Here is a 223302-nt window from a genome sequence, read left to right as displayed (position 1 = left end):
AAGTCAGATGCACATTTTTTTATTTCTTATAGACATTTACAATTCTATGCTCACAGGAGTGAATAGTTTGTAGGTGTTTTAAAACAGCCCTTGTATCATTTTCTTCAACTAATGTTAGAACTGTCGGACCTGCGCCACTGATTACTGTGGCTAAGGCACCATTTTTGAGTGCCATTTCCTTAATTTCTTCAAATTCCTTAATTAATGGTTGTCTGTAGGGTTCATGAAAGTTATCTTTCATCATTAAATGACCCATTAACTGATAATCTTGGTTTTGTAATGCAAGAATCATCACATTGGCCAGGGCATTTTGCGCCACTGCCTCTACTCTTGTATAGGCGTTTGGTAATACTTCTCTAGCCTCAATAGTATTTATTTCGTAATTCGGCACACTAATAATTATTCCAAGTTTTCCAATATCGATATGATAATAATACAGTTCATTATTTAAGTAGTAGCCCACAAAGGCACCACCTGTTATACATGGGCCCACATTATCTGGATGCCCCTCTATTTGACAGCCGATCAGTACTTTTTCGTGGTCACTTAAATTTAAGTCTAAATAATGATTAGCAATTTCTATTCCTGCAACTATTGCACTAGAGGATGATCCTAAGCCATGTGAGAGTGGAATATCACTATCCATAATCATATGAATTGGTGGTAGTGTTCGCTTATAATCCTTTGCTATCTTTAATGCAGTTTCAAAGACTAGATTTGTCTCATCGGATGGCAAAACTTCTAGTTCTTTAGATTTAAATTCCACTTTAAACGCATCTGAGGATGTTGTTTCAACAGTTAAAAATAAATCTACTGCAACACCGATTGAGTCAAAGCCGAGTCCTAAGTTAGCACTTGATGCGGGTACTTTGAATGATAACTCGCTCATATTATCGACCTAAACTCTCAATATAATCAACAATCGCTTGTTCATCTAATGGTAATTTCTTCGGTTTTTCCATAGCTGTATCAATCGCTGTATCTGGATCTTTAAGTCCATTTCCTGTAAGGACAGTTACGACAGTTGCACCTTTTTCAATTGACCCGTTATTCACTGATTTTATGACACCTGCAAGAGAAGCTGCGGATCCCGGTTCACAAAAGACACCTTCGGTTTGTGCAACTAATTTATAGGCGGATAAAATTTCATCATCTGTGACAGCATCAATCTTACCTTTTGATTCATCTCTTGCCTCTTCAGCTTTAGTCCAGGAAGCTGGATTACCAATACGAATTGCTGTACCAATAGTTTCAGGATTTTCAATAACTTTCCCTTTAACAATTGCAGCTGAACCTTCTGCTTCAAAGCCAAACATCTTTGGTAAACCAGAATGTTTTTGTTCATGGTACTCTTTAAACCCTTTCCAATAAGCAGCAATATTAGCAGCATTACCGACCGGAATCGCTAAATAATCTGGTGCTTTCCCTAATTCATCAACCACTTCAAATGCTGCAGTCTTTTGGCATTCAATACGGTACGGATTTAAGGAGTTTACTAATTCTACACCCTCATTTTTTTCAGCAATCTTACGCACAATTTTTAAGGCATCGTCGAAATTACCATCGATAGATACCGTCTTTGCACCAGCCATCATCGCTTGTGAAATTTTCCCTGCTGCTACCTTACCTTCTGGTAACACAACAATTGCATTAAGACCTGCTCGAGCTGCATAGGCTGCAGCAGAAGCTGAAGTATTTCCTGTAGACGCACAAATTACAGTGTGTGCACCCTCTTCTTTGGCTTTTGCAACAGCAAGTACCATTCCTCTATCTTTAAACGATCCTGTAGGATTCAAGCCTTCAAACTTAGCATATAAATCGATGCCTAAAGTATCGGAAACTTTATCTAATTTTACTAAAGGCGTGTTACCTTCAAATAAAGTGAGTTGAGGTGTCTGTTCTGTAATCGGTAAATATGCTCCGAACGCTTTAATTAGCCCTTGCCATGCCATTATAAATCAGCCCCTAATATTTGGTATGAAACTTCTGACGTTAGCTTATTTGTAAATGTTTTATACGATGATTCATTAGCATCTTTTATAATACAAACAGCGTTTTCATCATCTAAAACTTCATATGAAATGTTCTCACTATCTAAGACACTTTTAACCATCTTAATTTCTTCACTAAAACGAATATAATAATCTGCTTCAACTATACCATTATTAATTGCAGCAGTCTTTGTCGGTAAAGTTAGTTGATTCACATCGATATTAAAGACGTTAATCATATCACTTAAAACTGCTGAGGCCGTCTCTAAACTTCCTGCCCCAGGTCCATAAAACATTGCTTCTCCGATGCCATTACCTGTAATATACACTGCATTTTTTTCATTTTTAACACTGCTCAGTTGATGGTTATTTGATATCAGTATTGGTGAAACAGATAAGTGATAATCCTCATTTACCGCTTCAGCTACCCCAAGTAACTTTATGGTAAAGCCATTAGATTTAGCGATGTTAACATCCTTAATCTCCACACCAGATATACCAGACATAGTGACTTGATTGAAGTCAAATTTCTTATGAAAGGCAAGTCTTGCTAACAATAAGATTTTTCTTCCAGCATCTATTCCGTCAACATCAGCTGTAGGATCTGCTTCTGCGTATCCAATATTTTGAGCTGTAGAAAGGGCTAATTCATAATCCCAACCCTCGTCACTCATCTTAGTTAACATATAGTTTGTCGTACCGTTCAAAATACCCATCACTTTATTAACTTTGTTACTGTTTAAACTATATTTCATACTATTGATAATTGGAATACCACCAGCTACTGCTGCTTCATAAAGAATCTTAGTATTCGCTTCTATTGCTTTTTCCTCTAGTTCATCTATGTGTATTGCTAACATATCCTTATTCGCAGTGACGACAGGTATGCCTAATCCTAAAATCTGTAGTAAAAGGTCTTTAGTATCATTGATACCACCCATCACTTCAACGACTAAATCAATGTTATCTAAATTAATTTCTTCAATATTATCGGTCACATGCATGTCTGATACATCTACGTCTCTTTCTTTTTTTGTATCTGACACTAAAATATGTGTAATGGTAAAGGTAAGACCTGTTGTTTCTTTAATCAAGTCTTCATTTTCTCTGAATAATTTGATAACACCACTACCAACGGTGCCCATTCCGAGTAAGGCAATTTTCTTTTCCATAGTGACCTCCAATAATCTGTTATAGATTCTCATATTAGATGCGTTTTGAAAAAATTTCAAGACATTATTCAGAAAACTCTACACTTTTCTAAACTTTTCTTGTAATATAATAAACTAATAAAAATATATAAAAAAAGGTGTTAAATATGAAAGTAGCTAAATTCGGTGGAAGTTCCTTATCAAATGCAAGTCAAATTAAAAAGGTTGCAGCAATCGTTAAAGGAGACAGTGACATTAAAACCATTGTCGTTAGTGCGCCTGGTAAACGTTTTGATGATGACGTTAAAGTCACAGATCTACTTATTGCGCTTTATACAAATAAAGTCGCAAATATGGATACTTCTAAGATAATAGATGAAATCATGGATCGCTATCGTTCAATCGCTGAAGAACTTTCTTTAGAGACAAAAATAGTCGAAAGTTTTGAGGCCATCTTAAATGACCGTTTAAACAATATAGAGGAACAAGCATATTTACTCGATGCGCTTAAATCATCTGGTGAAGATTTCAATGCTCAATTAATTAGTACATACCTCAATACGCTCGGCTTATCGAGTAAGTACGTCTCTCCAAAAGAAGCGGGTATTATCGTTTCAAATACACCTGCTAACGCACGCTTACTCCAATCATCTTATGATGAAATAAAAAAACTTAAAGACTATGAAGAAGATGTCTTAGTTATTCCAGGATTCTTTGGCTATTCAGAAGATGATGACATCATCACTTTTGCGAGAGGTGGATCAGATATAACTGGTGCGATCATTGCCCGAGGACTATCTGCAGATATTTATGAGAACTATACGGATGAGTCTTATATTTTTGCAGCACACCCAGGTATTATAGATAATCCTTATAAGATTAAAGAAATCACCTATAAAGAAATGCGAGAATTAGCCTATGCAGGTTTTGGTATCTTCCATGATGAAGCGCTTGAACCACTCTATCAGGAAAAAATCCCTGTCATGATTAGAAATACAAATGATCCAACTGTTGAAGGAACAAAAATTGTTGCCGAAAGAGCTTTAGATCCAAAAGTTCCGGTAATCGGCTTTTCATGTGATGAAGGTTTTATTTCCATAAACTTACACAAGTATCTTTTAAACAAGGAAGTCGGATTTACAAAGCGGATTTTACAAATACTTGAAGATTACAACATATCTTATGAGCATATGCCTTCAGGAATTGATGATATTTCAATCATCATACGTTCCAATCAATTTGAAGGCAACGACAATTTAGAACGTGTCATTGAAGATATCGACACACAACTAGAGCCTGAATGGATTGAAGTCGAAGATAATCTTAGTCTCTTATTCATTGTCGGACTTGGTATGGCTCGGCAGGTCGGAACCGTTCAGCGAGTGACTACCGCACTTGCTGACAGCAATATAAATATTCGTATGATGAATCAAGGTTCGACTGAATATAGTATGATGTTTGCCATACAGTCACAGGATCATGTCCCTGCGATTAAAGCATTATTCAATCAGTTTTTCTAAGTCCTATACTTTAACTATTACTTTAGTTTATTCTATAATAGACTTAAGCGTTTTTTCATATAGGAGTGATGGTTTATGAGTCTGCAAACACGTGTGTCTTACATTAATCGCTACAGAGAAATTGCAATTGCAATTTCAAAAAGTGGCTTTGGTTATATTATTGAGGAGCTCGGCCTAGATAAGGTAATTTCCCTACCAAGAAGATTACTAATTCGTCAAAAAGATGATGAAGTTCAAGAATTAACCTATGCAGAGAGAATTCGCTTGTTTATCGAATCGATGGGGACCACCTTTATTAAGCTAGGTCAAATTGCTTCTACACGTGGTGACTTACTCCCACCAGAGCTCATTAAAGAACTTGAAAAACTACAGAGTCACGTGCCAAGTTTTCCGAGTGACAATGTGAAGACGATTATTGAAGATGCACTCGGCGCTCCAATGGATGAAATATTTATGATCTTTGATGAAGATCCAGTCGGGTCTGCCTCAATTGGTCAAGTTCACCGGGCAATGTTATTAAGTGGTGAAGATGTTGCCGTTAAGGTGCAACGTCCAAATATTGAAAAGACTGTCCGCACAGACCTTGAAATTCTCAGGCATTTAGCAACACTCGCTGAGTCAAATCTTGAGTGGGCAAGAAACTATCAAGTTACCGATATGATCGATGAATTTTCAACCGCTTTAATCAATGAATTAGATTATACGATTGAAGCGAGAAATATGGAACGCATAAGTAAAACTCATAAGCATGACAGTCGTGTAATCATCCCTGGTATTCATTGGGATTATACGACTAAAGAAGTTTTAGTGATGGACTTTATAAAAGGTACACCTATAAACCAATTCGATAAGCTCGATGCATTAAATATTGACCGAAGTAAAGTGGCAGACACACTAGCTAAGTCAATTTTTAAACAAATCTTTGAAGATGGCTACTTCCACGGTGATCCGCATCCAGGTAATGTCAGTGTGTTAAATGACGGCAGTCTCGTCTTTTTAGACTTTGGAATGATTGGTCGCTTGACAAGTGATTTAAAAAATAACTTTGGTTCATTACTGATTTCATTAATGAAAAAAGATGCATCAGGTGTTGTTAAATCTATCGTAAAAATGGGTGTTGTCCCAGCTGATGTCTCAATGAAAAAGTTAAATCGTGAAGCGGAAATCATGAGAGATAAATATTATGATGTTCCCTTATCCAAATTGAATTTCTCTGATGCAGTCAATGATTTATTTGGCATTGCGAATAAGTATAAAATTAAGTTACCTCAAGACTTCACAATACTAGCGAAGACACTCTTAACTCTAGAAGGTGTCGTCAGTAAGCTGGATCCAGACTTTAGTATTATGGACGTTGCTGAACCGTTTGGTAAGGCTTTATTACTTGAAAGATATAACCCTAAAAACTTAATCGATTTTCAAATCGATGAGCTCCAGCAAATTGGTACAGAACTTAGAGATGTAACTTCTAATGTGCACCAGTTTTCTAAAGGCTTAAAAAACTCTAATTTACCGATTGAAATTGATGTTAAAGGCCGTTCCCAATTTTCAAAACATCTAGATAGAGTCATTAACCGACTTAGTTTCTCTATTGTTTTACTTGCCTTTTGTATTGTCATGGTAGGACTTATAGTCGGCTCAGCTATACTCGGTGAAGGTAGTATTATTTTTAGAATACCTATCATTGAAATTGCAGCTATTTTTGCAATGGGCATGTTTATTTGGCTCCTCTGGTCAATCGTTAAATCAGGTAGGTTCTAAAGAATAGGTATATAAAAAATGCCCTTAGATTTTTTAATCTAGGGGCATTTAACATTTAGATATAAAACATATATCCATCAAATTCATCTGTATCATTGTCGATAATATCGTGTAAGGTCGTGTGATCTAACACATCGTTAACGGCATTACCAATACGTTTCCACAAGAAGCTTTCATTTTTACTCTCATGATCGTCGGAATCAACCACCATGACATTTTCTTCTACTGCAGAGAACACTTGCCCTACTGTTATTTCTTTTGGTGGATAATTTAGTTCATATCCCCCGTACGCACCTCTTGTACTTTTAACTAAACCATCTTTCTTTAAGTTAGCAACAATCTGTTCTAGATATAAATCACTAATATCTCTTTCTATTGCTACTGATTTTACACTACGTTTTTTTATGCCATATTCTTTTGCTAATGTCAGCATAAAATATAATCCATATCTACCTTTAGTGGATATTTTCATTGTTACACCTCTAAAATTTAAGTTCATAAAGATTTTGTATTATAATTAAATATAACATATCTTTAAAGTAAGGTGAAAAACTATGAATAACCAACCGTTAAGCTATCGAATGCGTCCTCAAAATATTGATGAAGTCCTAGGTCAGAACCATCTCGTCGGCCAAGGTGGTATTATAAGACGTATGGTCGACGCAAAAAGATTGTCATCAATGATTTTATATGGCCCACCGGGTATTGGTAAGACCAGTATAGCAAGTGCCATTGCTGGTTCAACTAAATATAAATTCCGCACTTTAAATGCGGTGACGGATACTAAGAAAGATATGCAGATTGTTGCAGAAGAAGGTAAAATGAGCGGGAGTGTCATCTTACTCTTAGATGAAATCCACAGGCTGGATAAGGCTAAACAAGATTTTCTTTTACCTCATTTAGAGAAAGGTACGATTATTCTAATTGGGGCGACAACCTCCAATCCCTACCATGCAATTAATCCCGCCATTCGCTCAAGAACTCAAATTTTTGAACTAAATCCATTAGAAACAGAGGATATTAAAACCGCAATCCAGAGAGCTCTTAACGATAGTGAACGTGGTTTAGCTGATTTAAATATAACAATTGAAGACGATGCAATTGAACACTTTGTTTCCTCTTCACATGGTGATGTAAGAAGTGCTTTAAATGCTCTAGAGCTTGCTGCCTTAAGTTCTAACAAAGAAGATGGTACTGTTAACATCACCTTGCAAGATGCCTTAGATTGTATGCAAAAATCAGCATTCTTACACGATAAAGACGGTGACATGCATTATGATGTAATGAGCGCCTTACAGAAATCTATTCGTGGTAGCGATGTCGATGCAGCGCTTCACTACCTAGCACGTTTAATTGAAGCTGGTGATTTGGTTACAATTGCAAGACGTATACTCGTCATTGCTTATGAAGATATTTCCCTTGCAAATCCAAACATCGCATCAAGAACACTTGATGCGATAATTGCTGCAGAACGACTTGGTTTTCCAGAAGCGCGTATTCCCTTGTCACAAGCTGTAATTGAGCTCGCCTTAACACCTAAATCAAATACAGCAATTACAAGTATTGATCAGGCATTATCTGACATACGTAAAGGAAAAACCGGTGCAATACCTCGCCATCTAAGGGATGGACATTATAAAGGTGCTAAGGAATTAGGTAATGCCATTGGCTACAAATACCCACATGATTATCCTAACCATGTTGTTAGTCAACAATATCTACCTGATGCGATTAAAAATAAGAGATATTATAAAGATGATGGCATTAGTAAATACGAGCAAACTTTAACCGAAACCTATCGCAAACTTAAAAATTTAAATAAATAAAGCGGTGTGGAAAATCCACACTGCTTTTTCTCATAAAAAATAACCACCAAGAAAACTTGGTGGCTACCGAAATACCCAACATAAGCCGTGTGTTATTGTTGATTATTTTGGCCTGCTATTTGCAGGTGGGTGCCCTGTTCCCAACTCCAAACGTCCTATTGCGTTCATAGGCTTGTTTTTCGAAGGAAAACCAATTAGGCTCCCGTTTAAAAAGGTGTTAGGTCAAAATATAATTCAACACATCACGAACTCTTCAGGAATTTCTATTAATATAATAATACCACAAAATATATAGAAGTAAACTAAAAAGTCTGAAAGCGCTTTAAAATACTTGGCAAACATCTATATGACAGTCTTCACAATTAATCATATGTCGTAGTTTTTCGATGTTATGTATTGTAATTACTTTATTTTCTATTGTAATCAATTCCTGCTGAATTAATTCTCTCAATAATCTATTAACGACCTCTCTAGAGGTTCCACACAATTGCCCCATCTCTTGGTTTGTAATCTTTGTTTTAATTACAATCCCTTTTGAAGTCTTTTCACCAAATGAATTGGATAAGCGAATTAAAGTTGAACAAAGTGCCCCAATTTTACCGTACATGATATTGTCTCGCATTTTAGTAATTGAGCGTTGTCGATCAATCTCTACCCAGTGCATCCATTCTGTTTTTATATCTTCATTTTCTAATATTAGAGTCTCAAATCTCTTTCTAGAAATTTTATAGATTTCTGTATTTACTTTTGCCTTAGCGTAAGTTGCATGAACTTTCGGTCCACAAAAGAGTGTTACAGCACCAAATATGCCTTTCTCACTAATTAAATTTGTGGCCAATTCAACACCTTCTGGTTGCATACGACTAATAAATACTTGTCCTTTTTTAATGGTGCATATGTAGGTTGTTTCATCACCTGGATAATAAATATAATCGCCTTTGTTAAAGCTCATTTTTGAGCCGTGAGTTTCTATAAGACTAATGAGTTGGTCAGGATAAAAAATTGTATTATTCATCATAATTTAACCTCCAGTCATTTGAGTAAATTTTATCATAAAGTGTGACAAATATCACTTTTTTCTGAGGCCTACTCGCTTACAATTTATGTATAGAAAACATTCGTAAAGAAGGTGAAAGTATGACTGAGAAGAAAAATTTAGACAAAAAGAACGAAGAAGATAGCCATCAAAATATGGATTTAAGAGGCACATTTATGATGGTACTTTTTCTCGGAGGTTTAATGTTACTCAGTTGGTTCGGTGCATTTATTTTATTCATGGAAAGGATGTAGGTTAACACATGCACAAGTTTGAGAAAATTTGGATTACGCTTGGGACCGGTTCTCTTGCGATATTTTTAATTATTTTAGGTATATCTGCAGTCCATGGTGGGCACACACCTGCTGCAAGTGGTATTGAAACTATAAATCCTGAACATGTCAGAGATGATGAACGATTTAAAGAGCCCGGACTCGTCGAGGCAACTTCTGGAGATCATGATTATGATTTATATTTTGTTGCGAGTGCTTTTATGTATGAACCAGGTGAAGTTGAAATTCCTGTGGGTTCTAAAGTTAAAGTCCATGTCACCAGCCCAGATGTTGTTCACGGCTTTCAAGTCGTTGGGACAAATATCAACATGATGGCTGAACCGGGTCTAATTTCCACATATGATATGACCTTTGATGAGCCTGGAGAACATCTAATACTCTGCAACGAATATTGTGGTGTCGGTCATGCTGATATGACATCTAAATTGAAAATCGTAGATGGAGGTACAACGAATGACTAATTTCACAACTGCTCAAATGTTTGCACCACACACTAAGGTAGATTCTAAAGATAGTAAACTTGTTTTAGCAAACATGTTTTGGGTTGCATTCGCCTTACTTATCGGTGGATCTGCTGGTCTCCTGCAGACCTTAGTACGTTCAGGTCAATTCGAATTACCTTTTGGTATCGGTTATTATCAACTTTTAACATTACACGGTGTTATACTTGCCTTAGTCATGACATTCTTCTTTATAATGGGCTTTCAAATTGCTGCGCTTTCAAGAACTGCAGGTCCGTTAAACAACAAAGAACGTCGACTCGGTTGGATTGGCTTTTGGGTAATGACTGTCGGTACGCTTATGGCCGCGGTGATGATTGCGACTAATGAAGCTTCAGTTTTATATACTTTTTATGCACCGCTTCAAGCACATGTTATTTTCTATATTGGATTAACGCTAGTCATCGTTGGTACATGGTTGTCTGCTTTAGGCCAAATGATGCGTTACTTCCGTTGGCGCAAAGAGAATAAAGGACAAAAGACACCTTTACTGAGCTATATGACAGCTGTAAATAACCTTATGTGGTATGTCTGTACAATAGGTGTTGCAACAACAGTACTATTCCAATTTATTCCTTGGTCCGTTGGTTGGGTTGAGACAATAAATATTACACTAAGTCGTACCTTATTCTGGTATTTTGGTCATGCCTTGGTTTACTTCTGGCTCTTACCTGCTTACATGGTATGGTACGCAGTGATGCCAAAAATATTAGGTACAAAAGGATTCTCAGATAAACTAGCGCGTCTTGCTTTTGTATTATTCTTATTCTTCAGTATCCCAGTTGGTATTCACCACCAACTCGTTGATCCTGGTATTGATGCATTTTGGAAAGGACTACAAGTTGTTCTAACTTTCATGGTTATTATTCCATCCTTAATGACTGCCTTTAGTATGTTTGCTGTATTTGAAACTTATGGACGTAACAAAGGCGCCACTGGTTTATTAGATTGGTTTAAAAAATTACCATGGTCTGATGCACGATTTGTGCTGGTATTTATAGGTATGCTCTTCTTCGTTCCAGGTGGACTTGGAGGTATTATTAATGCATCCGGTCAAATGAACCAATTGGTACACAATACGATTTGGATTGTGGGTCACTTCCACATCACAGTAGGTGCACCTGTCGTACTTACCTACTTCGCAGCAATGTTATTTTTACTTCCACATATTACAGGACATAAAATCGACCGCATTGCGAACAGATTGGGACTGATGCTCGCTTACACATGGGCACTGGGTATGGGTATTATGTCTGCAGCTATGCACTTTGCAGGATTAAGAGGCGCTCCACGTCGTTCAACCTTCTCTGAATACGGCGGTGCGCCAGTCGCAGAAGAATGGATTACTTATCAGGTCATGCAAGCCGTCGGGGGTTCTTTCTTATTCATTGCAATTATTATCGCAATACTAATGTTCCTGAAATTGATTACTGGACCAAAAACAGATGAAATTGAAGAATTTCCTGTCGCAGAATTCCTTGATCAGAATGATCCGCCAGTCAGATGGGTCGATAATTGGAGGCTGCTCTTTATAATTACAGCCTTTTTAGTACTAATTGCCTACACGGTACCAATCACACAAATGTTTACAGAGAACATTCCAGGTGCTAAAGGCTTTAAGTTATGGTAGCAAAATAAAAATGGTGTGAACATCTTAAACAATGGATGTTCATACCATTTTTTATATTGCCTGCTTGTTTTTCATAAATAAAGTTTAATTTTCTTTTAATCGACTCTTTGTAATATAACGGAACATTGGTATAACTGATTGTATCAGTATGCCGACAATAACAAAACCAAACATCACACCAGAAAGTGTAATAATATAATATTCGAACTCTCCTAAGTCTTGCCAGAATGGCCGGTCAATAGTGTAGAAGTAATTACTACCTATTGATTTATTTAATAAGTGTGCAACTGTCATATATACCATAAAACCTAATGCAGAAATTATTGAACCTTTGATATTAGGTACAAAGCCATTAATGGCATGTCTGATATATGGATATACGATAATTAAACTATGCAGGATAAAGAATGTTACACCAAGCATGTGGAATGGTGATGAGATGCCTACAGGATAGATGAATGATGCGTAAGCAAAAATTCCCCAATAAAAAATAATTTGATCCAACCAAGCTTTGTTTACAAAGAACTGAATGATAATCAGATAGCAAACTAAACGGCAAATGTGCAATGGTAAGGACTCAGTTAATGAATAATCAGTGAATCCGACAAAGTAAATGACACTCAGAACGCGCTGTAAAACGGCAAATGAAAGTATTATCACCATTGCCTTTTTTGGTTCTTCTTTTACCCACCATCTGTTCTTGATTAAAAATGCAATAACTAGGGCAAATCCAATCAAATAAATGATGTGCTCTAAACTGCCGAGTTCAATTGTCGCTGCATTTGGATCAACGAATGTTTGCATTCCCCGCCTCCATAATTTTAAAAATAGACTGAGATGAATTCATCTCAGTCTAAGTGTAAACAATTTTCGTCTTATTTGCCAATGTCTAAATCAATATTTAACTCTTTTAATTGAGCTTTAGAAACTTCAGAAGGTGCTTGCATCATTAAATCACTTGCATTTTGCGTCTTAGGAAAGGCAATAACATCTCTGATATTATCAGATCCTGTTAATAGCATTACAAAGCGGTCTAACCCATAAGCAATACCACCATGTGGTGGTGCACCATATTGGAAGGCTTCAATTAGGAAACCAAACTGTCTGTCTCTTTCCTCATCAGTAAATCCAAGTGCTTTAAACATTTTTTCTTGAAGACTTGAGTCTGAAATACGAATCGATCCACCACCGAGTTCATAGCCGTTTAAAACAATGTCGTAGGCGTTTGCTTTTACTTCTTCAGGTGCTGTTTCTAGTTTATCAATATCTTCTTCTCTAGGTGAAGTAAATGGATGGTGGGCCGCAAAATAACGTTCAAGTTCTTCGTCGTATTCTAGTAATGGCCAGTCGGTTACCCATATGAAGTTAAATTGTTCTGGGTCGATCAATCCTAAATCTTTACCTAATTTATTTCTTAAGTTACCTAGGCTTGCATGTACAACAGAAGTTTTATCTGCAACGAATAGGACAAGGTCATCAGTTTTAAGGTCAAGTTTTTTAAATAATTCCTTTTGACTTTCATCATCAAAGAATTTTGCAATTGGACCTTGTAACCCTTCTTCACTGACCTTCAACCAGGCGAGACCCTTAGCACCGTAATTTTTAACGAATGCTTCAAGCTTATCAATATCCTTACGTGAATAGTTTTTAGCTTGGCCCTCTAGTACTAAAGCATTCACCATACCTCCGCTTTCCACTGCAGATGAGAATACTTTAAAGTCTGATGTCTTAGCAAATTCACTAATATCTTGTAGTTCTAAAGCAAAACGCGTATCGGGTTTATCTACCCCGTATCTCGCCATTGCTTCATCGTAAGTGATTCGGCTAAATGGTGCAGGCACATCAATATTTTTAACCTTTTTCATAACAAACTGAATTAACCGTTCATTCATCTCAATCATATCTTCTATGTTAGTAAATGATTTTTCAATGTCTATCTGTGTAAATTCTGGCTGACGGTCTGCTCGTAAATCTTCATCTCTAAAGCATTTAACGATTTGGTAATACCTTTCTAGACCAGACAACATTAATAGTTGCTTATAGATTTGTGGCGATTGTGGTAGTGCATAAAATTCTCCTGGATGTACTCTAGAAGGTACAAGATAATCTCTCGCACCCTCAGGAGATGATTTAGATAAAACAGGTGTTTCAATATCCATGAAATCTTCTTTATCTAAGAAATTTCTGACAGCTTTATTAATTTTATATCTCGTACGTAAAATATTTTGTAGTTTTTTACGACGGAGGTCAATATAACGATATTTTAACCGTGTATCTTCATTTACCTTGTCTTCGCTCACTTGAAACGGTGGCGTCTTAGCTTTTGCTAAGATTTCAATGTCACTCGCTAAAATTTCAATGTCACCAGATGGAATATTTTTATTCACTTGAGATTCATCTCGTTTGATTACTTCACCATGAATACTCACAACATATTCTGTGCGGATTGTATCTGCAATCTTAAGCGCTTCAAGAGACACATCTGGGTTGAAGACGACCTGCACTTGCCCTTTTAAGTCACGCATATCAATAAAAATTAATCCACCTAAATCACGACGCTTTTGTACCCATCCTTGTATATGAACCTGCTCACCATCCTTGTCTAAGGTCACTTCATTTGAAAATATTCTTGTCATTTATTGGTCCTCCAAAAATTGTATTAATTCGTCGAATTTCACATTTTTACTATTGCCAGTATCCATCTCTTTGATATCAACCGATTCACTACTTAACTCATCATCACCTAAGACGATGGTATAACGTGCATTTTTTCGGTCTGCGTCTTTCATCTGAGCTTTCAGTTTTCGATTTTCATAATCCATTTCTGCACTAATATTGTTTTTTCTAAGCTTGTGAAGTAAAGTACTTGCAACATCACGCGCTTCATCAGTCATTGTACAAATGTATAGTTCAATGCCACTTTCATCTGGAATTGTGATACCTTCAGCTTCTAGTGCCAAAAGTAGACGTTCAATACTTAAGGCAAAGCCAATACCCGTTTTTTGTGGCCCATCTAACAGCTCTAAGAGTCCATTATAACGACCGCCACCACATAAAGTTGTTATGGCTCCGAATCCTTCAGAATCACTCATTAACTCAAAGGCAGTATGCGTATAGTAATCTAAACCACGTACGAGATTATAATCTACTTCGTACTCGATATCTAAATCATCTAGTTTGTTTTTTACTGCCTCAAAGTATGCTTTTGATTCGTCATTCAGATAATCGTACATTCTCGGAGCCGTTTGAACAAGTTCATGGTCCTTATCCTTCTTACAGTCTAGAATTCGCATTGGATTGGTGTTAATTCTGCTTTGACAATCACTACAAAATTCACCAATTCTTGGAGAAAAATGCTCAACCAAGGCTTTATTATATTCATTTCTAGAATCGATATCACCAATTGAATTTATCTTAAGCTTAAGCTTTTTCAAGCCAAATGATTGGTAAATATTCATCAACATACTGATGACTTCAACATCGATTAATGGATCCTCTACACCAATTGCTTCTATACCAAATTGAACGAATTGACGATATCTACCTTTTTGCTTTCTTTCATAACGAAACATCGGTGCTAAATAATAAAGTTTTGTGGGTTGCTCAACATCATGTTGCATCTTATTCTCTATATAACTTCTTACCACGGGAGCAGTACCTTCAGGGCGCAATGTTAGACTACGATCACCCTTATCTTGGAAGGTATACATTTCCTTATTGACGATATCAGTTGATCCGCCGACACCTCTGACAAAAAGTTCAGTTGATTCGAACACAGGTGTGCGAATTTCTTTATAGTTATAACTTTTAGCAACTTCAGCTAGTTTTTTTTCTATAAACTGCCACTTATAAGATTCCGACGGTAAAATATCTTGGGTACCTCTTGGTACTTGAATCATATTATCTCTCCTAAATAAATTATTTAAATACAAAAAAACCTTATACCAAAAATGGTATAAGGGACGAAATGGTCGTGGTGCCACCCTATGTTCAGTACGAGTATCGTACTCTCAAGACAGATAACGGTTGTTGCCGCTTATTTTCAGATGTGTGAGCAAAGTGTCGGCCAATATCTTTTTAAGCATTCACTTCCAGCCTAGGTGAATTTCTCTATTGCTTTTTATATAGATACTCTCTTTGCAAAATTAATTATTTATAATTAGTCTCTTAATAATAGTCAGAATTATTGTTTATGTCAAGTTATCTATGAACATAAGAATTAATACCTTCTATTAACGCTGTCACCATCTTATCTTGATATTCCGTTTCATTTAAGATATAGTCATCAAACTCATTTGAAAGATAACCGAGTTCAACTAAAACCCCAGGATAATCTAACTGCCATGTGACCTGATAGTTCATCGTTTGATTCCCACGATTATAAAGGAATGAATGTCGATCTAAGGCTTCATTTAAATGTTGACCGAAGGCTTCTTGTTCTGGATAAGTATAAAAAGTAGTAAAACCAGATATAGCAGGATCATCAAAAGCATCACTATGTAAGCTTATAAATAAATCTGCTTCAACCTTCCTATCGTCTAAACTCTTCGTTTCTTCTTCGCCGCGTGTCATAATGACTTCAGCACCTGAATCCTCTAAAGTGGTCTGTAACTTAGAAGCAATCGAATAGACAACATTATCTTCATTTTCACCGTACTGACTTGGTGCACCCGGATCTTCACCGCCATGGCCAGGATCAAGCGCCACAGTGACCCCACTTAAATCATAGGTTGGTGCTTCTGTTTCATTTGAAAAATCCATTGTAATTGTTTGTTCAGGTTCATGAATCACCGTTCTGTATATATAAACAGCTAAATATAAAATTCCAACTGCAATAATTAAAATGAATAAAGGCTTTACATATAAATGTTTTTTATATTTTAAGAAATATAAAATATTCGATACTACTTTTTTAAAAAATGCTTTGATTGTATCCATCAGACTATTTTTCCATCCACAGCTTCATAGATGAGTGTAATCGGACCGTCATTCACAATTCTAACGTCCATATGTTCACCAAAGAAACCTTCTTTAACTATGAGTCCCTCATCTCTTAAACCTTCATTGAATGCTTGATATAAATCTTTTGCCACGTCACCAGATGCAGCATCGGTAAAGCTCGGTCGATTCCCTTTTTTCAATGAAGCATATAAGGTGAACTGAGAGATACTTAAGATTTGACCGCCTACTTCTTGGATTGATCGATTGATTTTACCTTCTGCGTCTTCGAACACACGAGCACTGGCAATTTTTTTAGCGAGTGCCTTGGCATCAGCTACAGTGGATGATTGACTCACACCTACTAATAAGCAATAGCCATCATTGATCTCATTATACATTTCGTTATTGCTAACTAATGCATGTGATACTTTTTGTAATACAATCTTCATCGTCATCCCTCACTTAAATACGCGTTCAACGCTGTATATATCTTGTAATTGTCTAATTCTATCTACAACACGGTGTAAGTCATGTTTGTTCGGTACCATAATCGATAAACTTACCCTAGCTTGTTTTGTTTCATCAGCTAAGCCATTTACTCTCGTAATTGGCACTTTTAAGCTTGAAATTAAATTTAGTATTTCATTGACTAGGCCATTTCGGTCATAACCAGTAATTTCTAAATCAACTTGATATCGCTTGTTCTCTTCTTTGTTTCCAACCCATTCTACATCAATTAAACGCTCAGTTTCATTGATAATGTTTGGACATGTACTAACGTGTACTTTCACACCGTGTCCCTTAGTAATGTAGCCGATAATGTCATCACCAGGAATTGGATTACAACATTTGGATAAGTTGATCAACATATTATCCATGCCTTCAACATAGACACCGGATTCAGTTGCTATATCTTTATATTCCTTAGTTCTGTCTATCTCTTCAACATTATTGGATTTAAGTTCTGCTTCTTTTGCCTTAACCTTTTCTAATAAGCGGTTAGTCACTTGGTTAGCAGTTACTCCTCCAAAACCGATCATCGCGAAAAGGTCATCAGCCTCACGTAAATTATAGCGGTCTAAGACGGCATCAATATAATTTTCTTTCCATATTTCATCAGGATTATAACCACGTTCTTTGATTTCTGCCTCTACAGCAGTTCGCCCTTTTTCTATATTTAAAGCCTTATCTTGTTTCTTAAAGAATGACCGTATCTTATTTCGAGCAGAAGATGTTTTTACCATCTTAAGCCAGTCAATACTTGGACCATATGATTGTTTACTTGTTCTAATTTCTAAGATGTCACCAGTTTCTAACTCATGATCAATCGGAACAATTTTACCATTCACCTTCGCTCCAACCATCTTATTACCCACTTCTGAGTGAACCTGATAGGCAAAATCAATCGGTATGGCACCTTTAGGTAATTCAATGACATCACCATCTGGTGTAAAGACATATACTTTATCACTCAATAAGTCAGTTTTTAAGGCTGCCATAAATTCTTCGGCATCTGGATTATCAGAAACATTTCCTACTATTTCTTTAAACCAGTTTAGCCTAGAATCTAGCGATACTTTCGATGCATCAACACCTTCTTTATAGGCCCAATGTGCAGCGACCCCGTGCTCAGCAATTTCATGCATTTCATGGGTTCGAATTTGTATTTCCAATGGATCACCATTCGGCCCAACGACCGTCGTATGTAGCGATTGATACATATTCGGTTTCGGCATAGCAATATAGTCTTTAAATCGTCCTGGCATCGGTCGCCATATAGTATGAATAATACCAAGTGCTGCATAACAATCCTTCACATCGTCTACTAAGACACGAATTGCAAGTAAATCAAAGATTTGCTCAAAATTCTTTGCCTGTTTTTGCATCTTTTTATAGATACTATAGATGTGTTTAGGTCGTCCAGACAGATTATGATTGACTTGACTATCTGTAAGCTCAAGGTCAATCTTTTCAATTGCTTCATTGATAACATTTTCTCTCTCACTACGCTTTTTCTTCATCAGGCTAACAATACGGAAATATTGACCAGGTTCAATGTATCTTAGTGAAGTATCTTCTAGCTCCCATTTAATACTTGAGATACCAAGTCGATGTGCTAGTGGTGCATAGATTTCTAATGTTTCCTTAGAAATTCTCACCTGCTTTTCCTCAGGCATTGCCTTTAGCGTTCTCATATTGTGTAAGCGGTCTGCCAGCTTAACTAAAATAACTCTTATGTCTTTAGCTATTGCAATGAAGAGCTTACGGTGGTTTTCAGCTTGCTGCTCTTGATGAGAACGATATTTTACTTTTTCTAATTTTGTTACACCATCTACAATAACCGCAACTTCTTCATTAAACATCTCTGCAAGATCATCAAATGTATACGGCGTATCTTCTACGACATCGTGAAGAAAGCCTGCGATAATTGTTGGTGCATCTAGTTTTAATTCTGTTAAAATGCCTGCAACTTGGACAGGATGTGCAATGTACGGCAGACCATTTTTACGGAATTGCCCCTCATGAGCTTCTTTTGCAAGACCATATGCTTTTTTAATAAGACGGACATCGCTGTCATCTATGTATTCACTGCACATGTTGAATACGTCTTTCGCACTATATGGGTATTCCTTATCCATGATCAGACCGCCCTTCTTAAATTAGATATAGCATAATAATACTACAAATAAACGTTGAATAAAACATTTGCTATATAAAAAAGCCTGTATAAACAGGCTTTAACTTAATCTTCGTAACTTATTAAGGAAATGGTATCATAACCTTCTAGCAGTTCCATACCATTTAAGTATTTTAGTTCAATTAAAAATGCAATTCCCGCAACAATACCACCAAGTGCCTCCACAAGTTTGATTGTCGCTAAAATCGTCCCACCTGTAGCAAGTAAGTCATCAGTAATTAAGACGCGTTGGCCAGGTTTGATTGCATCCTTATGCATCGTTAGTACGTTTGTACCATATTCTAGCTCATATTCATATTCTAACACTTCTCTTGGTAACTTACCTTTTTTACGTACCGGTGCAAAGCCAATTTCCATGCTGTAAGCGACTGGACATCCGATAATAAAGCCACGTGCTTCTGGTCCAACTACAACATCGATATCTTTTTCTTTCGCATAAAGAACAATCTGATCAGTGGCATACTTATATGCTGGACCATTATCCATTATTGTTGTAATGTCTTTAAAACTGACACCTTTTTTCGGCCAGTCTTCTACTTCTGATACATACTGTTTTAAATCCATAATTTCCTCCACATTTACGTCGTAATTAATGTCCGTAAATAATCTTTCATTTTAATCCCAGATGACATTTTTAATTTTGCTTCCGCTTCAATTTTATCAGTCAAGCGTCTTAAATGCACGCTCTGTTCAATATCAATATCATCTTCGATTTTATCCTTATATACTATACCATGTTCTAACGTAATACGGCTTAAATCCACTAAAATATCTATAATATTTTTCAAGTTCTTCATAGATATATCAAGTTTACTAGCTAGGTACGGTGCATGAATTGTAAGATCGATTGAGCCATTCTCCGCTTTTTTAATGACTGAATCTGTCTTTTCAATAATTTGTTTACTAGGTAAACCTTCAAAGAAGAGCTCATTTTTATCGTTAAAAATAACGATGATTTTAGAGGCTTGAATACCGGATAAACTTTCTTTTAGTGCCGAAAGGGAGTAAGGAATATCTCTAAGTACAAGTGTGTCCATTGCTAAAGGTAATTCCTCACCGTAAACAAAATAGTTTCCTTTTTCCGTCTCATTTACATCAGACGTTAGAAAGGTATCTTCTTTAGATACTAGTGAGAAGTCTTGGTCATTTTTCGCCCTCATATCTAATATCTGTAGGTCATCCACTCTTGCATCTGAAAGAATCATCTGAAGACTTCTCTTATGATTGAATTCATTGATATCTAAAGTGCCGATAAGAGAAATCCGGTCTCCTACTTGTACTTCATTATATAAGTGACCAAATTTAAAACCTATGATATCAATATCCGTATCATCTAAATTAATTTTAATATGTGTCTTATCCTTACCGACTTGGCGAATGCTCTTGATTGTTTGATTAGTAATCATGAATGTGGGTACGTTAAAGTCTTTACCAAACGGTTTGAGTCTAGACAGTCGTTCAAAATCTTTCATGGTCAAATTATCTTTAGTAATTTTATAATCTATAAATTTAACTGGTTTTAACTTCAAGTTCAAATTGTTGAAGTGGTCAGTAACGGTCGTTTTAAATTCTTCTGCTCCACTCTCGTAAATCGCTAGACCGAGTGCCTGAGAGTGTCCACCCAGGGATTCGAAATACTCAGGGTACTTCCTCAACGCTTCAAGTAAGTTTACACCGTCTATAGACCGTGCAGAGCCTTTAAAAAGCTCAAAGTCTCGGCTTAAGACGATAGCTGGTTTTCCAAAAGCATCGGTGAGTCTAGAAGCGACTATACCTAATACACCATGATGCCAGGTCTCTCCGATAACAATATTAATTTCATTACTCTCATCTATCTGTTGTACCGCTTCATTGTATATAGTTTCTACAAGTGCCTTACGCTCCGTATTTAAACTATCAACCACACTTGACAGTTCATAAGCCTGGTTTTCATCCTCGGTGAGTAGGAGTTCTACACCAATAGAAGCCTCATCGATTCTACCTGTTGCATTCAGTCTAGGTCCGATTGTAAAACCTATCGTCTCTTCATCAATCAATCCACTGTGATTACTCGTTTTAAGTAATGATTTTAATCCAAGTGGAAGTTGTTCGTTCAGCACTTTTAAGCCTGCTTTTACTAACATTTTGTTTTCATCTGTCATTGAGACAATATCTGCCACAGTACCAATAGCAAGTAAACCGAGATATTGGTCTTTCATTAAGTCTAAACCTTCAATCACCTTGTATGTCACACCTGCTGCTGCGAGTTCCTTAAAGGGATAGGCACTCTCTTTATAGTCAGTGTGAACAATGGTTGCATTTGGAATTTCTTCTGAAAAACTATGGTGATCAATAACGACAACTTCAATGTCATTATCTCTTAATAAACCGATCTCTTCACTGTGTGCCACACCATTATCTACAGTAATAACTAAATCGACGTTGCCCACAACTTCAAATTCAAAAAAATCATAGTTCGGCCCATAACCATGTTCTATACGGTTTGGAATAAAATAAGATACATTGTCACTTTTACCTCTTAAAGCGTCATACAGCATAGCAGTAGATGTAATACCATCAGCATCGTAATCTCCATAAATTAAGATGCGACTATTATTTTCAAGATGGGTGTTAATTATATTGATAGCATGCTGGATGTTCGGGATATATTGCCAATTATAAGTTTGTGGATTTAGAATTGTCTCCACTTCAACGCTTGATGTATAGCCACGATTTTCTAGTAATGTCTGCTCTAATTGGTTTAATTTATATTCTTTAATTAGCTGATCTTCAATTTGGCTCGTTCGTTCTCTTACTTGCCATGTAAATTTTGACGTAAACACTCAATCACCTCTTAAAAAACGCCCGGCGTAACCGGACGTTTGAATGTACTAATATTATACTACAACTTTATCATCATTTTTTGGTTTATCAGTATAGACAACTAATTCTCCACCTGCTTTTCTAAGCTGTCTACGTTTAAGCACTCCCCATAGTTGAATAGCAATGAAGAATGAAGAATATACACCACTGATTAAACCAATGAGTAAAGCTAGTGAGAAGTTAAAGATTGAAGTCGCTCCAAATAGTACCAAGAGGACGACAACTATAATAACTGTCAATACTGTATTAATTGATCTTGTCGCTGTCTGTCTTAAGGAACGATTGATGACTTCATTAATTTCAGCTTCACTTCGGTATACTTTAACTTTTCTATTATTTTCCCTAATCCTATCTAAAGTAACAATTGTATCATTGATACTATAACCAACGACGGTCAATACTGCTGCAATGATAGTTATATCAACCTCAAGCCTTAAGATAGAGAAAACTGCAATAATTATAAAGACGTCATGTAAGAGCGCAAGTACTGCTGGAAGCGCCATTCGCCATTCAAAACGAATCGACGTATAAATGATAATACCAATCGAAGCAATAATTAAGGCTACTATTGCATTTTGTACAAGCTCCTGACCAATCACAGGACTCACCGTACTAATCATTGGTTCTGAACCATAAAGTTCATTAAAGTGATTTTGTAAGTCAGTGACTTCCTCTTGACTCAAATCAGTCGCATAGCGTGCTACAAATGTATCCTCACCTGACATTGTAATTGACTCTGCTGGAACCCCTAGGTCACTGAGCTCTTCTGTGACTTCACTTTCAGTCACATTACCATCTGTCGTAATATCAGCACGTGTCCCGCTTGTAAAATCGATACCTAAATTTAATTTAAAAATAAAGAGAATCACAGTACCCGCTACAATCATTAAACCACTAAGGGCAAAGAACTTGTTGGCATGTTTGACAAAGTCAAAACGGTCCCAAATTGATGAAAGATCTTGAATGTCTTTACCTTCAGTAATATTATGAATGTTCTTTTTAGCTACACCAAACCAAGATATTTTTTTATTAAAGTAATTTGAATTAACGATTAAATTCATAAGTACTCTCGTTAAGACTACTGCTGTAATAAAGCTCATTAGAATCGATAAGAGTAGCATTGTTGCGAACCCTTTAACACTACTAGTACCAAATATAAAGAGCACAATAGCAGCGATTAATGTTGTTAAGTTCGCATCTACAATCGTCCATAGGGATGAAGATGCTGCTTTTTTATACGCTTGTTTTAAGCTTCGGCCAATCCTAATCTCGTCTTTTAATCGCTCGTATAATATAATGTTCGCGTCCACAGCCATACCAACACCCAGTATGATTGCCGCAATACCTGGGAGGGTCAATGTACCACTGATTGCATTAAAGCCAACTAATGTAAGATAGATATAGATTGTTAGAGTAATCGCCGCAATGATGCCAGGTACTCTATAGAAGAAAATCATAAATATAAATACTAAAGCAACACCAATCAATCCAGCAGTGACCGTTTCATCTAGAGCTTGTTCACCAAACTGTGCACCAACTGAAGTCGAATAAATCTCAGTTAATTTAACAGGTAATGAACCAGAGTTTAATAGTGCTGCAATATTTTGTGCACGTTCTACACCTTCTTGACCGTCAAATCCGCCAGAAATCATGACATCTGAAGAATTAATCGGTTGTGAAACAGTCGGTGCAGAGATAAATTTAGGGTCTTCCTTTTGAACTTCTTCGGCGAATGAATCTTCACCTTCTACAAAGTCCATCCAAATCACCATCAGGTTTTCACCTTGTGGTTTAGAAGAAATTTCCTCAGTGACTTCTTTAAATTTATTACTATCACGTAGTTCAAGTGACACCATTGCATTATTCAGTTCATCATAGCCCTGAGATGCGCCGCCCTGAACTAAGTCTTTACCAGAAAGTAAAACATTATCATCAACATCACGGATGGTCAGTTCTGCCTGTGTACTTAATAATTCACGTGCTTCTTGCTGATCTTCTACACCTGCTAGCTGTATTCTAATTCTATTATTATCCTCGATTTGAATACTTGGTTCTGATACACCGAGCACGTTAACACGAGAATCTAACGTTGATGCGGTCGATTCAACAGCACTATCGTCAATCGTATCCCCCTCTTCTAAAGGATCAACTTGATAAAGTACCTCGAAACCACCTTGTAAATCCAAACCTAGATTGACGTCTTTTAAGACATCTTTTAACGTTAAACCAATTGCCGTAAATGACACGACAACAATCATCAATGCAATTATTATTTTATTAATTTTCTTTTTCACTACTACACCTCTAGTTTCAACAGTGAGTTCATTATAACGCTAATGAAAAGAAAGATAAATATAAAAAAAGCCGACTACAGTCGACTTTATTTTCATTATTTAACTACTTCTTTTAAGGCAATCCGGTCAAATTTAATGACAACTGATTCATCTGTACGCACGTACATATGTTTTTGGTCAAATGATTCAATTGTACCGTGCATTCCACCAATTGTAATGATGTCATCGCCTTTTTGAAGATTAGCTTGCATGTTTTGAACTTCTTTTTGTCTCTTCTGTGCCGGGCGAATCATCAAGAAGTACATAACAAGTACTAAGACGATTATCGGCGCTAATGTAACTAATAATTCCATCTAGCTGCTTCCTCCTGCTTAGAAATTTTTCGGATTTTCTTTATTCAATCCGTAAGATTCGAAAAATGCTTCTTTAAAATCTAGTAAGTTATCATTTAAAATTGCAGTTCGAACATCTTTCATCAAGTTTAACAGAAAATACAAGTTATGATAAGTAGTAAGTCGTAAACCGAGAATTTCATCCGCCTTGAACAGGTGACGTATGTATGCTCTCGTATAATTCTTACAAGTGTAGCAATCACAGTTCGGGTCTAGCGGTGTAAAATCTCGCTCATAGACTTTGTTCTTAACTACGACTCGTCCTTGTGATGTCATTGTAGTACCATTTCTAGCGATGCGTGTCGGTAAGACACAGTCAAACATATCCACACCACGAATGACACCTTCGATTAAAGCGTCTGGAGATCCGATACCCATCAAATATCTCGGCTTGTTTTCAGGTAATAAGGGTACGGTTTCTTCAAGGACTCTATACATCGTTGGTTTAGGTTCTCCAACGGATAAGCCTCCAATTGAATAGCCTGGAAAGTCCATTGATACTAAATCTTTGGCACTTTGTTCACGGAGGTCTTTATATTCTCCACCTTGGACGATACCAAAGAGTGCCTGGTGTTTATCGTGTCCTTTTTTAATGTGGTGATTCAAGCCTCTTTCAGCCCATCGAGATGTTCTTTCTACAGACTGTTTGACGTAATCATGTGTTGATGGAATCTCAGCACACTCATCAAAACTCATCATGATATCTGAACCGAGGTCATGTTGGATATCCATAGCACCTTCAGGTCCTAGGAATAAGTTTCTACCGTCTAAATGACTTTTAAAGTGCACACCATCTTCAGTAATTTGTCTTCTATGACTCAAACTAAAGACCTGGAAACCACCAGAATCAGTAAGTATTGGCTTATCCCAGTTCATAAATTTATGAAGGCCACCCGCTTCTTTAACAATTTCATTACCCGGACGTAACCAGAGGTGATAAGTGTTCGATAAAATAATCTGTGAGCCGATATCAGCGAGTTCTTCCGGTGTCATCGTCTTAACTGTTGCGAGTGTGCCAACTGGCATAAAAATTGGCGTGTCGATAACACCATGCGGTGTATGAAGCTTTCCTAGACGTGCACCAGTTTGTTTACAAGTTTTTATATGTTCATAACGTATAGCCATTTTGTCACCTCTTTAATATAAAATCATTGCATCACCAAAACTAAAGAAACGATATTCTTCATTTACTGCATGGTGGTAAGCATTTAAAATATTATTTTTTGTCGCAAATGCGGACACTAACATAACTAACGATGACTTAGGTAAATGGAAGTTAGTAATCAATACATCGACAGCTTTATATTCAAAACCTGGGTAAATAAAAATATCAGTAAAGCCTGATGCTGCCTTAAATTCCCCGTGATCATGCATAATAGTCTCAAGTGTTCTTGTACTCGTCGTACCCACACTGATTATGTTATTTCCAGCTTGTTTTGCTTCATTTAAAGTTTTTGCTACACTGTCAGTCATGGTGTAAAACTCACTATGCATAACGTGATCTTCAACCGTGTCTACTGAAACAGGTCTAAAGGTACCGAGACCAACATGTAAGGTAATGTAGACAATTTTTATGCCTAATTCTTCGATTTCACTAAGTAAGTCTTTAGTAAAATGTAAGCCAGCAGTTGGTGCAGCAGCAGAACCTGACTCACGTGCAAAGACTGTTTGGTAGCGGTCCTTATCTTCTAACTTTTCTTTAATATAAGGTGGTAGAGGCATTTCACCGAGTTCATCTAAGACATTTTCTAAAATGCCATCATAGCTCAACTTCATATGATGAATACCTTCATCAAATTTCTCGACACACTCCGCAATTAAACGCCCTTCACCAAAGATCACTTTCGTTCCCACTTTAACCTTTTTAGAGGGTTTTAGAAGCACCTCATAACCGACTTCTATCGGTTTTAAAAGTAGCATTTCAACTTTGGCGTGAGTATCTTCTTTAACACCAAATAGACGTGCCGGTAAGACTTTTGTGTCATTTAACACGAGCACGTCGCCGCGCTTAAAATAATCCGTCACATTATAAAAATGTTTGTCTGAAAGTTCACCGGTCGATTTATTGACTGCGAGTAAACGAGAATGTGTACGCTCTTTTAAAGGTGTCTGCGCAATTAAATTTTCAGGTAAGTCGAAATCAAATTCGTCTAACTTCATGTGTATCCTCCACTTTAACTTAGTTCGTTTTGTTGTCTTTAAAATATTCGAAGGATTTAGCAGTCGCTTTACGTCCTCTCGGTGTACGTTCTAAAAATCCGCGTTGAATTAAATAAGGCTCGTACACATCATTTAATGTTACAACTTCCTCACCAATCGAGACTGCAACTGTTTCTAGTCCAACTGGACCGCCACCGTATGTGTCAATAATCGTCCGCATTATTTTGTGATCCACAGGTTCTAAGCCTTCTGGATCAACTTCTAAAACTTTTAAAGCATGGTTAGTGGTCTCTAAAGTAATTTCATCCTCTTCTTTTACCATAGAAAAATCCCTCACACGTCTGAGTAGACGGTTGGCAATTCTAGGCGTGCCACGAGAGCGTCTCGCAAGTTCATTCATACTATCTGTCGGCAATGTGACTTCAAATATATCTGCAGTACGTTCGATGATATGTTTAAGACTTTCAAGATCGTAATATTCTAACCTAAGTTGCACTCCAAAGCGGTCTCTTAGCGGTGCAGATAAAGAACCGAAGCGCGTTGTGGCACCAACAAGCGTAAAGGGTGGCAAGTCAATTCTTATACTTCTCACTTCATCACCACTACCGATGACGATATCGATGAAAAAGTCTTCCATAGCTGAATATAAGACCTCTTCAACGACTCTCGGAATTCTATGAATCTCATCTATAAAGAGCACATCGCCAGGTTCAAGACTAGATAAGATCGCAGCAAGATCGCCTGCCCGTTCAATTGCTGGTCCTGAAGTGGTCTTGATGTTTACATCCATCTCAGCAGCAATGATGTTTGCCAATGTCGTTTTACCTAAACCTGGTGGGCCATGTAAGATAACGTGGTCAAGTGCTTCTTCACGCATCTTTGCTGCTTTAATGAAGACGTTTAAATTTTCTTTAATGGCATGCTGTCCGATATATTGTGATAATTTAACCGGCCGTAGCGAGAGTTCTAAGGACGCTTCATCACCGTGTTCATGTTCATCGAGAATACGTTCATCCATAATGTCACTCCTACCACTAGTTTAATAATAATTTTAAGCCTCGTTTTACGTTAGCATCAACTGATTCCAATGATTCATCAGCAAGTTTCTTTTCAACTCTTGTCAGTTCTCTCTTCGAGTACCCTAAAGCCTCTAGGGCTAAGAGTGCTTCACTTAGATAATCATTAGTAGTCACAGACTTATTGGTCTCTTCAACATTGTCAGTAATTTGCAGTTTGCCTTTTAAGTCTAAGATAATTTGACTCGCCGTTTTTTTACCGATACCAGGAAACTTCTGCATAAAGACACTATCTTCGTTTTCTATGGCACGAATGATATCACTCGGTGAAGCCGACGCAAGAATTGCAAGCGCACTCTTCGGACCAATTCCAGTTACTTTCAAGAGTGAATTAAACAAGGACTTTTCATCCTCAGCCATAAAACCGTATAGTAACTGTGCATCCTCACGCACTATAAACTCAGTATAAATTTTAACTTCAGTATTAATATACTGCTCTAAACGAAATGGATTCGCGACTAATAAATGATAGCCAATACCACTGTTTTCAACTGTGACGCCTGTCGGTTTCACTTCTGTGAGTTGTCCTTTTATATATTGGTACATTGTATTCACCTATTCTACAAATTCAAACTCTCCGCCTAAAATACGAACGATATCTCCTGCTTTAATCCCACGTTCACGAAGGGCATCATCAATTCCCATTGTACGCATCTGTCTTGCAAAACGACGCACCGCTGCTTCACGGTTAAAGTCAGTCATCATGAAGAGACGTTCAATCGAGTGTCCGGATACGACGTAAGCACCATCGTCATCTCTAGTGATTTCAAAGCGATCAGGATCTTTTTCGTGTCTGTAAATTACACGGCTTTCCGTTTCGATTTCTTCTTTCACTACAGGTTGTCTCTCAAGTAAACCTGCAACTTTATAAAGTAATTCATCTAGATTTTCGCCTGTTGCTGCTGATATTTCCACAATATCACTATCTGAGTCAATGCCAGCCTTAAAATGATTGATAATTTCATTATCGTGATCGATTAATTCAACCTTATTTAAAGCAATAACTTCAGGAAGATTTAGAAGTTCCGCATTAAACAGTTCCATCTCTTGGCGAATCGTCTTATAGTCACTAATCGCATCCCGACCATCTACCTCAGCAATATCAATAACATGAACGAGCACTTTTGTGCGTTCAATGTGTCTTAGGAATTGATGACCAAGACCAGTACCATCTGATGCGCCCTCAATTAATCCCGGCATATCTGCCATGACAAATGTACGGCCATCCTGTGTGGATACTACGCCTAGATTCGGTTGTAAGGTTGTGAAATGATAGTCGCCTGTTTTGGGTTTAGCTTGTGATACAGTTCCAAGCAATGTTGATTTACCGACACTTGGAAAACCAACTATACCCACATCTGCCATCATTTTCAGTTCCATAGTAACTTCTAATTCTTCTCCTGGCTCACCGTTCTCGGCAAAATCTGGTGCTGGATTACGACTGGTCGCAAATCTTGAATTTCCACGGCCGCCGCGTCCACCTTTAGCGATGACTGCTTGTTGACCATGTTCAACTAAGTCAGCAAGTGTCTCACCCGTTTCTTTATTTTTAATAATTGTACCTGGTGGTACTTTTAATACTAACGGTGCACTATTTTTTCCGTGCATATTAGAATTCATACCATTTTCACCGTGAGTAGCTTTAAAATGACGCTGGAATCTAAAATCCATTAAAGTTCTAAGACCTTCGTCAACTTCCATGATAATGTCAGCGCCATTACCACCATCGCCACCTGCTGGTCCACCCAGCGGTATATACTTTTCTCGGCGGTAAGCAACTAAGCCATTACCACCATTACCAGCCTTTAAAAAGACGGATACGTAATCTATAAACATAGATTCACCTCCATGTATTTTTCTCTAATTTATATTATAGCACTCATAAAAAAAGGCATCAGCAGAAGCTGATGCCACAATAGTCTTATTTCGCTTCCTGGTATACAGAAACACGTTTTTTGTCGCGTCCAACACGTTCGTATTTAACAACACCATCGATTTTAGCGAATAGTGTGTCGTCTCCCCCGCGTCCTACGTTTTCACCTGGGTGAATTTTAGTTCCGCGTTGACGGAAGATAATAGATCCTCCAGTTACGAATTGACCGTCTTGTCTTTTGACACCAAGGCGTTTTGATTCTGAGTCACGACCGTTTCTAGTCGAACCTACACCTTTTTTCGATGCGAAGAACTGTAAGTCTAATTTTAGCATGTAAATACACCTCACTCGTATTCAAGTTTTATAAATTCCGTATATTCTGATTCAATAGTCTTCAATGAAACAATCATAGTTTCCAAAATCAATTGAACTTTGTCGTCATCCGGATTTTCAAGTTTCATACTTAAGTATCCGCCATCATCCGCCATGTCGACGTCAGGTTCACTAGCAGTGAGTGCAAATAGTGCATTGACACAACCGAAAACAACTGCCGAAGCACCTGCACAAACAAGATCCTTACCGTGGACATCATAGTCCGCGTGACCTGTCATAGTAAATTCGGTAATTTGTGACTCACTGTTACGTGCGATGATTACTTTAATCATTATGCGTTGATTTTGCCGATTGTTAATTTCGTGTACGGCTGACGGTGACCTTGCTTACGGCTATAGTTCTTTCTACGTTTGAACTTGATAATGTTGATTTTCTTGCCGCGACCGTGTTTTTCAACCGTTGCTTCAACAGTAGCACCTTCAACTGTTGGGGCACCAACTTTAACACTGTCTCCACCAACAAAAAGTACTTTGTCAAATGTGAATGAAGCACCTTCTTCAGCGTTGATTTTTTCAACGAAGATTGATTGTCCTTCTTCAACTTTTACTTGTTTTCCACCTGTTTCGATGATTGCAAACATACTTACACCTCCTATTTTTTAAGACACGCCATTATAGGTGGGCTTCCCGCTTAGACCTATATATGAGCGGTTGATGTTCACTTTTCATCAACTACTGTATTATACAAATTTTGGACTACCATGTCAATTGTTACTACGTAATTCTTTTCTCACTTTTGCTGTTTGTATTGCTAAGACATATATAACTGTAAACATAATCGCATTAACCAATACACTCGGTATTGCTCTTAGGGCAATAAAATCAAAGAATGGCATAGAAATAAATTCTAAAATACGATAGATAAGGTACTGATATAAATCAAAGAAAAACGAGTTCAACAAAACAACAAAAGCCATAGCTACAAAGTCACGGTAAAATACGCGAAATGCTGTTTGCATAAATATAACGAAAGCAATAAATCCAAAACTATAGATACCATAAATCGAACCGATATAGACATCTAGCATGACGCCGAACAGTAGCGCGAAAAACATGCTGATTTTTGGCCCCGCATAAATTGTGAGAAGTAAGATGTACATAAATAAGAACTTAGGTACAAAGTATACCTCAACACCAAACAACATCATGGGACTAAAAGCTGTAAATGTCATATCGATGTAAATGAGAATAATTCCCAAGATGAAGATGACAATCATCTGCATATTTAGTCCTCCAATGATTCAGGATCTCGTTTTAAAACAAACACCGTATCCACGTCATTTAAGTCGCTGTTCATTTGGACATAAGCATTTTGACTCAGACCATACTCATCATTTTCTACTTCTACTACCTGACCGATCACAATCCCTTCAGGTAAAGAACCTGTTAATCCAGAAGTATAGACCTCATCACCTTGTTCTATCGTTACCTGATTTTTAATGTTTTCGATAACTAAAACATTTTTCTCTGTATTAAAATTTCTAATGTTACCATAAACTGTCTCGTCACCATGTTTGACCTCTACAGATAGGTTATTTTGAGACGCATTGGATGAAATAATCTCTACAAAGGCTGAACCACCGTTCACCCTATTAACAATACCAATCAATCCCTTAGAAGTTGATACAGCCATACCTTCTTTTAGACCATCCTTCTCACCCTTATCGATAGTAAAAGAGTTTAACCACTGGTCAGGAGATCTTGAAATGACATTTGCATTAATTGTTTCATAGTCCATATTAGAACTGACGTCTAGGGCTTCTTGAAGCTTTTGGTTCTCTTCAGTTAACCGCTCATTATCCGCCTGTAGTTGCGGTAACATATCTAGTTGTTTTTTTAATTCTTCATTCTCTTCAACTGCACCAAACATATTAAAAAAATTTGAAAATATATTGCCGATAAAACCAAATGGTGCATTAACGGTTTCTTGTGTAGTTGCGACCGCATCGCCAGTAAATTGTTCAGCTTTTGTCGTCGTACTACGGTCTGTTAATGAAAACCCTATTAAGGCAATCAAAACAATGATCCCAAATAGTACGATGAGCAAGCGGTTTCTATTAAAAAACTTAGTCACTCTCCGTCCGCCCCCAATAAAATATATCTGAAATAAATAATAACACATTTAATAAGGGACTAGCACTAAACTTACCAGAGATTTTTAATCTCTATTAGCCTGTCGACAAAAGTTTGTAATATCGAATCCTCTACGGCTAAAGATATTCTAATATAATTCGTCCCTCGGCTACCGAATGGAATACCCGGCGTAGTCAAAATCGACTGTTCCTTTAATAAATACTCAACGAATGTTTCACCTGTAAATCCGTCCGGTACTTTAATCCAACCAAAGATACCCCCGTCGATATGTTGAATTGGAATATTTAATGCACTTAAAGCTTCATTAATATATGTCTTTCTCTTGTTAAAGATTTCATTTTGTTTTGGTATCAGTTCATCTGCATGATCTAAGGCTGCCACTGCTGCATCCTGAGTGACACCAAAGACACCAGCATTTGTATGATCTTGGAATCTATTAATGCTTTCAATCATGTCCTTATTGCCGACAGCAAATCCTATACGATAACCTGACATATTAAATCCTTTTGACAGTGAGTAGACTTCAATGGATTGTTCAAGATTTTTATCACTCGTTAATATGCTCGGATGTTGTTCGTTAAAACCAAATGCGGCATAGGCGAAATCATGAAGGATTTGTGTATTCGTACCTTTAAAGCGTTCAATTGTTTGATCAAAAAATTCTTGGGTTGCGACCGCACCAACTGGATTAGAAGGATAGTTTAAATAAATTAAATCCGTCTCTTTAAGTTCTCTTTCAAGGGCATCGAAATCTGGTAGATAATTATTTTCTTCAAGTAAAGGCATATCGATGGCCATTGCCCCCGCTAATTCAACAGCTGTAATGTAATCGGCATATCCTGGGTTTGGCAACATAATTCCAGAGCCAGGATTTAAATGTGCAAGTGGGAAATTAACCAAGCCGTTTTTTGTACCAAATAAAATTGCGATATTCTCATCATTTAAATCGACATCATAAGTTCTCTTGTAAAAATTTTTAATACTGATTTTTAATTCTTCTTTCCCACGAAAAGAACCATATTTTTGGTTTTCTTCCTTGTCAATCGCTACCTTGACAGCATCGGTAATAACTTTTGGTGTCAAACCATCAGGGATACCCACTGCTAGATTTAAGAGTGGTTTTTCCCCTGTTTCTAATTTTTTGTTCATCATGCTAGAAAAGTAGCTCGGACTTAAACTATTCAATAAATCACTCGCCATTATTCATCCTCCTCTGGTTTATCGAAACCTTGGAAATCTGCATCAATGACTTCATTAAATTCTTCAGATTCTACAGCCTTGATAAGGTCTTCTTCCATTTTGCTTCCGGCATCTTCACCGTTAATCACGATTTGATTTCTAAAATATTCGTTCATATTCTCTAATGACAAGGCATCTTCTAACTTCATATCACTCGCAAGCGCAAAGTTTCCTGGCACAAGAGACAGACCAATCTGATCGACACTTCTAGGCAGTTGGCCAGCATCTTGGAAGATAAATTCTAAGTTTTTCTTGTTATCGATAATGTCTGCTTCTTCGATGGCAAACATGTCAGCATCTTCACTAATTGTTATGAGCCCAGCATCTTGTAAAGTTAAGAAACCGCGTGAAGCGTTAACAGGATCTAAAGGCAGAGCCACTTCACTTCCTGATGTAATACTGTCTATGCTGTCGAATGTTCCACTGTATAGCCCCATAGGCGCAGTTGGTACTTGAATGATATTTTTTAATTCTGTATTATTTTCTTCATTATAACTATCCATGAAGAGTACATTTTGAAAGAGGTTAGCATCGATATCACCATTGGCTAATGCATTATTCGGTTGAATATAATCACTGTACTCAATGACTTCAACTGAATAACCTTCTTGTTCTAGTACAGGCTTTAATGCGTATGTGGCCATATCAGCAAATGGTCCACTAGATGCACCAATAGTAATCACTTCACCTTCATCCTCATGGAGTAAAACTGTTGTTAGAACGATGACAAAAAGTGTACCAATTAAAAATGTTATAATACCTCTCATTACTTATCCTCCGCTCTGTTTGCAAGTCGGTCGCCGACCCACTGAACAATTTGTACGATAATGATTAAGACAACCACTGTCACAATCATCGTTAATGTGTCATAACGGTAATAACCGTAGCGTATGGCTAGGTCACCTACACCACCACCACCGACAACGCCTGCAGTCGCTGAGAAAGCAATAATTGAAATAATTGTTAGCGTAATCGCTTGGGTAATACTCTTTTTCGCTTCTGGTAACAAAACATCCGTAACGATTAAGAAAATTGAAGCGCCACCTGCTATACTCGCTTCAATCACACCGTCTTTAACACCGTTGAAACTAGATTCAACGAGGCGGGCAAATAGTGGTACTGCAGCAATTGATAAGGCCACACTTGCAAATACAGGTCCATGTGAATCGTTAACTAACCAAGTTGCAAAAGGCATAATCGCAACGATTAAGATAATGAATGGGAATGACCGAATAATATTCATCAACCATCCGAGGACACTGTTTAAAGGTTTAATTCTAAAAAGGAGTGGGTGCTGCGTAATATATAAAAGAATACCTAGTGGTAATCCTAATAACACTGCAAAAAATATTGAAATAGAAACCATTTGAGTAGTCTCAAGTAATGCTTTATATAAAATTGGCCATAACTGACTGAAACTATCCAATGTAACCCACCCTTTCTATGCCGTTCGTCTGATCAATATGACTTTTCAGTCTATTAATTTCTTCTTCTTTACCAGTCACTTGGAACATTAAAAAGCCAAGTGGTTGATCCTTAATGTATTCAATGCGTCCATTTAAAATGCTAATGTTTAAATCAAAATTACGATACAGTTTGTTGAGATAATTCTCTTCTGCATTTTCACTGAGGAACTGAATTGTAATCACTTGATTCTCACGCGTTGCCTTAAACTGCTTAGGGACTTCAAAGTTATAAATTTCTTGAACAAAGTCTTTAGTAATTTCATGCTTAGGATGACTAAAGACATCATAAGTTTGACCTATTTCTAAAATTTCACCTTGAGACATTACACCGACCCGGTCTGCAATTTCTTTAATAACTTCCATTTCATGAGTGATGACGATAATCGTAATACCTAAATCCTTATTGATTCGATTCAATAATTTTAGAATACTCTTAGTCGTGTCTGGATCTAAGGCACTCGTTGCTTCATCACAAAGCAAGATGTCAGGATCATTTGCAAGTGCACGAGCAATACCTACTCTTTGCTTTTGCCCTCCACTTAAATTTGATGATTTAATTTCAGCCTTGTCTCCAAGTCCAACCAATTCCAATAATTCCTTGATACGGCCTGGTCTCTTTTTCTTATCAAATTTTGAAGCCTTTAGAACAAATTCAATATTTTCATAAACAGTCTTAGATTCAATGAGATTAAACTGCTGAAATATCATACCAATTTTTTGGCGTTTCTGTCTAAGTTCATTCTTAGTGAGCTTCGTTAAATCTTCACCAGCAACTGTTACCGAACCCGTTGTTGGTTGTTCCAATAAGTTAATTAATCTAACTAAGGTAGATTTACCTGCGCCTGAGTAACCGATTAAACCAAAAATCTCACCTGTCTTAATTTCTAATGATGTCTCTTTTAATGCTTCAACCTTACGACCTTTTAATTGATAGGTTTTTGAAACGCTCTCCAATTTTATGCTCATGATCTACCTCCTCTTTAAAATAAAAAAACCATTCATCATGTAGACAAATGGCGATGTTTGATTATCTTCCAAGCCGATGCCTGCAGGATTTAGCACAGTACTTAAATAAGCCCGCTGCTGAGACTTCATAGGGCCCGACCCTCCATCTCTCTTGATAATTTCATATTCAATTTAGAGTAATACTATATGATTTAATTCTAAAAGTCAATAAGAGGCGACTCTTTACTTTGACCGAGATAAGTAAATCTCGAGTGACAACGTGCACAGACATACCGCTTCTCATAACCTTTCATACGTTTAGTAAATTTATAATTACAGTGCATACATTGATAATGATGTAGAGTGCCTTTGTATCTATAGGTTCTTGTTAATGAAATGTTGAGCTTCTTGAGTGTATTCTTAAAATAATCATCTTGATCTCGGTAAGGTTTGTTTAGTCGATATAGACAAAAATGCACACATTCATGGTGTAGGACATCAAGAATTACGTGCCTCGGATTATTGTCAATAAAGGTTTTCGACATGACAATCTCTTCGTTAATAACCCTGTTGTGTCTCGTCTTAATTACAAAAGCGCCAAGCTTTGCAGTCATTCTATTTGAGATTCTTAGTGAAATATTAAAATCCACATTAAAATGCTTCTTAGAGAATGCTACTGCATATTCTAATAATTCTTTTTCGTCCACCTTACTCACCACTACTTATAAATAGTCATAAAAAAAGAGAGACTCGAAGTCTCCCTAACAGATAAATAATATAATATGATATCTAGGCCAAAGGCACTATCAAAGAACGATTGAGCTAATAATATGAAGTATAGCTATAAATTAATAGGTCGTTCTGTTATGTATTTCTTAATATATTTTCATTATATTTTAATCTTTGGGTTATTTCAAGCCTTAATGTGAAATAATTATGTTTGTAATATCTTTGTAATATAAGCTCAAATATTTCAAATAATAGCCCATAAACAATATTATAACGCAGTTTGATAAGATTACAATGACAGTTATTTCAATATTTCGCTTGAATAATGTGTAAATCTACAGTAATTATTTTACTTGTTGTTTCAGTAAAATCTTTAATCTCTTGCTGACTTACGTGCCAACCGAGCGGGGTCATCTTTATTAAATCTTTTAAAGCGACGCTAGCCAGTTCAACTTCATATGTGATTCTCTCTTCGGAAATAAAATCTACTTTATTTCTCATTAACTCCAAGGTATCCGTATTCTCATATTCTTGACTATCACCAGCTAAAGTTTCTCTAATTTCTTTTAAGTACTTGCTACCCGGAATAACTTTAATCAGTATGCCGTTCGGCTTTAAAATACGTTGAAATTCTTCATAATTCGCAGGAGATAAGTAGCTTAAGATTACATCTATACTACTCTCTTTAAACGGTGTACGACTTAAATCTCCGACCACCCAGTTTTCATGACTATAGTTTTTACTCGCGAGTAATACACCATCTTTTGAGATATCTAATCCAATACCATGAGTGTTATCTTTATCAACTAGTTTTATAATTGAACGTAAATGTGAACCTTCACCAGAACCTGCATCAAAAATAAGGCGGTTTTCATTTGGAAGTGCATTAATTATATCAGCAATTTTTTGATGAATTATTTTGTAAAGATTATGAACTGATATAATATTATACCTCGCATCAAATAAGTCTTGATCATACATCGATGATACTTGTTTTTGCAACATGTTGACGTAGCCTTGTTTTGCTAAGTCATAACTATGACGATTTTCACACACTAAACGATTTGAATCGACGACATTTAAATCAGCACTACAAATCGGACACTGTAGATTCGATTCTAATTTCTGAAAACCAAGCGCTGCAATTTCTCTCTTTTTCATTAATTCACCTACTTTATTTCAATTACATTATGAATTGTAAAAGAATATAAATTTCTATAGTACTCAATAACTTTAAATGGTATTCTACACAAAAACAAGTTTTTAAGGAGGATTAAATGAAGCGATTCATGCTATTACTTGAAATATATTTAGTGTCCACAAGATTAGGCTTAACTTCTTTTGGTGGACCCTCTGCACACCTCGGTTACTTTCATACCGAGTATGTCGAGCGTAAAAAGTGGATGGATGAAAAGAGTTATGCTGATCTTGTCGCACTTTCTCAATTTTTACCTGGTCCCGCGTCCAGTCAGGTGGGTATCGGAGTCGGTGTCATGCGAGGTGGCGTTTTAGGTGGTATCATCTCATTTTTAGGATTCACCTTACCTTCAGTCATTGCACTAATTATTTTTGCTAGTCTTTTAACAACCTTCAATATTGCTGATGCAGCTTGGATTCAAGGCTTAAAAATTGTTGCAGTAGTCATCGTCTTACATGCAATACTTGGCATGGCTAAAAATTTAACACCTGATCTAAGTCGAAAACTGATTGCGCTCTTAGCAGTAGTTATTATACTTATCTTTCCATCAGTTATTACACAAGTTGGCGTCATTCTAATTGCTGCACTGCTTGGATTTTTAATATTTAAGGACCATGAAGCTGATACGAAAAGAACTTTGTTCCCAGTTAACAAAACTTTTTCTATCATCTGTTTAAGTTTATTTTTTATATTGTTATTCTTACTACCCATGTTAAGAGAATTTACGGGAAATTATTGGGTATCTGTTTTTGACAGCTTTTATCGTGCTGGCTCCTTGGTTTTTGGAGGTGGTCACGTTGTGTTACCACTTCTAGAGCAAGAACTTGTACCAATGGGCTGGATTTCACAAGAGGCATTTTTAGCAGGCTATGCGGCAACTCAAGCAGTTCCAGGACCGCTTTTCACCTTCGCTTCATACCTCGGCACTGTTATGAATGGCTGGCTCGGTGGCTTATTTGCAACATTTGCAATTTTCTTACCAGCATTCTTACTTATTTTAGGCAGCCTGCCCTTCTGGGATATGATAAGAAATCATGCTAAAACTAAAGGGGCTGTAATGGGGGTTAATGCAGCAGTGGTTGGTATTTTAATTGCTGCACTTTACACACCAATCTCAACTTCTGCCATTAATCAACCAGCAGATTTCGCCTTAGCTGCAATACTATTTGTCATGTTGAATTACTTAAAATCTCCACCTTGGCTCATTGTGGTTAGTGGTGCAATTGGTGGTATATTAATTTCCTTCTTATAAGATAAGTCCCTGAATACCAATATTGGCATTCAGGGATTTTACATTCACTCTGGTGTCTTTGATTTATTCATACCAATCACAATATTGATATCAGTATGATCCACAATTTTATTTTGACTTCCATCAAAAGCTTCAATGATTCTCATATCAGCACTGTCTAGATTAAAATCGTGGATATCTAGATTTTCAATCATTCTATCTTTATTTACAGACTTAGGAATAATAACGATACCATTATCGAGGTGCCATCTAAGGATGACCTGTGCAACGGTTTTTTTATGCTTCTGTGCGATATCTTGTAATTCTTTTTCTTCTAAAATACCATGTTTAGCTTCTGCTAAAGGGCCCCATGACTCTACTTGAACGCCATATTCTTTCATCACCTTGATTGCTTCTTTTTGTTGTAAAAATGGATGTAGTTCTATTTGATTAATCTGAGGTACAATCTCATTATTCATAATCAAATCAACTAATCGTGCGGAATCAAAGTTTGAAACCCCAATCGCTTTAATTTTTCCTTGCTTATACAATGCTTCCATAGCACGGTATGAACCATAATAATCCCCGAATGGCTGATGAATTAAATATAAATCTAAATAATCGGTCCCTAAACGCTCTAGGGATTTCTCAAATGCCTTTAATGTTGATTCATAACCTTGATCTTCCACCCATAATTTACTAGTAATAAATAAATCTTTACGATCAATACCTGATTTTTTAATTGCAGTACCAACACCACGTTCATTGCCATAGGTGGCTGCTGTATCAATGTGTCTATATCCAACTTCTATTGCATCTAGTACACACTTCTCAGTTTCTTCCGGTTCAATTTGAAAGACACCAAAACCTTCTATTGGCATCTCAACACCATTATTTAATGTCACGAATTCCATATTTTCTCCCACCTTGCTTATGTTTACTATTATTATACAATATTAAAGACCAAGTACTTTAAATTTTAAGAACTTGGTCATAATTATTTCATCCTATTCGTATATCTCGTCAGGAACAGTTATACCATCATCATCAAATTTCCCATAATCTTTATATATACCAGACATTTCTAAGTGTATTGCACCCTCACCATTCTGAGATGGTGCTGTAGAGATATAGGTTACTTGACTCAATTCATTTGTTTCCTTATCTAAAACACCAACGATGGCATTCACTTGTTCATCTTCAACACCATTATTGATTTCTGCTCCAAATATCTGACCAAATGTATCATGAATTTCCATATCATTTGAGATGTTATAAAGATAATAATAGTCATCATCTACTTTAACATCGAGTAGTTCCTGGTTTTCCATGAAGACATCATACATATTACTATATGTGGGATTATAAACGTCTTCTACATTCCCTTCTGTAGACAGATCATTCCATTTACTTCCATCATATTGGAAATAAATTTCTTCACTTGCATAAACAGATGGTTCTAAGTCCTCGCCATTATTCGCAACTTCAGAGTAAACTTCTAATTCATCTTCGACTTCATAAATTTCAGCAGTTGCTTTAACCGTTTCTTCCCTCTGTTCATCATCAGATTCACCGATTAAGCGTACCATTGCATCAAACTCTGAGTAATAAGAATAAATCTCGCTTTTATCTTTAAAGATTTCATCAATTTCAACATCCGTATCTTCAGCTTCTTCAAGTGCTGTTGATAAGCCTTGGTTATTTTCTTGAACAGAATTAATCTCTGCACCATCTTTACCTGTCAAAGTTTTTCCTTCAACTTTTCCAGTACTCGATGCATCAACACCACTTCGATTTTCGCTACTCTGTTCATCAACTTCAATTTCCTCACCTTCAGTAGGTTCTGTCACACCATCGTCGTAGTCGCCGTAATTATCAAACTTAGCAGCAACTTCGATTTGTAGTTCTATCCCTTCAGCTAAACCTTTGGCATTACTAATGTAGGTGAGATCACTAACTTCATTTGAGTCTTTATCAACTATTGCAAGTACTGCATTATTTTGTGATTCCTCATCTGCATTTTGGAACTCGACTTCATAAATCGAACCAAATGTCTCATGAAGGACTTCTTCTTGACCGACATTAATTAAATAATAATTATCATCATCTTCAAAAATTTCTATGACATCCTCACTTTCCATTAATGCATCGTAAACGCTTGAATACGTACCGTAATATATTTCTTCTGCTTCAGCTTCACCTGTTATATCCGTCCATTTATCTTCAGCTATATAAAGTAAAGTGTCACTATCTGCATATGCATATGGGTAGATGAACTCATCTTCTTGATACCACTGACCTGAGTAAACTTGAAGTTCATCCTCTTCGTTGATTTCTGCAGTCAAACCAATTAAATCTGTATCAGCTGGCTCATCAGACTCAGCTTCAAATGCGTTAATCAACATGAAAGTTTCAGAATAATAGCTTGTGACTTCATCTTTCGGTTTTAATACATCTTCAAGGTCTACATCCGCTTCTTCCGCACCTTCAAATGCCTCAATCGGTTCAGCATTATTTTCAAAAAGTGCTGTAATTTCCTTATCATCAGGACCAGTTAAGGTTGTTTCTGTCATATCACTGGATACTGTTCTCGGACCAACAACTTCAGTTTCTTTGTCGACTTCATCCTCAGCTTCCTCGTCTTCTTTAGAAGCTTCTGCTTCCTCACTTTCATCGTCTTTGTTGTCTAGCTGTTCTACCATAGTGTCTTCTGAAATTTTGTCACTTTCATCCTCTCCACCGAAAAGCCAGAAACTAGATAGTATTAGAACTAAGTATTTAATGGCAAACATCCCCTTTTAAATTTTAAAAATACACTTTTATATTAAATTATCCCCTAAATAACTATCTTACAAACCGGAATAATCACATTTTTGTCACATTTCATTCATAAGTGATTAAAATCATTTAAAAAGACCCGTGTAGATGGTGTTCTACACTGGTCTTTATCCTACCAATTGGATGAATAGTATAATTTATATTTACTGTAGTCTATGAATTTTGCATGGTAAAAATCATTAGCTGCTTGGTTTATATAAGAGTGATATAAACGATCGTAAGTCATTCGTCCAAAAAATGGACCCGCATAAGTGGGTAGAATTAAATTTGCTTTTTCTGGGGCATAACGTATTTCATTTAACCTGATATAGACATCATTAATTATATCCATCGTAAGTTCTATGACCCCAGGATTTTCAATATTATAATTTGATTCAAAGTAACCTTGCAAGGCGTTAAATTTCCTATAATATGCATACTCAATTTGCTCTTTCGTCGTTCGATCTTCTAGTACTAAATACATATCTAACCCCATAATTTACTCCTTATATATAAGACATTTCTTTTAAGGAGATGTATTTACCATCACCTATAATAATATGATCTAAAAAATCCACGCCAATAAGGTCTCCACAATCTTTTAATCTTTTTGTTACTTCTATATCTTCCTTTGATGGAGTCGGATCTCCGCTGGGATGATTGTGCACACAAATAAACGCTGCAGCACTCCTTTTCACTGCTTCACGAAAGATTTCTCTTGGATGTACAATACTTGAATTCAAAGATCCTATAAATAAAGTTTTTTCTTCAATGACCATGTTTTTAGTCGTTAAAAATAGGACAATAAAATGCTCTTGATTATAGAACCTGACTTTTTCCATCAATATATCTGATACATCTTTAGGTGATCGAATAAATTTTTCTTCCTCTCTAGAATGTGTATGCATACGAATAGCAAGTTCTATAAATGAAAGGATTGTAATCGCCTTCACCATGCCAATTCCTTTAATTGAGGTTAGTTCTTCATAAGTCAGTTCTCTTAATTCTCTAATAGAAGGTAAATCTTTAAGTATTTTTGCAGCTAAAGATAGACTTGATTCATTTTTATTACCTGTTGCAATGAGTATTGCGAGTAATTCTTGGTTAGTAAGTTTATCCGGACCATATAAGAGCAATCGCTCACGGGGTTTATCAGAATCATGCATTTCTCTAATCATTAATTCGCTGGTCATAGGTGTCCTCCAAAATAAATATCATTGTAGTCAATATATAAGAAGAAAGTAATGATAAGACTCGTCGCAATAAAAGGAACTAAAGGCACTTTTACAAGGCGTTTTTTAGATATTAAATCTAATATAATAACGGCAATTCCACCGATAATATAGGTAAATAAAAAGGAAAAGATAAAAAAATCTAGAGGGGTAATTACAGTCAAGACAGAGAACAGCTGTATGTCACCATAGCCAATCTTATCTTTCAAAATGAAATAAAAGATATGAAGTAAGCCGACAATCATTAAGTCAAGGAAAGGATCAAAGTTTATAAAATTTGTGAGGAACAAACCAGTTACTAACAAAATAAAAAGCATGTGTAAGGGAATCAGCATCGTTTCATAATCATATATTGAGAGTGGTATTAATATACTGACGAGTAAATAATATAGAACTAAATTATCATAGGCTAAGGGCATGATGGTCGGTAATAAAAACAAACTGATCATTATAAGTTCACAAACGAAATAGTTGATCGATATTTTCGTATTGCATGCTTTACACCTCCCTTTATTTATTAAAAAACCGACAACTGGGATGAGATCTATTACGTTTAAAGTTCTGTCACATGAATCACATGAACTCCGCCTGGTTAAAAAGTTGATATGACTATTTTGAGTTAAAGCATACATAAAAGAAGCTAACACACCACCCATTGTCATGATTAAAAGCATAAGTGCCCTCCTCTAAATGATTTAAATCCAATATATCCCCTATTTAAATTGTTGTAAAAAAGCAGTAATTCCAAAATTGTATGAGAAAGGCTACAGTTTTGTTATTTTATCTAAAAATCACGACAATTTTCTTAAATTTACAGACAAAAATAGAAATTTTGTCTTTTCCAAATATATTATTCAAATATAAAGAATTATTTGTCTATTCTAAAATCCAGTGATAGACTAAATTCATAAATATAAAGGGGGATTTACAAATGAGTTTGAAAGACAAGTTATTTAAAAAGTTAGAAGAAAGTGAGGCAGCTATGATTGAAACAAGACGTCATCTGCATGCTAACCCAGAACTTTCTTTTAAAGAGGAAAACACTGCCAAGTATATTGAGGATTTTTATAAGGGTGAAGATGTTAAAGTTACGACCAATGTTGGAAACGGTTACGGCATCATCGTAGAAATAGAAGGTAGTAGCCCTGGACAAACAATTGGATTACGTGCGGACTTTGACGCTCTACCTATACAAGAAGAAGCGGATGTTGAATTTAAATCGAAAAATGATGGTGTCATGCATGCGTGTGGCCATGACGTACATACTGCTTACCTACTCTATTTAGGTAAGGCTTTAATCGAATTAAAAGATGAATGGCAAGGGAAAATTAAACTCATTCATCAACATGCTGAAGAAGTGCCACCAGGTGGCGCCAAAAGTATTGTGGAATCAGGTATTTTAGATGATCTAGATGAAGTTTATGGCATTCATATCTTCCCAATGTTAGAACTTGGTGAAATTGGTCTTACATCTGGTAATGCTATGGCAGGACGCTCAAACTATGATCTTAAAATACAAGGTTATGGTGGTCACGGTGCCATGCCTCACACAACACATGATGCACTCGTTGCAGGTGCATATTTTGTCGCTGAGGCACAGACCATTGTCTCTAGACGCATGGATCCAATGGATAGTGTCGTCGTTTCTGTCACTGCCTTTGATGCACCAGGTGGCTATAATGTGATTCAAGATTCAGTCACCTTAAGAGGTACAGTCCGTTATCTAGACGAAAAGAATAAGGTGCCTGCCTATGAGGCAATGAAGAAAATTGCTACAGGTATTGAAAGTTCATTTGATGTATCTTGTGAATTAGATTATGTCTATGACTATCCAGTAACTTATAATCATCCAACAGAGACCGAGCAAGTCGAAGAGATTTTAAGTGAAAATGTCGGTGACTATTTCCATACAATTTCTCATCCTAAACCTTCAAGTGGATCAGAAGACTTTTCATTCTATACTCAAAAAATACCAGGCACTTTCATCCAAGTTGGTGCCAAACCAGATGGTGTTGAACTAGAGGATGTCTATCCAAACCACCACCCTAAATTTAAGGTGCACGAGGCCTCACTTTTGATCAGTGCAAAAGTACTCGGTCAAGTTGCCTTAGCACGCTTAGAAAAATAAAACATATATAAACAAAGGGGCGTCTAAAATGACAGGAATGGATTTTGCTAATTCACCAGTTGTATGGACTTTTGCTGGTGCAATCATAGTCTTGGTAATATTTCAGGCAATCAAATTTTTATCCTTATCGAAAAAAGCAGCTCGAGATGTTGGTATTTCTGAAACAGATATTAAACGTGCAGTAAAGACTGGAAGCATAACAGCAATCGGACCTTCCATTGGTATTATTATTGTTGCTGTTTCCTTAATATCACTCATAGGTAATCCATTAACGATGATGAGAATTGGTGTGATTGGCTCTGCACCAATCGAAAGTATGGGTGCGCAGCTATCCGCGCAATCTGCAGGTGTGACCTTAGCAGGTGATGGTTTCTCTCCCGAGATTTTTAACCTTGTAGTATGGACCTTATGTATCGGTGGCGCCGGTTGGATGATCTTTACTTTCTTTGCGACACCATACTTAAGTAGGATTCAGACTAAGTTAACTTCAAAACCCAAAGGGGAATATCTGATGGGGATTGTGGCAAGTGGTGCAATGATTGCAGTTTTCGGTTCTCTTACAGGAGCTGAAATGATTAAAGGCGCACCGTATATATTCACGGCAATTGTTGCAATTATCTCATCGCTAACATTTAACTATATTGCCAATAAAAAAGGAATTAACTGGCTAAAAGAATGGTCATTAGGATTCTCTATCCTTATTAGTTTAGTCGCAGTTTACTTCTTTATATAAATGGAGGGTTATCATGCAGGAATTTAGAAATGCCTCTCATAAATGGGGCAAAATCACATTAGGCATTGCAATTTTAATATCATTTGCATTGCCTATATATATATCTTTTGTGATGGGTTATCATCCAGGTTTCTCATTAATATTAAATAGTTTTCTTGCCTATGCTGCGGTCGTTGCAATTGTATGGTTCCTAGAACCAATTATGTACTTCCCTGTTCTCGGGGTTTCTGGTACCTACGTTGCTTTCTTTACAGGTAATATTTCAAATATGTGTTTACCTGCAGTTGCATCATGTCAGGAAGCCGTCGGTGTAAAACCAGGTACAGATGAAGGAGAGATTATTGGTACTCTAGGTATAAGTGCCGCCTCTCTTGTAAATAAGATTATTTTGATTCCAGTTATACTAGGTGGACTTTGGCTACTAACTGTCATTCCAGAAAGTGTTCAAGAAGTCTTTCCATTTGTCCTACCAGCAATTTTCGGGGCTGTACTTGCTCAATTCGCTGGTAAGTTTCCACTCTATGGTGTACTCGCATTAGTTATTGGAATTCTTATTAATGCGGCCCCCATTCCACTATTTACGAAAAATGTACTCTGCATTATTATCTTAGTCGGAATCATGCTCTTAATAGGGAAAATTAGGAACAAAGATAACACTGCAAGTGAATAAATAAATAATAGATGGTGATAAGTGATCTGACTAGTGCTCACTTATCACCACTTTTGTTTGTTTTGGTGATAAGTACTCTGATTTAAACATACTTATCACCGCTTTAATTCTTTTAGGTGATAAATCCTATGAAAATACCCCTTTATATTCACTCCTATAATTTTTGTTACATCTGCACAAAATATATTGTTATTTTTTTCACATAAAGTCTTCCCAAAAAGTATAATCCAGTATAGAATACTAAGTGAATTAAACATTGTGAAAAAAATAACAATATGAGGAGGAAACACAATGAACCTTTGGGAAGTTATCGTCTTAACATTTACTGATATGGGCTTCTTAAGTGCCATCGCATCAACTATTCTTATTATTTTACTTGGATTTTTCTGTAGAAAGCGAGGCATTTTCAATGAGACTGTCGGTAAGACGTTATCAAAAATTGTCTTAACTGTTGGTCTACCTACCCTAGCCTTTACGGCATTTATGACAGACATTGATGGCGAGCAACTCGCACAAGGCTTAAACGTTTTAATCTGGGGAATATTAATGTATATCGTATTAATGTTTGCAATGAAACCATTCTATGCAAAATTTACTGGAGACCGTAAAACGACTTTAGAAGTATTATCTATTTTTGGATCAACAACATTCTTCGGGATTCCGATTGTCAGTGCAATACTCGGTCCTATCGGTGTAATCTATGCAAATATCTTTAACATTGGATACCGTATTTTCCTATATTCTTATGCATATATCCGTATGAGCGGCTTAAAAATGGAGCTTAGAAACTTAAAAACAATGTTCTTAAACCCAATTGTTATTGCAACATTCTTAGGTCTTGCAATCTGGCTTTTACAAGACTACTTACCACAAGTTACAGTTGCAGCAACTGAAACTGAGGCTGCAAGGGAAGTTGCATTCTTAAGAATTGATCAAACACTACCTTGGTTGTATGCACCAATGGAATACTTAGCACGTCTCGCATCACCACTCGCGTGGTTATCAATCGGGGCAACTTTAGCTGAAATTAATATTTCACAAGCTGCAAAATCTAAAGCTTCTTGGTACTACGCAGGTGTTAAAACAATTGCAGTGCCTGCCATAAACTTAGCAGTATTCTTTTTAACAACACTAACTGGCATTTTAGTATTCGATATTGATGCAGTCACAACAATGATTGTTATGATGGCAACTCCTGCTGCTACAGTAGCAGTCGCCTATGCAATTAACTTTGACAAAGAAGCAATACTCGCATCTAATGCTTCACTTTTATCAACACTAGCAGCAGTTATAATGATACCAACTTGGTTAGTGGTATTAAACATCATTGGTAACTTAGGCATATTTTAAAATCTAAAATTAGAAAGGAATTTATATAATGATAAAACTAATCGCATACGGTGTTAGGCCGAATGAAGTTGAATATTTTAAGCAATTAAATAAATATAATTTCGACTTAACTTTAGTCGAGGGATTACTAACGGATGATAACTTAGAATCAGTAAAGGGACAGGATGCTGTACTCCTAAGAGCGAATTGTAAAGGGGACCGTGAAGCCCTAGAATATATGAAAGAAGCAGGCATCAACTATGTTTTTACAAGAACCGTTGGGTACTCTCACATAGATTTAGATGCTGCAAGAGACTTAGATATCAAGGTCGCAAGAGTACCGAGATATTCACCTAATGCTATTGCAGAACTTGCTGTTATGTTAGCGATGAATTTACTTAGAAATCTTCCGTTCACACTAGATCGTACCAAAGAAAAAGACTTAAGAGTCGCACCAGAAATGTTTAGTAGAGAAATTAGAAACTGTACAGTTGGCGTATATGGAACTGGAAAAATAGGTCTAACAGAAGCAAAATTATTCAAGGGCTTAGGGGCTAAAGTCTTCGGTTTTGATCTATATCCTAGTGAAGCAGCAAAAGAAGTCGTCGAATTTGTTTCAGCTGAAGAATTGCTTAAAAATAGCGATATCGTCAGTATGCACATTCCACATATTCCAAATGAAAATGATGGTATGATTAATGAAGATTTCATCAGTCAGATGAAAGACGATGCAATCTTAATTAATACAGCACGCGGGGAACTCCAGGATAATGAAGCGATTATAAAAGCAATTAAAAATGGTGCACTTCGTGGGTTCGGAACAGATGTTATGCCAAATGAACAAGATGTCTTCTTTAAGAAATTCACTGATGAAAATCCGCTTCCTGATAAAAGCGTTGAGGATTTACTTGCACTCTTCCCTAGAGTACTCGTCACACCACATATCGGTTCAAACACTGACGAAGCCCTATCTAATATGATTGAAACTAGCTTTAAAAACTTCTATGAAGTCATAGAAACAGGACAATGTGATAACTTAGTTTAATATTTAAGAAAAGAGTGGCTAGATTCTTAATGAACCTAGCCACTCTTTATCTTTACAGATTTTAATTTTCACTGTTGTAGTCAACTAATTTTTCAACATCTGAAACAATTTCTTCTAATGGGAATTGATTATCTCCAGAATCAACACCAGCGTAGTCTTTAAGTATCGTTCCATCTTCATCGATTAAGTAAAATGATGTACCGTGTGTAACTTGGTTACTACCTTCTGGTGGTGGTGCAACGATAGTCTTAAAGTTATCTTCAGCAAAACCTCTGATGAAGTCGTAATCATAATCCGTTAAAAATTGCCATTCTGTACTTTCTGGTATATCGTACCAGCTCGAATACTCTGTTAATACATCAGGTTGATCGGTTTCAGGATCTACCGTAAAGCTCATTACTCCATAGTCTTCAATGCCTTTTTCTTCAAGTGCATTTGTTACATCTGTCATATTTTGAGTCATCGGCGGACATACTGTAGCACAGTTTGTGAACATAAAATTCATCAGCCAAACTTTTCCATCCATGTCTTCACGTGTGAAGGTCTCATCGTCCTGATTCGTCACTTCAAAATCCTGAATTTCATCGCCATAGCGGCTCATTGGTTCAATCGCACCTGAACTACAAGCCGATAAGATTAATAAGACCGGTAAGATGACTAGTAACCACTTTTTCAAGTGACTCCCTCCTCAGTTTCATATCTAAATTAATTTTATCAGAATTCTAGAATACAAGAGGGTCAATTTTACTATATTTATGACTTTTCATTGACTATAAGCTTGTGATAGATACTGTACTCTTCCCATTTTCCGGACTGACCGTTAAAATGTTCTCCATTCTATCTTTAAGTTCTTCAACATGTGAAATAATACCGATTGTTTTGCCTGACGTTTGGAGGTCTATTAATGTTGTTATCGCAACCTCTAAAGTTTCCTGGTCTAAAGTACCAAAGCCTTCATCAATGAGCATAGTGTCCAGTTGAATACCACCAGACTCTTGTTGGAGTGCTTCGTTTAGAGCAAGTGCAAGAACAAGAGAGGCTTGGAAGGTTTCTCCACCAGAAAGTGTGTTTATATTACGTTCTTGGTTATTGTAATAATCGAATACTTCAATATCTAGGCCACTATAACGATTCGTCCGCTTCGTACTTCTTTGTAATTTATAACGATGATTGGTCATCTTCAGTAAACGAATATTGGCAATATCTAAAATACGATCTAGGTAATAAATTAAGACATAACGCTCTAATGACACCTTCTGGCCTTTTTTTCCTTGAATTGCTTCTGTCAGTTCTACTAATTTCATATAGAACTCATAAGATTGACGATGTTCATTGATTAAGTGAGACAGTTTCACTTTAATATCTTCGTTTTGCTGACGCTTGGTCCTGACTTCTGCATAAAATTCTCTTGCCCGACTTAAGGAATCATCCGCTTCTTTTAAGGCAGCCTGATCTCCTTCAATGTTGATAGAATCCTTACTTGTCAGTACGCTTTCAACTTCTTTGATGTAGGCTTGTAAGGTCATTTTCTGATCGTCAAACTGCTTGACCTCTCGCCTTTTATCTTCAATATTTGGATTATGAACAAGGTCGTATAATTCCTCTTCTTCGTTAAAATCACTTGAGGTTAGGAAATTATTAATAGTGGTGGATAGTTTATCTTGTTCGATTTGGTACTTCACTTTCTCTTGTTCATATGATTCAATCTTAGACTTAGCTAATTTTAAACTTGAAGAAAGCTGGTTGACCTCATCCTTCATCTCAGAGTAATTTTTCTGATAGGCATTTAGCGTTTCATACTCACTATCCATATGATTTTTAAAGGATTCATAGTCTTCAAAACCCGTGACTTCAGTGAATTCAGCTTTCTTATTTTGTTCATTTTTTAAGTCAGCTTCTTTTTGAGAAAGAGATTTTGTCAATTGATCTTCCTCTTCTTTTAAGCCGGCAACTTCTTGACTTAAGGCTTCCTTCTCCTTAAGTTTCTCTTCAATCGTTTCCACTTGATTGACTAACTTCTCTTTGTAAGCACTTAATTTATCTCTTTCTTCTTTAAACACACTCGAATCATGGTATTCACTTGAATTTAATAATTCTTCAATGACATCGAGACGATTAACGAAAGACTGATTCTCTTTTTCTATCGCCTTTAAGCGTTCGCTGAGTGCATTAAACTCTTCCTTATGCTGCTGAGTGAACTCACCGTGCTCAGGCAACTCGATGACTGTCTGCTCACAGACTGGACAAGTCAATCCAACTTCTAAGTGACTAACCAAGTGATTGATGACAGACAAGGTGTCTTCATCATAATTTTCAAGCTTAGCTGAAAAACTTGCGAGCTCATTTTTACGCTCCTCAATTTCCTTATTATTATCACTTAGTTTAGTCTCAATATCTTGCCTCTCTTTAACCAAGGCTTCAGATTTTTCAGCCTGACTCACCTTATTCTCTATAGCTTCAAGTTTATGACCATTGTCAGTCAACAAACTCCTAGCTTCAAACAAGTCAGCTTCTTTATAGCTAATCTGTTCTATCACATCATTTTTCTTACTAATCTTCTCTTGATGAATTTTAATCTCTTCGTTTCTTGCCTGAACATCTTTAGTCAACCGCTCTATAACATCGTTTAGGTTTCGGTAGGCATCAGTTAAAAACCTTTCGTGCTTATAATAGACCTTTTCTCTATCATTAATTTCAGGTCTTTCTCGTTCTATACTTTCAAGCGCCTCAGTCTTAGTATTCAATGTATCCGTAATATTCGCCTGAACACTAACCGCTTCATTCAATGCTTCCTTATTTTCACTTATCGCTGTCTCAAGCTCTTTTTTTCTTAATAGTTCATATTTGATTTTAGACGTCTCATCAAACTGTTTAACTGTCTGACGATTTTTTTCGATAAAGTCCGACTGTTCAACTAAAGTAGTCAATTGTCCTTTATAATTGTTTAGACGGTCAATTTGTTCATTATGTTTAATTTTTTCTTGCAGACGTCTTGATAGCTCATCTGCCTCTTCTTTTCTTTTAGTACCGAGTGTTCTTAATTCTTCGAGTTTTTTATCGTATGAATAGATGACCCCGTCGACATAGTCCACAACCATATCGTAATTCGGAAATTCAGTGACCTCATCAATATCAATTTCTTCAGTGTTTATATATTTAATCAGCTCAGAAATTCGAGTATCAAGGTGGGCTGCTGCACTCGAGCGTTCCTTTAACTCATCTCTAAGATAATTCTCAAAATCTAAGAAGCGTTCTGTTTGAAAGAGTGTTCTTAATATGTCTTGTTTTTCCTGACTTGTTGAGACCAGTAGTTCCTTAAATTCACCTTGAGGTAAAATTAAGATTTTTCTAAACTGAGCTTTTGTTAATTTTACAATATCTTCGATTGCATCCCTCACATCAGTTAAGGATGATGCGATGATTTGCCCTTGGTCATCATATAAGACAGCCTTCGGTGGTGTGGCTGATTTGTTACCTGGTTTTTGATACTTAAGGACACGCTCTACTGTATAGGCGCGGTCTTTAACTTCAAATTTCAGACTTACTTCACACGGCGCATCGTCTGGTGCGAATTGGCTTCTTAGAGATTCCTCATCCCGACCTGTCGTTGATGCTGAACCATAGAGGGCCGTAACAATCGCATCAAAGATCATCGTTTTACCAGAACCTGTTCGTCCGCTGATTAAAAACAACCTATCGTTTAGACTATGAAAATCGACAACTTCTTTTTCAAAAGGGCCGAAATATTTCATTGATAATTTACTCAGTTTCATTGTCTTCACCTGCAAAGTGTTGATCGAACATGTCCTTATCAAAGTCAGTCATTGTTCGGTCTAATGTGTGTTCTATAAATGATTCATAAATTTCAATATCAGAAGTTGTAGAAATATCCACCGCTTCAAGGTCACTTGCCACGTCTTCAATTAATGGTTTTAACTCTAAAGTGTTCGGATATAGTAGCTTAATTTTACTCATCGGCTCATTGACATAAGACATATTGGATAGCTCAAACTTAAAATAGGCTTGGTCATCGTCGAAAGTCACTTTTTGCTTGATTAAATCCTCATAATCTCCACTGTAAACCTTCACTTCATGTAGCGGTTTTATGGGTGCGAAGGTCACTTCTTTTTTCTTAGTGTCAATAATTCTATAGCCCTTCGGCTGATTCGTTTCAGAAAATGAGTACTTCAGTAAAGACCCACTATAAAATGCAGTCCCATGATCCACTGCAAAAGGATGGTGTAAGTGACCGAGTAAGGTGTAGTTAAAATCACTAAAGACATCCGCACTCACTGCCTCACTCAGCCCCATAGATAAAGGTCTCTCAGAGTCACTTTCTATACTTCCATTTAGATATAAATGGCCAACTAAAACATTTGTCTGTTCTTTATTCATATGTTTATTAATTTCTTTTACGATATTTTCATATGCATCTTGATGAGTTTGGATCGTATCATCATTAAAATACACTCGTGCTTCTAGCACTTCAACATGCGGTACAAGATAAAAATCAACATCGTCAATTGTCACAGGCTCAGCAACCTTAGAAAGGTCTGTATTTATATAAAAATCAGTTGCTTTAAACCACTCACTACCGTAATTGATTCTTTCACGGCTGTCATGATTTCCTGATATAACGATAAGATTTTTGCCGAGTTCTATATTTATTTTATATAGCGTATCGTTAGCTAGCTTTAAAGCGCTTTGTGAAGGGTTTACACGATCAAATATATCACCAGCAACGACAACAGTATCAATTTGATTGTCTTCGATCGCTTCTTGTAGTTGGTCTAATATATAACGCTGGTCATCTATTAAATCTAAACCATTCATTTTTCTACCGATATGCCAGTCCCCAGTATGTAATATTCGCATGATGGTCACCTCTTACAGTCATTATACATATTTATATGTTTAAACGATATGAAGATATATAAAAAACCACACTCAATATATTATTGAATGTGGCGTCGTTTATTTGAGACTTTGAATCGTAATAATTAAATCATCCAATTTGTTTTCCACTCTGTGGAGTAAAAAGAATGTAATGACCGCAGGGAAGCCCAAATCACTGACGAATGGTAACCAATCCATTATTTAAGGACTGTTGTTGCAGTGTTTACAATTTTAGCTGAATATAGAGAAACTGGAATGCCTTGATTTGGACGTAGGATATCTTCATCAATAATCTTTTGTGCCTCAGCTTCAACCTCTGCAGCCGTAATACCTTCTTTAGGGTTATTAATCGTTAATGTAAAACGTTTGTCTTCGTTAGTGGTAAATACTAATACTAATTTTTCAGTCATTTTAATTTCTCCTTTTTATTTTTTAGACTACATGTGTGATAACTTTTTCAATGTTGTAATAAGATTCTCCTGTTAAACTTTCATAGACTGCAGCTAAGGCATTCAAATTCGCATCTGTACCATCAGTGTTCAGGTTGTTCAAACTTCTTGATTTTGTCACATCTTTACCCGACTCATCTGTGACAAAATGAAACATTTTAAGGCTCATGTTCTTTATCATGTCTTCACCTCCCTTCACTCTATATATCGTCACAAATTATTAAATGGACAAAAAGATTTTAAAGACGGTATAATGTGAGATAAGTGAGAGGTGAAGAAGATGTCATTTGATGTTTTTATGATTCTAATCGCAATCTGGACCTTTATCATGTTGGGCTTAATGACCATTGGTGGATTTTTCATGTTCCGAAAGTTTCTTCGCAGAATGCCAAAAGGTGACGGCTACTCAGAATTAGACTGGCAAGACTATTATATTGAACAGGCGCTTCCCTTATGGAATGAAGATGCTAAAGCCTTGTTGAATGAATTAGTCAGTCCAGTTCCAGAGCTCTTTAGAGATGTCGCTAAAGAAAGAATTGCCGGTAGGATTTCTAAGATTGCACTAGATGAGAAAGTTAAAACAATAGAACTCGATCAGATCATGAAGGGTTATATTATTGCAACACCTAAAAAAGACCATAAGTTCATGAAGAAAAAATTAAAGCAACTTGATATAGATTACACACCGTACTTAGATCTCTTTGAATATGCAGATGATGAGAAACAGAAGTTCTCTATATTCGAACAGACAGAAAAAATTAACAGCAGACCCTCATGACATGCTCCCCTTAAGTTGTACTTAATATCCAACTTAAGGGGAGTTTTTGTATGAAAAATAATAAACATAATTTTGATTTTAAAATGAAAGTCGTTAGAGATTATTTAGATGGTGAAGGTGGATATAAATATTTGGGTAAAAAACATAGTATTCATCATTCATTAGTTAAAGAATGGGTCACTCAATATAATCAATTAGGTGACGAGGGCTTAGCTAAATCCATGACACATACACACTACTCTGGTGAATTTAAGCGTACTGTTTTACAATATAGACAAGAAAATCAACTGTCTTATAGAGAAACAGCGATCCATTTTGGAATCAAGTCTAACTCAATAATCGCCAATTGGCAGAGAAAACTACTTGAAGGCGGGCCAACGGCTTTAGACAGTAACTTAGGGAGACCGAGAAAATATATGGTGAAAGATGATAAGAACAATGATACGCATGTCAATCGGAATCAACCACTGAATGAAACAGAGCGAGAAGAGCTTGAACGTCTCAGAGCACAGCTTAGAAGGGCAGAATTGGAGAATATTATTTTAAAAAAGCTAAACGCCTTACCGAAAGATCCAACAGACAACAAGTAAAGATAGCGATCGAAGTAAGGCAAGAAACCGATTATGCCCTGAAAGAAATTTTGGCAGTAATGCAGCTCCCGAAGTCTGTGTATTACTACTGGATTAAGCATATGGATGATAAGGCACGTCAAGATCAATGGCTGGTAGACAAGGTGAAGTCAATTGTATTCAAGCATAAAGGGCGATATGGCTATAGAAGAATTCAAATAGAGTTAGAGCAGTCGGAAGGGATACGCGTGAATCATAAACGTTTACTGCGCATTATGAGATTACACAATCTTTTATGTCAGAAGTTCAGAAATAAATCTAGACAGAAATATAGCTCATACAAAGGCAATATTGGAAAAGTCGCACCGAATCATGTAAACCGTCACTTTCAATCTAATCAGTTAAATCAACTATGGGTAACAGATGTCACAGAGTTTGCACTACCCATCGAAGGACGAAAACTCTACCTTTCTACAATCATGGACTGTTACAACTCTGAAATTATTGCTTATAAAATGAGTCACTCACCCACATTAGACATCGCGACAGCCCCGCTGCATAAGGCTTTAAATACACATCAATCTCAATTGAATCAATTGGTCGTTCACTCTGATCAAGGCTATCAATATCAACATAGAAGTTGGAGACATCTTCTGGAAACCTTTGGTGCCACTATGAGTATGTCTAGAAAAGGAAACTGTTTAGACAATGCAGCTATGGAAAATTTCTTTGGAATCTTGAAGCAAGAAATGTTTTATGGCGTATCATTTGAATCTTATAAATCATTGGAAGAAAGTATTCATGAGTATATTAACTATTATAATAAGTATAGAATCAAGACAAAATTAAAAGGCATGTCGCCTGAGCAATTCAGGAAACATACCTTAAAATCAGCCTAAATCTAAAAGTTCAACTTTTGGGTAGCACTTCATCATAGGGACTGCTGTTTTTTGAATTTCATTAATTTCATTAACATGGATAACCGCCACAATAGAATCATTACAAAGGCAAGTAAGAAAAACATGCCGCCCATTTCTCCTGGTGTCGTGGACAGTGAAAATATATATTTTAAAGCAATTCTTAGAATTAATAATGACATTAAAATAATTGGAAAAGCTTTTGTCGTTCTCACATATAAATCATCAGCCTTAACTTCATACTTCGTCGTCCATATAATAACAATAGAAAATAAGAGACCGATTAAAACTGACTCAAAGATATGAAGTGGTGATAATCTAAAGTATGGGAAGACAAACATTAATGCACCAGTTGACATTGCAACAGGTGGAATCAGTATCTTCTTCATTGTCAATGGCGTCTTACTTGCCTTTTGGCGAATGACAATGACTAGGATACCCATCACGACTGCACCTAACGATGCAATCATGAACAATGTATCTTCAATTGATTTTAAAAATTCTAGCATCTTAGAATCCTTGGAATTCTCCAAAGAATGGCTGTAACCAAATGATAATTTGAGTTAGACCATCAAAATATAACAAGATTCCCATTAAGATCATGATGACGCCACCAATTTTCATAATCTTACCAGAATACTTGAGCATCCATCTCGTCTTAGATACAAAGAAACTTAAGACAAAGAATGGAATACCAAAACCAACACAATAAACGAGCATTAACATCAAAGCATTGTTAGGCTCAGTTGCACTCATGGCGAATATTGCACCAATAATTGGACCATTACATGGTGTCCAACCTGCACCAAAAGCCATACCAATTAATATAGACCCGATAAATCCTGACGGTCTATTTTTAAATTCCACCTTGTGGTTTTTCATTAGGAAATCAAACTTTAAGACGCCGGTAATCACTAGACCGAAAACGACGATAAGTATTGCGCCAATTTGTCTAATGAGATTTCCGTACTCAACTAAGTATCCACCTAAAAATGATGTTCCAAATCCTAAGGCAATATAGATTAAGCTAAATCCTATTAAGAAAAACAATGTATGTAAAATGGCTCTTCCATTGAATTGCTGTTTCTCAACCTCGTTATAGCTCATTCCGGTAATATACGACACAAATGCAGGAAATACCGGCAGTACACAAGGGGACACAAAGCTTAGCACACCAGCACCAAAGGCGAGGAAGAATGTTACTTCTGAACCCATTAAAAATACCCCCATTCAGAAATAGTATATCAAATCTAAAGGGGGTGATGAATGCTTATTCGAGCTTATTTATGACAAATTATTGTTGACTGTTTTGTAATTGATACATTTTAAAGTAAATACCATTTAATTTCACCAGTTCATCATGGTTGCCTCTTTCAACTATTTCCCCCTTGTTTAAAACAAGTATCTCATCAGCATCTTGAATTGTAGAAAGTCGGTGGGCAATCGCCAAGGTCGTTCGTCCCGTGCGCATCTTTTGAAGAGATGTTTGTATGACGGTTTCTGTCGTTGAGTCAATGTTCGCTGTTGCTTCATCCAATATTAATATTTTTGGTTCCTTAGCCATGGTACGTGCAAAGGCCAGTAATTGACGTTCCCCACTAGAAAAGTCAGTACCTTTCTCCGTGACCTTTTCATCATAGCGGTTCGGTAGCTTATTAATGAAACTATCAGCATTAACAAAATCTGCTGCCCATTGCACTTTATCTATAGTCATTTGACTATCATACAATTCTATATTTGAACGTACTGTCCCGTAAAAGATAAAGGGATCTTGTAAGACGAGACCGATGTTATTCTTCATGTCTTGTTTGTCGAATGATTTAATCGATGTGCCATCAATTGAAATTTCACCTTGATTAAATTCATAAAAACGCATGATTAAATTAATAATCGAACTTTTACCAGAGCCCGTATGACCGACGAGTGCAGTTGTCGTCCCTTTTGGAACGGTGAAAGTTATATCTTTTAACACATCATTCTTACCATCATAAGAGAATGTCACATTTTTAAACTCGACCACTCCATCAGTAATTTGTCCTGTTCCCTCATTATTTTGAGCGGGTTCTAGTCTGTCATCATCCATTAAGGTAAATACCCTACTCGCTGCAACAAGTGCCTGCTGGAAAATATTTAAACTCATACTCACCTGATTAATCGGTTCAAAAAAGCGTTCCATATACTGAATAAAGGCAAATATTACACCAGCTGTAACAGATGTTTCAAAACTTAGAAAACCAAAATAAGTCAAAATGACAATGATTGATAGAATATAAATCATATCGATGGCTGGTCTTAATAGAAGCCCATCGAGCTTTATGTTTTGCATATTATATTTATAGTGAGATTCATTGATTGCTTCAAACTCCTGTTGTAAACGTGCTTCCTGATTAAATACTTGAATGATCTTCATACCTTCTATTGATTCTGCAATCTTCGCATTCATATCACTTAAAAGTGCTCTAGCATGCGAGAAATATTTAGCAGAATATTTTCTATAGACGAGTAAAATCAAGATGATTAATGGCATAAAAATTAGTGCAATAAATGCGAGCTTTACATCTAATATAAACATCATCACAAAAGATGAAACGACCATAAACAATGCCATTAGGAATGTTCCAAGTACATTGGTAAACATATCAACGATGGCCTGGGTATCGTTGGTTAATCTAGAAACCACACTACCTGACGGCACTTTATCGAAATACTTCATACCAAGGTTACCGACCTTTTCAAACGTATCAATTCTCAGTTGTTGTATAACTTTTAAGGCCAGTTTTTGCAAATAGTAGATTTGAGCGTAGGTTGTGACGATTGCAATGAGGTTTACCATAATAAAGGCAATAATCAGCCACATTATATCCGCTTCAGGAAAATATGATAATGTTAAATAATTATCAATAAAAATCATGACCAAATAAGGTGTCATTACACCCATGACTGTCGAAGTCACTAGCATTAATACACAAAGTGCAATTAATCCTTTAAATGGAAGTGTATACTTTAGTAGTCTTAACAAGACTCTCAGCTGATCTTTCAGTGTTAATGTGAGGATTTCAGTTTGTGCTTCCATTAATTTCTGCCCCCTTCTAGAGAGTCATTTAGCGCATCATTTAAGCTTTCTTTTAATGACTGGGCACGGAAGGTTTCTTGATACCAACCATTATTCTGCATCAAAGTTTCATGATTGCCGCGTTCAGCAATGTGCCCATCCTCCATGACAAGTATTAAGTCTGCATCTCTGACTGCGCTCATCCGGTGGGCAGTAATAATATTTGTCTTATCACTTCTTACCTTCTTAATATTAGCTAAAATCGCCTTTTCAGTTTCCGCATCGACTGCAGATAAGGAATCATCAAGGATTAAAATATCAGGTGATTGAATCAGTGCTCTCGCAATTGAAATTCTTTGTTTCTGACCTCCCGACAATGACACTCCACGTTCACCAACGATGGTTGCGTAACCGTCGTGAAAATCCATAATATCATTGTGAATATACGCTAAATCTGCTGCCTCATGGATCTTCTTATCGCTTAATGTTGGATCAGTAAAGGCAATATTATTTCTTATGGTTGTTGAGAATAAGAAATTATCTTGTGGCACATAACCAAACTTCTCTCTTAAGCTAGAAATCTCAATGTCTTTAATATTGACGCCACCAATAGAAATATCACTATCTGCCTCGGTATCATATTCTCTCAGTAAAAGTCTGATAATCGCACTCTTACCAGACCCCGTTCTACCGACTATCCCTAAAGTTTGACCCGGCTTTAATGTGAAGGATATATCCGTTAAAGCACTGTCATCAGACCCATCGAACTTAAATTGATCAATATCAAAAACGATGTCGCCCTTAGGCAGCTGACGCGTAGTAAAATTCGTACCAATACCACTTTTTGTTTGAAGTACCTCTTCGATTCTGTCGTAAGAAGCTTTTCCACGTTCCATTAGATTAAAGAACCAACCTAGTGCCAATAGCGGCCAAATCATCATACCTAAGTAAGTTGTAAAAGTGACCAATTGTCCGAGGCTAATTTCTTCATTGATTACCATCCTCGCCCCGAAAAATATGGATAGAAAATAAGAAATTGCAATAATTAAAGTAATCGTTGGATCAAATAATGCATCTACTTTTGCAACTTTTAAGTTTTTATTTACCACATCTTCAGATAAGTCTTCAAAGTCTTTTAAGTCATCTTTTTCATATCCGAATGTTTTAATCACTTTAACACCCGCGACGGATTCCTGACTTTTATCGTTCAGTGAAGAAAAAGCAGCTTGAGCTACTCTGAATAAACGGCTTAATACTGAACCATAGTAACTCGTTAGTATGACCATAAAAGGAAGAGGAATCATAGCAATTAAAGTCAATTTAGGACTCACTGTCACTGCCATTGTGACTAAGACTGCAGAGCCCATAATAATTGAGTCCGCTATGGTTAATATGCCTTGACCTGCTGTCATTTGAACAGCATTAATATCATTTGTTGCATGGGCCATTAGGTCACCCGTACGTCTTTTACCAAAAAATGTTGGAGACATATCAGAATACTTTTTGAATAAGGTCTTTCTTAACAATTTGCCCAGTCTATTTGCCGCACCAAAAATCATGACCCGCCAGAAAAATCTAAATATGTATGCGAGTATTGCAACTAACAGCAATATACCGGCGAACATGATCAATGTATTTACTGTGAGCGTCTCCATCGTGATCTCATCTATAAAGCGACCGATAATCTGAGGTGGTACCAGTTCTAATAAAGCGACTAAAATCAGCATTAATAAGCCAATCAAATAACTTTTTTTCTCACTAGAAAAAAACCACCATAAATCCTTGAACACTCTCATGAAAACCATCCCCCTTTTAACCCTAATATCACTTCAAATTTTACCATATATTTCGGATTATGAAATAATACTTGAGATGGATATTTTGTATTCTGCCAATCTTAATAAAGTGGACCTTCGTCAAGGACACTAAATCAGAATACGTGCCGTCGTGGACTGGACGACGGCATATAAATCAGAATATGTGCCGTCGTGGACCGGACTACGGCATATAAATCAGAATACTTGCCGTCGTGGACTGGACGACAGCATATAAATCAGAATATGTGCCGTCGTGGACCGGACGACGGCATATAAATCAGAATACGTGCCGTCGTCTTTCTATCGAAGGACAGCTAGTTCACTCTACAATAAATCCCACCTGGTAATCACCAAGTGGGAAAAATTTTAATATGAGATGCTTGCTCCTGGTCCAAATGGAATACCAAATAGATACCAAACAACAAACAAGATAATCCAAGCAATTAAGAAAATAATTGAGTATGGAAGCATGAGCGACACAACTGTACCAATACCGTTGTTCTTACCATATCGTTGTGCGAAAGCGACAATTAATGGGAAGAACGGCATGAGTGGTGAAACAACATTCGTAGTTGAGTCTCCAATTCTATATGCTGCTTGACTCACTTCCGGTGCGATACCAAGCTGCATAAACATCGGCACAAAAATCGGCGCCATAATTGCCCATTTCGCAGAGTCTGCAGCGATTACGATGTCAATAATTGCAGATACCAAGATAAATGTAATAAGTACTGGAATCACACCAATATCCATACTTTCTAAAAGTTGTGCACCATTAACAGCAATAACTGTACCTAAATTCGAATAAGTAAAGAGTGCAACAAACTGTGCGGCAAAAAATATCAAGACAATAAAGCCTGCCATAGTCGAAATAGATGAATCCATTAGCTGGACTGCGTCTTTATCGTTTCTAATCTTCTTATTAATAAAACCGTAAACCAAACCTGGTATTAAGAATACTAACATCATAATGAAAATGATACTTGATATGAACGGTGAACCGATTATGCCGCCGTCATCACCACGTAAAGGTGAATTAGGGAAGGCGATGAGTGCCAGTATCCCGATTATAGTTAACACTGCAGCTACATTCGCCCATCTTAATGCTTTAGTTTCTCTACTTGTAAGATTATCATCTGGGCTATTTTGATCTTTATCAAAATTATAAGCACCTAATCTTGGTTCAATTACTTTATCTGTAATAATTGTACCTAAAATTACAACTAAGAAAGTCGATGCAAACATAAAATACCAGTTATCAGTAGCTTCAACAATATATGAAGTATCTAAAATCGCTGCCGCTTCTGTTGTAATTCCTGCTAAAAGCGGATCATTTGTACCGATGAGTAAGTTTGCTGAATAACCCCCCGCAACACCTGCAAAGGCCGCTGCAAGTCCTGCTAATGGATGACGTCTAAAGCCTAGGAAGATGATTGCTCCAAGTGGCACTAAAACAACATAGCCTACACTTGCTGCAACGTTGGACATTACACCCATAAAAACAACAATTGGTGTGATAAATTTCTTTGGTGCTTTCGTTACAACATTAGTCATTAAGGCACTTATGTAACCACTTTTCTCAGCTACTCCAACACCTAACATAGCCACAAGTACAGGACCTAAAGCGACGAAAGTCGTAAAGTTCTCAACAACACTAGTAAAAATATAGCGAATGCCATCAGTGGTTAGTAAACTAACGACTTCGACATTAAGTTCCTCTTGATTTCCAGTTTCAGGATTTACACCTGTATACGATACAGTGACTCCAAATAGATAAGCAATATGAGAAATAATAATTACGAGTAATGTAAAAATTAAAAATATAGTAACAGGATGCGGTAACTTATTTCCCCCATATTCAATCCAATCTAAAATAGAGCGTTTTTCTTTAAGTGAATTATTCATAGAAAGCTCCTCATTATTAGAATACTAAATTATTATACACAGGGCACTTACTTTTTGCTACTAAGTAATACTATGTTAATCATTGAATACGTTTTCTAGAGTTAGATAGGTATACTATTCTCAATAACAAAAACTCTCGACGACCTGTTCGGTCATCGAGAGTCTTGTTAAACTTTTTAATTAAAGGTTACATTATCAAAGTGAATTCGACCTGTCGGATCAATCTCCACCCCACTCACTTCTGTGCTATTATAACCAACAGCAAATTGAGCATGGAAAAGATATGATGCTGGTACTTCTTCGACTAAGATTTCTTCGACTTCAGTATAAACTTCTTGGCGGGCAGCTTCATCAACCTCAGCACGACCGGCGTCTAATAATTCATCGACCTCATCGTTTGCATAGAATGAACGGTTCCCTGCAGCACCAATATTCTTAGAGTGGAACAAGGCATATAGACCATAGTCCGCATCCCCTGTAACCGTCGTCCATCCTAGGATGAACATATCGTGATCACCATTTGCTAAGGTCTCAAGATATGCACCCCATTCAAATTGCTCAACTTGAACATCGATATTGAGCTCTGAAAGTTTGTTTTGGATATAAACAGCTGTATCAATAATTTGCTGATCGTCATTTACCCAAAGCGTTGTTGAGAATCCATCTGCAACATCTGTTTCAGCTAGTAGTTCTTTTGCTTTTTCTAAATCAAATTCAACACCTTCAAGGTCTTCATTATAGCCCCATACATCAGGCGCCAATGGTCCTTTCGCAGGAATTCCCATACCATCATACACACCGGCTACGATTTCTTCACGGTCAATAGCGTATGAAATTGCTTGTCTTACTTTTGGATCATTGAACGGTTCTTTCTCAGTATTAAAACCTAAGTATGACATACGTACTGAATCTTTAACTTCTAAAGCTGTGTCTGATCCATTTTCAACACGGTCTACGTTTGAAGAATCAATATCTGTCGCTATTTGAATACCACCTGTTTCTAATTCTGCAATTCTAGAACCAGTTTCAGGAATGACTCTAAACTCAACAGTTTCAAAGTAACGATCGCCACCTTGGAAGTCTTCAAAGCGCTCAAGTGTTACTGAATCACCTGCACTACGTGATACAAATTGCATGTGGTTAGTACCGTTAGGTTCAGAACCAATTACAGTACCTAAGTGCTCGCCTAAGTCACCTTTAATTTCTTCATATGCGTCACTTCCACTATCACGTGCTTCATAATACTCTTCTAAACTCATATCACTTCCAGCCGCATCTAGGGCTGCTTGATAATCACTATCGATTAATTCTTTAGGCATAATTCCCGCAGTACTATGCGCTAAGTGGCTGGCTAATGGCGCAAATGGAATTGTGGTATGTATATTGATTTCATAATCATTGACTACTTCAATCTCATCGATCATTTCATACAAGAATAAAACCGGTGAAGCAAGTGCTTCATCTCTTACCCTGTCAAACGTAGCGGCCACATCTTCAGCAGTGAAATCTTCACCACCGTGGAATGTTGTGCCTTCACGTAATTTGAAGTTCCATGTTGTTTCATCAACTTGCTCGTACTCTGTTGCGAGTCCTGGTTGTAATTCCATATTCACATCTTGATTTAATAATCTTTCATAGATATTTGTTCTTACCTGACTTGATGCAGAGTCGTTAGAACCATGTAAATCTAGAGATACGACATCCGCTAATGTACCTACTGTTAAATCACCCGTGTTTCCACCTTCAGCCCCTTCTTCACCGCTTGCTGCTTCATCTACATTTTCATCACTCGAACATGCTGATAAAATTAACAGGAAAGCGATTACAAAAAACGTCAAAAATTTTTGCTTATTCATTGCTGTTTTCCCCCTTTTGATTGATAATCTATTATATGCATGTTTATTACCAATTTTCAATATATTTGTAAAATTCACAGAAATATATTTATTATAGTGAAAGAAGCCATAAAATCCGTATAGATTTTAGGGCTTCTTTTACTCATGAGCCTATAACTCATTTTAATTTACTTTTTTGTGCCTTTTTTTGCTTGTTCAGATGATTTATTCATCATGCTCAACATCTGATTAATTTTCTTCTGAGACGGTTTTTGTCCCATTTGCATCATCATGATTCTGAGCATGTCTTCATTAATAGGAGGGTTCTTCTCCAAATAATCCATCATGTATTTTCTAGAGATCCAAAATCCTAATGCAAAACCACCAATGAGGGCTACAATTACAATTAGTATCCATATCCAAGTCGCCAAAATGCTCACCTCTTTCCCGTGTAAACCACTATTTAGTTTACAATATCAAACATGTAAATTCAATGTTTATTTGTCACGGATAATGCGAGCTAAGTTATCGACTGTGAATCCGTAACGTTCTACAACTTCACCGCCTGGTGCACTCGCACCAAAAGTATCAATCGTCAGTAGTTTTCCTTTGATGCCAACAAATCTATGCCAACCATGACTTGCAGCCATTTCAACTGCTGTACGATTTTCAATATTCGTATTTAGAACTGACTCAATATAAGCATCGTCTTGTTGTAAGAATGCTTGAACATTAGGTATAGATGCTACTTTAATATTCATGCCTTCTTCTTTAAGTTGTTTCGCCGTATTAACAGCTAAGGCCACTTCACTACCAGTGGCAAAGACAATCGCATCATCTCCACCATCATAGACGATATAGCCACCTTTTTGAACACCTTCAGATACAGCTTCACTTGAAACATCTAACACTTCGATATCTTGACGTGTTAACACCAATGCTGTTGGTGTACCTTCTGATTCCAATGCAACTTTCCATGCTTCACGTGTTTCATTGCCATCAGCTGGACGAATCACGTTTAAGTTTGGAATTGCACGTAAGCCTGCCAACTGTTCGATAGGTTCATGGGTTGGTCCATCTTCCCCTACAGCAATTGAATCATGTGTTAATACATAAGTTACAGGTAATTTCATTAAGGCACTTAAACGTACCGCTGGTTTTAAGTAATCAGAAAATACGAAGAATGTACCGCCGTATGGATAAACGCCACCGTGGGCCGCCATACCATTTAAGGCAGCCGCCATTGCAAACTCTCTCACACCAAACCAAACATTACGCCCAGCGTAATTGTCTTTTGAGTAGTCTGTTGCATCCTTAACATTTGTTTTGTTACTACCTGCTAAGTCCGCTGCACCACCGAAGAAAGTTGGGATTGATTTAGACAATGCTTGAATCATATCCCCTGAATTACCACGTGTTGCCTTTTTACTTCCTGCTTCATAAGTTGGTAGTTCATCACTGTAGCCTTCTGGAAGCTTACGGTGAATTGCATCCATAAATTGTTGATGAAGATCACTATTTTCATTCTTAAAGTTATCCACTAATGAATTCCATGCGTCTTCTTTTTCCTGACCTCGAGCAGTTAAGGTCTCTTGGAAACGTTCGTAAACACTGTCATCAGCGACGAATGTTTGTGTGTGATCTAAGCCGTATGCTTCAAATGCACCACGTCGCTCATCTTCACCAAGTGGCGCCCCGTGTGAATCTGACTTACCAGACTTCGTCGGTGCCCCGTACCCAATAACAGTTTTCACTTCAATTAATGAAGGTTGATTTGTTGTTTTAGCCTGTTCAATAGCACGGTCAATTTCATCTAAATCGTTACCGTCATTCACTCGGATATAGTCCCAGTTGTAAGCTTTGAAACGCTCAGCTACGTTCTCTGAGAAACTCTTGTCTAAATCACCATCTAAGGAAATATCATTAGAATCATAAAGGACGATTAATTTACCTAAGCCTAGGTGACCGGCTAGAGAAGCTGCCTCATGAGAGATCCCTTCCATTAAATCACCATCAGATGCAAGTACATATGTATAGTGATCAACAAGTCCATTATTATTTTCAGAGTTAAACGTTGCAGCTAAATGAGTTTCTGCCATCGCCATACCGACACTCATTGCAAAACCTTGACCTAGTGGACCAGTCGTTACCTCAACACCTTCGGTATGTTTAAATTCAGGGTGTCCTGGTGTTTTAGATTCATACTGTCTGAATTCTTTTAAGTCATCCATTTCTAGAATACCCGATAAGTGTAATAAGCTGTAAATCAACATTGAACCATGACCAGCACTTAAAACAAAGCGGTCTCTGTTGAACCAATTTACATTTTTAGGGTTGAAGTTTAAGTGCTTCTGCCATAACACATAAGCCATTGGTGCCGCACCCATAGGTAAACCGGGGTGACCTGAATTTGCCTTCTCAATTGCATCAATGCTTAAAGATCTAATGGTATTAATTGCGAGTAAATCCGTCTTATCAAATGACATATCATTTGTCTCCTTTATCACTATCATTGTTTTTTTGTGCTTTTATATCTTTGACCTTTTGAGGCGTAACATCATTACCCTCTGGATCAATGACCTTAGTACTTTCAATGTGATTTCTAAAAGAATTTCTAAAGTTTGATAGATATTCTTTTCTTAATTTAGTCAGCTCTCGCATTTCAGATTCAGAAATATTATTTTCCTTTTTCTTTCTTGCAAGTGCATTGAGCTGTTTAATCTTGTCATCATCTAACATAAGCGTCATCCTTTCTCATATAATTTACCACAAAAAGAGTGCAGAGACCAAACGGTCCTGCACTTATTTTGAGAATAAACTCACAATATATCTATTTTACACTCGAAACCTCATAATTCATGAGGTGTTCTGCCATTCGATTTGTCAAAAGACCTGTTTGAACCACACCACTCACAAGTTCTTCATCTAAGCTAACTTCACTTTCTTCAGACACCACAGCGTTCGCTTTTTGTTCGCCATCAATTTCATTTACAATTTCTGTACTCACTTTCGTTTCAGAAGAATAAACGTTCTCTCCCTCTACTTGTTCCGTATTGGTAAAACTATATAAAAGCACTAGACTCAACGTCACGGTAAACAATCCCATCAATGATTTCAGTTCTTTAATTGTCATTTACATCCTCTCCTTCGAACAAATGTTTGTATTAACAATATAACAGAACACTTGTTCTTAGTCAACATAATTGCGAACAAATGTTTGTAAGCGTACTTACAATATGGTAAAATTTAATTAACATAAGGTTGGAGGTAAAATGATGAAAGATTTAACAGAGAGACAAAAAGATATATTTCAGTTCATAAAAAGAAACGTTAACGATAAGGGGTATCCACCAAGCGTTAGAGAGATTGGGAATGCTGTCGGTTTACAATCTAGCTCAACCGTACATGGACATCTCGCTAAATTAGAAAGTAAGGGCTACATTAAACGTGATCCTACCAAACCACGTGCGATTGAAATCGTGCAAGAATCAGATGTAAATGAATCACCTGTTATTCACGTGCCTGTCCTTGGTAAGGTCACAGCTGGTTTACCGATAACTGCTGTAGAAAATGTTGAAGAATACTTCCCCCTCCCAGAACATTTTACTGCCAACCATAATAGTGAAATCTTCTTATTAAATGTTGTTGGTGATAGCATGATTGAAGCAGGTATACATGACGGTGACAGAGTCATTGTACGCAAGCAAAACATTGCACACAACGGTGAAATAATTGTTGCTATGACTGATGAAGATGAAGCAACAGTTAAACGTTTCTATAAAGAAAAAGGATACTACCGTTTACAACCTGAAAATTCTACAATGGAACCAATATTCCTTGATAATGTGAGTGTCTTAGGTAAGGTAGTTGGTTTATTTAGAGAGTTTATTTAGCAAAAACACGCAGAATCTTAAAAGAGAAGATTCTGCGTGTTTTCTGTATATCATTTATTATTGTAAAAAGTTTTCAGTATAGAAAGGCACTTGTTCCTGATCATACTCAATCCCTATGCCCACTGATGTGAACTTATCATTTAAAATATTCACTCTATGAGATGGTGAGTTTAACAGACTGTGGTGAGCGAATATTGGAGAAGTATGTCCCGTTGCAATATTTTCACCAGCATAGGTATACCTCACGTTTTCTCTTTCCAACCTTTCCTTTAGACCATTTCCATCAGGATTATCATGATCAAAGAACTTACGTTCCGCCATGTCTAAGCTGTGATAGTAAGCAACATTATCCACTTCGGCATTTCTCTCTAACATGCCATAGCCATATTCATAACGTGTAGCATTTAAGAGATAATAGTGCATGAGTTCATTATCTTCTATTGATGGATGGTTATACAGCTCACTGATATCAATAATCTCGTCCTTATGTAAGACGAGCATACCATTGGCTTGATAGCTTTCGTGAATATCATAAAAGAAGTAAACATAGTAATTTCCGACATCAAAGACATCATATTCTTCATTTTCTACTTTCAAGCGTTTCCACTGCTTTCTAACATACTCCACCGGTTCACCGTAAGTATCTCTAGCCTTTTCTCGAGTCATCTTGTCTATACTCATCTTGCCGAGTGATACGTTTGGTGAATTAGTATATCCACCAGTCAATTCTCCGTCTCTTACGAGTAACATGTGAAAAGCACCAGGCTCATTTTTAATCACAAAATCACCTTCGTACTCGGAGTTTAAAACAGTTTCCCCTTCTGTCGTTACTGTAGAACCTAAGGAATAATCAATGTTGGTTTCTTGACTACTATAAACCTTTTCAATCTTCGTCGTATCATAACTGGGTATGAAGTGGCCTTCAAACCAATGACTGAAGTAATCTTCGTTCAACCCATTTTTAAAATCATAAGATTGAATGACTGGTACGATAAAAACCACTACCAAATATAAAATTACTAATCCAAGTGCGCGTCGTATCCAATTCATTCAAACTATTCCCCTCTAAATACTGACGTATAAATTATCGATGAGACGTGCTTTAGAAAATTGTACCGCTATGAATATGATAACATCACTGTCAATTTCATCTATTTCGCCGAGGTCATTTGCTGTATAGATTGCTAAATCATCGATGCTTCCACTCGTATATTGTTCAATATGAATCTTGATTAGCGATTGAATTTTATCGACATTGGTTTCACCGTCTTTAATTTTCTGACTCGCCATCTTTAATGCTTGGTAAATGTTCGGTGCTTCTTGATATTCCGTTGCTGTTAAATTCACATTTCTTGAACTTCTTGCAAGCCCACTCTCTTCTCTTTTTGTTGGAACGTCTTGAATTTTAACTGGCACATTAAAATCTTGAACATAACGTTTAATAATCATCAGTTGCTGGCGATCCTTCTCACCGAAAAACGCCATATCTGGTTGTATAATATTAAACAACTTACTCACTACAGTGACGACACCTTCAAAATGACCCGGTCGTTTTACACCATCGAGTATATTTGCCATTGATTTAATACCTATGTTAAATTCCATTTCTCTTGGGTAAATCACCTTTTCACTTGGTGCAAAGACAAGATCCACGCCGTAGTTTTCACATAAGGCTAAGTCCCCTTTTAAATCTTTGGGATAACTTTCAAAATCTTCTTCTGGTCCAAACTGCAAAGGATTTAAAAAGATACTGACGACAACGATATCACAAGCTTCTTTGGCAGCTTGGATTAAGGCTCCGTGCCCTTCATGTAGTGCGCCCATTGTCGGAACAAGACCAACAGTCTGTCTCTTATATTCACTTAAAATTTCTCTAGTTTCGTCAATTGTTACACTGTGTTTCACGTTTCGTACACCCGTTTCTTATAAGTGGTTTCTTCATCAGGGAAAGTGCCATTTTTCACTTCATCTCGGTAGGCTCTTAAACCGGACACCGCTGGTTCTGTAAGATTACCAAATTTTTTCACAAACTTCGGTAACCTGTCTGATCCATATTGAAGTAAATCATGGTAGACAAGTACTTGTCCATCTGTGTCAACGCCTGCACCGATACCAATAGTCGGTATGCTAACTGCCTCTGTCACTTTTTTAGCTAGATCGCTCGGAATCGCTTCTAAAACCATCATTGATACACCAATTGACTCTAAAGTCTTTGCATCTTCTATTAATTGTTCAGCCTGCTTAGTATCTCCAGCCTGCATTTTAAAGCCAGTAATACCGAAATGTTGCGGCGTTAAACCTAAGTGACCACATACCGGTATGCCCGCCTTAATTAATCCTTCAATTACATCAACACGCTCTGCACCTTCTAATTTAAGCATGTTCGCATCCGATTCCTGGTATAACTTTATACCATTACTAATCGCTTGATTAACATCACCATGATAAGATCCAAAAGGCATGTCCGCAATAATATATGTGTCATTTGCCCCACGGCGTGCCGCCTTAGTATGGTGAATCATGTCAGCCAAGGTCACCTTAACAGGAGAGTCATAACCAAGCACTACCATGCCCAGTGAATCTCCAACGAGTATAATATCGACACCAGCCGCCTCACAAGACTTAGCTGAAGGATAGTCATAGGCAGTTACCATGACAATTTTGTCATCGTGCTTCATGTTGATTAAGTCCGCAGTCGATTTCATAGTTTCCCTACTTTCTGAAATTAGATATACTTAATTTTACCACATAATCACCGGAAACAAAGAACGGAGTGACCATATGAAAATAGGTATAATCGGTGCTGGCGCTGTCGGATCAATCATCGCCACCGAGCTATCAAATCTAGATGTCGAATTAAAATTAATGGCAAGATCTAACCGTGATGGATTAACTATAAAAACTGGTGAAACCGTGCAGTATCACAAGATACCAGTTTATGATATTGACACAGTCGACGACAAATTCGATTTAATATTTATTGCCTCAAAGACCCCTGCCTTAAAAGATTTACAAGATAAAATCCCGACGCTCATGCATGAAGACACTGAGATTGTGTTCGCCTTAAACGGTATGGGTTATGACAATATGTTTTCACATGGTGTGCCAGCTGTTGTATATATTAGCGGCCAACAAAAAGAAGATTACATCGAACACTTTTTAAACAAAAAGTTGCTCATTGAAAACAAACAATATAAGGCACTTGATACACTCATTGAAATGATTCAAGCGAAACCTTCAGTCGAACTTCAAATAGAGAAGACTGAAGACTTTAAGCGAATAAGATATGAAAAACTCATCGTCAATACAGGTGTTAACACTGTTACTGCACTCAGCCAAAATACTGCTCGTATATTTAAAGATCAGTCTGTTGTTATGTTTACCAGACAACTCTTAAAAGAAGCAATCGATATTGTGAACACATGTAATCCTGATGGTGTCATCATTGATGAGGGTTTTATCGACACGGCAATAAATATGTATTTAGGCTATCCAGATCATATGGGCACAAGTATGTATTACGATGTCATGCAAGACAAGCCTACTGAATTTCAATATATTCAAGGATTTTTAATGACACTAAAGGGATCTTGTACAATCCATACACCTATTCTCGATACTGTAACATTATTACTAAAAGCATATGAAATTAGGGACAATTAAAAAGTACACTTGGCTAAATTAAACCAAGTGTACTCTTTTTAACTTCTCGCTTTTTTTTTCGGTCTATAATAAAAGAACCAGATTAAGAATGCGATACCTGCTACAGCTATAATGACATATGCGACATTTGAATAAACATCCATTACACTGACGATATCCTCCCAGTTTTCCCCCACTGAAGCACCGAGATAGACAAGAACGGTATTCCAAATCAGCGTTCCAATAGTTGTCAAAACTATAAAAAGCGGCATAGACATTTTACTCATTCCTGCAGGGATTGAAATGAGGCTTCTTATAAGTGGAACGAAACGACAGAAAAATACTGTCCAACCACCATACTTACCAAACCAATTATAGGATTTTTCAATGTCATTTTCTGTCACACGTAGCCACTTACCATATCTTAAGACAATCCGCTTCATCCGTTCTTTACCGAGGATACTCCCAAGATAGTAAAGGACAATAGCCCCGCCTACTGAACCCACAGTCGAGGCAATGATAACGCCAAAAATCGACATCTCAGTATGTGCTGTCATAAAGCCACCAAAGGTCAGGATGACCTCTGATGGAATTGGCGGAAAAATATTTTCTAGGGCAATCAAAAAGACAATCGCAAAATAGCCAAACTGATTTATTAAATCTTCTAAAATACTCTGCATTTATTTAGTTTCCTCATTCATTATTAAATTATGTTCCGCAATATGTTTTAAAATTCGGATCGATGTCGTCATCACCAGGTGCATCGGTATATTTGCCACCGATTTTGTCGTTATAAGGTTTAGACACTGCCTTAAGCAATTGCTTAACCTCACCGTAATGACCTTCTATTGCTTGATCTAATGCATCTTGGACGATATGGTTTCTAGGTACCATACTTGGATTTCTTTTATTCATTACTAGCTCGATTTCACCTTTCTTAGCAGTTTGACTCTTCTTTCTAGCCTGATATTTTTCAAACCATAAAATAAAGTCACTATCGTCAAACATAGGTAAAAGATGATAATTTGTAAGATAAAAATCACGAAACGTTCGAGTATAATCTGCCTTATGTTTAAACATAAGCTCTAGAAAATCATTAATTAGACTCTGATCATAAACATCCTCATGGTTCATATCTAATATCCCTAACTTCTCGCCCATTATAGAAATATACTTTCTATTGTAGTACTGTGGGAAATGATTTAAGGCATTTTGTGCAAGCTTAACCGCTTCTTCTTGTTCTTCTGCTAATACTGGAATTAAAGATTCCCCGAGCTTACTTAAGTTCCACTGGGCAATTGAAGGTTGGTTTTTATAACGATAGCGACCGTTTGTATCAATAGATGAGAAATAAGTATCTGGATTATAAGTGTCTAAGAAGGCACAGGGCCCGTAATCTAAAGTTTCACCTGCTATCGACATATTGTCAGTGTTCATCACACCATGAATAAAGCCTATTGCTTGCCATTCTGCTACGAGTTCTGCTTGTTTTCTTACCACATGATCGTAGAACAACTCGTAGCGTTTCGGTGCTTCAATATCTTTTAAATATGGGTAGTGACGTTCAATGGCAAAATCAGTTAAAGTCGTCAACTTATCTCTAGACTGATGGTAAGCAAACTCAAAAGTTCCGACCCTTAAATGAGAGTCTGCGACCCGAGTAAGAATTCCACTTTTAACGATGGACTGACGTTGTAAATATTCTCCTGTTTCAACTACCGCAAGCGCGCGTGTTGTTGAAATACCAACATTCGCCATGTATTCACTGATGATATATTCTCTTAGCATTGAATCAATCGGTGCTCGTCCGTCCCCATTTCTAGAGAACTTGGTTGCTCCAGAGCCCTTTAGAACAATATCCATCTTTTCACCTTCAGGTGTATTATGTTCACCTAAGAGGACATTTCTGCCGTCACCCAACATATTCAATACACCAAATTGGTGACCCATATAGCTTTGTGCGATCGGGGTTGTTTCTTCAGGTAGATGATTGCCAGAGAAAAATTCTGCGTCTTCACTTAAAGCCTCATCTTCAAGCTTTAATAGCTTGGCAAGGTGTTTATTAAATAAGACCATTTTAGGCGCTTCACATTCTTCAGGTTCATAAGGTGCCCAAAAGGTACGTGGTAATGTTTTGTAGTCACTGCTAAAGTTCAAGCCTTTATACATAGGAAACCTCCTAATATTTCTATAGTAGACAAGTATACTATAAAATGATTTTATTTTTGTAAAATTCAGCTACGGATAATTGAATTTTGTTATAATATATGTGTAATAATATAGTAACATTTTAAATTATATTGGAGTTGGAATCATGTCAAACGGATTAAGAAGAGCGTCTTGGAAGTATGCTTTTGCCTATACTGGTATCGTTGTTGGTGCTGGTTTTGCAACTGGCCAAGAAGTACTTCAGTTTTTTTCAAGCTATGGCTTAATTAGTATTATCGGCGTCATACTAACAGGACTCATTGTAATGTTTATTGGACGCCAAGCAGCAAAACTTGGTTATTCTACAAATGCTGAATCACACGTCCTACCGCTTAACACCTTATTTGGTGTCAAACTTGGTAAGGTCGTAGACATCATCCTTGCATTCTTTCTCTATGGTTTAGCCGTTGTAATGATTGCAGGTAGTGGTGCAACTTTCAATGAAGGTTTTGGCCTCAACCCGCAAGTGGGTGCGATTTTCTTAATTATTGTTGCCTTCGTCACCTTACTAATGGATTTCGATAAGATTATCTCAATTATCGGTTCTATTACACCTGTATTAGTCATCGCTTTATTTATTATTGCAATCTACAATATATTTAACCCTATGGTGCCTTTTTCTGAAGTGAATCAATATAATGATACTAGCCACACACCAACAGGTAGCTGGTGGTTTGATGCAATAACTTATTCAGGCTTTACACTAGCGACAGCCTTCAGTTTTTTATCCATAATGGGTTCAGAAAGTGCACGTCAATCCATCGTAAGACGCGGCGCAATATACGGTGGACTCTTAATCACTTTCATTATGCTCTTGATTAATTTTGGTATATTGTCTATTATGCCAGCAGCATATGATGTTTCCTTACCGACAATGCAGATGGCGAATAATCTATCACCGTGGATCGGTACAGCATATTCTATTATTATTATCTTACTAATCTTTAACTCAGTAGTCGGTTTCTTATATCCATTCTTAAGTCGATTTACTAAACCACAATCTGGGAAATATAAGATACTCTTGATATCATCGTTAGTAATTGGTTATCTAGCGACATATGTGGGATTCGTAGAACTTGTTAATATCATCTATCCATTGTTTGGTTACGTTGGATTGACCATTGGAATTATGTTAACTGTAAGATGGATCTTCTTAAAACGTAAAGCTTATCATTTAGCTGAAAAAATCTCAGATGAAGACTAATATAAATCACTCTATAGTTTGTATATTCGTAAACTATAGAGTGATATTTATATATATATGTATTTTTACAACTATACTATGTTTATTAGTCGCTTAGTTGTTTATATTAGTTATGTAAACAAGATAATAGGAGTTGTGAGAATGTCAAACGGAAAGAACAGAGCGTCATGGCGAATTGGATTCGCCTATGCCGGTATCGTTGTCGGTGCCGGATTTTCAACAGGACAAGAAGTCCTGCAATTCTTCGCCAGCCATGGATTGATCAGTATTGTCAGTATCATCATGGCTGCATTTATATTAATGTTTGTCAGCCGTCAGGCTGCAAAACTTGGCCATAGACTCGATGCAGAGTCACATGAAGGGCCAGTTAAAGCTTTATTCGGTAGGCGATTGGGATTAATTATCGACTACACTTTAGTCTTCTTTTTATATGGAATTGCAGTCGTAATGATTGCCGGTAGTGGTGCTACCTTTAATCAAGCATTTGGTATCTCACCTGATATCGGAGTCTTAATATTGATCGTCATAACTGCAGGAACCTTACTTCTTAATTTCGACAAGATCGTCAATATAATCGGAGGTATTACGCCCCTATTGATCATCGCTGTCGTTATTATTACAACCTATAATATTTTAAATCCAACAGTACCTTATTCTGAAGTTAATAATTATGTTGATCCAACACGTGCACCGTCAAAATTTTGGTGGTTCGATTCAATCACATACGCTGGTTTAGCTTTCGCAGTCGCGTTTAGCTTTTTATCGATTATGGGCGCTGGTGCTGCCAAACACGCTATCGCAAGACGTGGAGCAATCTATGGCGGTCTGATCACCCTCTTATTAATGGTACTCGTTAATGTTGGTGTACTCTCCATTATGCCAGATGCCAATGAAGTCCCATTACCAGCAATGTTAATGGCAGAAAATATGGCACCCTGGTTAGGAACAGTATACTCCATCATAATCATACTGTTGATATTTAATTCAGTCGTAGGTTTAATGTACCCGTTCCTTTCAAGATTCACCGAGCCCTACTCAGGCAAGTACAAAATGCTCCTAGTTGTGTCACTCATTGGAGCCTTCTTAATTTCTAAAGTCGGTTTCGTCGAGCTCGTCAACATCGTTTACCCAATACTCGGATACATCGGGCTCGCCATTTCACTTGCCCTGTTTATTCGCTGGCTTATTAACAAGAACACTAAGAAAAAACTACTCTAATGATTTTGTGGCTTGGTGCCGACCCGAGGAGGGTCGGGTTTTTGTTGTGTTTTGGGGGTTTGAACGATGCTCCTCTTCGTTTTTATTTCGAAGCGGAGCTATAACCATTCATCAGCTTCGTTGTTATTTCGAAGCGGAGCTACACCCATTCATCAGCTTAGTTTTTACTTCGAAGCGGAGCTACAGCCATACATTAACCCACCACCTCAACACCAGCCAGATACCTACACAAAAAAAGCCAACGACCGAGCGGTCGTTGGCAATCCACTAAAATCTTATAGTTTAATTCTTGTACCTGCTTTACCTTCTAGGGCAAGAACAGCTTCATCTAGTGAGCAAATGATACCTTCTTTACCTTCGTGTTTAGCGAAGGCAATTGCAGCTTCAATTTTAGGAAGCATTGAACCTGCAGGGAATTGTCCTTCTGCAACGTATTGTTCTGCTTCTGCTACTGTAATTTCTTCTAATTTTTGTTCGTTTTCTTTACCGAAGTTGATGTAGACGTTTGGTACGTCTGTAAGCATCATGAATACGTCTGCATCAGTTTGTTCTGAAAGTTTTAAGCCAGAACGGTCTTTATCGATAACGGCTTCAACACCGTTGATTTGACCTTTTTCGTCACGGTAGATTGGAATACCCCCACCGCCTGATGATACGACGATTGATGTTTCAATAAGAGATTTAATTTCGTCCACACCGTGGATGACTTTAGGTTCTGGTGAAGGTACGACACGACGGAATCCGCGTCCAGCATCTTCAGCCATTTGGTAGCCTTTTTCTTCTGTTAAGCGTTTAGCTTCTTCTTCGTCGAAGAATACACCTACTGGTTTTGTTGGGTTTTCAAATGCTGGATCATCTTTGTCTACTTCTACCATAGTCAGTAGAGTCACAACGTTTGTATTGTCTCCACCTTGGATTAAACGGTTTTTCAATGCTGATTCCATCATATAACCGATCATACCTTGAGATTCAGCGTTGTTAACGAAGATTGGCATTGCAGGAATTTCTTCTTTTGCCGCTTCGTTTTGAGCGATGATGTTTCCGACTTGTGGTCCGTTACCGTGAGTGACTACGATTTTGTGACCTGCTTCTGAAATTTCAACCATACGGTTTGCCGCATTAATTACGTTTTGGTATTGGTTTTCAAATGTTGCTTCTTGTTTTGGTTGTAAGATGGCGTTACCACCTAAAGCTAAAACTACTTTTTTACCCATTATTTCATCTCCTATTTAATGTCATATAGATTCCGTAGAGTGTGTCATGGCCAGAAGAAGATCCTAAAGCCACTAAGGCCTCAACGGCTTCCTTACTTGGGTTCTCACCAAGTGCGGTAATCTTCGAAGAAAATATACCTTTTAGAGCGAGCTTAATAAAATTTTCACTGACTATAGTCGTCACCGTCTCCGATAGATATGAAGCTAAGGAATTTTTATGCACTTCACTGATAAAGGGATCTAGTGCATCCACATATAAAATACCTGTAATCATATCATCACCAGATGGTGTTAATCCAGATCCTCTCCCCACTAAGTATTTAAGGGGGAAGCTTGAGTTTTCATCAGCCAATGCGTCTAATATCTCACTCATTTTTTCAGGATAAAAATCACTATCATTAAATTTTTCAAAATCAAAGTCGATCACTACTTTTTTTATAGCAGTAGTGTCTCCGGCTTCAACCTTGTCATATTTAACTAAGTCAGCCTGATTCAACATAATCATAAAATCTTTATGGTCAATACCACGTTGGCTCACCTTGACTTTATGACCAACAGACAAAAATTCCTTAGCATAATGCATGGTGTTTTTATCGATTGTGACACCGAATGGAAAATATCCATTTTTAGTCGTTCCAACGAAGATTAAGTCGTTAGATTCATTAACAATATTAAAACCATTGTTGAAAATACTATGCACACGCATGTGATTGTTCTGATTTAATAAGTCAAGTGCGATCGATCCGACCGCACTTGCTTGGTATATCATTAAGCTTCAAAACCTAATTTCTTGGCATAAGCTGTGATTGCTTTTTCGAAACATTCGATTGGAGGGTTTACTGTACCCGCACCAATTTGTCCAAAACCAGCAACTTTGTGTGCAATACCTGTGTTGATTACAGGAAGGATTCCACTTTCAACAACTTTACGTGCATCGATTCCGGTTGGTGCACCTTTGAAGTCCCAAGTAGGAATGATGAAGTTAGGGTTTTCTTGTTGAGTGATCTCAGCCATGTTGTTTGAAGTTTCAAGTGCGTCATTGAAACCACCTGAACCGACGAAACGTGTAACTGCTGGAGCAGCGATCATTGACATACCACCAACACCGATTGTTTCAGTAATTGCTGAGTCACCGATATCTGTGTTTGCATCTTCAGCTGAGTAACCAGTGAAGTATAGACCTTGTGGTGTGTTTACTGGCGCAGTGAACCACTCGTCACCCATACCAGCGATACGGATACCGAAGTTTTCACCGTTACGGCACATTGCTGTAACGATTGTTCCGTGTTCGATTGTACGTGCAGCATCTGTCATTGCTTTACCCGTAGCCATCGCAATGTTTAAGAAGAATTGATCAGTATCAGCTAAGAACTGCATAACTGCTTCTCTGTCTTCTAGAGATACATCTTCTAATGATGTGATTGCTGGTGCAACTTCTTTTAAGAATGCTAATGAAGCTGCAATGTTTCTTTGGTGGAATTCGTCACCCATTGCAATTGCTTTAGAAACTAGAACGTTAACGTTAAGTCCTTCGTCCATAGTTTTAAGTGCTTTAGATAAAACTGGAGCTAGGACATCTTTCATCCAGTGTAAACGGCTGATAACTTGGTCGTTGAACGCACCGAAGCGTAGTACCGCACCGATACCTTCGTTCATTGTGCAGTATGCTTCGTTACCGTGTTCTTTGTTTACAACGACTACAAGTGGCATGTTCATTGAAGTGATACCACCCATTGGACCAACAGCGTTTACATGGTGACACGGAATGAAAGTGATTTTGTCATTTTCTAATAATTCACGTGCACCTGCTTCGTCTTTTGCCCATCCTTCAAAAAGGATTGCACCGACACAAGAACCTTGCATAGGATCAGTCATGTTTTCATACTTGATTGGTGGTCCAGCGTGTAAAAGAACGTGTTCTTTTAATTCTGGGATTACCGTGTGTGCAGGCACAACATCAGTTAAGAAAGGTGCTGCACCAATCATTTTTTGAACGACTGCTTTATTTGCTTCTTCGATATTTTGGTAAGCCATTATACATTCTCTCCTTCATAATTGTTTAAGAATTGAAGTACTTTCATAAGCTTCTCATCTCCACCAGCAACTGGGCGCCAGTTGAATTGAACAACTTCTGCTCCACTGTTTTCAACAGCTTCTGTAAAGCTTTTCAGACCGATGTTGATTACGCTTGGGTTGTTTGAAATTAGGCTCATCATTTTTTCATCTACTGATAAGTCTTCTGAACCTTTGTCAAAGTTCTTAGTTTCAAGTATTGGCTGTTCAACTTTACCACCAACAAGTTCAATAGCAGTACGAACCATTTGGTCGTTAGTATCACAAAGAACTGCACCAGCTTCTTCTAAGATTTGACGTTGTTTATCGTAACCTTGAGCATCTTTGTCAGTACCTACAACAGTTGCAAGTACTACAAGTGAACGCTCTTCTGATTTAGCTTTGTCAGTGATACGTTTAATAGTCGGAGCAAGTTCAGAAGCCATGTCAGCATGAGAACCATAACCAATAACGTTGTCTAACATAATAACAGCTGTATCTTCACTGTCAGCAGATGTTTCTAATTTTTCAATACGTTTTTCAGGGTCGATCATTGGGTGAGGTTTACCTTGAGTGTACATATCATCACCTAGGTCAATCACCTCGTGTGAAGTAGATTTATAAGTGAATCCTTCATCTTTAACTTCTTCTTCACCAAGTGAATGTCTAATCATCATTGCCGCTTCACTTGCTAGCGTACCACCTGAGTAGTATGCTTTGATTCCTTTTTGGTTCGCATCAAAGTCTACAGATAAGCCTTCAATTGTAGATGGTTTGAAGTCAACTGTTTCACCATTTGAAAGTTGTACAGACGCAACTGCCGCTTCTTCAAGTGTATAAGCATGATAAATTGCATCCTCTTGATATTCTGGTTTCGCACCTAAGAATAGAGCAACAACTGGTTTGTCGATTGAACGTAATACGCTCTCAACTTTTTCTTGTACTTCTTTAGCTGGTGGCTTAGAAATTACAGTAATGACCTTAACTTTAGGGTCTTGGTTAAGTGCTTTAATGCTATCTAGCATAGTAATCGCACCAACTTCTGTTGAAAGGTCACGTCCACCAGTACCGATCGCATTTGTAACACCTTTGCCCATACGGTCAACGATTGTTGTTACTTCTTGGATACCTGTACCAGATGCACCAACAACACCAATGTCACCTTGTGCAACAGTGTTTGTAAATGCTAATGGCACGCTATGGATAATACCAGTACCACAGTCAGGACCCATTACAAAAAGACCTTTTTCATGAGCGAGTTCTTTAAGACGAACTTCGTCTTCTTTAGGTACGTTATCTGAGAACATGAATACGTGAAGACCGTTACGTAAAGCATTTTCTGCTTCCATCGCAGCGTATGTACCAGGGATGGAAATTAATGCAAGGTTAGGATTGTTTGCAAGTTCTAAAGCACGTTTCCAGTTATGAGCTTCTGAAGATTTTTGACTGTCGTCAGAACCGCTACCACCAGCAAGTTCAGTTTCAACTGCTTGGTCAACTTCATCAACTTTAGACTCATCGTCAGTATCGATAACAATAACAATGTCATTTGCACTTGCATCTTCTAATTCAGGTGTACCTAAACCAGATCCTTTGAAAATGTCTTTGTTAGCAGGTGTCCCCATCATTACTGATGCTTTGTTGACACCTTCCATAGCACTAAGTTTTTGACTTAAAAGCATAAGCACGATGGAATCTTGATAAGTGTTTCCCTTAATAATTGTATATAACATCATAAACCTCCATTAATATTTATTCTGCAAATCTATTTTTACCGTGATAACGATCAAAGTGAATGTTGTCACTCACGAGATAATCATATATATCATCAACAATTTCAATGCCATCTTCATCATATTTTTCGGCACGTTGTTTTCCGCGTTCTCCTGGGAAGTTAACTTCAGAGAATCCTGGTGCAGGTGACTGCTCTTTTAGTTCATCTAGCATTGTAGATAATTGTTTTTTGAAAGCTGTCACATCTGTGAAGTACGCCGGATTAATGACAATATGTAGCTGCCCTAATTGACGACCAGCAGTCAAGTCCTTGTACATACTTGAGACATGCACACCGTGCGGCAAACCAAGTAAGGAACCAGAAAGAATATCAACCATCATCATCAGCCCATAACCTTTAGGTCCAGCAACTGGAACTAATGCATGAACATCACGAGAGTTTGTTGTTGGTTCACCTTTAGCATTTACTGCCCAAGTATCTGGAATATCCTGCCCTTTAGAACGGGCATCTAAAACTTTACCCCATGCCTGTACAGTAGTCGCCATATCAAAAGTGATGATTCGTTCATCATTTGTCGGTGCTGCAAAAGCGATTGGATTTGTACCAAAGTAAGGTTCAGTACCGCCAAATGGTACAACCATAGGATCCGACTGACACATTGATAAAGCAACCATATCTTGTTCTGCTGCTTTTTCAACGAAATAGCCGAGTGCACCTGAGTGTGAAATGTTCGTCATTCCAACGACAGCTACACCATTCTCTTTAGCCATTTCAATGGCTTTGTCCATGCCAAGTTTAGCAACTTGGTGACCGACACCATTATCTCCGTCAAGTAATGCAGTTGATGGTCCTGTTTTTTCAAATTTAAATTCTGGGTTATTAGTTATGCCGCCCTTAGCGATACGTTCAGCGTAGTATTCTACACGTACCGCACCGTGAGAGTGGATACCGCGGTGGTCAGCGAAAGTAAGTACATCGCTGACAGCATCCGCAGCCTCTTCTGTAAGACCAGCTTTAGCTAATTTAGTTTTCATGAGTTGAAATAGTTCATCTTTTGAAACACGCATTTCTTACATCCCACCTTTTAGTATGGTGTATTTGATTTTAAGAATTCCATGATGTCTTTAGGAATTGGAATACCTGATTTTTCGTACTCAGCCTTTGTAACTTCCATTAACTCACCTGGGTAGTACACTTGATCGAAACCTGTTGCAGGTTTGTTAGCATGTAACTCTTCAATCATCGTTTCCATCTTCTCTTCCATTGCTTCTCTAGTTGAGAAGAAATCAGGGTTGATGACTAAATGGAACTGTCCTAGACGACGATATTCACTTAAGTCTTTGTACATACTTGTTACATGTTTACCGTGATTTAATCCCATCAGACTACCTGATAAGATATCAACCATCATCATCAAGCCGTAACCTTTAGGTCCAGCAACTGGTAAGAGTGCGTTTACTGCGTAAGGGTCCGTCGTTGGGTTACCGTCTTTATCGACTGCCCAAGTATCTGGAATATCCTTATTCTTACTTCTTGCATCGAGGATTTTACCCCAAGCTTGAACGGTTGTCGCCATGTCGAAAACGATTGGAGACTGTCCATCTTTTCTTGGTGCAGCGAAAGCAATTGGGTTTGTACCAAAGTAAGGATCCGAGCCACCAAATGGTACAACCATTGGATCTGATTGACACATTGATAGAGCAACCATGCCTTGTTCTGCAGCATGTTGTACGAAGTAACCAATCGCACCAGAGTGACTCATTTCACTTACACCAACTGCACCAATACCAGATTCCTTAGCAAGTTTGATTGCTTCTTCCATCGCTTCAAAAGCGACGTAATGACCGACAGAGTTATCACCGTGGTAAACACCAGTTGACGTACCAGTTTTTTCAAATTTAAGCTCTGGCTCTAGGTTAAAACCACCTTTTGCACAGCGCTCTGAGTAGTACTGCATACGAACTGAGCCGTGTGAATGAATACCGCGTGCATCTGCCCAAACCAGAACATCTGCAGCACGATCTGCAAATGTTTCAGGCATACCATTAAGGACAAATTTGGCTTTAAATAGTTCACGCAGTTCTTCTGAATTAGAAATGACTAATTCTTCTGACATGCCATAACCTCCTATCTCTATATGAATGTTTTATAGTTCAACGTCTCTGTTTGCATCTTTAGAATAGATGTAAGCAAATGGCTCATCTAGGCCGACTGCATAAGTTGCTTGTAATGCATAAGCACCCATGAAGATATAATCACCTTTATCAACTGGCATCCAGTTGTTATCAAGGTTGTACATGCCGCGACCACTTAAGATATAAGCACCGTGTTCTTGTACGTGTGTTTCAACATAACCATGTGACGCACCTGGTTTGAATGATAAGATGTGGAAGTTCATGTCATAAGCAATATCTGCTGGTAAAAGGTCTTGTACAAGTACTTCATCCATACCTTCGTAAGCTTTTTGTTCGATATCGTTAACATTACCTGTCACAACTTCAGGTTTACCTACACCTTTAGCTTCTTGATAGCGCTTCTTGTAAAGGAAGAGGCGGCTATCTTCACCGTTGTTGTTGTTTTCAAATGTAAGTTCTAAGTGTGGTGGCACATAGATGTATCCACCCTGTGAAAGATTATAAGATTGTCCATCTGCAGTTGCAGTCACGTTTCCGTAAACAACATATAAGAAAGTTTGAATACCTTCTCCGCCGAATCCTTGTTTGTTACCACCATTGTTTTTAACTGTAACTAGGTAGTCAACAAAACGTGCACCCATTCTTGGTGAACCTAAGATTGACATATCGCAATCTTCAAACCCAGGAACAACGTTATTAACGAGTCCGTCTGGAGTTAATACTGCAAAATCATCCTTCTTAACGATTGAACGTGTTTCTAATAAGCCTTCTCTATATCCTTGTTGATGGTTTAAGTAACCCATTTATATATCTCCCTTTCTCTTAAATTAAGTCTATTTATATTAATAAGCTAATTTATAAAGTGTCTCAGCAAGTACTTCAATACCGTTAACTAAATCTTCGATTTTTGTTTCTTCTTCAACGTTGTGTGAAATCCCACCGATTGATGGTACGAACACCATACCTGTTGGCATGTAATTAGAGAATATTTGAGCATCATGTCCTGCACCAGATGGCATTACTTTATATGAATCACCGACAACTTTGTCTGCAGATTCTTGAATCATGTTGACAATACTTTCATCCATCAAGGCTGGAGATTGTTCCATCCATAAGTTGATGTCCGCAGTCATACCGTACTTGTCAGCAACTTCGTTGATTGTGTCTTCAACAGTTTTCGCAAAATCGTTTAATTCCGCTTCATCGATGTGACGTGTATCAACTGAGAATTCAACCTCACCAGGTACAACGTTAACAACACCAGGAACTGGTTTAACACTTCCGAATGTTACAACAAGTGGATCACCAATCTCTTGTGCTTTTTGTACAAGCGCTTGTGCGATTTCAGTAAAGGCTACAACCGTATCTTTACGGTAACCCATAGGTGTTGTTCCCGCATGGTTTGCTTCACCTTTTAGGTTGATAGTGTAACGTTTTTGACCAACGATACCTGTAACAACACCGATTTTCTTCTCTTCTTTTTCAAGGATTTGACCTTGTTCAATGTGCACTTCGATAAAGGCCTTGATGTCATCACGAACCTTATCATCTGTTCTAAAGTCAAAACCAGATTCTCTCATTGCATCAACGAATTTAACACCTTCACCATCAGTGATGTCTTTTACGTCATCATTGTTTTGAAGGTTGAAGAAGTTTTTAACACCCCAGAATGTGTATGGGAAGCGAGAACCTTCTTCTTCTGCAATAGATAGTACTTCTAATGTACGTTTTGGTTGACCATATTTTTCTTTCAAGTAAAGTGTTGCAATTAATGCACTTAAAATACCGAACTGTCCATCAAGGTGTCCACCTTCTACAACAGTATCGATGTGTGATCCTGACATAATTGTTTCTTCAGGCTTTTCTGAACCAATTAGTCGCCCTGAAACGTTACCTACAGCATCACTTGATACTTCTAGTCCGTTTTCTTCAAAGATTTCTTTCAAAGCGTCAACTGCTTTTCGCCATTCTTCTGAATAAAGTAGGCGTGTAATTCCACGAGGGTCTAAACCGCCATAACTTGTAAACTGTTTGTCCAGTTTTTCAAAAGTTTCAAGAATGTCCATTATAAATCCACTCCACTCATTATTTTTCAATTACAATTATAAAATTAGTACCATCAACTAGCATTGACAGTTTCAACAATCATGTCTATTCAAATTATTCACTTTAGACAAATACACTAAAATTGCTTAGTCTGTATAATGATTAATGTAAAGGAGACATGCTTATGGAAACTGTAACAATTAAGATTGCTGACTCATATACGCTTTTAGGCGATTATTACAAAAGTACTGCTGTAAATAGCCGAGATGTTTTAGGTACTTTAATCTACTTACATGGTGGTGGTTTAGTTTTTGGTGAACGCACAGACCTCCCTAATGAGTATATTGAAATACTACGTAAACGCTTCGAAGTCCTTTGTGCCGACTATCGTCTCGCACCTGAATCTACTATCGATGATATTTTCATCGATTTACAAGACATATATCACTTCGCTACAACTTTGAAACACGAAAAAATATATATTATGGGACGCTCTGCCGGTGGTTACTTAAGCTTAATGATGGCACGCGATTTTAATATTGAAGGCATCATCAATTTTTACGGTTACTTTAATTTCAGTCATAGTGACTTCAATTACCTACCACACGATCAAAAGCACCTAGCTTCAATGCTGACTGAAGATATTGTCACACCAAACATACGTGACTATGTGACCGTCAAAGAAAATCCAGATCCAAGATATCTTTTATATCTTTACTATAGGCATATTGGTGAATGGGCAAAAACCCTTGGCATCGATTTAGAGAACGATAAATACCGATTAACCAATGAGGATATAAAAGCATTGCCACCTATCTTTGTCGCCCATGGGAAGGGAGATCCTGATGTACCTGTTTTCTTCAGTCGAAAGTTAAATAAAAATGCACCAGTTGTAAAATTTGTTGAGGTCGATACAAATACTCACAATTTTGATCAAACAGTCAATGAAAACAATATCAAACTCTATGAAACAGCAGTTACTTTTATGAATGACCAGCATACATAAGAAAAGTCAGGGAGGCACCTCCCTGACTTTTTATTTATTTATAGAATTGTCCAATTTTAAGATTACTTACACCTTGATCTAGTGAATAAATTTCTTCACCACGTAAAATAGTACCGGCAACTTGCGCACCAATTTCACGTCCAATATAAGGACTGATCTTATTGCGATATTCTAATGCTTCTTTTTCTACAGTATAAGGTGAATCACCTTTAATTAATACGAAATCTGCGTCGTAACCGACTTCAATACGTCCTTTTCCTTTGAGCTCAAAACGGTCTGCGACATTTGATGCAATGATATCTGCAAACTGCGTCAATGACATACCACGTTTTTGTACAGCTTCATCAAATAAAAGATCGACATTATTTTGGATACCGGAAATTCCACCCCAAGCTTTAAAGGCATCATCTGTATCTTTAAGATCTGGTGTACATGGAGAGTGGTCACTCGTAACGAACATCACTTTACCGTCAAAGACGCGTTCCCACATACCTTCTAAACGTGATTTTTCACGGATTGGTGGTGAACATTTAACCACTGGTCCGATGTCATCAAGTTCTTCTTTATAGAAGTATAGGTAATGCGTACATGTTTCACATGTAATATCTACACCTTCATTTGCAGCTTCATTGATTAAATCAATTGCTTCAGCATTGGCAACATGTACGATATGCACACGACAACCTGTTTCTTTAGCAAATAAAATAATCTTTTGAATCGGTTCAACTTCAGTAAATACAGGTCTTGTATCCACATAAGCTGCTAGTGATTTTTCACCACGTTCTTGTGCTAATTGACCAAGTTTATCTGTTATTGGACCATTTTCAGCATGGATTGATAAAATTTTACCTGTCTTAGCAATCTGACGCATACCTTCATATAAAGAGTAGTCATCAACATTCATAAAGTCTCCTTCGATTGAACGGTCACCAGCTGTTGCAACAAATGCCTTATAAGCAACTACACCGTCTTCATCCAATTCTTGAATGCCGCCGTCTAAATTAAAAGGTACTAGACCGCCATAACTATATACATCAACTGATAACTTATCGTCACCGGCTTTGAATTTTTCTTGAATTGAATCGTGATCGACTGTAGCTGGAATCTGGTTTAAAGGCATTTCGATAAATGATGTTACCCCACCTTTTGCTGCTGCACGCGTACCTGTATCATAGCCTTCCCAGTGGTCACGAATGCCTCCACCTGGTTCACTAATGTGAACATGTGCATCAATCATACCTGGGGAAACAACTAAACCTTTAGCATCAACAACGCGAGCGTCACCTATTTCAATATCAGTACCAATTTGAGCGATTTTTCCATCAGTAACAGCGATATCAACTTCTTGTTCACCGCCAGGAAGTATAACCAAACCATTCTTAATTACTAAATCATAAGCCATTTTTAAGTCCTCCTACACTAGGTGTATAATAACGCAAAACAAGATAATAGCATACTTTAGGCAATACCCATGTTGCACGCTCTAAAACATACTATTAGTCAAATATATTTACGTTTATTTTGTTATTAGTGTACTATTAAGTGGAGAAATATAAATTGTCTAAATTATAATGTTAATAATTTATTTTTGTGCATTTTGTACAAAAACCTATTTTTAAAATACAGGTGATTAATAGATGGTAACAATTAAGGAAATTTTATCTTTGGAGCGCTTTAGTAATTTTAAAGTAATTAATCATAAAGCGGATCTCGAGAGAACCGTCACCAATGTCGATATAACAGAGACTCCAGATGTCAAAGATTACACTACGGAGCACACAATCCTCTTAACGACAGCAATGACTTTTAAGAATGACCCAGATGGACTGATTAAATTCATTAGAGATTTAAACGATGTACCTGTTGCTGCACTGGGAATTAAATTATCACGCTTCATTCATGAGATTGATAAGAGCGTAATCGACTACGCAAATAATCTCGGTTTCCCATTAATTGAAATTCCAAACAACTGGAAACTCGGTCAAGCTACTCATAGTATCGCGACATATATTTCACAAGATGAAACTGAAAAATTGTATTATGCCTTAGAAGTACAACAACGCATGAACTCAATGTTAATCAAGGAGTTTAGTGTTGAGCGTATGGTCAACCAACTCAGTCAGTTTTTAAGATTGCCGATTATATTAATTAACCCTTTTTACAAGGTAGATGTAATGAGTAATAATTTTAAAAACGACCAGAAATTATATAAAGAAAGCATACGATATTTTAATGATGTCTATTTGAATAACCAAGAAGACTTCACCAATGACTTCAATACGAAAACTGCAGTATTTAAAGTGCCTGCCTTCACGTATTTCCCTTACTATTTAATCGTTTCTAATTTGGATAAGATATCTTATCCGTTTAGCCATTTGGCAATTGAACAAGCGATCAATACCTTGTCGTTTGCAATTTATAAGGATTCTAAAATTAGAGCGACAGAACAAGAGGATGTGAACTTACTGTTTAGCTCTATTATCAATTCAACAGATGGTACGCCTATTAATTTAAATTCTCATCCAGAATTTTTTGAACGTTATCATTTAATCGATTCGTCATACTACCAAGTCATGATTTGCGGAATCGATAAAACCGATGAAATAGAAAACTCAGAATATGTAAATGAACGTTATCAACTCACTTTTGAATGGCTACAAAACGCGCTCGTCTCACTCGACCCAAATATCAGTATATTCGGTTTTGGTGACTCCAATCGCTTTGCGATCTTGTTACAAGAACGTCATGAATATTACCAGGCATACTGTCGCCATCTTCAAAAAGAATATAAGAAATTCTTTAGGGAATCCTTATCGTTTGGTATAGGAAATGAAGTGTCCGACTTCACCCAAATCCATTCATCATTCGTCGAGGCAGAAGAGACCTATGATATTAGTCATAATCGCGGTGACAAAGAGTTCTTGGAAGTTTATCGTCCGAGGAATTTCGAAGAATTACTACAACTCATCAGTCCAGATAAGGTAAGGCCATTTGTAGTAAATACTTTAGGGGATCTTGCCTTTCCAACGAACACCAAGGATAAGGAACTTAAGAAGACCCTACAAATATACATGGATAATCAGTGTGATATTACGAAGACTTCAAATGAAATTTTCGTACACCGAAATACTGTTAAATATCGTATAAATAAATGTGAAGAAATGTTAAGAGTGAATGTCATGGATCCTGTTCATTCATTAAATATTAGGTTGGCATTGTTTATTTCCCAACATATCCAAGATGCTTAAAACTTGTTCACATCCAATAATTATAAGAAAGCCCATTGTTCAAACTGACCAATGGTCTTTCTTCTTTTTGCCTTTATAATGTAGTTATCTACAAAATTTAGGAGGCGTATGAAATGGAACAAACTCAAAAGAGTGGATCCAGCTACTATAAGAAAATTATAGTTGCCTTAGTCTTTGGTTGGGTTGCTATTTGGATATATAGAACAATTCTGACTCCAATTTACCCACAGATCCAAGATGCACTAGGTAATGCATCGAATGCAGAAATCGGTTTAATTGCTTCTGTATATTTCTTTGCTTATACAGGCATGCAAATTCCTGCAGGTGCCTTGGTCGACAAGTTCGGTCAAAAAACAGTCTTAATTCCAGCATTTATTGGTTTCGCGGTTGGTGCAGTTGTACTTGGTACTTCAACAACTTTACCGCAAGTATATATCGGTTCATTGATTGCAGGTCTAGCAACAGGTTCTTACTACGGTTCGGCTTATAGCTTGTCTGCTAAGCACGTACCTAAAGAAAAGAAAACTTTTGCTAATGCGGTAATCAACTCTGGTTCTGCTGTCGGTATGGTGATCGGTCTAATCGGTTCATCAGTGCTTGTTGGTGGCTTGAACGTTGAGTGGAACTGGATGCTTTACGGTACTGCACTTATCATCTTAGGTGTAACATTTGTATTTTACATCAACATCAAGAGTGATAAGCAACTTGCTGCTATGGAAGATCAAACTGCAAAAACAACAACAGATACAAAAAATGTTGTTAAAGAGGACGATGGTGTGTCATTATTCTCAAGTAAACACCTAACAATTTACTTCGTATACTTCGCTGTTTGTTACGGTTACTACATGATTGTAACTTGGTTACCTTCATTCCTAGTAGCAGAAAAAGGATTCGCACAATCAGACGTTGGTTATGTTTCAGCACTTGTTGCTATTGCAGGTATTCCGGGCGCTTTAATTTTCGCTCGTATTCTAGACAGAAGACAACAAGATCGTTTGAAATATATCTTAGCCCTATTAATCATTGCTGCAGTCATGATTGGATTGACAGTGTACTCTCCATCACCATGGATTCTGTACATCGCATTAATCCTTTACGGACTATTTGGTAAACTAGCAATCGACCCTGTATTAATTACTTATGTTTCAGATTCTGTACCAGAACACAAAACAGCTAAAGCACTTGGCTTGTTTAACTTCTTCGGTATGGCATCATCAGTTGTTGCACCATGGTTAACTGGTTTCATCGGTGATACTACAGGTTCACAAATTATTGGTTTCTATATTGGAACTGTTTTACTATTAGTTGCAGCACTGCTTTTCTTCTTAGTAATCTACCTAAGAGATGGCAAAAATTCACAACACGCATAAGACAATATAAAAATAAGCACTCAAGAATAAAATTCTTGAGTGCTTATTTACTTGTTTAAAATGGGAAAGCCAGTAAATCAATCCCGTAAACAACCGGTACCCAAAGGTAAACGACGATAATAATCATAAGTGCAGCAAGAATGTTTAAACCAAATCCTGCTTTCATCATTTCACCAATTGTTACCTTACCTGTACCAAAGACAATCGCGTTTGGAGGTGTTCCAACCGGTAACATAAAGGCACAGTTTGCAGCCATAGCTGCAGGTACCATTAATGCTAATGGGTGAACGTCTAAAGCAATAGCTAGACCAGCTAGAACTGGTAGAATCATCGTAGCTGTTGCTGTGTTTGATGTGAATTCTGTCAAGAACAAAATAAGTAGTGCAACGATTGCAATCATTAAGATCAATGGCATGCCGCCTACACCTGAAAGCATTTCACCGATCCATTGGTCGACACCAGTTTCAACAATTGAACCAGCAAGTGCTAAACCACCACCGAAGAGTAATAGAACACCCCATGGTAGATCTTTTGCAACACCCCAGTCGAGTACACGACCATTTTGTCTCTTAGAAGGGATGATGAATAGTAAGACTGCAGCGAGCATTGCAATTGAGCCATCACCTAATAGCTCTGTGAATGCAAACTGATCAAAGAAGAAGCCTCTAAGGACCCAAAGTGATGCAGCTAAAATAAATACTGCAAGTACCCATTTTTCTTCCTTTGTGATCTTCCCTAACTTATCTAGCTCATCAACAATAATTTTTCTCCCACCAGGCAATTGATTCATACCATGTTTGAACTGGAAGAAGTTCATGTATGCCCATGCTAGAGCCAGTAAAACAATAACAACAGGCACCCCGACTAGCATCCACTGGGCAAAGTTCATCTCAACATCAAAGATTTGCTTCATCTGACCAGCTAATATAATGAGTGGCGGTGTTCCAATTAAAGTACCGAGTCCACCAATCGTACCCGCATAACCGATCGCAAGTACTAAAGATTTCTCAAAGATTTTAACATCCTCTTGAACACTCGGAGTAGATAAAGAGTGTGCCTCTTTAATAATTGCGAGTCCTATAGGAATCATAATCATAACTGCTGCAGTATTCGATACAAACATTGATAACAGCGCTGTAGAAATCATAAAGCCTAAAAGAATTGTCGCTGTTGTCGTACCGATTGCTTTAATAATAGAAAGCGCGATACGTGTATGTAAATTCCACTTCTCCATTGCAACTGCTAATAAGAAACCACCTAAGAATAAGAATACAATGTCATCCCCATAAAAACTTGCCGTATCCTGATTCGTCATTATTCCTCCCATCGGGAATAATACTAATGGTAGTAAAGATGTAGCTGGTATCGGAATTGCTTCCGTTACCCACCAAGTTGCAATCCATAAAGCCGCTGCAACGACGAAAATTCCATTCTGAACTAAGCCTTCAGTTTGTAAAAACAACAGAGTTAATACAAATAATAATGGTCCGAGCAGAAGTCCAATCAGCTGGACCTTAGTATATGATGTTGCATTAGGCTCAGGCACCGGTGCGCCTGTTGCCGCGTCCCTTAAATCTTTTGCACTAAAAAACTTCAGTAATGATTTTGTTCTTTTGGATTCACTCCATAAGTTATCATAACTTTTCTGAACGATATTTTTATCTTTAAACTCGCTCACAAATACCCCCTCCTTAAATAAAACACATTAATAATCTATCACAAATATTCTGATTAATCTATAGAATATTTAATGATAACAATAAGTTTAACTTATCATATATTCATTGTAAGCGCTTATATGTAATAAATATCCATTTTAAATGGTCCTTATGCGAGTTTTGGTTGGATGTTGATTTGAGTAGGTGTGCTTCATTTCTATTTCTAAGCGGAGCTCGTACCATTCATCAGCTTCGTTTTTATTTCGAAGCGGAGCAATCCCATTCCATTGAAATCACCCAACCCAAATACACCAGCAAATAACAACTCTCCCATCCTACCAAACAAAAGAGCACTGAAACCGTAAGGTTTCAGTGCATCAGTTTTTCTCTATACATTAGTTAACTTTCTCTATATCTACGACTCTTTTATAGCCTGATTCATCGATGAAGAATACTGCTATGACTGCGATCAGAAGTAATCCACCTGCTAAATAGAATCCCATATCTAAGTTACCAGTTACATCTGTAATGAAGCCAGTAATGTAAGGTGCCAATATTGAGGCTGACATTCCGATAAAGTTATAAATACCAAATGATGTTGACAGTCCGACACGTGGTGCGTTGTTTGCCACTACTGCGATCAATACCGGGTTAGTTGATAATTTACCGACGATACCGTATAAGATTAGAGCGACATAGAGTACCCACATTTGATCAAATAGCACTATAGAAATTGTTGAGATAAATGCTAACGGTACCATTACGAGTAGTACTGGTCTTTGTTTACCTAGCTTATCTGATATCCAACCAAATAGTAACATACCAGGAATTGATGCCCAAGGTACTAGTGAAGATACAAACGCTACGCTAGTTCCTGAAATACCTCTTGCTGTTTCAAGGTAATATGGTAACCAAGTTAAGATTACGAAGAAACCGTAAATCGAACAGAATATAGTAATAAATGCTAGAAGTAAGTTTCTATTTTTAAATAGCCCTGAAACTTTCAGTTTCTCTTGTTCTCCTGTAGTTTCACTTGGTGCTTGATAACCTGGAGGATGTTCTTTTACAACAATCCACATAATAATACCGATGATGATAACGATAACACCCATAATCCAGAACGGTGTTCTTCAAGATAGGTTCATCTCTTGAACTGTAATACTAGAAATCCAGTAACCTGCTGACATACCAAGCGCCATACCGGAGTTAATAATAGATGAACCGATTGTTAAACGCTTTTGTGGTATTGCCTCTGAAGATAGACCATATTGTGGTCCATAGAATACCCCTTGGAACATCCCTGTCATAAACCACATTGTTAAGAACATGTAGAATGTGAACATTTGTCCAGATAAAATTGCTAAAATACCAAAACCGATAAATGCTGGGATGATCATTTTCTTACGGCCGAATTTATCCCTTAAAAACCCTGATGGAATCTGTGTAGCTGTATAACCTAGGAAGAATAAACTTGAAATTAAACCTAGTTGTGCAGTCGTAATTGCAACCTCACTTTGGATGTTTGTCATGATTGGGTTTAAAATTGTACGTGTTGCATAAATTGCGACCCAACCGAGTGTAAACACGATAACAATTTTAATCCAGTAATTGTTTGAAAGCTGTTTGTTCTCCAATATTTTCCCTTTTTTCTTTAATACTTCTTTTATCACTTTTAATTATACTGTTTCTCCTCAATCAAAACATTATCCAATATATATAAATTCACTTTTATGTTATGTTCAATTTATCACAATTTTAGATTTATTGTTTGCCATCTCACGATAACGGTTATACTATATAGAAATAAAAATTAAAAAGGATGATAGAATATGTCAAGTTTAAAAATAAACAGAAGATTAATCATGACCCCAGGACCTGTTGCAGTTGACCCTCGTGTTTCACAAGCGATGAGCAACTCCATACTTGGCCAATTCGATCCCGAATTTACAAATATTATGAATGAAACGATGGATTTAATTCGTGACTCATTTAAAACACATAATAAATGGTCATACCCTATCGATGGTACGAGTCGTGCAGGTATAGAAGCAGCGATTTCATCTATTGTAGAACCAGGCGATAAGGTTCTCATTCCAGTTATCGGCCGTTTCGGTAATTTACTAATCGAACTCGTTGAACGTGCTGGCGGTGAAGTTCACACAATTGAAGCACCGATGGGAGAAGTCATCCCTCAAGAAGATATCATTAAAGAAATGGATAAGGTTGAGCCTAAAGTTTTAGCGCTTATACACGGTGAAACATCATCTGGTCGCTCACAACCGATTGATCAATTAGGTAAGGCTGCTAAAGAACGTGGTGTCTTCACTGTTGTGGATGCTGTTGCGACTTATATGGGTCAAGATATTCCAGTCGACGAATGGGAACTTGATGCTGTTATCGGTGGCTCACAAAAATGTCTATCAGTACCATCAGGTATTACACCAATTACTTATAATGACCGCTTCAGCGAAGAAATTAATAAACGTAAACGTGTTGAAAAAGGGATTCGTACAGAATCGGATGAAGAAAATCAATTAAGCTTTATTACAAGTAACTACCTAGACTTAACACAACTAGAAGGTTATTGGTCTAACCGACGCCTTAACCATCACACTGAAGCCACTGTTAATGTTTACGGTTTATATGAAGGTTTAAAACTTGCACTTGCCGAAGGTGTAGAACAAAGAGCGAAGCGTCATTCCTATCACCATGAAGCAATGAAGCAAGCAGTGACTGCTATGGGGCTTGAAATATTCGGTGACCAAGAACATGAAATGCAGATGGTTGTTTGTGTTAACATCCCAGAAGGTGTTGAGGATGCTGTTTTCCGTAATGAGTTACTCGAACGTTTCGGAATTGAAATTGCAGGAACATTTGGTGCAGTTGCAGGTAAAATTTGGCGTATTGGTACGATGGGATATGTTGCTGAAAAACAAAATCTTTTAAACTTCATTTCAGCTTTCGGTGTATTCCTTGAAAGTAAAGGCGTAAAAAATATAGATGCTTCAGCTGGCCTAAAAGCCTTAATCGATTTTTACGATAACAATGAGCTGTAAGATCTAATAATATCTTTCAATAATTTATAATACCCGTACAATACTTTTTCTAGAAAAACTAGAAACTGATTATACGGGTATTTATTGTATCTCTGAATCCGTGATTATCGTATCGTAATATAATATTGTGTCACATGGTTTTGGTGCTGCTTTGAATCCATATGGTATAAGAATTTGTCGATATACATTATAGATATAGGACAGTTGATTTTCTTCAAATAAGTGGTTTAAAAAGTAAGTCGTTATGCCTCTAACCTCACTCTCATCAATAGAGTTAAAATCAAAGTTCTTAAAATGGTCTACTCGACGATACCAATCCTTAAACTTACTGAGCATCATCAAATAGATTAAAATCATCGGTTCTGTCAAACTGATATGTTTGTTGATAATGGTTAGATCCACCTCATAGTCAGTCAACTTAGAGTGCATTTCTTCTTCATTACTAATGCTGACATAATCTAAGTGTATTCCAACTACTTTTAATCTAGACTTAACAATTTCCATCTGTTTTGAATGGATTTTATTTACTAAAATAGTCACTGTCTTATTATTATTTACGAACATGTCATCTGTCAGTGTCGGTGTTACTGATTCATCTAAAGAGACATTAATATAGTTCCGACTTTCCACTTCTTCGTGCATGACTGATTTAATAAAATCAGTTAGAAAACCTCTTTCCCTTCTATTAAATCTAGATTTAATAGGATTAAATACAATCATACTCATACCCACTTGACAATTAATAATATGAGTATCTACTTGGTTCCTTTCATAATATTTTTGTATGTTTGATTGATCTTTTAAAAGATATACCTTTCTAATATCAGGAATACCTCTAAAGCTATTAAGATTTACTTTTAGTATGATACTGTTGTTTGTTTTTTTGGTAATGCGATATGGTCCAGTCCCAATTGGTGTACAGTTCTCATCAGAATAAAAAATAGCTGATTCTATTAAACTGAGTTGATATTTTATAAGAGCCTTAAATCTTGTTACAGTAAAAGTCAGAGAATATTTGTCATGCACAGTAATATTTTTGATGTGTGCATAGGACACCATATGTGGTCCTTCATTTTGTAGTCTTTCTAATGAATTTTTAACGATTTCTGCAGATAGTTCCTGACCATCAGAAAAATAAATATCCTTCTTTAAGTAAATGGTTAATTCTTCACCATTCCATTCATCATAGTAAACCAGACAGTATTCGTAGTCACCTTCATCATTTATTTTATATAAGCTATCGACAATTTGATGCAGGCAATGCACTTCGTAAAAATCTACTGCTAGGTTAGGTTTTAAGACTTTAGGAATTCTATAGATGTAATCAATCATGATGGATTTATAAATGGAATCATCCAGTCTTTTTATATCTTTTAATAACAGTTTTTGTATCATCTGAGTTTCTCTCGGTTTCCATGGTAAACTAAGATACTCTTCAATTTCGGCAACTGTCATGTTTTCCTTATTGTCGATGAAATCCTCTAAAATCTTAGAATCCGCATCGATATTCATTTTAATATTTAAATTTTTACCTTTATTCAATGGTGAACCTACTTCAATATATTCCTTATCTACCCAGAGCTTTAATAGTCTAGACATATGACGGACTGACACTTCCGTAAAATTAGAAAGTTCTTCTAAAGTGAATACTCCGTTTTCTGTCATCCTTTGTAACATTAATAATCTTTTATCCAAATAGTTCGCTCTCACTTTTTTAAAAATTTATTATAATCCAGAATTGATAATGCATTTGAACTTAAATTCAATAGATGCTTTGGAAGATTTAACTGACGTTTTACATGCTTAATAGGAATAAAATAAGCCTGTTCTAATAACCAATTTTCATAGATACTTTCACTTTTCACCCACATCTTCATGTGATTGTCTTTATAGGACTTGATTAGATTTATACTCTCTTTTTGGTCGATAAACCATGAGCCAAATGACTCAGTCGTGAGCATTTTTGCAAACCAGAGTTGTTCCTGTAAAGTCACACCCCAATATAAATCTCCTTCTGGGGATTTAGAAGTGCTCGGCACTGCTGCAGCTGCAACATTGTGTTGTTGTAAAAAATATACAAGTTGTTGGGCTTGTAAGACTGATTCGTGATAGGTAATGGTTAACATACCTTTAATTTGTATAGGTTTATCATCATATTTGTAAACAAAATTATCGAAATGGTTACTTAGATGTGTGGCATTATCATGAAAATTATATCGTCTCATAAATTCAGAAATGAGATGCATCACATATAATCTTTCATTATTTTTGAGAAATTTACTTTTAGGGTTCGCAATGATGTACTCAATTACTGAGTTATCTGTGGTAGACGTTGAACGCATCTCATTCTTCTTTAGATATTCGGAATACTTTTCTATGTCTGAAGTTAATTCAACATGGTGAACATCACCATGTTGGCCAAAGTAATATGGATTACTTTTAAGCACAATATTTTGTTGGTCCATAGATTCGATATAATATGGTCCACTTGTTAATAATTTACCATCAACTATTTTATAAATAACAGAGCTTAAAGTGCCTAATAAGTATCTTATAATCTCTAACCGTGTTGTAAATTCAATTGTAAATTTAAAAGTATCTAAAACATCAATAGAAACTACGTATTGACGTAAGTAACGGAACTTACCTATATAGAATATTTGTCTTAATGAATCCACCACTGCTTGTGCAGCCATAATGGTCCCATCATAGTATTTGATGTCTTTTCTCAAATAAATGATTAATGTGTTTTCAACCCATTCATCATGTAAGACAATCTGATATTCTAATTCTCCTTCATCGTTAACTTCATATAGCCGACTCAACACATTGAGTTTTAATGTTAAGGTTGCATAGTTTCTATCTTCAGAGCGAAACAGTGATGTCGGTATGTCGCGGTAGTAATCTATAAACTTATCATCTTCAACTTCTGATTTACTCATCTTTGTCGTCGAAAATAAATATCGCATTAACTCATTGGTTAGAACTGTCTTCGTTGCCTCTGAAATTGGAAGTTTCATTATTTCGTCTAAATCATCAAATGACTTTGATTCAATATTTAATAAATATGAATCGATTAACATTCCTTCTATATCGACAATGAATTCTAAAGATGATGGATGTCCCCTACCATTACCAGGTTTATATAGTATCAACCCCTCCTTTTCCCATTGCTTAATTAATCGACTAAGGTGGCGTTCTGTTATATATAAATGTTCTGCAATTTCTTGTCTGTTAAATATATTTTTTGATAAAAAAGCTTTCAAATAAAATAACTTGCTATCTATCTTTTTCATTAACGACACCACCTATAAACCCACGTCACTATTGCTATCAGTTACTAAACTATTACCAAATAATTCTTTTTTGTAAACATTTTTATTTATATATCGAGTGTTTTTACACTGAGACAATATTGTGATTTCTGTCATCCTTTTATATATATTTCATAAGCATTAATTTATATGTATAAAAATTATCACTTTCTTAATTTTTATGTATAAATTACTAATATTTTTCTTCAGACGTTTTCTCAAAAATGGTCACTTTTATACACATATTTAAATGATTATTATTAAAAATGTACAAATATTTTAAAGGAATGGTGAGAAATCAAATGTTAGAGCTTATGTTATTCTATCCGATTGTCACATCACTATTCTGGTTGATAGGTTCTTTATTTTATTTCTTTATTAAAGAGATAAAGTTGGCTAAAACACCAGATAAGAATGTGAGTGAGTCGGATCGTATTTTATTTCTTGTCCCTTGTTATAACGAATCTGATACTATAGTTGAAACAATAGAGACTTTATGGAACTTAAGTTACCCCTATAAAGAACTCGTCGTCGTCAATGATGGAAGCACGGATGATACTGCTGAAAAAATCAATAGTCTAAAAGAAAAGTTCGATTTTACTTTTATAAATTTAACTGAGAACAAAGGAAAGGCAAATGCGCTGAACCTAGCTGTCAATGCGTCATATAGTCAATATGTTATGGTGGTCGACGCAGATACACTTATTGATGAAGATGCGCCTTATTACATGATCGAAAATTTTAAGAAATACAATAATCTAGGTGCAGTCACTGGAAATCCGAGAATACGTAACAAGTCTACACTACTCGGAAAAATTCAAACTGTAGAATATGCGAGTATTATTGGGAGCATAAAACGGGCCCAAATGATTAATGGCTTTGTTAATACTGTCTCTGGTGTGTTTACCTTGTTTGATAAAAAAGCCTTACAAGAAATTGGAAACTTTGATACAGATATGATCACAGAAGACATCGCTGTAACTTGGAAGTTTCACTTTTCAAACTATGATATTCAGTACGAACCGAGGGCAAAATGTTGGATGTTAGTACCGGAATCCATCGTCGGATTGTTTAAACAGAGAATTCGCTGGGCACAAGGTGGCCAGGAAGTGCTACTCCGTGATACTAAAAAGATGTTTAAGGTTAAAAATATCGCAATGTGGATTCTATACTTAGAACAGATTTTATCAATTGTATGGGTATTTTCAGTCCTTATTTTACTATTTAGAACTCTACTCACCTCCAACCTCTTAGATTATTATTTCTACTCCTACACTATGAACCTCGTGCTATTTTCAGCCTTTGTTCTAACCTTTATAAACATTATTCAATTTACAATTTCTCTCTTAATCGACAGTAGATATGAAAAGAAAAATTTGTGGATGATACTTTACTTAAGTTGGTATCCAGTCCTTTATTGGATAATGAACGCCATTGTCACCATCGTCGCAATTCCACGTGCACTAAATAGAAAGAAAGGAGAGTTTTCAACATGGACAAGTCCAGACAGAGGAAACATCAAGCGTTAAAATCTAATTTGAATTTTGTTAGAGAAACATTTGTGTTAATTTGTTCCATTGCTTTATGGCTGTACTCTGCAGTGGTGCTTTATACATTTATAACAGTATTCCTATCGATGCCGACATATGTCAATCAGCTCGTACTAACAGTGTTAAAAGTGAACTTCACAGATATCATCAATGTCTTTTCAGTCATCGGTATTATCTCTGTGATCACAGTATTGTACTTAATCATAAATTATCAATTTAACAAGTATGAGGTGAATAAAGGTGCTTAAGAAAACGACATCACTATTTGTGTCACTTCTCTTATTCGCTTATCCATGTATTGCCTACGCTGATTCTGTTGATGAACCAGAGCAAGTTGCGAAATTAAACTATGAAGAAGAAAGTTGCTTGGCTCTTAACTATCACAGAGTTCGTGATTTCAAGTTAATCGACACTTTACTAAAGAATTTGTCTAATTCGAAAGAATTAAATACCTACAGTGTTTCCAAAGAAGCCTTCCACTCACAGATGAAATGGTTAGATAGTGTGGGTGCAAATTTCCTTACTCAAGAGGAGTTTTTAGAGGCATATGACAAGGAAAATTTTCCTGAAAAATGTGTCTGGATTAGTTTTGATGATATGGACCAAACAATATACGACAAAGCCCATGAGACTTTAGTGGAATTTGATATTCCAGCAACTGGTTTTGTCATTACTGGAGAAGTTGGTAATGAATCATTTAACAATTTGAACCTATTGAGTGAAGATGAACTAAAAGAATTAGAAAATAGCGGTTTATGGAATTTTGAATCTCATACCCATAAAATGCACCATATTGATGATAATGAAGCATTAATCTTATCTAAAAGTCAAAAGGAAATTAATGAAGATTTATTAAAGAGTCTCAACTACTTAGGTGACACCTTTAATAGTCGACTAGATATGATTGCTTACCCATATGGTCAAGCGAATGACAAAGTTACAGATGTCTTGAATGACCTGGATATTCAGTACGGCTTTAGTCTAGAGGAAAAAGCAGTGACACCAGATAGTCCTGAACACTACATTCCTCGCGTCTTAGTGAGCGAATCAGCCTTTGAATCATTGGTGATGAAATGGGAGGGTTTTGAATAGATGAAAGTAGAATTGAATCACTTACGTGTGATGCTATGTTTATCGATCATATTAACGCATATCCTCACTCGTTATACTATATTCTTAGAACCAGACTCATTACAGCTTGATACGCTTTACTGGATTCGAAATATATTTATTACAGCAACACCAGCTTTCATCATACTGTCAGTACTTTTAACGACATTGAATTACAAGAAAGACTTACCGAAAGGCTATCTAGTAGAAAGAATTAAGTATTTGTTAGTACCTTACATCCTAGTAGCAATGTTTTACTGTTATAGTTTGTCATTAGAGAACAATACTAATTTTCTTAATGAATTGTGGTCAACAATGGTTCTCGCAAACTGGCATGGTTACTTTATATTTGTCATCATGCAGTTTGCGATTTTCACGATAATTATTTATAAGATAAATGTAAGGATTCTATCCTCTAAAATAGCCTTGGTATTATCATTCTTAATTAATGTGGTATTCTTATATAGTTATTATGAGATTGAAGCAGTTAATAACTTCTTTATGACCTATTATCCATTAAGTCATAATACGATTTTCTTAGGGTGGATATTCTTTTATTTCTTCGGCGCCTTTATTGGCTTAAATTATGAATCTATCAAAGTAAATTTACAGTACAATGTTGCAATTCTTCTACTTATGGTGATTCTAAGTTATATTTTATTTATAGTTTTTGAAGATGGGGACCACTGGACAGTATCGAGTTTTCATTACAGCTTGATTCCCTTACATGCCAGTATGTTCTTGTTGATGTTATACATTGCAACATCACTATCAGACATCTGGCAAAACAATGTGACAACCGTCTCAAACTATTCCTTGTTTATATTCCTGTTTCACCCAGTGATTTTACCTTATATATACGATTTTACCGAAGCGTATGATGGTTCAACCATAATTTTTATTTCCCTTACTCTCCTATTCATACTTGGTATATGTATTGGAATCGGAATTCTATTAGCCCAATACAAAATCTTTAGATTTGTCTTAGGTAAACAACCATATAAGGTCAAAAATCGAGGGAAGGTACTTTAATAAAAATCTTTCGATATTTAAAAAAAGCCGTGAAATCTCATTATCAAGATTTCACGGCTTTTGGAATGTTAAATTATATTTCTTTCAACAGTTGAGTCTATAAGATTACCAGTATCTTCATTAATCACTGCACTTTGATAAGTTAATGGATCATTTTCTAAATCATTATAGTGACTTAAAATACTCTCTATACTCTCTTCTAACATAATTAAACCATTTTTAGCTGTCATATAAGTATCTTCTTCACTACTGAAGAGACGGTCATAGTCAATTTGCCATACATTTGTTAGTTGTCCATTATCATTTACAAGTCGCTTAAACGGCTTCGTAATAAATGATTGATGTGGATGGACAGTCATCGCTGTTACATGCTGGGCTAGTCTTTCGTCTATCTGTACCTGAATCTTATAGGTCCCTTCATCAATCACACGTTCACTTGTCAGTTCAAAAGGAACATAGTTTAATTCTTTAATTCCACTTATTTTTTCATTATTAAGCGATAAAGATTTAACAGAAGGTGAGACTTCTATATCATTATTCAAGATAGACTTAGTATTTTGTGACGGATGATTCCCATATTCAACAAAATCCGGCATATTCATATTGTTAAATGCATTTGCCACCATCATAATCGCACTGATTTGACTATGATCTATTGCCTGGTCAATTTGATGCTGGTATGAGGCTCTTTCTTCATTGTCTAAATAGAACATCATACTGAGATTATTCTTACTATCATCTTTTGCCTGATCTAAATCTTTTGATAAGTCTTTTATACCTTCGGCAATTATGACATCATCGCTATCATCTCTCGTAACAACAACACTCTTTGCATCAATGTTTTCAGAAAGGTATTTCAAAAGCATATATGTGAATTCTTCTGGTGTTAAGTCTTCTAAATTCACATCTAAAGATTTCATAAAGGCTTCTGTATCATTCATTTTAAAGGTCGTGTTGACAACGTTAGTGAGATGTTTTTCTAACTGAGCTTTGTCATCAGCTTTTTTATAAGCATCGCTCACGCCTTTTTGGAAGTTTACAGGCGGTTGTTTTTCAATCTCGACCTCTTCTTCAACCTGTTTTTCTACAACTGGTTGTTCAGGTTCGATATATTTAGGCGCCTTTTCTACAATTTCCTCTTCTGATTGAACCGGTTCTGTTACAGGTTCTTCAAGAACTTCATTTTGTTCTGGTTGTTCTTCAACAACTTCTTCTTGTTTTTCAACCGGTTCTTTAGATTCGTCAGTTTCTTCAGCATTATCAGTTTCAGACGGTTTCTCTTCTACATCATCTCTATTTTCACTATCATCATTTTCTGTATCAGTATCCTGTTCAGACTGTTCGTCTTCTACTTCATCCTCTTCAATATTTTCTTCAGATTCGGACTCATCGTTATCTTGTTTTTGATTTTGATCTTGTTGATTTTCTTCCTCAACTTCTTCTTTTTCCTTACGCTCAGCTTCCTCTTGTTCAGCCTGCTCTTTTTCTGCTATTTCCTTTGCTTCTTGCTCAGCCTCTTCTGTTTCAGCTTTTTGTGCTGCTTCTTTTTCAGCTTGCTTTTTTGCGGCTTCCTCTGCTTTTAATCTTTCCGCTTCAGCTTTTTTAGCCTCTTCTTCTTTTAATATTTCTTGATAGATTGCCTCATCTTCTATAATGGCTTCTTCAAGAATGATTTGTACTGTTTCAATGTCAGATGAGACTTCAACTTCACCAAGAAAATATGTCTTGTTTTCATCTGAAATATTTTCTAATTCTGTGATGAGTTGCGCTGCATTTTCTTGTTCAGTTAATAAGGCTTCCTCTTGATCAACAAGTTCGGCTTCATTTGTCTGATCTTCCTCATCTTGATTTTCTGTCTCTGTCCGTTCGTCAGTTTGAACTTCATCTACCTTATTTTTCTCAGAGGCATCGGTATCGAAACTGAATCCAAATATTAAGAACATGCCAACCATGACCGATGACACAGACTTTTTATATTTACGAATAGAGAATCGTTGTTTTACTTGATTGACATTTGTATGCTTGTTCATCTTTCTATTTTTCATCAGTTTCACCTCCATTTATAGATTAATCCCAATATATAATAATAATTCAATTATACTATGTAAATGTTTAAAATACATACTATATTTGTTTAAATTCTGTTAAGATTTTTGAATTTTTAAGTATTTACTAGCAATTTCGATTTGTATATCTCTTTCTCTTAAACTGACGTCACAATCACTAATCAAATTCTTTACCTTCACTGCATAATCAGAGGAAACAATCGCATGTCCACGCATATGTCCTGTCGAAATTGCTTGAGCAAATACTCTTGCTGAACACTTACTAATATCATTTACTGATTTTTTAGCAAGAGTGTTCGCTAAAAATCCGGCCTGTCTTAAGTGATAATCGTTCACTTCATTATTAATTCTTCTAAATAAAATTTCTCGACTACTTTGTATAATTGAGTACTTAAAATCCTCATTGTCTATATCAATGTATTCAATAAATATTTCAGCATTTTCTATAGCCCATCTTGCAAGCTCTCTTTGAGGTAAAGTTTCTAAAATTTGTTCAAGTTCGATTCTTTTATCGAGATTATCTTTGATGGATACCTTGTATGGTGTTGGAATTTTGATCTTATCATCTTCTTTTAAGCGACGTTCGTGATCATTCCATGCATAGTCATTGATATTCATTTTTACCCACCTTAGATTTATTGTATTTGATAATTCAATTATACCAATATAAATGAATGTGTTTCTTTCACAAATCATCTATTAAAAACTTAAAAATGGCTATGAACACCGAGAATGAGTATTCATAGCCATTTAATTACTTATTTATTTTTCTTCTTCTTCATCTTTTCTTCTTCTGAAAGCAAAGATTGTACCTAGAGCTGCTAGGAAGGCTGCAAAGATGCCTGTCTTACCATCATTTGCGATACCTGTATCAGGAAGACTTTCTACTTTACTACCATCGCCACCATTACCAGACTGATCAGCGGTATTTGTTGTAGCTGCAGATTGATCATAATCAGTAACAGTGATTTGACTTGTTTGAAAAACGTTATCGTTTTCGTCAGTAGAAACTGCTGTGATAACTTGACCGACTTCAAGATTAACAGAACCTGGAATGTTTACTGTCCAAGTACCATCGTTATTCACTGTCGTCGTTACTGTCTCTTTGTTAGGGAAAGTCACAGTCACTTCATGACCAGGCGTACCAGTATCTGAAACTGTTTGATCATCTACATCAACTGGGTTGATTACAGGAGCATCAACAGTCGTATCATCTGAATCATCAACAATAACATCATTATTATCATCGTCTGTCGGTGTTGTTGGACGAACTTCATTTTCAGGATAGCTGTTTGGATCTTTTGGATCAGTTCCAGCATCAATTTCTACTTCATCTGTGAAGCCATCGTTATCATCATCTGGGTCTGTCACATCAGGATCACCATCACCATCTGTATCACGTTGAACTGTGATGATAACAGTTTCTGTTGTTGTATTACCATCTTCATCTGTCGCATTGATGATAACTTCATAGCTGCGTTCTTCTTCGTCATCTGTCCATTCAACTTCAGGAGTACCTGAAATTGTGTTTGTTTCTGGGTCAAATGTCACACCATCAGGAAGACCATCTACTTCGATATCCGCATCCTCACTGACTTCAATGACGATTGGATTAATCGGATTACCTTCGTTGACATCTTGATCATCGATTGGTGTAATCACTGGATTGCCGTTATCAGTGTCATCATCCTCTGGATAACTATTCGGATCTTTAGGATCTGTACCAGCATCTTTTTCTTCCTCATCAGTGAAGCCATCATTATCATCATCTGGATCTGTGACATCTGGGTCACCATCACCATCTGTATCACGTTGTACTGTGATGATAACCGTTTCTGTTGTTGTATTACCATCTTCATCAGTCGCTGTGATGATGACTTCGTAACTACGTTCTTCTTCGTCATCAGTCCAATCAACTTCAGGTGTTCCTGAAATTTCATTATTTTCTGGGTCAAATGTCACACCTTCAGGTAATTCTGAAACTTCAACTGTAACATCACCATCGTCTTCAGCATTGATCACGATTGGATTAATTGGTGTACCTTCATTAACTGTTTGATCATCAATCGGATCTACCGTTGGTGCTGGATTCATCGGAGTTGCTGGGAAACTATCTGGATCTTTCGGATCTGAACCAGCTTCTTCTTCCGCTTCATCTGTGTAACCATCATTGTCATCATCTGGATCTGTGACATCTGGATCTCCGTCACCGTCTGTATCACGTTGAACGGTGATTACAAATTCCTCTGTAACTGTCGCACCGTCTTCGTCAGTTACTGTAACTGTAACTGTTGTAGTGCGTTCTTCTTCAGTTTGACCCCAATCATCAACAACTGGTGTACCAGTGATTTCATTTGTTTCAGGGTTAAATGTTACACCTTCTGGAAGTTCGGATACTTCTACTGTTACATCACCATCATCTTCAGCGTTGATAGTAATTGTTTCAATCGGATTACCTTCATTAACTGTTTGATCATCAATCGGATCGACTGTTGGTGCTGGATTGATTGGCGTTGCTGGGAAGCTATCTGGATCTTTCGGATCTGATCCTGCTTCTTCTTCCTCTTCATCCGTGTAACCGTCGTTGTCATCGTCTGGATCTGTTACATCAGGGTCACCGTCGCCATCTGTATCTCTTTGAACAGTAATTGTGAACTCTTCAGTAACCGTCGCACCATCTTCGTCAGTTGCTGTAACTGTCACTGTTGTAGTGCATTCTTCTTCTGTTGGTTCCCAATCATCTACAGTTGGTGTACCAGAAATTTCATTTGTTTCTGGGTCAAATGTTACACCTTCAGGTAGTTCTGACACTTCAACTGTCACATCACCATCATCTTCAGCGTTGATAGTAATTGTTTCAATCGGATTACCTTCATTAACTGTTTGATCATCAATCGCATCGACTGTTGGTGCTGGATTGATTGGTGTCCATGGCATTTCGCCTACATTAACCGGTACTTGAACAACATCAGTTGTACCATCTGGATACGTCACAGTCACATCAACTGTGTAGTTACCTGGTGTATTTCCATCTGGAATTTGACTTGGATCATTCACAGTAAATACTGGTTGCTCACCTTCAGTAGGGAAGTCCGGCACAGTAACTGCTGAAATGACTTCTTCTTCAGTTGTCTGTTGGCCATATTCTTTTTCTATAGGCGTTGCAACTGGTTCATACACTTCATTGTGTGGTGGAGCTACATAATCTGCTGCGAATGAATCTGCTGCAATAATATTTCCATTAACAACTAATTGGACTGTGTAAGTTTTTCTTTCTGTAATATCCGTAGGCACTGTAAATTGTGCGGCATTTTCTGCTCCTACTTCACTATTTACAGCAGTACGTGAGAGTTCAACGGGACTATCACCAGAAGTATCTAACCAAACAATCTCAGTGGTTTCTCCTGGATAATATATAGAAATAACTTCAGAGACTGCCGTATCACCTGGATGTGCAATATTATCAACTGCATCAAAATTTGTAATATCTATTTCATACTCAGATGGGTCTGCTACTAGTGCAAAGTGAGAGTTGTATACATAACTACGATTAGCCGAAATAAATGGTGTTGAATCTGCATAATCCCTTGGACTTGTAAATACAGGTGATGTATAAGCAGTATAACCAGGTACCACTTCTCCATCTTCGTCAATTACATACTGATACATATATCTCGAGTCAAATCTTTCATCAAAACGTGCTGTATAACGACCTCTTTCACCAACAATCGGTGCCACAACAGTCTGTTGAATATATTCAGGATGACCAGCTAGAAGTTCTTGTTGAGCTCTAATTCTTTCATTTACATCCTCAATATTACTATCAATAGTAGAAAATGCTTCTATACCCTCGGCTGAAAGTACACTTGTTACCACTCTAAATCCATCTCTAGCCTCTTCAAGAGTTTGATTTACAAATTCTTCTCCACTTGATGTTGGATAAGTCGTACCAGCAGTTGAAGTTTCCCACCATACTTGGCCACTAACTGCATACGGTTCTTTTTTATTAACACCATCAGGTAAATATGATGGATTACTATCCGGACCTCCTTCATCATATTTCCATTCGCTTTCAGGTGTTGTCATAGTTACATTACTTGGTTTTTCGTAAACATAAATTGCCGTTCTTTGCATACTATGATCTGCTAAAATAAATTCACCGGTTGGAACTACGGCTCCAGAGAATCCAGTTGAGTTACCCGGTTGTTTTCTATATGTGAAATATTCATTTCCATTGGCAGATTCTTGGCCTGGTGCTAACCACATTTTAAATTTCTGAGAAGAAACTGATTGAAAATCAGGGGTATGAAGTGTTCCAGTTGCATCTGTCCAACCTTCACCAATATCGAAAGCATAAACTCCATCGCCACCTTGGCCTGCTCGTGTACCACCTAAATCATGTGTTTGTGATTCGTATACAGGTGACACTGTCCCATCTTTATCAATCCATTGTAGGTATACTTTATAACCATTTAGCGCTGTCTGTGATCCATTTATTCCGGGAGTGTAATTATCAGTCGCAACGTCTAACCAACCACTGACAATTCCAGGTGTTGTTTGGAAATCTCCACCAGATTCAATCTTACCTGATTCAATCGCATCAACGTTTATAATAGTTTTCTCATCAATTAAAGCATTCACATCTGCATTTAAAAGATTTACATCAAGTGCAAATGTAGAAAAGCTGCGTTTTTGAGTTAATGCTAAATTTTCATCATTTACTACTTCAGCTTCTACTTCATCTAATTCACGTGTTGCAACAACAGTACTTTCATCTTTATTGTCAGAAAGTTGTTTATAAAGTAGATAAGTAAATTCTTCAGGAGATAGTTCCTCAAGATTAGCATCTACAGTCTTCATGAAAATTTCTGTATCCTCAGCTGAAAACGTCTGTTCTACTACTTTTGTTAAAGACTCACTAAGGTCCTCTTTAGTTTCATAACTAGTATATGCTTCAGTTACTTCATTGTTAATTGATTTAACAACTGGACTCTCAACTTCTTCGGTTGTTTCTTCAGATGTCGCTTCTTCTTCCACAACTTCTTCGGTTGTTTCTTCAGATTTTGCTTCTTCTTCCACAACTTCTTCGGTTGTTTCTTCAGATTCAGCCTCTTCTTCCACAACTTCTTCGGTTGTTTCTTCAGATTCAGTCTCTTATTCCACAACTTCTTCGGTTGTTTCTTCAGATTCAGCTTCCTCTTCTGCATCTTCTTCGGTTGTTCCTTCAGATTCTGTTTCTTCTTCTACTACTTCTTCTGTTGCTTCTTCAGATTCAGCTTCCTCTACAGCCGCTTCTTCTGCAGTTTCCTGAGCTGCCGCTTCTTCTGCTGCTCTTTGTTCTTCAGCTAGTTCTAACTGATATAATCTATCATTTTCAGCAATGGCATTATTAACAATCGTACTAACGGCAGATGAGTCATTCGCTTGATCAATTTGATTAAGGAAATTTGAACGTGTTCCATCTTCTAAAGACCCTAATTGATTGATTTGAGATTTGGCAGAATTTTTCTCATTTTGTAGTTGTTGTTCTAATTCAAACTGACGGTTCTCTTCTTCAGTTGCTTGATTAACTTCTTCTGTCTCTTCGACTGGAGTAGTCTCTTCAACCGCTTCTATTTCGTCAGTATTTTCTTCAGCTTGCTCTATTTCTTCTTGTGAATTAGAGGTATCTACGCCTCCAATTTCGTCTACTATTGCATTTTCATCTACTACATCAGTTTCTGCTGTTTTAGTATCGCCACTAAAGCCTAGGAATAGGAGTGAACCTACCATTACCGATGCTGCACCGAATTTCATTTTACGAATAGAATAACGATTCACACGTTTGTCGACAAATTGGTTTGTTTTACGTTTTTTCATTTTACCCAAAGACATTACTCTCCTTTTAAAGACAATTCTTTTCTGCCTAAAATTATCTTATCAACGGAGTGTAGTAATACCCATTCCACCTTTTTTCGCAAATCACATTTAAATTGGAAAACACCTATGAACCCTTTTATACCAATGGTTAAAAGTGATAAATCTAACATATATTTTTATAAAAAGTTCATGGTTATTAATCACACTTTTAAGACTTCTTCTTCTTTTATAAATATTTATATATTTTGGCTAATTAATATTCACAAAGTATCATTTATTAATTTGATTCTCTACCCTTATTTATTAAATCTATATATATTTCTGCAAAAAATTGATAAAAAATAAAGATTTACTATTTAATAGATAACAGGTAAAAATAAATATACAACTTTGAAAACCTTGTTATTTAAACGTTTATGAATATTTTCCTTGAAAATGGGAATAAAAAAACAAAAGTGAGAAATGTAAAATAGTAAAGTTTTGATGTAAAGGAGTTATTGCTTATGAGAAGATTGTTATCAAAAACTGAACAAAGAAAGTTAGCACTTGTAAAATTCCTTAATAAGTCAAATCAATATGCTAATATCTCTGATTTGTCTGAGGAATTCAACACATCTGAGAGAAATTTAAGAGAAAACTTAAACGAACTCAGAGAGTTATCTAATATTTTAGATGTTGATTTACATCATGACCGAGTACTAATAAACTTTCATAAGAATACAGGGATGGAGTCACTAACCCGACATTTCATAAATAACAATTTCTCTTTCCAAATGCTTGAATTACTTTTCTTCAATGATGATATGAGTGTAGATGACTTGTCTGAGCACTTGTTTGTCAGTCAGTCTACTTTATATAGATATTTCAACAAGATTGATGATATCTTAACCAGTCAATTTGATTTATCTTTTTAAACGAATCCTTGTAGAATCGAAGGTGATGAAAAGGGAATTCGTAATTTCTATAATACTTTTTTCAGAGAGAAATATGGTATTTTTGAATGGCCATTTGAAGAAGTGGTTCCAAGAAATTTGTCTCATAAACTCATCGACGATACATTGAACATCTTAGACTTAGATTTTGACTTTTCCTTTAGAAGGCATATGAGATTTATTTCTGCAATTGCGATCACGCGATATAAGCAGGGTAAGTCTTTGGATAGAACAGAAAATAATACTAAATTCGAAGTTATAGATCGTTTAGAAGAAGGTTTAAATATAGATGATTATTCAACATCGTTAGAGCTTAAAATTGATAGACATTTGATTTATGAAATTTTCACACCATTCTTAAATGACAATGTACTTTATACGCCAGATGAATTGATTAACTATGCACATTCTAATCAACAGATTTCTAACTCTTATTTTAAGGCTCTAAGTATCTGTAGAAATCTATCTAAAAAATACAATGTTCCAATCCCAAATCAAGACCAGTTGATTATGGGGATTCACTCTACTTTTTACCTTGGTTCTAGTGAACCATTCTCACATTATCTCGTTTTCGATAAAAAACAGCAGTTTTTAGACAACGTTAAAATAGAGTTCCCATATTTCTATGATGACTTACAATCCTACGTGAAAGAATTTATTGAAGATAATGGAAATTTTGATAAAGATATATTAAATCACATGATTTACACTTTCATGACACTCTGGGAAAATTTATTTGTTCATCTTAGAAAAACCAAACCTAAATATGATGTCTTCTTTATGAGTAATAATGACTACGAACATGCTACAATGTTAGCGAGTATTATTTCAGATGAGTTTCATTCACAACTCAACGTTCACATCGGCTATGATATTTCCCAGATCAAAGATATTTGCCCGAGTGGTAAATACGACTTAGTTGTAACGAATTTTCCATATGAGAACATCTATAAAACACCGGTGATTTGTGTTGAGAATTATCCCACACCTAAAGATATGTTAACAATAAGAAACGAACTGGTTATGATCTCAAGTAAAAAGCAAGCATAATTTTGTTCAATACAAAAAGGAGCGGCGAACACCGCTCCTTTTACATATTCTTTTATATACTCTTAACTTCAATAGATGTTACTAGCTTTAAATTAATATAAATCTCTTGGCCACTTCTATTCGGTAGGTTAATAAACTGACGCTGACTCTCTTCACTCTCTAAATGGTGAAGTAAGGTTTCGACCGCTTCTGTCTTATTGACTTCTATGTTTGAGCCACCAATAAAATGAATCGTAATGATTTTTTTCATTTATTTCACCTCTTTGTAACCTATACCCAAATTTTAATACTTTAAAAAATGTTAAGGTTTTTATATTGAGGGGGAATTATATGTCACAAGGAGAACGTGAGTTACAAGAAAAATTTGGTACAAAACGACGTGCAACGGCTTTTTATGATAATCAAATGATTGATTATATTAATGAGCAGATGAAGGATTTTATAAATAAACAGCAATTTATGTTTGTCTCTACAAGTGATAGACATGGAAATTGTGATTCAACTTTTAGATCAGGACAAAAAGGTTTTGTCTATGTGATTGATGATTATAGATTGATGTATCCGGAATATAGAGGCAATGGTGTCATGGCATCCTTAGGTAATATCAGTGAAAACCCGCATATCGGCTTGTTGTTAATAGACTTTTTAGAAGACCAAGTGGGCTTACATATAAACGGCGGTGCAAAAATCGTTGAAAACAGTGAACTCGAATTTATTTTACAAGATAAAGATCTCGTCGGGCGTTTGGAAGACATGCATCAAGGTAAAGCTGAACGCTGGGTGGTCGTCACTGTAGATGAAGCATATATTCACTGTTCTAAGCATATTCCAGAGCTAAGAGAAGTGAGTCATGAAGAACAGACTCAGAAAAATAGTGGGAATTACTTTAAAGTGAAAAAGGAAAAGTAGAAGTAGACTAGCTTTAGTCTACTTCTACTTTTTTACTCATTAATACTATTTCTGCCTGTTTTTTCATATCTTCTACGTATGAAGTTCCAAGTCGTTCCTCAATAATTTCATAGGCTGCCTTTAGCCTAAATGGTCTGACTTCAGCATGATGTGCATCGCTTGACACGATATGAATGTCACCATTTTCTATCATGTCTAAAGCTATTTCTTGAAGTTCTTCCCCAAGGTCGCCACAGACTGATGCAGCTGTAACTTGTGCAATGGCTCCGTCACTGAGTAGTTTCTTTAAAATATGACGTTGTTCTACTAAAGGCTGACAACGTTCTGGATGGGCAATAATAGGTGTCAATTTCAGTTCTCTCAATTTTTCAAAGACCGCTTCAACATCTTCTTTTAACTCTGTAAAAGAAAATTCTACGAGTACATACTTTCCATTTGCAAGTGTAATTGCTTCTCCACTTTCTAATTCATCAATAATATCATCATTGATTCTAATTTCCTGACCAGGGTGTAAGGTGATATTGATGTTATTGTCATCTATAATATTTTTTACTTCTGATATTTTTTCATATACGACGGATGATGGTGTAATGTGTGCTGGACTGTGATGATGTGGCGTACAGATAATATCTGTAATGCCTTGTGCATGTGCTTGTAATAGTAAATCTAAAGTCTCATCTTCTAAACTTGGTCCGTCATCCACATTGATTAATAAGTGATTATGAATATCTATCATATAAACTCACTCCATCTCTATTATTTACACCTTAATTATAACTACAATAAGTAAGAGTTTGAAATGAATCCCCTTAAATTAACCAAATCCTTACATTAAAAAAAAGCTAGGTCAAAGACCTAGCGTTTATATTTCATATACTGTTTTACCATTTACAATCGTTCGATTCACCAGTGCATCAGATAACTGCGTCCTCTCATCATATGGGTTCTCTGTTAATACAACAAAATCTGCATATTTCCCTACTTTTATAGAGCCTTCTACATCATCAGTCTGATTTAGCCTAGCAGCATCTATTGTCATCTTTTTGTATGCTTCAACTCTCGTGAGCTTCTGTGTATTTCCTAGTGTGTCACCGCTTCTCGTTTTTCTTTCTACTGCAAACTTAATCGAATCTAGTGGAGAAATATCAGTCACTGGACAATCTGAGTGAATTGTAAAGATCATTCCCTCGTCTTCTGCCCAGCGAACGGGTTCTTGGTTAATTACTCTATCCGGACCTAGAAATTTACTTTTGTGCACATCACCAAAGTAATACAGGTGGTTGATGAAGAAGGAACCACCGATATTATTTTTTGTCATCATTTGTATGTCTTTTTTTGATGCGACCTGTAAGTGTTCTACACGATGCATTTGCTTAGTCTTTTTATGATCACTTGTATTGATGTAGGCTTTAATAACATCTTCTCCTGCCTTATCACCATTGGCGTGTGTAATAAGTGGATAGCCTAATTTTTGAAAGTGAATGAATAGTTTTTCTAACTCTTCTAGGGTAAATTTAGTATCTGCTGAAGGAGTACCATCATAATAAGGTTCTCTTAAGCTTGCAGTATGGAGTTGGATGCTGCCATCATTAAAGAATTTTGCACCAGCTAATGTTGAGAAACCGTTACTTAGTGACTCTAGTTTCTCCCGAATTGAATCAGCAGTTTCGTTTTTAAAAATTGGATTATTCAGTAATAGCTTATAATCAATGGCAAATCGAATTCTAAAATCTTGTTCTTCATTGTCTTCAAGATATTTTAAAGATGCTTTATAATCGTTTATACCATTTAATAGACTGACACACATCTCCGTCGCACTCGTAATGCCTTTACTTTGATAGTCATAGACCCCATCTTTAATATCCTCAGCCAAATCCCCTGCAGATATATCTGGTAAAACTGCCTTAACCTTATCAAGTGCAGGAAATTCAAATAATACACCGTTGATTTGACCATTTTCATCACGTTCAAATGATCCACCTTTAGGGTCTGGTGCATCTAAATCTAAATTCATTATTTCTAAGGCTTTTGTGTTTACTGTCCCCATATGTGCTGAACTATGTTGAATATAAATGGGTATATCTGTTGATACTTTGTCTAAATCAAAACGGTTTGGGTGACGTCCTTCTTGAAGTTCAAATTCATTATAGCCATACCCCCTCAACCATCCATCTCTTAAAATTTCATCTTTTTGTTCCTTAAATTTCTCAATAATCTCTTCAATACTTTTAGTATTTTCAGGTGAACAATTTAATTGTCTTCTAAAGTTTGAATACATCACCAAATGACTATGCGTATCTATAAAACCTGGTGAAAGAAATTGCCCTTGTAAATCTAAATCTGTATCTTCAATTACCAAGTCAGCTTGTTCATTTATGACATCTATTTTTCCGTTGTTAATCAGAATAGTTGCTAACTGTACTGATCCATCATCAACGTTTAGTACATTGGCATTAGTAATCTTTTTAATACTCATTTAGTTCTCCCCTATTTGTAATCTTCTAATTTATACTTGTATGCTGCTTTTGGAATCTCACTCTTGTCATGTTTGGTTAATAAACTCACTCCAACGACTATAATCAATGATAATGAATAACCGACTAGTGCCTGGTCAAAAGGTAGCCCTAGATATGGATAGATTATTACAATAATCAGTGATCCAACCATACTGATCAGTACACCTTTCTTAGTGACTCTAGACCAAAACATGATTGCTAGGAATGGGAATACCAACATGACACCATTTACCATGAGCGCCCAGCGATAGGCGTCATTAATGTTCGTAATAAAGAAAGCAACGACGAGGCCTAAGAGCGTCATAATCGCAACTGATATTCTGGATATCAGTAATAGTTTCTTGTTTGAAGCTTTAGGATTGATCAATACTTGGTATAAATCTCTTGTTAGGTTACTTGCACCTTGTAGATTAAATGAAGTTGCACCTGTCATTAAAGCTGCAAGCAGTGCCACAAAAACAATTGCTGCAATAGGTGTAGGTAACAATTCATTTGTTACATAAGAGAATACTAAATCTTGTTGCATATTTAAATCAACAAATTGTCTTGCAGATACACCAATTAAGAATGGTAAGAAAGATATGACCATAACAATGATGTGCCCAGTAACTCCTGCTTTTAAAGCTGTCTCTTCATCTTTAGCCGCAAATATTCTTTGCCAAGTTGACTGCCATACTAAATAGAATGGACCAACTGAAAGTGCATATAATAATGTATCTGTTACACCATCTGCACTGATTGGACTAAGAAATTCCCAAGATGTATTTGCAAAGAGTTCACTAAAGCCACCGACGTGCATAACAACTGTAATGGCTAATACAATTAAACCAATTAATATTAATATCGACTGCATCGCGTCTGTAATAATCGTTGCAGGTAAGCCTCCTAAAATTGAAAATATTAAAATAAGAATAGTACCCACAATAAGTCCAGTTGATTGATCCCAGCCTAAAGTGATGTTAAATACTGTTGACATACCAATGAGTTGTAAACCTAGTGTTGGAACTGAATAGATAATTGCAGATAAAATCGATGGAATGATTCCAGCTCGACCACCAAATCTTGCAGTAAATAAATCAGCTAATGTAAAAAGTTTTTGCCTTCTTAATGGTTTTGCGAAGAATATGACTAAAATCAAACTAAATATGTAGGCAACCATAGCAAATTTAACGTAACCAGATAAGCCGACTGTAAAGCCTAATCCTACCCAACCAATGAATACAGCTGCACCAGCGTTTGTACTGATAATCGTTCCTGTAATTTTCCAAAATCCTGTTGACCAAGAGGATATCATGTAATCCTCATATGTTTTAATCTTGTAGAAATAATAGCAGGCAATACCAAACATTGCCCCAAAGTATAATATAAATAGCGTAATGTACCAGTACATTATTTCCCCCATGTTTTAAAGATGATTACTATTATAGCCTAGTTTTAAATATAATGAAAATTCAGTATTATAAATAAAATAAAAAGACCACCCTAAGGTGGCCATTTGTCTTATACTAACTGATCTAAATAAACGTTGTCATAAAATGATAATGTAAACATTGCATAGAATGACACAAGTGGTGTTTGTACTTTTTGTTTCTTCCATGTGTTTTCGAATGCATTGTCAATCATGTAGTTCAATACTGTATTATAATATGTTTCATCATAAATCTTATTTAAGATGTGTGTATTTGAATTAAATAATTCTGTAATAACTGCTTGAACTGTTTCAGTTATATCTCCTGCATTCTTTTCAATGCTCTGTAAGAATGGTTCAATACTCTTGTTAAATGAAATAATTGCATCTCTTGTGTCTTTATTCACTTTCTCTAACTCATCTGGAAGTATGAGTGGGTAGAAGTCGATATCTGAGTTTTCTAAAGTGAACTTCGCAACTGTTTCAGCTTCTGAAGGATACTGTGGTGTATTGTCATTCACATATATGCCGTGTGTACTTTGCATTAAGGATAACTTTAATAAATCCATTTTAATGAATGAACGTATAATTTCTACGACTGATAGATGGTTGAATCCTTCTTCTTTAAAGAATTCTTGAACATACTCGAAGTGTTTTGTTTCTTTAGCGACCATTTCTGGTAAGCGTGTTGCTCTGTATTTGAATGATCTAAAATCTTCTAGTTGCTTTAAATATTCTTTGGTTTCTTTATAGCTCTTCATATAATCCCCTATTCTAATATTTCTTATTAGTCTAGTTTAACATATCAGCTACTATTTTTACTGGTAGGTTAACCGGGATTTTGTTCTGTATTTACTCTTACTATATAATAATTTATCTTTTGTAAAGAACTTGTAGTTTCTCATAAGGTATAAGCCTAATTTCACGACTTCAGAAGTATATTCTATAAATGTCGTATCATGATGTACACCTACAAATTTAAATTTGTCGTTATATTTGAATCTATCTTTAAAAATCATTTTTGTTCTGAATATGTGATACTGACTTGTTACTACAATAACATGACCATAATTTAATCTTTTTAAGATTTCTTCTATTTCAATCGCATTATTGTAGGTTGTTGTTGAGTAGTATTCGGTTAAAATATGTCTTTCATCAATGAAATCATAGCTTGAATTTAATAAATCAATCTGACCTCTAAGCTCGTTTTGGTCATTAAATGAAGTAATCAGAATGTGTGCGTCTCCGCTGTCAAAACGTTGGTATAAATCTGCGACTGTTTTGAATCTACGGTAATCACCGTCAAGGTATACAATTAATGTTTTGTTTTCAAAAGACATATTTACACCCTTTCTTCATTCTTATAATAAGCTTAACAAGGGCATATTTAGATTGAATTTAAAGGAAGTTAAGAACATGTAAAAACCTCCAAATTGATAATTTGGAGGTATAGAGAAATGATACTGACTTCTTTTGATTTTATTTGTCATTATCTGTTCGTCCAAAGTCACTGCGTTCGTCTTTTTGTTGTTTCTTCAACTCTTCTTCAGGATAATTTTCTTCTGGCATTTCTTCAATATCATTTTTCTTAGAATTATCTTGTTGTTTTGAGGTTTGATTTCCATCGATAAACTCTCCGCAGTTAGGACAAACTTGTATACCATTAGATACTTCTTGATTACAGTTTGGGCATTTTTTCATAATATTCACCTTCCTTTTTATGAAAGTTCATATTAACTTATACCCACGTATATTCACTGTTAGACATGAATTGGTTTTCTTATAGAAAATTAATAAGTCCCTTGAATTCAAGAGACTTAAAATTATTTAGCCTCGGTTAGGCTAATAGTATCTTCATTGTATTGATTAAAACTTATTACAATAATATCTGCTTCTTCAATAGTGTCTAAAGTCATTGGAGGGTCGTCACTATACTGAATCGTTTCAATAAATTCATCACCATTGTAGTAAGACACATAGCTAGATCGATTGATTTCGTATTCATTCGATGGATCATAGTCGATTGGTTCCGAAGACCTCATTTCTTCATCTTTCACTACTTTTCCATCATAACTAACCCAGCTACCTTCAGTAACCGACCCAGTGTCAATTAAGTTGCCATTCGAATTAGAGCAGGCAGAGAGAATTGTTAATAAACATAACAAAGTAAGTAATGGTATTTTCTTATTCATAAAATGTCTCCTACGGTTAGTGATTTTATTAATAGCTAGTTTGTTATTTATAATGACCTATAACATCTTCTAAATTTTCAAATGAGTTAGCTATAAAATAATTTAGTGCTGGCCAATTTTCTTTAACAATAGATTTAAATATAAATGCTTCTTTTCTCAACTCAGAGTTTATAGACATTATCTGGTCAATTATATATCTATTATTGATGAAGTTATATATATCCACAGTAAAGTCAGTTTCTTGAGTCAAACTACTATGCCAATTGCCCATTCTAAACTCCCAGTATAATAAAGAAGTTATTTTATGCCCTTCAATTATTTCATCAGTAAGATTTCTATTTTTATACTTTAAAAATAATTCCATAAGTACTTCTTTATTTGATTTAATTTCTTTCGGTGCCCAAACGCTAATATGTTCTAGTACTGTCTCATTATCCATGGCTTTAGAAAATATTAGTTTACCTAGCTCAAATAATGTTGATTTTAGATGTATAGAGTTAGGTTCAATCTCATTGTTAATTATATAACTTAATGTATAGGAATGATGAGAACTAACATGTTCATTTAGTTCGTTAAGGTAAGTACTAGAAGGACTGTAATCTTCAAAATAAAAATATTTATGTTTAAATCTAAAATTATAAACTAAATTATCTACTATAAATTTATCTAAATAATAGATTCGTTTATATGGATTTAGCAAATTATAACTTTCATCCTTATTAAATCGATACATGTATGTGAATGTCTCAATTTTATCTATAATTGGTTTTACAAGTGAGAGACTCACTTTTGAATCTAATCCGCCAGTTAACGAAAGATAAATTTTTTCATAATTATTATCTAGCCAGTTAATTTGTGTATTAAGATACTTTTTTATATTTAATAAAACTTCATTTCCTTCTCTTTCAACAAATTGATCTCTTGGATATATTCTATTAAATTTGAATTTACTAAAGGAGAAATATAAATTTGGGTTAAAACTATATACCTCTTTAGTATTAGTATAATCAAGAAAATTTTTCATTTCATAATTATAGTTTTCTAAACTAATTTCATATTCTTGTTTCAATATTTCCCTAACTATCACTTCATGAGAACTAAATATATAATTTTGATAATAATAAATAGGTAACATTGAAGTAGCATCAGTAAAAATTTTTGTGTCTTTATCGTCAGAAATGATCAATATAAATCTACCATTCATATAATCCAATTGCTCAATAAATAAATTAATGTCTTGATTGTAGTACTCGATTAAACTAATCAGAATTTCTCTAGCTAATTTATTTCCGTTTCTAATATCAACTAAATAACCAAGTAATACTATTTTCACACTACTTTTTTGCTCAATTATAATTTTATTTTCATTATTAAAATAGAGATAAGTTTTTCCTAAATTTATTTTATTGTCAAAAAAACTATTATTTCTCAACTCTTTACTAGTAACAACAAATGGATTATACAGATATTTCTTGTTCATTTATTAATTAACACTCCATTCTTACTACATGAGAATATTCGTTAATCTAATTAAATGTAACAAAATTTCAAATAGTTATTTTATAATAAAGTATCAGCTAAAATAGCATTTATTAAATTAATTGTTCTATTTTTTGGTAATGGATTATGTCCAAGTTTCTGGTTACTATATATCAAGTATTGAATATTACTAGTGTCTATACCTGCTTCCGAAAGACTCTTAGTAAAAGGAAGATACTGATCTTTAAAGTCACCCTCCGACAATCTATTTAAAATATACAATGTTCTAGGCAGATAATTCTCATTAATTATCACATATGGAACTGATATTCTATCTTTAAAATTATCTAGAAATTCATCTTTTGAGTATTCTTTAAAAAAATTATTTCTAATAAAATTTAGTGGCTTACCTTCTGCATAGTTATTAGGTATCATTTGTGGATTATTTACAACTGCTGTAGAACCCTTATGCTTAATAGCTAACATCATTGACATCATTCCGCCGGCAGAGGATCCATAGTAATAAGTGTCTTCATTCTGAATTCCTAAACATTCTAAGATTTTTTCTACAATTATTCCTATTTCTTTTAAATAATGTACTTCCTTTCTACCAATACCCCAACCGATCATTAATCTACTATCATGAATAGTTCTATCATCCAGAAAAATAGTATTCGAGTTTATTTCCTCTGCCCAGGTAGATCTCATAAAAATTGGTAGTTCACTTTTTTTTCTATCAGCTGCACCATTTGAAAAAACGACTGCTTGTTTTGAGTTTACTTTTAAATTTACTTTAAAATAGTAATCAATATTATCTTTTATAATACACAATTCTGTCATTTGATGATTTGTTATGAACTCTCTAGATAAATCAGAATAATCTATGTTCTCCAAGCTATATTCTCCTATCAGATTTCTATAATTTTATATAATTTTTGTATATGGGCTAGTGCACAATACTCTTTCGTTGACATTTTGTCTACCTTTGATTTCTTCTACTTTTCTAATTTGCAATTTTGACGCTCTTTCCCAAGATCTAGCTTGACAATTTCTATCCGCGAGTACTTTTACAATAATTTTATCCCCACGATGTAGATTATTAATATAAATTGAATTTGGAGCAGACCATTTTGACAAATCTTCATAAAGCAAAAGTTGATTATTTACGTGAATTTCGTATTTTAGATATCCATTTGCAGCATAAGATTTATATCTACTCCATAATTCTATTAATAACATACCTTCAACTAAATTAAATTCTAGTTCTATTAACGCTTCTGATCCAGATAATAAATCACGCTCTGGTATATATAGATAATTATTAAGAGATTCTAACCTTCTTGAATAGTTTTTCATATGATTTCTAACAATAAAGTTATCAAATATACTCTTATTTTGTCTTATTTTACTTTGTTCATATAGATTTTCTACTTGGTTTACACCTATAAAATTCAATATAGGAACAGTATTATTCATCATCTCTTTAAATAGATAATCCTGTTTTCTTTGATTTAAACTAAAGGACAATGAAATTTCAATGATTGTACGTAAATTAAATGGAACCAATGTATCAAAAAATATGTCATTACTATTTAATACTTCTGAATGCCATCTCCCCAAAGTAAGTTCCCAATAAAATAAATCTAATACATGATAACCATATAAATCTTCATCATAGTTAATATTTTTTATATTTTCAACTTCATAAGCCTCTAATTCCTTTTTTAATAGATCAAGGTTATTTCCTCTTAATCTATGATGTATAGTATCTAAAACTTCTTTGTAGTTATTATTTCTACGTTCTGTGATATTATGTGCTCGTGCAATTTCTAACAAATTTGCCCTAATATGAATAGTATCTTTTTTAGTAAATGATTTTAAATATTGTTTTAAAAGATCACTCTTTTGTTCAATGTGTTCAAGAGTGCTATTTTTTTTAATGTATCTATCATATTCATTATTTAAAAGTGAAGCATCGTAATGAATAAATTTATGATTAATTTCTGTAATTTCTAATAATTTTTCTACAATCTGTCTATCTAAATTTAATATTGAACTTGATCGGTCATCAATATCAAAACTATCTTTAATAGGGGAATAAGTAAAAAACTCTATTTTTTCCTTTGAATCATAAGACATTGCAAGTGAAACTCTACTATCATTACCGCCGCTTAATGACTGTACAGCATTATAATTTTTGGAATAATATTTAACTTGTTTTTTCCATAAAAATATAATCTTACTTATTTTTTCATCATCTGACATTTTACTATATTTATTAAAATCTCTCGGAAAAAACCTTTGTAATTTTTTTTTTGTAAAGTCTAATTTAAAATTAGGAAGCATACTTTTAATGTTTTCGAACTGGGTTGTTGTAAAATATTTGTCTAGACCTTTAATTTTTGACGTTAATGTGTGTAGTTCACATTCATAATTATCTTCAATTAAATATAAATGTGACGATAATACATTCTCATTTAACATATAATACACACTTCTTGCACCAACCGCATCTTGAAATACATCAAAAACTGCGGGACCAATAATCATAATTACATATCTTCCAGCAAGAAAATCTGTTGAACTTAAAAATACTTCATAATTAGTTAAATACTCATCTAATAGTTTAGATAATAGTTCTTCACCATCAATTGTTGTTTCAAAGTCTGTATACACAATATGACCATGTATAATTATTTCGAAATTTTCTTTCTTAAAGATTTTCACTGGTGATATATTATCATGGTAATAGTAATATTCACTTATTTTAATTTGTTTGTAGTATTTAGGTACATTTCGAATAACTCTGTCTGTTAAAATAAAACCTAATGGATATAATTTTGGTTTTTTAATCATATACATAACCAACCTCACAATTATTAAAAATGTAAAGCGAATGTATCTTTATTCAACTCAGGAATTCTTTGATATCTTCATCGATAAAATCCTCATAATCATGATATAAAGAGACAATTTTTTTAAGAAACGAAAGTGATTTTTCTTTATCATAATCATCTACTTGTAAAAATTTGGTGAAATACCATTTTTTAAAATAAAAATTGAATTTAATCTTCATATAATGATCAATTAAATCTTCTTTAACTAAAAATTTAATACGTTCTTGTTCTACTTTATAGAATTTCTCAAAAAATCGATGAGTAACGGTATTAGTTACAGAGCCTTCTACATATGCATAATAGGAATGAATCATATGGTCAACGACTTTAACGTTTTCACAATTTAAAATTAATTCTTGAAAGTAGAGGGTATCCTGACCTGCTGCACCTTCCACCATAATAATGTCATTATTAATAATAATATTTTTCTTGACGATTAATCCCTGTATACTTTGTACAGTTAAATTAGTTTTAATTAAGGTTTCTTTTGTATCTTCAATTATGTCAGACTTTATTGCATTTTGTACTTTGGTAGAATACTTGATCGCGTTTCTCTTATTATTATCTTCCCTTACTATGTTGCCGACAACCATATCTAGTGACTCATCATTTAGCATTTCAGTAAGCAGAGTTGAATGTCCATCGTCTATAGTTTCATTATCGGGGTCTAGATAAGTAATTAGATTTGTAGACGCAAGATACACACCTTCATTTCTAGGTCTGGAAGCACTCCCTGATCCATTCTCGTATCTTTTAAAAACTATACCATCGTTGGAAGATATTATGTCATCGATAATTCTTAATGTTTCAAAATCTGTACTACCATCGTCAATGAATATTATTTCCATTTCATTAAAGCGAGATAAAGATTTCAATGATCTAAAACATTTATATTTAAGATATTTACCATTGTTATGTATTGGTACAATAACACTAACTTTTTCATCTAAGTTAGGTACTGCAATATCTCTGTTTGCATGTTTAATAACAAACTTTTCATTACAAACTTTATTTGTGAGAATCGAAGAATCTTTGAATGCAACATTTTTTTCCCCTAGAAATATAATTGGGAATGCTAGAGTTTGCTCAAGATCATATTTGAAATCATTTAAATGAGTCTTGGCATTACTTGTTTTATCTCTAAATATAAACAAGTTACCCTCAAAGTTTTTCAAAGAATTATCTAAAAATAAAGGTTCAATCAATTTCATATCAAAAATATTATTATAGATTCTTTCAATCAAATTAATTGATGTAAATTTGTATAATACTGTATTTCTATTTTCATTCATAATATCAAACGCATCAGATTTACTTAATGGCATTACGATATCTAAATGGCTTGAAAGATTTAAAATTACTGATGGAATCATATTATTTAGTTTGAAATTATAATTTGTAAATAACACTTTTGAATTTGCTGCATAATACATTGCTTTGTATATACTCTCATCACTATATGGAGTGTTGTTAAGTAATAAAACATAAGTATAACTATCAATATTTACTCCATCACTTTGATAACTAACTGTAATTTTTTCGTTGTCAATATTGGGCATATGGGAATCATCGGATAGTAAAATTGTTACATTTTTAAAATTAGGGACGATATCAAAAAGTGAATTAATCGTTTGTGTATAAAAATTATCTACTTTTTGAAAAGCTGTTAAATCAACTAAAATATTATCTGTAATCTCATTAGAATAATGATGAAAATCTTTTAAAAGAAAAAAATCTTCAACTATATGAAATTCGATTTCCCCTATATTATTTTTTAGGTAAGTGTAATCTTTATTTCTCAAATAAACAGGAACATCATTAGAATCTATTATTTCCTTAAATAACATAAACCAAGTGTTGTTTGTGACAATATGTACGATGGGTATATTTAAAGAATTTGCTTTCTCTACCATTTCTTTATATCTATCTATAAACTTTTTCAATTCAAATTCTTCAATGTCAGTTGCAAATGGTTCAGATAAAATGACTAAATTTGATTCTTCAATTTCTTCGCATACTAACTTTTTATCTAATACCGAAATTTCTTCTGAAAAGTTAGTACCTTTCAAAGTGAATATTTTTGTATCTTTTAATTTAAGACCAAAGTTTAAAATACTTTTGTTGTTAGGTATTAGATTATAATTATTTTCTAGTGTAACTACATCATTCAGTATCATTTTGATCACCTAAGTATCTTGTTAAATATAATTGTTGTAAGTCATTAGTTATGGCGACATTCTCTTTGATTTTCTGAATTCTTTTCTCTTGAGAATCTAATTTCATTTTTTGTATATAAGAATTAGTCTTCAGATACATAATTTGATCGATCAACTCTAAACTAGTTATTGCAAAACTGTCATTATAATGTAAAAAATTGACATCTTTTTTTATCCAAAAAGATTTACTATTATATTTAATTTTTACTTCTTCCAGTTTCTCATAGTACCCTACCACTTCTACTTTATTATCAGATTCTATTTCCCCGATAACTTCTTTGTTTGTGCTTGATTTATATAGTTTTTCACCTTTTCCTATATCAATATACGTTTCAATTTTAGGTACAATGTACTTATAAAAGTCACGGGATAATACTGGGATATTTAAGTCACGGTGGCCCACTCGATTTATAAGAAAATATTTTTTATTTTCCTCTTCAAAATAATATCTCGCTTCTAGTAATTTATTTATAAATTCTCTGATTCTATAGCCAAAATTATTATAAGTCTCTATATTTCCCTCGATAACTTTACCAGTAATCTTAGGTATTCTATAAATTCTAGGTGAATTAGTAAGTGCTATCCACCCAATTACGTCATCCCCTATTTTAATTTTAAAGTAATCTTTCTTTTCTTTAATTCGTCTAGAAATTACCTCAATAATTTTACCGTTAATGGAACTCGCTATTCCCGTAACTTTCAAAGTATGCATACTTTCATAAATTAACTTAGTATTTAATTCGTTACAAAAATATAATTTTGTTTGATTAATTTTAAAATCTTCTTCATAAACAGTATTTATTGAAATATCCATAGTCAGTTCACATCTCTTCTTTTTATACTTCTTATAATAAAATTCCCATGTCCTTTAATTTTGAATACTAATCTCAGTTTTATAACATCATCATCAGCTTCAAAGTATTCCATTGGCCGTGTTATTCTTTTCATGTTTTTTTTCCCAAACGTATCATATTGTATTATAAACGGTATAACTTCTACACTTGAATTTGCAGTTACGTCAATATTAATATAAAATTTTCGACTGTTTTCTAAATCTACAAAGGTTTCCTGCGGAACATTTTTAAATTTAGTATCTAAGGTAAGATAAGTTAAATATAGTGTTTTAATAGTATGTTTTTTAACAGTTACATTCAGCTGATTATTTACTTTTTCATATGAAATTGGTGGCTGTATTCCATAGAAATACTCACTTTTTATTTCATATTCAATATCACCTTTAGCTCTTTTTAACATTAAATAATAATTTTTAGGTGGTTTTATATCATTTATAAATTCTTTTTCAAACATACTTTTATATTTTGATAATCTCAATTATTTCACCCACTATTTTTGGACTGTTTATTTAGAATCTTTTGGTAGTATTTATGATAATTTTCAACTTTTAAAGCGTATTGATGTATTATAGAGTCTAATATTAACTCATTTAAATTATCATATTTCTCTTGATCAATTTCTATGCTTAAATCTGTATCTTCGAGGTTTAGCCAATATATTTTCCCATTATCCTTAAACCTTAACTTTTTTTCTTCAATAATCACGTATTGGCTTGTATGAGATTTTTCACCTTTTAAAAATGTAGTAACAGGTTTTTTCATTGTACTATCTCTGTAAATCGTTGTATCTGTTGTTACTTTAAATGGCTGTTCATATCTGTGCATTACATTTACTTCACTTGGTTTTACAAATGCGATAATTTCATCTACATACGTAAGACATTCGTAAACCTCTTCTTTAAAAATTGCATATTGGCTTGAAAATACAACTCTATGCATATTATTCACAAAGTGTGTCTCATCTATACCCAAGTATTTATTTATTGAATTACTAAAGTTTGCATCTCTTGAAATTCGTACTTGTTTTGTTTTCTTAGGTAGTACTACAACACTATCTATAGGTGTGAAATATCCCTTTTTACCATTTGGGAGCTTTACTCTAAAAACATTATTAGATACCAATTCAATTAGTTCTAGCAATTGAAATTGGATATTATTAGTTTGCTCAATAATTAGTTCATTTTCTAATGAACTATAAATGTTAATGTTCTGTTTTTCCAATATCAAAATATTTACAAGAGGCTTATATTCATTAAATCTCTTACGGACAAATTCATTAATTATCAATGGTATCACCTATTATTCTTGTCATTTATATAAAATCTTATAATTTATTTTATCAAAGTTGTCACTTTAAGTCTTGGATTGATTAATTTTATAGTAGAATTAAGAAAGAATTTATTTATGGAGGCTTTATATGTGGCACTTAAAATCTTTTGATCAACTTTCTACAAGAGAATTAGAACAAATTTTTAGACTCAGAGAATCTATCTTTATAGTCGAACAAGAATCCTATTTTAATGATATTGATGGCAAGGACTACGATGCTTTACACCTTTTCAATGAGGATGAAAATGATGAAATTTGGTCATATAGCAGAATTCTAGATTATACCGACTATGTTTCGTTCGGAAGAATAACTGTAGCCAAACATAAACGCGGTAATGGTAGTGGCCGAAAATTAATCAATAAGGTTTTTGAGGTATTAAATGAAAGGTATCCTACTAAAGATATACACATTCTTGCTATGAGCTATTTACAAAACTTTTATGAGTCGTATGGATTTAAACCCGTTTCAGAGGAATATGTAGTTGATCAACATCCTCATATAGATATGGTATTTTATCGATAAATATTAATTAATTAGAAAAACATAAGAAAAATCGAGGTATAAAACGATGGATGAATTATTATTAAAACAAACGATGGAAAAGTTGAATATTAAAGAAAGATATGAAAATGAATATTCTCCTGAAGACACCACTGACTTATTAATTCAAAGTCAACATGCTTTAAAAAATGCGTCTATAGATTTCAAAAAAATACCTAAAAAATCAGTGTATAAAAAAAGTTACTTTCTACGACTTTTTAACGATAATCAAAAACCATTCTTAGATTTTAGCAAAGGATTTTATCCCAATAACACTGGTATAGGAAAAATCATTTCAAATGACAAATTACTCACTGAGCAATTCTTATCTTATGCAGGTGTAAAAACCCCTATTACAAAATTTTTTAAACCAAGTGAATATGCTAAAGCCGTTAAATATGTGAGTTCTCAAGAAGTAAAATGTGTATTAAAACCTAAAGATTTGAGACAATCTCTAGGCGCTTTCAGAGATGTTGATGTCACTAATTTAGAGTCAACTTGGAAAAAGAATCTTAAGATTCAAAAACAATACAATGTTAAAAAGCCATTAATCATTATACAAAATCAAGTTGAAGGGCTTGAACTTAGAGTAACTGTTATTGAAGGTAAGGCTGATACAGCTACCTTGCGTGCACCTGGATATATCGTTGGGGATGGCAATTCAACGATTGAATACTTAATCAATGAAAAAAATGAAAAGAGAAAGAAGAATAATTTCCATTATAAAAATCCTTACAAATTTAATGAAGCATTAGAAATTGGTTTGAAAAGTAGAAATTTAACTTTAGATTCAATACTAGCAGATGATGAATACTTGATTTTATATCCTAAAGTTGGTATTGCAACGGGACGAGATAATATAGAAATTAGTGAGTTCATTAATCCAAATATATTTAAACAAGCCGAAGATGCTGTTACTGCAATACCAAATGTTCATACTGCTGGAGTCGATGTCATGATTAGTAATCTAGACGCGACTGAGGGTACTGTTCTAGAAGTTAATCAGAATCCAGCTTTTCAAGTGAATTATTTTAATATGTATGGTAGTAAACAGGACCCTCTAGCAACTCTGTTTTCTAATTTGAAATTAGAGGACAAAATTTTAAATGAAGAAGTTGCCCTAGATGATTTTAGCAAAGATGAGCTAAATGCAATTATTGAAAGATATAAATTCCTATATAGAAAGCAAAGTGTCTTGTCAGATAGTATCAAACAGATGATTTCCCAAAAAGGTACCAGTTTGTAATTTAATATTTTGAAGTTGATAAAAGAGGTTTAGGCAAATTTAAATTACCTAAACCTCTTTTAAGTTGTGTACACTTTTACACATTCAAAATTTAGTATCTCTTATATAAGCTGAAATTAATCCTAAATTTTGTTTAATCTTTAGCTACGAATAGTATGATATATTGAGTATATGAATAATCTAGGAGGGTTAAACAACAAATGTTAAGTTCAAATTTTAATTACCCATATGGCTTTGTATTTGCAGATAAAGAATACGATAATATACCATCTTATTATTCAAAAAAAATAATATTTAATAAGTATGTTTATAGTTACGATGACAGAGAAACACCTCAAATATTAATCAAAGAGTCTAATTTTATAATCTTGCATGGCAATTTTGTTCATGTCGGTAAAGATAAAAATTTAACTAATATTGAGTTATCAGATTTCCTTTTAGAATCTTATGTATCAAATAAAGAAACATTCCTAGACACTCTATATTTCATAGGTGGAAGATATGTTGTTATAATAGGAACTGATAATAATGCTGAGATCTATACAGATGCAACTGCTATGCGAAGTGTATATTACGCAAATGATTACAATTTAGTAGCTTCGCATTTTAATTTACTTAAAGATTTAATACCCACAAACCCATTAGATTTAGGTATGAAATATGCAACTGTTAGTTTTACTTATGATAAGTCGCCAGCTGAAAATATTAAAAGTTTAATGCCAAATTTTAAATTAAATTTTAATGATAAGAATATTTCACGTTTTTTCCCTAGACAAAATAACAAATATAAAGAAATGCCGATTGATGATAAATATTTATTATTTGAAAAACTTTGGAAGGATCAGATTAATTATTGTATAAATACTTATGATGATATTGCCTTTTCTCTAACTGGTGGTAATGATAGTAGAATCTCGTTAGCGATGTTAAAAGATCATAAAGATAAAATAAGAATGTTCACCTATGCAGCAGTCGATAAATCTGAAGAAGTGCAAAATCGGACACAGGCCTCATATGATATTGATAGAGTGATTTTAGAAAAAATGAAAGCAAACTTAGATTTGAATCATGAGTTTTACTTTTTTAAGAATAATAAATATCATTTATCTGATAATGCATCTAAAGCTGTTTCAAAGAATGTTTTCAGATCTCATGGTAAATTTTTAGTACCTTATTATATGCAATCTTTTCCAAAAGAGAAATCATTACACATTAGAGCAAATTTACTTGAAATCGGTCGATCATACCTAATCTCTCCAACTACTGAAAATTCAATTCAAAGCATAAATGATTCCTACGTTTTATACGTATTAGGGAAATACAAAGGTAATACCGAAGATATAGATGATTTAAAAGAGTATGCTAATGACATGAATGAACAATACTATTCTTTTGAACCATTCGATTATCAACTATTAGACTTGGCTTTTTGGGAAAGTAGAATGGGTAGATGGCATGCAGAAATAGTTAATGAGACTGATATAGCATTTCAATCATATATTCCATATAACATGAGAGCACTTATTGATATTTCTTTATCTTTTCCATATGAAACCAGAAAATCAATCAAGTTTTTCAGAGATTTAATTAATAGAAACTATCCTGTTCTTAACTTTTTTGGTTATAACCGCTTTGACAATTTATATGAACAGATGCAAAGTGACGGAAATACTATGAGAAACCCATATACAAGATTTAAAGATAATATTTTCAACAGATATAACTTATATGATAGTGATAATAATATTATTAAAGAAATTATAAATTACAATAATACAATATATATTGATCGACATTCATTGAGAAAAGGAAACTACTCTCAACTAGACTTAGGTTTTAATAAAGTTCAAGGTCATGTGCATCTAGCGTTGAATAATTCATACAGCTCTAAGAACAGAGGTGCGCTTTCTTATTCTATATATGTAAATGACACTTTATACTTAGAAGAAGACATGAGTGTTTGGAGACACAATAACGATATTACAATTTTCAATTTGAAATCTGGAGATAAAATATCTATCATAGTAAGTATTTCCAAAAACCTCAAAGGAGTATCTTGGGAATCTGCTTCAAAACTTATACTAAAATCATATGAAGAATATCAATCTAAACAGAAAATATCTAAAAAGATTGCAGTTACTAGCCCTGCTAGTAAAATACATGTTTAAAAGTATTGAACTGAAACCAATCAATTAGACAGTTAGTGAAATAGCCCCTCAGACTTCACTTTTATAGTGACTTTTTAGGGGCTTTTTCGAATGATTACCTTAACGTGTTATTAATTTGTAGTATATATATTGAATCAAATTCCACTAAAAATTTCATCAAATATTTTTAACGTTTTAACTTTTACTTGAGGACTATGTCCCCTAGCCGCATCACTATACAATCGATAACTTACTTTTCCGTCATCAAAGCCATTCTCCTCAAATTGCTTTTTAAATGGTCCATAATGGTACTTCATATCAAAACTGCATTTATTGTTTTGATAATAATAAATTCTAGGGACATTGTCATATTTTAGCATTGCATCAATCATTGATACTCTTTCAGGAAAATCTCTATTAATCTCTTCTACTGTCATTCCATCTAAAGCTTTTTCACGTAAGCTATCAACGTATGATTGATAATAATTAAATATGTTTGTTTGTGGGTTATCAATAACTGCAAAAGAATCCTTATGCATTGTTGCCATAATTACAGACATTAAGCCACCCATTGAAGATCCATAGTACATGGTATTATTAGCTTTGATTCCTAATATATCAGCAATCTTTTTTATTATTACAACATAATCTTTTAAAAAATGTCGGTCTCTATTACCAACACCCCAACCTATTTTAAGATTGTTACCGTGTATAGTTCTATCATCTATGTATATAGAATTATATTTTATTTCATCTTTCCATTTTGATCGCATATATACAGGTGGACTTTTCTTTTTTTGATCTAATGCCCCTCCTGACAACGCTATCAGTTTGTCACTTCCTTCAACTATATTCACTAGAAAAAAGAAAGATTCTTCATTGTGTACTATTTCCATTCCCTGTCCGTTATTTTCTACTAATAACTCTTTACTTAACTCTTCATATTTAATCAAAAAATCACTCTCCTATGAATAATATAATTATTTATTCAATGATTTGTACATTTAAATATACCATATAATTATTATCAATATTCATAAGAAAAATTTCGATTAGACACTTTACTTAGTAGATATCTTCAACAGTTCATCCAATATGTCAAAGAAATAGCAGAAAAATAGGTAATCATAACTATAACTTCAGTCATGAATACCTATATACTAGAATTATTGATTTACGTATATTTCAGATAATTCAACATAGAATTTTTCATATAAAGCAGTCCTTCTTCTATCGAATTTAAAATAGGTTTTTAAGTATGTATCACTGTTTTCTATTTCATACGAATTTGATGTGTCATTCATAAATTGATCTCTTGCAACAACTGCCCTAAAATAATCTTTAGAAGGCGTTGTTGTAGGTCCATAAGTTGGAAATACTGCAATTCCTAACATAGGATATGAGTTTATCTCAATTACTTTCGGTGATACATCTTCAAATGATGACAACATAAGGTCCACACCCGCTGTATAAAAACCTGGTATGCTTGCCACTGCATTCAATGCCGTTTCTTTATTTCATCTCCAACAAGATCAGTACCGTTTATTAATTCCCCACCATAACTGAAATTCGACACAGAATTTAAAAGTATATACTCGTCTTTTTTGGGAACGTAATCTAATGATAACTGTTGTGATCTTAAAAATTCAATTATTACAGATGTAGTTTTAATTTTAGCTAGTGATAGAACTTTACAAATATTTCTTTCTTCATTTTTTATATCGATAAGATTTTCTATGCTATGTTTACCATCACCTTTGACAAAAGGTGGAACCCTAACGGTTACTGAATTTAAATGCCCCTCTATTACTGTTGCTCTGGCTTCAAATCCTTCTAAATAATCCTGAACAATTACTTTATTTAAATTTTTTTGAGTATTCACTAGTTCTTTCCAATTAAATTCAAAACGATCTCTGGAATATTGACTATTACACCCTTACCTAGACTACCAGAATAAGGTTTAATCACAGCTTTTGAATTTATATTATTACTAAAAAATACTTCTTTAGCCTGTAGCATTTCATCTATACTATAAACTTTTGATCTGGGTGTAGGTATATCAAACTTATTTAGTAGTTGTTCGGTTGATAATTTATTAACTAGTATTCTATTTCCTAATCTACCGTTTGAAAGGTATCTAGGAGGTTGTACTCTCGTTATACTAGTACCATTTTTTCTCAATATATCAATAGTCTTTTGATAATTATATTTTGCAGAATTTAATTTATAATTAAATTTAATACTTTTAAGTGCTTCTATATGCATCGCAGGTAGATTATAGTTCACTTTGTTTTTATAAATATTTTTTCATAAGGAATATTATTATAAATGTATTCCAAATCATTATTATTCAATTCTTTGCCTCCAAAAAAGCACCATAACTAAGAAAGTTATGGTACAAATATTTCAATAAATTCTATTGCTCTGTCAGACTTATGTTTTCTTCGAATGAATTATGATAGCTCACTCTAATAGAATCTGCACCTTCAACTTGATTGATTGGGCCACTAGAAGTTTGTACTGTTTCTAAGAACTCTCCATTACTAAAGTATGACACGTATGCTCCAATGTTTAACTCATAATGGGAAGATGAATCATATGGTAATTCAGGAGTGACTTTATAATCTGGACTACCTTTTAATTCTCCAGCGAAATTAACCCATCCCGCTTCAGAATTTTCTATATCTAGAAGATTATCTCCGGATTCTGAAATTGACTCAGTTCCTTCTTCTGAAGTTTCTGTCTCATCTGTTGATTCAGTAGTATCTGCAGATGTTTCTTCTGTTGTAGTATCTTCAGATGTTGTTTCTTCAGAACTCTCATTTTCATCACTACACGCTGCTAAAAACAATAGGGTTGAACTAAGTAATAAAAAAGTTTTAAATTTCATAGAACTTCATCTCCTAGTAAGAAAATTTAAATACAATTTAATATTATCAAACAATACAAGCAAAATGTTACTAATTTTTAATATTTCCGATAATCGTTGATAGTGTCTTTTGCTTTCTGAATAAATATTTATACCTATTTATCAAAATATTAAATTCAAATTCGTTTAAGTTGTTTATATCCAACTGATTATTAATAATTTTTTGCTCTAAAACAAGTGAAGAAAATATATATTTAAGTGGTGACTGTGGTTCTCCTATATAGGGATAGTAATTCAGCTGTAAAGCTGGCGCCTTATTGACTTCAAGTATCGTGGGAGTTTCAGTTTCTAAACTATCAATCAATACATCCACACCAGCAGTATGAATCCCAGGGATTGCGATTACTGCATCTTGGGCTGTTTTAAGAATTTTGTCATTCAATAAATGTGTGACTACTATATTTTCTCCACCATTCACAAGATTCGAGATTGGGTATGTAATGCACAATTCATTTTCCTTTAAGACCGTATCTAAATTTTGTTGCTTTGAAGACAAGTAATCTATAACCTTCTCATCTTGCTTTAAATCCTTATTTCTAAAATATTCATTCGATGATCTAATTTTATTCTTTTCATTTATCAAATCAGCAATTGTATTGTTTCCATCACCAATAACATAAGGCGGTGTCCTTAAAGTTGCAGATAACACCTTGCCTTCAACTACGATTACCCTCACTTCAAATCCAGTAACCATGTCTTGTATAAGAACTTTTGGATACTTAACTTTGCGTTGCTTCTGTATTGAGACACATTGTTCCCAAACTTCCCTGAAATTATCTGTAGTTACATCTACAAACACACCTCTGCCATTAGCCAAGTTTATCGGTTTAACAACTTTAGGACTAGGATTATCAACCAAGTATTCCATTCCTTTTTCAAACTGATTAGCTGATAATTTAATTGAATTTGTAGTCGGTACATTAGCAAGCTTTAAGAATTTTTCCGTTAACATTTTGTCATTTGAAATTTTAAAACCAAACATACTATTGTTGTTATAAAAATTTTTACTGTACTTAAAGTAATCATCTTTTGTATAGAAAATTTTCAAACGTTCTTTTTGCTTATAAATATATGGTTCAAACTTTATTTCTAATTCATTCAATTCATTTTTAGTAACTTCAAACAAATCTTGAGTAATATCCGTCCCATAATCATTTTTTGGTAAAGTACTAACTTTTGACAATATTTCGCTTAGTATCTTCTCATTCATATCATTACCCCGAATCTGATGTTATATGATCTCTATAAAGTTATATCTTAAGTTTAACAAATTAACCATTAATATTGTTTACTATAAATGATTAATTGAGAATTTATTCAACAAAAAATAAGAACCAATAAGGTTCTTATTTAATGTCCACTTTAATTCTACCTGCATCCACCCAAGTTTTAGTGGTAAAGTTCGCCATATATACGATATTGATAACAAGCGGTTTTCTACCTAAAGAAAAATCAATTCCTTTGTTCAAATCAAGTATATCGTAGACCTTTATATCATTTTCTTGTTTTACTATAACATTTATTTTGTTCTTTGCTTTTGTGTTTCTATAAAAGCTATTTAATGTAATAGTTCTAATACTGTTATTTTCAATATCTTCATGTTCAAGTGAAAAACTATAAGAATCATAAATATTTACTAAATTACCATCTGGTTTTATTATCAGTGAATCTCCATCTTGATTAAAGACTGTTTTATTAATTTCTTTAAGTTTAACCTTGTTAACAACCAAACTTTCAAAATGATCTTCTTCATCCGTCAAAGTTTCTTTATTTTTAACAGGTGAGGCTGAATTAATTCCAAATTGTAAAAGTACTGGCCAGTAATTTTCAATGATTTCTTTATATAAATCAAAATCTCTTTTTTCTTGAGTTGGTGGACTCTGAATAAAATCAATCATCTTTCTACAGTTGGTAAATATAAATTCTTCAGTTTCTGGATCTGTTTCTAAGGTCAGCATGCTATGCCAGTTTCCCATCCGTGATTCTAAATGGAACAAATCAAAATAATGCCTGCCTTTGGTTACACCTTCATTAATTAAGTTTCTTTCAAAATATGCTTCTACTTCCTGATCGAAATCAGCATGGTCAAAGAATCTCTGTGGTAAGCCATGAACACATTTTTTATAAAAGTCAAATGTATCTTCCTGTTGGTCTAAATCTGAAGGGAAATCAGCTTTACCCATACCGAAAACAGTAGATTTCACATGTATAGCTTTATTATATTTTTTGTTTTTATAATAGTTGGCTAAAGCATAAGCATGCTTAGAATTATAAATTTTATTTAACTCTTTGATCTCATCTTTTGATGGAGTATAATCAGACAATTTAATTATACTATGATTCCATCCTAAATAATCTCTCATATCAGTCGTGATTTTTTCATCGATTTTATATATTTTTTTTGCCATTTTTGTCGCTAATCTTTTTCTCGATTGAGTATAAGTTAGATACTCCATTTCGTTGCTAAAGTCTCGAGTTAAAGCTGCTGACACTCGCGAATCAATACCTGCTGTCACTGATACAAATTTATCGTTATCGATATTTTCTAAATAAATTCTACTTTGATCTAGATAAGGCTTCATTTCCTTGAATATTTCTTGACTTGATTGTCTAATTAAGTTTTCCCTCGGATAAAACCTTGTAAACTCAAAGTTTGTGTAATCAAGAAACAGACTTGGGTTAAACTTATATATATCTTTAAATCTAGTAAAGTCTAACTCAGTGTGAAACCCTGGACTTCTTTGCTCTACTTCAATTTCATATACAGCTAAAATTTCTTTTAATAAGGAGTCATGAGAAGCCAAAGTTTTACTTTCCTCATGGTATACCAATGGTCTCAATTGTGACGCATCACTGTAAATTTTTACTGTAGAATTAATTTGAATTATAAAGTTGTACCTACCATTTATAAAATCCAATTCTTCTTCTAAATTATCAGTATTTAAAATGTCCAATAATATATCTTTAGAATCTTTATTTCCATCCCTAATATCGAAACAATACCCAATCATAGTGATAGAATCATTACCATCTTGAACTTGTGTAATATCAACTGCTTCATCATAGTATAGTTTGATCTTCTCTATGCTTACAGATTTAAACTGTGAAAGAACACTATCTAAGTTCCACTCACTAATCACGTAACTTGAATTATATTTCAATTCATTAATCCTCATTATTGCACCCCGTAATCAAATTACCCCTCAATTTTATTGAATTTTTTCTAATAATTTTCTAGAATATTTATCTTTTAATAAAGAAAAATTATAGATGTCATTCATCATATTAATCTTATCAGAATCAATATCGATTTTATTATTAATTTCACTCTTTAATTTAAGCATTTTTAATAAATCTTTAAAGGGTTCTTTTGGCTCACCTTTTAAAGGTAAATGATGCATCGTATGGTTAGCGTTAGTGTTGATTTCAATTATATAAGCTTCTTCCTTCGTAAAATCCTCGGTCATCATATCGACACCACCACTATAAAACCCTGGAATTGATGCTATTGAGTTTAGAGCCATTTCTTTAATTTCATCTGAAACTATTTCAGTAATATCTATACTTTCTCCACCTAATGTTAGATTAGAGATATCACTTAATAAGTAAACTTCATCTTTACTAAGAATAGTTTGCAAATTTTTATTACTTTTCTCTAGTCTATTCACAAGTTTATTATCAATTGGAATCAATTTCTTTTGAAAATATTTGATTGATAACCTATCCTCATTCTTCTTATTAATAAGAGATTCAATTGTATTTTTACCATCACCTACTATATGAGCAGGTAATCGAAGTGTTGCTGCAGAAACTTGACCCTCTATTACAGATACTCTAACATCGAAACCGCTAACAAAACGTTGTATGATACAAGTAGGATCTTTCACTCTACTCTTTCTTTGTGCATATATAGAAGCATTCCAGGCATTAACAAAGTTATCACTAGAAACATTCAATTCAATGCCCGTTCCACCTGCTAAAGACAACGGTTTTAGCACATAAGTATGTTCTGGATTATCATCTACATACGCTTTAGCTTCCTTAAATTCCGTTACTGTAAATATCTTTGAGTGAAGGCTTAAAAAACCTTGATCTTCTAAGTATTTTTCCAGTTTGAATTTATCTCTACATAAATTAAATGCTTCCTTACCAGTACTTGAAACTCTTAATCCTTTCAAACTACCAATCATTACTTGTCCATCATAAAAACGAGTAATTTTTAGTTTTCTATCTCTCCTAATACTTAAGCCTAATTCTTTTGCATAACTATCCAAGAAATCAGTTGTGACATTTTTTGAACTATTATAATAATTATTCTCAACTTCATTATATTTAAGTATTGTCTATTCTAACAAGTTATTCATAAATTTCGCCCCATTACAATATACAAGTAGCAATACTGCTACTTGTATTCCAGTCTAGCCTGATTTAAGTATTCCTGAACCTCTATTTCATATTTTGGATTAAATGGCTCATATAAATCTATAATATCTAAAAATCTAAGTACTGCCTCAGGTTTATCTTGTTCAGCTACTCGCTCTAGTCTAGGCATATACCATTTTCTAACATAGAAACTCAATCTTTCTTCTAAGTATACATCAAGTAGGTCATATTTTTTCAAGAATGGAATTCTTTCTAATTCAAGAGCATAGTATTTGTCAAAAAATGTCTTAGAAACAGTATTTGTTACACTTCCTGACACAGCTGCATAATAAACATGAATGAATTTATCAATGCCTTGAATACTATTACAATTTAAAACTAATTCCTGGAAGAACATAGTATCTTGACCTGCGGCACCTTCTACCATGATCAAATCATTATCGATTATAATAGATCGTTTAACAATTAATGCCTGGATACTCTGTACCCTCATTGCAGCTCTTACCATATACTCCTTCGGATCTGAAATGAAGAGTTTACCAAAGTTATACTTCTTGATCGTTCCTGTATACTTACCCGCAGTACGTTTATCACTATCTTCCTTAATAATATTACCTACTACCATATCTACATCTTTTTCTTTAATTAAGTTTAACATTTGATGGAAACCATCACCTGTCGCTTCATTGTCCGGATCAAGATAAGTAATAAAATCAGTTGTTGCTAACCTAGCACCTTTATTTCTTGGCCTTGAGGCACTTCCTGAACCATTCTCGAATTCATAATAGACTATGTCAGGATGACGTCTAAGAATACGATTTATAATTTTAATCGTGGTTTCATCTGTACTACCATCATTTACAAAAATAATCTCCATTTTATCAAAACTACTTGAGCGTTTTAAGCTAGCAAAACACTTTTCTTCTAAATATGTACCATTATTATGAATGGGAACAATCACACTAAGCTCTTTCTTGGTTTCACTAAATTTATCAGAACCAATGTCATCTACTTTTAGTGTTATCTCCTGATTATCTAAGTTATACCCATTTTCAATGTTAACAAAATCTTCAAGTGAATTAATAACAGTAGTATCATACATCGTTTTGAATTTTTCTTTGGAGTATTGAACATAGTTATGCGGTTGTATGTCATCTTGTTTAGAGACAAAATTTACATCTGTATATTTAAAAGCCGAATAGAGTTCTTCTAAATAATATTCTTCGTATGAATAATCTTTCCCAAAAAATGTAATAAAGTCATACTGCTTAACTACTTCCATATTCAAATCATTGAGAAGTATAGATTTTTTACTATCGAATATTTGTCTGTCGAAATCACCTTCTGAAGACTCATTTTCCAGCACTACTAATACATTAGATTTTATAGAATTTACACTGATACCTATTGTATCAGCAATTTGCATAAGTCTATGGAAAGTAGTATGTTCTTTCATCACGGTTCTTATACTCTTCGCTTGAAGTTCTTTTAAGTCCGTTTCATTAGTATTATGAATCACTTTAAAATCATCCGGCGCATTTATCATACGCACATTTGGGAATTGATTATTGATACCAGTATTATAATTTGACAGTAGAATATTCCCAAATGCTTGTAATTCATATACTCTATTTGCAAACATTGTGTCTGAATATTTTACAGAGTTCATATTAATACTCCATCTAAATATCTTGTGTAGCTTCATCAAGAACTCATGATTTACTGGCGGTGTTAGATGAGGTATAAACTCTTCTGGGAACTGATATCTTGGATCTTGAAGTTCTAAGTTCCTATCTATTATTGTAAGCGGTACATTTTCTTTAATGATAGATTTAAAAAGTCTTGATGTTTCTGTCATTCTAACAGGATACTTAGTTAACCAACTTCCAGCAAAAAGCACTTCGTCTCTGTACTCCTCGGAGATTTCGGTTCTTGTACCTACAGGGTTATGAATTAGAGGGTTAACACCAAACTGAAGCACATCAACTTTTTCATTTTCAGTGTACTTTTTATATAGTCTTACCATTTCTTCTGCACTAGTAAAAATATATTGACAATGTTTAGCTAAACTTTTGAATAAGTTATAGTTAACCGGATCTTCTTTTGAATAAAATACAGTTGGTATCCCTCGACTATTATATTCTTTTGCCAAATCAATCATTTGTCTTCTTATCGGTCCATTTGCACTTGAAGAGCCTACCCAACTTTGATCAATACCTCTCCAAGTTGTTGCAAAAATAACGAAATCATAATCTTTATAATCAAAACGGTCATGTCTTGATATGTAATCGACATTCGCTACATCTTTAAAAGAGTTGTAAAGAAACTCATCTGCTATTATACCAACATGTAAGTCTAATCTCTTAAAAACACAACTACCATTACTATTTGGTATGGAATCTACAACATCCTTAAACTTATTCAATGCTTGGTCTCTTTTTAAATCTTTTACTTTTAAATAGTAAAATGGATCTGAATCTTGTTTGAATAGGTAATTCGGGCTATATTCATGTATGTTTACACTCGGATTTAAAGTATTAATCATGCCATTTAATGTTTTATCAAAGTCTGAGTCTAATTCTCTATAATACTTGTCCAGTGCATGTCTAAGCTCATCTCTTTCCATTAGTCACACTCTTTCATTTAAAGAATTTTCTCATCCCTGATTTTTGTTGCTTTAACTGTTTATACTTTGCGTCTAAATTTGTAAGTTTATCTTCTACCAATTCCATACGTGCTTTATATTTGTCTCTTTGCGATTCAACCCTATCTTTATAATCAAGTTGATGTTCTAAACGATTATTTGCTAACTTAATCTCATTTTGAGTCTGTCTTAATTTTCTTCTAAGATCGAGATTTTCATTCTTTACTGATTTTAGTTCTTCTTTTATTTCTTTTACATTATCGCCTGAGTTTTTACTTCCGGACAATGATAAATATTTACTCACTTCAGTATTATTTAAGTAGTCTTTTGCACCAATAATAGTCTTGAGCATATCGATAGATTTTTGTTTTGATTCTTCAACACTATAAAATAAATCATCATATTTTAATTGTTCTAATGACTTTTCCTTTTTAGTTATATGAGGAATATCTATAGACCTTAATGCATCTAGTCTTGTCCAATACGTGTTACCCTGGATAATGACACTAGCAATGCCATGTTTAAAGAAAGCTGCATTTAACAAACCATTTTTAAATTCAGGAACATTAGAGACTGGATTATTTAATTTACTATTAGTATAAATCTCTGTTTCATCAATATTATCTTCATTTATAGGTAGCTTTAAATCTATTAATGGGTCTAAATACTCTGCTTTGTGAAAACCATGAAATTTATTCTTCAGGAAAACACTATAATATTTCTCTTTTTCATAAGTGATTTCTGATTTTATAGTGAGCATATTATCTTTAAAATGAGAAATAAAATCTTTTTCGATACCCATTTTTTGATTAAGCTCATTTGGTTGGAAGGACGACTCTAAAACCTTATATAACTCATCGTGAAATCTGAAAATCTGTATTGAATCTTCTAGATTTATCCATCCTAACTCTTTATCTTCATATTGAACTAAATGCCAGATTTCATTCTCTTTTTTTTCTTGACTTACTGAAGTTACTATTTTGTATAGATATTCATCAATATTTTCAGTTTTCTCATCATTGTATAGGCTTTTATAAATTTGCTTATCAGTTTCTATGAGAATGAACATCTTTGGGTAGACAATACTATTTAATTGATTTTCCAAAGCACTTACTCCTCCCTAAACATAAATATCGATTGTTTGGTCATTAATATTAATTTGTAGTTTCTTATCATTTATCTGTATATCAAGGTTTTCTACCACTCTATCATCATAAACTGATGTTATGAAAACATTAGAATTAGTAGTACTTCTTTTGAATTCAAGTTGCTGCGTTTCTTTTACTTTTGCAAAACCAGCACTATTTACTGCCACAGGTTTATTCTTATCACCTTTGATAATTCTACTTTGATCTACATCTAGGTATTGTTTCACTACCATTTCTTCCCCATCGGAAGTCAACCTATAACCATTATCAATGTTATCTATATCCACGGCTGTAGCCAGATTAAACTTTTGAACCAGGTTAAGAGGATTCTCATTATCTGTATCTAAGTTATCCAATAATATTAGTATTGGATAATCCTTTAATTGTACAACTGTTCTAGTAAGTTCTGAGGAACACCCAGTGTAATCACCATGTCTTCCTTTAACAAGGGTAAATGATTGATTATCATGATAACTCTCAAAAACAATTTTACGATTATATCTATTCTCTAAGTGGATATTATAATTGAAATCTTCTAAGTAAAAAGTACTATGCGCGCTTTGTGAAGTTATATAAGTTCTAGTTTTATTTCTTGTATAACTATACTTTCCTGGATCAACAAAAAAGTCTTTATTTTTATAATTTAACGTTATGCTTAAATCATCTTTATGTTTATGTACCCTTGAAGAATAACCAGAAATAAAGGTGACAAAGAATGGTGAAGGATATTCATATTGAAGTATAGATATACCTGCTTCAATATCATATATATTTTTGTATTGCTTCGTTCTAGGTTGTTTATCAGAGCCAGAATCACCGATACTTGACAATCGTTGATTAGGCTTTGTTACTAAAGGTATATATTCTTTAGCTAATTTCAAATAGCTTACAACATGTTCACCTAAGCTATTATCTTTCTTATTTAAATAAGCCTCAATTTCATTATACATTCTCACTACCATTGTATGATACTGAGGTGAGTTTTCTAGGTGAATGCCTTGTGAACTAAAACTGTACCAAAATGTGTTAATTGCACGAGACTTCCCTTTAAGAATAGAACTTTCATCATCTAAGATATAACCTAAAATCATTAAAGATCTATCCATCATTAGACCGTGATTATTGAACTTATATATATCATCATTACTCATGATTTCACTATGTTTTTTTAACAGATTCATCCATAAGTTTTCATCGATATCCCTTTCGAGTTGGTTTGCGAGGTAAATATACTGGATTAATGCCTGTGTTCTATTGGCTGTAGTATGATCATACCAAATCATAGGATTATCATCGTCAGTTTCTGTATGTTTAATCCAAGAATTAATAATTTCCTCTGCCTTATTAAAATATTCAATTTCTTTAGTAGCTTCATATGCTAACATTAGTTCTACTGTTACCCTCAGTGAATGGAGGTACAACGTATAACTATTCCCGTATTTTTCACTCTTTTTTACAGTCCAGATCTTGTCATTAAAGGTCGTAGAATTAAAACCGGGAAAAGGAACTATTTTATTATTTAAAGCGTATTTTGCAATGCTGTGTTTACGCTTTTTTATATCAAATAATCTAAATACATCATTCTCATTGATTTTCAAATTTTCTTTTACCAAAATCTCTCACCCTAGTTTATTAATATCAATACATGTTACTAATTATTATAACAAAAATCACACAAGATTTATTGTATAATAAAGGACTCTCTGTAAGTAATCTTTCAGAGAGTCCCTTATATTTCTATGCATTGTAATTTACTTCTTTTTCAAGCTCTTCAAGTGTGTGTTTAATATCTTCTTCAAATTCAGGTTCATACTTATCATATAAATGAATTATATCTAAGAATTTTGACACAGCTTGATGTCTATTTTCTTCATCAACTCGATTGAGTCTTAGTAAATACCATGATCTGATATATGGATTAAACCTAACATCCAAATAAACATCCATTAATCCGTATTTCTCTAGGTACGGTATTCTTTCCGTCTCAAGTTTATAATACTTATCGAAGAACTTATGAGATACTGTGTTTGTAACACTCCCTGTTACTGCTGCATAGTAGACGTGAATATATTTATTCACTCCAAGAATTGCCTTTGAATTCAGGACAAGTTCTTGATAGAACATTGTATCCTGTCCAGCAGCACCTTCTACCATGATAATATCATTATCAATAATTACTGATTTTTTAACAATTAGAGCTTGTATACTCTGTACACGAAGATCTGAGCGAACTAAAAATTCTTTTGGATCTGTAACCATCATTCTATTCTTATTCGCTCGTTTTAGAATATTTGTATACTTTCCTTCGTTCTTACGGTAACTATCTTCTTTAATTATATTCCCAACAACCATATCTACATCATTTTTCTTAAAACTTTCTAATAAGAAATGATATCCGTCTCCAAGTGCTTCGTTATCAGGATCTAGATATGTGATCAAATCAGTTGAAGCAATTCGAGCACCTTGGTTACGTGGTTTAGAAGCACTACCTGAACCTGTTTCATTTTCAACATAAACTATATCGGGATGACGTCTTCTAATTCTATTTATAACTTTTAAAGTTAATTCATCTGTCGTTCCATCATTAATAAAGATGATTTCCATTTTATCAAAACTACTTGATCGTTTCAGACTGGCAAAGCACTTTTCTTCTAAATACGTTCCATTATTATGGATTGGGACAATCACACTTAACTCTTTCTCTTGTACATCCTCTGTTCCAGGTAGGTCCTCAACATTGAGAATTTCTATATGATCTAAATTATAACCATTTTCGAGATTTTCAATATCAGGGTTTTCTAAATATTTTTCAATATCAATCATTGATTTATATCTATCTGCTAAAGTCATTATATAGTTATGTGCCTCGGCGCTCTCGTCTTTAGTAACAAAATCAACGTCTACGTATTTAAAAACATTATACATATCATTCAAATAATATTCTTCATAAATATTTTCATCGCTAAAGAAAGTAATAAAGTCATACGAAGACAAGTTTGCATCCTCCAGGTCTTCCTCTAAAATATATGACTTATTTTCATATATTTGTTGCTCAAAACTTTGTAAATTTTGTTCTGAATCATTTTTTAGTACAACTAGAATCTCATTAGGAATCGTTTCAAAATCTAAGCCGATTGTATTCGCTACTTGTTGTATTCTATGAAACGTTGTATGACCATTGTATACATTGCGAATTCCTTTGGCCTGTAGTTCCAGAAGATCCTTTTCTTTTGTATTATAAATGACTTTAAAATCATCATCACTATGAACAAGTCGAACATTAGGGAAAAGGTTATTAATACCTGTATTATAATTAGATAATAAAATATTTCCGAAGGCCTGTAGTTCGTACACTCGGTTAGCAAACATAGTTTCAGAGTATTTTACAGAATTCATGTTGATACTCCATCGAATTAACTTATGCAAATTCATAAGTTCATCATGTGGAACCGGTGGTGCCATTTTGGATAGATATTTCGAGGGGAATTGGTACCTCGGATTTCCTAAATGAAAGTTCCTATCTATAACTGTAAATGGAGCTTTTTCTCTCACTATAGCATCGAATAATTTCTTTGTTTCAGACATTCTCACAGGGTACTTTGTTAACCAGCTTCCAGCAAATAACACTTCATTTTTGAATTCTTCAGCAGAAGCAGAACGTGTTCCAACTGGATTATGTATTAAAGGATTTACACCGAATTGCAATACATGCACATTGTCATTACCTGTATACTCTTTGTAATGTTTCACCATCTCAACAGCTGTAGTAAAGATATATTGACAATGTTCTGCCAGAGACTTAAAGAGATGGTAGTTAACCGGATCTTCTTTTGAATAAAAGATTGTAGGAATACCTTTATTATTATATTTCTCTACAAGTTCAATCATCTCTTGTCTTTTTTCATTATTAGGATGTGCAGAACCGTCCCAAGAATTATCTATCCCACGCCATGATGTAGCAAAAATCACGAAATCATAGTCTTTTAACTCTTGATTGTCCCTTGAAATATATTCAAAGTTTGCAACATCCTTAAAAGAATCATATAAGAATTCATCAGCAATAATACCAATGTTCAAATCTAATTTTTTAAAAATACGACTACCATTACTTTTCACTACTTCGTTTGAAGCCTCTTTAAACTTATCTAATGCTTCATAACGATTCATATCTTCAAATTTTAGCTCATAAAAGGGATCAGCTTCAATTCTCTTTGAAAAGTTAGGGTTATATTCATTTGCTAAAATAGAAGGATCTAAGTCGTTAATTATTTGATTTAATGTGCCAGGGAAATTTTTATCAATCTTTTTATTATATTTCTTTAGTTTTTTAGTTAGACTATGTCTGTCCACGTTTAAACCTCCACTCTTTAAAAACAAGTATTTTTAATGTTTATTACGAAAGCTTTTTAAGTTTCTCTTCAACTACTAACATACGGTCCTTATACTTGTCTTTTTGTGCTTCTAAGCGACGGTTATAATCTCTTTGTTGTTCTAAGCGTTTTTCACTTAGTTTAACCTCTTGACTCAGCCTATGATTTTCTTTCTTAAGCTCTAGCATTTCCTCATTGGAAACATTAGATTTACTTGAAGCTCCTGACTCTAACTCTTTGATTTTTTGATTCGCTCGATTAAATGAGTTTTGAAGTGTTTGAATACGTTTATCTTTTTCTTTCATTCTCTTGGAATTTAAGAAACTTTGAGCTGATAAAACTGTCTTAACCGCTTCTTTACTCTGATCCCTTTCTTTTTCTATAGCATAGAAAAGATCATCAAGGTGTTTATCTGACTCAGTTCTAGTTATTGCTTCAACTTGGGATAAATACTTTTCTAGTCCATCTATAGTAATCCAGAAGTATTCCTTTTTATTTGCTCTTATTCTGCCCACTTTACTTTCTTTGAAGATAGATACTAAACGTGGTTCATTAAAAGCAACATTTTCTAAGTATGGCTTTTCCATTGAACTAATTTTGTATAGTGATTTGCCTTTAAGATCATCATGGTCAAGTTTAATTTTTGTTGTAATCAGTTCTTCAAAATATTTTTCATCGTGGAACCCGAAAAATCTATCCTTAACAAACACTGAGAGTAGCTTATTACCTTTATATTCAATTTCTGATTTTACGGTTACCATTTTCCCACTAAAGTGAGTTTTAAAATCTTTAACTATATTTAATTTGTCATTAATTTCATTAGCCTCAAACTCTTCAGCAATGAACTTATATGATTTAGCTTTAAATCTAAATAATTGAATTGAATTTTGAAGATTAATCCAGCCTAAACGTTCATCTTCATGTTGGATTTGAGTATATTTAATACCATCTTCATATTTTTCAGTAATCGTAGAAACAATAGTAAATTGGTAGTCATCAATTTCTTTTGAACCTTCATCTTCACCAACATTTCTATATATCTTTGTACCTTCTTCTTCGTTCAGTATGAACTGTTTAGGGTAATCGTATGCCACTATTTCCTTCATTTCAATTCACCTCATAGATTGTTATTAAAATATAAACCGAATAGCAATGCCATTCGGTTTATATTTGTATTTATATATAGTTTCTAGAATTTTTGGATGTTTCCGTAGTTGAAGTATTTAACTTCTTCGAAGTTGTTAGGTACAACATTCTTAGTATCAAAGATCACTTTGTCTTTCATACCTTCAAAATCAGCATCTGTTAAAGTTTTAAACTCACTGTGATCACTTAGTACAAGCACTAATGAAGCATCTTTAACTGCTTCTTTCATATCTTTTTCTACAAAGTCCATCTTAACGTGTGGATCGTAAGCATTGACTTCTAAGCCAGATTCTTTACGTAATAACTCATAAATATCAAACGCTGGTGATTCACGAATATCATCCACATCACCTTTATAAGTTAAACCAAAGACACTCACTTTATTACCACCAAGTTTGCCAAGAATGTCTTTAGTAGTATTAACAACATACTCAGGCATAGACACGTTAATAGAACGTGATAACTGAATTAATGGAGACTGTTCTGGTGCTTCAGCAATAATGAAGTAAGGGTCTACTGCTAGACAGTGACCACCTACACCAGGTCCTGGTGTGTGTAAGTTAACACGTGGGTGCTTGTTCGCCATTTCAATTACTTCATGTACATTGATATCTAAATGGTTACAAATTTTAGCCAATTCATTCGCTAATGCAATATTCACATCACGATAAGTATTCTCCATTAGCTTAGACATTTCAGCAGTCTTCGCATTTGTTTCAATCATTTCACCTTTAACGAAAGTACCATATACTTTCTTACCAGCTTCAACACATGCTGGTGTCATTCCACCAATGATACGGTTGTTGTAAATAAGTTCATGCATAATCTGTCCTGGTAACACACGTTCAGGGCAGTGTACTAAGAAAATGTCTTCACCAATCTTAAAACCTTGTTCTTCTAGATAAGGCGCTACATTATCATCCATAGTACGAGGTGCGATTGTAGATTCTACAATTACAGTGTCACCTTTTTTAAGTATAGGAACGATTGACTCAACACCAGCCATAACAATAGAGATATCTGCAGATTTATGCTCATCATCATTGTTTGGTGTTGGTACCGCAATAATATATGCGTCTGCTTCTTCAGCAACAGTCGAAGCCCTGAATTTACCTGTCTCTAACACTTCTTCAAGTGCTTCTTGTAGTCCAGGCTCCTCAATATGAATTTGTCCTCCATTAAGCATATCAACAGCCTCTTGTTTAATATCGACACCTAACACGTCTACGCCGTGTTTAGCGAACATAATAGATGTAGGTAAACCGATATAACCTAATCCAATTGTTGTTAGTTTCACTATGGAACACCTTACCTTCTTCAAATTTAAATTTATTCTTTTCTTAGTATACCAAAACTTTTTACATTAAAAAGATTAATTTTCTGTAAATATTTACTTAATTCATGTTTGTCATTCTTTTTGGCATTGATAATTGTGACAGCACTGTCAGCTAATTCCAAATATGTTCCGTAATTTTCCATATCATCCACTTGAGGACCAATGATGAAGATATGATCATAATAATTCGTTAACGGGCTTAATTTTGATAATACATTATGCTCATTAAATTTCGTAACGATTTCCTCGTCACTTAAATCTTCAATATGAATCACATCCAATCGTTCAACAGCTGTCGGTTGGATGGCTTCACTTAAAAACATTGATGTTTTTAAGGTGGTAAATAAATTCGGTTTCGCTTTTGAATTTATATATGATTCAACTTGGTTAAACGACTTTCCATCTAAATTAACGATTAATACACGATCTTTTAGGCTGGCGAGTAAGTAAGCGATATGAACAGTTGCTTCAACTGTTGCCGCTTGTTTTACTAAAGATGAAAATATCGTCTTATTTTTTGGATTATCTTTGTTTTCTTTTCTTATTGCAATCGCAGTATCGTATAAAGTATTTAAAAGATCTTTGTCAAATACTGACTCTATTTCTTCATTTGCACTCATATTCTCACTCCTAGAATGTACCCAATGTTCTTTCGTTTAAATAGTGTTGGATATCTTCTTCAGTATTAATGTTGTTATTGTTAACTGCGAGAATGATTCCTACAACAGTACCAATGATTAAACCTAACATCACAATAATAATCTGTAAGGCTTCATTTGAAGTATCGTAAGTCAATTGGCTTACGTTTTCGGTTATTACGAATCCTTCAGCTTCTAAAATATCATGTACTTGTGATTGGATTGAATCATAACTAATTCCACTTTCTGTTGTAATGTTTAGTTGTAACAGATTAGAATTTGTTTGTCCATTCAACTCGGCTACGTGAATATTATCAGAACTGTTATTAATAGTATCGTTTAGTAATATATTTAAATCTGCAATAGAATTTGGTTCTAGAGCAGTTTCTAATGTATAATATTCTTCGTATGTTGTACTGGACGGTGGAATGAAGAAGTTAACCACTGTAGCAAGCACGCCAAAACTAAGCATGCAAATAATAATATTAAGAATGTTTTTCTTTAAAAAGTACATAAGTCTGCTCCTTAATTCGTGATTCAAATTATATTATACTATTAAGGCATGCAAATAGAAAACATTCTATCGAAATCTAGAGGTGCAAGTAATGAAAATTGATATTATCGGAAGTAAATTTTCTTCCAAACTAACAGAATTCAGAAGTTTCCCCTACTCAGTTAATAACTTCATAGCTGGTACTAGCTTATTGTCATTGTTTTCAGAGCCGTACCCTAAGGCAATGAAAGATATTAACACGAGTGATATCGTTGAAATCTCTACGGCTCATAGAGATTTAAATAAAGCAAACCTGGAAAAACTTAAAGAATCTAACTCTGAAGTATTAATGATTGATTTACTCAGTGAGCTAAATGATATCGTCGTCTATAATGGCGATTACTTTAATCGTCGTTCATTTGAATTGATTGATGATGAAATCGACTACCAAACAGTTAGAAAAATTGATCAGTTTAGAGCTTTAAGGGATAGAATCAAAGATGTTTTAACCTTGGCACAAAGATATGACAAAGTTATTTTAATCGATGTACTACCTAATAATGATTACGACAGCTTTATTTCAGGCCTATATGAATTACTCTATAATAATATAGAAAATAAGTTAGTAATCAGTGCAGGGAATGATGCAGTTAAAGATATACTTAACGCACCACTAGAAATCTATGATGCAGTTAACCAACAGCTTAGAAAAATTAATTCAGACAACTATGAAAATCAACTACTCTTTGACGAAAAATTAGAAGATAATATTCTATCTGTTTTTATGAACTATGTAGAAGAACGTCATTATATCTATGAATTATATAAAGATGGTCGCCCTTTTAAAAAATCTCACCGTACTGATTCACGCTATTGTCAGTTCCATTTAGATGAAGCTGGAAAATACCGAATCCGCGTAACAGCTGAAGTGGATAATATTAAACCTAGGTTCTCTGATACTTTTATATATAAACCAAATACAGTATCTAGTAAAAATAATAGCTATGAATACGTCGAAATGCCAAGTGAAGATAACCTATGGATGTTAAATCTGATATTGTCTACTTCTAAGTTCAAAGGACTAGTGGGTAACCCATTTAAGTATGTAGATGGTTATAACGGGCTAGATGTATTTCTAAAGGAAGAAGTTAACGCGGACTATATTAAAAAAGAAGATTTATTAGAGATGGCTTTGAATATTCTTTATGACTTAAACAAAGACGAACTTGAAACATTCATAGTTGATAATCAAGGTGATCTCAATTCAGCATCAAATGCAATTAAAGATTATATTAGTAAGTTAAAATGAAAATTGTGCCTAAGGCTTCCCTTAGGCACAATTTTTTAAGCAATCATATCTTTGTACAAACGATCTAATCGATCGATTAATACTTCCCAGTCACGATTTTCAGTTACCCACTTTCTTGCAGATTCACCAATAGAGTCATTTGTTAGTACTTTGACCACCGCTTCTTTAAAGGCTTCTTGGTCATCTGCTTTAAAATAAACGCCGTTGACTTGATCAATCACCATTTCTTTAAGCGCATTGACATCACTGACAATAACTTTCTTAGCCATTGCCATAGCCTCATATGTCTTAATCGGTGTCACCAACTGACAAACAAGCTCATCCACTCTAGGGAATGGTGCGATATCGATAACTGAATAGAAGTTCTTCACCGTTTCAAATGGAACTTTACCTATAAAGATGACATCCTCACTTAAGTGAGATTCTAGTACTTTCTTTTGGAGCGTCGCACGATATTGACCATCTCCAACAATTAAGAACTTAAACTGCTTGTCATAATAATCACTATCGTTTAATTCTTTAATAGTATCAATTATCATTTCGATGCCTTCATAATTAGTAATTGATCCAACAAAACCAAATACAATACTATTTTGAAGGTTATACTGATTAATAATGGATGCCGATTTTTCTGTTGGATAGATCTTATCTGTGTTTACACCGTTTTGAATTAAAGTAATTTTAGAAGCGTCAATGCCTTTAAAAATTAAATACTCTCTCAAACTCTCACTAATTACAACGACCTCATCAGCATAAGAGCAGCAAATGACTTCATACTCTTCTTGCATATTAAATCTGTCTGACTGATAGAACTCATGAATTTTAGATGTTTGTGTATGATGCCACATGCCACGAACCTCATAGATCGTCTTGATTCCCATCTGATTTCCTAAACGAATAGCAGGAAGTGCATTTTGAAAGTTAGAAGCGGCATGAATGATAGAGGGACGCTCCGCCATGACAATCTTATATAATTCATCTTTGTAAGTATCGAAATATTTTTTTAAAGGTGTTCGATTTGTTAGGTACTTATCTGAGCGATCAATATAATATGTGCGATATTCCCCATCATCTAGTCCAGGTTTTTCATAACTTTCATGTTCTGGAGACCAACCAAGGCGTGTAGTCACCACTGGTCGATATCCGAGTTCTTTTACTCTAGATATAATTTCATTTGAACGAATTGTATAACCATTAATCACTGGCATTCCTTTGTTTAGTACAAAAAGTATTGTCTTGCCATCACTATCAAATTTTGTATCTAAAGGTAAGGGCTTTGGTTGCCATTCTTTTTGCATCAGTTTATATTCTTGTTCTGCTAGATTAAATTCACCTGGATATACTCTTGAAGGAAAGTGCTTTTTCATTTCCTTTAAAAACTTAAAGCGAGCTGTAATATTACCGATTGCATGATTTGCTCTAATCAATGCCCTTAAAACATCTGCACTGGTTGGTTTAATTTTATACCCTTCTTGTGCATGGTAGAGTGAGTCATTAAATCGTTTTAAATTAATCAAGTACATTGAAAGATTAATATGAAGCTTGTATTTCTTTTCAGGTAAATGGCGCTTAATTAACTGGTTTAACTTATCAGTCTCATTCTCAGCGGCATAATATCTACCGAGTATTAAGGCATGATTATATTTTTTACTTGCCGTCTTTTCTAAATAAGAAAAAATATAGGGTGGTAGATTATATAACTTATTTACCCTTTGGAGTTGTGCAATCACTGCATTATATATTCTAGCTCTAGCTTTGTTTGAAAAATTATCATATACAAATCGATCTGTATTATCATTAGTGTCTTCATCTAAAAATAGAGTGGCACTTTGAAATACAGTTTCTAAACGCTTATCTGACTTAAACAAACGAATTGCATTTGAGTCCTTAAATTGTATCTGTTGATCTATAATGAGTCTTCGTAAACTCATAATATGCTGTGCATTAAGCGGTACTTCAGGCAACAATTTTAAAATTTTATTCATTAACACTTTCGTACCTTTACCAAAGTGATAATAATTTAATAGATTTTGGAGTTGGTCAGATTTTTTGTCAGTGGAAGCTAGATTGAAATCTAATACATCGACTGCGATTGGATCTATGTATTTAAATAACTGACTATTATTGTTGATGTGATCGACAAATAAATCGTTTAATTGTTCAACTAATTCTTCTTTTTGGAAGTGATTATTAATTACTAAAACATAACCGAGATGTTTTAAATTGATATCTTCTTGATCGATCACTACTTTTAAATCGGATAACTGAACATCAGGGTCATCAATTTCTAGAATATTTTGTCTGTAGTTTGTCCAAGAGTATTGGTAGAATAAATCATCTTTTTCTTCGTTATATAATTCTACCAATCGCTGTTTATTTCTACTCATACGGTTAATCATACGTTCAATCGTATCGTATTGATTTGACTTTAAGAAATTACGAACTAAGACCTCTTGCTGGTCTTTTGTTAAGTCACCGAGTACATCATGACCAGATTCTGCAATATCTTCAACATCATCAAAACGCTTTAAATTATAATAAAGTTTGGTCTTAAAAGGTACAAGTGCCTTATTACGGTCATTTTCAACCATCTCTAAAGACCCTTTATAATCCTTCTCATGACGTAAAATAAGCGCCTTTAAATAAGCTTCATAATCATTGGCTAATCGCATACGATCAATCAAGTCAAGTAGCGTTAAGTGTCCTGACTTTCTCAAAAAGTAACTTAAACCCGGCTCTTTTTTACCAATCTTTTTAGTCAGACTTATTTTGAGTATGTGTCTAGAGACAACAGGCATATTATATTTTAATGCGAAGTATGATATAACTCCTTGAAGATATCTCATGGCAATTCTCCTATGTGTCTATCAGAAATGAACTAATATTATACCTTACAATATTTTGCTATATTTAAAAAGGCTGTTTTAATTAAAAACAGTGAATACTTGTATTAGTATACCGAGCACCATTAGTAAGAACAGCCCACTACCGACAGCAACACTCAACATATTAATCTTCTCTTTCGGTAAAACCAATCTTTGACTTTTCGCCATTTGTTCGGCAACCATCTTATCTTTATACTCAATCTGTTCATCACGTGTTAAGTTTTTATATTGACCCACAAACTCAGCATAACTTTTTACTACATCTTGCATATCTCCAAATTGTTTCATTTCTCCATATTGTACCCAAACTGCCTTATTACAAAACTGTCTAATTTGACCAGTTGCATGAGACACGAAGAATATAGTTTTACCTTGTGCTTGAAAATCTCTCATTCGGTCAATACATTTGTTAGCAAAAGTCTCATCACCAACAGACAGAGCCTCATCTACAATGAGAATGTCCGGGTCTGTATGAATAGCAATCGCAAAACCAAGTCTTGACCTCATTCCGCTAGAGTAACTCTTGATTGGTTGTTTGATGAAATCACCAAGCTCAGAAAATTTTAAGATATCATCATAACGATCATTAATATCTTTTTCAGACAGACCATGCATTAAGCATTTAATACGAATATTTTCTTCGCCTGTTAACTCATTATTTAAACCTGCACTGATTGCAATAAGTGATGTTCTTCCATTAATATGAATATTCCCTTTAGACGGTACCGTCGCTTCAGCAATTAAGTCAGACAGTGTAGTCTTACCTGAACCGTTCAAACCCAAAATACCTACTGAATCACCAGCATGTACTTCAAAATTAATATCTCTTAATGCATAGAATGGTTTAGCTTTATATAGCCAACCAAATGAAATTAAGGATAAGACTTTTTGAATTCTATTGCGATTTATATCATATATTTTTGAGACATTATCTACTTTTACTTTATACATAATTTCACCTCTACAGATAATCGACTAATCTGTCTTTATAGCGATAATGAACCTGAACTCCAACAAAGAATAAGAACAATGTAATCGACCAGAAATAGATATGGTCAGCAGCTGTACCATAAAATGCTGGTCCATCAAATATGAGCGCATTTCTGAATGTCATGAGAAGATAAGCGAATGGGTTAAAAGCCATAATTATAGACATCAATGGTGGTCTACCTTCTGGCTCCCAGAAAATTGGTGTTACAAAGAAAAACATTCTCATTACATTTGCCTGAACATTTTTAAAGTCCCTTATTAATATGTTCACTGAAGACATTATTAAACCAATACTATAACTAAAGGCAATGGTGGCAAACATAAAATAAAACCATACTAAATAATGGCTTGGTTCAGAATAACCGTTCACTAAACTGATGACTAGTACGATTAAAGTCATAATTATAAAAGAAATTACATTATTCATGACCGACATCGAAAGCAAGATAGATGAAGGGAACTTCATCTTTGTCACTAAGTTAATCTGGCTACTAATGGCATTTGATGATGCATTGACACAGCCTGATATAAAACCAAAGGCAAATATACCAGTAATCAAATAGACGAGGAAAGGTACATTCTGTACATCTCCTCTATCCCCTCTTAGTCCAAGTCCAAAGACAACATAAAATACGCCAACTTGGGCAGCTGGCATTAAAATTGTCCAAAGTAAACCAAGATAGTGGTTGGCGTATGAAGCCTTCAAGTTATATAAACTCAACTTCCAAATCAATGGCAGGTTTTCGAAGTTTTCTTTTAATAACGCAAATACATTTTTCATATGGTTTGCTCCAATTTGTAAGATCGAAGTTAATTATACTCTTAAACTATTATTGTGTCACTAGCCTTTAAAATACAAGGCCTAGAGTTGAATCATACCCTTATCGTGCATTTCATTCAGAGTCATCTCTAAAGCATATTTAACGTGTTCAATATGTAGACCACCTTGAGCATAGACTGTATATGGTGCTCGAATCGGACCATCAGCAGATAGTTCTAGTGATGCACCTTGTACAAAGGTACCTGCAGCCATGATTACTGGGTTTTGATAACCTGGTATTTGATCTGGTATAGGTAAAAATCTTGAATTGACTGGGCTTGCTTTTTGAATCATTTGTGTGAATGTTATCATCTCTTCTTCTGTATTGAAGCTCACACTTTGGATTAGATCCGTTCTCTTATCTCTATAAGACGGTGATGCTGTCATGTTCAATTGTTCAAAGACATAAGCCATTAAGAGTGCACCGTTTACAGATTCTATAACTGCATGGGGTGCCATAAAGAATCCTTGGTACATATCTGTTAAAGCATTTAAACTCGCGCCCATTTCCTTACCGACACCTGGAACAGTTAACCGGTAGCTCACACGTTCAACAAGGTCTTGTCTACCTGCGACATAGCCACCCATTTTTGCGATTCCTCCGCCTGGGTTTTTAATGAGTGAACCAGCGATGATGTCAGCACCAACTTCAAGTGGTTCTTTACCTTCAACAAATTCACCGTAGCAATTATCTACGAAGACAATAATGTCTGGATACTTATCTTTGATTGTTTTTATAATGGTTTCTATTTCGTTGATTGTCATGGACTTACGTGCTGAGTAACCTCGTGAGCGTTGGATACCAATTATTTTTGTCTGATCCGTGATTGATTCGAGAATTTTCTCTGTGTCGAACTGATCTTCTTTTAAGTCTATAGAATTGAATTTAACGCCTAATTCCATGAGACTACCTACGTCATCTTTATTATTCCCGATGACCTTCTCTAAGGTGTCATAAGGTTGGCCGGTAATATAAAGCAGTTCATCTCCTTCTCTTAAAATACTGAGTAATACAAGACTAATTGCATGCGTCCCTGAAATGATCTGCGTTCTTACCAAAGCATCGTCGGCCTTGAAGACATCTCTATAAATATCTTCTAACTTGTCACGCCCAGTATCGTCATAACCATAACCTGTTGTACCATTAAAGTCCGATTCCATAACTGAATGTGTGTTAAAAGCCTGCATGACTTTCTTAAAATTTTTGTAAGCTAAATCTTTATTTTCTTTAAAATGAGGCGCCAATACAGCTTCTGCCTCATTTATGATGCTTATAATTTTTTCTTCTTTATTCACTATCTTCATCCTTAGCTATTATTCTATTTACAAAATTCCCATCTGGTTCAAAGCCGGATATCTTCACTGTTTCTTCTTCGATTTCTATATCCTTAACCACCGTTTGTCGTTTAAGATTATAAATCTTATCTTGTCTATATATTGGTACACTGACTTCATAATCACTGAAATACTTAATCATGAAGTCTTCTATATAAGACAGTAGTTCAGTTGAGTTCATATTCTTATTTACAAAGTTATAAGGCACAGGTGGTAATAATTTTTTACTGTCGTTCAGGTCGCTCTTATTAAATAAGACAAGCTGTGGAATATCCGACATATCTAGTGACTGAATCAATTGCTCAACTGTATCATACTGACTGTTGATATCTGCAGTATTATTATCAATCACATGAATAATAAAATCACTGTCCGCCGCTTCTTCTAGTGTTGATTTAAAACTCTCAATTAAGGTCGTCGGTAATTTCTGAATAAATCCAACAGTATCTGAGATAATACATTGGAAACCGGATGGTAACACCATCTCACGGGTTAGTGGATCTAGTGTAGCGAAAAGCTTATTTGCCTCAAGCGCCTCTGCCTTAGTCAATTTATTGAAAAGTGTCGATTTTCCAGCATTGGTATAACCGATTAAAGACACTTTCGTCACTTGATTTTCACGACGCTTATTTCTATATCTTAGGCGGTGATTATCGATAACTTTCAATTGCCTCTTTATATCAGAGATACGTGAGTTTATGTGCCTACGGTCCGTTTCAAGTTTTGTTTCACCGGGACCTCTTGTGCCAATTCCCCCACCAAGGCGTGATAAGTTTATGCCTTCTCCTTTAAGCCTAGGAACCAAGTATTCAAGTTGAGCGAGTTCGACTTGAAGTTTACCTGACTTCGACTGCGCTCTTAAAGAAAATATATCCAAGATGACTTGGGTCCGGTCGATGACACTTGTATCTAACATAGTTTCAATTGCTCTATTCTGACTAGCTAAAATTTCATCATTTACAATGCAGTAATCAAGGTCTTCATATTGCGCTACTATTTCTGCTAAAAAACCTGAACCTACATATGATTTACGATCAACCCTTTGTCTATTTTGTATATGTATACCAAGGATTTCGATACCGATAGACTCAGAAAGTTCTTTTAATTCTTTGACTTCAGCGTCAATATCCTTCGTCTGAGGTAAATTTGCTGCAATGATGATTCCGGTATGCGTCATTTCTATGACAAACACCCCCAAATTTTTTTATTAATATTAAGATATCATGTTTTGCATTTATAAATAAGGCTATATTAAAGTAGTTAAGTAAGTTTCTGAATAAGAAAGGTGAATCATATAATGAAAACGACATTCTATGATCTTTCTGCAAAAGACGCAGATGATAATATTATAAATATGCGACAGTTCGAAGGAAAGGTCGTACTTATTGTTAACACCGCAAGTGAATGCGGCTTTAATAACCAGCTTGCAGAATTAGAGAAATTATACGAAAAGTATCATGAAATTGGCTTAGAAATTCTTGCCTTCCCGTCTAATAATTTTATGAATCAAGAACCGTGTTCTGCGACAGAAGCACGTGATGAATACATGAACAATTTTGGTGCGACGTACACTGTCATGGAGAAGATCGATGTTAAGGGTGAAAACATTCATCCATTATTCAAATTCCTAACTGAAGGAAAGTCCGGACTTATTACTAGTGCAGTTAAGTGGAACTTTACAAAATTCTTAGTCACTCGTGAAGGTGTTGTTGCGAAACGTTATGCGCCTCAAAAAGATCCTAAAGATATAGAAGAAGATATCAAACGTTATCTAGCTGGGTAAAAAATAAACCGACTGTAAAGTTTCTCCGTAGAGATTTCACAGTCGGTTTCCCCTTTTTTAAGCACGTACAAAAGTTGAAATTGCATGCTTATATATGATTTGAATTTTCCCATCAGAATCCAGTTCTATCACATATTTGTCGAAATCATTGATCTTACCTTGCAGTTGAAAACCGTTCATTAAGAAGACGGTTAGCACCTGCCCCGATTCCTTATACTCCCCTAGAAACGAATCTTGTAAATTCATCTAATTCTCCCCTTTTGTTTGTAAGAATTGATATATATCATTATAGATAATATCCGTGTTTGTCTGTGCGATATCATACCAATGAATTTCAAGCTGGTTTCTAAAATAAGTTAATTGCCTTTTAGCGTACTGTCTAGAATGTGCTTGTACACGCTCCATGACTTCAGAAATACTCGCCTCCCCTTTAAAATATGGCAAGAATTCCTTATAGCCTATTGCCTGACTCGCTGTCTTAGACATACCTTTGTCATACAATCCCCTAACCTCATTTTCAAGGCCAGCCAAAAACATTTTTTCTACACGTAAATTGATACGATTGTATATCACACTTCTCTGTGTTGTAAGTCCTATTATGAATGTATCATACTTCTCTTCTTGTGTATACGCTTTCTTTTCTGTAGTTGTTAGGTTTTCCTTTACCAGACGACGAATGATTCGCTGTCTGTTGTTGGGGTGAATATCAACATCTTGCACCATTTCACTGAGCATCTTGAATAAATTTTCAGTTGTAAATTGCTCATAGTATTGGGTGAATTTATCGATATCTTCTTTTTCTTCTTCGTTAAATTTATAGCCATCGATCAGGGCTTTAATGTAGTGACCCGTCCCACCAACAATGAAGGGTACTTTACCTCGACTCTCAATATCCTTCACTAAGTTTGCCACCATTGTTTGAAAGTCAGATACTGAAAAAGTTTCATCCGGGTCTTTAATATCGATTAGGTGATGTGGAATGCCATTCATTTCATCTATATTAATTTTTCCTGTACCGATATCCATACCTCTATAAACCTGCATGGAGTCTCCGCTGATAATTTCTGCATTAAAATGTTCTGCGATTTTTATAGATAAATCAGTTTTACCGATTGCTGTTGGACCGACAAGGATTAATAATTTACTTTTTCCCATGTAAGTATACCCAGTTGACGATTTTAGAAAAAACCGCCCCTCTATTTTCTTCAAATAGCACCTCATGACGTGCATTCGGTTCCAGTATGACGTCAACGTGATCAGATAAGCGCTTTAACCGATAGCGTATAATCTCGTAATCTCTACCGAAATGAGAGAAGGGATCATCATTGCCGCCAATTAATAAGTATGGAATGTTTTTATATTGTCTGATGACCTTTGATGAATCCACTTGACGTATATTCGATAAAATCTCACTGAGCGCCTTCACACTCATCTTTTGACCAGCATGTGGATCTTCGTTATAGGAGATGACGTTGCTATCTTCTTTTGATAGCCATCGATTCTTATGATTCCCTTTGAAGTTAGAGTCGTAGCCAAAGAATGCTAATTTGTTGATGAGTGTCGATCTTGTTTTTGGAATTACTTTAGCGAGCACTTTTAAGAAATTTGTAGCCAGCGCATCTTTAAAAGATAACTTACTGCCTGTACCTACAATAATCGCACCGTCATATAAATCCTCAATTAACAGTCTTCTTAATATGATTGAGCCCATGGAATGACCAAGTGCGAACCTGGGTAAATCTCTCGGCATAGAACGATAGACGACCATAGCGTCGTCGATTAAATCTTCAAAAGAATCAAAGTGACCTAAATTAGATTTTTTCTCATCACTACCATGACCCCTATGGTTGTGAACAACACAATGAATATTATTTAAAGTTAAATAAGTTAAAAATTCCTTGTAGCGGTCCTTATGTTCAGCCATACCGTGTAAAATCTGAATACTCGCCTTCGGTTCAACTGGTACATAATGCGTCACGGCAATCGTCCTGCCTTTATTTTTCATTGTTTTGTTAATAATCTTCATGCACTACCCCCCTCTTAGCGGTTCTTGTTCTGTACATCCGCTTCGTTTCGGATTCGAAGCGGCGCTTACCCGATTCATCCGCTTCGTTTTGTTTTCGAAGCGGGGCTAGCTCACCAAACACCATATTCCCACAATCTACCTTACTTCATCACCCGATTAAACAGTCTTTCGATCTCATAGGTGGTCATATGAATGATGACTGGGCGGCCGTGCGGACATGTGTAGGGTGATTGACACTTACCGAGTTCTTCTAACAGGGCTTCCATCTGTTTTTTATCGAGGTAGTGATTGGCTTTAATAGATTGTTTACAACTCATCATGATGGACATTTCTTCTCTATATTTGTTGATATCAAAGTGGTCAGTGTGGGATATAAAATCTATGAGGTCATTGATATCCGCTTCTGGATTATCTTTATTAATCCATGATGGATATGCTGATACTGTATATTGTTTCATGCCCGTCTTATCAATTTCAAAACCTAGATTTCTTAATTCAGTCAGTTTCTCATCTATGGTAATTACGTCGTCAAATGAAAATTCGAAGGTATATGGAATAAGTAATGGTACGCCGTCATTTTCTTTTACTACGTTTTCATAAATATATTCATATTTGATGCGTTCTTGAGCGGCGTGCTGATCCATTAAGTACATGCCGGTTTCATTTTGCATGATGATATAGGTTCCATGAAGTTGGCCGATAATTTCCAAATACGGTAGTTTTTCTTTTTCTAGCTTGTCTTCTGTATTGATATAAGTCGGTTGATCTTTTGGTTTAGTCTCGGTCGGACGCTCTTGCTTTGTTGAGGCCCGGTCACTCGTCTGTTCGATTTCACTTTCCTTGAAGAAATTGTTCTTCTTGGGTGGACTCTGATAAAGACTCGCTGCTTCTTTTATGGCTTTTAAGCGGTCCTCACTAAAGTCTATCGATGACTGTTCTGGTTTTTGTTGTCTCTCTTTTTTCGACTTATGCTGAACTTCTGGAATTAACTGAGTCTCTGTTAAAGCATCTTTAACAGCTTGTTCTGTTAAATCTAACAGCTCTTTTTCTTTTGATAATTTAACTTCAACCTTAGATGGGTGAACATTGACATCAAGTAATTTCGGATCCATCTTAATATCTAAGAAGACAAGCGGATACTTATCTTTCGCTTGTAGGGTATGGTAAGCATTGATGATGCTTTGGGTGAGCTTGAAATTACGAATGTGACGGTTGTTGATTGCGAGATTGATGTAATTTCGATTGGAACGAGTAATCTCAGGTCTTACAGCGTAACCTGTAATTTCATAGTCTGGGCTCACCCCGTGTACTTCTAGAGAATTGGACGATACTTGAATGCCGTACAAGATATGAATGACTTCTTTTAAATTGCCATTACCTGTCGTTTTAAAGCGTTCCTTGTCATCAAAGACTAAACGGAAACTTACACTTGGATTATTCAAAGCCATTCTTTGGACGATATCAATAATCTTACCGGCCTCTGTTCTAAGGTTTTTAATATATTTTAGCCGTGCAGGTGTATTGTAAAATAAATCTTCAATTTCAATTATCGTCCCCTGTCTTTCATGCCAAACCGTATCTACTTCATACTTCCCGGCTGAATAGACAATTTTAAAAGGTGTCGAAGTTTGACTCATACTCTCTAAAGTGACCTTAGCAACAGCACCAATACTACTCAGGGCCTCTCCTCGAAAGCCTAAGGAACGGATTTCGAATAGGTCATAGCTTGTATCAAGCTTACTTGTCGCATGACGTTCAAAAAGTAAGGTTCTATCTTCATAGTCAATCCCAGAGCCATTATCGATAACCTTAATAGAATCCATACCAGAATTTTTGACCATGACTTCTATAACAGAGGCGCCAGCGTCGAGTGAGTTTTCAACGATCTCTTTAACGATTGATGATGGACGCTCGACCACTTCACCTGCTGCAATTTTGTTTTGTATATCAGCAGGAAGCACGTGTATTTTACCCATTTTATATGCCTCCTATTTCAATGATTTCTTCATTTCTGCTAAGGTATTTAATGCTTCGAGTGGTGTCATTTCATTTAAGTCGATACTTTCTAATTTTTCGATTAGATCACTGTTTATATTTCTCTCTTGTTCTTCTGAATCGTCTAATGGTAGTTCAAGTTGGAAAATTGTATTGTCAGGCACTTGTTTACCATTACTTTCAAAACCACTTAAGTAAGAGTCTGCAAGCTCTGTCACCTTATTCGGTAGTTCAGCGAGTCTTGCGACGTGAATACCATAACTTTTCTCTACTGCACCAGGTTTCACCTTGTGTAAGAAGACCAGTTTACCATCATATTCAGTCGCTTTAACGTGTACATTTTGTAGCCCAGATAAGTCATTTTCTAAGGCTGTTAATTCGTGATAGTGCGTAGAGAATAAGGTCTTCGCTCCAATGTCATCGTGTATATACGATAGCATGGCTTGAGCGAGCGCCATACCATCATAAGTCGACGTCCCTCGGCCAATCTCATCAAAAATTAATAGAGAATCTTTAGTCGCATTTTGAAGGGCAGTATTTGCTTCCATCATTTCAATCATGAAAGTCGACTTTCCACTAGATAGGTCATCACTCGCACCAATTCTAGTATAGATTGCATCGAATATTGGAAGCACTGCTTTGTTTGCAGGTACTCTCATACCAATTTGAGCCATGATGATAATCAAAGCAACTTGTCTCATATAGGTCGATTTACCTGACATGTTCGGTCCGGTAATTAGATAGATAAAGTCATCATCTGTCATGTTTAAATCATTCGGTACATAAGTACTTTCGTTTAACATGCGTTCAACAATTGGATGGCGTGCTTCAACAAGTTCTAATGTACGATCACTAGAAAATTCAGGTGCAATAAGGTGATGCTCATTTGAAACATGAGCAAATGAAATCAATGTATCTAACATTGATAAGTGTGAAGCGGTATGTTGCAAGCGATCGATGTAAGTCATCATATGATTTCTAACTTCAGTAAACATCTTATACTCAAGCATGATGCTATCATCTTCTGCCGTCAGTATTTTACTCTCCATATCTTTAAGTTCTGGCGTAATAAACCGCTCTGCATTCGTTAATGTTTGTTTACGATTGTAAGAGAACTTATCCGCATCAAAGTTTACAGCTTGCCCTTTAGAAATTTCTAAGTAATAGCCAAAAACTTTATTAAAACCAATTTTTAGATTTTTTAAGCCAGTACGTTCTTTTTCTTCTTCTAAGTAATTATTCAACCAAGTTCTCGCATTATTTGAAATGTCTCTAAGTTCATCCAATTCATCAGAGACCCCATCTTTAAAGATATTACCCTCTCGAATCGTCTTAGGTGGTTGATCTGTAAATACAGTTAAATGCTCATAGACATCTTCTAAACTATCAAAATTTCTAAATAATTGATTGTCAGTTAATGAAAGATATTCTAGAAGTGCTTTTAATTCAGGTAAGCCTTCGAGCGAGTCTCTTAATTGGACGAAGTCCTTCACATCAATATTATTAAACGATAAACGCCCGACCAAACGTTCAATATCATAAACTTGATTCAATATTTTAGACAACTGTTCACGTTCAGAGAAATGGTCGATTAGAACGGTCACAATTTGTTGGCGGTTCTCAATCTCTTTTTTAGAAACGAGCGGACGTTCAATCATATTTTTTAGACGACGTTTCCCCATCGGTGTTTCGGTCTTATTTAAATACCAAAACAGTGACCCTTTTTGCTTTTTAGTCTGAATATTTTCAAGCAATTCCAAATTCGACACGGCTGCATAATTCAATCTCATATGAGCATTCAACTGGTGTTTAGTCACCGGTTTTAAATGCTCTAAATCTCTCATGTTTTGTGCACGAATATAGTTTAAGAGGAGCTGAATCGCCTCATGTTCAACGACATCATCTTCAAAGTCGTAATCCTTCTTATCAACCGCTTCAAAGACAGTATATAGCGGTGGATCACTATATATTTTACTTAGCAGGTACTCTGAACTTGAATCCACGACTAATTCACTTGCACCGATTGTCTCGATTTCACTCTTCAAATCGTCCTGGTTCGCGGTTGAGAAGGCATGGATTTCTCCCGTTGAAATATCACCGTAAGCGACCTCATATGTTTGATTCACTTCTCTGAGCGCTAAAATATAGTTACTCGCGCCGTCTTCCATTCCAAAATCATCGATTAAAGTGCCTGGCGTAATGACTCGGACGACTTGACGTTTCACCATGCCTTTAGTTTCACGCGGGTTTTCCATCTGCTCACAGATTGCGACTTTAAAACCATGGTCGATGAGTTTAGCAATGTAATTTCTTGCAGAATGATAAGGTACACCGCACATTGGCGTTGGATTGTCACTGTTTTTATCTCTTGAAGTCAGTGTGATTTCCAGCACTTTTGCTGCAGTCACTGCATCATCGTAAAACAGCTCATAAAAGTCACCTAACCTAAAGAATAATAGGCTATCGGGATGTTGGTCTTTTATCGAAAAATATTGTTTCATCATCGGCGTCAGTTCTGCCATCTATTCCACTTCCTAAGATAATCTTGTCGTATTATTATAACATGTGAAGCATTTAAAGTCGGTTTAAAACTCCACGCTTTTCGAGCGCTTTTAAGATAAAATAAGACACCGTTGCACCGATCGCACTCGACACTAAAAATGCAAGTGCAATAACGGCATATACATTAGTGTCGAGGTCTAATATCAACATCAAAGGATACAGACTTAGAGCCCCAATGATACCTGTTCCAAGCACTTCACCTAAGGCAGTCGGTGCCAATTTTTTAGTATATCGATATAATAGGTATGCCAATAAAGCACCGATCATAGATCCGGGATAAGCAAATATTGTGCCTGTACCTAAGAGTACTCGAATTGTCGAGGACACGAAGGCTTGAACGATGACCCATGGACCTGTGAATACTGCCCCGAGTACGTTAATTAAATGTTGCATTGGTGCGGCTCTAATTACACCGAGTGGTATTGTTATAAATACACCTAAGACCACATTTAAAGCAACAAAAACAGAAGTTAAGGTTAAATTTCTCGTCAGTTTATTCATTTATAAATCCCCCTTTTTTTAAGAAAAAAGCCGTAATCAACATCAGTTGGTTATCGGCTTTAAAAATTGCTTATTTAAATTGATCTTTGTTTTGGTTCGGTCTGTTTCTAACAGCAGCTCCAGTTTCACCTTGGAGCACATCTCCACCCGTTCTTTCAATCACTTCTTGAGTAACAGTTGAGCTGATCGCGTGAGACACCATTTGTAATAGTTCATTGACACCCGCTTGGGATGCTTGGAATTGTTCGACTAATGGCATGTCGTTTAACTCTTCTTCAATTTTTGCGAGCTTTTCTTCAGTCATCTTATAAGCGCGTTCCTTACCGTAGTTTTGGAAGTTAACGGCTTGTTGCTGAAGGCTCTTTAAGCTTGCCATCTTTTCACGAATTTCCTGGTTTTCATGAATTTTAGCTTCTGCCTTTTGGAAAAACTCAACCTGCTCGGTTTCAGCCATCATCTTACCGAGCTTTTTTGCTTCTTCTATAATTTGTTCCTTAGTATACATGAAACGTTCCACCTTTAAGTTTATATATCACCATTATATATGAATCCTTACACGAATTAAATGTAAATCTCATGAACTTACTGATTCACCATATCGTAATATTTTCCTTTCTTTTCGAGCAAGGCTTTTTCAGTACCCGATTCAAGCATTTTACCGTGTTCAAGTACAAAGATTCGGTCGACTGCTTTTATAGTATTGAGTCTATGAGCAATAATAATACTAGTTCGCCCTTTCATCAGCCGCTCAAGTGATTCTTGGATTTTAAGCTCTGTAATCGTATCAATTGAAGATGTTGCCTCATCTAATAATAGGATTGCAGGATCGGTAATTAAAGCCCGCGCAATAGATATCAGCTGCTTTTGTCCTTCTGAAACAACACCATCATCCGAATCAAGTACAGTATCATATCCGTTATCAAGCGAGATAATGAAGTCGTGTGCATTGGCGGTCTTAGCAGCTTCTATGACTTCCTCATCTGTTGCATCTAAGCGTCCATAGCGAATATTTTCTCTGATTGTTGCCTCAAAAAGATAAGGATCTTGTAAGACAAATGCGGTACGTGAGCGTATGGCATGCCGTTTATAGTCTTTAACATTTCTACCGTCGATTAAAATTTCCCCGTTATCTGTCTCATAGAAACGGGCCAGTAACTGCATAATCGTCGTCTTCCCTGCTCCAGTAGCACCAATTAAAGCAACTGATTCACCAGACTGAATTGAAAACGATAGATCCTTTATAGTTGGTGATTTTTGTTCTTTTAAATATGAGAATGTGACATTCTTAAATTCTATATTTCCTTCAATTTGTAAATTTTCAATCGTTCCATTATCCTTTTCTTTTGGCGTATCTATAATCTGAAAGACCCTTTCAGCACCGGCAATGGCGGATAGTACCTGGTTGAGTTGGTTGGATAGGTCAGCGAGCGGTCTTGTAAACTGTCTCGCATATTCAGCGAAGACAACAATAGTACCAACAGTAACGATACCGTTTGTCGTCAGTGCAAGAATGCCTCCAGCACCTGCAACTATAGTAAAGGATAAGTTATTTAACATATTCATTATTTTCGGTATAAAGCCAGAGTACAAGTTTGCCCAGAAAGTAACTTCTCTTAAATTTCTCGCTTTTTCTTCAAAGTTATCAATCGCTCGTTTTTCTTGAGAGAATACTTTAACGATTTCTTGACCAGAGACAATTTCTTCTATATATCCATTAAGTTCCCCCGTACGTCTCTGTCTCATTTTAAAAATCGGACCTGTACGATTTGTAATATAGCGGACACCAATGATAAGTAAAGGAATAATTAATGCCGTTAGAAATGTCATAATTGGACTTAGGTACAACATTACCGAAAACGTGCCGAGCAAGGTCACAATACTTGTCGTAAATTGAATAAATGAAGAGTTCATTGTTTGAGACAAGGTTTCAATATCGTTTGTCATCCGACTCATCAATTCCCCGTGTTGGCGATTATCGAAAAAAGTGACTGGTAATTCCTGCATATGATCAAATAAATGTTGTCTTAAGTTATAGATTGTTCTTTGTGATAAGCCGACCATTAGGTAGGCCTGAATAAATGTTGTTAATGACAGTAAGATATAGGAAGCTAAAAGTATAATTAATACTCTAAATAGCCCATCGAATTCTCTCGGTATAAAATAAAAGTCAACAATACGGCCAACTAAAAATGGACCAACGATGCTTAAAAGACTGGTCACAACGACGAGTAGTATGATGAGGTATAATAACTTTCTTTCACCTCTCATGAACTGCCAGATTCTCAGGAGCGTCTGCCCCATATTATCTGCCCTCGTACGCTTCTGTTTTGAACCAATATCTTCCTTCTTTAAGACAGGTTCATGACCAAAAGGCTTGTTGAAAAAATTACTCATCGATGTGCCCCCCTTTCATCTGTGACTCGTTGATCTTTCCGTAGAGCGGTGACGATTTTAACAGTTCCTCGTGTGTACCTAGCCCCGCAATTTCACCGTCATCTAAAAGTAAAATACGGTCAGCATTTTTGGCTGTAGAAATCTTTTGGGTGATGACGATTCGCGTCACATTTTCATCTTTTAAGGCATCCCACAAGTTGTTTTCTGTCTTAATATCAAGTGCTGATGTTGAGTCATCTAAAATTAAAATAGCCGGCTTTCTTACCAAGGCACGTGCAATAGAGAGTCTTTGTTTTTGCCCCCCTGATAAAGTGACACCCATCTGACCCACTGGCGTATCGTAGTTATCATCAAAGCTCATTATATTATCGTGAATTTGAGCTTTCTCTGAAGAAGTCATGACCTCTTCTTCTTCAGCCTTTATGTTACCCCAAAGGAGATTATCGTAGATGCTACCTGTAAATAACATAGATCTCTGCGGCACATAACCGATTGTTTGCCTTAAGTCCGCAGTTTCCCATTCCCTGATTTCTTTATCATTGACATAGACTTTCCCATCTGTCGGGTCATACATATTTGGAATCAAGCTAATCAAAGTGGACTTACCTGAACCTGTTCCGCCCATGATGACAAAGTTTTCGTTGTCGTATATTTCAAATGATATGTTCTTAAGTACATATCGCGAGGCGTTTGGATATTTGAATGATACATTTTCAAACTTAACGTAACCTTCTTCTTCACTCTCTTTATACGTCTGTTCTCCATCTATTGAAATTGGTGAATGAAGGACTTCACTTATTCTGTCACTTGACGCCTTAGCACGAGATGTCGCGATAATTAAAAAGGCAAACATTGAGAATCCACCCTGCATTCTTAAGGCGTAGTTAATGATGGCTACAATCTCACCGACAGCAACAGCGTTACCTTGTAGAATGTCAGATGCCACCCATAAGACCAGTAGTAAACTGCCGTTCATGATTAAAAGTAAGACCGGTAATATCGATTCCATCAATCGTAAAGCATAAGTCGTGTCTGTCTTTAACTTGGTTGCGACCTTGGCGAATTTATTTGCTTCGAATTTCCCTCTGTCGTTGGCCTTTATCAGCCTAACAGCTTCTAAATTTTGCTGAATAAAACGGTTAATTCTATCAAGCCAGTGCTGCACTCTTAAAAATACTTTTGCCCCTTTTCTCGCAGTAATGAATAAGAATACCGCAAGGACTGGCGTTAGAATTGATAGATAAAAACCAAGTGTCGGATTGACTACAAATGACATGACCAAGGAACCAATAACGAGCAGTGGTGCCCTAAGTAATATACGTAAACTCATGTACAAGAGCATTTCTGTTTGAAGAACATCTTGTGTGAGTCGTGTAATCAAGCTTGAAGTTGGAAATTTCGAGAATGTTGCTAAAGTAAAGTGCTGGACTCTAGTAAAAATTGCCATTCTTAAATCATAACCAAACATATTGGTTAAATGACTAGTGAAATATGTATTCAGAATCCCTGATATAAAGGCAATCAGCGATACTGCAAACATCACAATTAAATAAAATATGACGTTATCTAAATCATTGGCAAGTATCCCCTGGTCGATGACTTGCTGAATAAACAGTGGCTGAATTAATTCAACAATCAGTTCAATAAACATAAACACTAAAGCAACGATAATCAGCCATTTATATTTCGTTGCATAACGGTAGACAGTTAACATACACACGCACCCCTTGTTTCAATCCCACATACTTATTTCGAAAACCGAATTAATTATATTATGCCATAAAACAGACGAAATTTTCACTAAATTTGATTGGAATAAAGAAAAAGAGTTCAGTTTATATTTGAACTGAACCCTTCATAGTTATTCTTCTACTTTGAAATTTTTAATTGATTTTTGATCTGTGTCGATAATGACGCCACTGATGACACCTTTTCCTTCATCAGGTACCACATGTCTTTCAGGTAAATTTGTTATGAACCTTCTGATGACTTCATCTTTTCTAATACCAAGAATTCCATCCTTAAAGCCAGTCATACCAACGTCCGTTATGTAAACTGTCCCATTTTCTAATCGGGTCGCATCATTCGTTTGCACATGGGTATGCGTACCAACGACAGCATTCACCCGACCATCTAAATAATAACCCATGGCGATTGACTCCGACGTCGTTTCGCTGTGGAAGTCGACGAAAGCTTGATCGTATTCATGACTATCAAGAATTTTATCGATAACTTTAAAAGGATTTTCAATTGGCTCAAGGAAACTACGCGCCTGAAGATTAACGATCAACAGCTTCTTACCATTGATGTTGACCACTTTGGCCCCCTCACCCGGTGTACCTTCTGGGAAATTTGCCGGCCTTACCATTTTCACATCTGTATTGAGGAGATCGTATACCTCACGTTTAGCGAAAGCATGATTCCCTAGCGTGATAAAATCCGCACCCGCACTTAGTATTTCCTTATACGTTCGCTCGGTAATCCCCTTACCGTGTGCAGCATTCTCACCATTCACAATTGTGAAATGCGCGCCGTGTTCTTTTTTTAACCCAGGTAAATAATTTTTTAACATGCGGCGGCCAACTTTTCCGACCACATCTCCGATAAATAATATTCTCATATCAAAACCACCCTATCTACTGCTAGTATTATACATTATTTCTGATTTCCGTGTCGATGTTTGGGATAGAACAGTGCGATAAATCTTTAGCGGGCCGCTGTCAGTTTCACAGCGAGCCGATAAATCCCTAGCGGACCGCTGTCAGTTTCACAGCGAGCCGATAAATCCCTAGCGGACCGCTGTCAGTTCCACACCGAGCCGATAAAGACAAACTACCTCCATCATTCAACAATTTTCACCCAATCTTTATATCTTATGTCCTTTATCGTCGTCATAGCTTCTTCAAAATCATAAAATTTAAATTTATAACAAGCAGTTTTCACACTTGTATCTCTAGTACAAAATTTTGCTAAATAACGTTTAATGGTAGTATCGGACAACTGATGATCCGCCAGCTGCAGCACCTTCCTCTTAGTCATTTTTTCATTAGGGAAGAGGAATTTAAAATCGCTAAAGGTACGTAAAACGTGGGTACTATTACTCTCCTTCGTCCCGCAATTTGCACACAAAAAATGGAATTGACCCTTCTCCAAATCAAAGTGCCCACAAACCCCACAATAAAGACCCAGCTTCAACGTCTTTATATCTATAGCATCTGGTAAATAGGGATTTTCAGCTATAGCAGTTTTAATTATTTCAGCTGCCTTCTTTGTACGATTGCCCACAAAACTACTACCCCGACTTGAAAAGTATGACCTAAGATAATTTCGTAACACGGTGGTCTTCCAGATCTTATCGTCGTCACTAATCAACCTAAAACCATCATTCACAAAGACGGTGGCCGACTCAACATTGTATTGAATGTTGTTCTCTGTCATTAGTCGCTGAAGTTTGTTTTTTGCTCGCACTGTTTGAACAAAAGGGTTATCACTCATCTGCCTTTGATTTCGATACCAATTACCATTTTCAAATCTATATTCACCGCTGTAGTTTTTGATTTCATTGAGTGATATTCTATCTTCAGCGATGATGATGCTATCAAACTGGGTATAACTTTTACCGATTTTCAAAAAGACATCACGAAATATATGCATATTTCTGTGGCCGGTTTCATCCAAAATCAAATCGTAATTCTTTTCTCTGATAAACCCCTTATGACTTGTTCTCAAGGCGGTTTGTTCTTCTTCTGTCAATACTCGACGTTTTCCTAAAGCGGCATAATGTAAAAGTTCGAATGGTTGCTTACGATGATTTAAGAACATTTTTCCTCCAATTTGTATATTTCCTCACTTCTATTTATACATGGAAAATATAGTTTTTCAGCTAAAAGCCCTCACAAATACAATAATGGCGAAAGTGTAAGTACTTATTTGAAAAATGGTAAAAAGCACCATACAAAAATCCCCCAGACTAGGAATTAGTCTGGGGGATTCTCTAAATACTATTTAGCGTATTCTATGGCCCTCATCTCACGGACAACTGTCACTTTTATGTGTCCTGGATATTGTAGTTCATCTTCTACTTGTTTTTTAATGTCTCTTGCTAATCGATGGGCTTTAAGGTCATCGATATTTTCAGGACTTACCATGACACGAATTTCGCGTCCGGCCTGAATTGCAAAGGTTTTTTCAACGCCTTCATAGCTTTCTGCTATGTGCTCTAGTTTTTCTAAACGTTTAACGTAGTTCTCGAGTGTTTCGCGTCTTGCACCTGGACGGGCAGCTGATAAGGCATCTGCCGCTGCAACAAGGATTGAAATGACGCTTGTTGGTTCAGCATCACCGTGGTGTGATTCAATTGCGTTGATAACTGTGTCTTTTTCCTTGTAACGTTTAGCAAGTTCAGCCCCGATTTCAACGTGTGATCCTTCTAGTTCATGGTCGATGGATTTACCGATATCATGAAGTAGTCCAGCACGGCGAGCGAGTGCAACGTTTTCGCCGAGTTCTGCTGCTAGGATACCTGCAAGATATCCAACTTCTACTGAGTGCTTGAGGACGTTTTGTCCGTAGCTTAGACGATATTTCATCTTACCTAAATGCTTAGAAAGTTCTGGATGTAAGTTATGAATGTCGAGTTCAAATGCAGCAGCTTCACCTGCGTCGCGAATTTCAGTTTCCATATTGCGACGGGATTTATCAACCATTTCTTCAATACGTCCTGGATGAATTCGGCCATCTTCTACGAGTGCTTCTAGGGCACTTTTCGCAATTTGACGACGAATCGGATCAAAGCCTGATAAGATTACTGCTTCTGGCGTATCATCGATGATGAGATCGACTCCAGTCAGCGTTTCAAGTGTTCTAATGTTACGACCTTCGCGGCCAATGATGCGACCTTTCATCTCATCATTTGGTAGGTTGACTACCGACACTGTGGACTCGCTTGTATATTCTGCTGCGTAACGCTGTGCCGTTAGGGCAAGCAGTTCACGCGCTTCTTTTTCTACATCGCGGGTCATTGCTTCTTTCTTTTCTTTTACCATTACAGCCATATCATGTGACAGTTCTTGTTCTACTTGAGAGAACAACTCTTCTCGCGCTTCATCACGAGTCAGTCCGGAGATGCGGGATAATTCTGTTTCTTGTTGACTAATTTTTTCATTAATCTCGTCATCCTTGGCATCTACCATCTGCTGTTTTTCTTCAATTTTAGCTTCTTTTTGTTCCAACGAGTCATCTTTCTTATCTAGCGTTTCGCTTTTACGATCTAAGGATGATTCTCGTTGAATTAATCTGTTTTCATATGCTTTCATCTCTGCGCGTTGACGATTCATATCATCATCGAAAGCTTCCTTCAGATTTTGGTTTTCTTCCTTCGCTTCGAGCAGCTTTTCTTTCTTGAGATTGTCAGCTTCTTTCTCTGCTTCTGAAATTATATGATCAGCTGATGTTCTCGCTTGTTGCTGCTTTTTCGTCAACATGTTATTGACAATAAAATATCCGATAACAACACCTAGAATAATACCAATTAGGATGAAGAGAATGTTCATTAAGTCCACAATAAACACCTCCCTATCTCGGTTCTAAAGTGTGTTAAATATAATATGAGTTGAATTAAAATATTATATATTACAATTTTAAATATAATGTTACATAAAAGCAAGCACGAGAATTTACATTTCCCGTGCTTGCCGACTTTTAATAAATTGCTATATAAGCTTATTTTAATTCATCTTCATCAAAGAGTGTACTTTCTTTCTCATCCTCTTCTTCAGTGACTTCAATATCTTCCCCAAAGCCGAGTGCCGAGCGCAGTTTTCTTTGGATTTCTTCGTATAGTTCAGTGTTTTCTTTTAGTGTATTCTTCGCATTCTCTTTACCTTGGCCAAGTCTTTCACCATTGTAAGAATACCAAGCACCACTTTTTTCAATGATGTCTTCTTCTACACCAAGGTCAATCACTTCACCGACGCGAGAAATACCTTCACCATACATGATGTCGACTTCTGCCACTTTAAACGGTGGTGCAACCTTATTTTTTACAACTTTAATCTTAGTACGGTTACCAACGATATCTTGACCGACTTTAAGACTTTCCGCACGGCGGACTTCAAGACGTACTGAGCTATAGAATTTTAGGGCACGTCCGCCGGTTGTTGTTTCTGGGTTACCGAACATCACACCAATTTTCTCACGAACTTGGTTGATGAATAAGGCAGTTGTGTTTGACTTAGAAATGGCACCTGAAAGTTTACGTAGTGCCTGAGACATCAGACGGGCTTGAAGACCCATGTGAGAGTCACCCATCTCACCTTCTATTTCCGCTCTAGGTGTTAGAGCTGCTACAGAGTCGATAACGACCATATCTACAGCACCACTACGTACGAAAGCTTCTGTAATTTCTAGTGCTTGCTCACCTGTGTCTGGTTGTGAAATATATAAATTATCAATGTCTACACCAAGATTCTTAGCATATTCTGGATCGAGCGCATGCTCTGCGTCAATGAAGGCACAGATGCCTCCATTTTTCTGAACTTCTGCAATCGCGTGTAGGGATACTGTCGTCTTACCTGAAGATTCCGGTCCGTAGATTTCTATAATTCTGCCTTTAGGATAACCGCCTACACCGAGTGCTCTGTCTACTGTGACTGATCCTGATGAAGTGGTTTGTACCTTACGTCCAACGTCATCTCCTAGCTTCATTACCGAACCTTTACCAAATGATTTTTCCATATTTTTAATTACTGTATCTATCGCTTTATGTCTTTCGTCCATAATGTACCTCCAGTCGTGATTTCATATTTATTATATCACTCATAAAATAAAAAAGCGAATATATGTTCGCTTTTAAATACAAAATTTTAATTTTTGCTGACCATTTTCTAATTACCGCCAGGATTCATTACTAAACTTCACTTTTCTGTTGGTTTTTATCGACAATTTTTTATTTATGGTCTGCCTTAAAAACAGCACGGCCTTTAACAAAGTATTCGACTCCAGATAAGATTGTAAAGAAGACTGCAATGTACATTAATACCATACCTGGTGAAAATGGTAGGAAGCTTGTCATAATATCACCGAAAAGTAAAAATACTAGTGCAAACATTTGAAAGACCGTCTTCACTTTACCAAGCTGGCCTGCTGCTGACACGTAGCCCTGCTCAATTTGTAAGAGTCTTAAACCTGTGACTGCAAATTCACGTGCGATGATAACAACTGCAATCCAGGATGAAATAACATGCCATTCAACTAGGACAATTAAACCGGTCGTGACGAGGAGTTTGTCGGCAAGCGGATCTAAAAATTTGCCCATGTTGGTAATGAGATTCCATTTACGGGCTAAGTAGCCATCTAAAAAGTCAGTCAATGCGGCAACGACAAAGGTAACAGCAGCAATGAGCTGTTCAATACGGATAACTTCCCCACCGAGGAAGGTCGTATTGCCAAAACCGAAATCGACTAAGGCAAAGATTAAGAAGACTGGAATAAGGATGACTCGAAACACAGTCAACCAATTAGGTATATTCATTTTGTCACTCCCTCGTTATGTTAAATTGATAATATATTGTTACCGTATCACCACGTAAGGAATTGTCGAGTGGCTGACCATCAATTGAGACATCAAAATTCGTAGAGTTTCCGAGTGCCAAATTTAATACAGACGCTTCTGGATCAATATCAAAAGTGCCACCTTCAGATTCCTCATATAGATAAGAATTTTCAAGGTCATCAGTTAGGCTAACCCAAGAAGGCTCATCTCCTGAAATTTCCACTGAAAAAGTGTCACTCGTCGTAATATTGTATATCAAAGTATTACCTTCACGATTGACAAAACTCACATCGGTTGTCGGCGCTTCTTCAGCTTCTTCCTCGCTTGTTTCCTTTGTTTCTTCTTCAGCTGTTTCTCCTTCTGGTTCTTCAGATTCAGCTTCTTCTTCTGGTGCTTCGGTCGATTCTTCTTCATTTGATGAAGCAATGTCATCAATAACTTCAGAGTCTGTTTCATAGACCCGTTTAGTTTCAAAGAGGTCACCTTCAGAACCGATTTGCAAAAGTACAAGCCAAACAACAAACAAGACTAGGATCATCGTAATAAAACCGATTAAAATTTTCTTTAAGTATTTAAAGTCCTGATCTTCTTTTTGATTTCTCTTCTGCTGATCTGTTGTCGCTTTCGGAAGCTCATCACTAAAACGCTCAAAGAGCATATCAGCATCGAGTTTTACGTAATCAGCATACTTTCTAATAAGGTGTTTAGTATGTTTCGGTTCAGGGAGTTTTGATAAGTCACCCGCTTCGATAATTAAGATGACTGATTTTTTTATACCTGAGCCACTTTCCATCTCTCTTAAAGTGATGCCGGATTTTTCCCTTTTATTTTTTAAGTAAGTCCCTAGTTTCATAATCTTTAGCTCCAATTAGAAAAAGTCCATGTTGTCACTTTCAAACCAGTGACGCTTCTTATGTTTTTCATAAGTAATTTCTTGACCTTCGTACTCACGTATTTCAATAATGTAATCAAAATCATCTTGAGTCAGTTTAAAGTAAGGATCTTCCATTAGTAAGTCAGGATGTTCGACGACAGTCGTACCCTCGTAGTTTATAATTTCGTTGACCAGACGTTTATGTTCATTATTTGTTGATTTAGACGTGACAGCACCGTCTATAATGTAGACGTTACCTTTGTCGTATTCCTGTTTGTGAAGACTCGTTCTTTCCGTCTGTTTTAACATTGTTGACGATAAGAACAACCACTTATCACCAGCTGTCACGCTCCCCGCAACTACGGATTCTGTCTTACCAACTCTTGGCATGCCGCGGACACCAATTAAGAAAGTATCATCAATCTCAAATAAACTCGCTAGAAAGTCAACAACAATACTAATTTCATCACGTGTAAAACTAAAGATATTCTTGTTCTCTTCAGCACGTTTGATGAATCTGCCATGACGTAGGGTCAAACGGTCAGTAATGGTCGGTTTTCTAATCTTTATAATTTCAATCTCATGGATGTGTCTGACGATGTTTTTAAATCGTTCTAACTTCCACATATCGTCCGTACGAATCAACAGTGCACGCTGTGAAACTTCAACACCGTTAATCGTTTTAATTGAAAGACCAATATTACCTAAAAGACTTAGAATATCGCCCAGTAAACCTGGCCTGTCATCTAAATTTTTATATTCTAAATACACCTCTACTGTACGTTCAGGATAAAATTCAGGTTGTGTTGGATTCATGTAAACCATCCCCCGTTGATTTTTAAAACCTCTCCCGTAATGCTTCGTGCTTTACTAGATGCTAAATAAAGAGTGAGGTCTGCCACTTCTTCAGGCTCAATTAAACGGCCTTGCGGCAAATCTTCTAACATATACTTTATGTCTTCTTTACTTAGCTTTAATGTCATTCTACCACGGACCACACCAGGTGCTATAGCATTTACTGAAATTCCTGACGGTGCAAACTCCTTGGCCAAGGATTTGACCAAGGTCTCCTGTGCACCTTTAAAGGCACTATAAACACTTTCCATACTTGAGCCGTATGTTCCCCATACCGAGGACATGACGATAATCGATGCTTGCTCACTTTCTCTCAGCTTAGGAAGCAATATCTGAATAAAAGCGACCAAACTACGTATGTTTATATTGTACTGTTTATCTACAGTGCTTAAATCCGTATCTTGGATGAGTTCAAACAAAGCTTCGCCTGGAGTGTAGATTAATGTATCGATGACATCAATGTGTTGAAAGTATGACGCTAGATCGTCCCTTTCAATTGGCTGACTCAAGTCTAAATAATGATGGGTACTTTGAAATTTCGGCGCCTGTGTCTTTGAGAATGTGATGACATCATCATCTTTAAATTTCTTATGGACCGATGATCCGATATCACCACTTGCACCGACGATGACAACCTTAGTCATGTGGCTTCACGATGACACTTGAGACATTCATTTCATCGATAGAATTATTAAAGAATTCCTTCAAGTCATCTAAGCTAATACTATTGATTAGATCTGGCACTTCATAGAGATCGGCACCATCAAAGAGATACTTAGTAAACTGATTCGCAACGTATTCTGGAGAGTTTAAGCTCGTTAAGTAATCACCTAATAACTCTCGCTTTTGACTCTGCAATCGCTTCTCGCTGAAGAAATCTGAGTCTTTAACTTCTTTAATAATGCGGATTATTTCTTGTGTAAATGTTTCTGGATGTTCAGTTTCCACAGCCATCAAAGTATGACGGACTAGATTATCTTCTTGATAAGAGAAATTAAAGGAATCATCTATAATGCCGCGTTCTAAAAGATCCTCATAATAACTAGACTGTTCGCCAAAGACCATATCTAAGGCAAATAACATCGCTGCATCACGTTTTGATCGTAAATGACTATCTGCATCATCCGGGAGTGATTTAAAACCGAGCATCACTTTTGGTGTGGTCACTTGCAGTTGAAGTTCTTGATTATAACGACTTACACCATAAGGTTCTTCTGGTAGGAAGCGTTCAATGTTTGATGGTGTCGTTGTCGGACGTTTATTTTGATGCGTTTCGATAAAGTTAAACGTTGCTTCGATATCGAAATCTCCTGCTAAAATCATGACCATATTATCCGGTGCATAGAATGTCTCATGGCATAGATATAAGTGTTCTGCAGTAATTTCAGAAATCGATTCTAAAGTCCCTGCAATATCAATTGCAACAGGTGAGTTTTCATACATTGAATTTAGGGTCTCATGGTAGAGTCTATAGCCTGGATTATCCTGGTACATCTTTATCTCTTCATTGATAATACCAATTTCCTTATCCACTTTTTCAGGTGTAAAATATGGAATTTCAACCATGTTCATCAAGAGCGTTAAGTTCTCTTCAAAATTTTCCGTAGCACTGAATAAATATGATGTCCGGTCCACTGAAGTAAAGGCATTGGCACTGGCACCCATTTCAGAAAACTTCGTAAAGACGTCACCTGATTCTTTGTCGAACATCTTATGCTCTAAAAAGTGAGCGATACCGTCTGGCACATTGTAAACCTTATCACCTGACTTAAAGTGATTATCAGTCGAACCATATTTAGTTGTATACGTTGCAAACTTTTTATTATAACCTGACTTGTCGATTATATACACTTGTAAACCGTTATCCATTACTTGTTTATAGACGGTTTCATCAACGTGTTCATAGTATGTTTTTGTATACTTAGTCATCATTATTACCGCCTTTCAGCGTATATACTGTGTCCAGTTTAATCTTAGTAGCAAGGTTTATGATATCTGCCTTAGTGACTGCTTTTAATTGTTCAGTCCATTCTTTAACTTCTTTAGTCGTCGATTGATCTCTCAGTAAGCGATTATAATTTAAAGAGATCAAGCCTCTCGGCTTATCCATGGACTCTTTTCTTGAAGATAACATATTACGCTTGATTTCTTCGACGAAGCGCTCATCAAAATCACCATCTAAAACGCGATCAAGTTCTCGTTTAACTGCATCTTCAAAGACCTTGATATTGTCGTTATCTACCCCTGCTAGAACAAAGAGATAACCATTTTTAATATCCACTTGTGAATGGATGGAATATGCTAAGCTCATCTTCTCACGAATATTCGTAAATAAAAGTGATGAAGCAGAACCGCCAAACAATTGGTTGAAGACATTCAATGCCATGACATCACCAGGTTCAGAATACAGTACCCTAAAGCCTAGGTTAGCTTTCGCTTGTTCAATACGGCTTTCTGTCGTCTTGTACTTCACGTCCCCAGGTGCTTGTATTGGGTAGCCTTTATAAGGATAGAGCTTAGGTTCTTCTAATTGATGAACGTTCGCTAAGGCATCAAATACCTTATCATCCACTTTACCGGCAACTAGAATTGACATGTCGTTGTTAGCCATCATATCAGCATGAGCTGCTTTAACATCATCTAGCGTTAATTGTTCTAAGACTTCAATATCCCCAAATGATAAAATCCGGTACGGCTCATCATCAAACATAGTCTCTAAGAGAGACTCAAAGGCACGTTGGGCATAGTTATCCTTCATGCTCGTCAGACGATTTTTTAAAAGTCGCTTCTCTCTATCGAAAAATGCCTGATCTTCCTCACTATAAGAGAACGGTGAATACAACACATCTTTTAAGAGTGCTGTAATATCACCAAGCATATCCATATCTTCAAGAATAAACTTATCGTTTACAAATTCAATTGACACTTTTAATAGGTGGTCACTACCCTTCTTAATGACGTTAGAAGTTAAGTGTGCACCGTAATGCTCAGCTAAGTACTCAAGCAGTTTGGCATTCGTCGGATGTTCACTTGTTCTTTTGACCATCATACGACTGAGTAAACTCCTTGTTGTTGCCCCTTGTTCAGTCAGTGGCGTACGGAAGTAGATGCTGACGACAACTGTCTTAAACTTTGCGGTATATATCTTTACGATGGGTACATTATTAATAATTTTTTTCTCTACACCTTGCATAAGAAAAACTCCTAACTAATCTTCATGGTTTTCAATCAGGACACTCCGTGGTTTCGACCCGCTCGCCGGCCCGATTACACCGTTAGCCTCTAAGTCATCAACGAGGCGAGCGGCGCGGTTATATCCGACTCTGAACTGGCGCTGTAATAGACTGGCAGACGCGCGTTGTTCTTCGATGACGAACCACTTCGCATCTGGATATAGGTCATCATCAGATTCAACTTCTGATTTTTCTGCTTGTTTTTGATTCATGATGACAGATTTCTCATAGTTTGCTTTCATCTGCTCTGTTATAAATTCTACTATATCTGTGACCTCTTCATCATCTAGGAAGGCCCCTTGAACACGTAATGGCTTAGAGCGGCCTGATGGTAAGAAGAGCATGTCACCACGACCGAGCAGTTTTTCTGCGCCCATAGAGTCAATGATTGTGCGTGAGTCTGTTTGAGAGCTGACTGCAAATGCGATGCGGGACGGAATATTTGCTTTAATTATACCAGTAATGACGTCAACTGATGGTCTTTGTGTTGCGATGATAAGGTGAATACCTGCAGCCCTAGCCATCTGGGCAATACGAGTAATCGATGCTTCTACATCTTTTGAAGCGACCATCATAAGGTCAGCGAGCTCATCGACGATGACGACAATGTACGGTAATTTTTGTACTTTTTTCGGATTATCAGCAGTCCGTTCTAGATACTGGTTGTAAGCTTCGATGTTTCTTGTATTAGAGTGACTAAATAAATCGTAACGTCTTTCCATTTCACTCACGATTCTATTTAAGGCATCGCTCGCCTTTTGTGGATTAGTCACTACAGGTGCTAAGAGGTGAGGAATGCCGTTATAGACATTTAACTCTACCATTTTCGGATCAATCATCATCAGTTTTACCTCATGCGGTTTAGCATTGAGTAAGATACTGACTATAATGCCGTTAATACATACTGATTTACCACTTCCTGTTGACCCAGCAACAAGTAAGTGCGGCATTTTATTTAACTCTGCCATAATCGGCGCACCAGAAATATCTTTACCGAGGGCAACCTCAAGTGGATTGTCGGATGATCTTCTCTTAATGACTTCTCTTAAGGTCACCATACTGACAACAGAGTTTGGCACTTCAATACCAACAGCTGATTTACCCGGTATTGGTGCCTCAATACGTATGTCTTTTGCAGCTAAACTCAGGGCGATATCATTTTGAAGGTTAATAATTTTGGAAACTTTGACACCGATATCTGGCTGAATTTCAAACTGTGTCACTGCCGGGCCAATTCTAATCTTAGAAACTTTCGCATTGACGCCAAAGTTTTTAAGCGTCTCTTCCAGCACTTTACCTTGCTGAATAACTTCCTTATTACTGACTTTAGCAGTCTGTTCAGCGTCATTTAAAATATCGATTGGTGGAAGTTTGTAGGCATTCAGTTCTCTTAACTCTTCTGCGTCAAATTCCTCAAACTCATCATCAGCGACTTCGCCTTCTGGAATATCGTGAAGGGGATCCGCATCATCTTCATATTCTATTTCTTTTTTCTCACTAATTTCCTCTTCAATTGTTAAACCAGATTCTGAATCAGCTTGTCCAACTTCGTCTTTGGTTTCAGGTTCTTCACTGACGAGCTCATCGGATGCATAGACTTCTGGTTCGATATAAGTCTCCTCGTAGTCTGTATCCGAAACTTCTTCTTTTGCTGATTCATCCGTCTGATTAAATCTCGCCTCACGTTTTTTGTTTTTTCTTTTTGGTAAGGGTGCTTCGGCGTTCGCTTCTTCAATGACAGGGGCCGTTTTTCCAGTACTGGTTTTCTTCTCTTTAGCCGGTCTATTTTTAATTTTCTCATTGATTATGCTAAATAATGAGGCAATGCCTGCACCGATAGCTGTCAGTCCTTTAATGACAAAGGTGAAATCATTTCTTAGTGATTCTTCAATGCTCTTATTACGCACAATAATCAGGCTTAAATAGATAAAGATCAAGCTGATTAAGAGTGTGCCAAAGAAGCTGATTCCTGTTGATGAGAAGTTGAAAAGTGTCTGACCGATCACGCCACCGCCTGTAAATTCAAAGCCCGAAGCTCTTGTTAATTCGAGAATTTCTTGGAAGCCATAGTAGCTGTCTGTAAGTGCTCGATTTGTTAGGTACAGGATGGAATGTAGGAAAAATAAGAGTCCGAATTGCATTAGGGTGTAGCCAAACATGCGTTTCGTGAATGGGAATTTTAAGTTTGTCGCAAGATAAAAGGCTGCGAGTAGGAGTACGAAGTAAGTAAAGTATCGACTCGAGCCGAATAAATAATTGAATCCTGCATCTAAATATTCACCGACGACACCTAGGCTAAACACCGTAATGATAAGTAGGATAATAAGTATTAATGAAAAACTAGCATAGTATGTTTTTTTATCATTCTTTTTCTTCTTTGTGGTGCGCTTTCTTTTGGTCGCCATGGTTAACCACCTTTATTAACAGAATAATTATAACAACGGAGATATTAGGATAACCTCATATCTCCGTTGGATCTAACTTTATTATATTTCAGAAATGATTGGAATTATCATTGGACGGCGTTTCGTTTCATCGTATAAGAATTTTCCGAGGTCGTCTCTGATATTTTGTTTTAAGACGCTCCATTCAATCTTACCGGCGCTAATGTTTTCTTCAACAATACCACCAATGCGGCCAGCCGCTTCTTTTAATAATTCTTCAGATTCTTTGACGTAGACAAATCCACGTGATTGAATTTCAGGTCCTGCAATAATTTGACGTGTCTGACGGTCAATTGTGACAACAGCAATAAAGATACCGTCCTCACTAAGAAGTCTACGGTCACGTAAGACGATGTTACCAACGTCGCCAACACCGCTACCGTCGATTAAGACATTGCCTGCTTCAACCTTATCTTTAGAATACATCTTCGTACCGTCGTACTGAACGACGTCACCTTTTTCAAGTAGGAATATATTCTCTGCCTTAACCCCTGTCTCTGTTGCAAGACGGGCATGGGCAATTTGGTTTTTGAATTCACCTTGAACAGGAACGAAATATTCCGGTTTAAAGACGTTTAGCATCATTTTTAATTCTTCAGCTAAACCATGTCCTGAGGCATGAATTCTTGATTCAGGTGACTTGATTGTCGCACCTGCTTTAACAAGTTCATTTTGAGTAGAGTATAAAACGACTTCCATGCTTGAAGAAGGTGTCGTTAAAATGTATACTTCATCGCCTTCTTTAATGTTGGTCACTTCATGTTGTCCACGTGACATTTTACCAAGTGCTTCTATTGGCTCACCTTGTGAGCCTGTCGCGATAATGACAAGTTCATTATCCGGATAATCTTTAATTTCATGGCTTGGTACAAGTAAGCCTTCTGGAATGTCGAAGTAACCCAGTTTTCTAGCAACCTTAAACGATGATTCTAATGTACGTCCAAGGAAGGAAACTTTACGGTTAACTTTGGCAGCATTTGTTAAAACTTGTTGAATGCGAACAAAGTTCGAAGCGTAGCATGACACGATAATACGCTTTTTAGACTTTTGGAAGTTATCGAGAATGTGCTCTTCGATAATGTTCTCAGCCGTATTGTAGCCCATTTTCTCAGCTTCAGTAGAGTCACTGATTAAAGCGAGTGTCTTATTCTTTTGACTTAAGGCATACATCTTCGCCATATTATAGTCATAGTTTCCTGTTAAGCTCTGGTCGAACTTAAATTCACCTGTATAGACAATCGAGCCATATGGTGTGTTCATACTAATACCGTATGAGTCCGGGATGCTATGAGAAGTTTCAAAGAACTCCACATTCGTCTGCCCAAATTTCATAACAGATTCGCTATTGATAGCGTAAAATTTAACTTTCTTTTTAACGTTCTTCTCTTTCAGACGTTCTTTAATTAATGCAATTGTTAAACGTGAACCATAGATTGGCACGTTTAAGTCTTGGATAATATATGGAATTGCGCCGATCGAATCCTCGTGTCCATGAGTTACAAAAATCGCTTTAAGACGATCTTTATTCTCTAAAACATAGGAGATATCCGGGATGACAATGTCGATACCGAGCATCTCATCTTCCGGAAACATCAATCCTGCATCGAGGATAAACATGTCGTTGTCGACTTCAACAATGTACATGTTCTTCGCAATTTCTCCAACGCCGCCGAGAGGAACGATTTTCACATGTGCATCATTTTGCTTTTTTTTCACAGTGTTGTCCTCCAATTTCTTTCGGCAATTTATTTGTCTTCTTCATTGTTTGATTATAATAACTCTTTACGTGAAGCGTTAACACGACCTTGGTTATCGATATTCGTTACCTTAACGAGGATTTTATCCCCCACTTTAACGACATCTTCAACCTTGTTGACACGTGTTGTATCAAGTTGAGAAATGTGAACGAGTGCATCTTTACCTGGGAAGAGTTGAACGAAGGCACCAAACTTCTCAATACGGCGCACTTCACCGTTATAAATTTCTCCAACTTCAGCTTCTCTGACAATATCTTCGATAATGGAACGGGCTTTCTTGATGGCTTCCTGATCACTTGCACCGATAAATACCGTCCCATCTTGCTCGATGTCGAGCTTAACGCCTGTCTCATCGATAATTTCGTTAATTTTCTTACCACCTGGTCCAATCACGTCACGGATTTTAGCAGGTTTAATATGCATGACTTCAATTTTCGGCGCATATGCTGATAGCTCAGTACGCGGTTTATCAATTGTTGCTAGCATATGATCTAATATGTGCTGACGACCAAGACGTGCTTGTTCAAGTGCTTCTTGAAGAATCGCTTCACTTAATCCATCAATCTTAATATCCATTTGAATGGCAGTGATTCCTTTAGGTGTACCTGCAACTTTAAAGTCCATGTCACCTAGAGCATCTTCCATACCTTGAATATCAGATAGAATTGTGTAGTTTTCACCTTTCTTAACAAGCCCCATTGCAATACCTGCAACCGGTGCTTTAAGCGGTACACCTGCATCCATTAGTGCAAGTGTTGAACCACAGATTGATGCTTGAGATGATGAACCATTGGATTCTAATACTTCAGATACGACACGGATTGTATACGGGAATTCCTCTTCTGAAGGAATAACTTGTAATAATGCACGTTCACCTAAGGCACCGTGACCAATCTCACGACGGCCAGGTCCACGAATCGGTCCAGTTTCACCTACCGAGAAATTCGGGAAGTTGTAGTGGTGCATATAGCGTTTGTTCTCTTCTGTGCCTAAACCATCAATGATTTGGTGTTCTCCTAAACCACCAAGTGTGGCAACGGATAAGGCTTGGGTTTGACCACGTGTAAATAAAGCCGAACCATGTGCACGTGGTAACAGGCCTACATTAGAAGAAAGCGGACGAATTTCAGCTGGCTCACGACCATCCGGACGCACTTTTTCATCTGTAATTAATCGACGTACTTCAGCCTTAACGAGATCATCAAAAATCGCAGAAACATCTTGAACTTGAGCCTCGTAGTCTTCCGCTTCTTCATCAAGTGTTGCAATGATGTCTTGTTTAACTTCTGAAATGTTTGCTTCACGCGTTTGCTTATCGTTTTCTTGGATCTTAGCGTAAAGTCCCATCGCTTCAATTTCAGCTGTAATCTTCGTACGGAAGTCCGCATCAATTTCGTGAACAATGACTTCACGTTTTTCAGGTTGAACTTGTGCAATCGCTTCTTCTTGGAATTGAACAAGTTCCTTAATGTTTTCATGTCCGAAGAGAATCGCTTTTAACATGACATCTTCAGGTACTTCCTCGGCAGCAGCCTCTACCATGTTCACCGCATGTTTAGTCCCTGCTACTTGAAGCTCTAACTCAGATTTTTCCATCTGTTCTGCTGTCGGGTTAATAATAAATTCCCCATCGATTAAGCCAACCGTTACACCAGCAATCGGCCCATCAAATGGAATATCAGATACGCTTAAGGCCATAGAAGACCCTAGCATCGCTGCCATCTGTGGAGATGCGTCATTATCGACAGATAAAACAATCGAAATGACTTGAACATCATGTCTATAACCATCCGGGAATAGTGGACGAATCGGTCTGTCAATCAAACGACTCGTTAACGTTGCATCCTCACTCGGACGTCCCTCACGTTTATTAAAGCCACCTGGTATCTTACCAGCAGCATATAATTTCTCTTCGTAACCTACAGTAAGTGGGAAAAATCCAATATCCTTAGGTTCCTTAGAAGCCGTCGCCGTAGAGAGTACAACTGTATCTCCGTAACGTACCAACACAGATCCATTTGCCTGCTTAGCCATTTCACCATACTCAACTTTTAGTGGTCGGCCGCCCCACGTCGTTTCAAAAACTTGTTTATTTTGTTCATTCATAATTTGTTTTCTCTCCTTAGCTTGGCACTTATAGTTATCATATCATTTTTTTTTACAAATATATATATAAAAAGAGGTTGGTGTGTTGTGGCATATCGCTATAATTTAGATTGATATTGTATTATTGGGCCGCTATGGTCGTTACAGAGAGCTGATATTGCGTTGGCGGGTCGCTGTCAGATCCACAGAGAGCCGATATTCTGCTAGCGGGTCGCTGTGAGATCCACAGGGAGCCGATATTGCCTTAATTGGACGCTGTCACCGCCACAGCGCCGCGATTTCCCTTTTTATCGTAACCGTCACAAAACCATAAACAAAAAATCCCCTCTCAGACAGAGAGGGGATGAATATGCACAATTAAAATTAACGACGGATGCCTAATTTACCGATTAATTCACGGTATCTAGAAACGTCTTTATTACGTAGGTACGTAAGTAGGTGTTTACGACGACCTACCATTTTAAGAAGTCCACGTCTTGAGTGGTGGTCTTTCTTGTGGAAACGTAAGTGTTCGTTTAATGTGTTGATTTCTTCAGTTAATACTGCAATTTGAACCTCAGGAGATCCTGTATCAGATTCGTGTACGCGGTATTCTTCGATTAATTCATTTTTTCTTTCTTTTGAAATTGCCATGAAAATTCCTCCTAATAAAATTATATTCACCAATATCCGAGCATGCGTCGGAGTTTCAACAATGCCAAGATAAGGTACTCGTAGTATTATACAATTTTTCTACTCTAAGTTCAAGTATTCTTTCGATAAAAACCCATCCTTTTCGAAAGTCACCTTGAGTTAAATATCGCTCAGCAGTTCGCGTGCAATCTTGGCATCTGAATCGATTGCTTCTATTAACGGTTCGATACCATCAAATTTTTCTTCATCACGAACGAAATGGTGCCAATGTATTGTGACGTTTTCACCGTAGATATCTTTATTGAAGTCAAAGAGATAGACTTCTGTCGTTAGACGTGCGTTGTCGTGGAAAGTGGGTTTGACACCTACACTTGCAACGCCCTTATAAACATTGTCATCGTTATCAATCGTCACCGTCACTGCATAGGAACCGTTCGCCGGCATGAAGTAACGATAGTTCGGTTCAATGTTCGCAGTCGGAAAGCCGATGGTCCGGCCGCGCTTTTCTCCTTGTACGACAATGCCCTCGATATCGTAAGCGCGGCCGAGTGCTTGATTCGCTTTAGCGAGCGCTTTTGTTTCCAAATACTCACGAATTTTTGTCGTTGATACTTTTTCACCATCAAAATCAAGTTTGTCAACGACTGTCGTGTTGAACTCAGTATACTGTTTTAAATCTTCGACTGTGCCGCTACCTTTTTTACCATAAGTATAATCGAATCCAGAAATGACTTCTTTTACTTGTGTATTGATAATGTATTCCTGAACAAAGAAATCTTTATCTAGACCGGCAAAAGCACTTGAGAAGTTGATGATGAATAGGTAGTCGATATCTAGTGCTTCAAGTTTTTTAATCTTCACATCGATCGGTGTGAGATAAGTTGTACGCTGGCGTGTTGGATCTAAGACAACCGAAGGATGCGGATCAAAGGTAATGACCGTTTTTTTTAGGCCTTTTTCTTCAGCAATGCCCTTCATAGTATTAATGACATCAAGGTGTCCACGATGTAAACCATCAAAAAATCCAATCGCCGCTGCCGATAGCTCTATTGAAGATAAGTCTTGCTCATTTGGATAGTGCAATCTAAATATTTCCATAAGTCCCCCATAAGTTACTAAACATTTTAAATGGCTTAAGCTGATCCGGCTTATCTACGTGAGTTTTGTAGATGCCAATCGGCACGTTCTGATGCGTAAATAAAACCGTGTCGAGTTCAGTTAAACCTAGCACATTTAATATATCACTTTTGACCAATTTTTGCCCGTTCGTGATTTTAAATTGTAAAGCTTGGTCGTCACTAATATCAAAATGAACTTGATCATCTAAAATATCAATAACCGGGATAACATTAACTACCTCAGGGTTTTCAATTAAATCCTGAAGTGGCGTCGTATCATCAAGGGAAAATCCACAAGAAGCCGTCCGCCTCAAATAAGACATGTGTGCAGGATAGCCAAGCGCTTTACCAATATCAACTGCAAGTGTTCTAATGTAGGTTCCTTTAGAACACTTCACATCAATATCAAAAGATAAAGTACTCGAATCCTTTCTAATGTCAGAAGTCAATTTTATGTCCTCGATGTAGATATCTTTTACAGGACGGTCAACAATTTCGCCATTTCCCGCGTAATCATAAAGTTTTCTTCCGTTGACTTTGACTGAGCTGTACATAGGTACCATTTGGCTATAACCACCAATGAATGATTGAATCGCCTCGTTGACTGTGTCAATACTCATGTTTTCACCTACCACTTGACGTGCAGTAACATTCCCTGATGCATCTTCAGTATCTGTTGCGATTCCTAATGTAACTGTTGCACTATAGCGCTTGTCTCTCATTTGTAAGATCTCAGTGAGCTTTGTAGCATCACCCACAACGATTGGTAAGACACCAGTGACATCTGGATCGAGTGTTCCTGTGTGACCAACACGTTTTGTCTTCAGGACTTTACGCATCTTGAAGACGACATCATGAGAAGTCATACCGCTCGGTTTGTCCACCACCACAACACCATGTTTTTGGTTTGTCATAAGGTTTCCTCCATAAAAAGATAGCCGCAGCCGATCCACCGGCTGCGGCACTTTAAAATTATTCGTCTCGCTTCTTAATATCGCTTAAGAGTGACTCAATTCTCTGACCGTATTCAATTGAATTATCATACTTAAATTGAATTTCGGGTGCTTTTCTTAAACGAATGTTTGACGCTACAGCTTTTCTAAATAAGCCATTAAACTTATCAAGCGTCTCTTGGACGAATTCTTTATTATTGTTAAGGGCAGTGAAATATACTGTTGCTAATTCGTTTTCCTTAGTGACTTCGACTTCAGTGATTGTCACCATACCAATGTCAGGTTCTTTCTCTGTCACTGTTGTGCGGATCTCTTCACTGAGTACTTTTTTTATTTCTTCTGCAATTCTTTCATTTCTTTGTGACATATTATTTCCTCTCAATCTCTACCATAATGAATGGCTCTATTTGGTCGCCTTCTTTGATATCGTTGAAGTTCTTAATTGTCAGACCACATTCATATCCTGCAGTCACTTCTTTGGCATCATCTTTAAAACGTTTCAGTGTGTCGAGTTCGCCTTCAAAGATAACGATGCTATCACGAATTACTCTCACGCCGCTATCACGTGTAATCTTACCATCTGTTACATAAGCACCTGCAATGGTACCCACTTTAGATACTTTAAAGATTTCACGAACTTCGACATTACCAATAACTTGTTCTTCGAATTCAGGGTCTAGCATTCCTTTCATAGCTGACTCGATTTCTTCGATTACTTTGTAGATGATACGGTGTAATCTCATATCGATTTGGTTCTGTTCTGCTGCACGTTTCGCGTTGACATCAGGACGAACATTGAAACCGATAATAATCGCACTTGATGCATTTGCTAAAGTGACGTCAGATTCGTTTATCGCACCAACACCTGTGTGAATGATACGTACATTGACACCTTCAACATCAATCTTCATAAGTGATGCAGCTAGTGCCTCTACAGATCCTTGAGCGTCACCTTTGATGATAACGTTTAAGTCTTTCATTTCGCCCTCTTTCATCTGTTCAAACAGATTATCTAGAGACACTTTCTGATTGACTTCACGGTCACGCATAATCTTATCCTCGTGACGCGCTTCACCGATTTGGCGCGCTTTCTTATCATCTTTAAAGACTACAAAACGATCGCCTGCTTCAGGGACATCATTGATACCTGTAATTTCAACAGGTACAGATGGACCAGCGGACTTAATACGCTGACCTGTGTCACTTACCATTGCACGGACCTTACCATAAGTTGAGCCGACAACAATAGAGTCGCCCACTTTTAAAGTACCATGTTGTACAAGTAAACTTGCTGCAGGTCCACGAGATTTGTCTAATTCTGCGTCGATTACAGTACCGACTGCTGGCATATCACTCGTTGTTCTAAGTTCCGACACTTCAGAAACAAGATTAATCATTTCTAATAAGTCATCGATTCCATCACCTGTTAGTGCTGATAATTGAACAAAGATTGTGTCGCCGCCCCAGTCTTCTGGGTAAAGACCATGTTCACCAAGTTCTGTCATAACACGGTCTGGGTTAGCAGTTGGTTTATCAACTTTGTTTACTGCAACAATAATTGGTACCTCAGCTGCTTTAGCGTGGTTAATTGCTTCAATTGTTTGTGGCATTACACCATCATCTGCAGCCACTACAAGTACTGTTAAGTCAGTTACCTGTGCACCGCGCGCACGCATTGTAGTGAACGCTGCGTGTCCTGGTGTATCTAAGAAAGTAATTTTCTTATTCTCATGTTCAATTTGGTAGGCACCGACGTGTTGAGTAATTCCACCAGCTTCACCTGCTGTTACTTTCGTATCTCTAATAGAGTCAAGTAAAGTCGTCTTACCATGGTCAACGTGACCCATGATTGTTACTACACTTGGACGTTCTTCGTCTAAGTTTTCTTCCTCTAAATTGAAGAAGTTTGTAAGATCACTATCATCGACTTCAACTGTCAGCTCTGAAGTATAGCCGTAGTTTTCAGCCACAATTTCAACTGAATCTTGGTCAAGTGACTGATTAATGTTTGTTACAATACCAAGCATGAAGAGGTCTTTAACAATTTTAGAAGGGTCTACATTGATTTTTTCAGCAAGCTCTCCTACTGTGATACCTTCTTCATAAGTGAAATGCTTACTGTCAGCTTCCTCTTTTTTAGGCGCTTCTTTTTTGGATGATTCTTTTTTAGCGGTTTTTTGATTTTTATTGTTTTCTTTAGCTTTTTGTTGTCTGCCTTTGTTATTTTGTTTCTGGTTATTTTGTTTTTGCTTTGGTTTGTTTTCTTTGTTGTTTGGCTTAGTTTCTTTAGATGTGTTTGATTCTTTGTTTTTAAATTTCTTATCAAGCATTACTAAGACATCGTCTTCGATTGAAGACATATGACTCTTAACCTCGACATTTTGTGATACTAAGAAGTCGATGACCTCTTTACTTGATAAGCCAATTTCTTTGGCATATTCATGAATTCTAGTTTTACTCATTGAACCAATCCCTTCTATGAGAGCTCTTTAATCTTTCGTGCAAAACCATGGTCGGTAATGGCAAGAACAACGCGGTTATAGGCACCCGTCGCTTTAGAGAGCTCTTCGTTTGTATACTTATCAATGATTGTGACATTGTAACTCTTACACTTATCATTCATTCTCTTACTTGTACTCTTACCCGCATCAGAAGCTAAAAACACAAGGGCAGCTTTGTTTGACTTGACCGCTTCAAGTGTTTTTTCTTCTCCATTGATTGTCTTGTTAGCGCCTGTTGCTAGACCGACATAATTTAGTATTTTATCGTTCATCGCTTCGGAATATCCTCTCTATAGATCAAACGGATAATTTCATCATAGACCGGATTTAAAGTTTCTGTATCTTTACCCAGCGCTTTTTCTAAAGCTTTTTTCTCTCTCGCTTTATTAACTTTTTCTAAATCTTTAACGACATAGCTACCTCGGCCATTTTTCTTACCTGTAGCATCAGCGAAAACTTCGCCTTCTTTCGTTTTAACGACGCGGATTAAATCATTTTTAGGATGCATTTCATTCGTTAAGATACATTTTCTCATCGGAATTTTCCGTGCCATTGTATACACCTCTAGTCGTTTTCGATGCTTTCTGCCTCAGCATCAGATTCACTTTTAATGTCAATTTTCCAGCCCGTCAGTTTCGCAGCAAGACGTGCATTTTGACCTTTCTTACCAATCGCTAATGATAGTTGGTGATCCGGGACAACAACTACAGTTGATTTGTTTTCCTCATCTACAGTCACACTGACAACTTGAGAAGGACTTAAAGCATTTTTCACAAATACTTTAGGATCTTCATCCCATAAGACGATGTCAATTTTTTCACCGTGAAGTTCATCCACAATTGCTTCTACACGCGCACCGCGTGAACCAACACAAGACCCGACAGCATCAACATCTGGGTTCTCTGCATGGACACTAATCTTCGAACGCTCACCCGCTTCACGAGCAACACTCATAACCTCTACTGTACCATCAAAGATTTCAGGAACTTCATCTTCAAATAGTCGCTTTAATAGATTCGGATGCGTTCTAGATACGAAGATTTGTGGCCCTTTAGTCGTTTGTTCCACCTTATTAACGTAAACTTTAATACGCTCATTTGGAATATAAGACTCATTTGGCATGCGCTCAGATTCAGCTAATACCGCATCTGTCTTCCCTAGTTGAATATACACAAAGCGGTGGTCGACTCTATCGATTAAGCCAGTTAAGACTTCATCTTCTTTGTCGATAAACTCATCGTATAGAATACTGCGTTCAGCATCTCTAATACGCTGCATGACTGCTTGTTTCGCTGCCTGTGCACCAACGCGATTAAAGTCCTTAGGCGTCACGTCTTCATCAAACGGGTCGCCGACTTCATATGCTGGGTTGTATTCTCTTGCAGTTAAGAGATCAATTTCTGCTGTTGGGTCCATTACTTCTTCAACAACATCTTTTCTAGAAATCACTCTATAACTTCCAGATTCCATATTTAAATCGATCGAGACATTTTTATGGTCAGCGTAATTCTTTTTATAAGCGGTAATTAAAGCAGCTTCAATCGCATCCACTAAGACTTCCATTGGGATATTCTTTTCCTTATGGATATATTCAACCGCATTGATCAATTCTTTATTCACTCAATTTTCCTCCATTCTAAATCAGTACAGCTTTTCTAATCGTTGCAATTTTTTCACGTTCTACGGTGATGGTTTTCTTACGAGTTTTCACTTTGTATTCAATAGTCACAGACTTGTCATCGTATTCTTTTAAGACACCAGTCCACTCTTTTTCACCGTCGATTTGTTGATAAGTTTTGATATAAATACCTTTTTCTAAAGTGAGTTCTAAGTCCTCATCATCTTTAATCGGACGTTCTGCACCAGGAGACGACACATCTAAATAATAGGCCCCTTGAACGATGTCCAAGTCATCAAGTTTCGCACTGATTATTTCCGAAAATGCTGCACAATCATCGAGTGTAATACCGCCTTTTTTGTCTAGGTAAACGCGCAAGAAGAAATCAGGTCCTTCCTTTACGTAGGAAACTTCAACTAGCTTTAAATCATTTTCTTTGGCAATTGGCTCGACATGGTTATATACTTCCTGTTCAGTTCGGTTCATGTCAAAATCCCCTTTCAAAAGTAAGAGAAGAACGGTATAAACCCGCTCTTCTCCTCACGACTGATTATTTAAATCAATAATATTATATCACACGTGCTTAACGACCGCAAGAACACTAGATGTCAAAGATTGACAACTGCGCTTTGTCTGGAAGGTGATCTAAACTTCCGAGCTCTGTTAAGTAGTCGATAAGTTTTTGAGATACACCTGCTTTCTTGTTCAAGTCTTCTTTAGATATAAAGCCACCATCTTCTCTTGACTCAACGATACGGTTCGCCACAGAACGCCCAAGTCCTGGAACAGATTCAAAAGGCGGAATTAGCGTATCACCCTCAATGATGAAGTCCGTCGCATGTGATTTGTCGACGTTGACTGGCTGCATTCTATAGCCACGTTGCGTCATTTCATTCACAAGCTCTAAGACGACTAATGTATCTTTCTCTTTTTTTGAGAGTTCTTGGAAATTTGCATTCATCTCTTTGACTCTGTGACGGATTGTATCTTTATCTTTTACGAACGTTAACAAATCAAAGTCTGATGCTCGGACTGTAAAGTACGATGCATAATAATAGAGTGGATGATGTACTTTAAAATAAGCAATACGTACTGAGTTTAATACGTAAGCTGCGGCATGGGCTTTCGGGAACATGTACTTGATTTTCTTACAAGAATCGATGTACCAGCTCTCAACGCCGTTTTCTCTCATGGCAAGTTCGTGTTCGGGAGTGAGTCCCTTACCTTTACGCACCTTCTCCATAATGTTGAAGGCAAGACTCGGTTCAAGTCCTTTGTACATCAAGGTCACCATGATATCGTCACGACAACCAATTACATTAGATAAGTCGCAAATCCCTTTTCTAATGAGGTCTTGGGCATTGCCTAACCAAACATCGGTACCGTGAGATAATCCTGAAATTTGTACGAGTTCTGAGAACGTTGTCGGTCTCGTGTCCTCTAACATCTGACGCACGAACCCTGTACCAAACTCTGGTATACCTAAGGTTCCGGTCTTACATAAAATTTGATCTTGGTCCACACCGAGTGAACTCGGTGATGAAAACAGCCCCATCGTTGCCTTGTCATCAGTTGGTACTGTTGTTGGATCGATACCAGATAAGTCTTGTAGCATGCGAATCATAGTCGGATCATCGTGTCCAAGTATATCCAGTTTCAATAAGTTATTATCAATAGAGTGGAAGTCAAAGTGTGTCGTCTTCCATTCTGCTTCAATATCATCTGCAGGATATTGGATCGGCGTAAAGTCATAAATATCCATGTCATCTGGAACAACAATTATCCCACCTGGATGCTGACCTGTTGTACGTTTTACACCAGAACAACCAATGACGAGCCGGTCAATTTCAGCAGCACGCTTATGCAGACCATTATCGTTTAAATACCCTTTAACATAACCAAAGGCCGTTTTTTCTGCAACTGTACCAATCGTTCCCGCACGGTAGACATAGTCCTCACCAAACAATTCTTTCGTATAGTTGTGCGCTTTAGGTTGATAAACACCAGAGAAGTTTAAGTCAATATCTGGAACTTTATCCCCTTTAAAGCCAAGGAAGGTTTCAAAAGGAATATCTTGGCCTTCTTTAATCAAGTCGACTTGGCAGTTTTCACACTGTTTGTCCGGTAAATCATAACCAGAAGAGACTGAACCATCTGTAAAGAACTCAGACTGCTTACATTTTGGACAAACGTAATGCGGTGGTAAAGGGTTAACCTCCGTAATCTCGGTCATAGTGGCAACTAAGCTCGAACCAACTGAACCCCTTGAACCTACGAGATAACCATCATCAAGTGAACGTTTTACAAGTTTATGTGATATTAAATAGATGACGGCAAAGCCGTTACCAATAATACTCTCAAGTTCTTTCTCTAAACGCTCGACAACAATTTCAGGCACATCTTCACCATAAATCGCCTTAGCATTGTTGTATGACATATCTCTAATTTCTTGTTCTGCTCCTTCAATTTTAGGTGGGAAGAGATCTTTCTTAATCACTTCAACTCTATCAATTTTACTCGCGATTTTACGTGTGTTCGTCACAACGATTTCATAGGCTGTATCTTCATCTAAAAAGTCGAACAGCTCTAACATCTCATCTGTCGTTCTAAAGTGAGCATCGGGTAGGTTCCCTCTTGATAAGGGATTACCAGGATTTGATTTGACTAAAATATCACGAGAAAGCTTATCTGACTCATCTAAGTAGTGAACATTACCTGTTGCAACGACTGGTTTGTCAAGGTCCTTACCAAGCTTAATCATGTTTTCTATTATTTCTTCTAAGACCGCTTCATCTCTGACAACTTCACGGTCTAAAAGTCTCTGATAGAGTGGTTTTGGAAAGACTTCTATATAATCATAGAAATACGCTTTTTTCTTCGCTTCTTCATAAGACTTCTGCATCATAGCAGTAAAGACCTCACCGTTATCACACGCACTACCGATAAGTAAGCCCTCACGGTGCTCTTCTAGTACTTGTCTTTTAATTCTAGGTGATTTATAGAAATTATCCGTTAATGATAGGCTGACTATTTTAAAGAGGTTCTTTAAGCCAGTATTATTTTCTACAAGAATCGACACGTGAGAAGGCATAGCACGTTTATATGAATCACTATTCGATAAGCTACGGTTAATATCCTGGTGATTCGTTACACCGTAGTCTCTTTTTAGCTGTGCCATCATCTTAATAAAGATATAAGCTGTCGCTTCGGCGTCGTAAATGGCTCTATGGTGCTGAGTTAAATCTACGTTATAGTGCTTAGCTAAGATATTTAATCCATGCTTTTTCATCTTCGTATTAATTGTACGTGACAACTCTAAGGTATCAATGACACCATTTGTAGATTCACCAAAACCTTGTTTTTCATAAGCTTCATCTATAAAGCCCATATCAAAGCTCGCATTATGAGCAACAAAAATTGCATCTCCGACCCATTCTTTGAAGTCAGTAATGACTTCACTAATATCAGGGGCTCCGACAAGCATATCATCTGTGATACCTGTTAATTCTTTGATCAGTTCAGTTAATTTTTCACCTGGATTTGCAAAACGTTCAAACTTATCTACAACTTCCCCGTTTCTTACCTTAACTCCAGCAAGTTCGATAATTTGATCATATTTAGATGATAGTCCTGTTGTCTCGACGTCAAAGACCACAAAATCATGTGTGTCTAGATTATAATTCTGAGGTCTATAGGCAATTGGTGCACCGTCATCGACGAGCATGCCCTCCATGCCAAAAATCATCTTAAAGTCCTCATCACCTGCAGTTGCATTAAAGGCTTCTGGGAAGGCTTGAACATTGTTATGGTCTGTAATCGCTAGAGCATCGTGTCCGAAAGATTTCGCGCGTTTGATGTATTCACTGATACTCGTCATACCATCCATTTGACTCATAGCAGAATGAAGGTGTAATTCTACGCGTTTTTCATCTCCATAATCTTTTTTCGGTTTCTTATTGACTGCGGTAAGATTTCTAATATTTAAGACCATATCACGTGTAAATTCATCGTATTCAACACGGCCTTCAATAATCACCCAATCTCCAACTTCTAAAGCACCGAATACATCCTCATCGTTTTTACCATGGCGAGAGAACATCTTAGCCATAATAGAATCCGTATAGTCCGTTAGCTTTAATTGTAAAATTTGACGGCCACTTTTTAGCTCACGGATTTCCTTATCAAAAATATGACCTTCTATTTTGACACTGTTTTCCTCATCAAAAATGTTTTCTAATGGCCGTACTCCGTCAAATGTCTGCGGTTTACCGATTTGTTTTTGAACATCTTTTTTAGTGTCTTCTGCTTCACTCTCTTGTTCACGTCTATTAATGAATTCAGATATCAGCGCTTCTCTTTCATCATTGATTCTATTTTCTAGCGCTTCTGTACGAGTGTTTTGAAGTTCATCATCGACGGTCACTTTTACACCTTGTAGATGGATACCAAAATATTTATAGGCCGTCGTTAAGTTGCCGTTGATATGTTTGTTAAAGTGCGCTTCTTCAATACTATTCTTAACCGCAATAAAAAGGGTTTCATCTTGTAGTTTTTTTGCAGTTCCCTTTAACTGATGCTTTATATTGTCGTTTATAGTTAAACTATCTACTGCAATATCAAAATAATCTAAGACAGTCTGTTCATCAAAATCTGCCGATGACATAATCAATTCTGTTGTCGCGATATCTTTAAAAGCTGCTTTAATATTTTGATTCATGAGCTGATAGAGTGTGCTCGGAATGATTCTAGACGTTTTCAAATGAAACTGCCACTTACGAGACTGATCATCGACAACAACTTTTGTCAGTGATGCATCTTCTAAATAGTTATTCTGTTGGATATTCGCCCGCTGAAGCAAAATACTTAATTTATCTTGTCCTTCCACTTACATAACACTCCCGGTTAAAAATTCTATATACACGCCTTAGAAAAACGCGTAAATCAAAGATTTACGCGTAGTTATTGTCAGTAAGGTATGATGTTAAGTCAGCGATTTGCACTTCAGTAGATTCTTCGTCTCGTCGACCTTTTACTTCAACAACGCCATCTTTAGCGCCGCGGCCAACGACAATTCTTACTGGTAAGCCAATCAATTCAGAATCGGCAAATTTAACACCTGCACGCTCGTTACGATCATCGTAAAGTACTCTATAGTTTTTCGATAAAATGTCATAGAGCTCCGCTGCTGTGTCTACGATAGTCTGATCTTTTGTATTAGCTGTAATGATATGGATATCAAATGGTGTAATAGACTTCGGCCAGAAGATACCTTTATCGTCATGATGACTTTCTACGACAGCTGATAATACACGTGAAATACCGATGCCATAACAACCCATCAAGACTGGTGTTGAACGTCCATTCTGATCAAGGACGTTAAAGTTCATCGACTCTGAATACTTAGTGCCGAGTTTAAAGACCTGTCCAACTTCAATACCGCGCATGAATTTTGCTGGACCTGAACCATCTTCAACCATTTCCCCTTCATTAATAAAGCGGAAATCTCCTGTGCCGTCTGGAGTAAAATCACGGCCATGGTTAACGTTTAATAGATGGTAACCCGTTTCATTTGCGCCAACTGGATAGTTCTTCATCACTTCAACTTGATAATCGATGTAAACTGGAATTGTTGCATTAACTGGGCCAAGGGACCCTGGTGAAGCTTTTAATTCATGTCGAATTTCTTCATCAGTAGCCATCTCAACGATAACTGAATTAAAGAAGGCTTTCACTTTAACATCGTTGAGTTCCTGGTCCCCTCTAATGACTATCATTTTAAGACCATCATCGACCTTAACCACCATTGTCTTGGTTGTTAATGTTAAGTCAGTCTCTAAAAGTTCTGCTAACGCTTTAACAGTTGCAATATTTGGTGTTTCTAGTTTTTCTACATCTTTTAATTCTGCTTCACTCACCGTTGTTGGTTTTGGTGATACTGCCTTTTCAATATTTGCAGCATAATCGCTCTCATCTGTATAGACAATCGTATCTTCACCAATATCGGCTAAGGCCATAAATTCGTGAGTATGACTACCTCCAATAGAACCACCATCCGCTTCAACCGCTCTATAGTTTAAATCTAAACGGTCAAAAATGCGTGAATATGCATTGTACATATCATTGTATGTTTGGTCTAATGATGCTTCATCAATATGGAATGAATAAGCATCTTTCATTATAAATTCACGTCCACGTAGGAGTCCGAATCTTGGTCTTAGCTCGTCACGGAATTTTGTCTGAATCTGAAAGAGTGTCAGTGGTAATTTCTTATAACTCTTTAACTCATCACGTACAAGATCTGTAATGACCTCTTCATGAGTCGGTCCGAGTGCAAATCCTCTACCATGACGGTCTTCTAAACGCATGAGTTCTTTACCATAAGCATCCCATCTGCCTGACTCTTCCCAGAGTTCTTGTGGATGCAGTACAGGTAAGTGGACTTCAGCACCACCAATTGCCATCATTTCCTCGCGGACGATGTCTTGGATGTTGTTTAATACTAATTGGGTAATCGGCAAGTAGGCATAAATACCTCGTGCGAGTTGTTTAATCATGCCGGATTTTAGCATCAGGCGATGACTTAAACTCTCAGCTTCTGTTGGTGTTTCCCGCATAGTTGGGATGAACATTTGTGATTGCCTCATTTAAATCCACTCCTATAAGAAAAATGTTTTAATATCATTCCAGGTGACCAGCACCATGATGATTAAGACGAATAGTACGCCGATAAGTTGTATGTTCAATTCTACCTTACGGTTTAATGGACGTCTGAAGATTCCTTCATATAAAACGAATAAAATACGTCCACCGTCTAAAGCAGGAATTGGTAATAAGTTCATTATACCTAAATTCACACTTAAGAGTGCGGTAAATCTCATTAAAACAAGTATGCCTTGTGCAGCAACTGTCTCTGTAACCTTATATATTCCAACTGGACCATTCAACATATCAAAGCTGAATGTACCCGCAAAAATAGTACCAATCATTCTTACAACAAGTTCGAAGATCAAACTCATACTTGAGACAGTTTCTTGAATCCCCCACCATATCGGAGCGATAATACCATTTTCAAAGTAGGCACCAACGCCGATAATCAGTCTTTCATTTACTGTTCCGTCAGGTAATTCTGTTGATTCAATCACAGGTTCAAGGTTTTCAGTTCTCTGTTGTCCATTTGAATCGATCAATAGTTCTTGAGATTCACCTTGGCCTTGTTGAATTAGGCTAGTCATATGAGACCAGCTTTCCACTTTTTGACCATCAATTTCTAAGATGCGGTCTCCCGATTCAAGATTAATCTCTTCAGCGGGTGTGTCTTCAACTACTTGACCAACAATCGGTTCATCACTTGCCTTACCTTGTATATAAAACAGAATTGTAAATAAGACAAAGGCAAGTAAGAAATTGAAAAGTGGTCCAGCAAATAAAGTGAGGAAACGTTGCCAGACTGACTTCGATTCAAATCGACCGGAAAGTGGTGCGATACGTTCAAGTTCTGCATCCTCAACAAAGTATGTCTCTTCGCTAAAGTAATAAGTCACTTCTTGATTGTCTGTTAGCCTGTGAGCACGAATGTACATTTCTTCTGAAATGTCGCTATCGATCACCTCAAGCTCTTCTGCAAATTGGAAATTGTGTTTATCATCTAGGAGAACATGTGTAATTTCATCTCTGTTATTTAACTTAACTTGTACTCTCATGCCTGCATTTAATGGATTGATTTCCATATCTTTTGAAGCCATTCTTACATAGCCACCAATCGGTAATAGACGAATGGTGTACTGTGTATCATTATATTTATAAGAGAAAATCTTCGGACCCATACCGATTGCGAATTCTGGACACATTATACCCGCTCTTTTTGCAAAGAACATATGACCAAATTCGTGGACGGTAACGAGGAGCCCAAAGACTACTATAAATGCTAAAATTCCTGCCACTTATGTCACCTCATATTAGATTTATACTGAGCGTCAAGGCTTAAGATTGTCTCAAGATCTGGGTTTTGAATATTGTCATGCATCATCATGCGACGTTCAACAATTTCTTCAATTTCTAAAAAGCTAATCTGACCTTGTAAAAATTGACCAACAGCAAATTCATTCGCTGCATTCATAACAGTCGCTAGCGTCCCACCAGCCTCGAGTGTATCGTATGCGAATTTTAACATTTTAAAGCGGTGAAAATCCATTGGTTTGAAGTTCAATTGATGTAGTTCCGATAGTTTTAATGGATTGTTCTTATGTAGACGCTCTGGATGCGTGAAGGCATATTGAATCGCTGTACGCATATCTGAATTACCAAGTTGCGCAATCATACTATTATCAATAAACTCTACCATTGAATGAATGATGCTCTCCTTATGAAGTACCGTTTGGATTTTTTCTGTCGGTAAATCAAAGAGGTGCTTGGCTTCGATGACTTCAAAACCTTTGTTCATCATCGTCGCTGAATCAATGGTAATCTTTTGTCCCATAGACCAGTTTGGATGATTTAGGGCATCTTTTAAGGTGACATGCGTTAGTTCTTCACGTGTTAAATCTCTAAAAGATCCACCACTCGCAGTGATAATTAACTGTTCAACTTCTTTAATGTTCTCACCCTTTAGGCATTGAAAGAGTGCAGAATGCTCAGAATCAACGGGGATAATCGATACATTATTTTCCTTAGCACGACGCATTACAATATCGCCGGCTGCAACAAGTGTTTCCTTGTTAGCAAGCGCAATGGTTGTCTTATTGTCGATGGCTTTTAAGGTCGGCTTTAAGCCGATACTTCCCATGATAGCGGTAAGTAGTATATCACATGAGGATGACGCAACATCCAAAAGACCTTGTTCTCCATAGGTAAATTCAATGTGTGGATAATCTGATGTTAAATCTTTTACTACACTTTCGTCTTGTACAGATACCAAGTGTGGCGTGAAATCAGTTAAAATTTCTCTTAAACGATTTATATTACGCCCGATAGATATGGCCCCGAGTCTAAAGTGTTCCGGATTATTTTTTATGACATCAAGCGCTTGAGTACCAATAGACCCTGTCGCACCTAATATAGAAATTGTCTTAATCATTTTATTCACCTATTTTATGAAATAATCGGCAGAATATTCATGAGTGGTAACACGAATATAAAGCTATCAAAACGGTCTAAAATACCGCCGTGGCCAGGTAGAAAATTACCAGAGTCCTTAACATCAAAGTGACGTTTTAAGGCTGACTCAACTAAATCCCCCATCTGGCCAAATATGCTAAGAATTATTGTAAATGGAATAAGAAACCATAATGATCCTTCTAACCATCCAAAAGAAACAAAAATGATTGGAATGAGTGTGGAAATCAATGTACCACCAAGTGAGCCTTCAATAGTTTTGTTCGGGCTAATCTGTGGCCATAATTTTCTTTTACCAAATGCCTTACCGAAAAGATAAGCACCGGTGTCTGTTAACCAAACGATTAATAGCGCATATAGAATATAAAAGATACCTGCTTCTCTAGTTTCATAAAAGTACATAAAACCAATCCCTATATAGGCGACTGCTAGAACACAAAAGCCCATGTCGACAAAAGTAAATCTATTTTTAGAGACCACCGTTGTCGATAGCATAATCAGTGCGAGTCCAACAATGATTTCCAGTTGAAATTCACCGACTAAGGGAGAGAAAGATTCCTTAGGTATTAAAATCATACAGAGTCCGATTAAGGATAAGATACCTGGTAATGAAATGATATGAATGCGATTCATCTTTAATATCTCATACAGGCCAGTAATTGCCATCAGATAAACAAGAATCAACAATGGCCAATTGCCAATAATGACAATTGGGATAAATAACAACAGTGCAATAACTGCAGTTACTGTTCTAGTCCTCATTCACATCCTCCTCCTCATTCAATCCTCCAAAACGCCTTTCTCTGTTTTGGTACTGGGAAATCAGTTCATCCATTTCTTCAGTAGTAAACTCTGGCCAAAACGTATGCGAGAAAAATAATTCACTGTAAGAGGATTGCCATAATAGAAAATTACTTAAGCGATATTCCCCAGACGTTCTAATAATCATTTCTGGGTCTGGTATATCTCTTGTCATCAAATAATCGTCAATTTTTTGATTGTCAATATCATCGATAGATAAGTTTCCCTTTTCCACATCTCTAATCATCGCTTTTAGAGCGTCTTGAATTTCGTCTCTACTGCCGTAGTTCAAGGCAAAGATTAGATTCAATCCTGTGTTATTCTCAGTCTTATCTATTGCGGTTTGTACTGCCTTCTTCGTATGTATAGGTAAAGCATTAAAATCACCAATTGTTGTGACCTTAACGTTTTTCTCCATGAGCTCAGGTAAAAACGTACCTAAAAAGTCAGTCGGCAACTTTAACAGGTATTTCACTTCACTCTTTGGTCGTGTCCAATTCTCTGTTGAAAAGGCATATAGTGTTAAGTACTTTATGTTGATGTTAGCTGCGTGCCGGACGATGCGTTTAACATTTTGCATCCCTTCATAATGCCCTTTAATTCTAGGCATTCCCATACGCTTCGCATATCTGCCATTACCATCCATAATCATAGCGATATGTTCAGGTAGTGGTCTATTTGTCTCTGCTTTAATTTTTTCGGAATTAAACATGACGATCCTCCGTGCTGTATATGTTGCTTTGTACATTTTTATATACTTATCAATTATTTAATTTTAACATAGTTAATCAATAAAAAAACAGGTAAGTCCCCTTACCTGTTTGAAAGTTAAACTGCTAAGATATCTTTCTCTTTATCGTCACATAACGAATCTACTTTAGCGATAAACTTATCAGTGAGTTTTTGAACATCGTCTGTGTAATTACGTAATTCGTCTTCAGAAATATCGCCTGCTTTTTCAGCTGCTTTTAATTCATCATTAGAATCACGACGTACATTACGGATGGCAACTTTTGCATTTTCGCCTTCTTTACGTGCATCTTTAACAAACTCTTTACGACGCTCTTCTGTAAGCTGAGGCACAGTAATTCTGATTAATGTCCCGTCGCTTGTTGGGTTAACACCAAGGTCTGCAATTTGTATTGCTTTTAAGACATCATCTACTGAACTTTTGTCATAAGGTTGAACAACTAGCATACGTGCTTCAGGCACTGAAATACTTGCTAATTGGTTGATTGGTGTTGGTGCACCGTAGTAATCCACAGATACTCTGTCAAGCATGCTTGAGTTTGCAGCTCCTGTTCTAATGCCAGCAAGTTCTCTTTGTAGGTTATCAATAGACTTGTCCATTTTTTCTTCTGTCGTTTTTAACACAGCTTCACTCATTATAATATCTTCTCCTATTACTTTGTAATTGTTGTACCGATCGTTTCTCCTGATACAGCACGTTTGATATTACCGTCTTCTGTAATTGAAAATACCACAAGCGGAATGTTGTTGTCCATACAGAACGATGATGCAGTGGAATCCATCACCTGTAAATTATTTTGTAGCATCTCCATATACGTTAGTTTCTCGTATTTAACTGCATCACTATTTGTTTTAGGATCTGCAGAATACACGCCATCAACGTTATTTTTACCCATTAGGATAACATCAGCTTCTACTTCTGCTGCTCTAAGTGCAGCTGTAGTATCTGTAGAGAAGTATGGATTACCAATACCAGCCGCAAAGATAACAATGCGACCCTTTTCTAAGTGACGTATCGCACGTCTTCTAATATAAGGTTCCGCGACTTGTTTCATTTCGATAGAAGTCAGCACACGTGTTTCATGACCGAGCTGTTCTAGACTATCTTGTAGTGCTAAAGAATTCATTACAGTTGCAAGCATGCCCATGTAGTCAGCAGTCCCACGGTCCATACCTAAATCGCTACCGATTTTACCTCGCCAAATATTGCCACCGCCGACGATGATTGCCATTTCTACACCGAGTTTTTGTGCTTCTGAAACTTGCTCTGCAATATTTTTAATGACAACAGGGTTGATACCAAAGCCGTCATCACCAGCAAGTGCCTCACCACTTAACTTTAAAACGATACGATTGAATCTAGAAGTTTCAGCCATGTATTTCAATCCTTTTCCTTAAATTTTCAACTTAGAAAAAAAGACACCGAAGTGTCTTTTAAAAAAGCTTATTTTTTAACCTGACCAAGTACTTCGTCAGCAAAGTTTTCTTCACGTTTCTCCATACCTTCACCGAGTTCATAGCGAACGAAAGTACGTAGTGACGCTTTTTGTGCATCTAAGTACTGTTGTACTGTTTGGTCTGAATCTTTAACAAATGGTTGGTCTACTAAGCAAATCTCTTCAAGATATTTGCGGATACGACCTTCAACCATTTTGTCAACGATATTTTCAGGTTTACCTTCATTTAAGGCTTGTTGACGCAATACTTCACGTTCGTGATCAAGCTCAGATTGGTTAACTTGGTCGCGTGAAACATATTTAGGGTTTAATGCAGCTGCGTGCATTGCAACATCTTTAGCTACATCTTCACTTGTTGTACCTTCAACAACTGTAAGTACACCAATGCGTCCACCCATGTGCATGTACTGACCAAAAGCATCATCATCAGTTTTTGTCTCAACTGCAAAACGTCTGATGCTTAATTTTTCACCGATAGTTGCAACAGCATTGTTCATTACAGAAGTTACTGACTCACCATCGATTTCAGAGTTATATAATTCTTCAACATCTGCAGGTTTAGTTGCTAGGATGTGAGAAGCAATCTTTTTAACTAGTTCTTGGAAGCTTTCGTTTCTCGCAACGAAATCTGTTTCAGAGTTAACTTCAACGATTACAGCATCGTTACCTTCAGAAGTGATGTAAACAGCACCTTCTGCAGCAATACGATCTGCTTTTTTAGCAGCTTTAGCAATACCATTTTCACGTAGGTAGTCTACTGCTTTGTCGATGTCACCATCTGTTTCCATGAGCGCTTTTTTACAATCCATCATACCTGCGCCAGTTTTTTCACGTAGTTCTTTAACTAATTTTGCTGAAATAGCCATGTTCTCAGTCCTCCATAACTTTGTTTTAAAAAAAGGTGATAAGTTTTGACGCTTATCACCAAGATTGTTCTTACTTATTACTCGTTATCTTCTGAAGTCTCAGCTGAAGCTTCTTCTTCTGTTAAGTCGATATTTTGTTCCTCTGCAACTTCTTCATCAGAAATTCCGCGTTGACCTTCTAAAACAGCGTCAGCCATCTTACTAGTCATTAATCTTACAGCACGGATTGCATCGTCGTTTGCTGGGATTACGTAGTCAACCTCATCTGGGTCACAGTTTGTATCTACCATTGCAACGATAGGAATGTTTAATTTTTTCGCTTCAGCGATTGCATTACGTTCTTTACGTGGGTCAACGATGAAGATTGCACTTGGCATTTTCTTCATGTCACGAATTCCGCCTAGGAATTTGTTTAAACGTGCATACTCTTTACGAAGTTCAACGACTTCTTTTTTAGGAAGTACGTCAAATGTACCGTCAGCTTCCATTTTTTCGATTTCAGAAATTCTCTTGATACGTTTACTGATTGTTTGATAGTTCGTTAAGATTCCACCTAACCAACGTTGGTTAACGTAAAGTTGGCCAGCGCGTTCAGCTTCCTCTTTAATAGCGTCTTGAGCCTGTTTTTTAGTTCCTACAAACAGGATTTGTCCGCCTTCTTCAGATACAGATTTTACGAAATCGTAAGCTTCTGCAACTTTCTTAACTGTTTTTTGTAAGTCGATAATGTAGATACCGTTACGTTCCGTAAAGATGTATTTAGACATCTTAGGGTTCCAACGGCGAGTTTGGTGTCCGAAATGTACACCTGCTTCAAGCAATTGTTTCATAGTAATTACTGCCATGATTTGTTTCCTCCTAAATGGTTTATACCTCCAACTTTGCGCTACGTGACCACCTAAAAAGGCACCGGTCAAGCCCCTACAAAGTTGTGCGTATTTGGTCTAATGACCGTTTTATATAATATCATATTTCTAAAAGTCGTGCAAGCTTAGCTTTCTTTTCTTAATTCAGGTAGGAAGTCTTCCTTTTTAACTTTAATAAATGTACCCTTCATACCAAGTGAACGTGATTCGATCACACCTGCACTTTCTAACTTACGAAGTGCATTAACGATTACAGAACGCGTAATGCCCACTCTATCTGCAATCTTAGAAGCGACGAGTAAGCCCTCATCCGCATCTAGCTCATCAAAGATGTGCTCAATTGCTTCTCTTTCTGAGTAAGATAATGAACGGATTGCCATAGAGATGCTTGCCTTATCACGGGCTTTTTGTTCAATCTCATCGTTTTTCTCGCGGAGAATTTCCATACCAACAACAGTCGCTGTATATTCTGCTAACACTAAGTCATCTTCAGAAAACTCTGTTTCACTACGTCCTAATACTAGAGTTCCTAAGCGATTACCCCCACCGTATATCGGTACGATGCATGTTTCTGAATCTTGGTAGGAATCTTCTGTCGGGAAAATTGTTAACTCATCTTCAAAAGCAATATTTTCACGTGTTTCTGTTAAACGCATAATTTGGCTGACATAGTACTCAGGGAACTGTCTGTTTTCTAACATCTCAACGATACGCGCATTGTCGATCGCTTCGATTTGTCCGACACCGAGTAACTTACCTCTCTTTGATACGACAAAGGCATTACATTCTAGAGTACGGCTGACCTTGTCTGCAACCTCTTCGAAATCTACCTTAATGCTTGAACTGCTTTGAATTAAAGCATTAATTTCACGTGTTTTTTGTAATAAACTGACCATTTCATTCACTCCTATTAGTTATAATATAAATTCGCTTAAGTTTTTATCAGTTGAAATATGGGATAACTTAGATTCAACATACTGCTTAGTTATTTCAACTTGTGCCCCTTTGATATCACTTGCTTCAAATAGCAATTCTTCAAGCAGGGTTTCTAAAATTGTATGCAAGCGTCTCGCACCAATATCATCATTTGATGTGTTCACATTATAGGCAATCTCAGCTAAGGTTCTTACTGCTTCATCAGTGAATGTGACTGTCACATCCTCAGTTTGTAGTAAGGCTTGATACTGTTCTAAGAGAGAGTTTTTCGGTTCCCTTAAGATTTTTTCAAAGTCATCAACTGACAACTTGTTCAGCTCAACCCTTAGTGGGAAACGCCCTTGTAATTCTGGAATTAAGTCACTTGGTTTAGCAACATGGAAAGCACCTGCACCGATGAACAAAATGTAATCCGTTCTAATCGTACCGTATTTCGTTTGGACTTGTGATCCTTCGACGATCGGTAAAATATCTCTTTGTACACCTTCACGAGAAACGTCACCCGAGTTTTGACTACCTTTAGCGATCTTATCTATTTCATCGATAAAAATAATGCCCGTTGTTTCAGCTAATTCGATTGCCTCATCATTTACATTTTCACCATCGATTAACTTCTCAGCTTCTTCGTCTTTTAAATACTGACGTGCTTTTTTAACTGTCATTGTACGCTTTTGTTTTTTCTTAGGCATCAGGTTTTGTAACATGTCCCCCATACCGTTATTATCCATTCCTGGCATCATCATACCAAGTTGGTTGGATTCTTCAGTCACTTCGATCGTAACCTTTTCATCTTCTAACTGACCAGCTTCAAGCTGGCTTTTGATATCTCTTCTCTTTGTTCTAACACTATCATCGACTTCTTCAATCTCTTCATCTTGATTGGATTGATTCATCAACATTTCGAAAGGGTTATTAGAAGCAGGCTTTTTAATTTTTTTACCTGGAGCTAATAGCCCAACAAGTCTTTCATTCGCAAGGTTCAAAGCATCGTCTTCGACTTCATTTTTCTTCTGTTCTTTAATCATTCTGACAGATGCTTCGACTAAATCTCTGACCATGGACTCAACATCTCGTCCAACATAGCCGACCTCAGTATACTTAGTTGCTTCAACTTTTGTATAAGGACTGCCAGTAATTTTTGCAATCCGTCTAGCAATTTCCGTCTTACCGACACCTGTCGGTCCTATCATTAGAATATTTTTAGGAATAACTTCTTCTTGTAGCTCATCATCTAAAAGCATACGTCTATAGCGGTTACGCATAGCGATTGCAACTTTTCTTTTTGCTTCACTTTGTCCGACAATACTCTCGTCGAGACGACTAGTGATTTCTTTTGGAGAAAGATTTCTGTTAGACATACATCTCACCTTTATATTTAGTCAATTGTTTCTACTATTATATTGCCATTTGTAAAGACACAAATTTCACTTGCCAGTTCCAAGCTTTCTTTGGCAATTGTTTTAGCATCTAGATGATCCCCGTATTTCACAAGCGCACGTCCAGCAGCAAGTGCATAGTTACCGCCAGAACCAATGGCCAATATACCATCATCTGGTTCGATGACCTCTCCTGTACCAGAGACTAGGAGAAGATTATCCTTATCCATCACAATGAGCATCGCTTCAAGTTGTCGCAGCATCTTATCCCCTCGCCAATCCTTAGCAAGTTCTACAGCAGCACGAGTTAAATTCCCATTATATTCATAGAGGTTCGCTTCAAATTTTTCAGATAGTGTAAACGCGTCGGCCACACTACCCGCAAATCCTGCAGCGACCTTGCCGTTGAATAGGCGTCTGACTTTCTTAGCTGTATGTTTCATAACAACCTGATTACCAAGCGTTACCTGACCGTCTCCAGCCATGGCGACTTGGCCCTTGTGTTTTAATGCAAATATCGTTGTCATCTTGTCACCTCTTCTTATTGCCCGGATGGGCATTTAAATATGTCGCTTTTATTTGTTCTGTCGTCACATGGGTATAGCGCTGAGTTGTCGATAAAGACTCATGACCTAAGAGGTCTTGTACAGCACGTAAATCTGCACCGTTATTTAATAGATGGGTTGCAAATGTGTGCCTGAAGGTGTGTGGGTGTACATCTAGATGTAAGGCACTTCTCTTAACAACCATATCAATAATGTGTCTTAAGCCACGTACAGTTAACTGACCTTGACGTTGGTTGATCCATATTGTATCGATTCCTTTAATGGGTGTAGAAAATTCATCAAGGTAGTCTTTAAGACTTTCACGTGTACTGTTGTTAAAAGGAACAACACGCCACTTTCGACCTTTCCCTAATACCTTGAGTGCTTGAGCAGTAAAATCAATGTCACTCAATTTTATGTTAATTAGCTCACTTGCCCTAATGCCTGTCGCATATAAGAGTTCGATGATTGCACGGTCTCTAAGATACATTTTGTGACCAGTGTCCATCGAGTCAAAAAGAGCATTAATCTCATTATCATACATAAAATCAGGTAACTGACTTTCTTTTTTAGGAAATGGTAAGTTCGAAAATGGGTTAATTTCAACAGCATCTCTATCTAATAAATAATTATAGTAGCTTCTAAGTGACGATATCTTTCTAGATACTGTCGCTTTTTTTAAGCCCCGATCATATAGACTAGACAAATAGCTTCTAGCATCACCATATTCAAATTCTTTAACAGATAAATTCTCAGTCCATAAAAAAGTTATGAATTCATGAATATCATGATCATAACTTTTAATAGAATGGGGTGAAAAATTACGTTGAAATTCTAACATCTTAAGAAAATCTTTGACGTAAATAATAACCACCTCTATCTTTGTCTGAATTTTATCATAATTAAGAAAATATATCCAAAATATATGTCAGATGATTCGTTCCCATTAATTCCATTAGTAATTTTAAACCATTTGAATATAAATTGCACGAAATTGTACAAATATTTATAATTCAGCCACAAAGTAAAACAGTTTTAATTATTCAATTAAAAAAACCGTGATTCTATTAAGAATCACGGTAATCAATTAACTTGCATCTTCTGTGTAATCACAGTTGGTACATTTAACCTGTGCCTTCTGTCCTTTTTTCTTTTCAATTAAGTAGTGTTCGCACTTCGGACAGTTCCTGCCAATTGGGCGATCCCAAGAGACGAAATCACAATCAGGATATTTGTCACAACCGTAAAAGATTCGACCACGCTTAGATTTTCTTTCAACCACGTCGCCTTCCTTACATGTTGGGCAAGTCACACCAATCGATTTAACGATGGCTTTTGTATTGCGACACTCTGGGAAATTAGAGCACGCCATAAACTTACCATAACGGCCCATCTTGTATACCATTGGTGAACCACATTTTTCACAATCTTCACCAACGGGTTCGTCCTTGATTTCAATTTTCTCCATCTCTTCTTCTGCGCGTTCAACCTGAGGCTCGAAGCCTTTATAGAACTCATCGATGACTTGACGCCACTCTTTTTCGCCTTCTGCTACAGCATCTAGACTATCTTCCATATTTCGTGTAAAGGCAACATCGATAATATCAGGGAAGTATTCAACAACTTGCTCGTTGACAATTTCTCCAATTTCCGTAGGGATAAATCGCTTCTGATCCATTCTTACATAGTTACGCTTTTGAATCGTATCAATTGTCGGGGCATACGTTGATGGTCTACCAATACCTGACTCTTCTAAAGTCTTAACTAACCTCGCTTCTGTATATCTTGGTGGTGGTTGAGTAAAGTGCTGAGAAGGTTCAATTTTTTCTTCTGTTACCGTTTCACCCTCTTTTAATTCTGGTAAACGGTTATTTAAATCATCTTCAGCATCATCGGTGCCTTCAATATAAATTGTCATGAAACCTTTAAATTTAATTGTTTGTCCGGTACTTCTAAACAGCACACCATTATTACTCAAATCAACTTTTACCGTATCGAGCACTGCTGGTGCCATTTGACTCGCAATAAAACGATCCCAAATCAGTTTATATAGACGGTGTTGGTCACGGCTTAAATATTGCTTCATATTTTCAGGTGTACGATTAGCAGATGTTGGTCTCACGGCTTCGTGTGCATCTTGCGCTGCTTTTTTTTCCTTTTGCACGCCTGTATATTCTTTACCATAAGTATCATTAATAAGTTGGTAAGCTTCTGCTTTAGCTGAATCTGAGATACGTGTTGAATCAGTTCTCATATAAGTAATCAGACCCACTGTACCTTCTTTTTTAATATCGATACCTTCATATAATTGCTGGGCGAGCATCATTGTCTTACGTGCCTTAAAGTTCAACTTACGTGCTGCTTCTTGTTGTAGTGAAGAAGTTGTGAATGGTTGTGCTGGGTAGCGTTTCTTTTCTTTCTTCTCTACTTTTTCGATTAAATAATCCTTACCACTAAGCTCTTTTAATACGTTATCAACATCGGCTTTAGTTTTTAATTTCGTTTTTTCCTTGTCTCTTTTTAACTTGTTAAACTTACCAGTAAACTTCGAACGCCCTGTCTTAAAGGTGCCTTCGATCGTCCAGTATTCTTCTGGAACAAAGTTTCTGATTTCATTTTCACGGTCGATAATGAGCTTAAGTGCGACTGATTGAACACGTCCTGCAGACAAACCTTTCTTAACTTTTTTCCATAGGACTGGAGAAATGTTATACCCTACCAGTCTATCTAAAATGCGTCTAGCCTGCTGGGCATCGACCAATTGCATATCTATTTCATTCGGGCTTTTAAAACTTTCTTTAACCGCATCTTTAGTAATCTCATTGAAGACGACTCGGTAATAATCATTATTATCACCAAGGGCATGACTGAGATGCCATGCGATTGCTTCTCCTTCTCTGTCGGGGTCACTTGCGAGAAATACTTTCTTCGCTTTTTTAGCTTCTTTCTTTAAATCTTTTAGTAAGGGGCCCTTACCTCGTATAGTTATATATTTTGGTTCATAGTTATTTTCTGTGTCGATTCCAGTTTGACTACGTGGTAAATCTCTCACGTGTCCCATAGATGCGACAACTTTATATCGTTTACCGAGGTACTTTTCAATCGTTTTTGCTTTCGCGGGTGATTCCACGATCACTAAATTGTCTGCCACACTCACGACCTCCATTCGTTATTATCCACTCAAGTCCAAATGATACACAGATAAATTTTACTTTGTCAATTAAAATAATTCTAATCACGTTCTATAAGTGACAATTTAATTGTAATCTAAAAGTATATCATCAGCACTCAAAACAAGCATTGCACCGTCTTTTATTCTCAAATTTGTACCTCTTGAAAAGTCAGAAGTAATATTTCCTGGTAGGCAATAGCCATTTCTATTTTCATCTAATGCCATCTCTAAAGTTATCAAACTTCCACTTTTCTCTTCAGCTTCCGTCACTAAAACACCCTTAGCACAACCTGCAATAATTCTATTTCTAGCTATAAATCGCCATTTTTCAATCTTTGTACCTGGTGGATATTCACTGATTGTTAAATGTTCCTTTTCCATCAGAGCACGTACTTTTTCAGTTGTTTTAGGGTAATGAATATCATGGCCAAATGCAAGCACGCCAATAGTCTTTAAATCATTTTTGATTGCGATACTGTGTGCCATTTCATCAGCTCCATATGCCAGACCTGAAATAATTGTAATATCCTTTAGTTTTGGAAGAATATCTAGTAGAGCATTTTTCGTATAAAGCGTCGCCTTTCTACTCCCTACTACCCCTAACATATCTGTTTGTAACAAATTGATGTTACCTCTGTAATATATAATGTAAGGAAAATCATAAATTTCTTTTAGGAGTTGTGGATATTTCCTATGTTTATAGGTCATGAAATTCACATTGAATGACTGTAGTTTACCTAATATTTCCTCACGATTTAAAGATTTTGCATAGGCTAATTTTTTACTTAAATCAGGCTTAATATATTCATGGTTTGTTATGGATAAAAATTCTTTTGCAGTCACCCCAGCGTACGATAAAAGTAATAGATCCACATGTTTCCTCCTGACAAATATTATCCCCTATATTATAGTAGAAAATTGTCTCATTTTACTTTTCAATTTACTGACAAACACTACCATAAAAATACAAAAAAGAGCGGTAATCCATGATGATTACCGCTCTTTTTAATCACTTAACTGATTTATATTTCATTTATTTTACTGTTAGACATTTTTCGTATAAACCGTCTTCTTTCTTGATACGGTTGATTAATGTTTCACCAATTTCAGATGGTGTATCAGCAGTTTCAATTCCACATTCGTTCATGATGCGGATTTTTTCATCTGCTGTACCTTTACCGCCAGAAATAATCGCACCAGCGTGGCCCATACGTTTTCCTGGAGGGGCAGTTTGACCACCGATGAATCCAACAACAGGTTTAGTCATGTTGTCACGAACCCATTCAGCAGCTTCTTCTTCTGCAGTACCACCGATTTCACCGATCATAACGACAGCGTAAGTTTCTGGATCTTCATTGAACGCTTTAAGTACGTCGATGAAGTTAGTACCGTTAACAGGGTCCCCACCAATACCGACAGCCGTTGTTTGACCAACGCCTTCTTCAGATAACTGATGAACCGCTTCATATGTTAATGTACCAGAACGTGAAACTACACCAACATGTCCTTTTTTGTGAATATAACCAGGCATGATACCAATCTTAGTTTCATCAGCAGTGATGACACCTGGACAGTTTGGTCCGATTAAACGTGTATTCTTATCTTCTAAATAACGGACAACTTTAACCATGTCTAAAACAGGAATGTGCTCAGTGATACAAATCACTAATTCAATTTCTGAATCCGCAGCTTCCATAATAGAGTCTGCAGCAAATGGAGCTGGTACGTATACTACAGAAACTGTTGCGCCAGTTTCTTTTTTAGCTTCTTCTACTGTGTTAAATACAGGTACACCTTCAACTTCTTGTCCACCTTTACCAGGTGTAACACCAGCAACGATTTGAGTACCATACTCTAACATTTGCTTAGTGTGGAAGAGTGCTGTTGAACCAGTAATACCTTGAACAATTACTTTCGTATTTTTATCAACAAATACAGCCACAATATATTCCTCCGTTATTATTTATTTTCGTTAACAGCAGCGATAATCTTTTCTGCACCTTCAGCCATAGTACTAGCTGGAGTAATTTCAAGACCAGATTCTGCTAGAATTTTCTTACCTTCTTCAACATTCGTACCTTCTAAGCGTACGACTAAAGGAATTTCTAGACCAACGTTGTTTACAGCTTCTACAACACCTTGTGCAATTACGTCACAACGCATGATTCCTCCAAAGATGTTTACAAAGATTCCTTCAACTGATTTGTCACTTAAGATAAGTTTGAATGCTTCAGTAACTTTCTCAGCAGTCGCGCCGCCCCCTACGTCAAGGAAGTTGGCTGGTTTACCACCGAAGTGGTTGATTGTATCCATAGTTGCCATCGCAAGACCTGCACCATTTACCATGCAACCGATATTACCATCAAGTGCGATGTAAGCAAGGTCGTGTTTTGATGCTTCAATTTCTTTTTCATCTTCCTCGTCGAAGTCACGTAATTCAACAACATCTTTGTGTCTGAATAGTGAGTTCGCGTCGAAGTTTACTTTAGCATCAAGCGCGATAACTTCACCATCACCTGTAGTTACAAGTGGGTTAATTTCCATAATTGATGCGTCTTTACTGATGAACACATCGTAAAGTGAAAGCATTAATTTAGCAGCTTTGTTTACTGAACCTGTTGGAATATTGATATTAAAAGCGAGTCTCTTCGCTTGGAATGGTAGTAATCCAACTGCAGGATCTATAACTTCTTTGAAAATCTTTTCAGGAGTTTTTTCTGCAACTTCTTCGATTTCCGTTCCGCCTTCTTCAGAACCCATTAATGTAACGCGGTTCGTCGCGCGGTCGATAACGAAACCTAAGTAGTATTCGCTGTCGATATCGCAACCTTCTTCAATAAGAAGACGCTTGATTTCAGTACCATCTGGACCGTTTTGATGAGTCACTAATACTTTACCAAGTAGTTCCTCAGCATATGCTTTAACCTCATCTAACGATTTAGCGATTTTTACACCGCCAGCTTTACCACGGCCACCTGCGTGGATTTGAGCTTTTACTACATAGACATCTGAATCAAGTGTTTTTGCAACTTCAACTGCTTCATCAGGTGTAAGTGCAACGCCGCCATCAGGCACGTTTACACCCATAGAGCGAAAAATTTCTTTTCCTTGATACTCATGGATATTCATGATTTTCCTCCTAAGACTTTTAATAAAGCTTACATTCTCAATTATAAGAAAATTGATGTAGATTGTAAACTTTCAAATCCTTCTCCTCATTATTTTATATGTAATAAGTTACTCAAAAACGAAATAGCTTAAAAATATCTCTTAATCGGTTCAAAAGAACGTCTATGAATACTACATGCTCCATAATTTTTCAGCCCTTCGAGATGGTCTTTCGTCCCGTATCCCATATTCTTTTCAAAGGCGTAATCAGGATATCTTTTTGCATGCTGAATCATCATTTCATCACGCGTCGTTTTGGCAATAATAGAAGCTGCTGCAATAGAATTAGAAATCGCATCCCCTTTAATGAGTGATGTTTGTTCAATACCATTATCCAGGGTCATCGCATCGATGAGAAGATGCTCTGGGGTGTGTTTCAAATTTTTTACAGCCCTGTCCATTGCGAGTTTGGTCGCTTCGTAAATGTTGAACGTATCAATCTCCTCAACAGTTGCTACACCGATACCATAGTCCGCATATTTCATAATCTCTTCACGTAGCGCTGCACGTTTTTTTGCTGGAATTTTCTTTGAATCATCAAGGCCTAAGAAATCATGTTCTAAAGGGAGAATCACTGCTGCTGCAACAACCTCCCCTGCAAGTGGACCTCGCCCCGCTTCATCAATGCCTGCAATGATCTTGCCGTAGTGCTGGTTTTCGTATCGCATCATTCTTTTATACTTTTCAATTAATTCGACTTCTTTTTGAAGTGTGCGAGCCCTTGATTTAAGCGCGTTTTGAACCCCTTTTCTTTCATCTAAATGAAATTCAGAGGCCGCTAAATCGTCCAGGGTTTTTATCTTGTTGAGGGCTAATTTTATATCTGAAATCTTCATTAGATTAGTTATCCTCCGGGAAGTCGAACGTCATGAGGTCAATCTTAGCGTCTCGTGTATCGTAAATGACACGTTCTGTGACGCGCTCATAGTCGATTTCGTTTCCGCTCATTTTGAAACCGCGAGACTGTCCGATAGCATCGAAAATTTCGACGATTTCTGAGTCTTCGTCTATATTGATATTATAAAATTTGTTCAGAGCCTTTAGATGGTGTGCTTGCATAAATTTTAAGGCGAAGATTGCCACTTCATCTAGGTTAACCACATTGTCTTTGATCGCACCTGTAAGTGATAATTTTAAGCCTACCGTCTCATCTTCAAACTTTGGCCAAAGTACGCCTGGGGTATCTAAGAGTTCCATCTTACCTCCAGCTTTGATCCATTGTTGAGCCTTTGTCACACCTGGTGTATTTCCTGTTTTCGCAACTTTTTTCTTTGCAATATTGTTGATAATCGTTGACTTTCCAACATTCGGGATCCCGACGATCATTGCACGAATGGCGCGTGGATTGATGCCCTTACGTTCCATTCTCTCAAAAATTTCTTTAGTCGCTTCTACGACGACACCTTCAATTTTCTTTAAAATATTAGGCTCCTTACCATTTATTGCAACAGGATAAAGTCCCTCTGCCTTATAGTGATTCATCCAGCGGTCTGTTTCACTTTGACTCGCCATATCTTTCTTATTTAAAATAATGACTCTCGGCTTTTCACCAATAACTTGGTCCAGCATCGGGTTTTGTGATGCATATGGAATCCTCGCATCTAAAATTTCGATGACAACATCTACTTTTTTTAAACTTTCCTCGATTTGCCTACGTGCTTTTGCCATATGTCCAGGGAACCAATTAATCGACATACATTTCCCTCCGTTTTCTTCATTTCATGTCCTTTATTTTATCATTTTTTTAGCTTACGCGCCTTGATTGATTGGGCGCTCGAGAGTATTTCCGTTTGTGCGCCAACGGCGCTCTCTCATTGGCGTGTATTTCTGTTTGCGCGCCAACGGCGCTCTCTCATTGGCGCGTATTTCCATTTGCGCGCCAACGGCGCTCTCTCATTGGCGCGTATTTCCATTTGCGCGCCAACAGCGTCTGCTCATTGGCGCGTATTTCTGTTTGCGCGCCAACGGTGCTCTCTCATTGGCGCACATCGTAGATCACCTAATCTATTCTATCCTTATATCGTATATTTCTAGGTTGTTTCGACATCGCATCTTCGAAATCGTAGTATTTAAATTTATAACTCGTCGATTTATAAATTCCCTCTCGATCACAATACTTAGCCAACAATCTTTGAACAGAACGCTTGCTGAACTTATAATTTGTAAATTCCATCATACGATTTGTTGTCATCGGCAATTTTCCGAACAAGTATTTATAGTCACTAATTGCACGGACAAAATGAGTTTCTTTGGTTTCATATGAGCCACAGGATGAACACCTAAAATGAAATCGCTCAGAATCGACCTCAAACCCGGCGCATTCACTACAGTAGATACCGTGACGGACGTCATCAAAGTCGACTGCTGATTTGAAGTAGGGATTGACAACGATATGTTCAGTAATCACTTCACAAATTTCCCGAGCGAAATTTCCGCTAAAACTGTTCTTAAAACGAGCTAAGTATCGTCTCAAATTACTTCTAATTATAATATTTTGTTTCAAGGACTCATCGGCAATAATTAAAGTACATTCTTCATTAGGAAATATTAACTTGCCACTGACTTTAAATTGTAAATCGGACGATAAAGATAATCGTCTCATCTTACCAATAGCACGACGCAGCTGTGCGAATGGATCGTCGGGTAACTCAAAATTTCCTTTTGCCCAGCTGTCATCACTTACGGTATAAGTCCCGCTAAAGTTTTTAATTTCGTTGACGACGACACCTTCTTCGGTAACGATTAAACTATCGTACTGAGTGGTGCTGTCTTCAATGTTCAAATAGACATCTCTATAAATATATGAATTATCATGACCAACTTCATTAAAGATATTGTCATAGATACATTCACCTTCATAACCTCTCCGAAGATTTTCTAACTGATTGTGGTTTTTATCATCTAATTTTGAGCGGCTAAACATAGCTTCCATGTGCAAAAGTTCAGAGGGACGATGACGTTCTGTTATGAACAATACTTAACCTCCATTTTTCATTTACATATCATTTATACAACATTATTTAACGTTTGACCATATGTATTAGAGGCATTTCCTCTTTCGCTTAAAAACAGAAATTTTCCCAACAAAAAAACCAAACCTCGGCTGAGGTTTGGTTTTCTT

General features: G+C 36.0%; 196 protein-coding genes, 1 other RNA gene, 1 pseudogene, 1 riboswitch and 1 other annotated feature. Of the genes and pseudogenes, 35 read left to right on the top strand and 163 right to left on the bottom strand.

The annotated features are described in order from the left end of the window. Positions 1-19: 19 nt before the first annotated feature. The 3 genes from thrB to V6E76_RS00980 are packed head-to-tail and all read right to left on the bottom strand — an operon-like array spanning position 20 to position 3163. Positions 20-889, bottom strand: a complete 870-nt coding sequence (gene thrB / locus V6E76_RS00990) for a homoserine kinase (RefSeq protein WP_247348124.1) — start codon at positions 887-889, stop codon at positions 20-22. Between the two features lies 1 nt (position 890). Further along, entirely contained in the window at positions 891-1952 is a 1062-nt protein-coding gene (gene thrC, locus V6E76_RS00985; protein WP_247348122.1) for a threonine synthase, read from the bottom strand. Continuing rightward, positions 1952-3163, bottom strand: coding sequence for a homoserine dehydrogenase (locus V6E76_RS00980; protein ID WP_247348120.1), 1212 nt, complete (start codon positions 3161-3163; stop codon positions 1952-1954). The genes thrC and V6E76_RS00980 overlap by 1 nt, the downstream gene beginning before the upstream one ends. 146 nt (positions 3164-3309) lie before the next feature. Here V6E76_RS00980 and V6E76_RS00975 point away from each other — a divergent pair, with 146 nt between their 5' ends. Further along, positions 3310-4662 (top strand): aspartate kinase, encoded by a 1353-nt coding sequence (locus V6E76_RS00975; protein WP_247348118.1) that lies wholly within the window; start codon positions 3310-3312, stop codon positions 4660-4662. 75 nt (positions 4663-4737) lie between these two features. After that, positions 4738-6423: an ABC1 kinase family protein gene (locus V6E76_RS00970; RefSeq protein ID WP_247348116.1), complete on the top strand. Its 1686-nt coding sequence runs from the start codon at positions 4738-4740 to the stop codon at positions 6421-6423. 55 nt (positions 6424-6478) lie between these two features. On the opposite strand, the gene V6E76_RS00965 is transcribed toward V6E76_RS00970, so the two are convergent. After that, the gene (locus V6E76_RS00965) at positions 6479-6895 is read right to left on the bottom strand and encodes an RrF2 family transcriptional regulator (RefSeq protein ID WP_026866474.1); all 417 of its coding nucleotides are present in this window, start codon (positions 6893-6895) and stop codon (positions 6479-6481) included. 82 nt (positions 6896-6977) lie between these two features. Between V6E76_RS00965 and V6E76_RS00960 the strand changes: the two genes are divergently transcribed. Further along, the gene (locus V6E76_RS00960) at positions 6978-8249 is read left to right on the top strand and encodes a replication-associated recombination protein A (RefSeq protein ID WP_166626609.1); all 1272 of its coding nucleotides are present in this window, start codon (positions 6978-6980) and stop codon (positions 8247-8249) included. 68 nt (positions 8250-8317) lie between these two features. Here the strand turns inward: V6E76_RS00960 and ssrS are convergent. Continuing rightward, positions 8318-8512: non-coding RNA, 6S RNA (gene ssrS, locus V6E76_RS00955), on the bottom strand. A gap of 59 nt (positions 8513-8571) precedes the next feature. Further along, positions 8572-9267 (bottom strand): Crp/Fnr family transcriptional regulator, encoded by a 696-nt coding sequence (locus V6E76_RS00950; protein ID WP_051220472.1) that lies wholly within the window; start codon positions 9265-9267, stop codon positions 8572-8574. 119 nt (positions 9268-9386) lie between these two features. Between V6E76_RS00950 and V6E76_RS00945 the strand changes: the two genes are divergently transcribed. Genes V6E76_RS00945 through V6E76_RS00935 form a run of 3 tightly spaced genes read left to right on the top strand, consistent with a single transcriptional unit; the run spans position 9387 to position 11708 of the window. Further along, entirely contained in the window at positions 9387-9539 is a 153-nt protein-coding gene (locus tag V6E76_RS00945) for a cytochrome c oxidase subunit 2A (protein WP_240921823.1), read from the top strand. Positions 9540-9547: 8 nt separating this feature from the next. After that, positions 9548-10039 carry a cytochrome c oxidase subunit II gene (locus V6E76_RS00940; protein ID WP_026866477.1) on the top strand — a complete coding sequence of 164 codons (492 nt, stop codon included), beginning with the start codon at positions 9548-9550 and terminating at the stop codon, positions 10037-10039. A gap of 16 nt (positions 10040-10055) precedes the next feature. Beyond that, positions 10056-11708, top strand: coding sequence for a b(o/a)3-type cytochrome-c oxidase subunit 1 (locus tag V6E76_RS00935; protein WP_026866478.1), 1653 nt, complete (start codon positions 10056-10058; stop codon positions 11706-11708). A gap of 84 nt (positions 11709-11792) precedes the next feature. On the opposite strand, the gene V6E76_RS00930 is transcribed toward V6E76_RS00935, so the two are convergent. The 26 genes from V6E76_RS00930 to V6E76_RS00805 form a co-directional block, all read right to left on the bottom strand. Continuing rightward, positions 11793-12512 carry a YwaF family protein gene (locus V6E76_RS00930; RefSeq protein WP_166626608.1) on the bottom strand — a complete coding sequence of 240 codons (720 nt, stop codon included), beginning with the start codon at positions 12510-12512 and terminating at the stop codon, positions 11793-11795. A 71-nt stretch (positions 12513-12583) separates the two neighbouring features. Then, positions 12584-14344 carry an aspartate--tRNA ligase gene (gene aspS, locus V6E76_RS00925; protein ID WP_166626607.1) on the bottom strand — a complete coding sequence of 587 codons (1761 nt, stop codon included), beginning with the start codon at positions 14342-14344 and terminating at the stop codon, positions 12584-12586. Next, positions 14345-15607 (bottom strand): histidine--tRNA ligase, encoded by a 1263-nt coding sequence (gene hisS / locus V6E76_RS00920; protein ID WP_166626606.1) that lies wholly within the window; start codon positions 15605-15607, stop codon positions 14345-14347. It abuts the gene before it with no gap. Positions 15608-15908: 301 nt separating this feature from the next. Next, complete coding sequence (locus V6E76_RS00915; RefSeq protein WP_166626605.1) at positions 15909-16646, bottom strand: N-acetylmuramoyl-L-alanine amidase family protein; 738 nt, start codon at positions 16644-16646, stop codon at positions 15909-15911. Next, positions 16646-17098, bottom strand: a complete 453-nt coding sequence (gene dtd, locus V6E76_RS00910) for a D-aminoacyl-tRNA deacylase (protein WP_166626604.1) — start codon at positions 17096-17098, stop codon at positions 16646-16648. Before dtd ends, V6E76_RS00915 begins: the two co-directional genes overlap by 1 nt. 9 nt (positions 17099-17107) lie before the next feature. Continuing rightward, a complete protein-coding gene (locus tag V6E76_RS00905; protein WP_166626603.1) occupies positions 17108-19288 on the bottom strand; it encodes a RelA/SpoT family protein in 2181 nt (726 codons plus the stop codon). 104 nt (positions 19289-19392) lie between these two features. Further along, the gene (locus V6E76_RS00900) at positions 19393-19911 is read right to left on the bottom strand and encodes an adenine phosphoribosyltransferase (RefSeq protein WP_166626602.1); all 519 of its coding nucleotides are present in this window, start codon (positions 19909-19911) and stop codon (positions 19393-19395) included. 14 nt (positions 19912-19925) lie between these two features. Then, entirely contained in the window at positions 19926-22169 is a 2244-nt protein-coding gene (gene recJ, locus V6E76_RS00895) for a single-stranded-DNA-specific exonuclease RecJ (RefSeq protein WP_247348114.1), read from the bottom strand. 54 nt (positions 22170-22223) lie between these two features. Continuing rightward, complete coding sequence (secDF, locus tag V6E76_RS00890) at positions 22224-24503, bottom strand: protein translocase subunit SecDF (protein ID WP_499797682.1); 2280 nt, start codon at positions 24501-24503, stop codon at positions 22224-22226. 95 nt (positions 24504-24598) lie between these two features. Continuing rightward, complete coding sequence (yajC, locus tag V6E76_RS00885; RefSeq protein ID WP_026866488.1) at positions 24599-24856, bottom strand: preprotein translocase subunit YajC; 258 nt, start codon at positions 24854-24856, stop codon at positions 24599-24601. 18 nt (positions 24857-24874) lie between these two features. Next, entirely contained in the window at positions 24875-26020 is a 1146-nt protein-coding gene (gene tgt / locus V6E76_RS00880; RefSeq protein WP_026866489.1) for a tRNA guanosine(34) transglycosylase Tgt, read from the bottom strand. 12 nt (positions 26021-26032) lie between these two features. Next, the gene (gene queA, locus V6E76_RS00875; RefSeq protein ID WP_166626599.1) at positions 26033-27055 is read right to left on the bottom strand and encodes a tRNA preQ1(34) S-adenosylmethionine ribosyltransferase-isomerase QueA; all 1023 of its coding nucleotides are present in this window, start codon (positions 27053-27055) and stop codon (positions 26033-26035) included. 19 nt (positions 27056-27074) lie between these two features. Then, positions 27075-28073, bottom strand: coding sequence for a Holliday junction branch migration DNA helicase RuvB (gene ruvB / locus V6E76_RS00870; protein WP_026866491.1), 999 nt, complete (start codon positions 28071-28073; stop codon positions 27075-27077). Positions 28074-28089: 16 nt separating this feature from the next. Further along, a complete protein-coding gene (gene ruvA / locus V6E76_RS00865) occupies positions 28090-28677 on the bottom strand; it encodes a Holliday junction branch migration protein RuvA (RefSeq protein ID WP_247348112.1) in 588 nt (195 codons plus the stop codon). Between the two features lie 9 nt (positions 28678-28686). Beyond that, complete coding sequence (gene obgE, locus V6E76_RS00860) at positions 28687-29967, bottom strand: GTPase ObgE (RefSeq protein ID WP_247348110.1); 1281 nt, start codon at positions 29965-29967, stop codon at positions 28687-28689. A gap of 85 nt (positions 29968-30052) precedes the next feature. Next, on the bottom strand, positions 30053-30337 hold the full coding sequence (gene rpmA / locus V6E76_RS00855) for a 50S ribosomal protein L27 (RefSeq protein ID WP_247348107.1): 285 nt from the start codon (positions 30335-30337) through the stop codon (positions 30053-30055). A gap of 11 nt (positions 30338-30348) precedes the next feature. Further along, positions 30349-30669 (bottom strand): ribosomal-processing cysteine protease Prp, encoded by a 321-nt coding sequence (locus V6E76_RS00850; RefSeq protein WP_247348105.1) that lies wholly within the window; start codon positions 30667-30669, stop codon positions 30349-30351. Beyond that, the gene (rplU, locus tag V6E76_RS00845; protein WP_026866496.1) at positions 30669-30977 is read right to left on the bottom strand and encodes a 50S ribosomal protein L21; all 309 of its coding nucleotides are present in this window, start codon (positions 30975-30977) and stop codon (positions 30669-30671) included. Before rplU ends, V6E76_RS00850 begins: the two co-directional genes overlap by 1 nt. 11 nt (positions 30978-30988) lie before the next feature. After that, positions 30989-31059: a sequence feature (ribosomal protein L21 leader region), on the bottom strand. Positions 31060-31100: 41 nt separating this feature from the next. Further along, positions 31101-31619, bottom strand: a complete 519-nt coding sequence (gene mreD / locus V6E76_RS00840) for a rod shape-determining protein MreD (RefSeq protein ID WP_247348103.1) — start codon at positions 31617-31619, stop codon at positions 31101-31103. A 2-nt stretch (positions 31620-31621) separates the two neighbouring features. Then, positions 31622-32470, bottom strand: a complete 849-nt coding sequence (gene mreC / locus V6E76_RS00835) for a rod shape-determining protein MreC (RefSeq protein WP_247348101.1) — start codon at positions 32468-32470, stop codon at positions 31622-31624. Between the two features lie 71 nt (positions 32471-32541). Further along, positions 32542-33690 carry an aminotransferase class I/II-fold pyridoxal phosphate-dependent enzyme gene (locus V6E76_RS00830; RefSeq protein WP_499797681.1) on the bottom strand — a complete coding sequence of 383 codons (1149 nt, stop codon included), beginning with the start codon at positions 33688-33690 and terminating at the stop codon, positions 32542-32544. Further along, positions 33690-34496 carry a MetQ/NlpA family ABC transporter substrate-binding protein gene (locus V6E76_RS00825; RefSeq protein WP_247348099.1) on the bottom strand — a complete coding sequence of 269 codons (807 nt, stop codon included), beginning with the start codon at positions 34494-34496 and terminating at the stop codon, positions 33690-33692. The genes V6E76_RS00830 and V6E76_RS00825 overlap by 1 nt, the downstream gene beginning before the upstream one ends. After that, on the bottom strand, positions 34496-35095 hold the full coding sequence (locus V6E76_RS00820; RefSeq protein WP_499797687.1) for a methionine ABC transporter permease: 600 nt from the start codon (positions 35093-35095) through the stop codon (positions 34496-34498). The genes V6E76_RS00825 and V6E76_RS00820 overlap by 1 nt, the downstream gene beginning before the upstream one ends. 52 nt (positions 35096-35147) lie before the next feature. Next, positions 35148-36161: an ATP-binding cassette domain-containing protein gene (locus tag V6E76_RS00815; RefSeq protein ID WP_247348095.1), complete on the bottom strand. Its 1014-nt coding sequence runs from the start codon at positions 36159-36161 to the stop codon at positions 35148-35150. Between the two features lie 58 nt (positions 36162-36219). Next, positions 36220-36322, bottom strand: a riboswitch (SAM riboswitch). A 36-nt stretch (positions 36323-36358) separates the two neighbouring features. Next, entirely contained in the window at positions 36359-36847 is a 489-nt protein-coding gene (locus V6E76_RS00810; RefSeq protein WP_247348093.1) for a SprT-like domain-containing protein, read from the bottom strand. 328 nt (positions 36848-37175) lie between these two features. Further along, positions 37176-38030 (bottom strand): putative RNA methyltransferase, encoded by an 855-nt coding sequence (locus V6E76_RS00805; RefSeq protein WP_247348091.1) that lies wholly within the window; start codon positions 38028-38030, stop codon positions 37176-37178. Between the two features lie 116 nt (positions 38031-38146). Here V6E76_RS00805 and chrA point away from each other — a divergent pair, with 116 nt between their 5' ends. Then, positions 38147-39319: a chromate efflux transporter gene (gene chrA, locus V6E76_RS00800; RefSeq protein ID WP_026866505.1), complete on the top strand. Its 1173-nt coding sequence runs from the start codon at positions 38147-38149 to the stop codon at positions 39317-39319. A gap of 44 nt (positions 39320-39363) precedes the next feature. Here chrA and V6E76_RS00795 read toward each other — a convergent pair whose 3' ends face one another. From V6E76_RS00795 to V6E76_RS00775, 5 genes are all read right to left on the bottom strand, one after another. Beyond that, positions 39364-40212, bottom strand: coding sequence for an aldo/keto reductase (locus V6E76_RS00795; protein ID WP_026866506.1), 849 nt, complete (start codon positions 40210-40212; stop codon positions 39364-39366). A gap of 93 nt (positions 40213-40305) precedes the next feature. Continuing rightward, a complete protein-coding gene (locus V6E76_RS00790; RefSeq protein ID WP_247348089.1) occupies positions 40306-42090 on the bottom strand; it encodes a hypothetical protein in 1785 nt (594 codons plus the stop codon). 158 nt (positions 42091-42248) lie between these two features. Beyond that, positions 42249-42611, bottom strand: coding sequence for a hypothetical protein (locus V6E76_RS00785; protein ID WP_026866508.1), 363 nt, complete (start codon positions 42609-42611; stop codon positions 42249-42251). 10 nt (positions 42612-42621) lie between these two features. Beyond that, positions 42622-43308 carry a RadC family protein gene (radC, locus tag V6E76_RS00780; protein ID WP_499797680.1) on the bottom strand — a complete coding sequence of 229 codons (687 nt, stop codon included), beginning with the start codon at positions 43306-43308 and terminating at the stop codon, positions 42622-42624. Next, positions 43305-44021 carry a prepilin peptidase gene (locus tag V6E76_RS00775; RefSeq protein ID WP_499797679.1) on the bottom strand — a complete coding sequence of 239 codons (717 nt, stop codon included), beginning with the start codon at positions 44019-44021 and terminating at the stop codon, positions 43305-43307. The genes radC and V6E76_RS00775 overlap by 4 nt, the downstream gene beginning before the upstream one ends. A gap of 257 nt (positions 44022-44278) precedes the next feature. On the opposite strand from V6E76_RS00775, the gene V6E76_RS00770 reads away from it, so the two are divergent. The 5 genes from V6E76_RS00770 (at position 44279) to V6E76_RS00750 (ending at position 49252) form a co-directional block, all read left to right on the top strand. Further along, complete coding sequence (locus V6E76_RS00770; protein ID WP_247348086.1) at positions 44279-45475, top strand: amidohydrolase; 1197 nt, start codon at positions 44279-44281, stop codon at positions 45473-45475. A 28-nt stretch (positions 45476-45503) separates the two neighbouring features. Then, positions 45504-46208 carry a DUF5058 family protein gene (locus tag V6E76_RS00765; protein WP_026866512.1) on the top strand — a complete coding sequence of 235 codons (705 nt, stop codon included), beginning with the start codon at positions 45504-45506 and terminating at the stop codon, positions 46206-46208. Positions 46209-46221: 13 nt separating this feature from the next. Beyond that, on the top strand, positions 46222-46878 hold the full coding sequence (locus tag V6E76_RS00760) for a hypothetical protein (protein WP_051220473.1): 657 nt from the start codon (positions 46222-46224) through the stop codon (positions 46876-46878). Positions 46879-47169: 291 nt separating this feature from the next. Further along, a complete protein-coding gene (locus tag V6E76_RS00755; protein WP_198687726.1) occupies positions 47170-48228 on the top strand; it encodes an AEC family transporter in 1059 nt (352 codons plus the stop codon). A 28-nt stretch (positions 48229-48256) separates the two neighbouring features. Continuing rightward, entirely contained in the window at positions 48257-49252 is a 996-nt protein-coding gene (locus V6E76_RS00750) for a 2-hydroxyacid dehydrogenase (RefSeq protein WP_247348084.1), read from the top strand. 61 nt (positions 49253-49313) lie between these two features. Here the strand turns inward: V6E76_RS00750 and V6E76_RS00745 are convergent, their stop codons facing one another. The 6 genes from V6E76_RS00745 to V6E76_RS00720 all read right to left on the bottom strand — a co-directional run bounded on the left by V6E76_RS00745 (position 49314) and on the right by V6E76_RS00720 (position 54778). After that, complete coding sequence (locus tag V6E76_RS00745; protein ID WP_247348082.1) at positions 49314-49928, bottom strand: SCO family protein; 615 nt, start codon at positions 49926-49928, stop codon at positions 49314-49316. 94 nt (positions 49929-50022) lie between these two features. Then, a complete protein-coding gene (locus V6E76_RS00740; RefSeq protein WP_499797678.1) occupies positions 50023-53025 on the bottom strand; it encodes an AAA family ATPase in 3003 nt (1000 codons plus the stop codon). Further along, complete coding sequence (locus V6E76_RS00735) at positions 53012-54127, bottom strand: metallophosphoesterase family protein (protein ID WP_247348078.1); 1116 nt, start codon at positions 54125-54127, stop codon at positions 53012-53014. The genes V6E76_RS00740 and V6E76_RS00735 overlap by 14 nt, the downstream gene beginning before the upstream one ends. 99 nt (positions 54128-54226) lie before the next feature. Further along, positions 54227-54346, bottom strand: a complete 120-nt coding sequence (locus V6E76_RS00730; protein WP_084145719.1) for a YvrJ family protein — start codon at positions 54344-54346, stop codon at positions 54227-54229. Then, positions 54346-54558 carry a DUF2922 domain-containing protein gene (locus V6E76_RS00725; RefSeq protein ID WP_026866519.1) on the bottom strand — a complete coding sequence of 71 codons (213 nt, stop codon included), beginning with the start codon at positions 54556-54558 and terminating at the stop codon, positions 54346-54348. Before V6E76_RS00725 ends, V6E76_RS00730 begins: the two co-directional genes overlap by 1 nt. Positions 54559-54580: 22 nt before the next feature. Next, the gene (locus V6E76_RS00720) at positions 54581-54778 is read right to left on the bottom strand and encodes a DUF1659 domain-containing protein (RefSeq protein WP_035856043.1); all 198 of its coding nucleotides are present in this window, start codon (positions 54776-54778) and stop codon (positions 54581-54583) included. Positions 54779-54877: 99 nt separating this feature from the next. On the opposite strand from V6E76_RS00720, the gene V6E76_RS00715 reads away from it, so the two are divergent. The 3 genes from V6E76_RS00715 to V6E76_RS00705 are packed head-to-tail and all read left to right on the top strand — an operon-like array spanning position 54878 to position 56843. Then, positions 54878-55375, top strand: coding sequence for a DUF2621 family protein (locus V6E76_RS00715; RefSeq protein ID WP_026866520.1), 498 nt, complete (start codon positions 54878-54880; stop codon positions 55373-55375). Positions 55376-55425: 50 nt separating this feature from the next. Next, positions 55426-55965, top strand: coding sequence for a helix-turn-helix domain-containing protein (locus V6E76_RS00710; protein ID WP_247348076.1), 540 nt, complete (start codon positions 55426-55428; stop codon positions 55963-55965). Next, positions 55902-56843 (top strand): IS3 family transposase, encoded by a 942-nt coding sequence (locus tag V6E76_RS00705; RefSeq protein ID WP_499797686.1) that lies wholly within the window; start codon positions 55902-55904, stop codon positions 56841-56843. Before V6E76_RS00710 ends, V6E76_RS00705 begins: the two co-directional genes overlap by 64 nt. A gap of 32 nt (positions 56844-56875) precedes the next feature. Here V6E76_RS00705 and V6E76_RS00700 read toward each other — a convergent pair whose 3' ends face one another. From V6E76_RS00700 to V6E76_RS00655, 10 genes are all read right to left on the bottom strand, one after another. Next, on the bottom strand, positions 56876-57370 hold the full coding sequence (locus V6E76_RS00700) for a CcdC family protein (RefSeq protein ID WP_166626589.1): 495 nt from the start codon (positions 57368-57370) through the stop codon (positions 56876-56878). A gap of 1 nt (position 57371) precedes the next feature. Continuing rightward, the gene (locus V6E76_RS00695) at positions 57372-58076 is read right to left on the bottom strand and encodes a cytochrome c biogenesis CcdA family protein (RefSeq protein ID WP_026866522.1); all 705 of its coding nucleotides are present in this window, start codon (positions 58074-58076) and stop codon (positions 57372-57374) included. A 79-nt stretch (positions 58077-58155) separates the two neighbouring features. Further along, positions 58156-59934 carry an ABC transporter ATP-binding protein gene (locus tag V6E76_RS00690; RefSeq protein WP_026866523.1) on the bottom strand — a complete coding sequence of 593 codons (1779 nt, stop codon included), beginning with the start codon at positions 59932-59934 and terminating at the stop codon, positions 58156-58158. After that, entirely contained in the window at positions 59934-61709 is a 1776-nt protein-coding gene (locus V6E76_RS00685) for an ABC transporter transmembrane domain-containing protein (RefSeq protein ID WP_247348074.1), read from the bottom strand. Before V6E76_RS00685 ends, V6E76_RS00690 begins: the two co-directional genes overlap by 1 nt. A gap of 387 nt (positions 61710-62096) precedes the next feature. Continuing rightward, positions 62097-63635 carry an AbgT family transporter gene (locus V6E76_RS00680; RefSeq protein WP_247348072.1) on the bottom strand — a complete coding sequence of 513 codons (1539 nt, stop codon included), beginning with the start codon at positions 63633-63635 and terminating at the stop codon, positions 62097-62099. Between the two features lie 176 nt (positions 63636-63811). Then, positions 63812-65491, bottom strand: coding sequence for a glutathione ABC transporter substrate-binding protein (locus V6E76_RS00675; protein WP_247348070.1), 1680 nt, complete (start codon positions 65489-65491; stop codon positions 63812-63814). Positions 65492-65658: 167 nt separating this feature from the next. Beyond that, positions 65659-65901 carry a YneF family protein gene (locus V6E76_RS00670; RefSeq protein WP_026866527.1) on the bottom strand — a complete coding sequence of 81 codons (243 nt, stop codon included), beginning with the start codon at positions 65899-65901 and terminating at the stop codon, positions 65659-65661. Positions 65902-65967: 66 nt separating this feature from the next. Then, a complete protein-coding gene (gene tkt / locus V6E76_RS00665; protein WP_247348068.1) occupies positions 65968-67956 on the bottom strand; it encodes a transketolase in 1989 nt (662 codons plus the stop codon). A 1-nt stretch (position 67957) separates the two neighbouring features. Next, complete coding sequence (locus tag V6E76_RS00660; RefSeq protein WP_247348066.1) at positions 67958-68209, bottom strand: DUF896 domain-containing protein; 252 nt, start codon at positions 68207-68209, stop codon at positions 67958-67960. Positions 68210-68300: 91 nt separating this feature from the next. Beyond that, on the bottom strand, positions 68301-68603 hold the full coding sequence (locus tag V6E76_RS00655; RefSeq protein ID WP_247348064.1) for a hypothetical protein: 303 nt from the start codon (positions 68601-68603) through the stop codon (positions 68301-68303). A 142-nt stretch (positions 68604-68745) separates the two neighbouring features. Here V6E76_RS00655 and lexA point away from each other — a divergent pair, with 142 nt between their 5' ends. Beyond that, positions 68746-69363: a transcriptional repressor LexA gene (lexA, locus tag V6E76_RS00650; protein ID WP_026866531.1), complete on the top strand. Its 618-nt coding sequence runs from the start codon at positions 68746-68748 to the stop codon at positions 69361-69363. A 57-nt stretch (positions 69364-69420) separates the two neighbouring features. Here the strand turns inward: lexA and V6E76_RS00645 are convergent, their stop codons facing one another. Genes V6E76_RS00645 through panB form a run of 3 tightly spaced genes read right to left on the bottom strand, consistent with a single transcriptional unit; the run spans position 69421 to position 72068 of the window. Next, entirely contained in the window at positions 69421-70413 is a 993-nt protein-coding gene (locus V6E76_RS00645) for a CAP domain-containing protein (RefSeq protein WP_247348062.1), read from the bottom strand. Positions 70414-70428: 15 nt separating this feature from the next. Further along, a complete protein-coding gene (gene panC / locus V6E76_RS00640) occupies positions 70429-71268 on the bottom strand; it encodes a pantoate--beta-alanine ligase (RefSeq protein ID WP_247348060.1) in 840 nt (279 codons plus the stop codon). Continuing rightward, positions 71265-72068 carry a 3-methyl-2-oxobutanoate hydroxymethyltransferase gene (gene panB, locus V6E76_RS00635; RefSeq protein WP_247348057.1) on the bottom strand — a complete coding sequence of 268 codons (804 nt, stop codon included), beginning with the start codon at positions 72066-72068 and terminating at the stop codon, positions 71265-71267. Before panB ends, panC begins: the two co-directional genes overlap by 4 nt. Before the next feature lie 76 nt (positions 72069-72144). Between panB and V6E76_RS00630 the strand changes: the two genes are divergently transcribed. Further along, complete coding sequence (locus tag V6E76_RS00630) at positions 72145-73026, top strand: ketopantoate reductase C-terminal domain-containing protein (RefSeq protein WP_247348055.1); 882 nt, start codon at positions 72145-72147, stop codon at positions 73024-73026. A gap of 38 nt (positions 73027-73064) precedes the next feature. Here the strand turns inward: V6E76_RS00630 and V6E76_RS00625 are convergent, their stop codons facing one another. Together V6E76_RS00625 and V6E76_RS00620 are read right to left on the bottom strand one after the other, a co-directional pair. Then, positions 73065-73685: a DedA family protein gene (locus V6E76_RS00625; protein WP_247348053.1), complete on the bottom strand. Its 621-nt coding sequence runs from the start codon at positions 73683-73685 to the stop codon at positions 73065-73067. A 28-nt stretch (positions 73686-73713) separates the two neighbouring features. Then, positions 73714-75174: a protein adenylyltransferase SelO gene (locus V6E76_RS00620; protein WP_247348051.1), complete on the bottom strand. Its 1461-nt coding sequence runs from the start codon at positions 75172-75174 to the stop codon at positions 73714-73716. A 145-nt stretch (positions 75175-75319) separates the two neighbouring features. On the opposite strand from V6E76_RS00620, the gene V6E76_RS00615 reads away from it, so the two are divergent. Both V6E76_RS00615 and V6E76_RS00610 read left to right on the top strand, forming a co-directional pair. Continuing rightward, positions 75320-76417: a YkvI family membrane protein gene (locus tag V6E76_RS00615; RefSeq protein WP_166626580.1), complete on the top strand. Its 1098-nt coding sequence runs from the start codon at positions 75320-75322 to the stop codon at positions 76415-76417. Positions 76418-76558: 141 nt separating this feature from the next. After that, positions 76559-77635, top strand: coding sequence for a YkvI family membrane protein (locus tag V6E76_RS00610; RefSeq protein WP_166626579.1), 1077 nt, complete (start codon positions 76559-76561; stop codon positions 77633-77635). Positions 77636-77910: 275 nt separating this feature from the next. On the opposite strand, the gene arcC is transcribed toward V6E76_RS00610, so the two are convergent. Genes arcC through allC form a run of 8 tightly spaced genes read right to left on the bottom strand, consistent with a single transcriptional unit; the run spans position 77911 to position 86837 of the window. After that, entirely contained in the window at positions 77911-78849 is a 939-nt protein-coding gene (arcC, locus tag V6E76_RS00605) for a carbamate kinase (RefSeq protein ID WP_166626578.1), read from the bottom strand. Between the two features lie 4 nt (positions 78850-78853). Then, positions 78854-79618 (bottom strand): oxamate carbamoyltransferase subunit AllH family protein, encoded by a 765-nt coding sequence (locus V6E76_RS00600; RefSeq protein WP_247348049.1) that lies wholly within the window; start codon positions 79616-79618, stop codon positions 78854-78856. Next, a complete protein-coding gene (locus tag V6E76_RS00595) occupies positions 79618-80883 on the bottom strand; it encodes a YlbE family protein (protein WP_247348048.1) in 1266 nt (421 codons plus the stop codon). The genes V6E76_RS00600 and V6E76_RS00595 overlap by 1 nt, the downstream gene beginning before the upstream one ends. Continuing rightward, positions 80883-82634, bottom strand: coding sequence for an acyl-CoA synthetase FdrA (fdrA, locus tag V6E76_RS00590; RefSeq protein ID WP_247348046.1), 1752 nt, complete (start codon positions 82632-82634; stop codon positions 80883-80885). The genes V6E76_RS00595 and fdrA overlap by 1 nt, the downstream gene beginning before the upstream one ends. Before the next feature lie 19 nt (positions 82635-82653). Beyond that, complete coding sequence (gene allD, locus V6E76_RS00585; protein ID WP_166626574.1) at positions 82654-83703, bottom strand: ureidoglycolate dehydrogenase; 1050 nt, start codon at positions 83701-83703, stop codon at positions 82654-82656. A gap of 17 nt (positions 83704-83720) precedes the next feature. Next, entirely contained in the window at positions 83721-84752 is a 1032-nt protein-coding gene (allD, locus tag V6E76_RS00580; protein ID WP_026866544.1) for an ureidoglycolate dehydrogenase, read from the bottom strand. 30 nt (positions 84753-84782) lie between these two features. Then, positions 84783-85574, bottom strand: a complete 792-nt coding sequence (gene allE / locus V6E76_RS00575; RefSeq protein ID WP_026866545.1) for a (S)-ureidoglycine aminohydrolase — start codon at positions 85572-85574, stop codon at positions 84783-84785. Between the two features lie 39 nt (positions 85575-85613). Beyond that, the gene (gene allC / locus V6E76_RS00570; protein WP_198687746.1) at positions 85614-86837 is read right to left on the bottom strand and encodes an allantoate deiminase; all 1224 of its coding nucleotides are present in this window, start codon (positions 86835-86837) and stop codon (positions 85614-85616) included. A 164-nt stretch (positions 86838-87001) separates the two neighbouring features. On the opposite strand from allC, the gene V6E76_RS00565 reads away from it, so the two are divergent. Then, positions 87002-87823 (top strand): alpha/beta hydrolase, encoded by an 822-nt coding sequence (locus tag V6E76_RS00565; RefSeq protein ID WP_198687747.1) that lies wholly within the window; start codon positions 87002-87004, stop codon positions 87821-87823. Positions 87824-87857: 34 nt separating this feature from the next. Here V6E76_RS00565 and allB read toward each other — a convergent pair whose 3' ends face one another. Then, a complete protein-coding gene (gene allB / locus V6E76_RS00560) occupies positions 87858-89225 on the bottom strand; it encodes an allantoinase AllB (RefSeq protein WP_026866548.1) in 1368 nt (455 codons plus the stop codon). A 235-nt stretch (positions 89226-89460) separates the two neighbouring features. Between allB and V6E76_RS00555 the strand changes: the two genes are divergently transcribed. Continuing rightward, positions 89461-91071 carry a PucR family transcriptional regulator gene (locus V6E76_RS00555; RefSeq protein WP_247348035.1) on the top strand — a complete coding sequence of 537 codons (1611 nt, stop codon included), beginning with the start codon at positions 89461-89463 and terminating at the stop codon, positions 91069-91071. 113 nt (positions 91072-91184) lie between these two features. Beyond that, on the top strand, positions 91185-92441 hold the full coding sequence (locus V6E76_RS00550; RefSeq protein ID WP_247348034.1) for an MFS transporter: 1257 nt from the start codon (positions 91185-91187) through the stop codon (positions 92439-92441). A gap of 55 nt (positions 92442-92496) precedes the next feature. Here V6E76_RS00550 and V6E76_RS00545 read toward each other — a convergent pair whose 3' ends face one another. After that, positions 92497-93987 (bottom strand): SLC13 family permease, encoded by a 1491-nt coding sequence (locus V6E76_RS00545; RefSeq protein WP_499797685.1) that lies wholly within the window; start codon positions 93985-93987, stop codon positions 92497-92499. 507 nt (positions 93988-94494) lie between these two features. After that, positions 94495-95685 (bottom strand): annotated as a pseudogene (locus V6E76_RS00540) (MFS transporter). Positions 95686-95928: 243 nt separating this feature from the next. On the opposite strand from V6E76_RS00540, the gene V6E76_RS00535 reads away from it, so the two are divergent. Next, complete coding sequence (locus V6E76_RS00535) at positions 95929-97155, top strand: pyridoxal-phosphate-dependent aminotransferase family protein (RefSeq protein WP_247348033.1); 1227 nt, start codon at positions 95929-95931, stop codon at positions 97153-97155. An 81-nt stretch (positions 97156-97236) separates the two neighbouring features. Here the strand turns inward: V6E76_RS00535 and V6E76_RS00530 are convergent, their stop codons facing one another. After that, a complete protein-coding gene (locus tag V6E76_RS00530; protein ID WP_247348032.1) occupies positions 97237-98850 on the bottom strand; it encodes an ABC transporter substrate-binding protein in 1614 nt (537 codons plus the stop codon). An 11-nt stretch (positions 98851-98861) separates the two neighbouring features. Further along, positions 98862-100451, bottom strand: a complete 1590-nt coding sequence (locus tag V6E76_RS00525; protein WP_247348031.1) for an ABC transporter substrate-binding protein — start codon at positions 100449-100451, stop codon at positions 98862-98864. 320 nt (positions 100452-100771) lie between these two features. On the opposite strand from V6E76_RS00525, the gene pgaC reads away from it, so the two are divergent. From pgaC to V6E76_RS00505, 4 genes are read left to right on the top strand one after another with little or no spacing between them, the layout of a single operon-like run. Then, positions 100772-101998, top strand: coding sequence for a poly-beta-1,6-N-acetyl-D-glucosamine synthase (pgaC, locus tag V6E76_RS00520; RefSeq protein WP_247348030.1), 1227 nt, complete (start codon positions 100772-100774; stop codon positions 101996-101998). Beyond that, on the top strand, positions 101962-102267 hold the full coding sequence (locus V6E76_RS00515) for a hypothetical protein (RefSeq protein ID WP_247348029.1): 306 nt from the start codon (positions 101962-101964) through the stop codon (positions 102265-102267). The genes pgaC and V6E76_RS00515 overlap by 37 nt, the downstream gene beginning before the upstream one ends. Continuing rightward, positions 102260-103111 carry an intercellular adhesin biosynthesis polysaccharide N-deacetylase gene (gene icaB / locus V6E76_RS00510; protein ID WP_247348028.1) on the top strand — a complete coding sequence of 284 codons (852 nt, stop codon included), beginning with the start codon at positions 102260-102262 and terminating at the stop codon, positions 103109-103111. Before V6E76_RS00515 ends, icaB begins: the two co-directional genes overlap by 8 nt. Next, positions 103112-104161 (top strand): acyltransferase family protein, encoded by a 1050-nt coding sequence (locus V6E76_RS00505; protein WP_247348027.1) that lies wholly within the window; start codon positions 103112-103114, stop codon positions 104159-104161. Positions 104162-104229: 68 nt separating this feature from the next. Here V6E76_RS00505 and V6E76_RS00500 read toward each other — a convergent pair whose 3' ends face one another. The 4 genes from V6E76_RS00500 to V6E76_RS00485 all read right to left on the bottom strand — a co-directional run bounded on the left by V6E76_RS00500 (position 104230) and on the right by V6E76_RS00485 (position 112086). Then, positions 104230-106206, bottom strand: coding sequence for a YSIRK-type signal peptide-containing protein (locus V6E76_RS00500; RefSeq protein WP_247348026.1), 1977 nt, complete (start codon positions 106204-106206; stop codon positions 104230-104232). Between the two features lie 99 nt (positions 106207-106305). After that, positions 106306-106845, bottom strand: coding sequence for a putative immunity protein (locus tag V6E76_RS00495; RefSeq protein WP_247348017.1), 540 nt, complete (start codon positions 106843-106845; stop codon positions 106306-106308). 144 nt (positions 106846-106989) lie between these two features. Further along, positions 106990-111348 carry a putative Ig domain-containing protein gene (locus tag V6E76_RS00490; RefSeq protein ID WP_247348015.1) on the bottom strand — a complete coding sequence of 1453 codons (4359 nt, stop codon included), beginning with the start codon at positions 111346-111348 and terminating at the stop codon, positions 106990-106992. Between the two features lie 33 nt (positions 111349-111381). Then, positions 111382-112086, bottom strand: a complete 705-nt coding sequence (locus V6E76_RS00485) for a YSIRK-type signal peptide-containing protein (RefSeq protein WP_247348132.1) — start codon at positions 112084-112086, stop codon at positions 111382-111384. A gap of 503 nt (positions 112087-112589) precedes the next feature. On the opposite strand from V6E76_RS00485, the gene V6E76_RS00480 reads away from it, so the two are divergent. Beyond that, entirely contained in the window at positions 112590-113000 is a 411-nt protein-coding gene (locus V6E76_RS00480) for a helix-turn-helix domain-containing protein (protein ID WP_247348014.1), read from the top strand. Positions 113001-113015: 15 nt separating this feature from the next. Beyond that, positions 113016-114068: an AcpB/EbpR/MafR family transcriptional regulator gene (locus tag V6E76_RS00475; RefSeq protein WP_499797684.1), complete on the top strand. Its 1053-nt coding sequence runs from the start codon at positions 113016-113018 to the stop codon at positions 114066-114068. Positions 114069-114120: 52 nt separating this feature from the next. Here the strand turns inward: V6E76_RS00475 and V6E76_RS00470 are convergent, their stop codons facing one another. After that, positions 114121-114318, bottom strand: coding sequence for a hypothetical protein (locus V6E76_RS00470; RefSeq protein ID WP_247348009.1), 198 nt, complete (start codon positions 114316-114318; stop codon positions 114121-114123). Between the two features lie 80 nt (positions 114319-114398). On the opposite strand from V6E76_RS00470, the gene V6E76_RS00465 reads away from it, so the two are divergent. Beyond that, positions 114399-114977, top strand: coding sequence for a pyridoxamine 5'-phosphate oxidase family protein (locus V6E76_RS00465; protein ID WP_198687754.1), 579 nt, complete (start codon positions 114399-114401; stop codon positions 114975-114977). Positions 114978-114990: 13 nt separating this feature from the next. Here the strand turns inward: V6E76_RS00465 and V6E76_RS00460 are convergent, their stop codons facing one another. From V6E76_RS00460 to V6E76_RS00395, 14 genes are all read right to left on the bottom strand, one after another. After that, positions 114991-115713, bottom strand: coding sequence for a CpsB/CapC family capsule biosynthesis tyrosine phosphatase (locus V6E76_RS00460; protein ID WP_247348006.1), 723 nt, complete (start codon positions 115711-115713; stop codon positions 114991-114993). 126 nt (positions 115714-115839) lie between these two features. After that, positions 115840-117453, bottom strand: a complete 1614-nt coding sequence (locus V6E76_RS00455) for an amidohydrolase (protein WP_247348004.1) — start codon at positions 117451-117453, stop codon at positions 115840-115842. A gap of 11 nt (positions 117454-117464) precedes the next feature. Further along, the gene (locus V6E76_RS00450; RefSeq protein ID WP_247348002.1) at positions 117465-118883 is read right to left on the bottom strand and encodes a sodium:solute symporter family protein; all 1419 of its coding nucleotides are present in this window, start codon (positions 118881-118883) and stop codon (positions 117465-117467) included. 110 nt (positions 118884-118993) lie between these two features. Next, positions 118994-119662: a hypothetical protein gene (locus tag V6E76_RS00445; RefSeq protein ID WP_247348000.1), complete on the bottom strand. Its 669-nt coding sequence runs from the start codon at positions 119660-119662 to the stop codon at positions 118994-118996. Positions 119663-119719: 57 nt separating this feature from the next. Continuing rightward, the gene (locus V6E76_RS00440) at positions 119720-120241 is read right to left on the bottom strand and encodes a YdcF family protein (protein ID WP_247347998.1); all 522 of its coding nucleotides are present in this window, start codon (positions 120239-120241) and stop codon (positions 119720-119722) included. A gap of 139 nt (positions 120242-120380) precedes the next feature. After that, on the bottom strand, positions 120381-120602 hold the full coding sequence (locus tag V6E76_RS00435; RefSeq protein ID WP_247347996.1) for a zinc ribbon domain-containing protein: 222 nt from the start codon (positions 120600-120602) through the stop codon (positions 120381-120383). 122 nt (positions 120603-120724) lie between these two features. Beyond that, positions 120725-121093 (bottom strand): hypothetical protein, encoded by a 369-nt coding sequence (locus V6E76_RS00430; RefSeq protein WP_247347994.1) that lies wholly within the window; start codon positions 121091-121093, stop codon positions 120725-120727. Positions 121094-121136: 43 nt separating this feature from the next. Continuing rightward, positions 121137-122573: a hypothetical protein gene (locus V6E76_RS00425; RefSeq protein ID WP_247347992.1), complete on the bottom strand. Its 1437-nt coding sequence runs from the start codon at positions 122571-122573 to the stop codon at positions 121137-121139. Between the two features lie 80 nt (positions 122574-122653). Beyond that, on the bottom strand, positions 122654-123466 hold the full coding sequence (locus tag V6E76_RS00420; RefSeq protein ID WP_247347990.1) for a glycosyl transferase: 813 nt from the start codon (positions 123464-123466) through the stop codon (positions 122654-122656). Between the two features lie 30 nt (positions 123467-123496). Beyond that, entirely contained in the window at positions 123497-125428 is a 1932-nt protein-coding gene (locus V6E76_RS00415; RefSeq protein WP_499797677.1) for a hypothetical protein, read from the bottom strand. Positions 125429-125480: 52 nt separating this feature from the next. Beyond that, positions 125481-127646, bottom strand: coding sequence for a glycosyltransferase family 2 protein (locus V6E76_RS00410; protein WP_247347986.1), 2166 nt, complete (start codon positions 127644-127646; stop codon positions 125481-125483). Further along, the gene (locus V6E76_RS00405; protein WP_247347984.1) at positions 127633-128499 is read right to left on the bottom strand and encodes a GW dipeptide domain-containing protein; all 867 of its coding nucleotides are present in this window, start codon (positions 128497-128499) and stop codon (positions 127633-127635) included. Before V6E76_RS00405 ends, V6E76_RS00410 begins: the two co-directional genes overlap by 14 nt. A 2-nt stretch (positions 128500-128501) precedes the next feature. Then, complete coding sequence (locus tag V6E76_RS00400) at positions 128502-128993, bottom strand: hypothetical protein (protein ID WP_247347982.1); 492 nt, start codon at positions 128991-128993, stop codon at positions 128502-128504. A gap of 29 nt (positions 128994-129022) precedes the next feature. Then, entirely contained in the window at positions 129023-129826 is an 804-nt protein-coding gene (locus tag V6E76_RS00395) for a hypothetical protein (RefSeq protein WP_499797676.1), read from the bottom strand. Positions 129827-129956: 130 nt separating this feature from the next. Between V6E76_RS00395 and V6E76_RS00390 the strand changes: the two genes are divergently transcribed. The 3 genes from V6E76_RS00390 (at position 129957) to V6E76_RS00380 (ending at position 133823) form a co-directional block, all read left to right on the top strand. Next, positions 129957-130391 carry a GNAT family N-acetyltransferase gene (locus tag V6E76_RS00390; RefSeq protein WP_247347978.1) on the top strand — a complete coding sequence of 145 codons (435 nt, stop codon included), beginning with the start codon at positions 129957-129959 and terminating at the stop codon, positions 130389-130391. Positions 130392-130437: 46 nt separating this feature from the next. Next, positions 130438-131655: an ATP-grasp domain-containing protein gene (locus V6E76_RS00385; protein ID WP_247347977.1), complete on the top strand. Its 1218-nt coding sequence runs from the start codon at positions 130438-130440 to the stop codon at positions 131653-131655. Positions 131656-131855: 200 nt separating this feature from the next. Beyond that, complete coding sequence (locus tag V6E76_RS00380) at positions 131856-133823, top strand: hypothetical protein (RefSeq protein ID WP_247347967.1); 1968 nt, start codon at positions 131856-131858, stop codon at positions 133821-133823. A 134-nt stretch (positions 133824-133957) separates the two neighbouring features. Here V6E76_RS00380 and V6E76_RS00375 read toward each other — a convergent pair whose 3' ends face one another. From V6E76_RS00375 to V6E76_RS00300, 16 genes are all read right to left on the bottom strand, one after another. Continuing rightward, a complete protein-coding gene (locus tag V6E76_RS00375) occupies positions 133958-134755 on the bottom strand; it encodes a hypothetical protein (protein ID WP_166626549.1) in 798 nt (265 codons plus the stop codon). A gap of 213 nt (positions 134756-134968) precedes the next feature. Further along, a complete protein-coding gene (locus V6E76_RS00370) occupies positions 134969-135295 on the bottom strand; it encodes a hypothetical protein (protein ID WP_166626548.1) in 327 nt (108 codons plus the stop codon). A gap of 5 nt (positions 135296-135300) precedes the next feature. After that, positions 135301-135684 carry a hypothetical protein gene (locus V6E76_RS00365; protein ID WP_247347964.1) on the bottom strand — a complete coding sequence of 128 codons (384 nt, stop codon included), beginning with the start codon at positions 135682-135684 and terminating at the stop codon, positions 135301-135303. Next, positions 135684-136088, bottom strand: coding sequence for a hypothetical protein (locus V6E76_RS00360; RefSeq protein WP_499797675.1), 405 nt, complete (start codon positions 136086-136088; stop codon positions 135684-135686). Before V6E76_RS00360 ends, V6E76_RS00365 begins: the two co-directional genes overlap by 1 nt. A gap of 130 nt (positions 136089-136218) precedes the next feature. Then, positions 136219-136692 carry a hypothetical protein gene (locus tag V6E76_RS00355; RefSeq protein ID WP_247347960.1) on the bottom strand — a complete coding sequence of 158 codons (474 nt, stop codon included), beginning with the start codon at positions 136690-136692 and terminating at the stop codon, positions 136219-136221. A 70-nt stretch (positions 136693-136762) separates the two neighbouring features. Then, complete coding sequence (locus V6E76_RS00350) at positions 136763-137941, bottom strand: ATP-grasp domain-containing protein (protein WP_166626545.1); 1179 nt, start codon at positions 137939-137941, stop codon at positions 136763-136765. Between the two features lie 136 nt (positions 137942-138077). Continuing rightward, on the bottom strand, positions 138078-139907 hold the full coding sequence (locus V6E76_RS00345; RefSeq protein WP_247347958.1) for a hypothetical protein: 1830 nt from the start codon (positions 139905-139907) through the stop codon (positions 138078-138080). A 33-nt stretch (positions 139908-139940) separates the two neighbouring features. Further along, positions 139941-141005, bottom strand: a complete 1065-nt coding sequence (locus V6E76_RS00340; protein WP_247347956.1) for an ATP-grasp domain-containing protein — start codon at positions 141003-141005, stop codon at positions 139941-139943. Between the two features lie 128 nt (positions 141006-141133). Continuing rightward, entirely contained in the window at positions 141134-143740 is a 2607-nt protein-coding gene (locus V6E76_RS00335) for a glycosyltransferase (protein ID WP_247347954.1), read from the bottom strand. Positions 143741-143753: 13 nt separating this feature from the next. Further along, positions 143754-144863, bottom strand: a complete 1110-nt coding sequence (locus V6E76_RS00330; RefSeq protein WP_166626541.1) for a GW dipeptide domain-containing protein — start codon at positions 144861-144863, stop codon at positions 143754-143756. 15 nt (positions 144864-144878) lie between these two features. Beyond that, the gene (locus V6E76_RS00325; protein ID WP_247347951.1) at positions 144879-146519 is read right to left on the bottom strand and encodes a heparinase II/III domain-containing protein; all 1641 of its coding nucleotides are present in this window, start codon (positions 146517-146519) and stop codon (positions 144879-144881) included. Between the two features lie 124 nt (positions 146520-146643). Beyond that, on the bottom strand, positions 146644-149256 hold the full coding sequence (locus tag V6E76_RS00320) for a glycosyltransferase (RefSeq protein ID WP_247347949.1): 2613 nt from the start codon (positions 149254-149256) through the stop codon (positions 146644-146646). A gap of 43 nt (positions 149257-149299) precedes the next feature. After that, entirely contained in the window at positions 149300-150382 is a 1083-nt protein-coding gene (locus V6E76_RS00315) for a hypothetical protein (RefSeq protein ID WP_247347947.1), read from the bottom strand. Positions 150383-150465: 83 nt separating this feature from the next. Beyond that, on the bottom strand, positions 150466-151719 hold the full coding sequence (locus tag V6E76_RS00310; protein WP_247347945.1) for a nucleotide sugar dehydrogenase: 1254 nt from the start codon (positions 151717-151719) through the stop codon (positions 150466-150468). Positions 151720-151751: 32 nt separating this feature from the next. Then, positions 151752-152378 (bottom strand): ParA family protein, encoded by a 627-nt coding sequence (locus tag V6E76_RS00305; RefSeq protein WP_026867644.1) that lies wholly within the window; start codon positions 152376-152378, stop codon positions 151752-151754. A gap of 10 nt (positions 152379-152388) precedes the next feature. Continuing rightward, positions 152389-152910: a YveK family protein gene (locus tag V6E76_RS00300; RefSeq protein WP_026867643.1), complete on the bottom strand. Its 522-nt coding sequence runs from the start codon at positions 152908-152910 to the stop codon at positions 152389-152391. Between the two features lie 91 nt (positions 152911-153001). Here V6E76_RS00300 and V6E76_RS00295 point away from each other — a divergent pair, with 91 nt between their 5' ends. Beyond that, positions 153002-154198 (top strand): DUF6270 domain-containing protein, encoded by a 1197-nt coding sequence (locus V6E76_RS00295; protein ID WP_247347942.1) that lies wholly within the window; start codon positions 153002-153004, stop codon positions 154196-154198. Between the two features lie 35 nt (positions 154199-154233). Here the strand turns inward: V6E76_RS00295 and V6E76_RS00290 are convergent, their stop codons facing one another. The 5 genes from V6E76_RS00290 to hflX form a co-directional block, all read right to left on the bottom strand. Beyond that, complete coding sequence (locus tag V6E76_RS00290; RefSeq protein ID WP_247347939.1) at positions 154234-157044, bottom strand: glycosyltransferase family 4 protein; 2811 nt, start codon at positions 157042-157044, stop codon at positions 154234-154236. Between the two features lie 78 nt (positions 157045-157122). Next, on the bottom strand, positions 157123-158037 hold the full coding sequence (locus V6E76_RS00285; protein WP_026867641.1) for an ABC transporter ATP-binding protein: 915 nt from the start codon (positions 158035-158037) through the stop codon (positions 157123-157125). Positions 158038-158044: 7 nt separating this feature from the next. Further along, entirely contained in the window at positions 158045-158854 is an 810-nt protein-coding gene (locus V6E76_RS00280) for an ABC transporter permease (RefSeq protein ID WP_198687800.1), read from the bottom strand. A gap of 81 nt (positions 158855-158935) precedes the next feature. Further along, positions 158936-160189 carry a methionine gamma-lyase family protein gene (locus V6E76_RS00275; RefSeq protein ID WP_499797674.1) on the bottom strand — a complete coding sequence of 418 codons (1254 nt, stop codon included), beginning with the start codon at positions 160187-160189 and terminating at the stop codon, positions 158936-158938. Further along, positions 160182-161405: a GTPase HflX gene (gene hflX, locus V6E76_RS00270; protein WP_499797673.1), complete on the bottom strand. Its 1224-nt coding sequence runs from the start codon at positions 161403-161405 to the stop codon at positions 160182-160184. Before hflX ends, V6E76_RS00275 begins: the two co-directional genes overlap by 8 nt. Before the next feature lie 120 nt (positions 161406-161525). On the opposite strand from hflX, the gene V6E76_RS00265 reads away from it, so the two are divergent. Continuing rightward, positions 161526-162011: a glutathione peroxidase gene (locus V6E76_RS00265; RefSeq protein WP_247347936.1), complete on the top strand. Its 486-nt coding sequence runs from the start codon at positions 161526-161528 to the stop codon at positions 162009-162011. A 57-nt stretch (positions 162012-162068) separates the two neighbouring features. Here the strand turns inward: V6E76_RS00265 and hfq are convergent, their stop codons facing one another. The 52 genes from hfq to V6E76_RS00005 all read right to left on the bottom strand — a co-directional run bounded on the left by hfq (position 162069) and on the right by V6E76_RS00005 (position 223155). Continuing rightward, positions 162069-162257: an RNA chaperone Hfq gene (gene hfq, locus V6E76_RS00260; protein WP_026867637.1), complete on the bottom strand. Its 189-nt coding sequence runs from the start codon at positions 162255-162257 to the stop codon at positions 162069-162071. Beyond that, on the bottom strand, positions 162258-163166 hold the full coding sequence (miaA, locus tag V6E76_RS00255) for a tRNA (adenosine(37)-N6)-dimethylallyltransferase MiaA (RefSeq protein WP_247347934.1): 909 nt from the start codon (positions 163164-163166) through the stop codon (positions 162258-162260). Further along, on the bottom strand, positions 163153-164037 hold the full coding sequence (locus tag V6E76_RS00250) for an alpha/beta hydrolase (protein ID WP_247347932.1): 885 nt from the start codon (positions 164035-164037) through the stop codon (positions 163153-163155). The genes miaA and V6E76_RS00250 overlap by 14 nt, the downstream gene beginning before the upstream one ends. A gap of 140 nt (positions 164038-164177) precedes the next feature. Beyond that, a complete protein-coding gene (gene mutL, locus V6E76_RS00245; RefSeq protein WP_247347931.1) occupies positions 164178-166013 on the bottom strand; it encodes a DNA mismatch repair endonuclease MutL in 1836 nt (611 codons plus the stop codon). Positions 166014-166025: 12 nt separating this feature from the next. Then, a complete protein-coding gene (gene mutS / locus V6E76_RS00240; RefSeq protein WP_247347930.1) occupies positions 166026-168554 on the bottom strand; it encodes a DNA mismatch repair protein MutS in 2529 nt (842 codons plus the stop codon). A gap of 52 nt (positions 168555-168606) precedes the next feature. Then, positions 168607-169095: an energy coupling factor transporter S component ThiW gene (gene thiW / locus V6E76_RS00235; protein ID WP_026867632.1), complete on the bottom strand. Its 489-nt coding sequence runs from the start codon at positions 169093-169095 to the stop codon at positions 168607-168609. 70 nt (positions 169096-169165) lie between these two features. After that, entirely contained in the window at positions 169166-169600 is a 435-nt protein-coding gene (locus V6E76_RS00230; protein ID WP_026867631.1) for a YlbF/YmcA family competence regulator, read from the bottom strand. 77 nt (positions 169601-169677) lie between these two features. Then, the gene (locus V6E76_RS00225) at positions 169678-171489 is read right to left on the bottom strand and encodes an ABC transporter ATP-binding protein (protein WP_026867630.1); all 1812 of its coding nucleotides are present in this window, start codon (positions 171487-171489) and stop codon (positions 169678-169680) included. Continuing rightward, positions 171482-173203 (bottom strand): ABC transporter ATP-binding protein, encoded by a 1722-nt coding sequence (locus V6E76_RS00220; protein WP_247347929.1) that lies wholly within the window; start codon positions 173201-173203, stop codon positions 171482-171484. Before V6E76_RS00220 ends, V6E76_RS00225 begins: the two co-directional genes overlap by 8 nt. Before the next feature lie 147 nt (positions 173204-173350). After that, complete coding sequence (locus V6E76_RS00215) at positions 173351-174109, bottom strand: TIGR00282 family metallophosphoesterase (protein ID WP_247347928.1); 759 nt, start codon at positions 174107-174109, stop codon at positions 173351-173353. A gap of 221 nt (positions 174110-174330) precedes the next feature. Next, positions 174331-175242 carry a nuclease-related domain-containing protein gene (locus V6E76_RS00210; RefSeq protein ID WP_499797672.1) on the bottom strand — a complete coding sequence of 304 codons (912 nt, stop codon included), beginning with the start codon at positions 175240-175242 and terminating at the stop codon, positions 174331-174333. A gap of 248 nt (positions 175243-175490) precedes the next feature. Next, positions 175491-177041, bottom strand: a complete 1551-nt coding sequence (gene rny / locus V6E76_RS00205) for a ribonuclease Y (RefSeq protein ID WP_370545414.1) — start codon at positions 177039-177041, stop codon at positions 175491-175493. Positions 177042-177210: 169 nt separating this feature from the next. Continuing rightward, complete coding sequence (recA, locus tag V6E76_RS00200; RefSeq protein ID WP_166626521.1) at positions 177211-178266, bottom strand: recombinase RecA; 1056 nt, start codon at positions 178264-178266, stop codon at positions 177211-177213. Positions 178267-178435: 169 nt separating this feature from the next. Next, complete coding sequence (gene pgsA, locus V6E76_RS00195) at positions 178436-179020, bottom strand: CDP-diacylglycerol--glycerol-3-phosphate 3-phosphatidyltransferase (RefSeq protein ID WP_198687810.1); 585 nt, start codon at positions 179018-179020, stop codon at positions 178436-178438. Positions 179021-179024: 4 nt separating this feature from the next. Beyond that, the gene (locus V6E76_RS00190; protein WP_247347927.1) at positions 179025-179894 is read right to left on the bottom strand and encodes a helix-turn-helix domain-containing protein; all 870 of its coding nucleotides are present in this window, start codon (positions 179892-179894) and stop codon (positions 179025-179027) included. A gap of 15 nt (positions 179895-179909) precedes the next feature. Beyond that, a complete protein-coding gene (locus V6E76_RS00185) occupies positions 179910-180731 on the bottom strand; it encodes a DUF3388 domain-containing protein (RefSeq protein WP_166626518.1) in 822 nt (273 codons plus the stop codon). Beyond that, positions 180728-181414 (bottom strand): SDR family NAD(P)-dependent oxidoreductase, encoded by a 687-nt coding sequence (locus tag V6E76_RS00180; RefSeq protein ID WP_198687811.1) that lies wholly within the window; start codon positions 181412-181414, stop codon positions 180728-180730. The genes V6E76_RS00185 and V6E76_RS00180 overlap by 4 nt, the downstream gene beginning before the upstream one ends. Then, on the bottom strand, positions 181407-182699 hold the full coding sequence (gene yfmH, locus V6E76_RS00175; RefSeq protein ID WP_198687812.1) for an EF-P 5-aminopentanol modification-associated protein YfmH: 1293 nt from the start codon (positions 182697-182699) through the stop codon (positions 181407-181409). Before yfmH ends, V6E76_RS00180 begins: the two co-directional genes overlap by 8 nt. Continuing rightward, positions 182692-183963, bottom strand: a complete 1272-nt coding sequence (gene yfmF, locus V6E76_RS00170; protein ID WP_198687813.1) for an EF-P 5-aminopentanol modification-associated protein YfmF — start codon at positions 183961-183963, stop codon at positions 182692-182694. The genes yfmH and yfmF overlap by 8 nt, the downstream gene beginning before the upstream one ends. Positions 183964-183978: 15 nt before the next feature. Further along, complete coding sequence (locus V6E76_RS00165; RefSeq protein WP_247347926.1) at positions 183979-186408, bottom strand: DNA translocase FtsK; 2430 nt, start codon at positions 186406-186408, stop codon at positions 183979-183981. An 81-nt stretch (positions 186409-186489) separates the two neighbouring features. Further along, on the bottom strand, positions 186490-188163 hold the full coding sequence (locus tag V6E76_RS00160; protein WP_247347925.1) for a ribonuclease J: 1674 nt from the start codon (positions 188161-188163) through the stop codon (positions 186490-186492). A 53-nt stretch (positions 188164-188216) separates the two neighbouring features. Continuing rightward, positions 188217-190310, bottom strand: coding sequence for a polyribonucleotide nucleotidyltransferase (pnp, locus tag V6E76_RS00155; protein WP_247347924.1), 2094 nt, complete (start codon positions 190308-190310; stop codon positions 188217-188219). Positions 190311-190673: 363 nt separating this feature from the next. Further along, entirely contained in the window at positions 190674-190943 is a 270-nt protein-coding gene (rpsO, locus tag V6E76_RS00150; protein WP_026867615.1) for a 30S ribosomal protein S15, read from the bottom strand. A 159-nt stretch (positions 190944-191102) separates the two neighbouring features. Further along, on the bottom strand, positions 191103-192041 hold the full coding sequence (gene ribF / locus V6E76_RS00145; protein WP_247347923.1) for a riboflavin biosynthesis protein RibF: 939 nt from the start codon (positions 192039-192041) through the stop codon (positions 191103-191105). Beyond that, entirely contained in the window at positions 192028-192975 is a 948-nt protein-coding gene (gene truB / locus V6E76_RS00140; protein ID WP_247347922.1) for a tRNA pseudouridine(55) synthase TruB, read from the bottom strand. Before truB ends, ribF begins: the two co-directional genes overlap by 14 nt. 58 nt (positions 192976-193033) lie before the next feature. Further along, positions 193034-193381 (bottom strand): 30S ribosome-binding factor RbfA, encoded by a 348-nt coding sequence (gene rbfA / locus V6E76_RS00135; protein WP_247347921.1) that lies wholly within the window; start codon positions 193379-193381, stop codon positions 193034-193036. A gap of 1 nt (position 193382) precedes the next feature. Next, on the bottom strand, positions 193383-195476 hold the full coding sequence (gene infB / locus V6E76_RS00130) for a translation initiation factor IF-2 (protein ID WP_247347919.1): 2094 nt from the start codon (positions 195474-195476) through the stop codon (positions 193383-193385). A gap of 14 nt (positions 195477-195490) precedes the next feature. Next, entirely contained in the window at positions 195491-195787 is a 297-nt protein-coding gene (locus V6E76_RS00125; RefSeq protein ID WP_026867610.1) for a L7Ae/L30e/S12e/Gadd45 family ribosomal protein, read from the bottom strand. Continuing rightward, a complete protein-coding gene (rnpM, locus tag V6E76_RS00120; RefSeq protein ID WP_035857278.1) occupies positions 195784-196068 on the bottom strand; it encodes an RNase P modulator RnpM in 285 nt (94 codons plus the stop codon). Before rnpM ends, V6E76_RS00125 begins: the two co-directional genes overlap by 4 nt. 11 nt (positions 196069-196079) lie before the next feature. Then, a complete protein-coding gene (gene nusA / locus V6E76_RS00115; protein WP_026867608.1) occupies positions 196080-197135 on the bottom strand; it encodes a transcription termination factor NusA in 1056 nt (351 codons plus the stop codon). Positions 197136-197151: 16 nt separating this feature from the next. Then, positions 197152-197619, bottom strand: coding sequence for a ribosome maturation factor RimP (gene rimP / locus V6E76_RS00110; protein ID WP_026867607.1), 468 nt, complete (start codon positions 197617-197619; stop codon positions 197152-197154). Positions 197620-197734: 115 nt separating this feature from the next. Further along, entirely contained in the window at positions 197735-202018 is a 4284-nt protein-coding gene (locus V6E76_RS00105; protein ID WP_499797671.1) for a PolC-type DNA polymerase III, read from the bottom strand. Between the two features lie 64 nt (positions 202019-202082). Beyond that, positions 202083-203777, bottom strand: a complete 1695-nt coding sequence (locus tag V6E76_RS00100) for a proline--tRNA ligase (protein WP_247347909.1) — start codon at positions 203775-203777, stop codon at positions 202083-202085. Between the two features lie 12 nt (positions 203778-203789). Beyond that, a complete protein-coding gene (gene rseP / locus V6E76_RS00095) occupies positions 203790-205073 on the bottom strand; it encodes an RIP metalloprotease RseP (protein ID WP_247347908.1) in 1284 nt (427 codons plus the stop codon). 5 nt (positions 205074-205078) lie between these two features. Continuing rightward, positions 205079-206203, bottom strand: a complete 1125-nt coding sequence (locus V6E76_RS00090) for a 1-deoxy-D-xylulose-5-phosphate reductoisomerase (RefSeq protein ID WP_166626895.1) — start codon at positions 206201-206203, stop codon at positions 205079-205081. A gap of 17 nt (positions 206204-206220) precedes the next feature. After that, on the bottom strand, positions 206221-207006 hold the full coding sequence (locus tag V6E76_RS00085) for a phosphatidate cytidylyltransferase (protein WP_198687824.1): 786 nt from the start codon (positions 207004-207006) through the stop codon (positions 206221-206223). Next, entirely contained in the window at positions 206996-207793 is a 798-nt protein-coding gene (gene uppS / locus V6E76_RS00080; protein ID WP_499797670.1) for an undecaprenyl pyrophosphate synthase, read from the bottom strand. The genes V6E76_RS00085 and uppS overlap by 11 nt, the downstream gene beginning before the upstream one ends. 80 nt (positions 207794-207873) lie before the next feature. Further along, positions 207874-208431 carry a ribosome recycling factor gene (gene frr / locus V6E76_RS00075; RefSeq protein ID WP_026867600.1) on the bottom strand — a complete coding sequence of 186 codons (558 nt, stop codon included), beginning with the start codon at positions 208429-208431 and terminating at the stop codon, positions 207874-207876. A gap of 17 nt (positions 208432-208448) precedes the next feature. Further along, positions 208449-209171 carry a UMP kinase gene (gene pyrH, locus V6E76_RS00070; protein ID WP_026867599.1) on the bottom strand — a complete coding sequence of 241 codons (723 nt, stop codon included), beginning with the start codon at positions 209169-209171 and terminating at the stop codon, positions 208449-208451. A 68-nt stretch (positions 209172-209239) separates the two neighbouring features. Continuing rightward, the gene (tsf, locus tag V6E76_RS00065; RefSeq protein ID WP_026867598.1) at positions 209240-210118 is read right to left on the bottom strand and encodes a translation elongation factor Ts; all 879 of its coding nucleotides are present in this window, start codon (positions 210116-210118) and stop codon (positions 209240-209242) included. Between the two features lie 77 nt (positions 210119-210195). Continuing rightward, positions 210196-210963 (bottom strand): 30S ribosomal protein S2, encoded by a 768-nt coding sequence (rpsB, locus tag V6E76_RS00060; protein ID WP_026867597.1) that lies wholly within the window; start codon positions 210961-210963, stop codon positions 210196-210198. 146 nt (positions 210964-211109) lie between these two features. Further along, on the bottom strand, positions 211110-211880 hold the full coding sequence (gene codY / locus V6E76_RS00055; protein WP_026867596.1) for a GTP-sensing pleiotropic transcriptional regulator CodY: 771 nt from the start codon (positions 211878-211880) through the stop codon (positions 211110-211112). Positions 211881-211898: 18 nt separating this feature from the next. Continuing rightward, on the bottom strand, positions 211899-213278 hold the full coding sequence (hslU, locus tag V6E76_RS00050; RefSeq protein ID WP_035857277.1) for an ATP-dependent protease ATPase subunit HslU: 1380 nt from the start codon (positions 213276-213278) through the stop codon (positions 211899-211901). Positions 213279-213295: 17 nt separating this feature from the next. Further along, the gene (hslV, locus tag V6E76_RS00045) at positions 213296-213823 is read right to left on the bottom strand and encodes an ATP-dependent protease subunit HslV (protein WP_035857275.1); all 528 of its coding nucleotides are present in this window, start codon (positions 213821-213823) and stop codon (positions 213296-213298) included. Between the two features lie 4 nt (positions 213824-213827). Next, positions 213828-214709, bottom strand: a complete 882-nt coding sequence (xerA, locus tag V6E76_RS00040) for a site-specific tyrosine recombinase/integron integrase (RefSeq protein WP_499797683.1) — start codon at positions 214707-214709, stop codon at positions 213828-213830. Positions 214710-214928: 219 nt separating this feature from the next. After that, the gene (gene topA, locus V6E76_RS00035) at positions 214929-216992 is read right to left on the bottom strand and encodes a type I DNA topoisomerase (RefSeq protein ID WP_166626505.1); all 2064 of its coding nucleotides are present in this window, start codon (positions 216990-216992) and stop codon (positions 214929-214931) included. Between the two features lie 105 nt (positions 216993-217097). Continuing rightward, complete coding sequence (dprA, locus tag V6E76_RS00030) at positions 217098-217886, bottom strand: DNA-processing protein DprA (protein WP_084145830.1); 789 nt, start codon at positions 217884-217886, stop codon at positions 217098-217100. A 160-nt stretch (positions 217887-218046) separates the two neighbouring features. After that, positions 218047-218955, bottom strand: a complete 909-nt coding sequence (gene sucD, locus V6E76_RS00025; RefSeq protein ID WP_026867590.1) for a succinate--CoA ligase subunit alpha — start codon at positions 218953-218955, stop codon at positions 218047-218049. Positions 218956-218972: 17 nt separating this feature from the next. After that, a complete protein-coding gene (gene sucC / locus V6E76_RS00020) occupies positions 218973-220142 on the bottom strand; it encodes an ADP-forming succinate--CoA ligase subunit beta (RefSeq protein ID WP_026867589.1) in 1170 nt (389 codons plus the stop codon). 128 nt (positions 220143-220270) lie between these two features. Further along, positions 220271-221017 carry a ribonuclease HII gene (rnhB, locus tag V6E76_RS00015; RefSeq protein ID WP_026867588.1) on the bottom strand — a complete coding sequence of 249 codons (747 nt, stop codon included), beginning with the start codon at positions 221015-221017 and terminating at the stop codon, positions 220271-220273. 4 nt (positions 221018-221021) lie between these two features. Then, on the bottom strand, positions 221022-221876 hold the full coding sequence (gene ylqF / locus V6E76_RS00010; protein WP_026867587.1) for a ribosome biogenesis GTPase YlqF: 855 nt from the start codon (positions 221874-221876) through the stop codon (positions 221022-221024). A 304-nt stretch (positions 221877-222180) separates the two neighbouring features. Next, on the bottom strand, positions 222181-223155 hold the full coding sequence (locus tag V6E76_RS00005) for a nuclease-related domain-containing protein (RefSeq protein WP_198687831.1): 975 nt from the start codon (positions 223153-223155) through the stop codon (positions 222181-222183). Positions 223156-223302: the final 147 nt, after the last annotated feature.

The organism is Jeotgalicoccus huakuii (genome assembly GCF_036665975.1).
Lineage (GTDB): Bacteria > Bacillota > Bacilli > Staphylococcales > Salinicoccaceae > Jeotgalicoccus > Jeotgalicoccus marinus.
Note: the sequence above shows the minus strand (reverse complement) of the source record. Positions and strands in the feature narration are given on the sequence as shown.

Excerpts from the sequence above, each read along its gene's own strand:
- V6E76_RS00825 (WP_247348099.1), bottom strand. The coding sequence starts at position 34,496 with ATGAGAGGTATTATAACATTTTTAATTGGTACACTTTTTGTCATCGTT.
- V6E76_RS00385 (WP_247347977.1), top strand. The coding sequence starts at position 130,438 with ATGGATGAATTATTATTAAAACAAACGATGGAAAAGTTGAATATTAAA.
- V6E76_RS00615 (WP_166626580.1), top strand. The coding sequence starts at position 75,320 with ATGTCAAACGGATTAAGAAGAGCGTCTTGGAAGTATGCTTTTGCCTAT.
- rny (WP_370545414.1), bottom strand. The coding sequence starts at position 177,041 with ATGAACATTCTCTTCATCCTAATTGGTATTATTCTAGGTGTTGTTATC.
- V6E76_RS00965 (WP_026866474.1), bottom strand. The coding sequence starts at position 6,895 with ATGAAAATATCCACTAAAGGTAGATATGGATTATATTTTATGCTGACA.
- V6E76_RS00185 (WP_166626518.1), bottom strand. The coding sequence starts at position 180,731 with ATGAATCCAACACAACCTGAATTTTATCCTGAACGTACAGTAGAGGTG.
- V6E76_RS00555 (WP_247348035.1), top strand. The coding sequence starts at position 89,461 with ATGGTAACAATTAAGGAAATTTTATCTTTGGAGCGCTTTAGTAATTTT.
- V6E76_RS00690 (WP_026866523.1), bottom strand. The coding sequence starts at position 59,934 with ATGGAAGCACAAACTGAAATCCTCACATTAACACTGAAAGATCAGCTG.
- V6E76_RS00180 (WP_198687811.1), bottom strand. The coding sequence starts at position 181,414 with ATGACTAAGGTTGTCATCGTCGGTGCAAGTGGTGATATCGGATCATCG.
- pgsA (WP_198687810.1), bottom strand. The coding sequence starts at position 179,020 with ATGAATATACCTAATTGGTTGACTGTGTTTCGAGTCATCCTTATTCCA.
- dtd (WP_166626604.1), bottom strand. The coding sequence starts at position 17,098 with ATGAAGATTGTATTACAAAAAGTATCACATGCATTAGTTAGCAATAAC.
- V6E76_RS00740 (WP_499797678.1), bottom strand. The coding sequence starts at position 53,025 with ATGAAACTGAGTAAATTATCAATGAAATATTTCGGCCCTTTTGAAAAA.
- rbfA (WP_247347921.1), bottom strand. The coding sequence starts at position 193,381 with ATGTCACAAAGAAATGAAAGAATTGCAGAAGAAATAAAAAAAGTACTC.
- V6E76_RS00220 (WP_247347929.1), bottom strand. The coding sequence starts at position 173,203 with ATGTTAACTGTCTACCGTTATGCAACGAAATATAAATGGCTGATTATC.
- V6E76_RS00410 (WP_247347986.1), bottom strand. The coding sequence starts at position 127,646 with ATGATACTGAATGATGTAGTTACACTAGAAAATAATTATAATCTAATA.
- tgt (WP_026866489.1), bottom strand. The coding sequence starts at position 26,020 with ATGGCTATACGTTATGAACATATAAAAACTTGTAAACAAACTGGTGCA.
- arcC (WP_166626578.1), bottom strand. The coding sequence starts at position 78,849 with ATGGGTAAAAAAGTAGTTTTAGCTTTAGGTGGTAACGCCATCTTACAA.
- panB (WP_247348057.1), bottom strand. The coding sequence starts at position 72,068 with ATGAAATCGACTGCGGACTTAATCAACATGAAGCACGATGACAAAATT.
- V6E76_RS00315 (WP_247347947.1), bottom strand. The coding sequence starts at position 150,382 with ATGAAGGAAATAGTGGCATACGATTACCCTAAACAGTTCATACTGAAC.
- V6E76_RS00900 (WP_166626602.1), bottom strand. The coding sequence starts at position 19,911 with ATGGATTTAAAACAGTATGTATCAGAAGTAGAAGACTGGCCGAAAAAA.
- V6E76_RS00715 (WP_026866520.1), top strand. The coding sequence starts at position 54,878 with ATGTCATTTGATGTTTTTATGATTCTAATCGCAATCTGGACCTTTATC.
- V6E76_RS00380 (WP_247347967.1), top strand. The coding sequence starts at position 131,856 with ATGTTAAGTTCAAATTTTAATTACCCATATGGCTTTGTATTTGCAGAT.
- tsf (WP_026867598.1), bottom strand. The coding sequence starts at position 210,118 with ATGGCTATTTCAGCAAAATTAGTTAAAGAACTACGTGAAAAAACTGGC.
- V6E76_RS00565 (WP_198687747.1), top strand. The coding sequence starts at position 87,002 with ATGGAAACTGTAACAATTAAGATTGCTGACTCATATACGCTTTTAGGC.
- V6E76_RS00660 (WP_247348066.1), bottom strand. The coding sequence starts at position 68,209 with ATGTTAGATGATGACAAGATTAAACAGCTCAATGCACTTGCAAGAAAG.
- V6E76_RS00550 (WP_247348034.1), top strand. The coding sequence starts at position 91,185 with ATGGAACAAACTCAAAAGAGTGGATCCAGCTACTATAAGAAAATTATA.
- V6E76_RS00425 (WP_247347992.1), bottom strand. The coding sequence starts at position 122,573 with ATGAACAAGAAATATCTGTATAATCCATTTGTTGTTACTAGTAAAGAG.
- V6E76_RS00515 (WP_247348029.1), top strand. The coding sequence starts at position 101,962 with ATGGACAAGTCCAGACAGAGGAAACATCAAGCGTTAAAATCTAATTTG.
- rnpM (WP_035857278.1), bottom strand. The coding sequence starts at position 196,068 with ATGGCACGGAAAATTCCGATGAGAAAATGTATCTTAACGAATGAAATG.
- aspS (WP_166626607.1), bottom strand. The coding sequence starts at position 14,344 with ATGACAAGAATATTTTCAAATGAAGTGACCTTAGACAAGGATGGTGAG.
- pyrH (WP_026867599.1), bottom strand. The coding sequence starts at position 209,171 with ATGGCTGAAACTTCTAGATTCAATCGTATCGTTTTAAAGTTAAGTGGT.
- V6E76_RS00600 (WP_247348049.1), bottom strand. The coding sequence starts at position 79,618 with ATGATATACCAAGCAAGTGCGGTCGGATCGATCGCACTTGACTTATTA.
- V6E76_RS00760 (WP_051220473.1), top strand. The coding sequence starts at position 46,222 with ATGCAGGAATTTAGAAATGCCTCTCATAAATGGGGCAAAATCACATTA.
- V6E76_RS00345 (WP_247347958.1), bottom strand. The coding sequence starts at position 139,907 with ATGAGGATTAATGAATTGAAATATAATTCAAGTTACGTGATTAGTGAG.
- V6E76_RS00430 (WP_247347994.1), bottom strand. The coding sequence starts at position 121,093 with ATGAATAAGAAAATACCATTACTTACTTTGTTATGTTTATTAACAATT.
- recA (WP_166626521.1), bottom strand. The coding sequence starts at position 178,266 with ATGGACGAAAGACATAAAGCGATAGATACAGTAATTAAAAATATGGAA.
- V6E76_RS00630 (WP_247348055.1), top strand. The coding sequence starts at position 72,145 with ATGAAAATAGGTATAATCGGTGCTGGCGCTGTCGGATCAATCATCGCC.
- V6E76_RS00465 (WP_198687754.1), top strand. The coding sequence starts at position 114,399 with ATGTCACAAGGAGAACGTGAGTTACAAGAAAAATTTGGTACAAAACGA.
- V6E76_RS00785 (WP_026866508.1), bottom strand. The coding sequence starts at position 42,611 with ATGGGGTTAGATATGTATTTAGTACTAGAAGATCGAACGACGAAAGAG.
- V6E76_RS00755 (WP_198687726.1), top strand. The coding sequence starts at position 47,170 with ATGAACCTTTGGGAAGTTATCGTCTTAACATTTACTGATATGGGCTTC.
- rplU (WP_026866496.1), bottom strand. The coding sequence starts at position 30,977 with ATGTTTGCAATCATCGAAACAGGTGGAAAACAAGTAAAAGTTGAAGAA.
- pgaC (WP_247348030.1), top strand. The coding sequence starts at position 100,772 with ATGTTAGAGCTTATGTTATTCTATCCGATTGTCACATCACTATTCTGG.
- V6E76_RS00535 (WP_247348033.1), top strand. The coding sequence starts at position 95,929 with ATGTCAAGTTTAAAAATAAACAGAAGATTAATCATGACCCCAGGACCT.
- V6E76_RS00390 (WP_247347978.1), top strand. The coding sequence starts at position 129,957 with ATGTGGCACTTAAAATCTTTTGATCAACTTTCTACAAGAGAATTAGAA.
- V6E76_RS00495 (WP_247348017.1), bottom strand. The coding sequence starts at position 106,845 with ATGAATATCAATGACTATGCATGGAATGATCACGAACGTCGCTTAAAA.
- V6E76_RS00230 (WP_026867631.1), bottom strand. The coding sequence starts at position 169,600 with ATGTATACTAAGGAACAAATTATAGAAGAAGCAAAAAAGCTCGGTAAG.
- truB (WP_247347922.1), bottom strand. The coding sequence starts at position 192,975 with ATGACAAACCAAAAACATGGTGTTGTGGTGGTGGACAAACCGAGCGGT.
- allE (WP_026866545.1), bottom strand. The coding sequence starts at position 85,574 with ATGGGTTACTTAAACCATCAACAAGGATATAGAGAAGGCTTATTAGAA.
- V6E76_RS00480 (WP_247348014.1), top strand. The coding sequence starts at position 112,590 with ATGAGAAGATTGTTATCAAAAACTGAACAAAGAAAGTTAGCACTTGTA.
- lexA (WP_026866531.1), top strand. The coding sequence starts at position 68,746 with ATGAAAGATTTAACAGAGAGACAAAAAGATATATTTCAGTTCATAAAA.
- rnhB (WP_026867588.1), bottom strand. The coding sequence starts at position 221,017 with ATGAAGATTTCAGATATAAAATTAGCCCTCAACAAGATAAAAACCCTG.
- mutL (WP_247347931.1), bottom strand. The coding sequence starts at position 166,013 with ATGGGTAAAATACACGTGCTTCCTGCTGATATACAAAACAAAATTGCA.
- V6E76_RS00085 (WP_198687824.1), bottom strand. The coding sequence starts at position 207,006 with ATGAGGACTAGAACAGTAACTGCAGTTATTGCACTGTTGTTATTTATC.
- V6E76_RS00505 (WP_247348027.1), top strand. The coding sequence starts at position 103,112 with ATGAAAGTAGAATTGAATCACTTACGTGTGATGCTATGTTTATCGATC.
- V6E76_RS00730 (WP_084145719.1), bottom strand. The coding sequence starts at position 54,346 with ATGGATTGGTTACCATTCGTCAGTGATTTGGGCTTCCCTGCGGTCATT.
- codY (WP_026867596.1), bottom strand. The coding sequence starts at position 211,880 with ATGGTCAGTTTATTACAAAAAACACGTGAAATTAATGCTTTAATTCAA.
- V6E76_RS00675 (WP_247348070.1), bottom strand. The coding sequence starts at position 65,491 with ATGAATAAGCAAAAATTTTTGACGTTTTTTGTAATCGCTTTCCTGTTA.
- V6E76_RS00445 (WP_247348000.1), bottom strand. The coding sequence starts at position 119,662 with ATGAAGAGCTATAAAGAAACCAAAGAATATTTAAAGCAACTAGAAGAT.
- V6E76_RS00295 (WP_247347942.1), top strand. The coding sequence starts at position 153,002 with ATGAAAATTGATATTATCGGAAGTAAATTTTCTTCCAAACTAACAGAA.
- mutS (WP_247347930.1), bottom strand. The coding sequence starts at position 168,554 with ATGGCAGAACTGACGCCGATGATGAAACAATATTTTTCGATAAAAGAC.
- radC (WP_499797680.1), bottom strand. The coding sequence starts at position 43,308 with ATGACCAGCGAATTAATGATTAGAGAAATGCATGATTCTGATAAACCC.
- V6E76_RS00355 (WP_247347960.1), bottom strand. The coding sequence starts at position 136,692 with ATGAAATTTAAAACTTTTTTATTACTTAGTTCAACCCTATTGTTTTTA.
- V6E76_RS00165 (WP_247347926.1), bottom strand. The coding sequence starts at position 186,408 with ATGGCGACCAAAAGAAAGCGCACCACAAAGAAGAAAAAGAATGATAAA.
- V6E76_RS00960 (WP_166626609.1), top strand. The coding sequence starts at position 6,978 with ATGAATAACCAACCGTTAAGCTATCGAATGCGTCCTCAAAATATTGAT.
- V6E76_RS00790 (WP_247348089.1), bottom strand. The coding sequence starts at position 42,090 with ATGTTTGCCATTAAATACTTAGTTCTAATACTATCTAGTTTCTGGCTT.
- ruvB (WP_026866491.1), bottom strand. The coding sequence starts at position 28,073 with ATGGATGAACGTATTCTCGATGAACATGAACACGGTGATGAAGCGTCC.
- miaA (WP_247347934.1), bottom strand. The coding sequence starts at position 163,166 with ATGGGAAAAAGTAAATTATTAATCCTTGTCGGTCCAACAGCAATCGGT.
- hisS (WP_166626606.1), bottom strand. The coding sequence starts at position 15,607 with ATGATTCAAGTACCAAGAGGTACCCAAGATATTTTACCGTCGGAATCT.
- V6E76_RS00400 (WP_247347982.1), bottom strand. The coding sequence starts at position 128,993 with ATGTTTGAAAAAGAATTTATAAATGATATAAAACCACCTAAAAATTAT.
- rpsB (WP_026867597.1), bottom strand. The coding sequence starts at position 210,963 with ATGGCAGTAATTACTATGAAACAATTGCTTGAAGCAGGTGTACATTTC.
- V6E76_RS00435 (WP_247347996.1), bottom strand. The coding sequence starts at position 120,602 with ATGAAAAAATGCCCAAACTGTAATCAAGAAGTATCTAATGGTATACAA.
- V6E76_RS00940 (WP_026866477.1), top strand. The coding sequence starts at position 9,548 with ATGCACAAGTTTGAGAAAATTTGGATTACGCTTGGGACCGGTTCTCTT.
- V6E76_RS00335 (WP_247347954.1), bottom strand. The coding sequence starts at position 143,740 with ATGGAAAGAGATGAGCTTAGACATGCACTGGACAAGTATTATAGAGAA.
- frr (WP_026867600.1), bottom strand. The coding sequence starts at position 208,431 with ATGAGTGAAGCTGTGTTAAAAACGACAGAAGAAAAAATGGACAAGTCT.
- V6E76_RS00125 (WP_026867610.1), bottom strand. The coding sequence starts at position 195,787 with ATGAACGATAAAATACTAAATTATGTCGGTCTAGCAACAGGCGCTAAC.
- hslV (WP_035857275.1), bottom strand. The coding sequence starts at position 213,823 with ATGACAACGATATTTGCATTAAAACACAAGGGCCAAGTCGCCATGGCT.
- V6E76_RS00975 (WP_247348118.1), top strand. The coding sequence starts at position 3,310 with ATGAAAGTAGCTAAATTCGGTGGAAGTTCCTTATCAAATGCAAGTCAA.
- V6E76_RS00450 (WP_247348002.1), bottom strand. The coding sequence starts at position 118,883 with ATGTACTGGTACATTACGCTATTTATATTATACTTTGGGGCAATGTTT.
- yfmH (WP_198687812.1), bottom strand. The coding sequence starts at position 182,699 with ATGACTAAGTATACAAAAACATACTATGAACACGTTGATGAAACCGTC.
- V6E76_RS00460 (WP_247348006.1), bottom strand. The coding sequence starts at position 115,713 with ATGATAGATATTCATAATCACTTATTAATCAATGTGGATGACGGACCA.
- V6E76_RS00970 (WP_247348116.1), top strand. The coding sequence starts at position 4,738 with ATGAGTCTGCAAACACGTGTGTCTTACATTAATCGCTACAGAGAAATT.
- V6E76_RS00645 (WP_247348062.1), bottom strand. The coding sequence starts at position 70,413 with ATGAATTGGATACGACGCGCACTTGGATTAGTAATTTTATATTTGGTA.
- V6E76_RS00415 (WP_499797677.1), bottom strand. The coding sequence starts at position 125,428 with ATGATTAAAAAACCAAAATTATATCCATTAGGTTTTATTTTAACAGAC.
- V6E76_RS00485 (WP_247348132.1), bottom strand. The coding sequence starts at position 112,086 with ATGAAAAAACGTAAAACAAACCAATTTGTCGACAAACGTGTGAATCGT.
- V6E76_RS00305 (WP_026867644.1), bottom strand. The coding sequence starts at position 152,378 with ATGAGTGCAAATGAAGAAATAGAGTCAGTATTTGACAAAGATCTTTTA.
- V6E76_RS00945 (WP_240921823.1), top strand. The coding sequence starts at position 9,387 with ATGACTGAGAAGAAAAATTTAGACAAAAAGAACGAAGAAGATAGCCAT.
- V6E76_RS00470 (WP_247348009.1), bottom strand. The coding sequence starts at position 114,318 with ATGAAAAAAATCATTACGATTCATTTTATTGGTGGCTCAAACATAGAA.
- mreD (WP_247348103.1), bottom strand. The coding sequence starts at position 31,619 with ATGCAGATGATTGTCATCTTCATCTTGGGAATTATTCTCATTTACATC.
- yajC (WP_026866488.1), bottom strand. The coding sequence starts at position 24,856 with ATGGAATTATTAGTTACATTAGCGCCGATAATCGTCTTAGTACTTGTT.
- V6E76_RS00300 (WP_026867643.1), bottom strand. The coding sequence starts at position 152,910 with ATGTACTTTTTAAAGAAAAACATTCTTAATATTATTATTTGCATGCTT.
- V6E76_RS00770 (WP_247348086.1), top strand. The coding sequence starts at position 44,279 with ATGAGTTTGAAAGACAAGTTATTTAAAAAGTTAGAAGAAAGTGAGGCA.
- V6E76_RS00915 (WP_166626605.1), bottom strand. The coding sequence starts at position 16,646 with ATGGATACAATCAAAGCATTTTTTAAAAAAGTAGTATCGAATATTTTA.
- V6E76_RS00720 (WP_035856043.1), bottom strand. The coding sequence starts at position 54,778 with ATGATAAAGAACATGAGCCTTAAAATGTTTCATTTTGTCACAGATGAG.
- V6E76_RS00225 (WP_026867630.1), bottom strand. The coding sequence starts at position 171,489 with ATGAGTAATTTTTTCAACAAGCCTTTTGGTCATGAACCTGTCTTAAAG.
- V6E76_RS00685 (WP_247348074.1), bottom strand. The coding sequence starts at position 61,709 with ATGAGAGTGTTCAAGGATTTATGGTGGTTTTTTTCTAGTGAGAAAAAA.
- infB (WP_247347919.1), bottom strand. The coding sequence starts at position 195,476 with ATGAGTAAAACTAGAATTCATGAATATGCCAAAGAAATTGGCTTATCA.
- V6E76_RS00265 (WP_247347936.1), top strand. The coding sequence starts at position 161,526 with ATGAAAACGACATTCTATGATCTTTCTGCAAAAGACGCAGATGATAAT.
- V6E76_RS00620 (WP_247348051.1), bottom strand. The coding sequence starts at position 75,174 with ATGTATAAAGGCTTGAACTTTAGCAGTGACTACAAAACATTACCACGT.
- V6E76_RS00280 (WP_198687800.1), bottom strand. The coding sequence starts at position 158,854 with ATGAAAAATGTATTTGCGTTATTAAAAGAAAACTTCGAAAACCTGCCA.
- fdrA (WP_247348046.1), bottom strand. The coding sequence starts at position 82,634 with ATGTTATATACAATTATTAAGGGAAACACTTATCAAGATTCCATCGTG.
- V6E76_RS00700 (WP_166626589.1), bottom strand. The coding sequence starts at position 57,370 with ATGCTAGAATTTTTAAAATCAATTGAAGATACATTGTTCATGATTGCA.
- V6E76_RS00695 (WP_026866522.1), bottom strand. The coding sequence starts at position 58,076 with ATGGGTTCAGAAGTAACATTCTTCCTCGCCTTTGGTGCTGGTGTGCTA.
- uppS (WP_499797670.1), bottom strand. The coding sequence starts at position 207,793 with ATGTACAAAGCAACATATACAGCACGGAGGATCGTCATGTTTAATTCC.
- V6E76_RS00680 (WP_247348072.1), bottom strand. The coding sequence starts at position 63,635 with ATGAATAATTCACTTAAAGAAAAACGCTCTATTTTAGATTGGATTGAA.
- V6E76_RS00725 (WP_026866519.1), bottom strand. The coding sequence starts at position 54,558 with ATGACTGAAAAATTAGTATTAGTATTTACCACTAACGAAGACAAACGT.
- ribF (WP_247347923.1), bottom strand. The coding sequence starts at position 192,041 with ATGGAAATATTTAGATTGCACTATCCAAATGAGCAAGACTTATCTTCA.
- V6E76_RS00190 (WP_247347927.1), bottom strand. The coding sequence starts at position 179,894 with ATGAAACTAGGGACTTACTTAAAAAATAAAAGGGAAAAATCCGGCATC.
- tkt (WP_247348068.1), bottom strand. The coding sequence starts at position 67,956 with ATGTCATTTGATAAGACGGATTTACTCGCAATTAATACCATTAGATCT.
- V6E76_RS00815 (WP_247348095.1), bottom strand. The coding sequence starts at position 36,161 with ATGAGCATAAAATTGGAGAGCGTTTCAAAAACCTATCAATTAAAAGGT.
- V6E76_RS00525 (WP_247348031.1), bottom strand. The coding sequence starts at position 100,451 with ATGAAAAAGATAGATAGCAAGTTATTTTATTTGAAAGCTTTTTTATCA.
- queA (WP_166626599.1), bottom strand. The coding sequence starts at position 27,055 with ATGAAGTTAGACGAATTTGATTTCGACTTACCTGAAAATTTAATTGCG.
- V6E76_RS00935 (WP_026866478.1), top strand. The coding sequence starts at position 10,056 with ATGTTTGCACCACACACTAAGGTAGATTCTAAAGATAGTAAACTTGTT.
- V6E76_RS00710 (WP_247348076.1), top strand. The coding sequence starts at position 55,426 with ATGAAAAATAATAAACATAATTTTGATTTTAAAATGAAAGTCGTTAGA.
- thiW (WP_026867632.1), bottom strand. The coding sequence starts at position 169,095 with ATGAATAAACTGACGAGAAATTTAACCTTAACTTCTGTTTTTGTTGCT.
- V6E76_RS00215 (WP_247347928.1), bottom strand. The coding sequence starts at position 174,109 with ATGAGAATATTATTTATCGGAGATGTGGTCGGAAAAGTTGGCCGCCGC.
- sucC (WP_026867589.1), bottom strand. The coding sequence starts at position 220,142 with ATGAATATCCATGAGTATCAAGGAAAAGAAATTTTTCGCTCTATGGGT.
- V6E76_RS00850 (WP_247348105.1), bottom strand. The coding sequence starts at position 30,669 with ATGATTAAAGTAATCATCGCACGTAACAGTGAGTCACAAATTACCGAA.
- V6E76_RS00440 (WP_247347998.1), bottom strand. The coding sequence starts at position 120,241 with ATGTCTTTTGAAAACAAAACATTAATTGTATACCTTGACGGTGATTAC.
- hfq (WP_026867637.1), bottom strand. The coding sequence starts at position 162,257 with ATGAATTTACAAGATTCGTTTCTAGGGGAGTATAAGGAATCGGGGCAG.
- allC (WP_198687746.1), bottom strand. The coding sequence starts at position 86,837 with ATGGACATTCTTGAAACTTTTGAAAAACTGGACAAACAGTTTACAAGT.
- V6E76_RS00930 (WP_166626608.1), bottom strand. The coding sequence starts at position 12,512 with ATGCAAACATTCGTTGATCCAAATGCAGCGACAATTGAACTCGGCAGT.
- V6E76_RS00250 (WP_247347932.1), bottom strand. The coding sequence starts at position 164,037 with ATGAAGATTATTAACAAAACAATGAAAAATAAAGGCAGGACGATTGCC.
- V6E76_RS00455 (WP_247348004.1), bottom strand. The coding sequence starts at position 117,453 with ATGAGTATTAAAAAGATTACTAATGCCAATGTACTAAACGTTGATGAT.
- V6E76_RS00655 (WP_247348064.1), bottom strand. The coding sequence starts at position 68,603 with ATGACAATTAAAGAACTGAAATCATTGATGGGATTGTTTACCGTGACG.
- V6E76_RS00750 (WP_247348084.1), top strand. The coding sequence starts at position 48,257 with ATGATAAAACTAATCGCATACGGTGTTAGGCCGAATGAAGTTGAATAT.
- V6E76_RS00805 (WP_247348091.1), bottom strand. The coding sequence starts at position 38,030 with ATGAAAAAGAGAGAAATTGCAGCGCTTGGTTTTCAGAAATTAGAATCG.
- chrA (WP_026866505.1), top strand. The coding sequence starts at position 38,147 with ATGAAGCGATTCATGCTATTACTTGAAATATATTTAGTGTCCACAAGA.
- hslU (WP_035857277.1), bottom strand. The coding sequence starts at position 213,278 with ATGTCTAACAGAAATCTTTCTCCAAAAGAAATCACTAGTCGTCTCGAC.
- rimP (WP_026867607.1), bottom strand. The coding sequence starts at position 197,619 with ATGAACCGAACTGAACAGGAAGTATATAACCATGTCGAGCCAATTGCC.
- ruvA (WP_247348112.1), bottom strand. The coding sequence starts at position 28,677 with ATGTACCAATATATAAAAGGACAACTCACAGAAGTGAAACCGACAGGC.
- rpsO (WP_026867615.1), bottom strand. The coding sequence starts at position 190,943 with ATGGCAATTTCAAAAGAAAGAAAAAATGAATTAATCGAAGAATACCGC.
- V6E76_RS00290 (WP_247347939.1), bottom strand. The coding sequence starts at position 157,044 with ATGAGATATCTTCAAGGAGTTATATCATACTTCGCATTAAAATATAAT.
- allD (WP_026866544.1), bottom strand. The coding sequence starts at position 84,752 with ATGTCAGAAGAATTAGTCATTTCTAATTCAGAAGAACTGCGTGAACTA.
- V6E76_RS00830 (WP_499797681.1), bottom strand. The coding sequence starts at position 33,690 with ATGGCGAGTGATTTATTGAATAGTTTAAGTCCGAGCTACTTTTCTAGC.
- ylqF (WP_026867587.1), bottom strand. The coding sequence starts at position 221,876 with ATGTCGATTAATTGGTTCCCTGGACATATGGCAAAAGCACGTAGGCAA.
- allB (WP_026866548.1), bottom strand. The coding sequence starts at position 89,225 with ATGGCTTATGATTTAGTAATTAAGAATGGTTTGGTTATACTTCCTGGC.
- V6E76_RS00795 (WP_026866506.1), bottom strand. The coding sequence starts at position 40,212 with ATGGAATTCGTGACATTAAATAATGGTGTTGAGATGCCAATAGAAGGT.
- V6E76_RS00350 (WP_166626545.1), bottom strand. The coding sequence starts at position 137,941 with ATGAATGAGAAGATACTAAGCGAAATATTGTCAAAAGTTAGTACTTTA.
- V6E76_RS00905 (WP_166626603.1), bottom strand. The coding sequence starts at position 19,288 with ATGGATAAGGAATACCCATATAGTGCGAAAGACGTATTCAACATGTGC.
- obgE (WP_247348110.1), bottom strand. The coding sequence starts at position 29,967 with ATGTTTATAGATTACGTATCCGTCTTTTTAAAGGCTGGTAATGGTGGT.
- V6E76_RS00595 (WP_247348048.1), bottom strand. The coding sequence starts at position 80,883 with ATGGCTTACCAAAATATCGAAGAAGCAAATAAAGCAGTCGTTCAAAAA.
- V6E76_RS00980 (WP_247348120.1), bottom strand. The coding sequence starts at position 3,163 with ATGGAAAAGAAAATTGCCTTACTCGGAATGGGCACCGTTGGTAGTGGT.
- V6E76_RS00735 (WP_247348078.1), bottom strand. The coding sequence starts at position 54,127 with ATGCGAATATTACATACTGGGGACTGGCATATCGGTAGAAAAATGAAT.
- yfmF (WP_198687813.1), bottom strand. The coding sequence starts at position 183,963 with ATGCAAGGTGTAGAGAAAAAAATTATTAATAATGTACCCATCGTAAAG.
- V6E76_RS00500 (WP_247348026.1), bottom strand. The coding sequence starts at position 106,206 with ATGAAAAATAGAAAGATGAACAAGCATACAAATGTCAATCAAGTAAAA.
- V6E76_RS00625 (WP_247348053.1), bottom strand. The coding sequence starts at position 73,685 with ATGCAGAGTATTTTAGAAGATTTAATAAATCAGTTTGGCTATTTTGCG.
- V6E76_RS00950 (WP_051220472.1), bottom strand. The coding sequence starts at position 9,267 with ATGATGAATAATACAATTTTTTATCCTGACCAACTCATTAGTCTTATA.
- V6E76_RS00100 (WP_247347909.1), bottom strand. The coding sequence starts at position 203,777 with ATGAGGCAATCACAAATGTTCATCCCAACTATGCGGGAAACACCAACA.
- pnp (WP_247347924.1), bottom strand. The coding sequence starts at position 190,310 with ATGAATGAACAAAATAAACAAGTTTTTGAAACGACGTGGGGCGGCCGA.
- thrB (WP_247348124.1), bottom strand. The coding sequence starts at position 889 with ATGAGCGAGTTATCATTCAAAGTACCCGCATCAAGTGCTAACTTAGGA.
- rpmA (WP_247348107.1), bottom strand. The coding sequence starts at position 30,337 with ATGCTAAAATTAGACTTACAGTTCTTCGCATCGAAAAAAGGTGTAGGT.
- V6E76_RS00610 (WP_166626579.1), top strand. The coding sequence starts at position 76,559 with ATGTCAAACGGAAAGAACAGAGCGTCATGGCGAATTGGATTCGCCTAT.
- V6E76_RS00765 (WP_026866512.1), top strand. The coding sequence starts at position 45,504 with ATGACAGGAATGGATTTTGCTAATTCACCAGTTGTATGGACTTTTGCT.
- V6E76_RS00820 (WP_499797687.1), bottom strand. The coding sequence starts at position 35,095 with ATGGTTTCTATTTCAATATTTTTTGCAGTGTTATTAGGATTACCACTA.
- V6E76_RS00775 (WP_499797679.1), bottom strand. The coding sequence starts at position 44,021 with ATGCTTTTAATCATGACAATGGGTGGTGTGTTAGCTTCTTTTATGTAT.
- allD (WP_166626574.1), bottom strand. The coding sequence starts at position 83,703 with ATGCGTGTTTCAAAAGATGAACTATTTCAACTCATGAAAACTAAATTA.
- V6E76_RS00405 (WP_247347984.1), bottom strand. The coding sequence starts at position 128,499 with ATGGATATTTCAATAAATACTGTTTATGAAGAAGATTTTAAAATTAAT.
- thrC (WP_247348122.1), bottom strand. The coding sequence starts at position 1,952 with ATGGCATGGCAAGGGCTAATTAAAGCGTTCGGAGCATATTTACCGATT.
- hflX (WP_499797673.1), bottom strand. The coding sequence starts at position 161,405 with ATGACGCATACCGGAATCATCATTGCAGCAAATTTACCTCAGACGAAG.